Origin of the sequence: Methanomethylovorans hollandica DSM 15978 (assembly GCF_000328665.1) — an archaeon.
GTDB lineage: Archaea > Halobacteriota > Methanosarcinia > Methanosarcinales > Methanosarcinaceae > Methanomethylovorans > Methanomethylovorans hollandica.
Window position 1 is genome coordinate 519,045 of record NC_019977.1, and the last position, 230,686, is coordinate 749,730.

Annotated in this window: 209 protein-coding genes, 8 tRNA genes, 1 other RNA gene and 4 pseudogenes (2 of these 222 only partly in view); 119 read left to right on the plus strand and 103 right to left on the minus strand. The window is 43.1% G+C overall.

The window, feature by feature from the left end:
* A protein-coding gene (gene mprF / locus METHO_RS02545) for a bifunctional lysylphosphatidylglycerol flippase/synthetase MprF (RefSeq protein WP_015323957.1) crosses the window boundary here: on the plus strand, window positions 1-2,011 show its 3' portion. It extends 563 nt beyond the left edge of the window; 2,011 of the gene's 2,574 nt are visible here — the last part of the coding sequence; its start codon lies off the left edge, out of view; the stop codon is at window positions 2,009-2,011.
* Window positions 2,012-2,198: 187 nt separating this feature from the next.
* Here the strand turns inward: mprF and cbiQ are convergent, their stop codons facing one another.
* Window positions 2,199-3,008 carry a cobalt ECF transporter T component CbiQ gene (gene cbiQ / locus METHO_RS02550; RefSeq protein WP_015323958.1) on the minus strand — a complete coding sequence of 270 codons (810 nt, stop codon included), beginning with the start codon at window positions 3,006-3,008 and terminating at the stop codon, window positions 2,199-2,201.
* 14 nt (window positions 3,009-3,022) lie between these two features.
* The gene (locus tag METHO_RS02555; RefSeq protein ID WP_015323959.1) at window positions 3,023-3,901 is read right to left on the minus strand and encodes an energy-coupling factor ABC transporter ATP-binding protein; all 879 of its coding nucleotides are present in this window, start codon (window positions 3,899-3,901) and stop codon (window positions 3,023-3,025) included.
* Between the two features lie 246 nt (window positions 3,902-4,147).
* On the opposite strand from METHO_RS02555, the gene METHO_RS02560 reads away from it, so the two are divergent.
* The gene (locus tag METHO_RS02560) at window positions 4,148-4,921 is read left to right on the plus strand and encodes an ABC transporter ATP-binding protein (RefSeq protein WP_342664110.1); all 774 of its coding nucleotides are present in this window, start codon (window positions 4,148-4,150) and stop codon (window positions 4,919-4,921) included.
* Here METHO_RS02560 and METHO_RS02565 read toward each other — a convergent pair.
* The 3 genes from METHO_RS02565 to METHO_RS02575 form a co-directional block, all read right to left on the minus strand.
* On the minus strand, window positions 4,903-5,445 hold the full coding sequence (locus METHO_RS02565; RefSeq protein WP_015323961.1) for a peptide-methionine (S)-S-oxide reductase: 543 nt from the start codon (window positions 5,443-5,445) through the stop codon (window positions 4,903-4,905). The genes METHO_RS02560 and METHO_RS02565 overlap by 19 nt on opposite strands.
* A 676-nt stretch (window positions 5,446-6,121) precedes the next feature.
* Window positions 6,122-6,757 carry a methyltransferase family protein gene (locus METHO_RS02570; RefSeq protein WP_245546323.1) on the minus strand — a complete coding sequence of 212 codons (636 nt, stop codon included), beginning with the start codon at window positions 6,755-6,757 and terminating at the stop codon, window positions 6,122-6,124.
* Window positions 6,758-6,814: 57 nt separating this feature from the next.
* Entirely contained in the window at window positions 6,815-7,690 is an 876-nt protein-coding gene (locus tag METHO_RS02575) for a hypothetical protein (protein ID WP_015323963.1), read from the minus strand.
* Window positions 7,691-7,806: 116 nt separating this feature from the next.
* Here METHO_RS02575 and METHO_RS02580 point away from each other — a divergent pair, with 116 nt between their 5' ends.
* Complete coding sequence (locus METHO_RS02580) at window positions 7,807-8,253, plus strand: CidA/LrgA family protein (protein WP_245546324.1); 447 nt, start codon at window positions 7,807-7,809, stop codon at window positions 8,251-8,253.
* Entirely contained in the window at window positions 8,246-8,953 is a 708-nt protein-coding gene (locus tag METHO_RS02585) for an LrgB family protein (protein WP_015323965.1), read from the plus strand. Before METHO_RS02580 ends, METHO_RS02585 begins: the two co-directional genes overlap by 8 nt.
* Window positions 8,954-9,003: 50 nt before the next feature.
* Here METHO_RS02585 and METHO_RS02590 read toward each other — a convergent pair whose 3' ends face one another.
* The 4 genes from METHO_RS02590 to tnpA form a co-directional block, all read right to left on the minus strand.
* Window positions 9,004-9,714 (minus strand): DNA alkylation repair protein, encoded by a 711-nt coding sequence (locus tag METHO_RS02590; RefSeq protein WP_015323966.1) that lies wholly within the window; start codon window positions 9,712-9,714, stop codon window positions 9,004-9,006.
* Window positions 9,715-9,803: 89 nt separating this feature from the next.
* Window positions 9,804-12,035, minus strand: a complete 2,232-nt coding sequence (locus METHO_RS02595) for a CDC48 family AAA ATPase (RefSeq protein WP_015323967.1) — start codon at window positions 12,033-12,035, stop codon at window positions 9,804-9,806.
* 92 nt (window positions 12,036-12,127) lie between these two features.
* Window positions 12,128-13,378 (minus strand): RNA-guided endonuclease InsQ/TnpB family protein, encoded by a 1,251-nt coding sequence (locus METHO_RS02600; protein WP_015323968.1) that lies wholly within the window; start codon window positions 13,376-13,378, stop codon window positions 12,128-12,130.
* Window positions 13,341-13,781, minus strand: coding sequence for an IS200/IS605 family transposase (tnpA, locus tag METHO_RS02605; protein ID WP_015323969.1), 441 nt, complete (start codon window positions 13,779-13,781; stop codon window positions 13,341-13,343). The genes METHO_RS02600 and tnpA overlap by 38 nt, the downstream gene beginning before the upstream one ends.
* Window positions 13,782-14,166: 385 nt before the next feature.
* On the opposite strand from tnpA, the gene METHO_RS02610 reads away from it, so the two are divergent.
* Window positions 14,167-15,462 carry a phenylacetate--CoA ligase family protein gene (locus METHO_RS02610; protein ID WP_015323970.1) on the plus strand — a complete coding sequence of 432 codons (1,296 nt, stop codon included), beginning with the start codon at window positions 14,167-14,169 and terminating at the stop codon, window positions 15,460-15,462.
* A 191-nt stretch (window positions 15,463-15,653) separates the two neighbouring features.
* On the opposite strand, the gene METHO_RS14215 is transcribed toward METHO_RS02610, so the two are convergent.
* Both METHO_RS14215 and hisG read right to left on the minus strand, forming a co-directional pair.
* Window positions 15,654-15,779, minus strand: coding sequence for a hypothetical protein (locus METHO_RS14215; protein ID WP_281162789.1), 126 nt, complete (start codon window positions 15,777-15,779; stop codon window positions 15,654-15,656).
* Window positions 15,780-16,052: 273 nt separating this feature from the next.
* Window positions 16,053-16,925 (minus strand): ATP phosphoribosyltransferase, encoded by an 873-nt coding sequence (gene hisG, locus METHO_RS02615; protein ID WP_015323971.1) that lies wholly within the window; start codon window positions 16,923-16,925, stop codon window positions 16,053-16,055.
* Between the two features lie 181 nt (window positions 16,926-17,106).
* On the opposite strand from hisG, the gene METHO_RS02620 reads away from it, so the two are divergent.
* The 3 genes from METHO_RS02620 (at window position 17,107) to rnpB (ending at window position 18,452) form a co-directional block, all read left to right on the plus strand.
* Window positions 17,107-17,658, plus strand: a complete 552-nt coding sequence (locus METHO_RS02620) for a TMEM165/GDT1 family protein (RefSeq protein ID WP_015323972.1) — start codon at window positions 17,107-17,109, stop codon at window positions 17,656-17,658.
* A gap of 72 nt (window positions 17,659-17,730) precedes the next feature.
* Entirely contained in the window at window positions 17,731-17,955 is a 225-nt protein-coding gene (locus METHO_RS02625) for a hypothetical protein (protein ID WP_015323973.1), read from the plus strand.
* 146 nt (window positions 17,956-18,101) lie between these two features.
* An RNA gene (rnpB, locus tag METHO_RS13165) (RNase P RNA component) lies at window positions 18,102-18,452 on the plus strand.
* On the opposite strand, the gene METHO_RS02630 is transcribed toward rnpB, so the two are convergent.
* From METHO_RS02630 to METHO_RS02665, 8 genes are all read right to left on the minus strand, one after another.
* Entirely contained in the window at window positions 18,447-19,637 is a 1,191-nt protein-coding gene (locus METHO_RS02630) for an NAD(P)/FAD-dependent oxidoreductase (RefSeq protein WP_015323974.1), read from the minus strand. The two genes, rnpB and METHO_RS02630, sit on opposite strands and share 6 nt — an antisense overlap.
* A 255-nt stretch (window positions 19,638-19,892) precedes the next feature.
* The gene (gene cfbB / locus METHO_RS02635; protein WP_015323975.1) at window positions 19,893-21,365 is read right to left on the minus strand and encodes a Ni-sirohydrochlorin a,c-diamide synthase; all 1,473 of its coding nucleotides are present in this window, start codon (window positions 21,363-21,365) and stop codon (window positions 19,893-19,895) included.
* A 5-nt stretch (window positions 21,366-21,370) separates the two neighbouring features.
* On the minus strand, window positions 21,371-22,165 hold the full coding sequence (gene cfbC / locus METHO_RS02640) for a Ni-sirohydrochlorin a,c-diamide reductive cyclase ATP-dependent reductase subunit (protein WP_015323976.1): 795 nt from the start codon (window positions 22,163-22,165) through the stop codon (window positions 21,371-21,373).
* A gap of 10 nt (window positions 22,166-22,175) precedes the next feature.
* A complete protein-coding gene (cfbD, locus tag METHO_RS02645) occupies window positions 22,176-23,303 on the minus strand; it encodes a Ni-sirohydrochlorin a,c-diamide reductive cyclase catalytic subunit (protein WP_015323977.1) in 1,128 nt (375 codons plus the stop codon).
* 140 nt (window positions 23,304-23,443) lie between these two features.
* A complete protein-coding gene (cfbE, locus tag METHO_RS02650) occupies window positions 23,444-24,850 on the minus strand; it encodes a coenzyme F430 synthase (RefSeq protein ID WP_015323978.1) in 1,407 nt (468 codons plus the stop codon).
* A 115-nt stretch (window positions 24,851-24,965) separates the two neighbouring features.
* Window positions 24,966-25,589, minus strand: a complete 624-nt coding sequence (locus METHO_RS02655; protein WP_015323979.1) for a DUF2150 family protein — start codon at window positions 25,587-25,589, stop codon at window positions 24,966-24,968.
* 84 nt (window positions 25,590-25,673) lie between these two features.
* Window positions 25,674-26,123 carry a UPF0179 family protein gene (locus tag METHO_RS02660; protein ID WP_015323980.1) on the minus strand — a complete coding sequence of 150 codons (450 nt, stop codon included), beginning with the start codon at window positions 26,121-26,123 and terminating at the stop codon, window positions 25,674-25,676.
* Window positions 26,124-26,146: 23 nt separating this feature from the next.
* On the minus strand, window positions 26,147-27,181 hold the full coding sequence (locus METHO_RS02665) for an NAD(P)-dependent glycerol-1-phosphate dehydrogenase (RefSeq protein ID WP_048831204.1): 1,035 nt from the start codon (window positions 27,179-27,181) through the stop codon (window positions 26,147-26,149).
* A gap of 206 nt (window positions 27,182-27,387) precedes the next feature.
* On the opposite strand from METHO_RS02665, the gene METHO_RS02670 reads away from it, so the two are divergent.
* The 17 genes from METHO_RS02670 to cobN all read left to right on the plus strand — a co-directional run bounded on the left by METHO_RS02670 (window position 27,388) and on the right by cobN (window position 54,275).
* The gene (locus METHO_RS02670; protein ID WP_015323982.1) at window positions 27,388-28,239 is read left to right on the plus strand and encodes a DUF63 family protein; all 852 of its coding nucleotides are present in this window, start codon (window positions 27,388-27,390) and stop codon (window positions 28,237-28,239) included.
* Window positions 28,236-28,844, plus strand: a complete 609-nt coding sequence (locus METHO_RS02675; protein WP_015323983.1) for a stage II sporulation protein M — start codon at window positions 28,236-28,238, stop codon at window positions 28,842-28,844. The genes METHO_RS02670 and METHO_RS02675 overlap by 4 nt, the downstream gene beginning before the upstream one ends.
* A 79-nt stretch (window positions 28,845-28,923) precedes the next feature.
* Complete coding sequence (locus METHO_RS02680; protein ID WP_015323984.1) at window positions 28,924-30,081, plus strand: formate--phosphoribosylaminoimidazolecarboxamide ligase family protein; 1,158 nt, start codon at window positions 28,924-28,926, stop codon at window positions 30,079-30,081.
* Window positions 30,082-30,406: 325 nt separating this feature from the next.
* Window positions 30,407-31,633, plus strand: a complete 1,227-nt coding sequence (locus METHO_RS02685; RefSeq protein ID WP_015323985.1) for a translation initiation factor IF-2 subunit gamma — start codon at window positions 30,407-30,409, stop codon at window positions 31,631-31,633.
* Window positions 31,630-31,998 carry a PilT domain protein gene (locus METHO_RS02690; protein WP_015323986.1) on the plus strand — a complete coding sequence of 123 codons (369 nt, stop codon included), beginning with the start codon at window positions 31,630-31,632 and terminating at the stop codon, window positions 31,996-31,998. Before METHO_RS02685 ends, METHO_RS02690 begins: the two co-directional genes overlap by 4 nt.
* 112 nt (window positions 31,999-32,110) lie before the next feature.
* Window positions 32,111-33,220, plus strand: a complete 1,110-nt coding sequence (locus METHO_RS02695; RefSeq protein ID WP_015323778.1) for a transposase — start codon at window positions 32,111-32,113, stop codon at window positions 33,218-33,220.
* A gap of 126 nt (window positions 33,221-33,346) precedes the next feature.
* Window positions 33,347-33,919 carry a DNA-directed RNA polymerase gene (locus METHO_RS02700; RefSeq protein ID WP_015323987.1) on the plus strand — a complete coding sequence of 191 codons (573 nt, stop codon included), beginning with the start codon at window positions 33,347-33,349 and terminating at the stop codon, window positions 33,917-33,919.
* A gap of 2 nt (window positions 33,920-33,921) precedes the next feature.
* On the plus strand, window positions 33,922-34,107 hold the full coding sequence (gene spt4 / locus METHO_RS02705; RefSeq protein ID WP_015323988.1) for a transcription elongation factor subunit Spt4: 186 nt from the start codon (window positions 33,922-33,924) through the stop codon (window positions 34,105-34,107).
* Window positions 34,108-34,689 (plus strand): GTP-dependent dephospho-CoA kinase family protein, encoded by a 582-nt coding sequence (locus tag METHO_RS02710; protein ID WP_015323989.1) that lies wholly within the window; start codon window positions 34,108-34,110, stop codon window positions 34,687-34,689.
* Complete coding sequence (locus METHO_RS02715) at window positions 34,679-35,002, plus strand: 30S ribosomal protein S24e (protein WP_015323990.1); 324 nt, start codon at window positions 34,679-34,681, stop codon at window positions 35,000-35,002. The genes METHO_RS02710 and METHO_RS02715 overlap by 11 nt, the downstream gene beginning before the upstream one ends.
* A gap of 12 nt (window positions 35,003-35,014) precedes the next feature.
* Window positions 35,015-35,164 (plus strand): 30S ribosomal protein S27ae, encoded by a 150-nt coding sequence (locus tag METHO_RS02720; protein WP_015323991.1) that lies wholly within the window; start codon window positions 35,015-35,017, stop codon window positions 35,162-35,164.
* A gap of 475 nt (window positions 35,165-35,639) precedes the next feature.
* Window positions 35,640-36,311, plus strand: a complete 672-nt coding sequence (locus METHO_RS02725) for a DUF2162 domain-containing protein (RefSeq protein WP_015323992.1) — start codon at window positions 35,640-35,642, stop codon at window positions 36,309-36,311.
* 2 nt (window positions 36,312-36,313) lie between these two features.
* Window positions 36,314-36,937: a MotA/TolQ/ExbB proton channel family protein gene (locus METHO_RS02730; RefSeq protein ID WP_015323993.1), complete on the plus strand. Its 624-nt coding sequence runs from the start codon at window positions 36,314-36,316 to the stop codon at window positions 36,935-36,937.
* Window positions 36,934-37,296 (plus strand): DUF2149 domain-containing protein, encoded by a 363-nt coding sequence (locus METHO_RS02735; protein WP_015323994.1) that lies wholly within the window; start codon window positions 36,934-36,936, stop codon window positions 37,294-37,296. Before METHO_RS02730 ends, METHO_RS02735 begins: the two co-directional genes overlap by 4 nt.
* 108 nt (window positions 37,297-37,404) lie before the next feature.
* Entirely contained in the window at window positions 37,405-42,555 is a 5,151-nt protein-coding gene (locus tag METHO_RS02740) for a cobaltochelatase subunit CobN (RefSeq protein WP_015323995.1), read from the plus strand.
* 273 nt (window positions 42,556-42,828) lie between these two features.
* Window positions 42,829-48,114, plus strand: coding sequence for a cobaltochelatase subunit CobN (locus METHO_RS02745; protein WP_156811008.1), 5,286 nt, complete (start codon window positions 42,829-42,831; stop codon window positions 48,112-48,114).
* Between the two features lie 524 nt (window positions 48,115-48,638).
* A complete protein-coding gene (gene cobN, locus METHO_RS02750) occupies window positions 48,639-54,275 on the plus strand; it encodes a cobaltochelatase subunit CobN (RefSeq protein WP_394296207.1) in 5,637 nt (1,878 codons plus the stop codon).
* Window positions 54,276-54,440: 165 nt separating this feature from the next.
* On the opposite strand, the gene METHO_RS02755 is transcribed toward cobN, so the two are convergent.
* Window positions 54,441-55,376: a 1-phosphofructokinase family hexose kinase gene (locus tag METHO_RS02755; RefSeq protein WP_015323998.1), complete on the minus strand. Its 936-nt coding sequence runs from the start codon at window positions 55,374-55,376 to the stop codon at window positions 54,441-54,443.
* Between the two features lie 265 nt (window positions 55,377-55,641).
* Between METHO_RS02755 and METHO_RS02760 the strand changes: the two genes are divergently transcribed.
* The 7 genes from METHO_RS02760 to METHO_RS02790 all read left to right on the plus strand — a co-directional run bounded on the left by METHO_RS02760 (window position 55,642) and on the right by METHO_RS02790 (window position 68,183).
* The gene (locus METHO_RS02760; RefSeq protein ID WP_015323999.1) at window positions 55,642-59,661 is read left to right on the plus strand and encodes a PGF-pre-PGF domain-containing protein; all 4,020 of its coding nucleotides are present in this window, start codon (window positions 55,642-55,644) and stop codon (window positions 59,659-59,661) included.
* 186 nt (window positions 59,662-59,847) lie between these two features.
* Entirely contained in the window at window positions 59,848-62,106 is a 2,259-nt protein-coding gene (locus tag METHO_RS02765; protein ID WP_015324000.1) for a PGF-pre-PGF domain-containing protein, read from the plus strand.
* Between the two features lie 432 nt (window positions 62,107-62,538).
* Window positions 62,539-65,415 (plus strand): PGF-pre-PGF domain-containing protein, encoded by a 2,877-nt coding sequence (locus tag METHO_RS02770; protein ID WP_015324001.1) that lies wholly within the window; start codon window positions 62,539-62,541, stop codon window positions 65,413-65,415.
* 34 nt (window positions 65,416-65,449) lie between these two features.
* Window positions 65,450-66,466, plus strand: coding sequence for a bifunctional N(6)-L-threonylcarbamoyladenine synthase/serine/threonine protein kinase (locus tag METHO_RS02775; protein WP_015324002.1), 1,017 nt, complete (start codon window positions 65,450-65,452; stop codon window positions 66,464-66,466).
* Complete coding sequence (locus METHO_RS02780; RefSeq protein WP_015324003.1) at window positions 66,467-67,039, plus strand: Kae1-associated kinase Bud32; 573 nt, start codon at window positions 66,467-66,469, stop codon at window positions 67,037-67,039. It begins immediately after the preceding gene.
* Entirely contained in the window at window positions 67,032-67,580 is a 549-nt protein-coding gene (locus tag METHO_RS02785; RefSeq protein WP_015324004.1) for an XTP/dITP diphosphatase, read from the plus strand. The genes METHO_RS02780 and METHO_RS02785 overlap by 8 nt, the downstream gene beginning before the upstream one ends.
* Window positions 67,581-67,592: 12 nt before the next feature.
* Window positions 67,593-68,183, plus strand: coding sequence for a hypothetical protein (locus tag METHO_RS02790; protein ID WP_015324005.1), 591 nt, complete (start codon window positions 67,593-67,595; stop codon window positions 68,181-68,183).
* A 43-nt stretch (window positions 68,184-68,226) separates the two neighbouring features.
* Here the strand turns inward: METHO_RS02790 and METHO_RS02795 are convergent, their stop codons facing one another.
* The 3 genes from METHO_RS02795 to METHO_RS02805 form a co-directional block, all read right to left on the minus strand.
* Window positions 68,227-69,102, minus strand: a complete 876-nt coding sequence (locus METHO_RS02795; protein ID WP_015324006.1) for an archaellin/type IV pilin N-terminal domain-containing protein — start codon at window positions 69,100-69,102, stop codon at window positions 68,227-68,229.
* Window positions 69,103-69,342: 240 nt separating this feature from the next.
* A complete protein-coding gene (locus tag METHO_RS02800; RefSeq protein ID WP_048831008.1) occupies window positions 69,343-69,996 on the minus strand; it encodes a cyclase family protein in 654 nt (217 codons plus the stop codon).
* Window positions 69,971-70,630: a histidinol phosphate phosphatase domain-containing protein gene (locus METHO_RS02805; protein WP_048831206.1), complete on the minus strand. Its 660-nt coding sequence runs from the start codon at window positions 70,628-70,630 to the stop codon at window positions 69,971-69,973. Before METHO_RS02805 ends, METHO_RS02800 begins: the two co-directional genes overlap by 26 nt.
* Window positions 70,631-70,760: 130 nt before the next feature.
* On the opposite strand from METHO_RS02805, the gene METHO_RS02810 reads away from it, so the two are divergent.
* On the plus strand, window positions 70,761-71,060 hold the full coding sequence (locus METHO_RS02810) for a DUF211 domain-containing protein (protein WP_216594311.1): 300 nt from the start codon (window positions 70,761-70,763) through the stop codon (window positions 71,058-71,060).
* A gap of 51 nt (window positions 71,061-71,111) precedes the next feature.
* Here METHO_RS02810 and METHO_RS02815 read toward each other — a convergent pair whose 3' ends face one another.
* The 3 genes from METHO_RS02815 to leuS all read right to left on the minus strand — a co-directional run bounded on the left by METHO_RS02815 (window position 71,112) and on the right by leuS (window position 75,491).
* Entirely contained in the window at window positions 71,112-71,882 is a 771-nt protein-coding gene (locus tag METHO_RS02815) for a 23S rRNA (uridine(2552)-2'-O)-methyltransferase (RefSeq protein WP_015324010.1), read from the minus strand.
* A gap of 16 nt (window positions 71,883-71,898) precedes the next feature.
* Entirely contained in the window at window positions 71,899-72,447 is a 549-nt protein-coding gene (locus METHO_RS02820) for a DUF7109 family protein (protein ID WP_015324011.1), read from the minus strand.
* A 155-nt stretch (window positions 72,448-72,602) separates the two neighbouring features.
* Window positions 72,603-75,491 (minus strand): leucine--tRNA ligase, encoded by a 2,889-nt coding sequence (leuS, locus tag METHO_RS02825; protein WP_015324012.1) that lies wholly within the window; start codon window positions 75,489-75,491, stop codon window positions 72,603-72,605.
* 223 nt (window positions 75,492-75,714) lie between these two features.
* Here leuS and cgi121 point away from each other — a divergent pair, with 223 nt between their 5' ends.
* The 3 genes from cgi121 (at window position 75,715) to METHO_RS02840 (ending at window position 78,722) form a co-directional block, all read left to right on the plus strand.
* A complete protein-coding gene (gene cgi121 / locus METHO_RS02830) occupies window positions 75,715-76,224 on the plus strand; it encodes a KEOPS complex subunit Cgi121 (protein ID WP_015324013.1) in 510 nt (169 codons plus the stop codon).
* A 102-nt stretch (window positions 76,225-76,326) separates the two neighbouring features.
* The gene (glpX, locus tag METHO_RS02835) at window positions 76,327-77,418 is read left to right on the plus strand and encodes a class II fructose-bisphosphatase (RefSeq protein ID WP_015324014.1); all 1,092 of its coding nucleotides are present in this window, start codon (window positions 76,327-76,329) and stop codon (window positions 77,416-77,418) included.
* A 2-nt stretch (window positions 77,419-77,420) separates the two neighbouring features.
* Complete coding sequence (locus tag METHO_RS02840) at window positions 77,421-78,722, plus strand: tRNA (N(6)-L-threonylcarbamoyladenosine(37)-C(2))-methylthiotransferase (RefSeq protein WP_015324015.1); 1,302 nt, start codon at window positions 77,421-77,423, stop codon at window positions 78,720-78,722.
* 22 nt (window positions 78,723-78,744) lie between these two features.
* On the opposite strand, the gene METHO_RS02845 is transcribed toward METHO_RS02840, so the two are convergent.
* On the minus strand, window positions 78,745-80,409 hold the full coding sequence (locus tag METHO_RS02845; RefSeq protein WP_245546325.1) for a chloride channel protein: 1,665 nt from the start codon (window positions 80,407-80,409) through the stop codon (window positions 78,745-78,747).
* A gap of 34 nt (window positions 80,410-80,443) precedes the next feature.
* Complete coding sequence (locus METHO_RS13860) at window positions 80,444-80,656, minus strand: hypothetical protein (protein ID WP_015324017.1); 213 nt, start codon at window positions 80,654-80,656, stop codon at window positions 80,444-80,446.
* A gap of 14 nt (window positions 80,657-80,670) precedes the next feature.
* On the opposite strand from METHO_RS13860, the gene acs reads away from it, so the two are divergent.
* Both acs and METHO_RS02855 read left to right on the plus strand, forming a co-directional pair.
* Complete coding sequence (gene acs / locus METHO_RS02850; RefSeq protein ID WP_015324018.1) at window positions 80,671-82,761, plus strand: acetate--CoA ligase alpha subunit; 2,091 nt, start codon at window positions 80,671-80,673, stop codon at window positions 82,759-82,761.
* A 72-nt stretch (window positions 82,762-82,833) separates the two neighbouring features.
* Window positions 82,834-83,907, plus strand: coding sequence for a phosphotransacetylase family protein (locus tag METHO_RS02855; RefSeq protein WP_015324019.1), 1,074 nt, complete (start codon window positions 82,834-82,836; stop codon window positions 83,905-83,907).
* Window positions 83,908-83,999: 92 nt separating this feature from the next.
* Here METHO_RS02855 and METHO_RS02860 read toward each other — a convergent pair whose 3' ends face one another.
* The gene (locus METHO_RS02860) at window positions 84,000-84,560 is read right to left on the minus strand and encodes a flavodoxin family protein (protein WP_048831009.1); all 561 of its coding nucleotides are present in this window, start codon (window positions 84,558-84,560) and stop codon (window positions 84,000-84,002) included.
* 219 nt (window positions 84,561-84,779) lie between these two features.
* On the opposite strand from METHO_RS02860, the gene METHO_RS02865 reads away from it, so the two are divergent.
* Window positions 84,780-86,012, plus strand: a complete 1,233-nt coding sequence (locus METHO_RS02865) for a phosphoglycerate kinase (protein ID WP_015324021.1) — start codon at window positions 84,780-84,782, stop codon at window positions 86,010-86,012.
* A gap of 32 nt (window positions 86,013-86,044) precedes the next feature.
* On the plus strand, window positions 86,045-86,650 hold the full coding sequence (locus METHO_RS02870) for a TIGR00296 family protein (RefSeq protein ID WP_015324022.1): 606 nt from the start codon (window positions 86,045-86,047) through the stop codon (window positions 86,648-86,650).
* Between the two features lie 57 nt (window positions 86,651-86,707).
* Here the strand turns inward: METHO_RS02870 and METHO_RS02875 are convergent, their stop codons facing one another.
* Window positions 86,708-87,136, minus strand: coding sequence for a nucleoside 2-deoxyribosyltransferase (locus tag METHO_RS02875; protein WP_015324023.1), 429 nt, complete (start codon window positions 87,134-87,136; stop codon window positions 86,708-86,710).
* A gap of 541 nt (window positions 87,137-87,677) precedes the next feature.
* On the opposite strand from METHO_RS02875, the gene METHO_RS02880 reads away from it, so the two are divergent.
* A complete protein-coding gene (locus METHO_RS02880; protein WP_015324024.1) occupies window positions 87,678-88,109 on the plus strand; it encodes a hypothetical protein in 432 nt (143 codons plus the stop codon).
* A 357-nt stretch (window positions 88,110-88,466) separates the two neighbouring features.
* Here METHO_RS02880 and METHO_RS02885 read toward each other — a convergent pair whose 3' ends face one another.
* Window positions 88,467-89,879 (minus strand): ATP-binding protein, encoded by a 1,413-nt coding sequence (locus METHO_RS02885; RefSeq protein ID WP_015324025.1) that lies wholly within the window; start codon window positions 89,877-89,879, stop codon window positions 88,467-88,469.
* Window positions 89,880-90,359: 480 nt separating this feature from the next.
* On the opposite strand from METHO_RS02885, the gene METHO_RS02890 reads away from it, so the two are divergent.
* A complete protein-coding gene (locus METHO_RS02890; protein ID WP_015324026.1) occupies window positions 90,360-90,683 on the plus strand; it encodes a transcriptional regulator in 324 nt (107 codons plus the stop codon).
* Between the two features lie 282 nt (window positions 90,684-90,965).
* Here the strand turns inward: METHO_RS02890 and METHO_RS02895 are convergent, their stop codons facing one another.
* The 11 genes and pseudogenes from METHO_RS02895 to METHO_RS02935 form a co-directional block, all read right to left on the minus strand.
* Entirely contained in the window at window positions 90,966-91,160 is a 195-nt protein-coding gene (locus METHO_RS02895) for a MoaD/ThiS family protein (RefSeq protein WP_015324027.1), read from the minus strand.
* 56 nt (window positions 91,161-91,216) lie between these two features.
* A complete protein-coding gene (cysE, locus tag METHO_RS14220) occupies window positions 91,217-92,170 on the minus strand; it encodes a serine O-acetyltransferase (protein WP_015324028.1) in 954 nt (317 codons plus the stop codon).
* Window positions 92,171-92,185: 15 nt separating this feature from the next.
* Entirely contained in the window at window positions 92,186-93,115 is a 930-nt protein-coding gene (gene cysK / locus METHO_RS02905) for a cysteine synthase A (RefSeq protein ID WP_048831012.1), read from the minus strand.
* Between the two features lie 100 nt (window positions 93,116-93,215).
* Window positions 93,216-93,575 carry a THUMP domain-containing protein gene (locus METHO_RS14365; protein ID WP_015324030.1) on the minus strand — a complete coding sequence of 120 codons (360 nt, stop codon included), beginning with the start codon at window positions 93,573-93,575 and terminating at the stop codon, window positions 93,216-93,218.
* Window positions 93,576-93,816: 241 nt separating this feature from the next.
* Window positions 93,817-93,921, minus strand: a pseudogene (locus METHO_RS13210) (pyridoxal 5'-phosphate synthase lyase subunit PdxS); the annotation flags it as partial.
* 149 nt (window positions 93,922-94,070) lie between these two features.
* A complete protein-coding gene (locus METHO_RS02915) occupies window positions 94,071-95,363 on the minus strand; it encodes an O-acetylhomoserine aminocarboxypropyltransferase/cysteine synthase family protein (RefSeq protein ID WP_015324031.1) in 1,293 nt (430 codons plus the stop codon).
* Between the two features lie 5 nt (window positions 95,364-95,368).
* On the minus strand, window positions 95,369-96,736 hold the full coding sequence (gene pscS / locus METHO_RS02920; protein ID WP_015324032.1) for an O-phospho-L-seryl-tRNA:Cys-tRNA synthase: 1,368 nt from the start codon (window positions 96,734-96,736) through the stop codon (window positions 95,369-95,371).
* A gap of 27 nt (window positions 96,737-96,763) precedes the next feature.
* Window positions 96,764-96,835 (minus strand) — tRNA-Cys (locus METHO_RS02925).
* 273 nt (window positions 96,836-97,108) lie between these two features.
* A complete protein-coding gene (locus METHO_RS02930; protein ID WP_048831014.1) occupies window positions 97,109-97,453 on the minus strand; it encodes a DALR domain-containing protein in 345 nt (114 codons plus the stop codon).
* A gap of 112 nt (window positions 97,454-97,565) precedes the next feature.
* Window positions 97,566-97,724, minus strand: a pseudogene (locus METHO_RS13215) (cysteine--tRNA ligase); the annotation flags it as partial.
* A 45-nt stretch (window positions 97,725-97,769) separates the two neighbouring features.
* Window positions 97,770-98,489, minus strand: a complete 720-nt coding sequence (locus tag METHO_RS02935) for a hypothetical protein (protein WP_048831015.1) — start codon at window positions 98,487-98,489, stop codon at window positions 97,770-97,772.
* A gap of 412 nt (window positions 98,490-98,901) precedes the next feature.
* On the opposite strand from METHO_RS02935, the gene METHO_RS02940 reads away from it, so the two are divergent.
* The gene (locus tag METHO_RS02940) at window positions 98,902-99,093 is read left to right on the plus strand and encodes a winged helix-turn-helix domain-containing protein (protein WP_281162798.1); all 192 of its coding nucleotides are present in this window, start codon (window positions 98,902-98,904) and stop codon (window positions 99,091-99,093) included.
* 170 nt (window positions 99,094-99,263) lie between these two features.
* A complete protein-coding gene (locus METHO_RS02945; RefSeq protein ID WP_015324035.1) occupies window positions 99,264-99,806 on the plus strand; it encodes a DUF6448 family protein in 543 nt (180 codons plus the stop codon).
* A 171-nt stretch (window positions 99,807-99,977) separates the two neighbouring features.
* Here the strand turns inward: METHO_RS02945 and METHO_RS02950 are convergent, their stop codons facing one another.
* From METHO_RS02950 to METHO_RS02980, 7 genes are all read right to left on the minus strand, one after another.
* On the minus strand, window positions 99,978-100,352 hold the full coding sequence (locus tag METHO_RS02950; protein ID WP_015324036.1) for a B12-binding domain-containing protein: 375 nt from the start codon (window positions 100,350-100,352) through the stop codon (window positions 99,978-99,980).
* Between the two features lie 125 nt (window positions 100,353-100,477).
* A tRNA-Cys gene (locus tag METHO_RS02955) sits at window positions 100,478-100,550 on the minus strand.
* Between the two features lie 122 nt (window positions 100,551-100,672).
* On the minus strand, window positions 100,673-101,449 hold the full coding sequence (gene fdhD / locus METHO_RS02960) for a formate dehydrogenase accessory sulfurtransferase FdhD (protein WP_015324037.1): 777 nt from the start codon (window positions 101,447-101,449) through the stop codon (window positions 100,673-100,675).
* Window positions 101,450-101,451: 2 nt separating this feature from the next.
* Entirely contained in the window at window positions 101,452-102,417 is a 966-nt protein-coding gene (locus METHO_RS13220; protein ID WP_281162790.1) for an aminotransferase class V-fold PLP-dependent enzyme, read from the minus strand.
* The gene (locus tag METHO_RS02970) at window positions 102,383-102,820 is read right to left on the minus strand and encodes a transposase (RefSeq protein WP_156811013.1); all 438 of its coding nucleotides are present in this window, start codon (window positions 102,818-102,820) and stop codon (window positions 102,383-102,385) included. Before METHO_RS02970 ends, METHO_RS13220 begins: the two co-directional genes overlap by 35 nt.
* Window positions 102,817-103,185 (minus strand): transposase, encoded by a 369-nt coding sequence (locus METHO_RS02975; RefSeq protein ID WP_048831018.1) that lies wholly within the window; start codon window positions 103,183-103,185, stop codon window positions 102,817-102,819. The genes METHO_RS02970 and METHO_RS02975 overlap by 4 nt, the downstream gene beginning before the upstream one ends.
* Before the next feature lie 19 nt (window positions 103,186-103,204).
* Window positions 103,205-103,516 (minus strand): aminotransferase class V-fold PLP-dependent enzyme, encoded by a 312-nt coding sequence (locus tag METHO_RS02980; RefSeq protein ID WP_048831020.1) that lies wholly within the window; start codon window positions 103,514-103,516, stop codon window positions 103,205-103,207.
* A 355-nt stretch (window positions 103,517-103,871) separates the two neighbouring features.
* Between METHO_RS02980 and nadA the strand changes: the two genes are divergently transcribed.
* The 3 genes from nadA (at window position 103,872) to METHO_RS02995 (ending at window position 107,959) form a co-directional block, all read left to right on the plus strand.
* A complete protein-coding gene (nadA, locus tag METHO_RS02985; RefSeq protein ID WP_015324039.1) occupies window positions 103,872-104,801 on the plus strand; it encodes a quinolinate synthase NadA in 930 nt (309 codons plus the stop codon).
* Between the two features lie 397 nt (window positions 104,802-105,198).
* A complete protein-coding gene (locus METHO_RS02990) occupies window positions 105,199-105,576 on the plus strand; it encodes an ArsR/SmtB family transcription factor (RefSeq protein ID WP_015324040.1) in 378 nt (125 codons plus the stop codon).
* Between the two features lie 31 nt (window positions 105,577-105,607).
* The gene (locus tag METHO_RS02995; RefSeq protein ID WP_015324041.1) at window positions 105,608-107,959 is read left to right on the plus strand and encodes a heavy metal translocating P-type ATPase; all 2,352 of its coding nucleotides are present in this window, start codon (window positions 105,608-105,610) and stop codon (window positions 107,957-107,959) included.
* A 541-nt stretch (window positions 107,960-108,500) separates the two neighbouring features.
* Here the strand turns inward: METHO_RS02995 and METHO_RS03000 are convergent.
* Window positions 108,501-108,782, minus strand: a complete 282-nt coding sequence (locus tag METHO_RS03000; protein ID WP_015324044.1) for a hypothetical protein — start codon at window positions 108,780-108,782, stop codon at window positions 108,501-108,503.
* Between the two features lie 254 nt (window positions 108,783-109,036).
* Here METHO_RS03000 and METHO_RS03005 point away from each other — a divergent pair, with 254 nt between their 5' ends.
* On the plus strand, window positions 109,037-109,621 hold the full coding sequence (locus tag METHO_RS03005) for a hypothetical protein (RefSeq protein WP_015324045.1): 585 nt from the start codon (window positions 109,037-109,039) through the stop codon (window positions 109,619-109,621).
* 320 nt (window positions 109,622-109,941) lie between these two features.
* On the opposite strand, the gene METHO_RS03010 is transcribed toward METHO_RS03005, so the two are convergent.
* Window positions 109,942-110,016: transfer RNA gene (locus tag METHO_RS03010), tRNA-Glu, on the minus strand.
* Window positions 110,017-110,097: 81 nt separating this feature from the next.
* A complete protein-coding gene (locus METHO_RS03015; protein WP_015324046.1) occupies window positions 110,098-111,336 on the minus strand; it encodes a proteasome-activating nucleotidase in 1,239 nt (412 codons plus the stop codon).
* 508 nt (window positions 111,337-111,844) lie between these two features.
* On the opposite strand from METHO_RS03015, the gene METHO_RS13060 reads away from it, so the two are divergent.
* From METHO_RS13060 to METHO_RS03060, 9 genes are all read left to right on the plus strand, one after another.
* Window positions 111,845-112,669, plus strand: coding sequence for a hypothetical protein (locus tag METHO_RS13060; RefSeq protein WP_052309354.1), 825 nt, complete (start codon window positions 111,845-111,847; stop codon window positions 112,667-112,669).
* A 21-nt stretch (window positions 112,670-112,690) separates the two neighbouring features.
* Window positions 112,691-112,936 carry a TIGR00304 family membrane protein gene (locus tag METHO_RS14075; RefSeq protein WP_015324048.1) on the plus strand — a complete coding sequence of 82 codons (246 nt, stop codon included), beginning with the start codon at window positions 112,691-112,693 and terminating at the stop codon, window positions 112,934-112,936.
* Window positions 112,936-113,256: a TIGR00304 family membrane protein gene (locus METHO_RS03030; protein ID WP_015324049.1), complete on the plus strand. Its 321-nt coding sequence runs from the start codon at window positions 112,936-112,938 to the stop codon at window positions 113,254-113,256. The genes METHO_RS14075 and METHO_RS03030 overlap by 1 nt, the downstream gene beginning before the upstream one ends.
* A 188-nt stretch (window positions 113,257-113,444) precedes the next feature.
* The gene (gene uvrB / locus METHO_RS03035) at window positions 113,445-115,424 is read left to right on the plus strand and encodes an excinuclease ABC subunit UvrB (RefSeq protein ID WP_015324050.1); all 1,980 of its coding nucleotides are present in this window, start codon (window positions 113,445-113,447) and stop codon (window positions 115,422-115,424) included.
* Between the two features lie 161 nt (window positions 115,425-115,585).
* Window positions 115,586-115,657: transfer RNA gene (locus METHO_RS03040), tRNA-Gly, on the plus strand.
* Window positions 115,658-115,787: 130 nt separating this feature from the next.
* Window positions 115,788-116,285, plus strand: a complete 498-nt coding sequence (locus METHO_RS03045) for an SOUL family heme-binding protein (protein ID WP_015324051.1) — start codon at window positions 115,788-115,790, stop codon at window positions 116,283-116,285.
* A 1-nt stretch (window position 116,286) separates the two neighbouring features.
* Window positions 116,287-117,645, plus strand: coding sequence for a cryptochrome/photolyase family protein (locus tag METHO_RS03050; protein WP_015324052.1), 1,359 nt, complete (start codon window positions 116,287-116,289; stop codon window positions 117,643-117,645).
* 98 nt (window positions 117,646-117,743) lie between these two features.
* Window positions 117,744-119,105, plus strand: a complete 1,362-nt coding sequence (locus METHO_RS03055; protein WP_015324053.1) for an MATE family efflux transporter — start codon at window positions 117,744-117,746, stop codon at window positions 119,103-119,105.
* 81 nt (window positions 119,106-119,186) lie between these two features.
* Window positions 119,187-119,274, plus strand: a tRNA-Leu gene (locus tag METHO_RS03060).
* Between the two features lie 223 nt (window positions 119,275-119,497).
* On the opposite strand, the gene hgcB is transcribed toward METHO_RS03060, so the two are convergent.
* From hgcB to hgcC, 3 genes are read right to left on the minus strand one after another with little or no spacing between them, the layout of a single operon-like run.
* Window positions 119,498-119,797, minus strand: a complete 300-nt coding sequence (gene hgcB, locus METHO_RS03065) for a mercury methylation ferredoxin HgcB (protein ID WP_015324054.1) — start codon at window positions 119,795-119,797, stop codon at window positions 119,498-119,500.
* Window positions 119,797-120,861 (minus strand): mercury methylation corrinoid protein HgcA, encoded by a 1,065-nt coding sequence (gene hgcA, locus METHO_RS03070; RefSeq protein ID WP_015324055.1) that lies wholly within the window; start codon window positions 120,859-120,861, stop codon window positions 119,797-119,799. Before hgcA ends, hgcB begins: the two co-directional genes overlap by 1 nt.
* Before the next feature lie 15 nt (window positions 120,862-120,876).
* The gene (gene hgcC, locus METHO_RS03075; RefSeq protein WP_015324056.1) at window positions 120,877-121,167 is read right to left on the minus strand and encodes an HgcAB-associated protein HgcC; all 291 of its coding nucleotides are present in this window, start codon (window positions 121,165-121,167) and stop codon (window positions 120,877-120,879) included.
* A gap of 317 nt (window positions 121,168-121,484) precedes the next feature.
* Here hgcC and METHO_RS03080 point away from each other — a divergent pair, with 317 nt between their 5' ends.
* From METHO_RS03080 to METHO_RS03110, 7 genes are all read left to right on the plus strand, one after another.
* Window positions 121,485-123,626: a type I restriction-modification system subunit M gene (locus METHO_RS03080; RefSeq protein ID WP_015324057.1), complete on the plus strand. Its 2,142-nt coding sequence runs from the start codon at window positions 121,485-121,487 to the stop codon at window positions 123,624-123,626.
* A 145-nt stretch (window positions 123,627-123,771) separates the two neighbouring features.
* Complete coding sequence (locus METHO_RS03085; RefSeq protein WP_015324058.1) at window positions 123,772-124,215, plus strand: DUF1016 N-terminal domain-containing protein; 444 nt, start codon at window positions 123,772-123,774, stop codon at window positions 124,213-124,215.
* 47 nt (window positions 124,216-124,262) lie between these two features.
* Complete coding sequence (locus METHO_RS03090) at window positions 124,263-125,018, plus strand: TIGR02391 family protein (protein WP_015324059.1); 756 nt, start codon at window positions 124,263-124,265, stop codon at window positions 125,016-125,018.
* Window positions 125,018-126,451, plus strand: a complete 1,434-nt coding sequence (locus tag METHO_RS13065; RefSeq protein ID WP_015324060.1) for a restriction endonuclease subunit S — start codon at window positions 125,018-125,020, stop codon at window positions 126,449-126,451. Before METHO_RS03090 ends, METHO_RS13065 begins: the two co-directional genes overlap by 1 nt.
* Window positions 126,448-127,107 carry a hypothetical protein gene (locus tag METHO_RS03100; RefSeq protein ID WP_015324061.1) on the plus strand — a complete coding sequence of 220 codons (660 nt, stop codon included), beginning with the start codon at window positions 126,448-126,450 and terminating at the stop codon, window positions 127,105-127,107. The genes METHO_RS13065 and METHO_RS03100 overlap by 4 nt, the downstream gene beginning before the upstream one ends.
* Window positions 127,104-127,814: a hypothetical protein gene (locus METHO_RS03105; RefSeq protein ID WP_015324062.1), complete on the plus strand. Its 711-nt coding sequence runs from the start codon at window positions 127,104-127,106 to the stop codon at window positions 127,812-127,814. The genes METHO_RS03100 and METHO_RS03105 overlap by 4 nt, the downstream gene beginning before the upstream one ends.
* Window positions 127,811-130,777, plus strand: a complete 2,967-nt coding sequence (locus tag METHO_RS03110) for a type I restriction endonuclease subunit R (RefSeq protein WP_015324063.1) — start codon at window positions 127,811-127,813, stop codon at window positions 130,775-130,777. Before METHO_RS03105 ends, METHO_RS03110 begins: the two co-directional genes overlap by 4 nt.
* Window positions 130,778-130,947: 170 nt before the next feature.
* Here METHO_RS03110 and METHO_RS03115 read toward each other — a convergent pair whose 3' ends face one another.
* Entirely contained in the window at window positions 130,948-131,292 is a 345-nt protein-coding gene (locus METHO_RS03115; RefSeq protein ID WP_015324064.1) for a hypothetical protein, read from the minus strand.
* A 145-nt stretch (window positions 131,293-131,437) separates the two neighbouring features.
* Between METHO_RS03115 and METHO_RS03120 the strand changes: the two genes are divergently transcribed.
* From METHO_RS03120 to METHO_RS03140, 5 genes are all read left to right on the plus strand, one after another.
* Complete coding sequence (locus tag METHO_RS03120) at window positions 131,438-131,722, plus strand: ferritin family protein (protein ID WP_156811184.1); 285 nt, start codon at window positions 131,438-131,440, stop codon at window positions 131,720-131,722.
* 180 nt (window positions 131,723-131,902) lie between these two features.
* Window positions 131,903-132,247 carry a HEAT repeat domain-containing protein gene (locus METHO_RS03125; protein WP_015324066.1) on the plus strand — a complete coding sequence of 115 codons (345 nt, stop codon included), beginning with the start codon at window positions 131,903-131,905 and terminating at the stop codon, window positions 132,245-132,247.
* A 176-nt stretch (window positions 132,248-132,423) separates the two neighbouring features.
* Window positions 132,424-133,752 carry a hypothetical protein gene (locus tag METHO_RS03130; protein ID WP_015324067.1) on the plus strand — a complete coding sequence of 443 codons (1,329 nt, stop codon included), beginning with the start codon at window positions 132,424-132,426 and terminating at the stop codon, window positions 133,750-133,752.
* Between the two features lie 192 nt (window positions 133,753-133,944).
* A complete protein-coding gene (locus tag METHO_RS03135) occupies window positions 133,945-134,679 on the plus strand; it encodes an SIMPL domain-containing protein (protein WP_015324068.1) in 735 nt (244 codons plus the stop codon).
* Between the two features lie 129 nt (window positions 134,680-134,808).
* A complete protein-coding gene (locus METHO_RS03140) occupies window positions 134,809-135,597 on the plus strand; it encodes an HD domain-containing protein (protein ID WP_015324069.1) in 789 nt (262 codons plus the stop codon).
* A gap of 55 nt (window positions 135,598-135,652) precedes the next feature.
* Here the strand turns inward: METHO_RS03140 and METHO_RS03145 are convergent, their stop codons facing one another.
* From METHO_RS03145 to METHO_RS14225, 5 genes are all read right to left on the minus strand, one after another.
* The gene (locus METHO_RS03145) at window positions 135,653-137,068 is read right to left on the minus strand and encodes a sodium:solute symporter family protein (RefSeq protein WP_015324070.1); all 1,416 of its coding nucleotides are present in this window, start codon (window positions 137,066-137,068) and stop codon (window positions 135,653-135,655) included.
* Window positions 137,069-137,311: 243 nt separating this feature from the next.
* A complete protein-coding gene (locus tag METHO_RS03150) occupies window positions 137,312-137,896 on the minus strand; it encodes a DUF3267 domain-containing protein (RefSeq protein WP_015324071.1) in 585 nt (194 codons plus the stop codon).
* A 57-nt stretch (window positions 137,897-137,953) separates the two neighbouring features.
* Entirely contained in the window at window positions 137,954-138,580 is a 627-nt protein-coding gene (locus METHO_RS03155) for a DUF998 domain-containing protein (protein ID WP_015324072.1), read from the minus strand.
* A gap of 59 nt (window positions 138,581-138,639) precedes the next feature.
* The gene (locus METHO_RS03160; RefSeq protein ID WP_015324073.1) at window positions 138,640-139,296 is read right to left on the minus strand and encodes a LysE family transporter; all 657 of its coding nucleotides are present in this window, start codon (window positions 139,294-139,296) and stop codon (window positions 138,640-138,642) included.
* Between the two features lie 143 nt (window positions 139,297-139,439).
* A complete protein-coding gene (locus METHO_RS14225; protein ID WP_172635180.1) occupies window positions 139,440-142,448 on the minus strand; it encodes a PGF-pre-PGF domain-containing protein in 3,009 nt (1,002 codons plus the stop codon).
* Between the two features lie 539 nt (window positions 142,449-142,987).
* Between METHO_RS14225 and thrC the strand changes: the two genes are divergently transcribed.
* Window positions 142,988-144,331 carry a threonine synthase gene (gene thrC / locus METHO_RS03170; RefSeq protein WP_015324075.1) on the plus strand — a complete coding sequence of 448 codons (1,344 nt, stop codon included), beginning with the start codon at window positions 142,988-142,990 and terminating at the stop codon, window positions 144,329-144,331.
* A 145-nt stretch (window positions 144,332-144,476) separates the two neighbouring features.
* Here the strand turns inward: thrC and METHO_RS03175 are convergent, their stop codons facing one another.
* Together METHO_RS03175 and METHO_RS03180 are read right to left on the minus strand one after the other, a co-directional pair.
* The gene (locus METHO_RS03175) at window positions 144,477-145,787 is read right to left on the minus strand and encodes a hemolysin family protein (protein WP_015324076.1); all 1,311 of its coding nucleotides are present in this window, start codon (window positions 145,785-145,787) and stop codon (window positions 144,477-144,479) included.
* Window positions 145,788-145,987: 200 nt separating this feature from the next.
* A complete protein-coding gene (locus METHO_RS03180) occupies window positions 145,988-147,319 on the minus strand; it encodes an MFS transporter (RefSeq protein WP_015324077.1) in 1,332 nt (443 codons plus the stop codon).
* Window positions 147,320-147,331: 12 nt separating this feature from the next.
* On the opposite strand from METHO_RS03180, the gene METHO_RS13535 reads away from it, so the two are divergent.
* Genes METHO_RS13535 through cutA form a run of 3 tightly spaced genes read left to right on the plus strand, consistent with a single transcriptional unit; the run spans window position 147,332 to window position 148,378 of the window.
* The gene (locus tag METHO_RS13535; RefSeq protein WP_156811017.1) at window positions 147,332-147,472 is read left to right on the plus strand and encodes a hypothetical protein; all 141 of its coding nucleotides are present in this window, start codon (window positions 147,332-147,334) and stop codon (window positions 147,470-147,472) included.
* A 3-nt stretch (window positions 147,473-147,475) separates the two neighbouring features.
* Window positions 147,476-148,045: a GTP-binding protein gene (locus METHO_RS03185; RefSeq protein WP_015324078.1), complete on the plus strand. Its 570-nt coding sequence runs from the start codon at window positions 147,476-147,478 to the stop codon at window positions 148,043-148,045.
* Between the two features lie 21 nt (window positions 148,046-148,066).
* Window positions 148,067-148,378 carry a divalent-cation tolerance protein CutA gene (cutA, locus tag METHO_RS03190; protein WP_015324079.1) on the plus strand — a complete coding sequence of 104 codons (312 nt, stop codon included), beginning with the start codon at window positions 148,067-148,069 and terminating at the stop codon, window positions 148,376-148,378.
* Between the two features lie 53 nt (window positions 148,379-148,431).
* On the opposite strand, the gene METHO_RS03195 is transcribed toward cutA, so the two are convergent.
* The 4 genes from METHO_RS03195 to METHO_RS03210 all read right to left on the minus strand — a co-directional run bounded on the left by METHO_RS03195 (window position 148,432) and on the right by METHO_RS03210 (window position 153,884).
* Window positions 148,432-149,541: a DNA topoisomerase IV subunit A gene (locus METHO_RS03195; RefSeq protein WP_015324080.1), complete on the minus strand. Its 1,110-nt coding sequence runs from the start codon at window positions 149,539-149,541 to the stop codon at window positions 148,432-148,434.
* Window positions 149,542-151,410: a DNA topoisomerase VI subunit B gene (locus METHO_RS03200; protein ID WP_015324081.1), complete on the minus strand. Its 1,869-nt coding sequence runs from the start codon at window positions 151,408-151,410 to the stop codon at window positions 149,542-149,544.
* 80 nt (window positions 151,411-151,490) lie between these two features.
* Window positions 151,491-151,724 carry an Lrp/AsnC ligand binding domain-containing protein gene (locus METHO_RS03205; RefSeq protein WP_015324082.1) on the minus strand — a complete coding sequence of 78 codons (234 nt, stop codon included), beginning with the start codon at window positions 151,722-151,724 and terminating at the stop codon, window positions 151,491-151,493.
* Window positions 151,725-152,381: 657 nt separating this feature from the next.
* Window positions 152,382-153,884, minus strand: a complete 1,503-nt coding sequence (locus tag METHO_RS03210; protein WP_015324083.1) for a replication factor C large subunit — start codon at window positions 153,882-153,884, stop codon at window positions 152,382-152,384.
* An 86-nt stretch (window positions 153,885-153,970) separates the two neighbouring features.
* Between METHO_RS03210 and mtxX the strand changes: the two genes are divergently transcribed.
* The 3 genes from mtxX (at window position 153,971) to METHO_RS03225 (ending at window position 156,854) form a co-directional block, all read left to right on the plus strand.
* Window positions 153,971-154,816 (plus strand): methanogenesis marker protein Mmp4/MtxX, encoded by an 846-nt coding sequence (mtxX, locus tag METHO_RS03215; RefSeq protein WP_015324084.1) that lies wholly within the window; start codon window positions 153,971-153,973, stop codon window positions 154,814-154,816.
* Window positions 154,817-154,820: 4 nt separating this feature from the next.
* Window positions 154,821-155,585: a thymidylate synthase gene (locus tag METHO_RS03220; protein WP_015324085.1), complete on the plus strand. Its 765-nt coding sequence runs from the start codon at window positions 154,821-154,823 to the stop codon at window positions 155,583-155,585.
* A 153-nt stretch (window positions 155,586-155,738) separates the two neighbouring features.
* Window positions 155,739-156,854, plus strand: a complete 1,116-nt coding sequence (locus METHO_RS03225) for a hypothetical protein (RefSeq protein WP_015324086.1) — start codon at window positions 155,739-155,741, stop codon at window positions 156,852-156,854.
* Window positions 156,855-156,875: 21 nt separating this feature from the next.
* Here the strand turns inward: METHO_RS03225 and METHO_RS13540 are convergent, their stop codons facing one another.
* Together METHO_RS13540 and ilvD are read right to left on the minus strand one after the other, a co-directional pair.
* Complete coding sequence (locus tag METHO_RS13540) at window positions 156,876-157,160, minus strand: hypothetical protein (protein ID WP_015324087.1); 285 nt, start codon at window positions 157,158-157,160, stop codon at window positions 156,876-156,878.
* Window positions 157,123-158,784: a dihydroxy-acid dehydratase gene (ilvD, locus tag METHO_RS03235; RefSeq protein ID WP_015324088.1), complete on the minus strand. Its 1,662-nt coding sequence runs from the start codon at window positions 158,782-158,784 to the stop codon at window positions 157,123-157,125. The genes METHO_RS13540 and ilvD overlap by 38 nt, the downstream gene beginning before the upstream one ends.
* Window positions 158,785-158,916: 132 nt before the next feature.
* On the opposite strand from ilvD, the gene METHO_RS03240 reads away from it, so the two are divergent.
* Window positions 158,917-160,596, plus strand: a complete 1,680-nt coding sequence (locus METHO_RS03240) for a helix-hairpin-helix domain-containing protein (protein ID WP_048831027.1) — start codon at window positions 158,917-158,919, stop codon at window positions 160,594-160,596.
* A gap of 9 nt (window positions 160,597-160,605) precedes the next feature.
* Here METHO_RS03240 and METHO_RS03245 read toward each other — a convergent pair whose 3' ends face one another.
* The 4 genes from METHO_RS03245 to METHO_RS03260 all read right to left on the minus strand — a co-directional run bounded on the left by METHO_RS03245 (window position 160,606) and on the right by METHO_RS03260 (window position 163,941).
* Window positions 160,606-161,646 carry a lysylphosphatidylglycerol synthase transmembrane domain-containing protein gene (locus METHO_RS03245; protein ID WP_015324090.1) on the minus strand — a complete coding sequence of 347 codons (1,041 nt, stop codon included), beginning with the start codon at window positions 161,644-161,646 and terminating at the stop codon, window positions 160,606-160,608.
* Window positions 161,647-161,681: 35 nt separating this feature from the next.
* The gene (locus METHO_RS03250) at window positions 161,682-162,836 is read right to left on the minus strand and encodes a nucleotidyltransferase family protein (RefSeq protein WP_015324091.1); all 1,155 of its coding nucleotides are present in this window, start codon (window positions 162,834-162,836) and stop codon (window positions 161,682-161,684) included.
* A 66-nt stretch (window positions 162,837-162,902) separates the two neighbouring features.
* Complete coding sequence (locus METHO_RS03255) at window positions 162,903-163,256, minus strand: OB-fold nucleic acid binding domain-containing protein (RefSeq protein ID WP_083885722.1); 354 nt, start codon at window positions 163,254-163,256, stop codon at window positions 162,903-162,905.
* A 154-nt stretch (window positions 163,257-163,410) separates the two neighbouring features.
* Window positions 163,411-163,941 carry an FKBP-type peptidyl-prolyl cis-trans isomerase gene (locus METHO_RS03260; RefSeq protein WP_015324093.1) on the minus strand — a complete coding sequence of 177 codons (531 nt, stop codon included), beginning with the start codon at window positions 163,939-163,941 and terminating at the stop codon, window positions 163,411-163,413.
* A 196-nt stretch (window positions 163,942-164,137) separates the two neighbouring features.
* Here METHO_RS03260 and METHO_RS03265 point away from each other — a divergent pair, with 196 nt between their 5' ends.
* Window positions 164,138-164,977 (plus strand): phosphatase PAP2 family protein, encoded by an 840-nt coding sequence (locus tag METHO_RS03265; protein WP_015324094.1) that lies wholly within the window; start codon window positions 164,138-164,140, stop codon window positions 164,975-164,977.
* Between the two features lie 124 nt (window positions 164,978-165,101).
* On the opposite strand, the gene METHO_RS03270 is transcribed toward METHO_RS03265, so the two are convergent.
* Window positions 165,102-167,432 carry a PGF-pre-PGF domain-containing protein gene (locus METHO_RS03270; protein ID WP_172635181.1) on the minus strand — a complete coding sequence of 777 codons (2,331 nt, stop codon included), beginning with the start codon at window positions 167,430-167,432 and terminating at the stop codon, window positions 165,102-165,104.
* A 490-nt stretch (window positions 167,433-167,922) separates the two neighbouring features.
* Here METHO_RS03270 and METHO_RS03275 point away from each other — a divergent pair, with 490 nt between their 5' ends.
* The gene (locus METHO_RS03275) at window positions 167,923-169,122 is read left to right on the plus strand and encodes a tyrosine-type recombinase/integrase (protein ID WP_015324096.1); all 1,200 of its coding nucleotides are present in this window, start codon (window positions 167,923-167,925) and stop codon (window positions 169,120-169,122) included.
* Window positions 169,123-169,141: 19 nt separating this feature from the next.
* Here METHO_RS03275 and METHO_RS03280 read toward each other — a convergent pair whose 3' ends face one another.
* The 3 genes from METHO_RS03280 to METHO_RS03285 form a co-directional block, all read right to left on the minus strand.
* Window positions 169,142-169,711 carry a GNAT family N-acetyltransferase gene (locus METHO_RS03280; RefSeq protein WP_015324097.1) on the minus strand — a complete coding sequence of 190 codons (570 nt, stop codon included), beginning with the start codon at window positions 169,709-169,711 and terminating at the stop codon, window positions 169,142-169,144.
* Window positions 169,692-169,856 (minus strand): hypothetical protein, encoded by a 165-nt coding sequence (locus METHO_RS13865; RefSeq protein WP_015324098.1) that lies wholly within the window; start codon window positions 169,854-169,856, stop codon window positions 169,692-169,694. Before METHO_RS13865 ends, METHO_RS03280 begins: the two co-directional genes overlap by 20 nt.
* Window positions 169,857-170,054: 198 nt before the next feature.
* Window positions 170,055-170,366 (minus strand): hypothetical protein, encoded by a 312-nt coding sequence (locus tag METHO_RS03285; protein ID WP_015324099.1) that lies wholly within the window; start codon window positions 170,364-170,366, stop codon window positions 170,055-170,057.
* A 119-nt stretch (window positions 170,367-170,485) separates the two neighbouring features.
* On the opposite strand from METHO_RS03285, the gene METHO_RS13225 reads away from it, so the two are divergent.
* From METHO_RS13225 to METHO_RS03325, 10 genes are all read left to right on the plus strand, one after another.
* A complete protein-coding gene (locus tag METHO_RS13225) occupies window positions 170,486-170,650 on the plus strand; it encodes an AbrB/MazE/SpoVT family DNA-binding domain-containing protein (protein WP_015324100.1) in 165 nt (54 codons plus the stop codon).
* A gap of 133 nt (window positions 170,651-170,783) precedes the next feature.
* A complete protein-coding gene (locus tag METHO_RS03290; RefSeq protein ID WP_015324101.1) occupies window positions 170,784-170,978 on the plus strand; it encodes a hypothetical protein in 195 nt (64 codons plus the stop codon).
* Between the two features lie 3 nt (window positions 170,979-170,981).
* Complete coding sequence (locus METHO_RS03295) at window positions 170,982-171,296, plus strand: hypothetical protein (RefSeq protein WP_015324102.1); 315 nt, start codon at window positions 170,982-170,984, stop codon at window positions 171,294-171,296.
* Window positions 171,297-171,990: 694 nt separating this feature from the next.
* The gene (locus METHO_RS03300; protein ID WP_015324105.1) at window positions 171,991-172,251 is read left to right on the plus strand and encodes a hypothetical protein; all 261 of its coding nucleotides are present in this window, start codon (window positions 171,991-171,993) and stop codon (window positions 172,249-172,251) included.
* Complete coding sequence (locus METHO_RS03305; RefSeq protein ID WP_015324106.1) at window positions 172,248-173,297, plus strand: CHC2 zinc finger domain-containing protein; 1,050 nt, start codon at window positions 172,248-172,250, stop codon at window positions 173,295-173,297. The genes METHO_RS03300 and METHO_RS03305 overlap by 4 nt, the downstream gene beginning before the upstream one ends.
* 3 nt (window positions 173,298-173,300) lie before the next feature.
* Window positions 173,301-175,832 (plus strand): DNA primase family protein, encoded by a 2,532-nt coding sequence (locus METHO_RS03310; protein ID WP_015324107.1) that lies wholly within the window; start codon window positions 173,301-173,303, stop codon window positions 175,830-175,832.
* On the plus strand, window positions 175,829-175,984 hold the full coding sequence (locus tag METHO_RS13545) for a hypothetical protein (protein WP_156811018.1): 156 nt from the start codon (window positions 175,829-175,831) through the stop codon (window positions 175,982-175,984). Before METHO_RS03310 ends, METHO_RS13545 begins: the two co-directional genes overlap by 4 nt.
* Before the next feature lie 196 nt (window positions 175,985-176,180).
* The gene (locus METHO_RS03315) at window positions 176,181-176,462 is read left to right on the plus strand and encodes a hypothetical protein (protein WP_015324108.1); all 282 of its coding nucleotides are present in this window, start codon (window positions 176,181-176,183) and stop codon (window positions 176,460-176,462) included.
* Between the two features lie 5 nt (window positions 176,463-176,467).
* Window positions 176,468-176,761, plus strand: a complete 294-nt coding sequence (locus METHO_RS03320; protein WP_015324109.1) for a hypothetical protein — start codon at window positions 176,468-176,470, stop codon at window positions 176,759-176,761.
* A 289-nt stretch (window positions 176,762-177,050) separates the two neighbouring features.
* Complete coding sequence (locus METHO_RS03325; RefSeq protein ID WP_216594313.1) at window positions 177,051-177,716, plus strand: type I restriction endonuclease; 666 nt, start codon at window positions 177,051-177,053, stop codon at window positions 177,714-177,716.
* Window positions 177,717-178,278: 562 nt separating this feature from the next.
* On the opposite strand, the gene METHO_RS03330 is transcribed toward METHO_RS03325, so the two are convergent.
* Window positions 178,279-179,541: a lamin tail domain-containing protein gene (locus METHO_RS03330; RefSeq protein ID WP_015324111.1), complete on the minus strand. Its 1,263-nt coding sequence runs from the start codon at window positions 179,539-179,541 to the stop codon at window positions 178,279-178,281.
* A gap of 184 nt (window positions 179,542-179,725) precedes the next feature.
* Window positions 179,726-181,705, minus strand: a complete 1,980-nt coding sequence (locus METHO_RS13070; protein WP_245546327.1) for a lamin tail domain-containing protein — start codon at window positions 181,703-181,705, stop codon at window positions 179,726-179,728.
* 852 nt (window positions 181,706-182,557) lie between these two features.
* On the opposite strand from METHO_RS13070, the gene METHO_RS03340 reads away from it, so the two are divergent.
* Entirely contained in the window at window positions 182,558-182,962 is a 405-nt protein-coding gene (locus METHO_RS03340; RefSeq protein WP_015324113.1) for a helix-turn-helix domain-containing protein, read from the plus strand.
* A gap of 260 nt (window positions 182,963-183,222) precedes the next feature.
* Here the strand turns inward: METHO_RS03340 and METHO_RS03345 are convergent.
* Window positions 183,223-183,294: transfer RNA gene (locus METHO_RS03345), tRNA-Ala, on the minus strand.
* 174 nt (window positions 183,295-183,468) lie between these two features.
* On the opposite strand from METHO_RS03345, the gene METHO_RS03350 reads away from it, so the two are divergent.
* The 4 genes from METHO_RS03350 to METHO_RS03365 all read left to right on the plus strand — a co-directional run bounded on the left by METHO_RS03350 (window position 183,469) and on the right by METHO_RS03365 (window position 185,814).
* Window positions 183,469-183,542: transfer RNA gene (locus METHO_RS03350), tRNA-Ile, on the plus strand.
* Between the two features lie 270 nt (window positions 183,543-183,812).
* Complete coding sequence (locus METHO_RS03355; protein ID WP_015324114.1) at window positions 183,813-184,187, plus strand: transcriptional regulator; 375 nt, start codon at window positions 183,813-183,815, stop codon at window positions 184,185-184,187.
* Window positions 184,188-184,352: 165 nt separating this feature from the next.
* Window positions 184,353-185,594, plus strand: a complete 1,242-nt coding sequence (locus METHO_RS03360; RefSeq protein ID WP_015324115.1) for a 3-isopropylmalate dehydratase large subunit — start codon at window positions 184,353-184,355, stop codon at window positions 185,592-185,594.
* Between the two features lie 13 nt (window positions 185,595-185,607).
* Window positions 185,608-185,814, plus strand: a complete 207-nt coding sequence (locus METHO_RS03365) for a hypothetical protein (protein ID WP_156811019.1) — start codon at window positions 185,608-185,610, stop codon at window positions 185,812-185,814.
* A gap of 64 nt (window positions 185,815-185,878) precedes the next feature.
* On the opposite strand, the gene hmgA is transcribed toward METHO_RS03365, so the two are convergent.
* Both hmgA and METHO_RS03375 read right to left on the minus strand, forming a co-directional pair.
* Complete coding sequence (gene hmgA, locus METHO_RS03370) at window positions 185,879-187,126, minus strand: hydroxymethylglutaryl-CoA reductase (NADPH) (protein ID WP_015324117.1); 1,248 nt, start codon at window positions 187,124-187,126, stop codon at window positions 185,879-185,881.
* A 44-nt stretch (window positions 187,127-187,170) separates the two neighbouring features.
* Complete coding sequence (locus METHO_RS03375; protein ID WP_015324118.1) at window positions 187,171-187,536, minus strand: DsrE family protein; 366 nt, start codon at window positions 187,534-187,536, stop codon at window positions 187,171-187,173.
* 270 nt (window positions 187,537-187,806) lie between these two features.
* On the opposite strand from METHO_RS03375, the gene METHO_RS03380 reads away from it, so the two are divergent.
* Together METHO_RS03380 and tnpB (METHO_RS03385) are read left to right on the plus strand one after the other, a co-directional pair.
* Window positions 187,807-188,535: an RAD55 family ATPase gene (locus METHO_RS03380; protein WP_015324119.1), complete on the plus strand. Its 729-nt coding sequence runs from the start codon at window positions 187,807-187,809 to the stop codon at window positions 188,533-188,535.
* A gap of 174 nt (window positions 188,536-188,709) precedes the next feature.
* Window positions 188,710-189,824: pseudogene (gene tnpB / locus METHO_RS03385) on the plus strand (IS200/IS605 family element RNA-guided endonuclease TnpB).
* Between the two features lie 116 nt (window positions 189,825-189,940).
* On the opposite strand, the gene METHO_RS03390 reads toward tnpB (METHO_RS03385), so the two are convergent.
* Window positions 189,941-190,624: a DUF5591 domain-containing protein gene (locus METHO_RS03390; protein ID WP_015324120.1), complete on the minus strand. Its 684-nt coding sequence runs from the start codon at window positions 190,622-190,624 to the stop codon at window positions 189,941-189,943.
* A 106-nt stretch (window positions 190,625-190,730) separates the two neighbouring features.
* Here METHO_RS03390 and METHO_RS03395 point away from each other — a divergent pair, with 106 nt between their 5' ends.
* Entirely contained in the window at window positions 190,731-191,114 is a 384-nt protein-coding gene (locus METHO_RS03395; RefSeq protein ID WP_015324121.1) for a helix-turn-helix domain-containing protein, read from the plus strand.
* A 146-nt stretch (window positions 191,115-191,260) separates the two neighbouring features.
* A complete protein-coding gene (gene tnpB, locus METHO_RS03400; RefSeq protein ID WP_015324122.1) occupies window positions 191,261-192,376 on the plus strand; it encodes an IS200/IS605 family element RNA-guided endonuclease TnpB in 1,116 nt (371 codons plus the stop codon).
* A gap of 389 nt (window positions 192,377-192,765) precedes the next feature.
* Here tnpB (METHO_RS03400) and METHO_RS03405 read toward each other — a convergent pair whose 3' ends face one another.
* The 3 genes from METHO_RS03405 to METHO_RS03415 form a co-directional block, all read right to left on the minus strand.
* Window positions 192,766-193,938: an aminotransferase class I/II-fold pyridoxal phosphate-dependent enzyme gene (locus tag METHO_RS03405; RefSeq protein ID WP_015324123.1), complete on the minus strand. Its 1,173-nt coding sequence runs from the start codon at window positions 193,936-193,938 to the stop codon at window positions 192,766-192,768.
* A 63-nt stretch (window positions 193,939-194,001) separates the two neighbouring features.
* On the minus strand, window positions 194,002-194,493 hold the full coding sequence (locus METHO_RS03410) for an Lrp/AsnC family transcriptional regulator (RefSeq protein WP_015324124.1): 492 nt from the start codon (window positions 194,491-194,493) through the stop codon (window positions 194,002-194,004).
* Between the two features lie 52 nt (window positions 194,494-194,545).
* On the minus strand, window positions 194,546-194,920 hold the full coding sequence (locus METHO_RS03415) for a 30S ribosomal protein S8e (RefSeq protein WP_015324125.1): 375 nt from the start codon (window positions 194,918-194,920) through the stop codon (window positions 194,546-194,548).
* A 190-nt stretch (window positions 194,921-195,110) separates the two neighbouring features.
* Here METHO_RS03415 and METHO_RS03420 point away from each other — a divergent pair, with 190 nt between their 5' ends.
* Window positions 195,111-196,028, plus strand: a complete 918-nt coding sequence (locus tag METHO_RS03420) for a ribonuclease Z (RefSeq protein ID WP_015324126.1) — start codon at window positions 195,111-195,113, stop codon at window positions 196,026-196,028.
* Window positions 196,029-196,038: 10 nt separating this feature from the next.
* Here METHO_RS03420 and METHO_RS03425 read toward each other — a convergent pair whose 3' ends face one another.
* Window positions 196,039-196,305, minus strand: coding sequence for a hypothetical protein (locus METHO_RS03425; protein ID WP_015324127.1), 267 nt, complete (start codon window positions 196,303-196,305; stop codon window positions 196,039-196,041).
* Between the two features lie 52 nt (window positions 196,306-196,357).
* Entirely contained in the window at window positions 196,358-197,461 is a 1,104-nt protein-coding gene (locus METHO_RS03430) for an AAA family ATPase (protein WP_015324128.1), read from the minus strand.
* A 199-nt stretch (window positions 197,462-197,660) separates the two neighbouring features.
* Here METHO_RS03430 and METHO_RS03435 point away from each other — a divergent pair.
* Window positions 197,661-197,945, plus strand: a pseudogene (locus METHO_RS03435) (sensor histidine kinase); the annotation flags it as partial.
* Window positions 197,946-198,091: 146 nt separating this feature from the next.
* Window positions 198,092-198,166, plus strand: a tRNA-His gene (locus METHO_RS03440).
* Between the two features lie 152 nt (window positions 198,167-198,318).
* On the opposite strand, the gene purF is transcribed toward METHO_RS03440, so the two are convergent.
* From purF to METHO_RS03450, 3 genes are all read right to left on the minus strand, one after another.
* A complete protein-coding gene (purF, locus tag METHO_RS03445) occupies window positions 198,319-199,734 on the minus strand; it encodes an amidophosphoribosyltransferase (RefSeq protein ID WP_015324129.1) in 1,416 nt (471 codons plus the stop codon).
* A 32-nt stretch (window positions 199,735-199,766) separates the two neighbouring features.
* Window positions 199,767-199,937: a 50S ribosomal protein L37e gene (locus tag METHO_RS13230; protein WP_015324130.1), complete on the minus strand. Its 171-nt coding sequence runs from the start codon at window positions 199,935-199,937 to the stop codon at window positions 199,767-199,769.
* A gap of 112 nt (window positions 199,938-200,049) precedes the next feature.
* Complete coding sequence (locus tag METHO_RS03450; protein WP_015324131.1) at window positions 200,050-200,265, minus strand: LSM domain-containing protein; 216 nt, start codon at window positions 200,263-200,265, stop codon at window positions 200,050-200,052.
* A 242-nt stretch (window positions 200,266-200,507) separates the two neighbouring features.
* Between METHO_RS03450 and thiD the strand changes: the two genes are divergently transcribed.
* The 8 genes from thiD to METHO_RS03490 all read left to right on the plus strand — a co-directional run bounded on the left by thiD (window position 200,508) and on the right by METHO_RS03490 (window position 206,975).
* Entirely contained in the window at window positions 200,508-201,872 is a 1,365-nt protein-coding gene (gene thiD / locus METHO_RS03455; protein WP_245546328.1) for a bifunctional hydroxymethylpyrimidine kinase/phosphomethylpyrimidine kinase, read from the plus strand.
* Between the two features lie 225 nt (window positions 201,873-202,097).
* Window positions 202,098-202,712 (plus strand): tRNA (pseudouridine(54)-N(1))-methyltransferase TrmY, encoded by a 615-nt coding sequence (gene trmY / locus METHO_RS03460; protein WP_015324133.1) that lies wholly within the window; start codon window positions 202,098-202,100, stop codon window positions 202,710-202,712.
* A gap of 55 nt (window positions 202,713-202,767) precedes the next feature.
* Window positions 202,768-204,060: a tRNA pseudouridine(54/55) synthase Pus10 gene (locus METHO_RS03465; protein WP_015324134.1), complete on the plus strand. Its 1,293-nt coding sequence runs from the start codon at window positions 202,768-202,770 to the stop codon at window positions 204,058-204,060.
* Between the two features lie 42 nt (window positions 204,061-204,102).
* Window positions 204,103-204,387, plus strand: a complete 285-nt coding sequence (locus METHO_RS03470; protein ID WP_015324135.1) for a 50S ribosomal protein L21e — start codon at window positions 204,103-204,105, stop codon at window positions 204,385-204,387.
* 130 nt (window positions 204,388-204,517) lie between these two features.
* Complete coding sequence (locus METHO_RS03475; RefSeq protein ID WP_015324136.1) at window positions 204,518-204,871, plus strand: RNA polymerase Rpb4 family protein; 354 nt, start codon at window positions 204,518-204,520, stop codon at window positions 204,869-204,871.
* 78 nt (window positions 204,872-204,949) lie between these two features.
* Window positions 204,950-205,546, plus strand: a complete 597-nt coding sequence (locus tag METHO_RS03480; RefSeq protein WP_015324137.1) for a DUF655 domain-containing protein — start codon at window positions 204,950-204,952, stop codon at window positions 205,544-205,546.
* Between the two features lie 2 nt (window positions 205,547-205,548).
* Window positions 205,549-206,373, plus strand: coding sequence for a 16S rRNA (adenine(1518)-N(6)/adenine(1519)-N(6))-dimethyltransferase RsmA (rsmA, locus tag METHO_RS03485; protein WP_015324138.1), 825 nt, complete (start codon window positions 205,549-205,551; stop codon window positions 206,371-206,373).
* Complete coding sequence (locus tag METHO_RS03490) at window positions 206,373-206,975, plus strand: HemK2/MTQ2 family protein methyltransferase (RefSeq protein ID WP_015324139.1); 603 nt, start codon at window positions 206,373-206,375, stop codon at window positions 206,973-206,975. The genes rsmA and METHO_RS03490 overlap by 1 nt, the downstream gene beginning before the upstream one ends.
* A 21-nt stretch (window positions 206,976-206,996) precedes the next feature.
* Here METHO_RS03490 and METHO_RS03495 read toward each other — a convergent pair whose 3' ends face one another.
* Both METHO_RS03495 and METHO_RS03500 read right to left on the minus strand, forming a co-directional pair.
* Window positions 206,997-207,851: a 2-oxoacid:ferredoxin oxidoreductase subunit beta gene (locus METHO_RS03495; protein WP_015324140.1), complete on the minus strand. Its 855-nt coding sequence runs from the start codon at window positions 207,849-207,851 to the stop codon at window positions 206,997-206,999.
* Window positions 207,851-209,575 (minus strand): 2-oxoacid:acceptor oxidoreductase subunit alpha, encoded by a 1,725-nt coding sequence (locus METHO_RS03500; protein ID WP_015324141.1) that lies wholly within the window; start codon window positions 209,573-209,575, stop codon window positions 207,851-207,853. Before METHO_RS03500 ends, METHO_RS03495 begins: the two co-directional genes overlap by 1 nt.
* 320 nt (window positions 209,576-209,895) lie before the next feature.
* On the opposite strand from METHO_RS03500, the gene METHO_RS03505 reads away from it, so the two are divergent.
* Window positions 209,896-210,696 (plus strand): RAD55 family ATPase, encoded by an 801-nt coding sequence (locus METHO_RS03505; RefSeq protein WP_048831036.1) that lies wholly within the window; start codon window positions 209,896-209,898, stop codon window positions 210,694-210,696.
* 69 nt (window positions 210,697-210,765) lie between these two features.
* Here the strand turns inward: METHO_RS03505 and METHO_RS03510 are convergent, their stop codons facing one another.
* From METHO_RS03510 to METHO_RS03520, 3 genes are read right to left on the minus strand one after another with little or no spacing between them, the layout of a single operon-like run.
* Window positions 210,766-211,152, minus strand: coding sequence for a 5-(carboxyamino)imidazole ribonucleotide mutase (locus METHO_RS03510; protein WP_015324143.1), 387 nt, complete (start codon window positions 211,150-211,152; stop codon window positions 210,766-210,768).
* Window positions 211,153-211,164: 12 nt separating this feature from the next.
* Window positions 211,165-211,452, minus strand: coding sequence for a chorismate mutase (locus METHO_RS03515; RefSeq protein ID WP_015324144.1), 288 nt, complete (start codon window positions 211,450-211,452; stop codon window positions 211,165-211,167).
* Window positions 211,452-212,330, minus strand: coding sequence for a shikimate kinase (locus METHO_RS03520; RefSeq protein WP_015324145.1), 879 nt, complete (start codon window positions 212,328-212,330; stop codon window positions 211,452-211,454). The genes METHO_RS03515 and METHO_RS03520 overlap by 1 nt, the downstream gene beginning before the upstream one ends.
* A 479-nt stretch (window positions 212,331-212,809) precedes the next feature.
* On the opposite strand from METHO_RS03520, the gene METHO_RS03525 reads away from it, so the two are divergent.
* From METHO_RS03525 to cfbA, 7 genes are all read left to right on the plus strand, one after another.
* Complete coding sequence (locus METHO_RS03525) at window positions 212,810-213,832, plus strand: 4Fe-4S binding protein (RefSeq protein ID WP_015324146.1); 1,023 nt, start codon at window positions 212,810-212,812, stop codon at window positions 213,830-213,832.
* Window positions 213,833-213,834: 2 nt separating this feature from the next.
* Entirely contained in the window at window positions 213,835-215,589 is a 1,755-nt protein-coding gene (locus METHO_RS03530) for a formylmethanofuran dehydrogenase subunit A (protein ID WP_015324147.1), read from the plus strand.
* A gap of 4 nt (window positions 215,590-215,593) precedes the next feature.
* Window positions 215,594-216,403: a formylmethanofuran dehydrogenase subunit C gene (locus tag METHO_RS03535; protein ID WP_015324148.1), complete on the plus strand. Its 810-nt coding sequence runs from the start codon at window positions 215,594-215,596 to the stop codon at window positions 216,401-216,403.
* Between the two features lie 10 nt (window positions 216,404-216,413).
* Window positions 216,414-216,803, plus strand: coding sequence for a molybdopterin dinucleotide binding domain-containing protein (locus tag METHO_RS03540; RefSeq protein ID WP_048831218.1), 390 nt, complete (start codon window positions 216,414-216,416; stop codon window positions 216,801-216,803).
* A 1-nt stretch (window position 216,804) separates the two neighbouring features.
* Window positions 216,805-218,112: a formylmethanofuran dehydrogenase subunit B gene (locus METHO_RS03545; RefSeq protein WP_015324150.1), complete on the plus strand. Its 1,308-nt coding sequence runs from the start codon at window positions 216,805-216,807 to the stop codon at window positions 218,110-218,112.
* Entirely contained in the window at window positions 218,109-218,942 is an 834-nt protein-coding gene (gene fdhD, locus METHO_RS03550; protein ID WP_015324151.1) for a formate dehydrogenase accessory sulfurtransferase FdhD, read from the plus strand. The genes METHO_RS03545 and fdhD (METHO_RS03550) overlap by 4 nt, the downstream gene beginning before the upstream one ends.
* Before the next feature lie 133 nt (window positions 218,943-219,075).
* Complete coding sequence (gene cfbA, locus METHO_RS03555; RefSeq protein ID WP_015324152.1) at window positions 219,076-219,471, plus strand: sirohydrochlorin nickelochelatase; 396 nt, start codon at window positions 219,076-219,078, stop codon at window positions 219,469-219,471.
* A gap of 178 nt (window positions 219,472-219,649) precedes the next feature.
* Here cfbA and METHO_RS03560 read toward each other — a convergent pair whose 3' ends face one another.
* The 6 genes from METHO_RS03560 to groES all read right to left on the minus strand — a co-directional run bounded on the left by METHO_RS03560 (window position 219,650) and on the right by groES (window position 229,063).
* Window positions 219,650-222,097, minus strand: a complete 2,448-nt coding sequence (locus METHO_RS03560; RefSeq protein ID WP_015324153.1) for a clostripain-related cysteine peptidase — start codon at window positions 222,095-222,097, stop codon at window positions 219,650-219,652.
* Between the two features lie 753 nt (window positions 222,098-222,850).
* Window positions 222,851-223,537, minus strand: a complete 687-nt coding sequence (locus tag METHO_RS03565; RefSeq protein ID WP_015324154.1) for a DUF169 domain-containing protein — start codon at window positions 223,535-223,537, stop codon at window positions 222,851-222,853.
* Window positions 223,538-223,711: 174 nt separating this feature from the next.
* Entirely contained in the window at window positions 223,712-226,366 is a 2,655-nt protein-coding gene (clpB, locus tag METHO_RS03570) for an ATP-dependent chaperone ClpB (RefSeq protein ID WP_015324155.1), read from the minus strand.
* 231 nt (window positions 226,367-226,597) lie between these two features.
* Window positions 226,598-227,059 (minus strand): Hsp20/alpha crystallin family protein, encoded by a 462-nt coding sequence (locus METHO_RS03575; RefSeq protein ID WP_015324156.1) that lies wholly within the window; start codon window positions 227,057-227,059, stop codon window positions 226,598-226,600.
* 65 nt (window positions 227,060-227,124) lie between these two features.
* Entirely contained in the window at window positions 227,125-228,735 is a 1,611-nt protein-coding gene (gene groL / locus METHO_RS03580) for a chaperonin GroEL (protein WP_048831037.1), read from the minus strand.
* 52 nt (window positions 228,736-228,787) lie between these two features.
* Entirely contained in the window at window positions 228,788-229,063 is a 276-nt protein-coding gene (groES, locus tag METHO_RS03585; RefSeq protein ID WP_015324158.1) for a co-chaperone GroES, read from the minus strand.
* A gap of 174 nt (window positions 229,064-229,237) precedes the next feature.
* Between groES and METHO_RS03590 the strand changes: the two genes are divergently transcribed.
* Window positions 229,238-229,654, plus strand: coding sequence for a winged helix-turn-helix domain-containing protein (locus METHO_RS03590; protein WP_015324159.1), 417 nt, complete (start codon window positions 229,238-229,240; stop codon window positions 229,652-229,654).
* Window positions 229,655-229,677: 23 nt separating this feature from the next.
* Here the strand turns inward: METHO_RS03590 and METHO_RS03595 are convergent, their stop codons facing one another.
* Window positions 229,678-230,511 (minus strand): molybdopterin synthase, encoded by an 834-nt coding sequence (locus tag METHO_RS03595; protein ID WP_015324160.1) that lies wholly within the window; start codon window positions 230,509-230,511, stop codon window positions 229,678-229,680.
* Between the two features lie 153 nt (window positions 230,512-230,664).
* Between METHO_RS03595 and radC the strand changes: the two genes are divergently transcribed.
* Window positions 230,665-230,686, plus strand: partial view of a RadC family protein gene (gene radC / locus METHO_RS03600; RefSeq protein WP_015324161.1) — the 5' end (the start) only. Its footprint extends 668 nt past the window's final position; only the first 22 of its 690 coding nucleotides appear in the window; the start codon lies at window positions 230,665-230,667; the stop codon falls past the right edge of the window.

Below are 230,686 nucleotides of genomic sequence, written 5' to 3' on the forward strand. Positions count from 1 at the left end.
TTTCAAGCAAAAAAGAATAAGAGTTAAAGAAACAGATCTGCATTTTCCAAATATCAAAATAGCAAGTTTACAACTTCTTGTCGCATCATTGGATTATATTTTTGTAGGATGTGTATTCTATTTTTTGCTTCCCCATTATGGGCATATTAGTTTTTTTTATGTGCTTACGATTTTAATGATATCCCAAATTATCGGTTTAATAAGTACAGTACCCGGAGGACTTGGAGTCTTTGAGGCCGTTATGCTTTTCATGCTAACCCCTTTCTTTCATTCTAACGATGTTATTGCCACTCTTGTTGTGTTTAGAACTGTGTACTATTTTGTTCCATTCATTATGGGTTTACTCCTTCTATCGCATAACGAACTCAATGTAAGAAATAAATTATTAATAAAGCTACATAAGAATACCGTTTCCAGAATATCTATCTTTACACCCCAGATATTTGCATTGTTAATATTCTTGGCAGGGATGGTTCTCCTTTTCTTTGAAGCTCTTCCACCTCAAATAGAAAACATGCGGCTAATAAATAGAATTATTCCATTGCCTTTGATAGAATCTTCAAGTCTATTAAGCAGCATCATAGGAGTACTCCTTTTAATTCTTGCAAAAAGTTTGTGGAAAAGAATAGATGGGGCATATTTGCTGTCGCTTATAGTCTTACTTTTAGGTAGTATATTTTCCATTCTGAAAGGCTCCAATTATATTGGAGTAATTATCCTATTTACCATATTTCTAACTTTGTTGCCTCAAAGAAAATATTTCTACCGAAAATCTTCTCTGCTTAATCAAACCTTCAGTAGAGATAATATCATTGTGATATCTTTTGTTGTTTTAAGCTTTATATGGTTTGGATTTTTTGTTCATAGGCATGCAGATTACTCAAGAGAAATGTTATGGCAATTCGGCATTGATTCGCATGCATCTCGATTTTTAAGATCCGCTGTAGCATCTATTTTCATGTTGTTCATTGTAGGTATATTAAAACTCCTTGGCAGTTCCAGTAAGGATCTAAAACTGCCAGATGAAGACGAAATTGATAATGCAAGAATAATAATTAGGAAAAGTAAGACTACAAGTGGAAACCTTGCATTACTTAAGGACAAATATTTGATATTCGATGCAGCAAAAGAATCATTTATAATGTATGGAATATCCGGAAAAAGCTGGATTTGCATGGGTGATCCAATCGGAAAGATTCATAACATTAAAGATTTAATTTGGGATTTCCATGAAATGGCAAACCTACACCAAGGTTGGACTGTGTTCTATGAAGTCAGCGAGAAGTATATTCCTTACTACCTAGATATCGGCCTGACGTTAATCAAGATTGGAGAGGAGGCAAGGGTTCAACTTTCTGAATTCAGTCTTGAAGGCAGTGCCGGAAAAGATTTCCGATATTCCGTAAAACGTATGGAAAAAGATGGCTTTAATTTTGAGATCATACCACCTGAACAAGTTTCAGCCCATGAAAAAGAACTTAGGGAAATATCTGATGCTTGGCTAAATCTAAAAAACACAAGTGAAAAGAAATTTTCAATGGGGTTCTTTGATATTAGATATTTGAGTAATTACTCACTTGCCATAGTAAAAAAAGAAGATAAAATAGTTTCTTTTGCAAATATATGGCTTGGAGCTGAAAAAGAAGAGATGACTATTGACTTAATGCGTTATGATCCTGCTATTGCACATCGAACAATGGAATATCTTTTCGTCAAACTTATGTTATGGGGCAAAGAGAGCGGTTATAGGTTTTTTTCTCTGGGGATGTCACCCCTTTCAGGCCTGGAAGACAGAAACCTTGCGCCTTTATGGACTAAAATCGGTTTAGCAATTTATAAGCACGGTGAATACCTTTATAACTTCAAAGGATTAAGGGCATACAAGGAAAGATTTCATCCAACTTGGGAACCCAGATATATAGCTTTTCCCAGTGGTTTCAAACAAGTGTCTGCCTTGAAGGATGTCGCAATTTTGATATCAGGTGGTACAAAAGAAATATTTTCAAAGTGATGCGATATTCTTAAGACTGATCGTATTACAGGGGGCAGTTATTAGAATTGATTAAAAGTTCTCCATTATCGGCGATTTAAAATAAGATTCTGTAGAAATCCTCGATATTCAAGCTATTAGCCAAGTTAACAATACTTTAAAATGAGCATTTCTACAAAACCTTTCTTTTTTATCCCATATTTTTGTCCTATCCGGCAAAATAGGATGCAATCAGTATTGTAAGTGTGATAATTGAAAAGAGCATATCTGACACCTTCAGAGATCTGTTATGTGTCTGGATGTTCCCGTTCTGTCCATATCCTCTGCACAGCATACTTATGTATGTTCTTTCTCCCTGTTCATAGGCCATTATGAAAATAGAACTGATGGTATATCCTATCTGTTCCAGTATCCACATACGGCGGACCTTTTTATTCCATAAGTTGAATAAACGGCATTTCTGAGCCGTACGGATACGTTTGAGCACGCTCCAGAACAAGAACAGATATCTCACCATCATGGTAAGCAGCAATGCTATTTCCTTTGGAATGCCCAGTTGTCTTGCGGCTCCCACGATATCGTGCATCTTCGTGGTGGAAGAAAGCAGTATTATGGCACTTACACATACAATGAACTTTGCCAGCAGTGTTACGCCAAAGGCCAGACCTTCATATGTCGCTGTAAGCCCCAGTGGCAGATCAAGCGGATATTCCGTAAAAGAATCAAAGAAAGGCTGTCTCACAAAAGGCTGGATCACGATTATCCCCAGCCCGAAGGGCAGCACTGCAAGGAAGCGGACGATGACATACACAGGGTTCAGCTTTGACAGAACCATCAGGATGATAAGGTAGGATTCTACAAAGACTAAACGCATCATATTGTTTTCATGTACCCTGGGCAGGCTTACAGTGAATATTATTATGAGGATAACTGCAAGAAGCTTTACACGGCCATCAAGGCGATGTACCGGACTATCTTTATACGCTTCTTTTTCAATATCTGTAAGCGTTATCTCCATGTAACTGCCTTCTTTTATTCTCTGGGTGTGTTCAACAACCTCAGTATCTCATCTCTGGCATCCATAGGTGTGACTTTTGTTTCCACATCAAGACCTTCAGCCTTGAGAAGTTCGAAAACTCCTGCTATCCTGGGCATTCTCAGATGTACATGTTCCAGCAGTCCCGGCTGCTTGAATATCTCTTTTGAAGTACCCTGTGCTTCGATCCTGCCATGGTGCATCAGGAAGACCCTGTCAGCAAAAAGCGGTACCATGTCCACATCGTGCGTTGACAGTATTATTGTGATACCAAGGTCATGGTTCATTTTCTCAATGACATTCATTATGTTTTCGGCACCCCTTGGATCAAGTCCGGCCGTAGGCTCATCCAGCACAATTACCTCTGGTCTCATCGCCAGGATACCGGCAATGGCAACACGCTTTTTCTGCCCTCCGCTAAGATGGTGAGGCGACCTGTCCTCCAGGCCTGCTATATTTACTAGTTCCAAAGCCTCTTTGACCCTCGAATCAACCTCCTTTTCGGAAAGCCCCATGTTCACAGGACCGAATGCTACATCCTGCTCCACAGTGGGTGCAAGGATCTGGTCATCAGGATTCTGGAATACAATGCCCACTGTCTGGCGCACATTAGAGATGTTCTTTTTCGATATTTTCTCCCCATGAACAAGTGCCTCACCTAAATTCGGCTTAAGGATACCGTTTAAGTGCTTGAACAATGTAGATTTCCCAGCACCGTTGGCTCCCAGGAACGCTACTTTTTCGCCAGGGTATATTTTCAGGTTTATATCCTTAAGTGCCTCTATCTTGCTGTTTCCATAGGAATAGGACAGATTCCTAAGCTCGATGATAGGTGTAGCGGATCTCATGTTGCCTTGTTTTAATGCTTCCTGCATGCGACTCGTTCTGTTTTATTATTATATTTGAGAGATCGGTATAGTATGAGAAATATTTGTTATCTTATTACTTTGAGCGTGATTGTTATGCAATAATAAACTACATATTTATATATGGTGGTGAACAGCAAAACCCGATAACTATTTTGAAATGCATGAACAGATATTGTTTTTATACAAGAGTTACCTTAAATATGCAACATCATGCAGGATATATCCATTCGTTCAGAAAACCACCCGCAGCCCTTGATAGATTTCAGGAATGTCACCGTTGCCCGCGATGGGCGAAAGATCCTTGATTCTGTTTCCCTCCAGATAGATGTAGGTGAGAACGTTGCTATCATTGGCCCCAATGGTTCTGGAAAATCTTCTCTTATCAAGACCATTACCCGGGAATACCGGCCACTGGCTAATTCTTCTGGTCTTGTATGCCGAATTATGGGGGAAGAAAGATGGGATGTGTTCGATCTCCAACGTTCATTGGGTATAGTTTCAGGAGACCTGCAACAGGAGTATACCCGGGATATTTGTGGCTACGAGGCAGTATTATCGGGTTTTTTCAGTAGTATTGGTGTTTACAGGAACCATCATATTACCTATGAGATGAGGTGTATAGTCAAGGCAGTAATGGATCTCCTGGAGGTATCTCATCTTCAGCACAAAATCATTTCCCATATGTCGACAGGCGAGGCACGAAGAATTCTTATAGCGAGAGCCCTGGTACATGATCCTCTGGCCCTGGTGTTGGATGAACCTGCCAATAGTCTTGATCTGCATAGTCTTCACAGGTTCAGGGAAGTGATGCGCAGAATCGCAGTTGCAGGAAAAAGCATAATCCTTGTGACACACAATCTTCAGGATATAATTCCGGAAATAGAAAGGGTCATACTTTTCAGAGATGGCAGAACCTTCATGGATGGACCAAAAGAGCAAATTCTGACCTCTTCCAATCTATCCATATTATTTGGATTACCGGTAGAGGTACAGAGCGCAGATGGGTATTACCGTGCCTGGTGTTGAAGCCCTTTTTGAGGGAATCTCTCGTTGATACCCATTTTTTTGTCGGGATTGTTACTGCTTTTTGGTATTTCTTTCTCCACTTTAAAAAAATAAGTCGCTGGTAAGATATGTGTGTTCACTTTATTTTTTAATTTCCTGGACCTTTCATATTTTCTTCGTGAAATGATCGCCTTTTTCTTCTGCTTTTCGGAATGATAATATATTGTAGATGTGAAATGGCTGCTATTCTCATCCGGTTTCAATGTGTAGGCAGGATCATGCAGTTCCCAGAACAGCTCTAGTAACTTATCATAGGAAATTATCTGTGGGTCGAAAATTATCTGCACGGCCTGTATCAGGTCTTTTCTTTCCTCTATCACTCTTTCAAACCGGGGATACTGAACTTCATCTCCTGTGTATCCTGTGGCTGTACTAATTATTCCTCTGGCCTTGTTACGAAACACTGCCTCTACTTTCCAGGTAGTTCCAAGAGCAAAGGTCGCGATCTCATGTTCATTAGTGGGGATATTTTCAAGTTTATTCATTTTTCTTCCCCCAGTTTTATCATTGTTTCTCAGGCTTTGTAATCCTCTTTAGGTGGTGTTAACTATTAAACACACAATTAATTATAAGAAATTAAATATAATAATATTTCTCTTTATCGACTCGAAAAGTGTATTTCAACATACAAACCTGCAAAAAAATATGCTGCATATTATGTTTGTATGCGCACTCGATAAAAATAAAGCACGGACAGTTTATTGAGCGCAAGTTTTCTTGTCTTTTTATTGTCCATTCGTTTCAGTAAATCAATAGTTGCTTAACTTATTTTTAAATAAGGTCTGCTTTCCTTAAATTATCATAGAGTTTCTTTATATATGAGAATGCACTTTCATACTCCATCCCAGATCTTTGTCAGGACTGGGGTGTAAATCCATAGGGGAGGTATACTCCATACCTCCTCACTTCCCTAAAGCAATTTGGCTGCTTTAAGGTGTGCATATATTCGTTGATCTCATAAGAAGGTTCTTTTTTCAGTGTCTTTATAGCCTGGATATAAGACCACCGGATATCATTACTTCAGTACGGCGTTCCTTGTCATTCTTTTTCAGAACAGGGAGGAAATTATGGCAGGTCCGAAGGCGGCTCCAAAACCTGCCCACTCCAAGGAAATTATTGCCCAGATCATCGCGATGGTCCTGGCTTGCCTTATGCTGTAATTCAAATCTTCTTAATAGTGGAAGGATGGTATTTTTTCGATCCCGGAATTATCCTGTGGACCTGCTTCTGATACTCTCTGTATTCGTTACCGAATTGTGCCGCCAGCCTTGATTCCCAGTGTAGAGACCCCAAATATAGGTATATGGTAGCTAAAAGGTATATGATGAGCAGATTGAGGGTCATAAAGGGAGTAAGCCAGATCATGACCAGCCCTGAGAGCAGAAAGGGATCCCTCACCCATTGGTAAATGCCCCGGATATCCAGGTGACCAGCTTCAAGAGTCTGCGGGGCAGACAGCTGTGCACGTATCTTGAACCTATGAGGTGCGTGCAGCAAAGCCAGGGGTGCAACGCCTGCAGCTATCAATTGTCCACCGACCATCACCCAGCGCCAGGGAGAAGGTATTATGTAGAGGAAAGGTCCCGGATATTTGTAAAGCAGATAGGCCAGGGGCAGCAAGGTTATCACTGCGATGAAACTGAATAGCGGCATGAACAATCTGTCTGCGCTGGGTCCTATGACCCGCATAAGGAAGCGCTTGAAGGGCAGGCTGGCCATAAGGCTGTGGACAGCTGCGAATACCGCCAGGCTAAGGATAAGAACTATCAGGGAAGAAACCAATTCAAAAACCTCCATTCTTATTTGGGTAGCTTCTATATAGTATATTTTAGTATTTATTACCTGACGATGCTGTCACGGTACTGATCTCTGCTTCGAGATTTTACAACGTCTTTCCACAATATCAAGCACTTTAGAGGAGTATTCATAAGCTTTTTCCGTTTCATCGGTTTTAGCATACAACGCTGCTAAAAGACCATACGAGTCGGTCAGTAAACTGAGCAGATCCTCGTCCTCAGGCTCTTTTTCAAGGATGCCGGTGTATATTTCCTCCAATTTTCCATATACTTTCTTTGCTTCTTCGATGCTTTCTTTAATTAGGCAGACTTTACCATACTGCTCTGCCATTTCATACAGCATTCTGGGAATATCTGGATCTTCGGGGTCTAATCTCATAATAGTCTCATATGCCATCATGATGTCGGTTACAAGAGTGATCTGCATTTCAGGTTTACCAATCATTGTATAAAAGTTAATGATATTTTCCATAGTGTTTGAATAATTTGTTAAGTATTCAATATCTTCCGGATTTTGGGCAATGAGCTTTGCATATACATCAGCTATCATCCCAAAGATTACTTCTTCTTTTTTAATTACACTCTCTACACCAGAAAAGCTATCCATTTCCTCAAGGATATTTACAATATTGTCAAGAGAATTTGTGAGAAGTCGCTGAGCATTAATGTCTTCTTGATTCTTTAAAAAAAGTTCAGATGCAATCGCAAAGGCTTTTTCATATGTATCTAAAGCTTCACTTGCTTGCTCATTTGCCTGAAACACATTCCCTTTTAGTAGCAAAGTTATGCATTCTAACTCAGGCTTATTTTTACCCTTTAATTTATCTTCCGCATTACTTAAAATTTTAAAAGCATGCTTGTAATTTTTCTTTTCAATTAGACTGGGAACAGATTGTACTGCCCGATCAACTGAATCTAAAACTTGCCTTGACATAAGAGTAGATTGGAATTAATAATTATATACGTTGTTAGTTCTGTTTACTCCTTAATTCTTGAATTTTAAAGAAAGAGTCAAATATTCGTATATGTCACACGTGGCAATTTTAAAACTTGCCTGGAAATCCTCCTGACCGCAAGCCACTAATATCAATATTATGTTCCATCTACCAAAAAGTCCTTCCCCTTTTAAAAATGATCCCTATGAAGTATCTTGTCCAGTTCGGTATTATTCTTGTTGTGTGCTTCCTGGGAGATCTCCTGCACAGCGCACTGGCTCTGCCCATACCAGGGAATGTGATGGGTATGCTGCTTTTGCTATTCTTCCTGCTGACAGGGATCATAAAGCTGCCTATGGTAGAGGATGTTAGCAATTTCATGCTGAAGCATCTATCTTTCTTTTTCGTGCCCGCAGCAGTGGGACTCATCACCTGCTTTTCGATACTTGAAGGAAAATGGGCAGCTCTTACATTCATATCCGTTGTTTCCACTGTTATCACTGCAGCTACCACAGGTATCACTGTCCAGATACTTATGAGAAGGAGGCACTCCGGTGAATGAATCAGCATTTACCGCTTTTGCAGGTTCGCCTCTGTTCGGCGTAGCCATATCCCTACTTACATTCCAGATCGGCAGCATGCTCTACAGAAGGACTGGATTGGTCGTCCTGAATCCTCTGGTACTGAGCATGCTAATGATCATTGCCTTTCTCGTGAGCTTCCAGATCAGTTTCGATGATTATAACAAAGGGGGACAGTTCATATCCTTCTTCCTGGGTCCAGCGACAGTAATTCTGGCTGTGCCCCTGTATAAGAAGATTCACTTGCTGAAGGCTAACATCCTGCCCATCCTTGCAGGGATCACCATCGGTTCTGTAACAGGTATTGTGAGTATAATTGGCATGTGCAGGATCTTCGGCCTTGACGAGCTGGTAAGCGTATCCATGATCCCCAAATCCATTACAACACCCATTGGCATAGAGCTCTCGAACCAGCTTGGTGGCCTTCCGTCCATTACAGTAGCAGGCATAGTCTTTACGGGCATATCAGGCGTGCTGTTGGGTCCCATGATATGCAGACTGTTCAGAATAGATGACAGGATAGCAGTGGGAATTGCTATCGGCACATCATCCCATGCTCTGGGAACCACCAAGGCGGTCGAGTTGGGGGAGACAGAAGGAGCCATGAGCGGCCTTGCCATAGGTATCGCCGGCCTTATTACTGTCTTCCTCGCTCCTCTGATTGCGAAGATATTAATGTGAAGAGCTTACAGTACAGGTTTGTACAATGTGGTATGCTACAGTGATGAACTTTATTTTTCCATTGCTTTTTTTCTCATATCCTGCGGGAACTTTTCAATGGCATATCTCAAAGAAGTTCTTGGCATGACCTTTTTGTTTTTCATTATGTATTCGAATATCTCCTGTTGATGAGCCTTACCCGCTTCTTTGAGCATCCAGCCATAACCTTTGCGCACAAGGTCATCTTCATCCATGAGCAAACTGTCCGCTATTTCCAGAACATCGTCCAGGAATTTGCCATTCCTTGCAGGCAATACAAGAGTTACCGCTGCAGCTCTTCTGAACCATCTGTTCTCAGACCAGGTCCATTCTTTAACCCGTGGAAGGTACTGCGGATACGATTCTATAAAAAATGCAACCGAATGATTGCATAATGTGTCACATTTCGCCCAGTTGTTAACATATTTTCCTATCCATCCTTCAAATATCTCAAAATCCTCTGGCTCGTAATACTCCCGCATACGATAGACACATTCAAAAGCAATTGCCGATTCTTCTAACATATCTGATTCCAGCAGCTCTTCAGATAATGAAAAGATAGTCTGCTTTTGCTCGTTCTTGATCAGTTTGAAGTACTTGTCAGCTATCTTCAGGACAGTTGCTGCTTTTACACCATAGCAGTTTATATATTCCTTAAAAAAACGGGCAGACGTTTCTTTTGTTTTTTCATTTGCGTTGCGGGCCAGTTCCGCCCTTATTTCAGATATAAGGTCCTCATACATTTCTTATCAAACCTAGATTATTTTTTAAATAATGTAGAAAAGAGAGTACAAAATATATTAACTGTTTATGGGTTAACTGTTAGAGGGCTTTACTGATAAGCAGTTCCACCGCTCTCTACCTCTCTTTTTTCATCGGAATTAGCTGCATACTGTGCATAGGCTTCAGCTGCTTTTTCATAGAGGTTCATGCAGCTTCTGGAAGTTGTGGGCTTTATTCTGGCAATAGCTTTCCTGAAATGGGTCATGGAGATCCTGATCTCATTTGCTAGTACCTTCATTTCCTCTTTTGTCATACCTGGCAGGATCACCGATCTTAAGGCCAGCATGGACGCTTCCCTACAGATAGCTTCGATATCCGCACCCACGTAGCCTTCTGTCATATCCGCAAGCAAATTAAGGTCCACATCCTCTGCGAGAGGTTTTCCCAGAATATGTATCTCAAATATCTTTCTGCGGCCTTCTTTCTCAGGTGGTTTCACGTAGATGAGCCTGTCAAACCGTCCTGGGCGTAACAAGGCCGGATCGATGATGTCCGGCCTGTTGGTGGCAGCTATGACCACAACATCCTTCAGTTCTTCCACTCCATCTATTTCGGTGAGGATCTGGCTCACCACTCGCTCCGTCACATGTGCATCGGTACTGGCTCCCCTTTCTGGTGCCATGGCATCTATCTCATCGAAGAATATCACTGTAGGTGCAGCTTGCTTTGCTTTCCTGAAGGTTTCACGCACCGCTTTCTCGGATTCTCCCACATATTTGCTCAATAGCTCGGGGCCTTTAATGCTGATGAAATTAGCTTCGCTCTCACTTGCAACTGCCTTTGCCAGCATGGTCTTACCAGTTCCAGGCGGCCCGAAAAGCAATATACCTCTGGGAGGTGTGGTATTGACAGCTTCGAACATCTCCGGGTATTTCAGAGGCCATTCCACCGCTTCGATGAGTTCCTGTTTTGCCGTTTCCAGTCCACCGATGTCGTCCCAGCGCACGTGGGCGACCTCTACGAACACCTCCCTCATGGCTGAAGGCTCTATGTTCTTGAAAGCTGAATCAAAATCAGCTCTTGTGACCACAAGGCTATCCATGACCTCCTGAGGTATATCATCCTCAATGCGCATCTCAGGCAGCATCCTGCGCAGAGCGTGCATGGCTGCTTCCTTACACAGGGATGAGAGGTCCGCTCCCACATAACCATGTGTCACCGCTGCTATCTGTTCCAGGTCAATGTCATTTTCAATGGGCATTCCTCTTGTATGCACGTACAGGATCTGCAGCCTGCCATTACGGTCAGGGATGCCTACTTCGATCTCCCTGTCAAATCTGCCGCCTCTGCGCAGTGCAGGGTCTATGGAGTTGGGACGGTTGGTTGCAGCTATAACGATGACTCTTCCCCGGGATCTCAGACCATCCATGAGTGATAGCAGCTGGGCCACAACCCTGCGTTCTACCTCTCCCATCACTTCATCTCTTTTTGGGGCAATAGAATCTATCTCGTCGATGAATATTATTGAAGGGGCATCCTTCTTTGCATCCTCGAACATCTGACGGAGCTTCTGTTCACTTTCTCCATAATATTTAGATACGATCTCAGGACCGCTGATGGATATGAAATTAGCATCTGTTTCACTGGCAACTGCCCTGGCTATCATGGTCTTGCCAGTGCCTGGCTGGCCATACAGCAGCACACCTTTCGGAGGATCTATGCCAAGTTTCTGGAATATTTCAGGATGTTTCAGGGGAAGTTCTATCATCTCCCTTACCATTCCCAGCTCGCGTTTGAGGCCGCCTATGTCCTCATATGTTATGTGATCTCTGGTCGTAGCTTCTTCAAGAGGCTTTTCCCGAAGCACTATCTGAGTGTTACGGGTAACTATCACAGGCCCCGGAGGTTTGGTGGCCAGCACGGCAAATGTAAGAGGATTGTTTACGGTCTCTACTCGAACCCTTTCTCCTTTAGAGAGTGGTCTGCCCTCTATTATCCTCAGGATAAAACGAGATCCTCCTACAAGCTGGACTGGCTGGGTGGGCGCAAGTGTGACACTTTCAGCTTCATGTGCTGATATCTTTGTTATGGTTACCTGATCGTCCAGACCAATCCTCGCATTGTATCGCAGATTGCCATCTATACGGACTATTCCCTTACCGGTATCATCAACATAACCCGGCCAGACGATAGCGTAGCATTTATCCTTCCCCCTTATTTCTATGATATCCCCGCTTGTAGTTCCCAATCGTTGCATCAGATCTTTTTCCAGACGAGCAATGCCTCTGCCTGCATCCCTGGGATATGCCTGTGCCACCTGTACGATGATCTCTTCGGACATTTTTGAACCGCCAGTTTAAGGACTAGTGTCTGTGAACTACCCCGCCCTGCTTTCTTCGAAAGCGAGGACGGAGCTTCCTTCGAGTACTTCTTTCATTTGGCTTCGATTCTGTGAATCTCAATTCCATCGAGAAGCCTGTAGTGTCGAAGGTTACCAACAAATTGTTGATAGCCTGTCCACAAGGCATTTTGTGATAGGAAACGTTTCATGATATTGATAGCACTATTGCGATCTCTATCCATTACGTTACCACAATCACATACCATATTTCTTTTCGAAAGAGGCATATCATGTAATTTTCCACAATTATGACATGCTTTCGAAGTATAACTCTCATCGATTCTTATTATTTTCTTACCTCTAAGCTCTGCTTTGTAGGTCAAGAATCCGATGAATCTTGATAGATAACCCTGATTTTGAGTAGATCTGTTTATAGATCGTTTCTTTTTACCAGTCACTTTTTTAGATTGTGCCATGTTTTTCACATTGAGATCGCCAACAATTATAGTATTAGCTTTGGTATTTTCAATCATCTTTTTAGAAAGCCTGTGTTGGAAATCTTTTATCTGATGTGATTTTTTTGCTTCCATTTTTTGATATCTATTATGTAACCGGTTCCATCGTTTACTGTCTTTTTTACAGTGATCTCTTCTAGACTTTATCGAATCGATTTTAGCATTCCAGTATTGATCGGAACGCGGTGTTTTAATCTCAAAGAATTTTCCTTGAGTATTCACGGCTGTCACTATTTTTGTTATTCCAAGATCTATGGCTTGATACAATCCATTATCAACATATTCTTTTTCGGGTGGGATTTCATAAGTTACAGAAACAAAAAACTCACCCCTTGCTTTGTATGGATCATCGTTGTAGATTTCTATCTGTTTGATTGGCAACAAATCAATAGCTGCTCCTATTTCGAATGCTAATGGGATTTTATTTACTTTATGCGAAAAACTGAGTTTACCATCCTTAGTTTTAAATCCACTTTGATTGTAAACCAATGTCATAAGATACTTCCTGCTTCGGAACTTTGGCGGTCTTGCAGACTTATCACCCTTCTTGCACAAAGCAAAGAATGATTTATAGTTAGCATCGAGCTTTTTTATAGTGGATTGTAGCACTTTAGAATAGACCATATTATACTGAGAATATTGTTTTTTAAGTTCAGGAAGCTGGTTCTGTTGTTCTACATATTTTACACTTCTATGTTCTTCCTTCCACTTTTCTCGTCTTTCAGCTAATGCGAAGTTGTAGACAAGTCTACACTTTTCGGACAATTTCCAAAGAACATCAACTTGTTCCTCAGTTGGATGTATTTTGATCTTCTTCGTCAGTTGCATGTTTCCCTTGATTGTCTACATATTGTTTAAGTACGTCCAGTGTAACTTGGCCAGTTGTTGCTATGAAATAAGATCTTGACCAAAATGTATCTTTCCATAGCATTGTTTTTATGCCTGGGTAATTCTTTCTGATCTCTCTCGATGTAATGGTTTTGATTGTATTGATGTATTTAGGTAAATTCAGAGTTGGTTTTGTGGTAAACAATAAATGGAAGTGATCTTTGTCACATTCGATGTTAACAATGTCTACCTCAAAGGTATCACTTATTTGACGTATTTTCATCTTTAGGAAGTCTACGATATTTTGATTGTCAAGAACTTTTCTTCGATATTTGACACATTGCACAAAATGATAGTGCAGTGAGTATACAGAATGACTTGCTTTATCGAGATCATACAGCATAGTTATCAATTATAATATGTAACTATGATTGCAAATACTTATTTGTGTTATGTTGCAGTAGGCACGCATTCATCTCCCACCTGCCAGTTTACGACTGGCGAGGAAGGAGACTTCTGCTGTAGAAGTTAAAGAGAAATATGCTATTCGAGTTAATATTCATAAAGTAAGTATTCATATTCAAAATAATAGGTCAACATTTAAAACATTATATGGTAAACGCTTTTTATGCCACTATCCACTGTTTATCTATATTTGGCTGTTTTGTTTTCTTTAGCACTGCTTAACGCAGAACAAAAAGTTTATATGGCATTGCTCAGTACACAATCGTACATTATAGCTTAAATAAGAACATTATCTCAAATAGAGATTTAAGACAGGAATCAAAATGTGTGCAGACCTAATGCAATGTGATATTTGGAAAGATTATACAGCGCCTTCTCCGGAGAAGCAGCTTCAGAAATTCCGGTCCCTGCTGGAATATGTTGCGGCTAACAGTCCTTTCTACAAACAGAAGTTCTCAAAAGAAAATGTAGACATAGGAGCCATTAAAAGTCTTGAAGATATCGGCACCCTTCCTTTTACATACAAGGAAGAACTGAGGGAGGGCTATCCCCTTGGTCTGCAGGCAGCGCCTGAAGAGAAAGTGGTGCGCATTCATTCCTCCTCCGGAACTACAGGTAAACCGGTTATTATTCCCTACACACAAAAAGATGTGGATCACTGGGCAGATATGATGAAAAGGTGCTATGAACTTGCAGGTATGACTAATAAGGACAGGATACAGATCACTCCCGGTTACGGTCTGTGGACCGCAGGCATTGGTTTTCAGCTTGGTGCTGAAAAGCTGGGTGGCATGGCAGTACCTATGGGTCCGGGAAATACTGAAAAACAATTGCAGATGCTCATGGATCTACATTGTACTGCTATTGCAAGCACTTCTTCCTATGCCCTGCTGCTGGCAGAGGAAATTAATAGAAGGGGCATAAGAGATAAAATCCATCTTAAGAAAGGTATCATAGGTTCAGAAAGGTGGAGCCGGAAGATGCGTGTCCGCATTGAGGAAGAGCTGGGTCTGGAAAGCTTTGATATATATGGCCTGACGGAAATATACGGTCCCGGCATTGCACAGGACTGTCACCTGCATGATGGTCTGCATTACTGGTCAGACCTTTTATACTTTGAGATAATCGATCCTGTAACAGGTGAAATACTACCGGATGGAGAGATGGGTGAACTTGTTGTGACAACCCTGTCAAAGGAAGGTGCTCCTCTTATACGTTACAGGACAAGGGACCTTACACGTATAATTCCGGGACACTGTACTTGCGGATGTCCTTTTCCCCGCATTGACAGAATATTAGGTCGTACAGATGACAGGATCAAATTAAAAGGGGTTAATGTCTACCCTGGACAGATCGAAGACATTACTCACAGACTGGATGGTGTCAGCAGCGAGTACCAGCTCCTGCTGTCCCGCGATGGTGGCAAGGAATCCATGCTTTTCCGTGTGGAGGTGGATAATGCCCAGGACCCTTGCTGCAGGCAGACAAAAGAAAAAGCCATCAGAAAAGCTTTTCGTGATCTCATTGGTATCTCCGTAGATGTGGAATGTCTGAACATCGGAGATCTGCCGCGCAGTGAGAAAAAAAGTAAACGGGTGATAGATACAAGGGATGTATAGTTTTTTAAGGATATAGATTTGATCAGATCCGGCAAATTTTTTTGTTCTCAATATCGGTATATATTCATCCCGCTCTACAAAATTTGCCCCCCTCCCGTTTAACGGAAGCGGACAGACAATTGGATGTTTGCACTGGGATCTTAAGCTGAAAAAGATGCATTAGAAAGATGAGCTATGAGTGCTCAAAAACCTCAGACCTTTGATGAGGTGCTGGTTTCCAGGCACTGGATAGTACAGTACATCTTGTCACGTGCACACTTACGCAAAACATGCATCTTGCGGCCACACTTCTGACAGTTTACAGTTACATATTCCATATCTTTTTCTCCATTTGCGCTTTATTTCCAGTAATCGGGCACACGTTTTGATCTTTTGGATATTTGAAGCCTATGACTTCACGGTTGATCCACACTTTTTTTCTGTTGTTCTTATTATGTACCTTTTATGAATTGGTATATTAATATTTCTATAGTTTTATATATAATTGTTTTTGTTATGATGAGTTGTGCTTGTACCTATAAAGAGTGGTGTGCAGGCAGACGCCTGCGTGTACCTGTATATACTCAGTCTGTTGAATTCACAAACCTTCTTTATCGTACTATTTTTGAAATGTCCATTTCTAGGATATCTTCAGCACCAAGTGCCTTGAGCCTGGGGATCAGCAGGTTAACTTCGTTCTTACTGACAACGGTCTCTACTGCATAGTAATCGGATTTATACAACTGAGAAACTGTAGGTCTCTTCATGGATGGGAGGAAATCGATGATCGCATCCAGTTTATCACATGGGACGTTCATATCAAGGAGCACTTTTCCCCGTGCTTCTATGACAGAGAGCAGTAAAGTCCTGATTTCCTCTATCTCCCGTCTTTTAAGAGGGTCTTGCCAGCTTTTCTTGTTAGCTATGAGCTTTGTAGAGGATTCCATAATCTGATCAACTATCTTAAGCCCATTCCTGCGTAAGGTGGAACCTGTTTCCGTGAGATCGACCACCACGTCCATGAGGTCAGGTACCTTTGCTTCTGTGGCACCATAGGAAAAATGGATCTCCACAGGGATGTTCAGATCATCAAAGAACTTCTGTGTCATTTTCGGATATTCAGTAGAGACTCTGCTACCCGGTTTAATGTCCTTTGCACTCCGTATGTCACTTTCCTGAGGTACTGCTATGACTATCTTGACATTGCCTGAACCCTGTTTACTATAGGGCAGATCAGCAACTTCCACAACATCAGAGCTGGATTCTGTTACCCAGTCAAGCCCTGAGATACCCAGATCAAAGTATCCATCATGTACATAGCGCGGGATTTCCTGTGGGCGCAGGATCTTGACCTTTTTTATCCTGGGGTCATTGATGGTAGGATTGTATTGCCTGTCAGTCTTCTTTATTTCAAGGTCTGCCTGCTTAAAGAGCAGAAGTGTCTGTTCTTCCAGACTACCTTTTGGAATAGCTATTTCGATCAATGTGCCAACCTTTCCGTATGTTTCGGTTTAATATGGCATGCAATTATTATCTGGGGTATAAAGCATATTCGATTGGAAAAAAGCAAAATGATTTATCTGTGTTAGAATTTATGTTGGGTCCCATTCAATTGCACTGAAGACAGACAATTGGTTTATATACACCCTATTCAATGAAGAAAGCATGATAGAGGACATTCTCATACCTTTTCTGCTAGTGGGCCTTGCAGAGCTTGGGGATAAAACACAGCTCGCTGTCCTTGTGCTGTCCACAAAGACAAAGCAGTATGGTCCCCTGCTTTCCGGGGTTATGCTTGCTTTTGTGCTGACCGATGGCATAGCTATTGTCCTTGGCGATTTTATCGCTTCTGTTGTACCCCTGGATTATGTGAAACTATTTGCAGGTCTCCTTTTTGTGATATTTGGTATCCTGATGCTTTACAACAGGAATAAGGATGAGGATGAAGGATCATATGAACTGAAAAGTCCTTTTGTATCGGGTTTTTCCCTGATACTTGTTTCTGAGATGGGTGATAAAACACAGTTAGCTGCGGCTCTGTTTGCTACCCAGTATGATCCCGTGATGGTATTTATAGGTGTGATCCTTGCTTTGTTGCTATTGTCTGCAATGGCTATCTATGTTGGCAAGAAGCTTATGGAAAAGATCAATAAGCATACTATTTCCACAGCTGCTGGGATTCTTTTCATTCTGATAGGGATCACTTTCTTTTTCTGAGTTCAAATAAAAGGCTGTTCATTCTTAAGCCTTAATTACTATGAACTCTTATCTTTCTGAGAAGGGAGTACTATGGCCAAACTACAGATCATGAAATGCAGGGACCTTGGATTCAATGATGATTTCATTGTTATAGAACAAGATCGCGAAATCGCAAAGAAGAAGATGATGGATCACATATTGGAGAAGCATAAGGCAGAGTTTGAAATCCTGTCTGAAATGCACCAGGAAGAGATCCGTGCAAAAATGGATTTTCTGCTGACGCGAGGTTGTGGCTGCGGGGTCAAAGAGCTCTGATGTTGTTGGGTTCAGCAAATAAACCTCTTTATCTGGACATCATTGAACATGATCCAGTTTCTTAAATAAAGGTTTCTCAGTTCATTTTTTTAAAATTTTTGCCTGTCTTCATTACATTTATATCCGATGTAGCTTTCTATGTATCGGAGAGAGGAAGGGCGGCCTCCGGGTCTATGATCTGAGGAAAGTCTCCCCACCGTCTGAACACACGAACACCTGTGAAGGGTGTCTGGCGAGAGCCAGGGCTCTGGCACAGAAACGATACCAAGCCATGCCAATGCAATGATACCGTAAGGTTGAGGTCGTATGGAATGTGGATGGAACGGCGAATCCTCGTGGGTGCAAGTCAGAAGTAGGGATAAGCGGTGTTCAGAACGCCCCCGAAGTTAACGACGCTTAGCCGAATGCCGCAGCTGCAAATGCCACAGGCTGTCTTTTTAGTGCCATGCACTTAAGGGATCTTTGCAGTAACAGAAGGGAGCTTACTCTCCTCACTCCTTTGCAGTTTTAAACATGCTCTCAACTATTTTAAGCAGTGTTACGGGTGTTCTCAGCACAGACCTTTTTATGTATTCCCTGTAACCATAAACTCCCTTTCCTGTAAGTACATACATTTTAAAAAGTTCAGGGTCCTTATCGAACAGGTAAAATATCTTCTCTATATGTTCATGGAAAGCATTTCCAAATTTAAAAGCGGTATGTAAATCGTTATTAAATAGTGAATCACATCTCTTCCTGTAAGAGGAAAGGTCAGTACCAGTATAGATAGCTTCAGCTGCCACTTCACCTGCAGTTACTCCGCTTGCAACTGCATAATATATGCCCTCACCCAAAAAAGGGTCCACAAAACCTGCAGCATCTCCTACAAGAAGCACTTTTTCCCCATAGGTGTTCCTGTTCATACCACCTACAGGTACCCTGTGTATGAACCTGTGATCAATATGTGCAGCGAGGTCTACTCCCTTTTCCTTAGAAAGGAAGGATATGAATTCATCAAAAGCCTGTGCAGGTTTCATATTACTAGGTTTCCACAGGCCTATGCCCACGGACATTATGTTCCCTTTCGGGAATACCCATCCATATCCCCGGCTTTTAAGGAAATATGCCTCTATCAGTTCTTTATCAAGGATACATCTCTCTGCATCTTCCGAACTTAGTGCTATCTCTGTCTCGATGCATATTCCATACCCTTGCGGTTCCCATTTTTTTCTCAGACCTGTTTCTCTGGCAACAGTGCTGTTCACACCATCTGCTCCGATCAATATTTTTGCAGCGTGCTCTCCTTTTGTTGTTACAACATGTACTCGTTCATCTGTTATGTTAACCGAGATTACCTTCTCCCCGGTATTTATGACAGCTCCACTGTTCTGTGCCTGTTTTAATAGAAAATGGTCAAAAGAATCGCGGAAAACAAGTATTGATGCCGCTTCTTTAATCTTTTGTGATGACTGCCTCATAGCAGGTGAATGTATGGTAGCCCCGTAACACATATATTGGGGCTTTACATCATCTATAGGGCCAATGAGCTTTAATGCTTTCCAGGATACTGCACCCCCACAGGCTTTATAGCGTGGTACTTCTTCCTTTTCCAGAAGGAGCACTCGCAGCCCCTTCTCAGCACATGTCCGTGCAGCCATTGCACCACCTGGTCCGCCACCGACAACTATGACATCATGATCCATACTTTTCACCTGTTCATTGCCTGTATGATGTTTTCAGGCATAAAGTTAAATCAAGAGAATCTTTCTAAATATATGTATTTTTCTGCAGGTCACGGATGATATGAAATATGACTTTGTAGCAATCTTATTTTTGTCCAGTACAAAAAACAATTCTCATTTTCATTGTGTTGAGAATAGTTAGTGTGTTAGCTTGACTCATTGGAACAAAACTATGCTGTCCAAAGAGTGCTAATAAAAATACACAAGGAAACTTTGTTATGTGTTATATATAAACTCCACAAAGCTTCTTGCAAACTCTTCATACGAACTTGCCACAAGATGGGCATAGCAGCCCAGTGTGTTCTTTACTGTGAGTCCGTCCCAGCCTTCGATGATGCCTGTGCCCCGGGAGAGTTTGATGGCGAATTTGGCATCTTCGGGTAGTTCTGTGACTTCTGAGTGATGAAACTCATGGGCCCGAAAGTCGTTTCCGATTTTACCGATGACTGTATCCAGGGTTAGAGATCCGATGTTGTAGCTGACCACACGTTTATGTCCCATGAGGGTGTGTCCCGGGAGTGCACCCACCATGTCATAGGTGGATTCTGGCATCTCGGCCATGTGGTACGTACCTTTGTCTTTGACACCAGTCGTGAGCTTCTCAGTAAGGTACATCAGACCACCACATTCTCCGTAAATGGGCATTCCTGCCTCGGATGCTGCTTTCATATCTTCGCGCATGGAGATATTTGCCTCAAGCTCCGCAGCGAACAGTTCCGGATAGCCGCCTCCAATATATATCCCATCCACATCCGGCAGGTGTTTGTCATGCACCGGACTGAAATACTGCAGTTTCGCCCCCGCAAGCTGCAGCAGTTCAAGATTATCATGATAATAGAAGTTGAAAGCCTCATCCAGGGCAATGCCGATTACTGGCTTTTGTGATATTTCTCTTCGGACAAAGATTGTATCCGAGGGTCTTGAAAGCGGAGCTGTCTGCCGCGCAATGTCCAGCACTTTGTCTATGTCCACACCTTCAATGATCACATCACGGATAGTGTTTATCCTGGTATCAAAATCTGCTGACCTGCGGCGCTCTTCTATGGCAGGTACGAGTCCCAGGTGGCGCATAGAGATCATCATCTCATTGTTACGGTGAATGATGCCTATCACCGGTACGCCGGTGTAGTGCTCGATGGCTTCCTTTGCCTTCATGGCATGCCTCTGGCCACCAATATTATTCAGTATCACACCTGCAATGTTCACCTGCGGATCAAAGGCCTTGAAACCGGAAACAATAGCTGCAGCCGAACGGGTAATACTGCGGGCGTTCAGGACAAGGATGACCGCACAGTTGAGGATCTTTGCAATCTGTGCAGTGCTGCCAATGTCACTGTAGCTCTCCAGACCCTCATACAGCCCTCGCACACCCTCTATAATGGCAATATCAGCCTCTCCATCCACTTCATATCCGTGCAGGAACACATCAAGTACTCTTTCCTCGTCCATGAGGTAACCATCGATGTTTCGCGCCCGGCGTCCGGTGATATCTGAATAATAACTGGGATCGATATAATCCAGGCCCACCTTGAACGGCTGTACCTTATAACCGGCCTTTGACAGAGCAGCCAGGAGGCCAATGGTTACAGTGGTCTTACCGGAAGACGAACTTCCGGCAGAGATAAGCACTCTGGGAATATGCTTCCCCTCGCCTGATGCTGCAGGTTTTATGTGGGTGGAGGTGTTCATACTGATCAGCGTGTAAGTTCCCTTAATCTTTCATCTTCAAGTGACTTTGGCAGCGAAGAGTCTGCATTAGACATGATCGTCCTGGCAAGATCGCGATATACTTGTGCGATATCAGATACAGGAGCTTTTTCAAGCACAGAGAAGCCATCCCTTTCACAGTCCTGTACGATCTGTTCCTTGGGAATGAAGGCTACGAGCTTGCTGCCTATCTCCTCAGCGAACCTGCTCACGATCTCTTCTTCTCTTGTAACGCTGCGGGAGTTGCAGATAACACCGCTAAGGCGCGTATCGATCTTGCTGAGCCCCTTGCAGATATTGTTTGCAGCATACAGGGGCATGTATTCTCCTGATGTCAGTACGTAGGCATCGTTCACAAGCCCTTTCTTAATAGGGGCTACAAAGCCACCACATACGATATCTCCGGGCACGTCATAGATTATAAGGTCCATATCATCCATTTCCTTGCACATGTCCCGCAGTGTCTTGATGGCCACTATGATGCCACGTCCGGCACATCCTATGCCAGGCTCAGGACCACCGACCTCTACACATCTGACATTTCTGTACCCGTGGAAGACTATGTCCTCTTCCTTTACTTTTACTCCCTGCCTTAGCAGATCCAGGATGGTGGGTATCCTCCTGCCGCCCAGGAGAGTGATGGATGAATCGCTCTTGGGGTCACATCCGATGATCATTACTTTGTATCCTTCCTCAGCGCATGCAGCAGCTACATTTGATGCAGTGCTTGATTTGCCTATGCCTCCCTTGCCATAAATGGCTATACGTTTCTGTTTTTTCATGTATCTTACCTCAGACAAAACTTTCGTGCATTTCTTTTACCATTTCCCGCAATGTGGCACCCATTTCTGACTCCACTATATGCTTTACTCCCAGTGTCTTTGGATGGAGGTCTATCTCCACTACAACATGTCTGTGACCCATTTCCTTCAGAGGCAGCACCTGACGGGGACCATTTGTAACCGAAATGATCTCCATGTTGCTGATGTGGTCCATGGGTATAGCATGAGGAACACCGGTGATCACAGCAAAATCATAGTTTGCATATTTTTTAGCTATGAGTTCATCTACCACATTGCCTGCAATGGGGTATTCGTCAAGGCCTCCTGTGATCTCATGCACTTGCACTCCTCTTTCCTTCAGATCATGCATAATATTACGGGCGTGGTCCCTGACCCTGGGCAGACCGAGTGACTCATCCAGGTTTGCCATGTTCACCACATTTGCAGCTACTCCCAGCTGGGATGCAACTTCATGTACGGCGACATTGATATCAGCGAACATATAGCCGGTTTCCTTCTTTGCGTTCATGATCACAAGGCCTTTCTTACCTTCCTTGAGCAGCTCTATGATACGCTGTGCCACCTTGTACTTCAGATCCCCTCTTGAAGGGGCCAGGTATTCCTTGCTGGCGGCACCGTGGCGTTTTTCAACTTCCGTTGCCTCTTCCATGAGTACTTTCTGGCGCTCGAATTCTTCCCTATCGATTACACCTATTTCCAGTGCTGATTCAAGTGTGATCAATACTCCTTTGGTATTATTTGCATATCCTGCATGCACTTCCACTTCTATAACAGGTACTTCCAGATCTGCATCCATCACCGGTTCATGCAGTTCTTCTCCAATGATCATGCTGGCACATGTTCCAACTACGCCTATCAATTTAGGGTGGAACATCTCATTGACCTTTTGCAGCACAGAGGAAAGCTCCCGGCGTCCCCCAAAAACAAAACCATTCTCGTCCAGGGCAGTGGTAACTACATGTATCCCGTCTTCTTCCAGAAGTCTTGCATGCTTAAAAGAGCATCCGGGAGGGCCATGCAATATGGCAACATCAACATTCAGGTCTCTCAGGGTGTACAATGCGGCAACTATAGAACTCGGTCTGGGATGTATTATAGATATGTCATTCGCAGCCATGCTATTCTCCATGATGTCATATTATAGTTATGATATTTACTTCAAGAAGTATGATTTTTTACACTTAACCAAATGCCGCTTTGCACATACTACAGCCTTCTGATATAAAAGGGCTATTTTATGTATCAAGCCCCATCTTTTCAGCGGAAGCACTTCACACACAGAGCAATAATAACTTTATCATCACTCTTTTTCCGGGCAAATTCCATTGCGCGTGTTTTTCCCATATCAAAGCTTTCAGCATAGTAGATATTTCCAGTTGCCAGGGGCTTCATTCTTTCACCCACCAGTATCAGTTCATCCATGTCCTGCAGTCTGCTCCTGAGCATATCGGCAACATCCTCCGGTGGCAGTCCTTCGCATACCTGCGCAGCTTCTTCGCCAAGTACCATAATCACTTTCTGATTTCTTTTCAGGCACAAGCTCAGAGCTTTCTCTACTGAAAAGATGTCCATTCCAGAGTTGGAGTTGTCCAGAATGGTTATGTCCTCTTGTATAATTTCCTGCATCCTGCCCTGCAAACCCCTGAAATTTTGTATTACTTCTTTCACAGTTTTCCATGGAATGTCTATCTCCTGGGCAGTGGCACACGATGCAGCAAAAGCTGTCCTGTATGACCATGCATCATATCCGGTATCAAGGCGGATCTTAATTTCTTCTCCTGCGCATGCAATAGATAAACTGTTCTCGTGCATGCTTATCCTGTAGTCAGCATCCGAATTCAGGCCTTCACTTTTATCCGGGGTACTGAAAGTCCTTATGTGCTTCGACATAAGTGCTGGTTTGAGCTGCTGCGATATTCCCTTATAGTTATCATTCAGCACAAGGGGCACATCTTCGGGGTAACTCATGAGTGACTTTACCTTTGCTTCACTTGCCATGGATGTTTTGCCTGCGATCATATAATCCATGTCAAGGGTCGTGATTATACCAACACTTCCACATCCTGTGACTCCAAGGGATATCTCGAATATGTATGCTTCTATCTCCTTGTTTAGTGATCCTGCAATGTCCATTGCCTGCAAAATACTCCCCGGAGCAATGCTTAGTCCTTTATGTAGCAATCGGCATACACCATCTTCCCACATCTCCAGTCCTCTGGAAGTGTGTAGCAAAACAGTAAGCTTCCTTGAGATCATGTCAGCAAGCAGGGAAGCAGTACTGGTCTTTGCCTTGGTGCCTGTGACCTCTATCATAAGCGTATGGTCACCAGTATCTTTAATATTCAGGATCTCTCCAACAGCTCTGTGATGAGATATTACGGGAATATGCTTCTCTTCTGCCTGCTGAAGCATAATATGATCGGGATAAAGGTGAACAGGGCTTATTATAAGGTCCAGATCCTCAACAGAGCAGTTCTTTTCTGACACCCGTATACCATCCATCTCCATAGAATTACATTGTTCGGGGGAGATCGTTCCATAAACATCTACCCCTGTTACATTGAAACCCAGCTCTTTGAGCCTATGTGCAATGATAATGCCGCCATGTGTCATATCGAGGACAGCTACACTCTTTACGGAGGGGTCAGAAAGGTAACGGTGCATAACCGGAAAAAGCACTTAACCCTAGATAAGTGCAACGATGGCTAAGAGCACGGAAAGAAAAAGATCGGGAGGTCAGGAACAGCCCGCAACAAATTTAAAATGTATATGTGATATATCAGCTTTCGTCGTCAGCTTCATCATTCTTGTAACTGTCACTTCCCACCTTTGCAGCAGCAATGGAATCGATTCCGTCCATCCACTCAGCTACAATTCCGTATGGGATATCTTCCATTATGTCTTCCGGCAGTTTACGTCCATTGATGATCAATGCACCTATCTCTGCCACCTTATCCAGTGATATCTCTATACTGTCTGATGCCTCTGCTTCCAATGCCTGTTTCAGCAGAGTGGGTATTCTTGCTTTCTTGTTATAGTCCTGTCCGATGTAGCATTCAAAGGCAGCAAAGGTTCCGATAAATGAGGTCTGCATTGAAGATATCATCATGTCAATATCATCGGATATATGTTCTATTTCTGCAAGAGTGATATCCTTTATCTGAGAGATCAGGTGGAATGCAGATTCCGTGGAAATGAGTTTCTTCTCGAATTTAGCTACCACTTTCAGGCATGCAAGGATGATGTCATCCTCCATATTTATGAACACTGCACTGTCCTTATCCTGCGGTTCATCAGATTCCGTGAACTCAAAACCGCTTTCCTTCACCTGGTTTATCCAGTTGTTCCACCGTTCCCTGGTATAAAAGTCATGGGAAAGGATCTCTGTTTCCGTATCAGACATCAAACACCTCTTTTTAGGTTACGCTATGTTCTTAGCATTCTGCTAGTAGTATAAAAGACATTCGGATTGATGCCACTTTGATTCTCATAACTGTAATTCTACCTTCTTCAGGGGAGAACCACATATCTCTCTATCCTCAATGTTATCCAGAATCTCAATTATAGTACACTTGTCTCCGGTGCGCAGCCCTTCAGGGAAGAACAGATCGTACATATCATCCGGGACATCTCTACATTTTGGAGGCTCATAGCTGATCTTAGCTCCTTTGATGGCCTTCCTTGAATCCAGAATTGCCACTACCGGAGATCTCACTACTTCCACTGCAATAACTCCTCCGTCATGAAGGAAACATTCATGTACTGAAGGGGTCTTTATTCTCAAAACTTTATATTTGCGCCCCTTTTCAAGGTTTAAGCATGTGCTCTTAAGCTTACATTTATTGCACTCATTAGACTCCCCTTCAAATATGAATTCCATGCCTTCTTTAGCAAGCCTGGATCCAATAAGGGTTATTGTAGTATCTACCTCAACCATATCATCACACACCTGGATCTGAATTATTCTATTACTTTAGTGATCTTTGCCACTCTCTCTGCCGCTTCAGGGGTAAGGCCTGAACCGAGTATCGTGTACCTTTCCGGACGAATTGTATGTGCTAGAAGCAGAGCCTCCAATATATATTTATCTTCAATGCCCAGCTCTGCAGCAGTAGTGGGAGCATGCAGTTTTTTCAGTCCGTTCCTGATGCGTTCCCAGTCGCCTCCGTGCAGGTACATCATCATAATAGTTCCCACACCACATTGTTCCCCATGCAGCGCAGGTTTTGGTGCCACCATATCAAGAGCATGGCTGAACATGTGCTCAGACCCTGATGCAGGCCTTGAAGAAGCTGCAATGCTCATGGCAACGCCGCTTGATACAAGTGCCTTTACCACTATCCGTACTGAGCTCTCAAGCTCCGGTTTTATAGAATCGACTGAGTCAAGCACTATTTTTGCGGTCATACGGGAAAGAGCCGCAGCATATTCGCTGAATGGCTCGTTCCTTAGTCTGTAAGCCAGTTCCCAGTCGCTTACTGCAGTATAATTTGATATAATGTCTGCACAGCCGGCTGCCAGAAGCCTGTATGGGGCATTTGCTATGACCTCCGTATCTGCAATTACTGCCATGGGTGCATTTGCTTCTACGGAAGTTACTCTTTTTCCATCATGTATGGACGCTCTCGAAGAAACAATGCCGTCATGCGAAGCTGCCGTCGGGACACTGATGAATGGAAGATCCAGTTCGGTGGCTGCCAGTTTAGCCACGTCTATGGATTTGCCGCTGCCAACACCCAGCAGGTAATTGGAATTATTATAAAGGGCAACTTCTTCAACCCGTCTAACTCCCTCTGCCGTAGCTGATTCAACAGTTATCACGCTCGGATCGACACCCGCATCTGCAAGGATGTCATATACTATATCTCCGGCTATGTTCTTTGTATGTGTTCCTGTTACTATCAGGGGATTGTTGCCCAGCTTAAGGTCATCACAGACATTTTTTACTTCTCTGATGACTCCATGTCCTATTACTATATCTCTGGGTAATTGCATCCATTTGGAGTTCTCTTCTCTGGGTGGGATCACTTGAATACCTGCGATAATTTTGTAAGGTAGTTTTTTTGAGTTATTGAATTATATATTGGATATAGTGGGAATGTTCCTGATGACAGAAGTTATTAAACATTAATTCTATTTAGGATATTCCTGTAGTATAGCATAAGGATATTCCTGCAGATCGCATAAACATTTGAGGTTCAATGAATTCGTATATAGATAAGGTTTCAGGATTTATAAACACATATTATATAGACCCTATCCTGCACGATGAAGGATATAATATAATTAACACTCTTACATGGGCCATCATACTTGGACTATGTATATTTGCAGTTGTCAAACTGCTTAAAAAACTGGACATACGGACAGACAGCAGGTTCATAGCTGCAATAGTACCTTTTGTACTTGCCGGGTCTTCCATGCGGGTCCTTGAAGACGCTGGAGCCATACAACAACCTTTCAACTTGCTTCTTATAACTCCGATCATATACTTTGTTGTCTTCCTTATTACACTGTTATGTCTCATAGTAGCTAAAATGCTCAGCAAAAAATGGACCGGGAATAGTACGGAAACAATTTTCGCTTCCCTGGGCACTCTATGGTTCGTGTTTAACATATTTTTGCTCCTTAGCATACAAAAGGTCGCTCTTCCCATGGTACTGATCTATATCCTCGGCTTGGGAATACTGGTCACATCTATTGTCTATATTACAGCAAAAAAGACAGGTTTTGAAATACTTACGGACCGATTGAACATATCCATACTTGGAGCTCACATGCTGGATGCTTCCTCCACATTCATAGGGGTGGATATGCTTGGTTACTATGAAAAGCATGTACTTCCTTCTTATCTTATTGATCTGACGGGAACAGCATTGGTGATGTATCCTCTGAAGCTGGCCATATTTATTCCAGTGTTGTATATATTAGATACTAATTTCAATGAAGATGAGGAGTCCCGCAATCTTCGGACCTTTGTGAAACTGGTGATACTTGTACTCGGTCTTTCTCCTGCATGCAGGAACACTATACGCATGGTTTTTGGGATATGATGAACATGTATGATATCAATAGCAAAGAGCAGGCGCTACAATACATAAAGAACATTCGCAGAGAAATAGGATACATGTTCCTATTGTTCGTGATATCGGCAGTTGTAGGATATTTGACTGCCATTATGTACCCCTATATGGTCTTAAACTCTTTGGAAGAGCTTGAAGGACTGGTGGAGTTATTAAAAGACCTTTCTTTGCTGCAAATAATGTTCCTTATCTTCTTTAACAATGCCCTTAAGAGCTTGCTCATATTGGTACTTGGAATTGGACTTGGTATAGTGCCATTCTTTTTCATTGCTTATAATGGCTATTTTCTGGGTATTTTCAGCCACAAGATCCTGATGGAACAAGGTTTTCTTTATTTAACGGCTGGTCTTTTGCCTCATGGTATCATTGAGATACCTATGGTAGTGGTCTCTGCAGCCATAGGTCTGAGGCTGGGGATAAAAGGACTTGCTTCTCTTAAGGGAGACTCAGTTCATTTAAAGGAAGAAATGCTCACAGGTATCAAGTTCTTCTTCTTGTGGATAATGCCATTGCTTTTCATAGCAGCTGCAGTGGAAACCTTTATCACTTCAGTTATTATCGGCCTGCTGAGCTAGTCCCGAGGAACAATTGAAAGAACATGACACAAAACCTATATAGTTCATTGATATGTGTGAAGACAAGAGAGGGTATAAGATGATAGACAGAAAAGAGATCATAGATATAGTTCAGGATTACGAACCCGACAAGATCAAGATCGGGGCAGTTGCTTCTCATTCCGCATTAGATGTATTTGACGGTGCTGTGGAAGAGGATTTCCGCACTTTTGCTATATGCCAGCAGGGAAGAGAGAAGACCTATTCTCATTATTTCAAAGCCCAAAGGGACGCATACGGAAGGGTAAAACGCGGTATTGTGGATGAGGCAGTGATGCTGAAGAAGTTCAATGAAGTATTGCTGCCTGAAAATCAGCAGATGCTGCGTGATCAGAATATTCTTTTCATTCCAAACAGGTCCTTTACTTCATACTGCGGGATCGATGAGGTAGAGAATGACTTTGCTGTACCTATAGTAGGTAGCAGAAATATGCTCAGAAGCGAAGAAAGGGGTATAGATCGTGATTACTATTGGCTGTTGGAGAAGGCGGGTCTTCCTTTTCCTGAAAGGATAAATGATCCTCAGGACATAGAGGAGTTATCAATAGTGAAACTCCCGCATGCTGTCAAGAAGCTGGAGAGAGGTTTCTTCACGGCTGCGACATATGAAGAATATCTTAAGAAATCAGAAGCATTGCTTAAGCAAGGCGTGATCACGCAGGAAGCTCTGGATAATGCAAGAATAGAGAGATACATTATTGGCCCGGTGTTCAATTTTGATATGTTCTATTCTCCCATTGAGGAAGAAATGAGCAAGCTGGAGATCCTTGGCATAGACTGGCGCTTTGAAACCAGTCTGGACGGTCATGTCCGTCTGCCTGCACCTCAACAGATAACTCTGGCAGAACATCAGCTGACCCCCGAATACACTGTATGCGGACATAATTCTTCCACATTGCGGGAATCACTTCTGGAGGATGTGTTCATGCTGGCCGAAAAATACATTGATGCGGCAAGCAAATACTATGACCCGGGTATTATAGGTCCATTCTGCCTCCAGACCTGTATCGACAAGGACCTTAACTTCTATATCTATGATGTTGCACCCAGGGTCGGTGGCGGGACCAACGTGCATATGTCAGTAGGCCATCCGTATGGTAACACCATCTGGAGGAATAATATGAGTACCGGAAGGCGCATAGCTTTTGAGATAAGAAGAGCCATTGAAATGGACGAGTTGGGTCGCATAGTTACCTGAACTTAGATCTAATTTTGCAAAGATGGTAATGTTAGTTGTGGATGGGATATCCTTGCAGGCAGCAAATGAACCTTTTGAAGGCTCTAAAATGCGTTTTCATCCACACACTATACTAGCAGAAATAATTGTTCATTTCCGAACTTAAGCTGATTACTATAGATAAGTAGATTTAACATGTAGACATTAGTAAAACGTTGAAATCATTTAAATACCAGTAACCAAATGATAACAACGGTCTGGAGCAAGATATCATCCGGTCATCTGACCGATTGCAAGCATTGCTACGTACTTTTATATTATTCGCCCATTGGAGGGAAATCAGGAATTGAGTCAACCTTGCGTTAATATTGGCATGGTAGGTCATGTCGATCATGGAAAAACCACTTTAGTGAGCGCACTCTCAGGAGTGTGGACAGATTCACATAGTGAAGAGATGAAGCGTGGAATATCTATCAGATTAGGGTATGCAGATGCTACTATCAGAAAATGCCCCAACTGCCCTGAGCCACAATGTTACACTGTATCTGAAACCTGTCCGGGATGTGGTGAGCCTTCAGAAGAAGTGCGTACCGTCTCTTTTGTTGATGCTCCCGGTCACGAGACACTGATGGCTACAATGCTTTCCGGGGCAGCTATTATGGATGGTGCCATTCTTGTGATAGCTGCTAATGAGGAATGCCCTCAGCCACAAACAAAAGAACATCTGATGGCTTTGAATATTATAGGGATCAAGAATCTTATCATTGTCCAGAATAAGATCGATCTGGTATCCAAAGAAGAGGTAATAGATCACTACAAGCAGATCAAGAGATTTGTTCAAGGTACTGTGGCAGAGAACGCTCCGATAATTCCGGTATCTGCTCAGCAGAACATAAATATCGATGCTCTTCTCCAGTTAATGGAAGAACATATTCCCACTCCGGAATATAAGATCGATAAACCGGCACAGATGCTTATCGCACGTTCTTTTGATATCAACAAGCCAGGCACTCCCATAGAACAGATCAGAGGCGGCGTGATTGGTGGAACTCTTACAGAAGGCTTTTTGTCTAACGGCGAAGATCTGGAGATCAGGCCTGGATATAAACTGGAAAGTGAGGGAACTACCAGGTGGGTTCCGATAGTCACTAAGATATCAAAGATCTTTGCAGGCAAGGAACCTGTAGATAAGGCTACGCCCGGAGGACTGCTTGCAATAGGTACTTCACTGGACCCTGCTATCACCAAGAGCGATTCTCTTGTGGGGCAGGTAGCAGGAAAACCTGGTACTTTACCACCTACTCGTGATGTATTCACCCTTGAGCTAAACCTGCTTGAACGGGTAGTAGGCGTGATCGATGAAGCAGAGATAGGTTCTATCAGAACCAGTGAGCCTCTTATGCTTAATGTAGGTACGGCCACTACTGTGGGCGTGGTGACAAGTGCAAGGAAGAACGTTGCAGAAGTAAAGCTCAAGAGGCCTGTATGTGCGAGTGCCGGTTCAATGGTGGCTATCAGCAGGCGGATAGGTTCAAGATGGCGCCTGATAGGTGTGGGAGTCATAAAGTCTTGAAGGTGATAATCGACACTAATGCTCTGATGATACCTGTGCAATTCAATTTAGATATATTCAGTGAATTACACAGGCTGGGTTTTAATCATTTCATTGTTCCTCTGGCTGTGCTAAATGAGCTGGACAGACTTGTTACAACAGCAAGGGGCCAGGATCGCATAGCTGCAAAGGTCGGTAGGTCTTTGGCACAGAGGTGTGAACTTGTTTCCAAGGAAGGGCATGCAGATGATATTATTGTGTCTCTTGCACAAGTTACTGGGGCTGCTGTTTTAACAAATGACATAGGGCTTAAGAAACGGTTGATTGAGATGGGCATCAGGGTAATATCTCTCAGACAAAGGAATCGTCTGGAATTATTGTCATGAGAATCTCAAATTAGGATTTTGATTTAAAAACCTATTCCTTTTTTCGTTGATACTGCTATTCTCTTTTTTTTTGGTCAGTGGTAGCTATAAATATAAAAAATTTTGCTTCTTTATGGATAAAAAATCTATCGAGTATAGAGGAGTCCTCTTCGAGGACTCCATAGAAAACTATCTTTACAGAGAAACTGCCTCTATTTGCCAATTTCTTCATTTTCTCTGTATAGAAGACATTTCACAATACGTTGAACGTACTGTGTATACCAACAAACGTTGGCATTTTAAATATAACGTTTCCTCAATGATAAAGCTCTTTATTGTAAAGTGCTTCAGGAATCTCTCTTATGAAAAAACAGTATCCAGTTTAACAGAAGAAGAAGCTATTATGCTATCGTTCTGTGATAAAAATGGGCAAATAAGACTTCCTTCAGCTGGAACCCTCCATCATTTTGTAAAATATAGACTTGGAGAAGATGGGGTCAATGAACTAATAATAATGGTAGGCGAAAAGATTCTTAAAAGCTCAAAGTTAAAAGACGCCAAGATAGATTCAACACCTCTTGAAGCTTCACGATATGACAAATATGCGGATTATAATCCGCATTATAAATGTAAAATGGACAAAGCTCACATTACAATGATTGGAACTTATCCGGTATTTATGACATATACTAATGGCCTTAGTTCTGATTCTACGGAACTTATCAAACACATACACGCATTAAAGAAAATGGAAGCTAATATTGAATTTTATGCTGCGGATGGAGCTTATGACTCATTCCAAAACAATGCAGATATATGGTATCATCTGAATGCAAAACCAATTATTTCCTACTCTTGTGATGCAGTATTGCACAAAGAAGGTGAAGTAGAGAGGATTGATCATTGGGTGAACAAAATGTGGAAACTTGGTGGAGAGGTTCATACCAAAATAGAAAATAAGCTGAAGTTTCTGTATGAAAATGGAAGACAAGAACAAGTTGGGATGTACCTAAGAAATCAAAACATCCTCGATGAATTATTTTGGGAGTTATACAAGAAAAGAGTAGAATGCGAAAAAGTACATGGCCACATGAAAGATACGATGAACTTCGATGTCAGAAGAATAAGAGTAGAGAGCAGAGCTCTCTACTCTCTGCTGAATTTCGTTTCCTATCAACTATTAGTGCTTACTGAATTGCAAAATAAAGTTAAACTCAGGAATTCGTTTGGGAGGCTATTCTAAAAAAGTACATCAAATTAGAATAGAAATATAAGGAGCTAATTTGATGGCCTCGTCATGAACAAGAGTAAAAATTATAAGATATAAATAGGTTTATAACAGGATAACTGGGCTTTTGGAGATAATCGCATGTACAAGAAAATGAAACTTTCTGATACCATCCGGGTAGCTCCTAATCTTTTGGGCGGGGATGTTCAGGTCAATGTTAAGAATGCACTGAGGGAGAAGCTTGAAGGCAGGCTTGATAAGCATATAGGTGCCATCGTTGCTATCACGGAAATTGAACAAGTAGGTGAAGGTCACATCCTTGTGGGTGATGGTGCAGTTTATTATGATGTGGATTTTGATGCCATCGTATTCACACCCATGATACAGGAAGTAGTTGAAGGAGAAGTTGTTGAGACTGTGGAGTTCGGGGCTTTTGTCAGTATAGGTGCTATGGATGGTCTCTTACATGTAAGCCAGATCACTGATGATTTCATGTCCTATGATGGGAAGAATGGCAGGCTCATGAGCAAAACAGGAAACCGTTCACTTGGCGAGGGTGATAAGGTTAGGGCCAGGATAGTTGCCCTAAGCATTAATGAGAGGGACCCAAGGGAGAGTAAGATAGGTCTTACAATGAGGCAGAATGCCCTGGGTAAACTGGAGTGGCTTGAAGAGGAAAGGATGGCTAAATCCAAAGCTCAGGAAGAGGTTTGAACATGGCAGAACAGGTTTGTAGGGAGTGCCACAGGATAGTCACAGGTCAAACGTGCCTTGTATGCAGTTCCAGCAACCTTAGCAGTGACTGGAGTGGCATGGTAATTATCGTGGATCCGGAAAACTCAGAAATAGCCCAGAAAATGGAGATCAAAGTAGCTGACCGATATGCACTGAAGGTGCGGTAATTGGTGGAAACGATACACCTGCCGGAAGAACTGCGCCCTTTGTTAAGGAAGACCTTTGGTGTTCTTTACACAGGTACTGGTGATGATACTATCCAGAAGCTTTCCAAAGACCTGGGTAGTCCCACAAAACTTATATCGGTGGGTGATGTTACTACATTCCACTTGCTCAATTCAAATATCATTCCGGACATCCTTGTCGTTGATGACCGGACAAAACGTGGGCCGGCGTCAGCCCATGTAGTAGTGGGCACAAAGCATACAGGGTTCAGTGAAATATTCGTGGATAATCCTCCCGGGGTCATAACCGAGGATCTGATCAATGTGGTCCATGACGCCATTATATCAAAGGACCATGTAAGAATATTCGTGCGCGGCGAAGAGGACCTTGCAGCATTGCCTGCAATACTGCTGGCACCTGAAGGTTCGGTTGTACTATACGGGCAGCCGGATGAAGGTGTGGTACTTGTCAAAATCACAAAATCCAAAAAGGAAGAGATCCTTGACCTGCTGGACAAGATGATACATGGGCAGGAAGAAAGGAACAGTTTGATAGACATTCGGAGGAAATTCAATGGATATTAAAATCATTGAGGATAAAAATAACGTACTTCTCAACAGGCGTGAGCTTAATTTCGAGGTAACTTTCGAAGGCCCCACCCCTGCTAGGCTGGATATAAAGAACAAGATGGCAGCATTAATGAACGTACCACTGGAACTTGTAGTTATTCAGAGGATGAAAAACGATTTCGGAAGGCAGAAGCTTAATGGCTACGCAAAGATATATGAAGATGCTGCCCGCATGAAAAAGATCGAAAAGGAACATATCCTCGAAAGGAACAAGCTGCCTGAGGCACCAGAGGAAAACACAGAAGCGGCAGAATCAACGGAAGAGTAAGCAGGTGGAAAAATGGCAGTAAAAGATTATTACAAGGTCAGTGGCGATAAGCTCGAAAGGACCCACCAGACATGTCCACGATGTGGCGAAGGCGTATTCCTTGCTGAACACAAGGACAGGCGTACCTGCGGCAAATGTGGTTACACCGAGTTCAAGAAATAAATTTAATTTTTCTTCTTTTTCTTTCTTTTTTTATTTTATCGATCCACCATACTTGCTAAACTCACTGACCAACTGAAAGTAATTTTTGGATTTCCAGTTTCATACATAAGCAAAATGTATTTTCAGTTCTTCACAGGGGCCTAAATGCAGAAATATTGTTTTAGATACTGTCCTGTCTATTGAGAATTTTTATCGTACATTCTTAAGGATAATTTAGTACTTCTATATTATTTATATATTCATTATTTGATTGGGAGGTGCCGAAAAATATAAGTAGGCTAAAGTAGTGCCAGTTATTATCTAAAATGAAAACGTATCTAGTATTTAAGTGTGTATATGGGAATAACTATTAAATAAACATCAATATTTAATTCTCATATATTTGGATATTGGCATTTGCTAATTGCTTTAAACTATATACTACTTATTAAAGCACACAACTTATATGAAACAAAAGGAAACGGATAGGAGAGAAATGAATTCTGTTTATGCTATAGTCGTTGGTATCCTGTTAGGGATAATGATATTTGCCCTGAAGACAGGTGTTGGATGTGGTTTTTCCAACATCCGCAGAAGAGATGTGTTGATCATTGCTGCAAGTTACTTTGTCATTTCCGTAATTCTTGGCGGACTTATAGAACTGGTGGACCAGTCCCGGCTGGATGTGATAACCAGTATGGGTATGACCCTGCACGTTGTTGTGGCCTTGCTCCTCATAGGTGCAGGGATATACACCCAGAAAAAATGGTCATGTGGACATGATGTGTCAAGGCACACTTTCCTTTTCATCTCTGTGCCATGTCCCGTATGCCTCACCGCGCTGTTCGTGTCCTGTATGATACTTGCATCAACCCTCGGGTGGAGCGGCTTCAGGATAGGGGCTTTGGTCGGTTTTTTCTTCTTCATCACTGTCATATCGTCAAGCTGGGGTTTCAGGAAAATGCACCGCACACCCGAAGACCTTGGAGCTGTGATGATGTTCCTGGGTATATTCTATCTGCTTGGCTCCATGCTCGTACCGGCTTACATAAAATCTAAACAGCTCCAGATCCCTGATACAGGAGGGGAACTTCACATAATACCCCTGCTGATAATGACTGGTATCATAGCCTGCGGGTATGTCATCAATACTTTCAAAGGTGAATAAAAATGAGCCTGTTCGCTGTGATCAATAGCATAATGAATACATTTTCTGCTTCTTTGCTTTACCCTGTGATCATCCTGTTAGTGGCACTATCATTGTTGTCCCTTATACTGATAGGGGAATTCCTTTCAGAGTATGCGAAGAGGAACAGAGATATTGAGAATCTGGAAGGTACCTGCTTTACTATGCAAAACCATGTAAAGGAATCTAATTTTAAAGCCGCAGCTGATGCTCTAAGAACAATAAAGCAGAACTATATAGTCACTGCTTTCTCCAATGCTGCAGCTGTTCATCTGGAAAAGGACAGGATCCCTGCCATAGAATGGGTCTCTCAGGAATATGAGATCAAAATGGCCAAAAGGCTGGAGCAGACCCGTATCATCACAAACATAGCCCCGATGCTGGGACTGATGGGCACGCTCATACCTCTTGGCCCGGCGCTTGTAGCATTATCTCAGGGAGATGTTGTGCAGCTTTCACACAACCTGATGATCGCCTTTGCCACTACTGTTGTAGGTCTTTTTGCCAGCAGCGTGGCCTACATACTCACCCAGATTAGGAAGAGATGGTATTGGCAGGATATGGCAGATATTGATTATATACTTGATACCATCGAGGTAAAAGTATGAGGCAGAGACGTTACAGGCGAACCGGTCTGTTACACGATGAAGAGGAAAGGAATCCCCTTGAAGGGGTTGCTAACCTTTTCGATACCGCCATGGTTTTTGCCGTGGCTCTGATGCTGGCACTGGTTATGTCATACCAGATGCCTGAACTGTTAAGCCCTACTGAGGACATAACCATCGTGAAGAATCCCGGGCAGGAGGATATGAAGATAATTATAAAGGAGCAAGGGAAACCCATTGAAGTGATGAATCTCACCGATCAGATCGGTGGCGGTACAGGTGATGTTCTGGGCACCGCCTACAAACTGGCGGATGGCAGAGTTGTGTATGTGCCGGATGATGGGAACGAAACTACTACTTGATTTGTTCATAAAGTGAAGTAAAAAGCAAAAGGTCTAATAAGCGGGCACTTCGGTACCGCCGCCAAGCAATGTATCCGAAGTGCTCAGCACACGTTATCGGGGGATAACATGCAACGAAAATATGTACTTACATTAGTATTAAGTGTATTGTTGTTGACATCCTTAACAACAGTGGTATCGGCAGCCGGAGAGAAAATAAACATAACTTACATCGCGTACACGCCAAGCGATGCATTGCAATCTGCAAGTCAGACAAATGTGTACAGCGCATATATAGATTTCACATATATTCCAGCATACAATGCTTCATATTCTGCAAGCGATGAACTGCTCTCTGCGGTTGGAAGCGGATTTTTAGGAACTCAGGATGTCATATTCTGTGATATGGTAGGCAGTAAGGTCTACAATTCCAACAATGGAGCAGTAAACGCCACCCTGCAGGCAGCACACGACAATGGTGCTTCATTGCTGAGCATACGTACAAGCAGTGCACCTTCATATTTTGATTATGTTTCGGATGGTGAGGGCAACGATACTATCTGCACCTACTACAACAGCATGGGTACAACCGGTGATGGGCTCACAAATGCAGAGAACCTGTTCATATATCTTGCAACAGAATACAGTAACCTTTCTGAGATTATTAACAGCAATGAAAGCCCCACCGATGATGGCTCAAATGACAACAGTTCAACAGGCGGCAGTGCAGTTGGTACTGGTGATGTGAAGTTCCTGTTCGTCCTGGGCACGGATGTTAATACTGCTGCCCTTAATAGTGCAGCGGCTGGAGCGGATATATCCTCGGAGCTAAGTACGACCGTTATTGCAAGGGGTGAAACAGTACCGCAGGATCTTGACTTCTCCGGGTATTCCATGATATTCATTGAATCCAGGGATGAAGCCACTGTTACGAACTGGGGTGCCAGCATAAATGCTGCCAAAGCTAATGGTGCAATGGTCATTGGTTACAATCTTTCCGAGAACATTACCCTGCCAAATGCAGACCTCTATTCTGCCAATTACACTGATATTGAAAGATACTGGGTGCAGGGCGGAGAGGCCAACATGGGAAACATGCTGAAGTTCATGGGCCAGAAGTTCTCCGGTGCCTTTGCAGGGCAAACGATTGCCGCACCAGCGGTCGTGCAAGAGAAAGTGAATGTTACTTACATCATCAATTCGGACACCAGTGTATATTATATGGAGCAGGTGCTTGCTGAAAGAACAGTGATTACCGACCGTTTCAATGTCAATGTGATGACAGGCGGAGAAGCCATAAACAGCTCCAATGATTTCACTAACGAAGATGTTATCATGCTATACATGGTGGGAGCCAACGAACTTCCTCAGATAAAAGACAAGCTCCTTGCTGCAAAGAACAACGGTGCCCAAATCGGAATGTTCGGGATGCTGTCAGATGTTTATGGCATAGCCACCATAGACATGGCTAATCCTCCATACGTTGAAATGACAGAATATCTCTTCAATGACGGATACATTAATATGGAGAACTGGATCCGTTGCATCGGAGCTACCCTTGAGAACGTCTATATTGAGCACTCTGTTGCAGATGAACCAATTATTCCGGATGATGGGATATATCATCCGGATGCCTTCCCAAGAACCTTTGCCAACAGTACCGAATATCTGGCATGGTATGCAGACCACGGTTACAATGCATCAGCTCCTACGATCGGAATAATAGGTAATAGGCTGGGTAAGACCTCTATAGAATACAATTCCGAGGACGCGATCATCAGAGAGCTTGAATCAAGAGGATGCAATGTGATCTACACCACTTATGCCGTATGTGAGGATGATGTGGATTACTTCACCATGAACGGTGAAGTGATAGTTGATTCAATAATCTCGGTAAAAGGTTTCTATCTTAACTATAATGACCATGAAAAAGGGATAGAATATCTGCAAAAGTACAATGTGCCTGTAATTAAAGCTATACAGGATTATTACCAGACGCCTGACGAGTTCAATGAAAGTGTGCTGGGATTGAGCAGTACCTCCATTCCATATCAGGTAACACAGCCCGAAATAGACGGGCTTACCGATTATATCTGGTTAGCCGGAAGGGTGCAGGACGAAGCAACAGAGCAGTATTACTATGAACCAATCAAATGTCAGGTCGAATGGCTATGCGACAGGGCCATTGCATGGGCAGAGCTTGGAAAAGAAACAAATGCTGACAAGAAGATCACCATCCTTTACTACAACCACGAGGGCGGCAAGAACAACATCGGTGCCAGCTACCTGGATATCGGTTCAAGCTTTACTCTGCTCTTGGAAGACATGCAGGCAGCAGGCTATAACATAGGCAATGGCACAATTCCAAATGGCAGTGAGTTCATCGATCTTTTCATTGAAAGCAGGAATGTAGGCACATGGGCTCCAGGGGAACTTGAGAAGGTCGTACAGTCAGGTTATGTGACCCTTCTGCCGGTGGACGAATATCTTGAATGGTACGAAACATTGCCACAGAGCGTACGCACCGAAGTAGAGGACACATGGGGCAAAGCTCCAGGTGATGTCATGACCTATGAGAACAGAAGTGGAAAGTACTTTGTAATACCTACTATCCAGCTTGGAAATGTCAATTTTATACCCCAGCCAACCAGGGCAACCCTTTCAGATGAGTCTCTTATATATCATAATTCCTCAATACCGCCCACACACCAGTATCTTGCGACATATTTCTGGATCAACGACATATACGATGCAGATGCTATGATACACTTTGGTACCCACGGTACACAGGAATGGCTCCCGGGCAACGAAGTTGGTCTGTGGAGATATGACTATCCGTCTATCATGGTGGCTGAAACCCCTGTGGTCTACCCGTATATCATGGACAATGTGGGAGAAGGTACACAGGCAAAACGCAGAGGCAATGCTGTCATAATAGACCATCTCACACCACCGATAATAGAAGCCGGTCTTTATGGCGACCTTGCCACAATGAGTGAGAAGATCCAGAACTATGAGGATGCAAAAAGTGACAATAAAACTGGAATGATGGCACTCTATCGTAACAGCACGATACAACTTTACGGTAATCTCAGCCTTGCAGAGGATCTGGAAGTCTCAACTGGTGAATTGTATAATATGACAGATGACGACTTTGAGAACTTCCTGAATAGCGTGCTGGAGGATTATCTTGAAGATATGAAATCAGAGCTCATCCCGTATGGTCTTCATGTCTTTGGGGTGGCTCCTGAAGGTGAGAAGCTTGTATCTATGGTAAGGTCCGTGCTGGGTGATGATTTCAGCGATCACATCTATAATGTGCTGGCTAAAGATAACGGAACCGAGGAAGACTGGGAAATAGAAGCAGATTCTGATGCCATGTTACTTTTGAATGCCACCCTGCTGAATGCAACTAACGTTTCAACTGCCCAGGTTGAGTTAATAGGTCTTACAAATGCCAATATCACAGCCGATCTTGAGCTGGCGCTGCAGTATGCAGATAACCTGGCTCAGACCACACGTGAGATCGACCAGACATTAAGGGCACTTAATGCTGAGTATATAGAACCTGGTACAGGCAATGATCCTATCCGCAACCCGGGTGCACTGCCCACAGGTAAGAACTTCTACAGCTTTGACCAGAGGACCATTCCCGATGAAGAGACCGAAGCCATGGGAGATGCCGTCATAGACGCCTGGCTTGAAAACTACTATGCCTCAAATGGCACATATCCCAACAAGGTAGCCTTTGTCATGTGGTCAGTGGAAACAATGCGACATGAAGGTCTTATGGAAGCACAGATCTATGCCCTTCTGGGTGTGGAACTGGAAAGGACCAGCGGAAGAATAACCGGATTCAAAGTGATCCCGCAGGAAGAGATGACACATCCGAGAATAGACGTGCTGATCACAACATCGGGACTCTATCGTGACACCTTCCCATACCAGATAGAACTGATGGATACAGCGGTCCGCATGGTTGCTGAACTTAATGAAACAAACGAAACCAACTATGTCAGATGGAACTCACTTGCAATAGAAGATACAATGCTGGCAGGCGGATATAATGAAAGCGTTGCACACAATGTTTCTATGTCCAGGGTATTCAGTGAGGCCACAGGTACTTATGGTACGGGTGTTTCCGAAGCAGTGGAGGCAAGCGATACCTGGGAGAATTCGTCAGAAGTTGCCGACCTGTACATATCCCGCATGTCCAACGTATACGGTAAAGATGTATGGGGTGTTAATTATGAGGATGTGTTCGAGCTGAACCTGGGAGGAGTGGATTCGGCCATACACAGTGATACTTCGAACCTTTACGGTCTCATAGACAATGATGACTATTATTCCTATTTCGGAGCACTCGGACTTGCTGTAAAGTCGATCGTAGGTGAGTCTCCTTCGATGTACATCTCTGATCTGACCAGCGTAGACAACCCGGAGATCATCACGCTAAGTGAAGCTTTCAGTGCTGAACTGACTGCAAGATACCTCAATCCCAACTGGATAACCGGTATGATGGAATATGATTATGCAGGTGCCAGGGAAATGATGAAGACCATGGAATATATGTGGGGATGGGAAGCCACCACACCTGATCTGGTAACCGATTCTGACTGGAACAAGATGTATGAAACATATATACTGGATTCCCAGAACCTTGGACTGGATGAGTTCCTTAAGGATAATGCATATCAGTATCAGTCCATTACAGCAAGGATGCTTGAGACCGTAAGGAAGGATTCCTGGGACGCCTCGGACGAAGTGGTCGAGAACCTGGTGAAAGAATATGTTGAATCGGTGGTGGAAAATGGTGTCACATGCTGTCATCATACCTGTGGCAATCCTTCACTGGATGAGTTCATACAGGGTGTAATGTCCGTCCCAGGTCTGGTGGACGAACAAACGGCATCAGAATACAAGAAACTTATAGAGGAAGCTACCAGTGAGCCAGTGAAGGAAAGCACTTCCAGCCGCAGTAGTAGCCGTGGTTCCAGTGGTCCGAAACTGGAAATTACTAACCAGGCCACAACTTCTACATCAAACCAGACTATAGAATCTCAGATTGGTGCAGGCACAGACCTTAGCCAGCCTGCGCCCGAAGCTCCGAAGTCTACTCCTGAGAACTATGTAGAAGGGTATGAGATGACCAAGGAAACTGTAGCTCCACCTGAAAGCAGTACCCCTACTTTCTCTGGTTCTGATATAGTTGCTATTGTGCTGGTGGTAGGAGCAGCCGGAGCAGTGTTCCTGGGCTTCATGAGAAAGAGGAAAATGTGATATCCTATGGCACTTTTCTCTTCAGGGAAGTGCCTATTCCCTCTTTTAGGCCGATGGCCAGGGAATTGGTTTGGCTATTTCTCTGCCTCTTATATAGAGACAGGAATATCCGAACTTTTTTAGTGGGGATTATTTTCGAAATTCTCTGAAGCAAATTTTTGTTTATAGTGTTGCTCGTAAGGTTAGATAATATATCTTTAAAAGTGGAGCCAATGGTTGGTCTATATAGGCTAAATAGCGAAGTTGATCCCACTTTTTGGAAGTGATGGTACTATGAAATGGAGAGAGTTACTCTTGATGATCAGTATACTGGCTATGCTGTTCAGTATACAGATAGCAGCGGCAGACGAAAACAAGGTCAATGTAATGTATATTTCCTGGACACCGAGCGCTGCTCTTGAAGCGGCAAGCCAGTCCATGGTATACAGTTCAGACGTGGTGTATACTTATGTGCCTTCATTTAACACGACCACTTGGACCGGTCCAAGTGACGAACTGCTTGCAGCAGCAAGTTCAGGATTGTTGATGGAACAAGATGTGATCTTTACTGATATGTTGTCAAGTGCTGTCTTTGATCCAATGAATACATCGTTCAGGGCTGCAAAGGACAACGGTACTTCATTTGTTGATATAAGGTCTCTGGGAACACCGGAGTACTTTGACTATATCTCCGACGGTTCTTCAACGGAGCCAATAGATACCTATTATAATAATATGGGTATAGGAACTGAAACAGAAATGCAGAATGCAGAAGACCTCCTGACATATCTATGCAAGAACTACGGCAATAAGCCTCAGATCACAGATAACTGGGGAGGTAAAATACGCATTGTCTATATCGGCTGGCAGCCAAGTGCTGCTTTGGAAGACGCTGCAAGTACGACCAGATTCAATGACAGTATAGAATTTATATACATTCCTTCCTTCAATACTACCACATGGGCCGGTCCCAGTGATGAACTGCTGCAAGCAGCTTCAAGCGGTTTGCTGCTGCAACAGGATGTGATATTCACTGACATGCTTTCATCTGCTGTCTTTGATCCCCTGAATGCTACATTTAACGCTGCTCATGATGCCGGCATCTCTCTTGTGGACATCAGGTCTATGGGCACTCCCGGATATTTTGACTACGTTTCAGACGGTTCCTCCACGCAGTTGATAGATACGTATTATAACAATATGGGTACTGCTACTGAAGATGAAAAGCTCAATGCAGAGAACCTTGTGCTATATCTGGCAAAGGAGTATGGTGATCATCCTGAGATTACTGATAAATGGGATACAATAAAGATCATGTATCTTTGCTATGCAGCAAACCCGGCCCTGGAAAATGCCAGTCTGACAAATCCGTACAGCCAGAACATAGAATACACTTACATCCCATCCTTCAATGTTACCACCTGGGCCGATCCCAGTGACGAGTTGCTCCGGGCGGCTTCAAGCGGTTTACTTCAGGAGCAGGACGTGATCTTTTGTGATATGCTCTCCAGCAGCATCTATGGTCCTCTTAACCAGAGTTTCTGGGAGGCTCATACGGTGGGCACGGTGTTCGTTGATGTGCGTTCCATTGATACACCGGCATATTTTGACCATGTATATACAGGCGATGAAAATGTCACATTGCTTAACTATTACAACAACATGGGTACACAGACCGATGCCCAGTTAACTAGTGCCGAGAACTTCCTTATCTATCTTGCCAAGGAATACGGTGACAATCCCGAACTTACTGCGGACTGGCAATTACAGGGCTCAGATGCCTCCGTTCTGCCGCAGGTGGGGCTTTACCATAAAGATTATCCAGGTAAATACTTTGAGACCACGCAGCAGTATCTGGAATGGTATTCTACAAACGATGATACACACCATGTGTATGATCCATCAAAACCCACCATTGGTATGTGGCTCCATCGCAGTGATATCACCAACGGCCAAATGGGAGTGGTAGACGCACTGATCTCTGACCTGGAAGGCAAGGACTGCAACGTTATAGTAGGATTTGATACATTCGATGACATTGTCAAGTACTATTGTGATGAGAACAATCAGTCGCTGGTACAGTGTGTCATATCCTTGAAGAGTTTCAGGCTGAACTACTACGATAATGAGAAAGGAGAACGCGAACTGAGGCAACTCAATGTGCCTGTGTTAAGAGGTATTGTTGTGGACGTTCCGCAGACACCTGATCCGGCAGATGCCAACAGGGGTATACCGAATGCGCAGGTAGTGAGGATGACCCTTGGTCCGAACCTTGACGGCATCTTTGAGTATGTTGTCATAGGAAAGAACGTATATGATTCCACTAACGGTACAAGTGAAGCTGTTCCTATGGACATTCAGGTGGACTGGATAGGGAACAGGTCCATAAACTGGGCAAAGCTCAAGTTAATGAACAATTCCGAGAAGAAGGTTGCGGTGATCTATTACAACTATCCTTCAGGCAAGGACAATATAGGAGCCAGTTACCTTGATACAATTTCCAGCATGAGGCTCATGCTTCAGGAAATGCAGGATGCTGGTTTCAATGTTACTTCAGTGCCTGAGAACAACACAGAGCTGCTTGATGTGATCCAGGCCCAGGGTATAAATGCAGGGTGCTGGGCTCCGGGTGTGCTCAATGAAATGGTCGGGAACAGAACATCATGGGGACTGCAGCTTATACCCATGGAAACCTATCGCGAATGGTTTGAAGCAGAAATCCCACAGGATCTGCGAGATGAGGTAATAGAAGAATGGGGAGCACCCTGGCAGGAAGACTTACCTGAGGACAAGAATCTCATGATATGGGAGAACAATTCCGGCAAATATCTGGTGATACCTACCGTACAGTTTGGAAATGTGTGGCTCATGCCCCAGCCTGCCCGTGGTTTCATGCAGAGTGATGACACGTTGTATCACAGTACATTGGTCCCTCCACCTCATCAGTATATAGCCTTCTATCTATGGCTTAATGAGCAGTGGGATGCAGATGCCGTCATCCATCTCGGAACCCATGGCACGCATGAATGGCTGCCAGGGCAAGCATACGGTATGAACAGGACAGCCGAATGGTCCCCATTGCTATTGCAGGACATGCCAAATATCTATCCATACATCGTTGCCAATGTAGGAGAGGGCCTTACAGCGGAATACAGAGGCAATGCCCTGATCATCGATCACATGACACCAACTCTGGAACGCTCTGGCACATACGGACAACTGTCCAATCTATCACGTTACGTGCAGCAGTACTACGGACAGGAGATGTCCACCCAGACGAAAAAAGGGTATCAGATGATCATTGTCGATGAAATGGTAAAAGCAAATCTCACTACGGACCTGGAGCTTAATGCTTCTGAACTGTACGGATACAATGAAACGCTCTTTGATGTGTTCGTAAAGAACGTGCTGCATGAATATCTGGAAGAGATCGCAAGTGAGAACATACCTTATGGCATGCACATCCTTGGGGAAGTGCCAGCTTCGAACTCTACATCGCCCAACAGGGACGAACTATCATGCATGGTACGTTCCATGATGAAGGGAAATTTCGAGGATAATGTCACAGCTGCTTATTATCCTATAGCTGATTATCCATTGGGCATACCGTTGAATGATACAAAAGTGGACTGGTTGGTATGGGAAGTTGTGACCAATGGTACTTCCATATATGACGCAGAGGATATGGTATACGGTTATACCAATGAATCTGTTTTCATAGACCTGGAAAGGGGTCTGGAATATAAGCAGCGGCTCATTGACTCTGCTATAGAGATGGACAGGGTGATCGATGCTTTGAGTGCTGATTTCATACCTGCGGGGCCAGGTACCGATCCGGTGATGAACCCTAATGCTGTGCCTACAGGCAGGAACTTTTATGGAGTGAACCCCGAGCTTTACCCTTCTGAAGCCACGTGGAAGTTAGGAGTAATGCTTGCTCAGGAGTTGTTAGTGGACTACTATGAGGAACATGGTGAATATCCGACAAAGGTATCTTTCTCCCGGTTCGGTGTGGAATTCATTCGCGACCATGGTACGCTGGAAGCTGAAGCCATGTACCTGTTGGGTGTCAAACCTGTCTGGGACAGCAATGGTTATGTGGTTGGTGTGGAACTCATACCTGAAGAAGAATTGCTGCCCAACTACGACGCTTCCTTGCCGGGAAGACCTCGCATCGATATAGTCTACGCAACTGCAGGTATGCGGGATGCTTTCCCAAGCAAGATCAAAATGCTTGATGATGCAGTGAAACTTGCAAATATAGCTCCTTCCGTGAATTACCCTAACTATGTTAACGCCAGTACACAAGCCATATACCAGGATCTTTACGCAAGTCTTCAGGGGTCCTTTGAGACCGATGAAGAAACTGCTGCCATGGCTGAAACCCTCTCTACCATGAGATGTTTTGCAGTACAGGATGGGACTTATGATATCCTGGTCGGCGATGCCATCGATGCGAGCGGTGTCTGGGAAAGCGAGGATGAGATCGCGACCCTGTATCTTGAGAAAATGGGCTTTGCCTATGGAACTGAACTGTGGGGATACCAATGCCAGGAACTGCTTACATCCAACCTGAAGAACGTGGAAGCATCGGTACATTCGGATTCTTCCAATCTGTATGATACCCTGGACAACGATGATTTCTTCCAGTATTTCGGTGGCCTGAACCTTGCGACCAGGTATGTAAGGGAAGACCATCAGACGCCGGAGATGTATGTTTCGGATACGAGGGACCCCAATAATGCCCAGATGACAGGAATGAAGGAATACCTGAGCAAGAACCTGCGTTCCAGGTACTTCAATCCCAAATGGATAGAGGGTATGCAGGGATCAGGATATGCCGGTGGCAGGATGATGGCCGAGTTCGTGGACAATCTGTGGGGATGGGAAGTCACCGACCCTGAACTTGTGGACGATTCCGTATGGGATAATGTCTATAAGACCTATGCCAATGAGGGTATGGAAGAATGGTTCAATGCGGAGAACGCTGGTGCATACCAGTCCATTACTGGCAGGATGCTGGAAGCGGTCCGTAAAGGATACTGGGAACCTTCTGCTGAAGTTGTACAAAGTCTGACACAGGAATATATGGAATCCGTGGCGGAGAATGGAGCTACATGTTGTCATCACACCTGTGGCAATCCTCTGCTTGATGATTTTGTCCAAGGTGTTGTTTCTGTACCGGGTGTTGTCAGTGAGGAAGTTATCGATAAATATAATCAGCAACTCTACAAGGCAACTCTCCGTGATGATACTGAGGCAAATGATGCCACTTCTGCTGAAAAGAGTAAGGGTGGAAGTTCCACCGGTTCTGCACAGGTAAAACCTGGAGGTTCGAGCAACCAGACCACTCAAACAGATGGCGGTGTTGGAACAGATCTGGACAAAGTGCCTCAGGAGTCCATGAGATCAACTCAGGACCCGAACTATGTGGAAGGTTATGAGATGACAACAGAAACCGTGTCCCAGCCGGAAAGCAGCAGTCCTACCTTCTCGGGTTCGGATATAGTTGCTCTTATCCTCGTGGCTGGAGCCGTTGGAGCAGTCTTTATAGGATTCATGAGAAGGAGGAAGATGTGATAGCAGGAATGACCGATAATTATCTGGAAAATCCCCTTAAAGATGCAGATCAGTAGCAGATTTGTCAGTTTACAGAGCCTTGTACTAGGTACAAGGTTTTTATTTTTAACTGGCTTAAAGGAAGGATATTACTGACGCCATCTTCCGTTATTCATGTATCCATCTCCATTCTGTTAACTAAAAAGAGTAGCTTATAGGTTTTTAGCCCTGTTATATCCTGAACTTGGAAGTAGCTTTTTAATTTTTACTTTTTCAAATACAGTATATCATTCTATCAGCTGATGCATTATATTTCGAGTTACAGTTATCTATACTTTTAATGTAAATTAAATGCTTAAATGCGCTTAGTTGTTATCAAAAAAGCAAATAGATAAGTATATATCATACTTAGTATTTTCATAACTACTAACATACATTCATAACTTAATCTCACACGTTTACAAATACGATGCACGTATTATTGTGGTCCGGTGTTCCTTGAAAATCAATTTGGATTTACCGGATCACATAGTAAAGCAAAGACGGTGGTTATCTTGAGAACAACGATAGGAACTTTTGGAAAGCAAAAAATAGTTGCACTAATGTTAGCATTATTATGTGTCACTATCTTACTATTGCCAGCATCTATGGCTGCTCCATCTGCTGATGCAACAGAAGACTTAGAAACCAGTATGATCTTTGTCAGCAACACCACAAGTGATGCTGATGGTAATTTCATGTTCACGGATGTGCCGAATGGCAATTATGTGATCAAATCTGTTATTTACAGTTCTGCAATGGGAGGTATGTGGCTCACGAACATGACCGAAGTTACCATAGAGAACGGACAGGCAGTGGCCGATATTGATCTTTCCATGAGGAAGAACGATGCTATCGATCACGAAGAAATATTATCTGCACTTCGAACAACAACAGTATCAGGGAAAACGGTATCAAAAACAGGAGAAGCCAGGACAGATGTTGATGTTGTGCTTACCCTTGAAGATGGCAGTTTCTACGCCAATACAACCAGCGATCAATATGGGAACTTTGTTCTCACCGGCATACCCGATGGCAATTATGTACTCAAGTCAGTGGTTTACAGTACCGCAATGAGTGGCATGTGGCTTACCAATGTGACAAACATCGCAGTCCAGAGTGAGCAAGCGGTAAACGATCTCAGCTTGTCAATGAGGAAGAACGATGATGTTGATCATGAGACCATACTTGCTCTGCTGAACAGTATAAGCTCTCTGGAAAGAACGACCATCTCAGGTAAAACTATATCCAAGACCGGTGAAGCCAGGGCAGATGTGGATATTGTCCTTTTCAAGGAAGTTAATACAATAGTCAGTGAACCCGATAACGCTACTGATACAAGTGACTCCATCCTTAAAACAGAGCTTACTTTTTTCAGCAACACTACGAGTGATGTTGATGGCAATTTCATGTTCACGGATGTGCCGAATGGCAATTACACCCTCAAATCCGTTATCTACAGTTCTGCAATGGGTGGCATGTGGCTTACTAACGTGACCGAAGTTAGCGTAGAAGGTGGTCAGTCAGTTTCTGATCTTAATCTTTCCATGCGGAAGAATGACGACATTGACCATGAAGAAATATTATCTGCACTTCGAACAACAACAGTATCAGGAAAGACCGTTTCAAAAACAGGTGAGAACAGGACGGATGTTGATGTTGTGCTCACCCTCGAAGATGGCAGTTTCTACGCCAATACAACCAGTGATCAATATGGGAACTTTGTTCTCACCGGAATACCCGATGGCAATTATGTACTCAAATCAGTGGTTTACAGTACTGCTATGAGTGGCATGTGGCTCACCAATGTAACAAGCTTCTCAGTCCAGGATGGCCAAGCGATGACCGATCTCATCCTGCCTATGAGGAAGAACGATGATGTTGACCATGAGGCCATACTTGCTCTGCTGGACAGTATCAGCTCTCTGGAAAGAACGACCATCTCCGGTAAAACAATATCCAAGACCGGTGAAGGCAGGGCTGATGTGGCTGTGCTGCTCTTTAAAAAGACTTATACCACTTCAACCACTCAATTATCAAATGCACCACATCTGAACGTGGCTATAATTACAGGCTATTCAAGCCATGATGCACAACTTGCCAATTTTGTTTCACGGGTAAACAGTAACCCTGGCATGAACATCACAGCTAGTTACTGTCTTGCGGACAAGCTCAGTGGTGATGAGGATCTTAGCCAGATGGATATAATTTATGTCAATATGTTCACCCAGACGGCCTATAAGCTGCAGGGGACAGTTGATGCTGCCATTGCAAATGGGTGTGTTGTCATTGGTTACAATACATATCTCAATGAAAACATTCCCTTCATTCCATCACGTTTCAGTGATGAGGACACTTTTAAGTCATACCTGCAGGACTACTGGCTGAATGGCGCATCCAATGATGAGAATTTTGATAATCTCATTTTCTATCTGGCTTCTGAATACTATGGAAGGACAGATCTGGATGTCCAGGAACCTATAGGGCCACCTGAAGGTGCTATCTATCATCCCTCAATGACAGGTACATCTATGGACCTATTCACAAACAGTAGCAGTGCATACTTCCAGTGGTATGCCAACAGGACCGAAGGGCACAGCTTTGATGCAAATGCACCCACCGTAGGTATTGCATTTTATAAATCGTACTACCCTCTCGATATGGAACCATTGGACAAGCTTATCAAAGGATTTGAGGCAAGAGGGGTCAATGTAGTAGCATGTTATGGTTCTTCAACTGCCCCAATGGATGATTTCCTTAACCACAGTACTGACACTAAGGTAGATGTGGTCATATCGTTCCTTTACCGTGGCAACTATTTTGACATCGACAGACTGAACGTGCCTGTAATCAATGGTGTGCTGAACGGTTACATGAGCCTCGAAGAATGGAAGGAAACAACCACCCCGATCCCGGTGCAATATATGCTTAGGCTTTATGGTCCTGAGACAATGGGACTCATTGATCCGATTATGATAGCTGCAGAGGAAAATGATACATTGGCTGGTACGGAAATTTATGCCTCTGAGCCCTCCCAGGTGGAGTGGCTGACAAACCGCACTTTGGCCCAGGCCGGGCTTGGAGAAAAAGATGACGCAGAAAAGAAGGTCGCAATCATCTATTACAACCACGGAGCTGGAAAAGACAACATAGGTGCATCCTATCTTGAGGTTGTACCCAGTATACGCAATCTGCTGGAGGCTATGGCAGATGCAGGTTATAATGTTGATATAAGCAAGATGCCCAATGAAACTGCATTGGTAGACCTGATAGTACATCAGGGTACTAATGTGGGTGGCTGGGCTCCCGGAGAACTTGAAAGACTTGTAGAGAACGGTAGCGTTGAGCTTATTCCTCAGGCTACTTATGAAGCATGGTTCGATGCCTTACCTGAAGACAGAAGAGAAGAGGTAATATCCATGTGGGGAGAAGCACCGGGAGATTTAATGGTCTACACAGCTGACAATGGTAAAAAGTACATTGTGATCCCGAAGATAGAGGTCAGTGATAATGTTATCCTTGCACCTCAACCCACAAGGGGATGGCTGGAGAATAATGATGTGCTCTATCATGATTCGGAGTTGCCCCCACATCACCAGTACATAGCTTTCTATCTGTGGCTTCAGCATGAATATGGAGCGGATGTCATGGTCAATATGGGACGTCATGGGACTGTTGAGTGGCTTCCCGGAAAGGATTTCTGTCTCCTTAGCGAGGAGTGGCCTGCAATTATGACAGGGGACATACCTGTGATATACCCATATGTAATGGATGGTATGGGGGAAGGTATGCAAGCCAAGCGCAGAGGCAATGCAGTAATCATCGACCACCTTATACCACCTGTGATATCTGCCGGACTTTATGGGAATTACAGTGTACTCAGCAGTGAAATAACCACTTATCAGACATCTACTACGGAGTCTGAATCACTTAAACAGTCTCATTTGCAGGAGATCATCGACCTGGTGGTTGATCTGGGAATTGATGAACAAGTAAATATGAACCTCTCACAGGACAACGAAACGATTGATGCGTTCCTGGAAGAAGTTGATGATGTTCTTTCTGATCTCAAAGGCCAGTCTATGCCTTACGGTCTGCACATACTCGGGGAAGCCCCTCAAGGGGACAAGCTTGTGGGAATGGTCAACTCCATGCTAGGTGATGATTTTTCCACGCAGGTATCAGTTTACAATAATTCAGAAAACGCATCAACTGACCTGCTTTCAAAAGTCCTGCTTGAGAACATGAGTTCCAGTGAAGCTCAGATGCAAGTGCTGGGAACAACTTCCGCAGACATGGATGTGCAGCTGAATACTGCTCTTAATTACACAGAGCTCCTCATAGAATCTGAAAACGAGATCAGGCAGATCCTCCGTGCAATGGATGGGGAATACATAGCAGCAAATATCGGAGGAGATCCGGTACTTCGTCCTGAAACACTTCCTTCAGGCAGGAACTTCTATGCATTCGATGAACAGCTCCTCCCAACAAAACAGGCATGGGAAGAAGGCAAGGTCCTTGTTGATCAGTGGCTTGCAGAATACTACGCAGAGAATGGTGAATATCCAACTAAGGTAGGATACATTCTATGGGCAGGAGAGTCAACACGTCACGAAGGTATAATGGAATCCCAGATCTTCTATCTCCTCGGAGTTGAACCTGTATGGGATGATGGTAATGAAGTAACGGGTATTCAACTGATCAATTCATCAGAACTTGGAAGACCGCGCATAGATGTGATAGTTCAGATCTCAGGACTCTACAGAGATACTTTCCCCATGAAAGTAGAACTCATTGACCAGGCTGTCAGGCTTGCCTACGAGCAGGATGAACAGGACAACTATGTACGTATGAATACGGATGCTTTGCAGGCGGTATTTGATCAGAATATTCAGGATGTAAACCTCTCTCGGGACATTGCGTTGTTCAGGATATTCGGTCCTGCTGACGGGGCCTATGGTACAGGGATGGCTAATGCAGCATCTGCAAGCGATACATGGAGCAACAGCACAGAACTTGCAGAATTATATATCGACAGGATGAGCTATGTTTACGGAGAAAATATCTGGGGACAGACCATAGCTGATTATATCGAGCAGCAAACTGGCCAGGCCATAGACGTAGACAGTTCTCTGGTATTCGAAAGCAACCTTGATGGCACACAAGCCATCTTCCATAGCAGGAGTTCAAGCACGTATGGTTCGATGGATACCGATGATTTCTATCAGTATATGGGTGGTCTCTACAATGCTATCAAATACATATCTGGTATCGCTCCTGATACATATGTAGTGGATCTCCAGGATCTTGACGACCTGCAAATAGAAACTCTCCAAAACTACATTGCAAATGAACTGTATGCGAGATACTTCAATCCTGCCTGGATAACCGGAATGCAGGAGCATGGTTTTGAAGGTGCTAAAGAGATGGAGAGTTTCATGGAGAATCTCTGGGGATGGGAAGCAATGGGCTCCGAGTTCATAAGCGATGATGTCTGGGACAAAGTCTATGGGACATACATGGCTGATGCTGAACTGAGTGAATGGATACAGAACAACAATGCATATGCATATCAGGCTATGAATGCCAGGATGATAGAAACTATCAGGAAAGGTAATTGGGAACCATCGGAAGAGGTTCTGAATAGCCTGGTGAAAGAATATGCTGAGTCTGTGGTAGCTGATGGGGTAACGTGTTGTCACCACACATGCGGTAACCCCCTGCTGGATGAATTCGTACAGGGTGTGATGTCTGTTCCAGGTGTTGTGGATGAGCAAACCGCTGCCACCTACAAGAATATCATGGATAAAGCAACAAGCGAGCCTGTGAAGCAAAGCACCTCCAGCCACAGCAGCAGCAGTGGTTCCAGCGGTCCTAAACTGGAGATTACCAACCAGGCTACGGATCCTACATCTAACCAGACCATGGAGTCACAGATAGGTGCAGGTGAAGATCTTAGTGTGCAAGCTCCGAGGTCAACCCCTGAGAACTATGTGGAAGGCTATGAGATGACCAAGGAAACTGTATCTCAACCAGAGAGCAGCAGCAATAAATTCTCTGGTTCGGACGTAGTAGCCTTCTTACTGGTGGCAGGAGCAGTTGGTGCAGTCTTTATAGGATTCATGAGAAAGAGGAGGATGTGAAGTAGGCATTTTGTTCCTTAATGCCTTTTTGATGAAGTAAAGAATGGATTTGAGATAGACCGAAAGGCAGAGCACTCATTGAATCGATACGATAATTCAGGAGTGTTCTGCTGTCATCGGTTAATTGATGATTGGTTTTTATCTTTCCTGTTTTCCTTCTTTTATTCAGTTCGAAGATATCATTTTTGCATAGAGCCGCTCGGTGTCTTCTTTCCTGCATAGCTCGGTTCCCGGGGTCATAACTGCAGCAGAACCGGCAGCTATTCCATACAAAGCAGCTTCACGCAGTTTTTTCCCTCGTGAGAGGCTCAGGACTATGCCTGCAACTGTGCTGTCTCCAGCTCCGACCTTGCTGATGATGGGCACAGTCGGGGGCACTATATGTTCCACGACATCCTTGGTAATCAGCAGAGCACCTGCTGCACCCAGGGATATTACTATCACTTCGCACTGTCCGGACCTGACCATTTCTTGAGCTGCTTCTGCTATCTGATACTCTTCGTTTATATCTATGCCTGCAAGTTCTCTGAACTCGCGGAAGTTGGGTTTTATAAGGTAGACTCCTTCCTGCAATGCTTGTGCCAGAGCATTCCCAGCAGCATCAATTATCACTTTTGTTCCTCTTTCCTTTCCAATGCGTGCAACACGGGCATAGAAGTCTGAAGGCACACCTAGTGGAAGACTTCCACTGGCTACCAGGTAGTCTGGAGCCGGGTCGGCTTTGTATATCTCTTTAATACACTGTTCCCACTCTTCATTACTAAGATTCGGGCCTTGCATACCAAAACGGAATTGTCTTCCAGTCGACTCTTCAAGGACTATAAGGTTCTCTCTTGTGACTCCTTTTATGGGTAATGGCAGTTTGTCTATTTTTTCCTGTTCCAGAAGTTCATTGAGCATACTGCCAGACATGCCACCGGCAGGATAGATCAGTAATGATTCTCCTCCAAGTTTCTTAATAGCTCTGGAGACATTGACGCCACCACCACCGGGTTCATAGCTGGCAGGACCGCAGTATAGCTTGCGTTCAGCTATCACATGTTCTATTGTAGTGCTTTTGTCAATTGCCGGGTTCATGTTCAGGGTGATGATGTTTCTCATGAGTATCGCCTTATTGTATATGACAGGGTCTATATTAATGAAATGTGCTGGTATTTCAATTCTTTCTGTTAAGCTGTGGGCGTAGTATTATCTAGGGATGCATTGTTGCCACATTTAGAATGCCGTTTGCTATTTATATATAGGTATAAATATAGTTAAAGGTTACTTACTTAAACTTAAATGACATACCCCACACACCACATTAAATCAACAGAATATTCTTTGAATTAGATCATTTACATCTTTGAGCGGTTAAGGGGTACGAATGCACTGTAAAAAACAGATTCAGCAACTGGTCAGTTTTGCGACCGTTTTATTATTTTCAGGTATAGTCATTTTTGGTTCTTTGTCTATAGCTATAGGAGATATCAATTCATCTAATGCGAGCCAGGCAGGGGGCATGACTATTGTTGATATTTCAAACATTACAAAAGAACAGGAAAAGATGAGTAGCGACCTCATATCCTTGGTAACGGATCAGGGGGAGTTAAGTTCAGAAGCAACTGCTTACACTAACTCTGCTGTTTCTTCACCTGTACAAGTGAATGATGAACAAGAACGTCAGCTTGTTTTTGTATATATAAGCCTGTTTCAGGGTGAACAAACTTCTATTATAGATACTTATGCCTGGAACATCACAAGTATTGATGCTGATAACTCACTTGTTACTGCCTGGGTAGATGTGAACAGGCTGGAAGAAATAGCATCTCTTGAAGAAGTACGTAGTGTAAGGACAGTGGTACGCCCTATGGTGAATACAGGTGCTGTTAAGACTGCAGGAGATGCTATTCACAGAACTGATCTTGTGAGGTCTGGATATTCCAAGGATGGGAGCGGTATAAAGATCGGTGTGATCTCCGACGGTGTGAATGCGATCTCTGCCTCACAGGCATCCGGGGACCTTCCATCAGATGTCACTGTATTGAGAAACAATGTTGGTGGTGACGAAGGCATTGCAATGATGGAGATCATTCATGACATGGCCCCAGGTGCAAAATTATATTTCCATGACCATGGGAACAGTGTATATGAATTCAATGATGCTATTGATAGCCTGGTGGAAGCCGGATGCACAATTATAGTTGATGATATAACCTGGCCGGACCAGCCATTCTTTGAGGATGGGGTTGTTGCCACGCATGTTGCTGAAGTAATAGCGAACAATAATATTGTATACATATCCTCTGCAGGCAACTCTGCGATGAGGCACTACCAGGGTATGTTTGTTGATGATGGTACTGGCTATCATGACAAGGTATTCCCTCTCCCTGCTGGCGCGTCTTTTCAGTTGTTCCTCCAGTGGGATGATCAATTCGGTTTATCTTCCAATGACTATGACCTTTATGTCCTTGATAGTTCTGGAAGCACCATTGCCTATTCATCTAATAGTCAGAGTGGTAACGGTGATCCTTTAGAGTGGACTTCAACATCCTATCTCTCAGAACCAGCTTATATAAAGATCAAAAGCCGGGATGGTACAGCAGAACGACGTACCCTTGAACTGTTCATCTATCCTAGCTCTCAAGTAACTCTGGATCAAACAAATCTCACTTCCCTTGATTCCATATTTGGGCATCCTGCGGTGCCAGACGTTATTGCTGTGGCAGCGATATCCGGCAATAATGTGGACCATGATCGCGTGGAGTCATATTCGTCTCAAGGGCCTGTGACCATTGCATATCCTGTCTCGGCAGCCAGGGAAAAACCCGATCTTGCAGGAATTAGCAGTGTAGCTGTCACTGGAGCAGGCAATTTTGGCACTATTTTCTCCGGAACCAGTGCAGCAGCACCCCATGTTGCAGCAGTGGCTGCACAGCTATGGGGAAATGATATGAACATGTCAGCTGCAGAAGTGCGTAACATACTTTATCAAACTGCTGAGGATGTGGAATCCTCTGGTTCTGATTATCTGTCAGGACACGGAAGAGTTGATGCACTTAACTGCTTCGCTTATTATGTTAATCGTGCTCCAGTGCTGGAAAATACTGGTAACCGGGAAATAAATGAAACACAGGAACTGGTGATAAATCTCATAGCCACAGATATGGATGGTGAAGCTCTCACGTATTCTACAGATGCTCCTTTTGGTACTCTTGTAGGTAATGTGTTCTCATGGACTCCTACATATGAGGATGCTGGGACATATACTGTTGAATTCTCAGTGACAGATGGAAAGCATACGGATTCTAAGTTAACAACGATTACAGTCAATAATGTAGACAGGGCTCCAGTGATTGAAACCATTGGTAATAAGCAGATAAACGAAAATAGTTTACTTGAATTTACGATCTTGGCGAATGACCCCGATGGGGATGCAGTCACATACTCTGTGGACGATCTGCCCCCAGGAGCCACATTTAATGTCAGTACGAGGACTTTCAGCTGGATCTCTTCTCCTGATATTGTTGGACACTATCAGGTAATATTCAGTGCAGAAGCCAATGGTCTCAGCGACTCAGAGACAATTACGATAACAGTAGGTGATCTAGCTGGAGCACCAGAGCTTGGTGCTACAGGTAACAGGAACATTAATGAGAATGATCTGCTCGAGTTTATAGTTTCGGCAAGTGATCCGGAAGGGGACATCATTATATACTCAGCAACGGATCTGCCGGATGGAGCTACATTTGACATTAATACAGGAGCTTTCAGCTGGACGCCAGATTATAATGATTCAGGAACCTATACAGTAGTTTTCGTTGCGGAGGCAGGTGGTCTTTTAGATTCAGAGACTATTGTTATCACTGTAAATAATGTTGACAGGGAACCAGAACTAAGTCCTATCGGTAACAAAGAGGTGAACGAGAGTGAATTGCTTAGTTTTACCATCTCAGCTACCGATCATGATATGGATACAATTAGTTATCTTGCCACAAACCTGCCTTACGGAGCTGATCTTAACAATGTAACCGGTGAATTCAGCTGGGCTCCTACTTATAGTGATTCAGGTGTATATGATGTGGAGTTCATAGCAAATGCGAATGGCCTGATAACTTCTGAAAATGTACTGATAACAGTTAATAACGTCGACAGAGCACCTGTATTTGTTCCAATAGGTGATCAGGTAGCAGATGAGAATCGGCTTTTGAGTTTCAACATCTCAGCCACAGATGAGGATGGGGATATTGTCAGGTATTCTGCAGTATCACTTCCTGAGGGCGCTGAACTAAATAGCGAAACAGGTGATTTCAACTGGATACCGGTTGCTACAGGGAATTATGTTGTTACATTCATTGCAGAATCAAATGGTCTGAATGACTCACAGAACATAACAATTGAAGTTCTTGATTCACCACCATTTATTTCCGATCTCTCTGTGAGTAGCATTACTTCAAGTTCCATCACATTGACTTGGACCAATTCTCCGGATGTGGCCTTTACTGAAATATACAGAAATAATACTATTATTGGAAATGTTACCGGACCATCATCTCAGTATGAAGATCTTGACCTGACCAGTAATACAAGCTATGAATATTCACTATTGCCCTATGCTGCAAATGGGGTGGAAGGTAGTATGGTTAGCATCACCCTGGTCACTTCTTCTCCCTCTTCAAGCAATAGCGGCAGTGGAGGCAGTGGTAGAAGTAGCAGTTCAGGCACTTCCGCAAAGAGTAGCGGTGGAGGTGGCGGTGCAGGCAGTTCAGAAGACTTTGTAAATATAGCGGTGAAAGATGTTGCCACAGCATATGTGATGATGGATTCTGATATAACTTATGAGTTTACAAGAGAAGGTAATGCTGTCCAGTCCATCAGTTTCCATTCGCTTAAAAACTCAGGTGAGATTACATCTGCTATAGAGGTACTTAAAGGCAGATCAAAACTAGTCAGCAGTGATGCTGAAGGAATCGTATACAAATACATTAATATCTGGGTTGGTAAGTCCGGTTTTGCAACACCATCTAACATGAATGATATTCGTATAAATTTCAAGGTCAATAATTCATGGATACAGGAAATGGGGCTGGCTCCTGAAGAAGTAATTTTACAGCGATATAATGGCAGTTCCTGGGAAGTGTTACCCACTACTCTGCAAAGCGACACCATAGAATATTCAATATTTGAGTCTACAACTCCAGGGTTTTCTGCATTTGCCATTACAGGTGAAAAGTCCATGCCTTCCCCTGTAAGCAGTAGTGAAGATATAGGGTCTGACCAGATAGAAAATGCAGGTCTCACACAAAGTCAACCAGAAAGATCCAATATCTGGTCGATCTTGATGGCCATACTCGCAATATCATTTGTTGTAGTCGGATACACATATCTGAAGAAACGGCAAAATTGATAAATTGATACCCCTGTGCATAAGTGCAGGGGGTCTTAAACAAGATTGATATCTTCAAAGTGCTGTAACAATAACTATCTGAAATTCTTATTGCCATAAACATCCTCTATTGGCGGGGAGCTGGTGACAAAAGTGCAAATAAAAGTAAGTAGATCAGTTCATTTAGCGATAATATTATTTTTTTTGATGATAAACACCGGGATATGTTCAGCAGATAATGTTAATGTGGATATCGTTGGTCAGTTTAGCGGAGATATATTCAATGTTTTTGTAGCTGGGAATTATGCATATCTGGGCCAGGGTCAGGACCTTGTCATAATTGATACAAGTGATGTTACAGCTATCTCAGAGTTAGGCAGGGTCACTTCCATGTCAGAGATATATGGTATTGATATTTCAGGCAATTATGCTTACATAGCTAATGGCGATGCCGGAATTACTGTAATAGATATTAGTAACCCCGCTTCTCCAACCATTTTGGGTAGCTATGATACTGATGGTTTTGCACGTGATATTGCCATCTCAGGTAACTATGCCTATGTAGCTGATGTTAGCAGTCTCCTTATTGTAGACATCAGCGTTCCTTCTTCCCCAACTCTTGTAGGAACCTATGACACTATTGGTTTTGCAAATGGGGTTACTATATCAGGAGATCATGTCTACGTTGCTGATGATGTTAAAGGCGTTTTTGATGGCAGCTATGGTCTTGTTATTCTGGACATTTCCAATCCCTCTTCACCAGGCCTTGTTGGGACATACGATCTAGTTTATGCATATAATTCTGCTGTATCAGATAATTATGCCTATGTTGCTGATGACAGTGGTCTTTCAATTCTGGATATCAGTGTTCCTTCTTCACCTGCTCCGGTGGGTCGTTACTCAGGTGCTGGTGATTCGAACGGAGTTGCAGTTTCCGGTAATTATGTCTATGTAGCTGATGCCAGTGGTGTTTTTGTAGTAGATGTCACTGATCCATCGGCACCTGTCTACATGGGAAGCTATGATGGTGCTTATGTCTATAATGTTGCAGTTTCCGGTAATTATGCTTATGCGGCCTCCGACAATGGTCTTTTGGTATTTACTTTAACTGATCCTTCATCACCGGGTGTTTCTCCTGGCAATTCTGCAGACAATGCAACTCCTGACGGTGAGGCAGACCAACAGCCTGTGATCTTAGAAACAGGGGATAAATCAGTCTATGTGAATGAATTGCTTACATTCAGAGTTTCAGCAACAGATGAAGATGGTGACGTTATCATGTACTCTGCTTCGGATCTGCCAGAAGGGGCTATCTTTGATGCGACAACAGGTATTTTCAGCTGGACACCAGAAACAGAAGGTAATTATATTGTTACATTTACTGCAGAATCCAATGGTCTTACTGCCTCTGAAACTATAACTATTGATGTCTCTTCATCAGGTGGGGTCACCCCAGACTCTCCCGGGTCACAAATATCAGATATTTCAGGGGAGGATATCAGTTCGAGTTCTATAACATTGACATGGACTAATTCTCCGGATGTAGTCCTCGTTGAATTATCTCGGAATGACATTTTTATTGCTAATGTTAGTGGGTCTGTATATGAAGACAATGACCTTGACAGCGACACAAGTTATACTTATTCTCTGTTGCCACACTTGAGTGATGGAAGTAAGGGGGTCGTGGAAAGTATTGATTTAAGCACTTCATCTTCATTCGATAGTGATACAACTGGTGGTGAAAGAAGCAGTAGTAGCAGCGGTACAATGAGTAGCAGCAGTGGTGGAGGCGGTGGTGCGGGAAGTGCTGAGGACTTCGAAAACGTAGTACTGAAAGATGCTGCCACAGTGTATCTTATGATGGATTCCAATGCTACCTATGAGTTCATAGAACAGTACAATCCTATTCAGGCAGTAAGTTTCTATTCTCTTAAGAACTCAGGTGAGGTAACATCCACTATAGAGGTGCTTTACAACAGATCAAAGTTTGCCAGCAGTGATGTGGAAGGACTTGTATACAAATATGTGAATATCTGGGTAGGAAAATCCGGTTTTGCCACAGAAGGTAATATCAAAGACCCAATGGTACAATTCAGGGTAAATAACTCATGGATTGAGGAAACTGGTGTAAACCCTGCAAGCATAAGGTTGCAGAGATATGATGGAACAGCATGGGAAGTGTTACCCACAGTCTTTAAAGCCAACACTACAAGTTATGTTATATTCGAGGCCCAGACCCCCGGTTTCTCTCCTTTTGCCATCACCGCAGATGCAACTCTTGATTCAGTAAACACAGATACAAAGTTACAATCTGCAGATCCTGATGTTCTGTCAGATCCTGTCCTGAATAAAAGTGGAGATTATGGGCAAGCACAGCCTGAAAGATCCAATTTTTGGGCTCCTGTTATAGTAGTTCTTATAATAGGATTGCTTGCTGCTGGCTACATGTACCTGAAGAAAAAATGAGAAGGCAATGTGTTACCCTGTATGATCATATACAGGGAAACATTTTTAAAACCATTTTCGGCAGTTTAAATTTTTTATGGATTAAATCTCAGCTTTTCTGGCCATCACACTAAGTATTTCTTTTTTCCTTGCCATTATAATTTCTTTTCTGCTTCAATTCTTTATTCGAACCAAGAGCCTTCGTATTCTTTCCATTTGTTATTAAAGCCAGAAACATACTTTTATCTTATAAATAAAGTGACATTGGTATGGAAAATATTTGCAGGCAGTTCAAACCTATAGGTATAAATATCAGTTTGAGTCAACTATATAATATAGTCAAGCAGTTACTTTCTATCAATTATTTTATAATTACCTGATCCACTGGGACAAATCAAGCTATTGGGTATTGATCTTAAGGATATAGTCCTCTCTAACTTGCGGAGTGGTTGGATGCGCATTAAGTTAAGTAAATTAGTCTGTATAGGCTTTGCATTACTTCTATTTTTAATTTCAGCTGGGATTAGCGCTGGTGAACTTGTAATAACACATATTGGAGATAAAACGATAGGCGAAAATGAACCTCTGACTTTTAATGTTGCTGCAGGAGATGACGAGAATATCAATGCTACAATAACATTTAAAGTTGAAAATTTGCCAGAAGGGGCAACTTTCAATCCACATCCACAAAATCCAAATACATACACTTTTAGCTTGACCCCCGGTAACGGTACTGCTGGCAGGTATCAGGTAACATTCATAGCAACTATTAGCGGCGTTGGTAATGACAGTGATAGCACAGAAACGGAAACTATAATGATCATTGTCAAAAAAGTGGATAAAACTAATTTGCTGGACGTAATTGGAGCTGCCACCGAAAAACTAGAAGATGCAGTTCCAGGAAATGACATCGATCAATACCCGCAAACAGCAATAGATACATTCAGAAGAGCAATCACCACAGCACAGGCAGTTGCAGACAGTACACGCTCCACACAAACGCAGGTAGACAATGCAATAAGCTCTCTGGGAACAGCTGAAGCTGCTTTTGACGCTGCCAGAATAAAATCCATAGACAAAAGTTCATTGAAAACAGCCATTGCTCAAGCCAATGCAAAAGTAGTGACTGCAGCCTCCGGGAATGAAGGTGGTCAGTACCCACAAGCAGCAATAGATGCATTCAAAGCAGCTATTGCTGTGGCACAGGGAGTTGCGGATGATTCAAATGCAACAAATGCAGAAGTAAGCCAGGCAGTTACAGCCCTGAAAGCAGCTGAAGCGGCATTTGATGCAGCTGAAATACCCTCTGTAGATAAGTCCTCACTACTATCTGCTATCAGCGCTGCATCTTCAAAGGCTGGTAATGCCGTTGCCGGTATTGAGCCCGGTCAGTATCCCAGGTCTGCCATCAATGCTTTTAATGATGCTATTTCCAGGGCAGGATCCGTTGCTGACGACAGAGGTGCAACCCAGTCTGAGGTCAACCAGGCAATAAATGAACTTAAAGCAGCTGAAGCGGCATTTGATGCAGCTGAAATTATATACGTCGATCATACTCCCCCCTCAACTGTTAGTAACCTTCGGGAAAGTGGTTCAGGTCCAACCTGGATAAGATGGACCTGGACAATTCCAAGTGATTCGGATTTCAGTCATGTGAAGGTATATCTTGATGGTGTATTCGTTAGGGATACCTCCAACAGTTTTTACAATGCTACCGGGCTGGCTCCGGGAACTGTACATGCTATCAGTATAGAAACTGTGGATGTTTCCGGAAACATCAATCCTTCACTGGTTAGTGATTCTGCAGCATCTAAAATTCCAATAGACACAGTACCGCCATCATCTGTAACACATCTTAATGAGAGTAGTGTAGGTCTGGATTGGATCAGCTGGACCTGGAAAAATCCGAATGATGCTGATTTTCAACATGTTATGGTGTACTTCGATGGTGATTTTGTCACAAACACTTCTGATGTTTTCTATAATGCAATTGGGCTGACTGAAGGCACGACTCACACGATCATGATAAAAACCGTGGACGCTTCTGGAAACATCAATCCCAGAACAGTGGGCGATTCAGCAACCACAAAGATCACAGATAGAACTCCCCCGGGAACTGTAACGAACATTGAGGAGAATAATGTTGGTCCAAGTTGGATCAACTGGACGTGGATTAACCCCAATGATCCTGATTTCAGTAATGTGAGAATCTATATTGATGGGATATTCGTCACAAACACTCCAGACAGTTATTATAATGCAACAGGACTTAGCAATGGAATAGAACATACCATCGGTATTGAAACCGTAGATACTTCGGGTAACATTAATTCTACACGGGTAAGCGATCAGGCTGCTACACTGAAGATACCTGTAATTTTAAAAGTCGAAGGAAAAAACATCAGGACAAGTTCGATCACACTGGAGTGGGATGCTTCCGATGATACTGCAACCGTACAGATAATTCTGGATGGTCTGGTACTTGCCAATGTAACAGGACCAACATACATACACAGTGACCTTAATAGTTCTACAACTTACAACTATATTCTTGTCCCATTCAATGAAAATGGATTACAGGGAGAAGCAGTGACTATCAGTCTCACCACATCTTCAGTCAGCAGCGGTGGTGGAGGCGGTAGTAGTAGAGGCAGTAGTAGTAGTAGCAGCGGTGGAGGTGGCGGTGCAGGCAGTGTTGAGGACTTTGAAAACGTAGCTTTGAAAGATGTGGACAATGCATATGTCCGAATGAATGAAAACGTCACCTACAAGTTCTCAAGGGCAGGCAATGATATTCAATCCGTTAGTTTTTATTCTCTTAAGAACTCAGGTGAGATAACTTCCACTATAGAAATACTGAACAACAGGTCGAAGCTTGTACAGATAGATCCCGAGGGACCAGTTTACAAATATGTCAACATCTGGGTAGGTAAGGCTGGTTTTGCTACATCTGATAACATAAGGGATGCACGGGTGGAGTTCAGAGTGAACAATTCATGGATGGAAGAGATGGGTGTAAACCCTGAAGATGTAAAGTTGCAGAGGTATAATGGGACTATATGGGAAGTGCTGTCTACCAATCCTAAAAACAGCACAATGAAATATACAACATTTGAAGCCCAGACTCCCGGTTTCTCTCCATTTGTGATCACTTCAACGGTTCCACTTACTTCTCCATTATATAGTGATATGGATACTGCAGTCACTAAATTCGATGATCTAGTTATGGAAAAGATCCAGCCGGAAAAATCCAGGATATGGACTTTCATCATTGTTTTTATATTGATAGGAATATTTGCAGTTGGATATGAGTATCTAAAGAAAGAGTAAGATTAATCTGCTTTCCATTCTTTACCAGATACAAATGAAAGGAACAGTTCTTGGAATAGAGGGTACTGCATGGAACCTCAGTGCAGCTATTGTTAATGAGAATGATGTCGTAGCTGAGGTCACACATACATATGTGCCACCTATAGGGGGCATCCATCCAAGGGAAGCTGCACAGCACCATGCCAGATTTGCTTCACATGTTATAGGTAAACTTCTTGAAGAAGGAAGTAAAAAAGGTGTTTCTATTTCTATGATAGATGGTATAGCCTTTTCTCAGGGTCCGGGACTTGGTGCCTGCCTGCGCACTGTGGCCACCGCCTCACGTGCGCTTTCCCTTAGTCTGGGCCTGCCCCTTATAGGTGTCAATCATTGTCTTGCACACATAGAGGTTGGTCGCTGGAAGACTCCTGCGAGGGACCCTGTAACATTGTATGTCAGCGGTGCAAACTCACAGGTACTGGCATATAAAATGGGGAAATATCGTGTATTTGGCGAAACACTTGATATTGGTCTGGGGAATGCACTGGATAAGTTTGCCAGAAGTGCGGGTCTAACTCATCCTGGTGGTCCGAAGATCGAGGAACTTGCCAGAAAAGCAAAGAACTACATTCCAATGCCTTATGTGGTAAAAGGTATGGATCTCTCCTTTTCGGGGCTTTCCACTGCCGCCACAGATGCTCTTGGCAGGGCCAGCCTTGAAGATGTATGTTATTCTTTCCAGGAAACGGCTTTTTCTATGGTTGTGGAAGTTACAGAAAGGGCACTTGCTCATACCGGAAAGCATGAAGTTCTGCTTGCAGGAGGTGTAGGAGCTAATACGCGCCTTAGGGAGATGCTTAAAATAATGTGTGAAGAGCGAGGTGCTAATTTCTACGTTCCTGAAAAGCGTTTTATGGGTGATAATGGCGCCATGATCGCCTATCTTGGTCTTTTGATGCTAAACTCTGGGGACATCTTGTCTGTTGAGAAATCTCATGTAAACCCTAATTTCAGACCAGATTCAGTGGATGTAACGTGGATCAATGAAAAGGATCTGGAAGGTGATCCTTAAATGTATCTGGCAAGAGGGGCAGAAGCAGTTATCAAGCTGGAAGGCAACATTGTGGTAAAAGAGCGTATTCCTAAAAATTATCGTTTACAGCAGATCGATGAGCGGATACGCAAAGAGCGGACGCGCTCAGAGGCGAGGCTAATCTCTGAAGCTCGCAGAGCCGGAGTGCCCACTCCTGTCATATATGATATACAGGATTTTAGGATCGAGATGCAGTATATTGACGGCAGGCCCCTGAAATATGTTATGGATGAGAAGATGAGCAAAAAAATTGGTCAGCTTGTGGGCCGTCTTCATTCCAGTGGCATCATACATGGTGATCTGACAACTTCTAACATGATATTTTCTAATGACAGGATATACCTGATCGATTTTGGCCTGGCCTATACGGATAGCAGTCTTGAGGCACAGGGTGTGGATGTACATGTACTTTTTCAGACATTCGAGAGTACACACAGTGGTTATGAGGAACTGATAGCAAGTTTCTACCAGGGTTATCGGGATAGTTTTGAATCTGCTGATGCAGTGATGGAACGTGTGAAAGAGATAGAGAAGAGAGGTCGTTATGCGTAAGATGGTATTTGTTACCGGTAATAAAGGAAAGTTCAATGAAGCCAGATCCATATTTGAAGCAAAAGACATCGAGCTAATCCAAGATACAGGAGGTTATCCTGAATTACAGGAAGATGAGCTGGAACCTATAGCTTCATTTGGAGCAAAATGGGCAGCAGAAAAACTGAAGATCCCTGTGATGGTGGATGATTCCGGTCTTTTCATCAATGCTCTGAATGGTTTCCCTGGTCCTTATTCTGCATTTGTTGAAAATAAAATAGGTAATAAGAAAGTGCTCAGGCTCATGGAGGATGAAGACGACCGCACAGCTGTCTTTAAATCAGTTATTGGTTACTGCGAACCCGCAAAAGAAGCTATTGTATTTACTGGCATGGTCGAAGGTTTGATCTCTTTAGAGGAAAAGGGTACAGGAGGTTTTGGGTATGATCCCATATTTGAGTATAATGGCAGGACTTTTGCAGAGATCGGTGATGATGAAAAGAACAAGCTTTCTCACAGGCGCAGGGCACTGGACAAGTTCTTTGAGTGGCTTTCTAAGTAAAGGTGATATATTTTGAGGCGGCGCTTCCTGACAGATGCCGAAGGCATAGATACCATTCCTCTGAAAATGATAGTGTATCTGGCAATCACAGGCTGTGTGCTTGCCTTGGTAGCAATATCATGGAATACCATAGTTCCTCTAAAACAGGGCTATGATGTTGAGAAACAACTGTCTGAGGCATCTCTTGAACTGCTTTCTCTCCAGAAGGGCAAAGCACGTGACCTCTCTTTGTTTTCCAGTGCCCAAGGCAGTATGTGTTCTCTTGAACTTGACTTCCCAAGGGAGATCACATATCTTGGATTTGGTGTGGACCCTGATCCGGATAACGATGGCAATGTAACTAACTCTGCCTGGGACATAGAGAACAACACCATAATTTACAGATATAACAATGGGGTTAAGAAAAGATGGATCATAGAAGGTGAAAAGATCCATTTCTGTCAGGGTCGTCTTTCAGCTGGAGGTACGTGGCTCCCTGAAGAAATATCCGATCCCTCCAACAATATGGGTATGGGTGTAGTTATAGAAAAACCTATATCCGGAACTTATGTTTTCGAGCTTGTCAGAAGTGACGGTACTTTCACTTTATCCCACTTTTCTTAAGTAGTTCCTGACAACTGTCAGGGACCAGAAAAATCAAAATGTGTTAATATCTCAGCAGTATGTACCTGTTATCAAAATATGCGCCGGGAGTTATGAAATCGAATACTACGAGTGAACCTGCTTCCGGACGGACCTGGAATGAAACTTCTGTCCTTGGTTCCAATCCTTCATAAAAGTCATCTTCTGCAGAGAACACACGTCGGATATCCACCACAACTTCCATTATGTCTCCAGTCCTCAGTACTGGCTGGCTGGCTTTGAAGATCGTATTATCGCGAATCCGTATCGGGCTTACAGAGAAGTATTCTTCGGTCGGCAGATGGACATCTGTCCTCATATCAGATATATTGTATCTGACATTTGCCACATGTGAACCATCTGACAGGTAGATTATCAATTGTGAGAGATCAACATCTTCACTACCTGGCCCAAGAGAAAGTGATATGTGTAGCTTGGATATTTGCCCGTAATCTAGACTATTGCCTACTATAATTGTACCGCTGGTGCTTGATGAGGCTCCGAAGATGGTGAAATTGTATGTACCAGGCTCTTTGAATCTTTCTTCATAATACGAGTACTCAGCTACAGTTTCATTTGATCCATCTGTAGATATCTCAAAAGATCCACTTTCAGAGACCCATTCTATCATACCTCCTTTTGGGATAGTGACACTGGTGCTTGAGGGAATACCATCTGCAACAGTGATGGTTTTATAGGTTGCGCGTTCACCTTCCACTCGGTCTACACGTAAATTGGATGCTACTTCCTTTGTAGTTTCCTGACCGGTCTGAGAAGCTTTCTGCTGTAGTACACCTGAAGTCTTAATAAGCAGTGCAGAAGCTACCGCAGCTACAAGGACCATTGATATGAATATAATAAGTGTGCCAATACCCATCTGTGCACTTTCATCTTTGTGCATTGAATGCTTTCTATTTGCTTTCGTGCGCTTTCCCTCAATTAAGTTCTAAATTCACAAAGTTGGTAAACAGTGGATATCTCTCCCTCTCTCTCTCTCTCTCTCTCTATATATATATATATATACTATTTATTGTACATTAACACTATTATTATATACTTTTATTTTCTTCCATCTATATCATATATGGCGTACACTATTTAAATTAATCTATTAATATAAATCACAAAAAACGATCAAAAACTACTCTTCTATAAGTATAGCGCGTGCTGGTGCACCATCACAACCTGTGATCTTCAGAGGAAGACAAATAAAAGTGTACATTCCTTCTTCCACCAGTTCAAGGTCAAGGCATTCTATAATATTTATTTTCCGGGAAAGCAATGATCTGTGAAGTGGAAGAGACTTTCCATTTTCTATGGAGAAAGCGTCAATACCTAATACTTTTAGTCCTTTATCCCGAGCCCAGAAAGCTATATTCTCTTCAAGACAAAAATTCTCTGCTGCTTCAACTAAACAGGGGATACCTGTTTTTAATAATAGTACTTCTATTCCTTCTCCCGGTTTGATCGCCTTCCATGCCACATCCAGTTCTTCGGCACTAATAAAGCCGCCGCTATGCTTCATATCCAGCAAGACCGCGCGTCCCATTAAACTTTCAGGGAGCAGCATATCCGCCGAAGTTCCACCCTCAAGAACGTGGGAAGGCGCATCCACATGAGTACCAGTGTGGCTTCCCATAAATATAGTTGAAAGTGCAAAACCGTCTTTCTCAATAGAGCAAACCTGTTCTATAACAGGCTCAGGGTCCCCGGGGTATACGGGCATACCCTGCTTTATAGCTCGAGTTATGTCTATGATCCTTTTCCCTTTAAATATCATTTTGATATTTCTCATCCACTATCTTCTGGGAATTCTTGAGAACTCTTTCTGCCTGCTCAAGAGTGAGCCCCGCTCCCATTGCGATCTTTAGAGCCGTATCTCTGGTTATAAGATTTCCGGGGCTATGTGTATCCGTATCTACTACGCACTTTGCACCTGCTTCAAAAGCTATCCGGGCTACATGACCATTTGTCCGATTATGGCCATTCCTTGCGGTTATTTCAAGGTGGACATTGTTGTCGGCTGCTTTTTCAGCTTCTTCAATGGTTATAAATCCGGGATGTGCAAGGATATCTACATCTGATAGCTCAACAGAAACATTGTTTGTTCCCGGGGCAACAGGCTCTACTGTTGTTTCACCGTGCACTACTACTATTTCCGCTCCCAGCTCCTTTGCCAGGCGTGCCATCTTTCCGATCTTGGTGGGTGGAACATGTGTTATCTCTACCCCTGTAAGCACTTTAATATCCATTACCTCTTCAAGGTACTTTGCCTTGCTCACATTTTTCAGGATATGTTCCACATTGGTAAAGTCGGCATGGTCGGTTATTGCGATAGCTCTGTAACCATGTATCACTGCCCTTCTCACAAGCTCACTTGGAATAAGCTCACCATCACTGAATAAGGAATGTGTATGCAAGTCAATCATGATTTCACCATTTGCTCCTGCATTAAATATGGATGGCATATGAAATAAAGATTTATATCATCAAGACTGATATGCAGCTTGCTAAACAATAAATAACAGCATTTCTATCTTTAGTTCATTTGAAGGAAGGATGAAACAATTGCCTGGAATCAGAAGAATGGTCCTGGATGTTCTAAAACCACATTACCCCTCGATCGTAGAGTTTTCGAAAAAATTAAGTGTTCTGCCGGGTGTCTCCGGTGTAAATCTGAGTTTGTATGAAGTTGACCAACAGACAGAAACTATAAAAATTACAATAGAAGGTGATGATCTGGACTATGAAGAGATCAAACAGTCTATTGATAATCTGGGAGCAGTGATACACAGTATTGATGAGATAGTGGCAGGCCACAAGCTTGTGGAAGAAGTAGAGACCCTGCAGGAACGTTAATATCTCACTTAACTGTCTGAAGGCTATGGCTTGCAAGTTATGAGGGGATCTTCAGTATCTTGCAATAACGTCAGCAAAAGCGAAATTAGGTTTCACGTCCTTTACCTTAACTCTGACTTTATCCCCTTCACTTGCACCTTTTACAAAAACGACAAATTCCTGGATATGGAACACTCCATCACCTGTTGATCCTTTACCTGTGATCTCCACGTCCAGTTCTTCACCTTTCTTTACAGGTACATTAAGAAATTTCTTAGCTATTATATATATCTCTGCACTCTGAGATCGGGATGCTACAGGAGAAAATGACTTTGTGTGAACAAAATCAGTTCTTGCTTCTTCAAGGAAACCTTTGAACATGTCTCCCTGAAAGACCTTGACCACAAAATGACCACCTGGCTTCAGAATCTTTATCGCACATCCCAGTGCAGATCTGGAAAGATCAATGGACCGTGCATGGTCATAGCTCCAGTTGCCTGAAAGGTTAGGAGCAGCATCGCAAATAACAACATCCACTCCTCCCTCACCTACGAGCTCAAAGATCTTTTTTATAGTAGCATCTGAAGTAATATCTCCTTTTATGGTCTCAACACCCTCTATCGGTGAAATGCGCTGCAGATCAACACCTATTACCCTTCCACCCGAGAGTTTTTTTGCTACTTCAGACCATCCCCCCGGAGCTGCACCCAGGTCCACAACAGTATCCCCTTCTTTGATCACACTGAACTTCTCATTTATCTGCAGTAGTTTGAATGCAGCTCTGGACCTATAGCCTTCTTCTTTAGCACGCCAGTAATAGGTATCTCTTCTATCCCTTGCCATTAGACCCTGCCTTGTGTTAGTTTGATCGTTTTAAACGTTCTATCTTTTTACTTATGTCCATGAGGTTAGCAGCCACTGAGCCAAATTTTCCAGGTAGCCATGAATCATAGTCATAATAAAGATTAAGCAGATCACTATACTTTGATTCCAGCTTTTTTATTTCTTTTCTGTCAACTTCAATATCCTCTATTTTTATATCAAGCCTGCGTATTTTTTGCTGAAAACTGTTCAATAATTTAATTGAAATAGTATCCATATCTACTTTTCTCACAGGTAATTTCAGAATATCGATCACCTGGCTAAGTTCAGGTGGTATTTCTGGGAATGAGTTTGGTCCTGTTATGAAGTATGCATCACCATTATCTCCTGCTTCGGACACATCTTCTGCAGAAACAGATTCAAGAAGATGCTCTTTTACGGCTTTGATACAAAGTTCATCCAGTGATCCGGTATCGTGATCAGAATCCCTTAATTCGGATATCTCTTTTTCCACAGCACATATTTCCTCAAAGGTAATCGCCCCCAGAACGTATATTATACCTGTAAGTTCAGCAGCGGATATCATAAGATCATACCTTTAAAGGAAGATATACATAACTAAGAAGGAGGTAATAAAGTTACCTACAACCTGTATCTTTGATTGTTACAATTGCATGTTATTTAATTGCAGACTGTGCTAAGAGCAGAAAAAAGACTGCAAGTGTGCGCAGTCTTAAAACTTCATTCCAGGTAGATAGCCGGTCTCATGGGGACAGCGAACCTTGACTTTTTCTCAGGGTCGTAACAAGTTTCATCTGCACTGTAAACCTCTACTGTACAATTAAATTCCTTCTCAAAGAAGTGCTGGTTCTCTCTGAGTATTGCAAGTTCGTCCAGTTCGTAACCATCAAACATCTCCAAACTTTCCACTTTCATGCTGCAGATATCAGGAACTATCTTCTGTACGAACTTAGGTATCTCTTTTCCGTGAGCTCTGTTAGCAGGTTCTGCCATCAAAGACTTGATCAGAACACCAGGGTTAAGCGTACCTTCGCTTTGCATCTTAAGAGCCATCTGGAAAGTTTTTGTCTTCCATGCTGCAGATGTATACAACACTATCTTCTGAGGCGTCATCTTTGTGACCTTCAGTATCTCTTCAATATCTTCCAGTGTGTTGTCCACAAGCTTTTCTGCAAGTTCTGCATTGTTGTCCAGCAGTTTTGGGTCAAATATTGGATAATGGGCAAGGGATACAATGTCATTCTCCCCATGTCCCAGTGCCTGCCAGATCTCCTCGCATACATGTGGCGTGAACGGTGCCATTAAACGCACCCAGGTATCCAGCATATCATAGAGCAGGGTGCTTCCACCTCTTTTTTGATACCATTTGATGTCATTAAGCAGCAGGAAAAATGCATTTTGCAGGGCACTGCGGGTTCTCAGGGATCTCATATCATTGTTAGTTTCCCTTATCCGGTGTTGCAGACGGCTAAGCATCCACCTGTCAATGAGCTTCAGTTCCCCACACATGCCACATACTGCACCGGATTCAATGATCTCTCTGGCAAAGGAGTAGAACCTTTCTACCTGTTTCTTAGCAGCTTCGACTCCACTGTTCCTCCAGTCTGCATCCTGTGTCTGTTCGGCACTGGAAAGAATGTACATCCGGCTGATATCAGCGCCATATTCATCCACTGCGTTCCTCAGAGTGAGCAACGGACCTTTGGATTTGCTCATCTTTTGACCCTCAAGAGAAACAAAACCATTGACAGCAAGAGCACGAGGCCACTTTTCCTCCTCAAATATAGCTACATGATGGAAAAGGAAAAACAGTAAGTGATTTGGTACAAGGTCTTTACCTGAAGATCTGAGGTCCACAGGATACCAGTAATCTATATCTTCTTTCATCTGTGCTATGAGTTGCTCTTCAAGGCCTGTAGCTGCTGCTGCCTGCTGCAAGCTGCCCTTACCCAGTAGCACATAATCGAAAAGTTGAGGGGTGAGGTGTTCCGGTCCAATGCCACGGGCAAAGAACTTGTTTGTGATGTAGTATGTCATGTAGATCGTGGAATCACCAAGCGATTCAATGAGCCATTGATCATCAAAAGGCAGATGAGTGCCAAGCCCTTTTTTCCTTGCGCAAGCCTTGTCCTTAAGCCAATCGACCTTGTTATTGAACTCCACTCTGTATTCTTCAGGAATGATCTCCATCTTCTCAATACATCCGTAGACCTTTTCTTTCCATTGCGGGTTCGAATAGTTGAGGAACCACTGGCCTTCTACCATGTTGACCACACAGGGCGTTCCACAGCGGCACACTACGGGCTCGCTGAACTCATAGAATATTTCCCCTATACCCTGATCTATAAGATCCTGGGTGAGCACATCCTTGATCTTGGAAACTGCTATACCGGCATACTTTCCAGTGTTCTCTTTGAGCACACCCCCATGGTATTCTCTTCTGTAAACGATCTTTGTTGCCTCTTCAGCTTTTGGATCATTCTGGTCTTTCACTCCAAGTTGTTGTACGGCTTCTACAGCAGGGTATTCTCCGAACTCCTTTACTTCTATAAGGGAGATCAACTTTATATTGCTCAGATCTTCTTTGATCCCGTACTGCGAAAGGTCCCTCTCGTACAGATCCTTCAATGCCAGATAGTCGTAAGGTGCGTGGGCAGGCACGCTCATTACTATCCCGCTGCCATTATCCCCCCTTACGAAAGAGGCTGGCAATGTAATGACATCATTGCCTGTGAGCGGGTTCTTCACCTTTATACCTATCAGAGATGTGGATGGCACATCATCTACGAATTCTACTTTCCTGTCAGTGAAAGTCAGCTTCCTGTAAGCTTCTTTGCTTACCACCCAGAACTCTGTTTTTTCATCCTTTTCCACTTTAATTTTAACATGTTCTATATCCGGATTGATCCAGAGGTTCGTAACACCAAAAATAGTTTCAGGGCGCAGTGTGGCGCAAGGCAGTACCAAACCGTCATACTGGAATTTGACAAAAGTATAATCAATAATATTCGCTTCTTCTCCGTACAGAATATCATGATCCTCAACAGGATTATTGTCGTGAGGGCACCATTTAACTGGATGTGATCCCTTGACAATGAGACCTTTTTCGTGCAACAGGTTGAACTGCCATTCTATGAACTTCTTATAAGTTTCGTCCGTGGTGGTGAACTTACGTCTCCAGTCAATAGAATAACCAATAGAGCGCATGGCCTTTTCCGCTTCTTTGCTGAAATACTCCACGATCTTCTCAGGGGTGACCAGCGTTTCCAGAATATCTGCAGGTATGCCATGCAGCTGTGAATATACTTTCATGGTCTGGGGATCGTGATTAGCTATCAGCTCGGCAAGACCTACTATAGGTGTTCCAGTGACATGGAAACCCATGGGGAAAAGCACATTATATCCCTGCATCCGTTTATATCGTGCTATAACGTCTCCTATGGTGAAGGTACGGGTGTGTCCCGCGTGTAAATTACCGTTGAGATAGGGGTATGGTATTGTTATGAAGAACTTTTCTCTCTCATCGGGCTCAGGCTGGAAGACCTTTGTATCATCCCATGTCTTCTGCCACCTTCTTTCTATCTCGCACGGTATGTAATCCTGTTCCATGGTTACGCCTTTCCGGTATACCTGTTATTTTTACATTCTTTAAGTGATCCCTTCTGAGACCACTGATGCCTTATTTATATGTTGGTTAACACCTAAATAACTTTCATCCACATAAAGTCTACTCTTTTAAGTGATCTTTTCAGGGGGCAGATACCTCGGTAATTCTTTATGAGCAATCAAATCATACCGTTATGCTTATTCTTAAAGAATTGAATTTAGTTCCATGCACGTTGAGTTCATAGGTGGCCGCATATTCATAGAAGATCTTAAGCCATTTCTTAGGACAATCGCAGACATATCAAAGACAAATAATTGTACGATCCAGGCTCTCAATGCGGATAAGGTAGCTGGTGAAAAACACTTGCAGTTCGCTGTGGTAAAAGCTTGCAGGGCATTTGTGCAGGAAAGAAATGCTGCAAAGGATATAGGTATCGAGATCATGCGTTATGCTTCAGGAAAACGCCAGATAGAAGAGGCGTTTTCTATGGGGGTCCGTCAAGGTCAGAACAATATTGTTTTTATAGTCAGAGGTGAGGCATGTTCCGTTTCTTCATGCATGGATATACTAAAACAGATGCTTGTGTCTGCTGATGTCATTAAGTATCTGCCTTCCAAGAGGGATGAAATAATCATACAGTTCGGCATCACTGCAGATGAGATCACAGTTGTGGGTGAGCAGATGATCCAGGAACTTGTTATAGAGCGTGTAGCACTTGTGGATGTATTGAAGTGATATATACGAAATAATAATATATGACCGGTCAGTAAACTTGCCATTATCAATTAGTTAACTACATTAATACGATCACAGACTATTATAGGAGAGTTCAAATTCATGTCACACAAGAAAACAGCAGAAGGAATGATCAAATGCGCAGGACCTATAGAAACTGCCCTGTTGCCCAGACTTCTACAAGTTACGGAAGCAGCGGCTATAGCAGCATCCTATCAGATGGGCAGGGGAGATAAGAATTATGCTGACCACGTTTCAGTGGAAGCCATGCGCCGGACTCTTAATTACCTCGACATGAAAGGGATCATAAAGATCGGCGAAGGGGAAAGGGATGAAGCCCCGATGCTGTACATAGGCGAACATGTTGGGACCTGGGAAGGCCATCTTGAAGTGGACATTGCTGTGGATCCCCTTGAAGGTACCAATCTGGCAGCAAATGGTACTCCGGGTGCCATCTCCGTGATGGCAATGGCAGAAAGAGGTGGCCTTTTCCACGGACCTGACATCTACATGGACAAAATAGTGGTGGGTCCGGAAGTAGTTAAGTATGAAAGGAAGCATCCGGAAGAAAGTATAAACCTTGATGCACCAGTGGTCGATAATCTGGAAATTGTAGCGAAAGCACTCAACCGTAACATCGATGAACTGGTGGTCGTCATCCTTGAAAGGACAAGGCATGAAGCAAAAATAAAAGAGATCCGTGCGACCGGTGCCAGAGTAAATCTGATCACTGACGGCGATCTGATGCCAGGGGTTGCCACAGCCATACGTGGTTCAGGTGTTCACGTGGTAATGGGCGCCGGAGGTTCCGGTGAGGCTGTACTGACGGCTGCTGCCATGAAGATACTGGGTGGTAAGATCCTTGCGAGACTTGTCTTACCTACAGTCGCTAACGGTAAATCTGAAGAAGCAATAGCCACGGAGATGGCTGAAAAGATGCCAAGGCTTGAAAAGATGGGTATTACGGAAAAGAACATGCATGATGTCCTTGATACCGATCGGCTCGTTCCCGGTAATGATGTGATCTTCTCTGCAACAGGTGTGACCCCTGGTACTCTGCTTAAAGGTGTGAGCCTTTTTGGAGAAGGTGATGCACGAGTGAACAGTCTGACCATGGGGAGTTCGGGTGTGGTGAAATTTACAGATACCATCTACATAAATGACAAAGAGGCCACACCACTGCGTTTCGTTTGATAATGAAAGTATACGTATCGACATTTGGCTGTTCAGCAAACCAGGCTTCTGCAGAGGTCATGATGGCGACCATCAGAAGCCTTGGGCATGAACTTGTATCTGAGAAGCATGCTGATGTGGTGGTCCTCAACACCTGTACTGTCAAGTATTCCACTGAACAGAAGATCCTGCATAAGATCAGGGAACTGGGAGAAAAAGGAATCGAGGTGGTGGTAGCCGGATGTATGCCTGAAGTGCAGCTTGAGGACATCATCCGTAACAACCCCGATGCTCATATTTTGGGAGTAAACTCAATATCAAGGATAGGAGAGGTGCTAAATTCTATAGCTTCACCCAACCTCTGTTCCCAAACTACTTCCCGGCAAGCTCTGCATGTGTTCTCTCATGAACCGGAAGGTTTTATTAATGTGCCTCGGTTGCGGTTCAACTCCAATATACACATCTGTCAGCTTTCACAGGGCTGTAATAACGCCTGTTCCTATTGCATTGTCAGGTTCGTCAGAGGTCCGCTCAGGTCTTTCCATCCGGATTCCATTGTGGAGGATATAAGGCAGGGAGTCGCTGAAGGCTGCAGGGAAATATGGCTCACTTCACAGGATAACGCACAATACGGTATAGATATAGGTCTCAGGCTTCCTCAGCTGCTTGAGAGGATATGTGATATACCAGGTGATTTCAAGGTCCGTGTGGGGATGATGAATCCTTTTTCTGTGCTTCCCATACTTGAAGAGTTGTTGCATGCTTTTGAGAACGACAAGATATACAAGCTAGTTCATTTACCTGTACAATCAGCATCTAACGACGTGCTGAAAAGGATGAACAGGTTCCATTCTATAGAAGAGGCTGATCTTGTGATCAACAGTTTCAGGGACCGTTTTGATGATCTTACTCTTTTCACTGATATTATAGTGGGTTTTCCTGGAGAAAATGAAGCTGATTTCGTGACAACCCTTGAATGGGTAAAAAAACAGAAACCTGAAAAGATCAACATTTCCAGGTACACTCCCCGCCCACATACAAAGGCCCTTGAATACAGGAACATTGACTCTCGCATCGTTGTACAGCGTTCCAATGAACTGCACGCTGTATGTGAGGAGGTTAAGACCGGTGTCAGAGAAAATATGATGGGATGGCAAGGAAGGGTCTTTATTTCCAAAGAGGCAAAGGTCAAAGGCCTCATGGCCCGCACAGCATCCTATAAGCCTGTGGTTATTCCGGAATCATCTGCTGTTCCGGGGAGCTTTTGTGACGTTGAGATATTCGACGCAACTCCTGGATATTTTCTGGGAAGGGTAGTTATCTAAGATCTCATAAGTTATTCATGACTTAGTTTCCGTTCTCTGACCTGTAATTCATCCGTTCCACGATCGTTTTATCATATAGCTTAACGATATCACTGCGCGTGATTATCCCAAGTATTTTTCTGCTGTCTTCCCTTGATACAACAGGAAGCCTACCTATGTCTTTTGTGGCAAGGCGCTGCAGCACAGTGTTCAAAGATTCGTCGGGGTATGCAATGATCAAATTGGAAGTGGCGATCTCACTGATGGTCTTGTCCAGTTCTCCCTGTTTTACCTTGTCCCTGATGTCCTTCAGGGTCACGATACCCCACAGCCTGCCTTCCTGGTCCATTACTGGAAATCCTGCATGACGGCTGGATTGCATCAGAGCTATGAGAGCTTCTACCTTTTTGTTCACTGAAATGGTCTGCACTTCTCTTTTCATAGCATCCACAACTTTCAATGATTCCATTATGTCCACTTCTTTTCCTTTTCGTATGATAAATCCGCGCCTGCGCAGTGATTCGGTAAAAATGGATTCCGGGTGGAGGGCACTTGAAACAAGATTGCTTAACACGCATGCAAGCATAATGGGAAGGACCATACCATAATTCCTCGTAAGTTCAAACAGCACAAGTATTGCAGTAAGCGGTGCCCGGCTAATGCCAGTGAAAACAGCTCCCATGCCAGCCAGTGCATAAGCTCCGGGCTCGGACGTGACTCCCGGAAAAAGACCGTTGACAATGAATCCGTAAGCTCCTCCAAGCATAGAGCCAATGAACAGGGCCGGTACAAAGGACCCTCCCGAGCCACCTGAACCCAGGCTAAGGGAAAATGCAATTATTTTCAGGACCAGCAGGACCAATAATAAATTGAATGTGATATCATTTTCCAATACCTGGCTTATGGTATCATATCCAACACCGAATATCTGTGGGTAGAAGTATCCTATCAATCCTACAAACAAGCCCCCGACAGCAGGTTTTGTTATGGGGTGTATGTTGAGCGTATTAAAAAAGTCCCTGCATTTATAAAGTGAACGCATGAGTACTACTGCCGTAAGTCCGGCAAATAATCCCAGAACAAGGTATAGGATGGCTTCATGTACAGGACTTATAAGTTCATAATATGAGATCTGTATAGGTCTTACCCCAAATATAACATTGGAAACAAGAGTTGCAAAGACCGCAGATATTACAATGGGGACCAGCGTTGCAGCTTCAAGCTCACCCAGGATCACTTCTACTGAGAACACAACCCCTGCAAGAGGCGCATTGAATGCTGCAGCAATACCCCCGGAGGCACCACATCCCAACAGTATTTTCAGGCGATTACCTCTCATTTTAAGCATCTGGGCGAAAGCAGAGCCAATACCTGCACCAGCCAATACCACGGGAGCTTCTTTTCCTGCAGAGGCTCCCGAGCCAAGGGATATCACAGAGGATAATACTTCCAGGAACACGGTTCTTGATTGCATTTTTCCTCCGTACAGAGTAGCCGATTCTATTACATTATCTATGCTGTACCTTTGCTTTTTCATGAACCGGTGGGAAATTATACCCACCAGTAATCCTCCAATGGCAGGTATGAATATCACATAGTAATGCTGGGCATTGTATACAGGTTCGAAGAATAGCTCGGAGCTTAATTCAAGTGCATGGTCGTACAGTACGATCACTATGCCTGTCAGTACTCCTACTGTAACAGCCAATGAATTAGAAAAAACAGATTCACTACTCAACCATTTAATTATACTCTGTTTTTGGTGCTGTAAAAGTATATTTAGATGCACAAGTGCCATCCATCTCTTTTTTACTTAAAGGTTCTATTAGTTTTGTCAACAGTATCAGACCCAATTCGACAAGAACTAGTTTATATAATTTTAATATTAAACATTTGTTTTCATTGTTTTCTCCCTTAACCTTATCTATTATTATCCCATATAAAATAATATACATGGTCAGGAGAAGATATGCTCGATAAATTGTTCGATCCGGATGTTGTTGCAGTTATAGGGGCATCCCGCACAGAAGGTAAGGTAGGCCATGCTGTACTAAAGAACCTCTTGCAGGGAGCTGGTCATCAGGTCATTCCTATCAATCCGAAAGTTAATGAGATATTAGGGTTGAAGTGTTATGCCGATGTTCTTGATGTACCGGAAAAGATCGACCTTGCAGTTATAGTGGTCCCCGCAGCTGCAGTTCCTTCTACAATGGAGAAATGTGGACAGGCAGGTATAAGTTATGTTGTTGTGATATCTGCAGGCTTTAAGGAGGCCAGTCTGGAAGGTGCAAGGCTGGAGAGAGAGATCACAGCCATTGCTGGAAAATATGGCATGAGGATGGTCGGCCCGAATTGTCTGGGAATAATCGATACCTCTTCCTCTCTCAATGCGTCGTTTGCTGCGTCTATGGCATTTCCGGGGAATATAGCTATGATGTCCCAGTCGGGAGCCATCTGCACCGTGACCCTGGACTGGGCTGACAGAATAGGGGTGGGATTCTCCAAGTTCATAAGCCTCGGGAACAAAGCTGACCTTGCAGAGAATGATTTTCTCGAGCTGTTCATGAAGGATGATTCCACAGCTGTGATAGCTGCGTATCTGGAAGGTGTGAAGGATGGTCCGCGTTTCATGGATGTTGCAAGGAATGTGACCCGGGAAAAACCTGTAATAATAGTAAAATCGGGTCGTACGGCTGTGGGTTCCAGGGCTGTGTCCTCGCATACAGGTACACTTGCGGGTTCGGATGCCGCATACACAGCGGCCTTCAGACAGAGTGGTGTGATAAGGGCTGATTCTCTGGAAGAGATGCTGGACTACAGCAGGGCTTTTTCCACGTATCCTTTGCCAAGGGGAAAAAAAGTTGCAATACTCACTAATGCAGGAGGACTTGGTATACTTACTGCTGATGCCTGTCATAGCATTGGGCTTTCAATAACCTCTTTTGAGGAAGAGACCATTACTAAGTTAAAGCAGAAACTTCCTGAAGCGGCTGGTTTATACAATCCAGTGGATGTGCTGGGGGATGCTAGTCCACAGTTGTATGAACACGCTTTAGAAGTTCTTTTGGCCGATCCTAATGTGGACGGTATAATCGTACTTGTTTCCCCTCAGGCTATGACCGATGTCCCTGCTATAGCCCAGTCTCTGATCAAAATGGTCAAGACTTCGGACAAGCCCATTCTGTGCAATCTCGCAGGTGGAATGCGCATTGCTGCAGGCGAGGAAATTCTGAACCAGCATGGCATACCGAATTATCCTTCTTCCGAAAGGGCAGTTGCCAGCCTGAAGGCCCTATGTGATTACAGCTCCATAAAGGTAAAGGAACACACTACTCCGGTTACTATGCCAGTTAACAGGGAAGCTGCCCAAAAGATAATAGATGATGCTATTGCCAACGGAAGGCGGACTCTGGGTCTTGAATCCTTGGGGCTGCTTACGGCCTACGGGATACCGGTGGTACAGTCAAGGATGGCTGGTAACTTGCCGGAAGCCATTGCAGCATGTGAAGAAATAGGTTATCCTGTAGTTATGAAGATCATCTCTCCTGACATCTCTCATAAGACTGATGTAGGTGGTATCAAGCTTAACCTGGTGGATGCAAAGGATGTGGAGCATGCCTATCTGACCATGATGTCGGATGTTAAACATTACATGCCCAATGCTCAGATAACAGGTGTGCAGGTGCAGCAGATGGTCACAGGTGGTAAAGAGGTGATCATAGGCATGGACCGTGACCCTCAGTTTGGTCCGCTTCTTATGTTCGGGTTGGGAGGTGTTTATGTGGAATTCCTCAAGGATGTATCTTTTGCTGTAGCCCCTGTTAACGATAAGGAAGCTCAGCACATGATAGCTTCTATCAAGACATATCCATTGATAGCTGGTGTAAGGGGTGAGAAACCTTCGGATATCAAAGCTATAGTCGATACTTTGCTCAAGGTGTCACAACTTGTGATGGACTTCCCCAGCCTGGCGGAATTCGAGATGAATCCTCTTATGGTCATGCCTGAAGGCAAAGGCTGTCTTGCCATGGATGTCAGGATGACTTTAAGGAACGAATAAGAATATGATATTAGATGATCTTTATAAAAAGTAATCAAATAGTTGCTGTTAAAGTGTATTAGGAGGGAGATCATGGCTTCAATGCTGGTAAGTTCATCGGAACAGTACTCAGGGAAAAGTTCTCTGTGCCTGGGTCTTGGAGTAATCCTTAAAGAGAGGGGTTTCAAAGTAGGATATATGAAGCCCATTGGCAATTTGCTAATAGATGTCAATGGATCACTTGCAGATGAGGATGCTCAGAGCATAAGGAAATTACTGGGATTACAGGACGAAATGAGTTCTATTACTCCCATTTTGCTTACGGAGAACCTCACTGATGATGCTCTAATGGGGGTGGAGAAAGGGCTCGATTCAAAATTGAGGGCAGCTTATGAAAAAATTTCAAGTGGTAAGGATATTGTGCTACTGGAAGGGACAGGTGGCATCGGTGGTGGGGCCATGTACAATCTCTCTGACCCGGAGGTAGCTACTAAGCTTGATACCAAAATATTGCTCATAACACGATATGATTCTGCTCAGGCCGTTGACCGGATCCTGTGTGACCTGCGTATAATCCAGAACACAGAGATCCTTGCAGGTATAATACTCAATGAGGTCTCACTGGATAAAATGGAACAAGTTTACCATCTGGTAGTACCTTTCCTTGAGAAGAAAGGTATCAAGGTATTCGGTGTCATTCCGGAAGACCATATGCTGTGCTCCGTGTCGGTAGCTGAAATAGTTGAATATCTTAATGCAGAGGTGCTTGTTGGTGCAAACCACATGGAAGACCTGGTCGAGAACTATCTGGTAGGTGCCATGGAAGTTGGTTCAGCTATCAAATACTTCAGACGTATGCCAAACGCAGCTGTGATCACGGGTGGTGATCGTTCGGATATACAGATGGCTGCTATTGAGGCAAAAGTGAAATGTCTGATACTTACAGGCAATCTGCGTCCAAGTGGGGCAGTGCTGGGAAGTGCAGAAGAGGCTAACATTCCTGTGATACTTGTAAGAGGTGATACCATGACCACCATTGAGAAGATGGAGCACCTCATTGGTCATGCACGTATAAAACAGGAAGTGAAAATAAAAAGGATAGTAAAGCTCATTGAAGAGCATGTTGATGTTGATGGGTTGATAGATGAAATGGGACTTGCAAAATAAGTCCTTCTCCTTGTTCATCCTATACTCTTTTCCCGATGAACAGTTGGACCTACATTAAGAAAACAAAGGAAAAGAAGTAAGCATGAAAGGTCTTACTTCATCTTTTCCAGCACATCGCACACTTTGTTGATTGTGTCGACGACTGTCTGCATACCCTCTACATCATCAAGGGCTGGTTTTTGAAGAATACCTCCAAAGTGACCTCCATCGCCCACGACTATCATTCCATGTATATGCATCCAGTCATGGATGGTCTGGATGGTCTTTTCCTGCCCGCCGTTGCGTGATCCTCCCACTGCTAAAGCTGCACCCACTTTGTTCTTTAGCTGGAAGTCCTGTCTCCTGCTTAGTACGCTGCGGTCGAACAGAGCTTTCACCTGAGCGGTCACTGTGCCGAAATATACCGGGGAGGATACAACAATAGCATCCGCATCCTTCAGTTTTCTGTACACCTGCTGCATATCATCATCAATGGGGCAGATTTCCTCGTACCTGCACATTCCACAGGCAGTGCATGGTGCGATCTTTGATGATGACATAAGCACACTATCAACTTCAAAGTCTCGGTTTTTTGCGATTCCAAGGACCTTCTCTATCAGCTTGTCGTTGCTGCCACCTTTATTGGGGCTTGCGGAAATGCCTAATATCTTCATATTTATCATGCATGTGAAACACTACTGTATTTATTATCTTTTGCTTTTAGTACCAATTGTCATAGCATTACAAAGGAACATTAAATATAAGAAGAAATTCAATAAACATCCTACTCCGATGTTTCGTGTATATATGTCTACACGTGCCCATCATATACTCATATATAATATTTACATCTAAATACTCTAATTTATATAACTGATCGCGGTGATAGAATTTTGTCAGCTAAGGATATCCTCACTATAGATGACTTCGATTTGAAAGGCAAAACAGTGCTGGTAAGAGTGGACATAAACACTCCCATGGACCCGGAAGGCAATATTTTGGATGATATGCGCATTAAAAGCCATATGCCTACGCTGGTTGACCTGCATGAGGCCAAGGTAGTGCTGCTGGCTCACCAGAGCAGGCCTGGCAAAAAAGATTTCACTACTATGAAGGCGCATGCTGCCCGGATGTCTCAGTATCTGGGCCGTGAGGTAAAATATGTGGACGATATTTTCGGGACATGTGCGCAGAACAGCATCTCTGCCATGAACAATGGTGATGTCATCCTTTTGGAAAATGTCCGGTTCTACTCGGAAGAATCTCTGGAAAGGAGTGCAGCAGAACATGCACAATCTCATCTAGTAAAAAAACTTTTTCCATATATTGATATTTTTCTAAATGATGCTTTTGCTGTATCCCACAGAGCTCATCTTTCCATTTTAGGATTCACTGAAATTCTTCCGACGGGTGCAGGAAGGGTCATGGAAAAAGAGATTCTTTCTCTGGACAGGGGCATAAAGGGCGGGGCACGTCCGTGTGTCTTTGTGCTGGGCGGTGCGAAGGTGGATGATTCTCTGAAAGTTGCAGAGAATGTGCTCACCAGTGGAGGTGCCGATAAGGTCCTTTTTACCGGTGTGGTTGCAAATATAATGCTTGCAGCTTCGGGTATTGATATTGGTAAAACTAACATGGATTTCATAGAATCCCAGGGGTATACTGAACAGATAGAAAAGGCAAGGAACGTGCTTGAAAAATTCAGCGGGAAGGTTTCCCTGCCGGTAGATGTAGCTCTGAGCGATAACGGCAAACGCGTAGAGGTACAGGTCGAAGAGCTTCCCAATGGAAACTTGCCTATTTATGATATTGGGCTTGAGACGATAGTAGCTTTCTCCAAAGAGCTCAAAAATGCAAAAACCGTGGTTCTCAACGGTCCTGCCGGGCTCTCCGAAATGGCTGATTTTTCCCTGGGAACGCATGAGATCATAAAAGCTGCTATCAATTCTGAATATTCTATAGCTGGCGGCGGCCATATCTCAGCTGAGATCCGCAACCTGGGTTTTGAGGATAATTTCTCGCATTTGAGCACAGGCGGAGGGGCATGCATAGATTATCTTGCAGGCGATATGCTGCCTGGAGTCGTGGCTCTTAAAGAAGCTGCTATCAAACGTAAACTTACAAAATGAGTATCTATAGGTTCTAAATGGAGTGGGAAGTCATGTTAACTGTAACCGAGGGGAAAATGGCTGTGCAACTTGCACGAAATACCATCAAGACGTATTTTCTTACAGGAAAGATGATGGATGGCTCTGAAGCAGAGCTCCCTCCTATCTTTAATGAAAAAAGAGGCGTCTTCATTACTCTTACGGAGAATGGCATGCTCAGAGGGTGCATTGGCCACCCATATCCCGAATCCACGCTCAAGTATGCTATCACGGATTCAGCTATCTCTGCGGCTTTCCGGGACCCTCGTTTTCCACCGCTGCATATTGATGAGCTTGATAAGGTGGAGGTAGAGGTGACCGTTCTTACTCCTCCCGAGAGAATTAAGGTTGCACCTGGGGACATTCCTTCTAGGATCGAAATAGGGAGGCATGGGCTTATTGTGAAGAAAGGTTATCGTCAAGGACTTCTTTTGCCTCAGGTGGCTCCTGAAAATGATATGGATGAGATCGATTTTCTCAGTCATACCTGTCTGAAGGCAGGACTGGAACCTGATGCCTGGCTCACAGGAGCTGATGTTTATTCTTTTGAGGGTCAGATATTCTCAGAAACAGAGCCCAACGGCGAAGTGATGGAGAAGCATTTTGAAAAGAATGAATAATCTGCTGCAATATCCGGAAAGAGGGATCTGAAAAACTATGGCCAGGAATGCTTCTGTTCATACATATTTATCTAATAAGGAAAGTAAACTCTGTAAGTCTTTTTCGAGTTCATCCAGAGATACTTCTATCATAAGGTTTACATTACCTTCAGGTCCTAAAGTTCTTAGGTCTGTCCTAAGACCAATAAGTTTTTTCCCTTTTGCGTAAGCATAACCTATCTCCCAGGCTGTGCCGGAATCCACATCACTGCCACCATCCAGCACTGCCACTACGATGTCACAATCATCGATGCCTTTAAGATCCTTGTCGAAAATATTCTTTTGTTTTAGTTCCAGTCGTTTTTCGGTATCATCCGAACCATCCTCTTGTGGCAGAAATACAGAAAAACCATATTCTACAAGCTTGTCGCGGAGGTATACATTAAAATCTCTTTCAGCATGAGAAAAAAGAGGACCTGCAAGATAAATGTTCTTTTGTACTTTCATATGATCATCCTTACCGGAGAGAAATCTATATTTTAAGTAGTCTTCATAGATAAACATAATCCGGCTGGTCAAATAGGGTTTTTACAGCAGAGTTGTTTAGAACCGCAGTTGCTGATAAAGAAAAAACGGCTCTATATGAGACCATCTAATTAACTCCAAATAATCCATATTCTAATTAGACAACATTTTGTCAAAAAACCACCCCAACGGATGCAGTGGTGCTGTCTCATTCGGACACGTGCTGTTTTCAGTACAATTTCTAAATGAAGATACCACTGCCATCATGGGGAGGATTATGTCAAGCAATCAAGCTTGATTTTCTTTTCTTGGGTCTGGCTGTTCTGCAACTGTATAACTATTTACATTATAATCCGAAATTTATAAGTATATCAAAAGATATATTTAGCATGTCATCTCGTAACTTCCCTATTGGCTCATTGTGGAGTTCTCTCCAGGGGTGACAGATAGAAAAAGAGAAAACATAAAGGGGCGAAAAATCGAAAAGAGAGCCGGGAAGAAACCTCTTAAAGGGGGTTAAGAAATGGGAAAATTCACTATTGGAACAATTGCACTTTTCGTCCTCCTTGCAATGGCGTTAAGTGTAACAGCAGCGCCTCCCGAACACCAAGCGACCGGGGGTGGATGGTTCATCGTCCCCAATGAGGACGGTGAGGAACAAAAGACTACCGTGTCATTCACAGCACAAATTGATGCTGAAGGTAATGTCAAGGGACAAATGCAGGCTCAGATCATGTCTCCTTACGGAAAACTTACATTCCATGGTGATGTGATTGATCTGGAAGTCAATGACAATGTCGCGATTATGATGGTTAGAATTACAAAAGTAAGCGACCCAGATATGCTACTGATAGGCACTCAATTCCCTGTGGAGGTTACTGATAACGGCGAAGGGAAGGATGCAATCGATATTTTTGCAGGACTCCCCTTTAATGGTAACATCCAGGTTAGCTAACTCAGTCCTGATAGCCTTATAGCCAGATAGCAATAAATCAGCATTTCCAAGAGAATTCCGAAAATCTGTGAGATTCGATATTTAGGAGCAAATGACTGGAAGCACACTCCTTTAAAATCACAAGTGTATCGAAATTCTCCCTGTTTTTTGTTGGCTCTTCGCTGTTTCGAGTGGATAACTTACGTTCATTAGATAGTGTCCTTATTTTATCAAAAAGTTGAACTATATTTTGACTTTATATAAAACTAGCATTTCTACAAAGCCCATTTTCCCATTCATAAAATTTTGCAAGTATTTTATCCTTTGTGGTAAATAAACGAAAGCTTAAAGAAATATCTATTTCCCATCACTTTCGGTTCAAAGATAATCATCCAATGTCAGCAACAAAACATTCTCTTCTCTGGCAATCTCATGCATCCTTTTCGTGAAACCGGATCTGCTGACAAGGGCAAAATGCTCGTTTCTCTCCAAGAACCATTTTACATGAGCTGCTTTCTCCTTAAGGCTGAAGTAAACATCAGCATCTGTTTTCTGTTTCTGCCATTTGCATTCGCAGAAAAGAATGCTCTTTGAATCCTGGTCAAGAGCCACTATATCTATTTCATAGTCGTTTTTCCCTTTTGGCATATTAGGGATCTTACCCCACTGCCTGCCTATGGATTTGAACCTGAATGGAAGCTGATCCTGCAAATTGAGATACATGAGCATTTCTTTTCCCACCTGCTCAAAAGTCTCTCCCAGGTAACGGTCATAGCTCCTATCAAGGTATTCTATAACAGATGATGCATCACCTGCCTCTATGGAATCCCTGTGAACCAGTACATACCGGAACCAGAAGCGTAAGAAAGGATCATCTATTGAATAAATGGTCTTACGGGTAGACAACTTCTCTGCCACTGGATGTTCTTTCCTCACAAATCCAAGCTTCATGAGTGTATCAAGATAATAAGAAAGGTCCTTAGTTTCCAAAAATGCTCCAGCGGCAATTTCTCCTGCCCTTGTTGCACCTTTGGAAATGGAATAGAGGATATTCATGTAGGTAGCAGGCTCTCGTAGTTCCTCACGAAGCAGGAAATCACCTTCAGCATAGAGCACAGCCTCTTTGGAGAATATTGAATGCTCCACATTCTCGTAAAAGCTTTTATCCAGATCAAAGAACCTGAGATAAAAAGGAATACCGCCAGTTGCTCCATATATCCTCATAAGCTCGTCTGCTTCAAAGCCCGGGAAAAAACCCTTCATATGTTGTATAAGCAGGGGCATGACTTGCATCTGTCCCGTTCTCCTACCATACAACGGACTGGAATGAGCAAGTGTTGTTTTTTCCATCATGGAAATTGAAGAACCACAGAGTATCAGATGGAAAAGCCCACCTTTTAGAATTTCATCAACTATAAGCTGGAACACCGATGGTATAGATTCATCTACCTGTGCCAGATAAGAAAACTCATCGATAACTATGATAAGCTTTTCATCGTTTTTCCATTGCTTTCGGATATATTCGAACATCTCATCAAATGTATCAACAGCAGGCTCAACATTATCGAACAGACTTGAAGCTCTTTTCCTGAATCTGAGAGCATTGGACTGCGTACCCCTCATATCCGCCAGGAAATAGATATGTGGCTTGTCCTGTACGAAATGTTGAATCAGTTCTGTCTTTCCAACCCGCCGGCGACCATAGATCACCGTGAAAGAGAAAGTTCCTGAGCTATATTCCTTGTTCAAATATTCAAGCTCTTGATTTCTATTAATGAAATTACGGAACATATTAATTATGATTTAGTTTAGTATTATTTATAGGTTCTGGAAATTCAACGATTTAGTTTTTGAGACCATCTAATTAGCTCCAAATATTCTCAATTCTAATTAGACAATATTTTGTCAAAAGAACCTCCATAATACCTTTCAAAGATCAAAGAAATACTTTCAACATAAGCACCTTATTTCAAAGTATCTACAAAAAATATTACTTCAATTTAGTATAAAAAAGTTTATGATACTCAAGTGGATACTTTCTTAAGGTATTTGGAGTAAAAGAGTGTTCTGATTTACTTAACAGATCTGGGAGGTCTTGACAACTATGTTATATGATGTGGATTCCTAATTTCAGAGGATATTTAGTATACAGTGAATTGTTATTTTATAGGGGATTGGTGATGTATCCGTGCTGCAATTACCCATACGGTGTTGAAGAGAATCATTTGAATAAGCATAATGATTTAATATTGCAATACCTACTATAGCTTGATGAAAGTACCATGTCAGACTATAGTATGGGATGTACTACCTGCAATAAGAGCAGCAATAGCAGAAGAATTAGTAAACCTTGGAATCTCACAGCAGGAAATTGCACGTCTGCTGGATATGGTTCCATCTGCAATATCACAATACCTATCTAAAAAGAGAGGTTACAGGATTGAATTCGAAGACGATGTGAGAAATGCTATTAGGTCTATCGCGCTGGATTTAAGTAAAGGGGAAGTTCCAGATCTTCCTAAAAGAGTTTGTACTATATGCACAATGTTGCAGGATGTCGATTCTAGCTGTAAATCGAATTCTTCTGAGAAATAGTTTTTATCTCCGATTTTTGGAAAATCTTGGGCATGTTTTGCCTAAATATTGTAGTTTTAAGTCTGAACAAAGGCTTATGCTTGAGGTCCATAAAAAGGCTGTGATCTCTGAAGAAGTATAGGTTATCAGAAAAGTAATACAATAAGTAAAGCAGGTAAAGATAAGTAACGCTCCCAGAATATCGATGATTTCTTGGATAGCCCATTAAGTCCAGGCAGTGTATCTAAAAGGTCATATAGGTCCATGGTCCTGCACCTTCCGAGTTGTTCTCAAATAGTTCTCTTATCCACCAAAAACAACACGAATTATCTGAAGCTCGTCGTCATTGTATACCATTGTATCCTCAGCAATTATCTGTTCGTTCATTACCACAATAACTGAGCTTTGGTTAATTTTTAATTGGCGCAGCAGGCTTTCTACCGTGGTGGACCTAATATCCATCTCTTCTATTTTGCCAGAAGGTAACTTAACTTTCATGATGTTGCACTTTCCCTACTAGTTATTTAGGTGATGCTCTGCAAATATATTGATTATTACTGATCTTGAGATGTTTGTTGCCCTTTAAACCTGTCCCAGTTCCACGGCTCATCAAGGATGTTGACCCGAACATTTTCTATCCCATGCATGCTCAAAACCTTTCTCCTGACCTGATCCTTCAGATATTCTGCCATAGGGCAAATATTTGAGGTTAATACCAGATTTATATCTACATTTTTTCCATCGACTATCACATCCTTTACAATACCAAGATTGACAATATCTATCCCTACTTCCGGGTCAATCACATCCTTTAGCAGAGACAAGATCTGCTCATCCTGTTTAAGCAGTGTCCTTTGTAAAGCGATCCTGGATGTGGATATAAAGTCTTCATGTGTTTGGAACCGCTCTTCTAATCTGTTCAGCCTGTCTAGTACCTGGCTTACAACCAAAAGCTCGGGATCAGGCAAAACATTATGATCCAGCTTCCCTACTGATGAAGGATCTGGTCCTGCGATTCTGGCGGGCACGCCCACTACAGTAGCTCCTGGTGGAACGGGCCTGATCACAACTGAACCAGCCCCTACCTTAGCGCCTTTTCCAATAGTTATCGGTCCGAGTACTATCGCGCCTGAACCAAGGGTCACATCACTTTCGATAGTAGGATGACGCTTTTTTTTCTCAAGCGCAGTTCCTCCCAGTACAACTCCCATGTATATGAGTACATCATCTCCAACCTCGGCTGTTTCTCCTATGACAACACCTGATCCATGGTCAATAAATACTCTTTTTCCAAGCTTTGCTCCGGGATGGATCTCAATACCCGTGAATGTTCTTGATATATGAGAGAGCAAACGGGCAGGAAAGTAGAGATGGTGCTCCCATAAGTAGTGTGCTATGCGATGCAACCACATTGCATGCAGACCGGGATAACAGCAGAGAACCTCTAAAGTCGATCTTGCTGCCGGATCCTTTTCAAAAACTGCTTTAATGTCTTCCCTTACTCCCATTTGAATACTTCCACATCAATTGTCGAACAGGTCTGTACTAAGGTAGCGTTCCCCAGTATCTGGTAAAATCACAACTATTGTTTTTCCCTTTGATTCTTCACGTGCTGCAACTTCAAGAGCAGCATAAGTAGCAGCACCAGAGGATATACCTACAAGTATACCTTCTTCAAGAGCTAATCTGCGAGCTGTTGAAGCTGCATTGTCTGCAGTAACCTGCAGGATCTCATCAACTAGGTCCATTTTAAGAACCTCTGGTACGAATCCTGCACCAATTCCCTGGATGCGATGAGGACCGGGCTTTCCACCGCTCAGTACCGGCGACTCAGCTGGTTCAACAGCTATTGCTTTAAATGATGGTTTTCTTTTTTTGATGACGCTGGCAACGCCTGTGATGGTTCCGCCTGTACCCACACCAGATACAAGTATATCCACATCCCCATCAGTATCCCTCCATATTTCCTCAGCCGTTGTCCTCTGATGAACCTCAGGGTTAGCAAGATTCCGGAACTGCTGTGGTAGGTACAGTTTCTGCGGGTCTTTGGTAGCCAATTCTTCAGCTTTCTTTACTGCACCTTTCATTCCCTCGGGTCCAGGTGTAAGAATAAGTTCTGCCCCAAACGCTTTCAGTAGTTTTCTTCGTTCTATGCTCATCGTTTCAGGCATTACTAATATAAGTTTGTAGCCTCTGGCAGCGCTTACAGCTGCAAGGGCAATACCAGTGTTACCGCTTGTCGGTTCAACAATAATAGTGCCCTGTCTAATTTTGCCTTGCCTTTCGGCTTCTTCTATCATTGCCAGTCCTATTCTATCCTTTACACTTCCGATAGGATTAAAAGACTCAACTTTAACAAGTACATCAGCATTCAACCCTTTTGTTATGCGGTTCAATCGGATGAGTGGCGTATTACCAATCGTCCATGTAATATCCTTATATATTCTTCCCATTTTATCACCATTATTAAAGTAAATCATTTATGAACTCATCGTTTATAATCTATCAAGGGTATTGCCAACAAATCTTTATCTACCAATGAAGATGGGGATATTACTTTTGAATTATAGCTCCAAGCTTCTGAGCTATTTGCTGTGATGTAAACACATGATTTCCAACACTTCTTACACGAAGAGCAAATGAATTCACTTGATGGATACCATGAGTCTCATAGTATTCAAGGCAGATTTCGTGAAGTTGGTCCAGACTGAACTGTGTGCATTTTGAGAACGAAAAGATACCACATCCCTTGTTTAATTGTTCAGTCTCCACATTACCTTTGAGCCATATTATCCCCCTTTCCCTCCATACATTACTGTTTGGTAAAATATTATGAATATTCGTCACTAAAGTTTGTTCCCATCTTTCTCTCAGCGGTGCCGACTTCAGGACGATTTCACCATAACGAATCATCCACAATTCTTACAACTACTTATTCCTCCGGATATAAGCGTTCAAAATTCTTAAATCACAGGTTAAATACTATGTTTTTTTGGGCTTGTGCATCTTCCAAGCAATATACTTAGGCTATCACTCGATACTATTCCGACAAGATGTTTGTTCTGATCAACTACAGGAAGTGTGGAAATTGTTTTTTTCTTCCATCACCTTTGCAACTTTCGAGATCGATTCATCTGGAGTAGCTGTAAAGACATGCCGGGACTGCCTGAAGTACCATAACAGCAACCGCTCCTGCCTCCTCTGCTATCTTTGCCTGTTTTGGAGTTGTAACATTCATTACGACCCCGCCTTTTTGCATCGATGTGAAGCCACGCTTTATAAGTTTAGTGCCATGTCTTAATTTGTCTATTCCATATTCTGATCCAGACTTGCTATACTTAAAAAGATATGTTGATGAATCATTGCTTCATCAACATGATTTATAGATCGTTTTTGAAACTTTAGAGCTTACACATTATTCAATGCCTGTTCCAGATCTTCTATTATATCATCGATATGTTCAGTACCTATGGATAAACGAATATAGTCCTCGGTTACACCTGTTGCTTCCTGTTCTTCTCTGGTCAGTTGCTGGTGTGTGGTGGTAGCCGGGTGGATAACCAAACTTTTAGAGTCGCCAATGTTTGCAAGCTGTGAGAACAACTGAAGCTGGTCAATGAGCTTTATACTTGCTTCTGCACCGCCTTTCACACCAAACCCAACCAGTGCACCATAGCCCTTGAGATACTTGGATGCAAGTTCATGACTCTGATGACCTGGCAAACCTGGGTAATTGACCCATGAAACCTTCGGGTGGTTTGAAAGATATTTGGCTACCTTGAGGGCGTTCTCTGAGTGTCTCTCGATCCTCAGGTGCAAAGTTTCAAGTCCCTGCAGCAACAGGAATGAATTGAATGGAGAGAGAGCAGCACCTGTATCCCTGAGTAGCTGCAGCCTTACTTTGAATATGAACGCTACATTACCAAGTCCCGGGAAATTTGAGAAAGTATCCCAATATTTAAGCCCATGATAACTGGGATCTGGCTCTGTGAATTCCGGGAATTTGCCATTGTTCCAGGCAAAGGTTCCTGCATCAACTATTGAACCAGCTATTGAGTTTCCATGTCCGCCTATGAATTTGGTTGCCGAATGCACAACGATATCCGCTCCATGCTCAATAGGGCGGACAAGTCCTACAGCAGTTGTATTATCTACAACAAGAGGAATTCCTGCAGCATGAGCAATATCTGCAATGGCTTTAAAATCAGGAATGTCCAGTTTAGGATTACCTACTGATTCTATGTAGACGGCACGTGTCTTTTCATTGATGGCTTTTCTAAAATCCTCCGGATTTGTGGAATCCACAAAGACAGCTTTTCTTCCCAGCTTAGGCAGAGTGTAATTGAAGAGTTCATAGGTTCCACCATATAGATTATCTCCGGATACTATCTCATCCCCCGGCCGAGTAATAGCCAAGATGGCGTAGGTTATGGCTGCTGAACCGGATGCAACACCTAATGCGCCTGTACCGCCCTCAATGGCTGCAATGCGCTGCTCGAACACATCTGTTGTTGGATTCATGATGCGGGTGTAGATATTGCCAGGTTCTTTGAGAGCGAAAAGATTGGCAGCATGAGTTGTATCTTTGAACACGCATGAAGTAGTTTGATATATCGGTACTGCAAGTGCTCCTGTAGTTGGATCCGGTTTCTGTCCAGCATGTATAGCAATTGTTCCTAATCTGTAGTCCTTATCTGTCATTGTAATTAACCTCTGTTTACCTTAATTTCATGCTTATCAGCGATATTCTGGAATGTATCCAGTAAGTAACGGATCTTTTCCCATGAAAGTCCGTATGTGTTAAGCTTCCATACTCTGGTTGCTCCTGCAAACTCTCCGATTATGCCTCTGCTTGAAAGTTCATCCGAAAGGAAGAAGCCTTTACGCTTGTGGCTTTTTGCAACAATATCGAAACTGTTGGTAGTATCAACTTTGGATAATGTGTGTTTGCGTTTGTACTCTGAGAGTACCTTGCTACCTTCAATGGCAAGTAAGCCGTCAATGAAGTAATTTGACTTCTTGACTTCTTCTTCCCAATGATTCACCCTTTCCTTTACGGTGGGAAAAGATGCCATCATGCCTATAAGCGTGGATCCCATCAATGTGCAGCCCAGCATCTCAACTTCTTTTATACCAAATTTGCGCTTAGTTACATCACCAACCATTTGTGTTGTGCGAAATATTTTTGGAGCCCATTCACTGGTAGTTGCAAGTACACCGGAGGGTGCAGGCGATGCCATGCTTTTATGGCCTGAACCTACTACGAAATCTGCACCGATTTCTTTTCCATCTACAGGCATGACACCTACGGTATATGCTCCGTTGTAGAGGAAGGGGATATCGTATTGATGGGCAACCTTTGCTATGCTTTTAACATCATGTTCATTTGCATATTGGTAATCGAAATGGTCGATCATTACCAGTACAGGTAGTTTGCCGGTTTCTTTTTTTACGGCCTCTATTTTCTCAGCAGTTGCATCAGGAGTTACGAGATTGTGCTCGTTAATAGGTACTTCTTTTACAACTCCTCCTGCTTCTTCCACTGCAAGGAATTCAGTGTAATGAGCTAGACCTGAGACTATAACTGAATCGCCTTTTTCTACCAATGTAGATGCCACTGCCTGAAATCCGCGCCTTGCACCCGGTATTACGCGTGCAGCGTCCATATTGACAAAGCTGGCAAGTTGTTCATGGAAAGGAGCTATGGGCGGGCTGGTGATCTTGTCCAGCCTGAAAGGTTTGCGGCAGGCATCACAGGTTGAATAGCCGTCTCCATAAGCAATTAAAGCCTTGCGTGCTTCAGGTGTAAGCCGTCCAGCAGCCTGGATAGGCTGGATATTAATGTACATCTCCTCACGGGATCGGATATCAATGTTACTGGCAATTTTCCTAACCTGCGGAGTGCCTGTACCGGCTTCTATGTCATCCAGTATCTTCCTTACTTTGCTAACACCTTCAAGGATACTACTTTCATCTTCCGGACCTGTGACATTTGGAAGTCTCTGCCTGAGAGTTTCCCTTATATCTTCAAGGGCAAATAAAGCCTCAAATGTTTTTTGTGTGCGTATATCCATAAACTATCATCCATTAATTGACCAAAAAGCTGAAACCCGGATTCGAACCGGGATAAAATGGATCTGCAGTCCATCGCGTTGCCGTTCCGTCATCTCAGCAGTTTTGACCTCGATAATTATTCTATGCTTTCTTTATTCTACACTCTTCTAATGGTTTCTTTATTGTTCAGTTAATTTACATTAAATGTTACAGCTTTTTCACAATTGTGATGCAACCACATGTTATAGTTTTCTGTTGATATTTAAACCTGCTTTTAATGGCAAAAAACGCCACAAAAGCATCAACAGAACAAAAAAGATCAGCCTATACGTTTATATTTTTCATTTGAAGCTGTGACTTCGATGCCATTTATGAATATATACATAAAAAATCTATACTCTCTTCCATCTAACCCCATCTTTGCTGTTTTCTATCATTATACCTTTCTGCTTAAGTTCTTCACCGATAGAATCGGCTTTTGCCCAGTTCTTCTCTTGGCGGGCCTTTTCCCTGAGTTCCACCATTTCCATTATCTTTTCTTCAGATATTTGGTGGAAAATATTTTCCTGCACATCTTCTCCAAATATGCCAAGTACTTCATCAATCTCTAAAAAGAACTCCAGTACTTTTCCAAGTGCTGCTTTACATATTTTTTCTTCGGAAATTATAGAATTTACCTTGCAGGTGAACACAAACAGATTGCCTGTTGCATCCCTTGTGTTGAAATCTTCATCCATAGAGTGATGCACGATTCTTTTGCATTGCGTGTCAATTCATATAAGCCGTAATCATTTTTATTCTCGGAAGCTTCTTTTAAGACACATCTTATATTATTTATTGTATTCAAGATCCTTTATAACTCTCTGATTGGAATATCTCAGCCTCATGATGAGGAAAAATGAGGTCCACAACACCACCATGTATATCCAGCTGTTCTGATCCATATTTCATAGACATTACAGTGCACTCTATGTGCCATCCAGGACGGCCTCTTTTCCATGGACTATCCCGTATGTAAATTAAGAAATAAGTATATGTAATAATTTAGTAAAATCAGGTGGTTTTTAACAATTCTTCTAATTTCTGAATTCGATCAAGTTGCTTGAATAGATAATTGTTATAATCTAATTGCGAATCTATTTTCAGCTTTACTTCTTCTCTGGAAGGATGCATGATCCAATTCCTGAACTTGTCAAGACCACCGAATTTCTCCACATCTCTTATCGACATACCATGCTTTTCTTTAAATACGTTATAATTTTTCAGTGCTGCAAGGTAATCATAAAAGGAGCATTCCTCGAAAACAGAAAGTTCATAATCCTTTTTTTGCATTCTGCATCTGGGTTTTGCAATATTTATAAAATCATCCTCAGACATTCTTTCTTTGAAGAATATCTTCATCTGATTTTCCAATCTGTAAAGCAGCAAGTAGAAGAACATCCTTACAGCTCCTTTTCTGAGATCTGAGACTGTAACTATTCCCACAATGTCTGCATGGATCACAAAGAAGAAAGAGCTTCTATCTAAAATTTTTATCAATGACATTATGTCCAAGTCTTTTGAAACTGTTTTATCGGGCAGTATGTAGTGTTCTTCGGAATAATTGCTATCAAAATATCGAGTAATTCTCCCATTCTTATCTTTAATTGGAAAGATTGTAATATCTTTTTGTAATGCAGAATCCAGGGAATAGAAGCAAAATTCCTCTTTAGGAGTCATTATATGTTCCACTGTTAAATTTTTGTGTATCCCTTCAAATATCTCATCGTTCAATTGGATCCACCTTCTGGTGTGAGTTCCCTGATTCATGTATCTTTGTTTACATTCAAATAATAAATAACATTACCTCTACCTGTTTTTTTCTTAACATCTGCGCGAAGACAGATATATGTTTCAAGTTCAATTTACGATGAGATGTGTGATAATATGCAACATTTCCATGATTTTGCAGTTTCGTGTATGGGAGGAACTTTTGATATTGTGATAATTGGCTAGAAATATTATTACTTAATAGGTATAACTATAAGCTAGAATATGCAGGAGCAAAACATTTAAGTACAAAGTTCACTATTGTGAAGTCGGTGATTCACTATGAGGAATCGTTTTTGTTGAAAGCACAGCTGTAAATAATATAAACTACGAAAAGCTGGAAAGTCTGCCCCCATCGGCAAAACTTGTCTTTAAAATCCTTGAAGCAAATGGTCGAATGACACAAAAAGATATAATTCGTGAAACAATCCTCCCTTCACGAACAGTCAGATATGCCATAAACAGGCTTAAAGACGAGCATATATTAATGGAAAGGTTCAATTTCATTGATTCCAGGCAGAGTTTTTATGAAATCAACGGATATTCAAATGAGGTTCCTGCAACATGAATCCAAAAAACAGTGATTGTCTGGTCCATAATTAATAACTGTATTGTGTTCCTCAATGGTCTGAAGTTGACTTTTCATTCCAACAGATCAATTGGAGAACTTCTTTTTTGAGCTTTGTAGAAGCAAGTTTGAAATATCACATACGATTAATATTCATTAGGGGGAATTACATGCCACCACATTGTGATACACTAGATGGCCCAGTGGTAAAAGCTGCTATTATGGCACTTGAACTGGGAAATGTAAATCTGATTTTACCATGGATACCAAAAGAAGCCGAATCAGAAACTAAAATAGCTTTTGAAAAGGCGATGACTGTGAGGAAGTTGGGGAAAGAAGCAAAGGAGCTATCTGAATACTGGTTTTTTGAAACTGTTGTTAGGTTGCATAGAGCTGGGGAAGGAGCGCCTTATACTGGCTTGAAACCTGCTGGTCTTGATGAGGGGCCAGTAGTACCAAGAGCAGAAAAGGCTCTAGAAGAAGGAAATGCGAAAGAAGTGATTGAGTTTCTGTCACATGTTACTAAGGAGGAAATACAGAAACGATTCAATTATGCAATGGCTCTCAAGAAGTACAATGAAAATGACGTAGATGTTGCAAGAGAGTATGTAGAAGCAATGCTTGATTTCATCCTATACTCTCACACATTATATGTGCAAATCACTAAGGTTGGGGATCATATAGAAGAGGAAAATGCCAACCACAAACACTAAAAAGCTTTAAAAAACGTTGGAATCAAGCGAATATTATATCGATATCTACTTTAATTATCAATTATGGAAAGTTCAGAATGCAGCATAACAAGTAACATCAATTATGAGAGTCCCTAGGAAATATTGTTAGAAAAAATTGAAAGGAGGTAATCGGTCGTTAATTCAATTCAGTCAACAACAGTAGAAAGATGTCAAGGCATCGGTTGTATGTGAAACAAACGGATACGTCAATTCAGCATCAGATTCTACGACCAGATTGCCAAACCACGATCCATCGCTGTTGGAATCTACTATGGTAGACCTGAGTATGTCTATCCCAGCTTCCACTATTTGATAAGCTTCGAATATCTGGGCCAACTCCGCTTGCCCAGCTTCAAAACTATCGCCGAGTTCCTTCATAGCTTCGACAAATCCCTGTTCTATCAGATCAACTGGATTGATACCAACTTCAAGAGCTTCTCGAGCTATTCTTTCAACTGACCGTTCATCAAGATCAATGACAGCCTTTTTTGCATTATCAAAGATCTCGTAGCTTACTGAATTCATTTTCTTTACCTGCTTTGCTTCATGCTATTCTTTTTATCCTGTTCTTTTCTAGAGGGTCTCATAGGGATTTAGTGCAAACTATCTTTTAGAGGTCTTTTGCATTTTTTTCTAAGGGATCACCTCAAAGCCAAGACCCGGAATCGAACCGGGAAATAATGGATCTGCAGTCCACTGCGTTAGCCTTTCCGCCATCTTGGCAACAATCCATCACAATCGTGAATTGACAACTCACTATACTCAATGTTACTATTTAAACATAGATTTATAGGCAAAAAAAGCCTGAAATGGTTCTTATCATCAACTATATTGCATCAACTTTATTACGGAATTTTCAGGCTATCAGGTACATTACCCTCTATTCTTTCTTCACCTGAATAGATGTTCATCTTTTTGCTGCGCACAAAGCCTACGATTGTAAGCCCTCTGGATTTTGCTGTTTCAATTGCCAGAGTGGTTGTAGCACCTCTCGAAATAACAATAGGTATGTTCGCTATCAGGCATTTCCTAACCAACTCAGAAGAAATGCGGCCAGAACATATGACATAGGTCTGTGAAAGATCAATTTCTTTTTCGAGAGCATACCCTATCACCTTGTCAAGCGCGTTATGCCTGCCGATGTCCTCTACAACACACATCTTTCCAGATGCATTATATAGAGCCACTACATGTATACCTCCTGTCAGGACATGAAGCTCGGATTTTAGGGCTTGTTCAACAGAACTCCGAATCATATCAGAAGTAAGTACAAGATCCGACTTTATCTCGGGGAGTCTCTGGATATCGAGAAAAGACATTGTTCCACCGCACCCGCTCAGAACCGTTTTCTTTGAAACAAGGATCTTGAAAGGATCTGTTGTTAACACACTGGCATTGCTACCTTCTATGACCAGCGATTCAACTTCATTTGGTCCCTTGATTATTTTCTCTGTATAGAGAAAACCTATCACGAACTCCCTGAGCATCATCGGGCTTGTCATGGCAGTAAGAACATGACGGCCATTTACTGTTACTGCAAGTGGTATTTCCTCAACCACCGGATGCATATCAGAATGAAATGAATCCAATTCCCCTTTTATACATGGCACTTCCATGAACATGATCATAATCTCCTGGCTATTTCTTCTACAGTGGCAATAAGCAGATCTATCTCTTCTTCTGTATTATACAAATAAAGGCTTGCCCGCACGGTGCCTTGCTCAAGGCCCAGGTGTTTCATAAGAGGCTGGCAACAATGCTCTCCAGATCTCACCATTATAGCAGCAGCTTCATCCAGAATATGTGCCACTTCATGAGAATGCAGTCCGTGGATGTTGAATGAAACAACACCTATTCTGTCCTTATCATCCACAGGGCCGTATGTGGAAACTTCATCTATTCCAGAAAGACCTTTGATCATCCGATGAGTAAGTTTTTCTTCTCGTTTCTGAAGAGCACCCATATCTGTTTGGTTGAGGTAATCTACTGCCTCTGCCAGACCAATCATACCTGAGATGTGAGATGTTCCAGCTTCATATCTCTGATAACCGCTTGCTAAGGTATAACCTTCTTCTGAGACCTTATCTATCATCCCACCACCCACCACAAAGGGATTAATATCAGTTTCTCCCATCCAGAGAATTCCAGTCCCCGTTGGGCCAAGCATCTTGTGCCCGGAAAAGCATAGATAATCACATCCAAGATCTTTTACATTAACAGGTAAATGAGGAACTGACTGAGCACCGTCAACCAGTAATTTTACTCCATGTTTCTTACATATGGAAGCAATATGTTTCACAGGTAAAATATTACCAAGGACATTGGATGCATGAGTAACAGCTACAAGCTTTGTGTTATCATCGATTACAGCATCTAGCTCAGAGAGATCCAATGAACCATCGCACTTAGGTCTTATCAGAGAAACTGTCACTCCTTTGTCTCTTAATCTTATCCACGGCAGGAAGTTCGAGTGATGCTCAAGTATTGTAGTCACAATGCTATCACCCTTCTGCCACTCTTGGCCACTAACTACCGAGCCTATTTCAAAACTTCTCTCACACCTTTTTCCAACACAACATAAAGCATGCAATATCTAATAATCCTTTGAAAACCACATTAAGCCTTTCATATCTACTTGCCAGTTTTCTAAATCCCATCTTCAACCATGCAAAGAATCGTTCTATAGTTCCTCTGTAATGATATGTTTCCTCATCAAATCGAGTAGGTCTTCCTTTTTTCTTTCTTTTACTGTTCCTTGTATTGATCGGTATGTTGCTTTTGATAGCTCTGGACCTTAAATACTGCCTGATCTCTGCATCGTCGTATGCAGCATCTGCCAGAACTTCAAGAGGTCTTGTTCTTGGTCTTCCATGGGTATTGACCTTAATATTCTCCATAACTTCAATGAAGTACTGTCTGTCGTGCTCTTTTCCAGAAGATATTTGGATTGTAAGAGGAAAACCTTCACAACTTACACATGCATGAATCTTTATGCCTTTTCTTTTCTTGTGACCGTTGTACGAGGAGTCCTCTCCCCTTTTTTAGCTTCGATGAAACTGCTATCGATACACACTGTATCCAACGAGAACTTACCTTTCTGGTAAGCGGAATCCCGAAGAGATTCCATTATCTCGTTCCATATACCTTCCTCTGACCACCTTTTCAGCCTTCTCCAGGCAGTTGCCTGGGAACCATAAATAGCTGGCATATCTCCCCATCTGCAACCTGTTATCAGAACAAAGAGAATACCATTGATAACCTTACGGTCATCAGCTCTCTTTCTTCCGGTAATTGGTTGTGGTGGTAAGTGTGGCTTCATAAATTTCCATTGATCATCAGAGAGTTCTCTGAATTCCATTCATATCCCCACAATAACATTAAGAAAGATAGTATTTATAGTTTTGATATGGGCTCACCATATTTATGGCTTCTGTCGTATTTTTCGTAAGGACAGTAGTTCCATTTTCACCGCCGATGAAACCTGCTATTTTTTCATGAGCACTTAAGTAACGCTGCGAAGCGAACTTTGCAAGTCGGTGTACAGCTCTGCCCACATTAGCCCTATATAAATGCTCGAACTCGTTCATGGCATGGATAACCGGTTCAGGAGATAGACTTATAGCAGCATTATCGAGGTAAGCTACATTCTCCAGCATAGGAAAATCTTTCCTGATATCAGATATATTCACAGCAACTCCCCATAATATCTCTTTGAAATGTATGTGATATATGTTTAAAAGATTGATTTAACATACTATTTTTATTGATCAGAAGTCATTATTAGATATTTTCACAATTGTGAAACATTATTTTAACATAAAAAGCTTGCTCTCTCTATGATTTGAAATTTCGGGCATGATGAAAATTTTATTCTGATAAAATAAAGGTTCTGTTGTTGCTCATTTGCTTCAGCGTAACTTTTATATAGAAAATATCTATATAAGTTCACGATTGTGACTACAATGTCACTTTATATTACTTTGCCATTAATAACAGGAAAAATCGATTATTGCTATCCGTAAAGAATCATCTTGAAAACTGACCATGCCACTAAATTTAAAAGCCCTCCAGAATCCTGATTTGTTGAAAGAGGAAATACTCAAGCTTAAAGAAGAAAGAAACGCAATTATCCTTGCTCATAATTACCAAATTGCAGAAGTGCAGGATATTGCTGACTTTGTAGGCGATTCGCTGGAACTTTCCAGAGCTGCAGCAAGTCTTGAATCAGATATCATAGTATTTTGCGGAGTAGATTTCATGGCAGAAACGGCTGCTATACTCTCACCGGAAAAGAAAGTACTGTTACCAGCTGCTGATGCTTGTTGCCCTATGGCTGAGATGATCACCGTAGGAGAACTACAGGTACTGAAATCTCGTTTTCCACAGGCATCTGTTGTGTGTTATGTCAACACCTCTGCAGAAGTGAAGGCAGAATCGGATATCTGCTGTACTTCTTCAAATGCTGTGAACGTTGTGAATTCTTTGGATGCGGAACAGATAATCTTCGTTCCAGACCGGAATCTTGCTCGCTATGTTGCCAGATTCACCTCAAAAGAGATCCTTCCCTGGGAAGGGTTCTGTTTCGTGCATGATCGGATAACCTTTGAAGATGTTATACAGGTTCGTAATCTCCATCCGACTGCAGAAGTGCTGGTGCACCCGGAATGTAAACCCGAGGTAATTGACCTTGCGGATGAGGTGTTATCTACATCAGGAATGATCAAGCATGTCTGTTCAAGCAACAGTAAGGAATTCATAATAGGGACCGAGGTTGGTATTTTGCACCAGATGAAGAAAAAGTGTCCTGGGAAGTCCTGCTATTCTCTTTCAGCGGAAGCCATCTGCACCAATATGAAGAAGACCGATCTCCACAAAGTCTACAGTGCTCTGGAAACTTTAAGGCCGGTGGTGGCAGTGTCCACAGATATTGCTGAAAAGGCAAGAAAGGCTATTGAGAAGATGCTGGCCGTATAGTAAAAAAGAATACTGCCTTTTAATGATTCTTTATATTATCTTCACTTTTCAATTTCAGTTCCTACCTATTTTTTCCATATAGGTACGTTTTCTTCGTTTTCTTCGAACATGAACTCAAAAGCAGAAATGCTTCTTCTCTGTTTCTCAGTAAGATTTTCTGCATTGCCCTCGTTGGAAACAGAAAGTGTTTATTCCTCGGATACTGCGAAGTGCTACGGTGTTGAATCTTATAGTACATTAGTAGTGATAGCGAGTATGTGATTCGCAAAAAAGTAATTCTGTTCTAAATAATAAAGAGTAAGACTGTCTTGACTATCGATAACTCATCATCATGGGACAATAGAAATTGACTATTGTCAGAGAAAGTATTATATGATATATGACTATATGTTCACATATGGGTAATAGGGTAGTGAAACAGACAGACAATGACTTATGCGAAGAATTGTGCGAGCATCCCCAGGCAATTAGTCTAGCTAAGTCTGAGCTCATTCCCGAGGAACAAGCTCAGCAAGTAGCGGACTTATTTAAAATCCTTGGGGATACTACACGCTTAAAAATACTGCAGGTGCTGTCGAAAAGAGAAATGTGCGTATGTGACATTGCAAATGTTATTGATATGGGTCAATCGGCTGTTTCTCATCAACTTCGACTTCTACGGACAGCTCAATTAGTTAAATACCGGAAGGAAGGTCAAAATGCTTGGTATTCGCTCAGTGATGATCATATTGCTACTTTGTTATACCAAGGTATCGAGCATGTTCAACACAGCTAATCACATTTAAATAATTTAAGGACACGAGGACATGACACAATCAATTCTAAAGGTAATTAATAAACAAAAAGTTGTTTTTCAAGTAGATGGAATTACCTGTCTGGACTGTGCCCAAAAGTTTGAAAAAGCAGTTAATGAATTACCTGGAGTTCTAAGCGCTTCTTTGAACACCATGACAGGCAAGCTTACGGTTGAAGGGATGGCTGACTTAGCAGCTATCAGACGACTAGGGCAGGATGAAAATTATACGATTAACCCAATGGAGCAAGTCAAAAACAAAGCGCCTACTGTTTTTCAAGTAGACGGAATTACCTGTCTGGATTGTGCCCAAAAGTTCGAAAAAGCAGTTAATGAATTACCTGGAGTTCTAAGCGCTTCTTTGAACACCATGACAGGCAAGCTTGCAGTTGAAGGAAGGGCTAGCTTGGAAGACATCAGGCAATTAGGACAGGATGAGAACTATAAGATTAATCCGGTAGTGCAGCAGCGGTCTATAGCTCAACCGGTGAAAAAAATTAATTGGGAAATGCTTCGTGCTGTTTTATCTGGTGTTAGTTTGGTTATTGCTGTGGGAGTGGAGAAATTCGGCGGCTCCGCCACGGCTTACCTGCCGATGTACATTCTAGCTATGGTATTAGGTGGATGGGGTAATTTTAAGAAGGCATCCCATGCTTTGCCACGTCTTAATTTTAACATGAGTGTACTCATGAGTGTGGCGGTTATTGGTGCTTTTGCCATCGGCCAATATGAAGAAGGTGCTACTGTTGCCTTCCTTTACGCAATATCTGAAATGCTACAGGCATGGACAGTGGAAAAGGCACGCCGTTCCATTCGACAATTGATGGATATTGCTCCAAAAACAGCATTGTTACGCCGCTCTGGTAGCGAAGTGGAAACATCTGTCGAACAAATTAATATTGATGATATTATGATTGTCTACCCTGGTGAAAAAATTGCCATGGATGGCGAAATTGTTAAAGGTGAAAGTGCTATTAACGAGGCAGCCATCACCGGAGAATCTATTCCAGCGGATAAAGGTCCAGGTGCTGAAGTATTTGCAGGTACGCTCAATACTCACGGTTCTATCGAAGTGAAGGTAACAAAGCTAGTACAAGATACCACCATTGCCAAGATCATTCATATGGTAGAAGAAGCTCAAAGCAAAAGAGCTCCATCTCAGGTATTTGTTGAAAAATTTGCAACTGTATATACTCCCATCGTAATGGCATTAGCTATGGGTTTTATGTTTCTTCCACCTTTGTTATTAGGTTATGAGTGGACACCCTGGATTTATCGTGGACTAACTCTTCTTGTAGTTGCCTGTCCTTGTGCTTTGGTGGTATCTACGCCGGTTGCAATTGTCAGTGCAATCAGCAATGCCGCTAAAAACGGCGTATTAATTAAAGGGGGTATACACCTGGAAGAAGCCGGTTCCTTAAATGCCATTGCCTTCGACAAGACGGGAACATTGACAAAAGGAGAGGCAGTAGTCACTGATATAATACCTGTTGGCTCTACTCCGGAAAATAAGCTTTTACAAATGGCAGCTAATTTGGAAGCTCGCTCCGAACACCCTCTAGCAGTAGCTATCATTAAGGCAGCTCAGCAACGAGGTCATCAAGTGGTTCCAGTAGAAGATTTTACAGCCATCGCTGGCAGAGGTGCACACGGTACAATTAATGCACAGAGGATCTATATTGGTAATCCGCGGATGTTCATAGAGAAGGGCATATCTCTAGAGCCGGTGATAAAGGAGATAGAAAGGCTGCAAGGGCAAGGTAAGACGGTTATGATTGTTGGGACTCCAAATACCTTTTTAGGTATAATTGCTGTAGCAGATGAAGTGCGTGAAAACAGCACCGATGCGGTTACTGCTCTTAAAAGTGCAGGTATCCAGCACACTATTATGCTTACCGGTGATAATGACGTAACTGCCAAAGCCATGTCGGCAAAGGTAGGTGTTGATGAATATCGGGCTGAACTATTACCTCAGGACAAAGTCACAGTAGTACAAGAACTCCTGGGTAAATACAACAAAGTGGGTATGATTGGTGATGGCATCAATGACGCTCCAGCGCTCGCTCTATCTACTGTTGGCATCGCCATGGGTGGAGCAGGTACTGATACGGCCCTTGAAACGGCAGACATTGTCCTTATGGCAGATGATTTAAGCAAGCTTCCATTTACTATCCGGTTAAGTCGTAAAGCACTTGCGATCATCCATCAGAATATTGGCTTCTCACTGATAATCAAGGCTATCGCCATCCTGGCAATATTCCCCGGCTGGCTGACGTTGTGGATGGCTATCCTCGCTGATATGGGTGCTACAATTATTGTAACACTTAACAGCTTAAGGCTCTTAAAGGTGAATGGAAAAAAGTAAGGATAAAATTTTGTGAAAGGGCTGTAGAAAATACGAAGTGTTAACACCTCATGCAGATCTTGCATCCATCTCTCAAAGTTTTTCCCAAACTCTTTTTCTTGATGGCTCACTACAATACCTATATCTCTCATGTTTAGGAGATTCATAAAATGATCCATAACTTTTTTAGTGCACATGTTCTCTCTGTTTTTATTTTGGTGTTACTATTTCATAACTGGTTAACATGTCACTTATCTGAAGTGATTTGTTATCAAAATCGACTTTGTTTAGATATTCTGTATTAACTATATCAGCATAAGTTGTCCCTGCCAACAATACAAATAATAAAAAAATTGCAACTATATTCATATATAAATTTATTTCATATTTGTATCTTCTAAAAAACGATATCTGTAGCCTAAAAAACAAGGGTTAAAAAGCTATGATTTATAAGACACTTGATGACGTTTTCACACCATGGGTAAGGTGTTCATACATGTTTGGAATAATATCGCAACCTAGAGCATCCTGGGCATTCCGTGCCTGATATAGATAGGTAAAGTTACTCTTGCGCTCTCTCTTTGTCCTGGAAGATTTCAGGAGGTATATTTCCAAAATGTCTAACTTCATTTGTTGCTTTTCCGAAGTTCCATATATCGTAATTCTTCCTATGTGAATCTTCACTCTCAAAATCGCGGAAAACTACGGAATCAGACACTTGTCCAAAACCGTATTTTCCTGCAATTATCTCTCCTACTCTCTGAGGCGACAGCCCAACAGTTTCAGATATATCAACGTTGCTTTCACATGCCAGCCACATATCAAAGATATACATTGAAGACATTGATTAAAGCACTTAATCAATTTGTTTATTTCACAATATTCTTTTTATGAAAATGCTTTATCCTAATACTTGCATAATAGAACAATTGGACTAGTAACAGCAGGGTTTTTTCGCTTTGAGTAGTGATAAAACGTTCAATAGTCTGATTTATGTGGGTACCCAATCTCATATTGCATTTTTGCAGACGGACTTTCCACTGATTTCCTGATTTTAATTTTGATTTTGCTAGTCCAAAAGTAGTGGAGGGAACGAATATGAAGAAAGTATATACCCTTGCTGCTTGCATTGTAGTCTTATTTTTAATGGCCGCAAGTGCAAGTGCAGCGAGCGACTCGAAAACTTCTGGAAGTGGTGCATCCGGATCTGCAACCTGGCAATTTACAAACGATGATGTGCAATCAATGGATACGTACATTGACGTATATGAGAACATAGACGGAAGTACAGAGATTTATCTAAGTTGCTACTATAATGATGTCAATGGAGTATATCACTCCTTTTGGGGGAGCATGACGACAACGGATGATGTTTTCACAGTAAACAAAAAATTAGCTTCTGCAAGCCTGTCTGAGGTTTCAATTGATGGACAATATTATGACGATGAGACAGGTTACTACAGCGGAACGGCAACCATCGCAGCTGACTGGGCTGGTGTGGGGGACATTACACAAGTAAAATATACTGTGAAAGATGGCACCTTCTATTCAGTGAAAGGGACTACTAGAGACGCCACAGCCACAGGATCAATTGTTTTTGAGGGTACTGATATCATTGGTGAAGAATCTACAGACAACGCCAATATAGAACAGTATACCTCAACAACAATGATTAAAAAATAAGCCTGGCTTAGACTACACTAAGGAAGAAATCGTTTAAATCCCGGATTGTTTTTAGATTCCGAGATTTCTTTTTTTCGACATAATTCTACAAGAACTCTGTTTTGTTCTATGGGATTACCTATACCCCCATTTAATTGTGTGGGTCATATGCAAGTATGTTTTGGTGTGAGATATCGTCACCATGAGCCTAAAAATCATTCCTGTGGTGTTGGTATGCATAATGAACTACGTACGCAATCGAAACTTTAATATCCCACATTCATTAGAAAGAAGTGGGTAGAAAACGCTATCAGAAGTTAGGAGTATAAAAAAATTAACAGTGCTCCGATGGGGATTCGAACCCCAGTCGCAGGAGTGAGAGTCCTGCATGATTGGCCGTGCTACACTATCGGAGCATTACGGTATTAACTTTGACAGCATATCCAAAATACGCTTAACTAATATTAACTTTTCGTTCAGGATAAATGGGATATGTTCTATGCGAACATACCCGATGGTGTGGATGTCTCCTCTTCTGAAACTACTTTCTCGTAAGCATCCATCATATCCTTCATAGTTACCTTTTCTCCACGGCGTCTGAGTACGAACATACCTGCTTCCTTGGTAATTACCTGAAGGTCAGCGCCGCTAAGTCCTGCCGTTATCTTGGCAAGCTTGTCGAAATCCATATCCTCTGCAAGCTTCATCTTCCGGGTGTGGATATTCAATATCTCCACACGTGCCACCATGTCAGGCAGAGGTATTTCTATTACTCTGTCAAACCTGCCGGGGCGCAAGAGCGCCGGGTCTAAGAGATCTATTCGATTAGTTGCGGCAATAACTTTCACATTCTTTGTTGCATCGAAACCGTCCATCTCAGCCAGCAGCTGCAGCATAGTTCGGTTCACTTCCGCTGAGCCGGTAGTCCCATCATGGGTACGCATACCTCCCACAGCATCGATCTCGTCTATAAATAGGATAGCAGGAGATTTGTCGCGGGCAAGTTGGAATACGTCTTTGACCAGTCTCGCTCCCTCTCCTATGAACTTCTGTACGAGGTCAGAACCTGACATGCGTATGAATGTCGCCTTGGCGCTGGAGGCAACAGCCTTTGCGATCAAGGTCTTCCCTGTGCCTGGTGCTCCATACAGTAAAACACCATTCGGAGGCTCAATACCTATGTTGGAGAACAGCTCAGGTTCTGTCAATGGTAGCTCTACGGATTCTATTACTTCCTTAATAACTTCATCAAGGCCACCTATCATATCATAGTGTATTCCCGGAGAATTGATTAGCTCCATTACCTGAGCTCTGATGTCAGTACCTTTGCGTATTATCGATATTATAGAAAAGGCGCCGTTCACACTAACTCTCATGCCTGGCTCAAGTTTTCTATAAAAGGCAGGTGGGATCCTTGTCATTACTTCCTGATTGTTGCCATGCTGCCTTATAAGGACCATATCATCTTCTATTTCCATGATACTGGCGATGAATAAAGGGGGTGTTGTCAGGTGCTCTATCTGCTTTTTGAGCTTACTGATCTCTTCCATGTAGGAATTGTTCATCATGCTGGCTTCAAGCAGTTTTGCCCTCATGTTCTCGTTGTTGACTTTCAGCAGTTCTATCTCGTTGAGCAGTGACCTAGCATCTTCTTTATTAAGGTTCTCAAATTCAGTCCGGTTTTTGTCTCCGGATGCGCCGGTATCAACGGGAGTATCTGCGCTAGTGTTCGTCATAAGACGCCTCTATGTTTATCATTTGATATAAATCCGACTGAGATTCAATTCGATATTGTCTTTCAGATGTTTTGTATATTTATATTTGCATTTCACAGAGATGTGTTCTATTATGGACGGTAAATAGTGAATAGGTTATATAATATGGTGTTTTGAGATCTTTTAATGGCATAAATACAGTTTTCAAGCCAAAAAACAACCCCTTTATTTCTACTGGAGTAATATAAGAAACATTTATCTATCAAGTTCACGATATCTCTTTACGTAGTATAATTATAAAAGAGATAATTTGGCTTATTTAACTAAATAAAGCTTTATTCTCTCTCTATATGTATTGCAGACAAATAAGCACACTACAAACAGCATAATATTTATATATTATTGCTACAATGTATATCTTTGTAGCACAGAAAAATAAAGCAGTGTTCTGTGAACACACAACATTCAAGCTAAAAGAAAACCATTGTCTGAGGGGATATATGGTTCGTGAATCCATCAATCTGAGGGGATGAATGGATGCACAAGGCACAGAGGCAGAATAATGAAGGTCCGGCTCGAAATAACAGGTGAAGACGGGACGCATGTAAATGTTGAATTTACAGGGGATGAATGGCAAAAATGCCTGGTCACATTCATAGATTCTTTTACAGGAAAGAAAGTCCAGGCATCAGGACCTTCTTCTGCTTCTGTGACAAATTACACTGGTTCTTATCAACAGATACCATCACAACCTTCATCACAGGTCGTGCCGCAGTTTTATCAATCATCACCAACTTTTATGCAACCAGTGCCACAACCTTTCTTTTCACCACCGCAACCTTTGGCATATCCATATACGGTGTATCCGCAGTACCAGCAAATGGTGCCTCCAATGCATTCCAGTTACTTTCACCCGCCTGCGGCTCAATACGCAGCACCATCACAACCTTCTAATCCATCTGTGAACCAGTATATACCTGTTGATAACACGCGGCAACAATCGCCGCAGCAACCACAGTTCAGGCAAGAACAGCCTGTAACTTCAGTGCGCAAGGTTCCTTCTTTTCAGGAACAGATAGGGGATACTAAACTCACGATCAATGAACGGCTGGAACTGTTCCTCAAATATGAATATCCGCGTGTCTGGTTCTCATCTCAGGACATACAGCAGCACTACGAGAAAATATATGGTCCTATTAAGCTCAGTACAGTGTCAACCTATCTATCCCGTATGTTCGGTAAGGAAATTCTTGAGCGTAGAGGTAACAGGACACAGCGGGAGTACAGATATATTTCTGATGAACCTTCTGAGCTTCAGGTATATCAGAGTATTCCTCGTCAGAATATGATTTAAGTACATCTTCTACTATTTTTTATGGCATCCTCCAGAGATATTATCAGGATCGGTTACTATCTGATATCCATAGGGGTCTTGCTGCTGTTTGCAGGTTCTTTCTTTTCCACCATGCATAGTGACAGGGACACCGGAAACTCAGGTGGGCTTATACTGATCGGTCCAATCCCAATAGTTTTTGGTTCTTCTCCTCAGATCACCACTTATATGCTTTATGCGGGGTTCTTTATGTTCCTCATATACATTTTCATCCGGAGGAAAATGTGATGATAGCGCAAGTTCTGATCTCCCTGGGGATATTATCTGTGTTCATTGGTTCTATTCTGGTCCTGATCGGTAATTCGATTTCTTCAGGCGAAGGTAGTAGTGAGCAAGGATATAACACTGCACGTTATCAGACAAGTGATGGCAGTGCACAGCCTCATAAGATTCCGGAAGGTGTATTCACACAGCCAGAAGTGCGAGGCGCAGGTATCATTATGCTGGGTCCGATACCTATAATCCTTGGTACGGACAGCAAAAGTGTGCAGACCCTCATACTGCTTACCATAGTTCTGATGCTCATGGCTTTTTTCCTTTTCAGGTGAATCTTCTATGTATATTAGATTCACAGGTCCATAAGATCCAATCTGTTCACAAGCTTCTACATATTTACTGAAAACATGTGATCATGTTTTTTGAGTGAACATTCTGGTCTGTTCTTTTTCAGTGTGAAAATCTGACCACATTTTACCATGCATACTTTTATACTCCTTTAATAAGATAAAACGAGAATATGCGCCCTTTCACATTAGTATCTGAATATTGTCCGAAAGGTGACCAGCCGGAGGCCATATCCCGGCTTACTGAAGGTATTAACAAAGGAGCAAAACACCAGACATTGCTAGGTGTAACCGGTTCAGGTAAGACCTTCACAATAGCTAACGTGATCCAGAATGTGCAGCAGCCTACCCTTGTGATAGCGCATAACAAGACCCTTGCAGCACAATTGTTCTCTGAGTTCAGAGAGTTCTTCCCGAACAATGCCGTTGAATACTTTGTCAGTTACTATGACTATTACCAGCCCGAAGCTTATCTTCCCACTACGGATACGTATATCGAAAAAGATGCTTCCATCAACGACGAGATCGAAAGGCTACGCCTGTCTGCCACCAGATCTCTGATGGAGCGCAGAGATGTGATCGTAGTTTCAAGTGTCTCCTGTATCTACAGCCTGGGTTCACCACAGGAATGGCGTGCTATGACTGTGATGCTCACTGTAGGTGAAGAGATAGATCGCTCTGCTTTGTTTGCAGATCTAATTAATATCCAGTATGAGCGTAATGATATAGAACCTTCACAGGGCACCTTCCGCTCAAAGGGCGATACTATAGAGGTATTCCCGGCTCAGGAGAAGCGGGGCATAAGGATAGAACTGTTCGGTGATGAGATCGAAAGGATAGCCTATTTCGAGCCGCTCACAGGCAAGGTGCAGGAAGAACTGGGCACGGGGGAGACACTGGGCATATATCCTGCAAAGCATTTCGTGATGCCTCAGGAATACATAGATAAGGCACTTGTAGAAATTGAGGAGGAACTTCGGGGACAGCTTGCCAGACTGCGGGCTGAGAACAAACTGCTTGAAGTGCAGCGTCTGGAGCAGAGAACAAAGTTCGATATGGAAATGATAAAAGAATTAGGGTATTGTAGTGGTATAGAGAACTATTCAAGGCATTTTGATGGCAGAAAACCCGGGGAACCACCTTCTTCACTGCTGGATTTCTTCCCTGAGGACTATCTGATGGTTATCGATGAGTCACATGTTACCATTCCTCAGATCAGAGGTATGTACAATGGTGACAGGGCGAGAAAAGAATCACTTGTAACATACGGTTTCAGATTACCTTCGGCTTTGGACAACAGGCCTCTGAAATATGATGAATTCGCAAAGCGTATCAATAATGTCATCTACGTTTCTGCCACTCCCGCAGAATATGAGGTGGAGATGAGCAAGTCCGTGGTGGAACAGATTATCCGCCCCACCGGGCTTGTGGACCCGCAGATCACTATTCGTCCCGTGGGGAATCAGGTGGATGACCTTATAGGAGAAGTGTCTAAAGTGACTGAAAAGGGTTACAGGACACTTGTCACCACTCTTACCAAGCGAATGGCAGAGGAGCTCACTGACTACCTGCATGAGCTGGGTATCAGGGTGCGCTATATGCATTCGGGTATCGATACCATTCAGCGGACTGAGATCATCCGCAGTCTGCGCAAGGGTGATTTCGATGTGCTTGTGGGTATTAACCTTCTGCGTGAGGGGCTGGACATCCCTGAGGTTGCGCTGGTTGCAATACTGGACGCAGACAAAGAAGGGTTTTTACGATCTGAAAGATCTCTTATCCAGACAATAGGCAGGGCATCGAGGAACGCTGAAGGCAGGGTCATATTATACGCTGACAATATCACAGGATCTATAGAGCGTGCTGTGAATGAAACGAACAGGCGTCGCAAGCTGCAGATGGAATTCAACGAACAGCATGGCATAATTCCCCAGACCATCAGGAAAGCCTTGCAGCGTGAACTTGTAGAAGTGGAAGACTCAGTGGTTTCTGAGGCTCTTGCGCTGGCAGAGGACAAGTCGGAGAAAGAAATGGCAGATATGATCATTGACCTTGAAGCAGAGATGCATCTTGCTGCAAAGAACCTGGAATTTGAGAGGGCTGCAGAGCTTCGTGACATGATCAAAGAACTGCGTGCAAGCTATTCACTGTGAATATACAGTGTTTTTCAGTTTTCAAATGTGATCTGTCTGTGAACAGTGAATGAGCACTTATGTTTTATCTTTGGTTTTTTATTGTGCTCTTTCACACATTAATGGTGATATGATGATGCGAAAAAGTTATATTACAAAAAGACGTGTATAGGCTACTCAATGCGCCGATGGTCTAGCGGCTATGACTGGGGCCTTCCAAGCCCTAAACCCGGGTTCGAATCCCGGTTGGCGCATAAATTTATCATTTTTCAGCGCAGTTATTTATTTTGCTTTTCCAGTCCTTTAAGTACTAACGCAGATATACTCATAGTATTGTTGTGATGAGTGAATACTGTAGTTGTGCACATTTAAGGGGGAAACATCATGTCTGTGAAAAAAGCTGAATATACGGTATTAAGGGTTCTGGGAGAAGGTGTTGAAATACGGCAATATCCAAAACAAACGCTTATTTCAACTGATGCAAAGGATAAGGACACTGCTTTCTCAATACTTGCAAATTACATTTTCGGGGGTAACTCTGAAGGCATTAGAATAAGTATGACCACACCTGTGACAACAGTGCTGAGTGATAATGGCCTGCAGATGTCTTTCGTACTTCCCCTTGGTTATTATGCGGACAATGCTCCGAACCCCAGGGATGAACGTATCACTATTCGGGATTTAGATCCTCGTAAGATTGCAACTACACGTTTTTCCGGTTATCTCAACAAAGAGAAGTATGTGCAGAAGAAGCATGAACTCACTGAGATCCTAAAGCTTGAAAGTATTGCTGTGAAGGGTGATGCCTTCATGATGCAGTACGATCCTCCATGGGTGATTCCTATGCTGCGTCACAACGAAGTAGCTATAGAGGTAGAGTGATTTGTATCATAAAGTACTTTTCATCTTCAGGCGGGATCTGCGTATAGATGATAATACCGGCCTGATCGAGGCTCTTCACTCTTCACATACAGTATTGCCTTGTTTTATCTTTGATCCCAGGTTGCTGGAAGATGGTAAATACAGTAAGAATGCTCTGCAATTCATGCTGGGGTCCATCAAGGACCTGGAAGCTCAGCTTAATGCACTGGGTGGCAGGTTGTATCTGTTTTCAGGTTTACCTCATGAGGTCACTGCAAAGCTGATCGGTGAAGAGAATATAGATGCTGTTATTGTGAACCATGACTATACTCCATTCAGTGTTCACAGGGATGGGGCGATATCTGCAGTGTGTGCAGAGCATGGATCAGAGTTCCATCAGTTCCATGATGCAACACTCCAGGTGCCAGGTTCTGTGAAAACTCAGCAGGGAAAGATGTATCAGGTATTTACACAATTCTTCAGGGCAGCCAGCAAGCTCCAGGTGGAGGTGCCAGTGCCAGTTAAGAAGGGTGCATTCTTTAATTCAGACGTCTCAGGTGCCCTTGAGATAATTCCAGAATTCGATCACAATAATCAAGAACTGTTTGTACATGGCGGGCGCAGCAATGCGCTGGAAGTGCTGTCCGATCTGAGCGGGTTTATGGATTACGACAGGCTGCGTAACATCCCTTCCAGGATGGGTACTACCGGCCTTTCGGCTCATAACAGGTTCGGAACAGTTTCCATCCGGGAAGTCTACCATTCTTTCATGGACGAGCTTGGACCTGACCACACTCTGATCAGTGAGCTTTACTGGAGGGATTTCTTCATTCAGCTTGCTGCTGGTCATCCCAGGGTATTCGGACGCGCTTTCAGGGAAAAGTTCGATGGACTTCAGTGGGATAATGACCCCGTAAGATTCCAGGCCTGGTGCGAGGGCAGCACAGGTTTTCCTATAGTGGATGCCGGAATGCGGCAGCTTGCTACTACCGGTTATATGCACAACAGGGTAAGGATGATAGTGGCTTCTTTTCTTGTGAAGGACCTGCACATCGACTGGCGATGGGGTGAACGATACTTTGCCCGGAAGCTTGTGGATTATGATCCGTGTGTCAACAATGGCAACTGGCAGTGGGCAGCATCCACAGGTGCGGATGCAACTCCATATTTCAGGATCTTCAATCCCTGGCTGCAGCAGCAGAAATTCGATCCAGAGTGTGAATACATTAAGAAATGGGTGCCTGAACTGAGGAACATGAGCTCGCAGGACATCCATGCTCTGGAGAAACATATCCCGCCACAGGGTATCGGATATCCTCCGGTGATTGTAGACCATAAGGCGGAGAAAGATAAAACGCTTATAATGTTCAGATCGGTATGATAAAGCTTTTAGCCCATTTCTCTGGTCACTTCCCGGTGAAACCTTTTAAATAGTTGGATGTTCGGTTAAATAGCCTGTTAATTGTTCAAAGGATAAAAATGGTAACTGAGGAGCAGCTGCGTTCTGAAAGCATCTGGAAGCTTTTCCAGAGATTCGTTTTTCCGGCCATTGTAGGTATTCTGGTGGCTGGTGTCCAGACCATAATCGATGGATATTTTATAGGCAATGGCGTAGGTAGCCAGGGGCTTGCAGGCGTCACTCTGGCTTTTCCGGTGGTGATGTGCATTGTTGCTCTAGGAGTGATGATGGGTATGGGCTCTTCCAGCCTTGTGGCTCTTGAGCTTGGCAGATCCAACAGATATAAGGCAGGAAAGATAGTAGCCAATGTTTTCCCTCTTGTGTTCGTTGTGGCTGTTGTTGTCACAATAGCTGGTCTTGCATTTGGCGACTCGCTTTTGAGCTTGTTTGCCGCGCCTGCAGTAGTACAGGACATGGCACATGACTACTTATATGCGATATTCATTGGCTCTGTGTTCTTCCTGCTTACCATCACCCTTGACCCGCTTGTCAGGAATGATGGTTATCCGATGGTATCCATGAACATCATGGTGATCTCCGTATTGATCAACCTGGTGCTTGACTATGTATTTGTCATGAGGATGGATATGGGGGTGACCGGGGCAGCCATTGCAACGGTAATAGCTTTTGCGGTAAGTGCGGTTCGTTTGACGCTACATTTCTTTAGCAGCAAGGCAGGTCTGCGGATCAGCTTTAGTAATATGATGTTTGAACTTCAGACCGTAAAGAGAATTATGGAGGCAGGTTTGCCTTCCTTTGCCATGCAGATCTCGGTGTCTATACTGTCCTTTGCTCATAATTTCGTGTTATTGCAATATGGTTCCGATGCCGATGTATCAGCCTATGGGATAATGGGTTATTCTTTCTCCATATTTTACATGCTCTTCGAGGGTATTGCTTTGGGGGTGCAGCCGATCATCGGATTCAATTATGGTGCAGGTTTGTATAGCAGAGTGCGTAGCACCCTGAAACTTGCAATTGCTACATGTGTAGCTGTGGGTGCTTTGGGGTTTGTGCTATTCTTCCTGTTCCCGGAAAAAGTGGTGCAGTTTTTTACTCCCGATGATCCGTTCCTTCTTGAGGTCACTGTGGGAGGCATGAGGATATTTGTGCTTTCATTGGTTGTACAGGGTGTGGTGGTTGTGAACGCCACATACTTCCAGTCCATAAACCGGGTCAGGTCTGCCCTGTTCATTCACATGGGCAAGATATTCATCTTCTTGCTGCCCCTTCTGTTCACATTGCCCCTGGTATTTGGGCTCAAAGGAATCTGGTTTGCAACCCCCGCAGCCGATTACCTGATGTTCTTCATAGTGATGATCATGCTTGCCGAAGAACTGAAGGAGCTACAAGATGAAAATAAGGCGTGTGATTATAACTGATCTACTCAAAAACAACTTGATATTCACCAGATTCCGCAATATTAATATGTGAAGTACTTATTTACAACATATTCCTTTTGTGCGGGGGTTGCCCAGCCAGGTCAAAGGCGCAGGGCTTAGGACCCTGTTTCGTAGGAATTCGTGGGTTCGAATCCCACCCCCCGCACCAATATGAAATACAGTTAACACCGAAAAACAATACTCTATAAAATTTGTTTTAATCCCCTCTTTTTGCTTCTATAACTAACACTATATTTTTAAAAATCTATGGTGTCGGTTACATTGCTGGTTTTGCATGAGGCTATTGGGAGCTGGCAGTGGAAATACTATCTTAGCGGCATTAGTGTGGTCGGGAGCAGAATCTAAAAAGGGAAGGTACTCTTGAATGTTCACTAACAGCAGGACCCGTCCTCTCCTCCGCAACAGCATTCACTACTATCCATATCCTTACCTCTTAGTGCAGCCCCTATCATTGCCCATGCGCAGCCTACACCGCTCTGGACTTCTATTGCCTGGACAGGACAGTTACGGGCACATGCACCGCATTCCATACATGCAGCAGGTCGCATGAGTTCAACATGTCCTTTTCCTTCGCCAAAGACTTCATGAGGGCACACATGGGTACACCGCAGACAGTTGATACACTTTTCAGGATAGTATTGTAGAGTATTTTCTATATATGAATTAAACATCAGACCAGCTCCATAAATCTCATTGCTCCTAAGATCATCAGGAGCAGAATTCCGCAGCCTGCCAGAAGTGCTATAATGGGTACATATCGATAGATCTCTTTTTTGACACCGGTCCTTGAAGTGAATGTTGTACAGCCTGTGAAGTTAAGGGCCAGGTATGCGGTTGTAGCTGGCATGGTCACAATTAAAGCCAATGATATGATCGCTTTTGTTAAGAGGGGCATTACAGGATTTGCTGCAAAGGAAATTGTAAAAGGAATTGCGACCAACAGTCCAAGAATAAGCCCTTTAGTGCTGAAATCATGCGTGGGAATTAACGGAAGCAGGGCAGGAAACAGTACAGTGCCTGTAATTACCGTGGTGATCGCAGCAAGGGCTGCAAGAGGACCTGCCAGAAGGTAAAGAATAATAGCCGCAGCTATTGTGGGAACTATTGCATGTCTCAATTCCACCGGTGTGAGCACCAGCCGGTCTTTTAACGCAAAATGCACCCTGCGCATTTCAGGTGTTGCCTTGTGTGTTTTAAGATATTCCGGCAGATCACTGGCACGGACAGGACCAAATTCTACCTTGAATCCCGACCTGTTTTGTACTTCATGTGCTGAGATTCCCGGGGCTCCAAGCTGCGGCACTATGACAGTACGGTGGCGGACAATATTAGAAAGTCCCGACCACATAATACGTTTTACTAGCTCGTCTGTCCCGAATGTGCCTTTGCCTGCAGCACACCATACATTAATTCCCTTTGTATCCAGCACAAGGATATAACCAGTCAGTACCTGCAAGCGCACAGCATCAAAGCTAAGCGTGTAGTTTGCCGACGCAAAAACCAAAGACTCCGAAGTAGGGTTCCCTAGTTTGTAAAGACCGGGTTTTACGGTGTGTCCCGTCCGATTCACACCCAAACGGGCAAAGACATGGTCAAGCCTGTTTTTAAGAGTTAGTCCACTTGTAGTCGTTAGAATTTCAGATGCCTGCATCTTACTGGTCAGAGTGATGAACTGATTTTTATCTGACCGGGGTGCACATGAGCAAGAGGCACTGCTATTTTTCTCACTGGTCATGGTCATGTCTCCTGTTCAATCACCTTTATGTATCAATGGTTCAAGTACTTCTTTTACCATTCCGCTAAGATCCTCTGCCTTAATAAGAGCGAGACAGCAGATACTACCTTCTTTTTCCCAACTTATCAAAGCAAGTTTAGTTCCCGTCTTAATTCCAGCTTTTTCCCGTACCTCTTTTGGGAGTACCATCTGTCCTCTCTCATCAATATTAAGGATCGCCTCTACGTTGTATGCAGAACAGGGGTTACACTCGCACATGGATCCATCAGGACTACGTGCTTCGTTAGATGCCCTCTTTTTAGTCATTCAAATCCTCATGTTAAACAAGGTTTTCAGTATATATCTACTTTTCTGAAAAATCAGATATAACTGATATCACTAATATAACTTCTAGTATCTACTAATGTTCAAAAGAAAAAACAGAAAAATATTGCATGTTAATGATGACATTCTGATTGTAGTCAATTGGTTTTTATTATTAAAATAATTACTAGGTTAAAAACGACTTGTATATTGGAGCCATTGCTTCCTATCCCTCTTACAGCATGTCTTTGAAAAATTAACAAGTGTTTAATAGAAATGACCTTTAAAGATGAGTCTATAATACATTACAAGGTTACAGAATGAGTGATAATAGCGTTAATTGGATTGCCAACTTCATCTGGGGTATTGCAGACGACGTGCTGCGTGATCTGTATGTGCGTGGAAAGTACCGCGATGTCGTTTTACCGATGACCGTCCTGCGGCGCCTGGATGCGGTGCTTGAGCCAACTAAGCAAAATGTGCTTGATATGAAATCCACGCTCGATAACGCGGGCATCACGAACCAGGACCAGGCCTTGCGCCAGGCGGCCGGCCAGGCATTTTACAATACATCACAATTCACTCTGCGTGACCTGCGCTCCCGTGCCAGCCAGCAACAGCTCAAGGCAGACTTTGAGGCGTATCTGGATGGCTTTTCACCCAATGTACAGGAGATCCTGGACAACTTCGAGTTCCGCAACCAGATTCCCCGGCTTTCCAAAGCGGATGCATTGGGTAAGTTGATCGAGAAATTCCTGGACCCTTCCATTAACCTCAGTCCGAATCCGGTGCTGAACGGCGATGGCTCGGTAAAGCATCCGGGACCGGATAACCATGCCATGGGTACGATCTTTGAGGAACTTGTGAGAAGGTTTAACGAAGAGAACAACGAAGAGGCAGGTGAGCACTGGACACCCCGCGATGCTGTGAAGCTCATGGCAAACCTGATCTTCCTGCCGATTGCTGATGACATAGAATCCGGCACTTACCTGCTCTATGATGGTGCCTGCGGTACCGGTGGCATGCTCACCGTAGCTGAAGAGACGCTGCTGCAGCTATCCCAGGAACATGGCAAGCAAGTGGCTACACACCTGTATGGCCAGGAGATCAACGCAGAGACATACGCCATTGCCAAGGCAGACTTCCTGCTTAAAGGCGAAGGCGATGCAGCTGATAATCTTGTGGGAGGGCCAGAGCACTCCACCCTTGCCAATGATGCTTTCCCTGCGCGTGAGTTCGACTTCATGCTTTCCAATCCACCGTATGGCAAGAGCTGGAAAAGTGATCTGGAGCGTATGGGTGGCAAGGATGGGATCAAGGACCCGCGTTTTGTCATCGAGCATGCCGGTGACCCTGAGTATTCACTGCTTACCCGTTCCAGTGACGGTCAGATGCTGTTCCTGGCGAACATGCTCTCTAAAATGAAGCGTAATACTAAGCTTGGCAGTCGCATTGCCGAGGTGCATAACGGTTCTTCCCTGTTCACAGGGGATGCCGGACAGGGTGAGAGCAACATCCGCCGCTGGATCATCGAGAACGACTGGCTGGAAGCCATTGTGGCTCTGCCTCTTAACATGTTCTACAACACGGGCATTGCTACGTATATCTGGGTGCTCGGTAACCGCAAGCCTGAGCACAGGCGTGGTAAAGTGCAGCTCATCGATGCCACGCAGTGGTATAAGCCACTGCGTAAGAATCTGGGCAAGAAGAACTGCGAGCTTTCTGATGAGGATATCAAAAAGATATGCGACACTTTCCTCGCCTTTGAGGAGTCAGAGCAGTCTAAGATCTTCCCCAATGCAGCTTTTGGTTACTGGAAGGTCACTGTGGAAAGGCCACTGCGCCTCACTGTGGACCTCGGAGAAAAATCCCGGGAGGTGTTCCGCAAGTCCTGTGGTACGGGGGAGGAACAGCTGGCAGGTCTCATTGATAAGGCTGCGGAGAAGCTTGGGTCTGGTTCGCATAATGATTTCAATGTGTTCATTTCCGCGCTTGAAGCAATGGCCAGTGGATTTGGTGTCAAGCTTACTGCCAAACGTCAGAAGCTTGTGCAGAACAGCCTTGCACAGCGCGATGAAAGTGCAGAGAGGGTTGTTTCAAAGGTCCACAGATTGGGTAAAACCGAGGCTGACCCGCTGAAAGGATTATTTGAAGCTACTGTGAACGGGAAACATGTTGTAGTGGAATATGAACCCGACAGTGAACTGAGAGATACGGAACAGATACCACTGATGGAAGAAGGCGGCATCGAGTCATTCATACGCCGGGAAGTGCTGCCTCACGCTGCAGATGCGTGGATAGATGAGTCCAGCGTCAAGGTAGGATACGAGGTCAGCTTCACCCGGTATTTCTACAAGCCTCAGCCTATGCGTTCGCTGGAAGAGATCCGGGCAGATATCCTGGCACTGGAAAAGGAAACGGACGGGTTGCTGGCGGAGATCATAGGAAAGGGGAATGCATGACGATATCCTCGAAGGCAGATGCCTTCAGATCAATGCTCATTTTGTGCAACTACCCGTTGCACAAATGTACTTTAGCCAAAGAATTTGATCTCATAATTTGGGAGTTGCTGACTCCCGGATGCAGTCCACACAGGGAGATTTTATAATGACTGACAAAAAGAACCGGAAGCCAGTTCCAGATAAGTCCCTGCATCCAGATGAGTGTATCACTATGAACACGCATAATGTGGCAACCTTTGATTTCAGTAACCTCGTGGATGCCATCCGGCAGGTGTATGAGAAATGTGCTGCACAGGCTTCTAAGGCAGTGAACATTAATCTCACACTCCGAAACTGGGTCATTGGATGTTATATTTACGAATATGAACAAAAAGGAGCTGACCGGGCCAGTTACGGACAGAACCTGTTACCCAGGCTGAGTGTGAGGCTTCGGGAAACAGCAGCCATCAAATATCATTTCCGCGAGCTGGGACGTTGCAGAGAGTTCTATCTGGCCTATCCGGAAATTGGGGGGACGCTGCCCCCACAATTTGTAAAGCTGATCTCATCGGAAATTAAGCAATCAATTTTTGGAGGTATGGGATCATAACTCAGGTTATCTTTTTTCCAGAAAACCAGATTGAAAAACTCTCCAGATTGCTTGCCAAATGTGGCTCTGGAACAGATATTTCCCGTGTCCTTACGTATTGTAAACTTAAAGATAATTCAGGCGAATCCACAAAATGGAGCCGTCTTTGTTGGGTGTTCCTTGATTCGCAGAATCAATACAAGTCTGCTAATCATATTCTTAGATTCATTGAATCCTTTCTAAGTCCGGTTCGCTTTGTTGGCCGTAGTGAGGAGTTCGAGGTTCATCGGCAGCATCTTAATGCAATACTAGCTTTCTCTGGTCTGGAATATGGAACGGATGGTAAGTTTAGGCAGTGTAATACTGCACGTACGCTAGATGAAGCTGAAAAGAGGCTAAATACCATTCATAATAAATTTAAGGGACGACTTCTACATACAGAAGTTCTGAAGTACTGCAAAGTTGAGCTTTTACAGGACAATTATTTCCATGCCGTCTTTGAGGCAATGAAAGGGCTAGCACAACGAATTCGTGAAATGTCAGGTGTAGATCTGGATGGTGCAGCACTTGTGGACAAGGTTTTTTCGGTTGAAAAACCAATTCTTGCGATGAATTCTTTACGGACTGAAACCGAAAAATCAGAACACAAGGGTTTTGCATCACTTTTAAAAGGTTGTTTTACAGCTGTAAGGAATCCTTTAGCTCATGAACCAAAGATTCTATGGGAAGGTGAGGACGATGCAGCGGATTACCTTTCTTTAATTTCACTGTTGCATAGAAAACTCGATGATTGCGTGCCAGTAAACGTGGGGAGTGGTGCTTAATGATTCATGACCTGAAGCCGTATGCTGCGTACAAGGATTCTGGCGTGCCATGGCTGGGACAGGTGCCGGAGCATTGGGAGTTTGAACGTGCCAGATGGTTGTTCCAGAAAATGAATCGTCCTACCAGAGAAGATGATGATGTAGTTACATGTTTCCGTGATGGGATTGTAACTTTAAGAAAAAACAGACGTGTTCGTGGCTTCACTGAATCATTGAAGGAGATTGGGTATCAGGGTGTGCGGCGTGGAGACTTGGTAATTCATGCAATGGATGCTTTCGCAGGTGCAATTGGTGTTTCAGATTCAGATGGAAAATGTACTCCAGTGTATTCGGTCTGTCAACCTTGTGGGGATGCAAACTCATACTATTATTCGTACATTGTTCGTGAAATGGCACGTTCCCAGTGGATTATGGCTCTAGCTAAGGGTATTCGTGAAAGATCAACTGATTTTCGATACGATGGTTTTGCGTCTCAACGTGTTCCCCTTCCACCTCTTTCCGAACAATCCTCCATCGTCCGCTACCTCGATTACATGGACCGGCGCATCAGGCGCTACATCCATGCCAAGCAGAAGCTGATCAAGCTGCTGGAAGAGCAGAAGCAGGCCATCATCCACCGCGCTGTCACTCGAGGGCTGGACCCGAATGTGAAGCTGAAGCCATCGGGTGTGGAATGGCTGGGGGATGTGCCGGAGGGTTGGGAAGTGAAACGGCTGAAATACTTAGTTACAAAGTTAGAAGTAGGCATTCAAATGGGACCATTTGGTTCATCTCTCACTCAACTCGAAGATTCTGACACCGGCTTCAAGCTCTATGGACAAGAGAATACCATTAGCGGTGATTTTTCAAAAGGCAGAAGATGGCTTACTCCTCAACAGTTCAATTCTTTGAAACGTTATGAATTGTTGCCAGGAGACTTGGTTTTGACTCGAAAGGGGAGCATAGGTAAATGCAGAATTGTACCTCCAAATGCTTCAAAGGGTGTTGCAGATTCTGATACAATAAGAGTTCGATTGGATTCTCAACAAGTTCTTTCTCTATTTATAGAAATGTTGTTACATGATGCTCCCTATGTAAAAAGACAGATTGAAGCCGTTAGAAGAGGTGCGATTCTTGGCGGCCTGAATACATCAACAATTGCAAATCTCTGTCTTGTAGTTCCTCCGCTTATAGTACAAAAGCAGATATTTGAATACATAGTGGAACATATTACAAAAATTACTACTACAAGACTTGAAATTGAGCGTGATATCGCCCTCCTGCGTGAATACCGCACCCGCCTTATTGCTGATGTTGTGACCGGGAAGCTGGATATGAGGGAAGCAGCAGCGAGCCTGCCAGATGAGGTGGAAGAGCCGGAGGTGCTTGAGGATGAGTTGGATGAGGGAGAAGAAGGTACTATAACTGAGGATACATCGGAAGGTGAACTATGAGTATCAAACTTACTGAAGAAGAAACAGATTTTCGAGATAAAATCGAAAAACTCATGGTACAAATAAAGGAGCAGTTGAAGGAATCTCGCATGGATGAAGAAGTGCAGGACCTTATTAATAAAATGGGAGATTACGCCTTCCAACTTCATGAGTCTCTTAAATCACGAGGTTTCGAGCCTAAACATCATAAATACATGATTAAGAATCGCGGTGTTCAACCGGATAATCCTCAATTTTATATGCATGTTCATCCTGTTGAAGATTTGTTAGCTTTTATTGAAGATGTACATGCAAATGATGAACCTGAAGACAAAACACTTGGTATAGAATTTGAGTTTTGTGTCTATTCACGACGCTTAAAATCCGAAGATTCATACCAGATAATACGAACAGAAGTTGGTTGGTATGTGAACAATATATCTATTGGTGGTCAGTGTAATAAAGGAGGAATTCCGTTCCTGTTCAATAATTTTGATCATGATTCAATAGAGTACCCCGTTGGTCTTGACGGCTGGTTGGAGTGGCTGTGGGAACGAGCAGCTCTTCAGGGTCTAACGAAAGAGCAGGTTCAAGATTCTTTAAATAAACTTGCCGGTTGGGTTAGTAATACAGAAAGGAGTGCACCGTCGGGTGGAGTGTGGGAGGGTTACTCTTGAGCAGGGGAATTAAAGATATAGATAAAACCGGTGTAATTACTTTTTTGGATGTACTTGGATGGAAAGGCATCTATGGAAGAAAGTCAAACCCAATTGACACGTTGGAGCTACTTCTTGATGAAATCTCTACCTTAAAAACACAATTAAGGGGCAAAATTAGTAACATGAGTTATGATGTGAATACAAAGAGTATCTCTGACACAATTGTGTTGTTCACTCCTTGTAGTGAAATAGAAGCTCCTGTAGTTATAAACCTCCATGGAGCTCACTGCCAGAGGATTATACCTAGATCAATTGAATTGGGAATTCCGGTAAGAGGTGCTATTTCCTTTGGAGAATATGAAAATATAAAGAATATTTTTGTTGGTAAGGCAGTTGATGAAGCAGCTTCATGGCACGAGCAAGCAGATTGGATAGGAGTTCAATTAACTCCTTCAGCAGAATACCTTTTAGATAGGAAGAAAATTGATGACGTATGGGTTGAATTTACTCCGGCAACTAAAGCTTCCTTGAAATGGAAATCACACTGTGTTAACTGGACAGTTGATTGGCAAGATCGAAATGGTGAGATTAATCAAATTAAGAGAAAGTTGTGGCAACTTGGTCCAATATTACCAGAGATTGCTGGCAAATTCATCAACACTTTGGAATTTATTGAAAAAATAGGTCAGAATGCCTCAAGCTTGAAAGCTGAGGAAGAAACATGAATACCGATACCACTGAAAAGGGTCTTGAGAGTCTCATTGTAACTACAATGACAGGAAATATCCCTTCACCATCTGATATCATCCACGATGCAAGTTCACTATACGGCGGTACCGGCTGGCATCTTGGACGGTGGCAGGACTACGACCGCCAGTATGCGGTGGATCTGGTACATCTTACGGCTTTCCTTAAAAGTACTCAGCCTGATATCGTGGAGGCACTTGACCTTGACAATGCCAGTCCCACAAGGCACAAGTTCCTCGCCCGGTTGCAGGGTGAGATCACAAAACGCGGTATCATTGATGTGCTGCGCCATGGCATCAAGCACGGTCCTCATCACATTGATCTGTTCTATGGCACTCCTACTCCCGGTAACACCAAGGCCGAGGAACTCTATGCTTTGAACCGTTTTACTGTCACAAGACAGCTGCGCTACAGCCGCGATGAGACACAGCTTGCCCTGGACCTTGCTCTTTTCATCAATGGCCTGCCAGTAGCCACCTTCGAGCTTAAGAACAGCCTCACCAAGCAGACCGTGGAGGATGCGGTGGAGCAGTATAAACGCGACCGTGATTCCCGGGAACTGTTGTTCCTGTTCGGTCGGTGCATTGCTCATTTCGCGGTGGACGATCATGAAGTGCGCTTCTGCACTCATCTCAAAGGCAAAGGTTCATGGTTTTTGCCCTTCAACCAGGGTTACAATGACGGTGCCGGCAATCCCCCTAACCCCGATGGCCTGAAGACCGATTACCTCTGGAAGCGCATCCTGACACCGAAAGGGCTTACCGATATTCTGGAGAACTACGCGCAGATAGTGGAAGAGAAGAACGACAAGACCGGCAAGAAGAAAGAGGTGCAGATCTTCCCCCGTTACCATCAGCTCGATGTGGTACGCAAGCTCCTCGCCCACGCACAGAATCACGGTGCAGGCACACGCTACCTTATCCAGCATTCCGCAGGCAGTGGCAAAAGTAATTCCATTGCATGGCTGGCACACCAGCTTATAGTGCTCAAGAAAGACAACTCAGAGGTATTCGATTCCATCATCGTTGTCACAGACCGCCGTATCCTTGACCAGCAGATCCGCGATACAATCAAACAGTTCGCTCAGGTGGGAGCTACCGTAGGCCATGCTGACCACTCCGGAGACCTGCGCAGGTTCATTGAAAGTGGTAAGAAGATCATCATCACCACGGTCCAGAAGTTTCCCTTCATCCTCGATGAGATCGGCACAGAGCACCGTGGCCGCAAATTCGCTATCATTATCGATGAAGCCCATTCCAGCCAGGGCGGTCGTACTGCAGCAGCCATGATCGAAGCACTCTCCGATCCCGAAGATACCGTGAACGATGCCCTGCAAAAACGTATGGAAGCACGCAAGATGCTTCCCAATGCCAGCTACTTTGCTTTTACTGCCACTCCCAAGAACAAGACCCTGGAGCTCTTCGGCTGGGCCTGCGAGGATGCAGGAGAGGTAAAACACCGTCCTTTCCACAGCTACACCATGAAGCAGGCCATACAGGAAGGCTTCATCCTGGACGTGCTGCAATACTACACCCCCGTGAACAGCTACTACAAACTCATAAAAACCGTGGAAGGAGATCCCGAATTCGATACTAAAAGGGCAAAGAAGAAGCTTCGTAGGTACGTCGAGAGCCACGATTATGCCATCCGGCTCAAGGCAGAGATCATGGTGGACCATTTCCACGAACAGGTAATAGCCCTTAACAGGATCGGAGGCCAGGCACGGGCCATGGTGGTTACCAGCGGTATCGAGCGTGCCATCCGGTATTTCCATGCGTTCAGAGAATATCTGGCCGAGCGCAAGAGCCCGTACCAGGCAATAGTTGCCTTTTCAGGTGAGCACGAATACGGGGGTGTGAATGTAACAGAAGCCACCCTCAACGGCTTTCCGAGCAGCCAGATCCCGGACAGGATACAGGAAGATCCCTATCGATTCCTTATATGTGCCGACAAGTTCCAGACAGGCTATGACGAGCCTCTCCTGCACACCATGTACGTGGACAAGATACTTTCAGGTATAAAGGCAGTGCAGACCCTTTCCCGGCTCAATCGCTCCCATCCGCAAAAGCATGATGTCTTCGTCCTGGATTTCATGAACGATACTGATACCATACAGTTTTCGTTCTCGGATTACTACCGCACTACCATTCTCAGCGACGAGACAGACCCCAATAAGTTGCATGATCTCAAGTCAGACATGGACAGCTATCAGGTCTACACTCCGCAGCAGATAGAGCAGCTGGTAGAGCTTTATCTGGGTGGTGCCGACCGGGACAAGCTGGACCCCATTCTCGATGCCTGTGTTGCTACGTATAAAGAGCACCTCGATGAGGACGGACAGGTGGATTTCAAGAGCAAGGCCAAGGCCTTCAACAGAACCTATGGCTTCCTTGCTGCTATACTTCCGTATACCAATGCTGACTGGGAAAAGCTCTCCATCTTCCTTAATTTCCTGGTGCCGAAATTACCAGCGCCTATTGAGGAAGATCTTTCAAAAGGTATTCTGGAAGCCATTGATATGGATAGCTATCGTGTGGAAAAGCAGGCTGTGATCAAGATCCAGCTGGCAGATGCAGACGGTGTGGTCGAACCCGTTCCTGCAGCCGGTGGTGGATTTAAACCCGAACCGGAACTCGAGAGGCTTAGCAATATCCTCAAGACCTTCAATGACCAGTTCGGCAACATCCCCTGGACCCATGCAGACAGGGTGCACCGGCTGATAACACAGGATATACCTCAAAAGGTATCAGCAGATACTGCGTATCAAAACGCGAAGCAGAACTCGGATAAACAGAATGCACGCATAGAGCATGATAAAGCATTAGCCCGCGTAATGACCGCTGTGCTGAAGGATGACACGGAGCTCTTCAAGCAGTTCAGCGACAATGAATCATTCCGTAAGTGGCTGACGGATACGGTGTTTGCGCTTACGTACAAGTAAATTCGTGGACCAGATAAAAAGTGTGCTTGTATTAAGCACACTCTACACATTTTTCTTGTTTTTCCACCCAAACCGCTTGCCTGTTTCACAGTTTCGTTATCCCATATTTCTTTATCCACAGCTTTTTCTAAATTTCCAGAACAATGCTTCATAATTAGAATCTACTCAGGCTATCGATTTTTTGTGCATAGATGCTTTATATTATATCGCGGGGATCGCATCTTACAGAAACTCATTAACTTCTCGTTAACCTTTGCTTCAATCAGGTCTTGTATTATCGATTCCGCAAGTTTGGTCAAATCATCATCAGCAGCTTTACTCATCTCCTCAAGTTTAACCGCAGTTTCCATATCCAGGACCATTTTTTCTTTCCTGACTTCATACTCAATTATACCGTAGGAAGCAATCACCTTCTTTTCGACATCCGCATCGTTTGCAACCGTTTTACGGATGTTTTCCGCCGTCCGAAGATTGAGTCTATTATACTTTAATTCATTTTCAATCAACAATTCCATATTACTAACCTTTCCCTCACATGAGCATTCAAATTAAATGGCTAATCAGCCTTTACATTCTGTTTTATATAATATACTCTCAAAGAGTTTAGCTCCCTCCCAAAAGATATATGTTATGAAAAATCATATTCAGATAAGTGATAGTATGATACATGAAGACAGGAGCAAATTATCAGCAAAGACCCAGGACATGACGAGAGCTATCGATTCACTGAGGGAAGAGCTGGAAGCGGTAGACTGGTACAATCAGAGAGCAGATGCCTGCACTGACGAGAACCTGAAGAAGATACTGATACACAATGCCAACGAAGAGAAAGAACATGCAGCTATGCTTATGGAATGGATAAGGCAGCATGATGAGAACTTTGCCAAGGAGCTGAAAGATTACCTTTTCAGCGAAGAGGCAGACATAGCAAGTCTTGAAGACTAAATTCGTTTTTCCATTGCATGCGGTTGTTGATTCCGGGGTTTGAAGCCAAACGATACCTTAAGGCATCATTTGTACTTCCCGTATGCATTTTTCCAGATATTTGCTATTTTGATGAATTAATAATAACCGTTGGGTTTGATGAAGATGCATCTATAGTAAAATTCTAAGGGGTTATTTCACATGCTGTTCGGATTTGGAAAGCCAGATGTTAAAGATATGGAAAAGCAAAAAGATGTAGATGGGCTGATCAAAGCACTGGGGTATGAAAAAGATGTGCAGGTGCGCAGGGAAGCGGCATACACGCTGGGAAAGCTTGGCAATTCCAGTGGTGTGGACCCTCTCATAAAAGCCCTGGAAGATCCTGATAGCTATGTCCGCCGTCAGGTTGCGGATGCACTGGGGAATATCGGAGACCCAAAAGCAATTGAATTCCTTAATAAAGCTTTGAACGATCCCAATAAATATGTTTGCCAGGGAGCTGCAGATGCATTGAAAAAGATAGAGGAAAAGAAGGCTATGCATTGAACACAAGGCATTCTAGAACAAATACACTCATTTCCTTTATATTTTCAGCAGAAAGCAATATTTAGTATATCCATCCTTTTTTAATTGTTGGATCTATATAAAATCAAGAGTATTTTTTCTATAAAGTCGGAATATAAGCGGATAAAACAAGGATTGAAACAACAGGAGTGGGTACAATGAGCGAAGAAACAGACAAAACAAAAAAAAGCGAAGCTTTAAAGCAAAAAGAAGAAGAAGCTGCTATCAAGGCTCAAGAAAAGACCATCGCAGAGGCAGAAAAAGCAATTGCAGAGGCAAAAAAAGCTAAACTGAAAGCCGAAATACCAGACGGAGCCACTGCCACTCCACCTGAAGGAACCATCACTACCGATGATAAGTTCGGCTACTTGACAGAACTGGTAGCCAACGACACTTTAATTCACCAGGTGGAGAAATTGGTGAAAAAAATATCGACTGCTGAGTTGCCAGATAATAGTAAAATTCTCTTGGTAGACGACTTGAGCATAGCGGCGAGAGATGTGCAATTGTTACAAGTAAAAAGTCAGCTGGATAAGTTGAAAAAAGGTATGGACACCCAAATTATAGTCAATGACTTGTATTTCCAGTCCAGAGAAGCCAAAAGAGAAATAAAAAAAGATGGAGTGGATGTGGAATTAACAAAAGTGATGGCATCAATAACGTCGTTGACAGCAATACCAGCTGTGGCATCTGTAATTGGATCAGCGGCAGCGATAACACCTTTATTGACAGCAGCAGGAGCTGTCGTCGGTTCTGTGGGCAGCATCGTCAATATGTTCCGCAAAGATTATACCATCAAAGGCAAAGAGATTTCCTTATCAGATATAGCCCTAAAGGCATTAATTGCGGGGGAATTGGGGAAATTCAAAGAAAAAAAGTATCTGGTTTATTTACCCGATTTCTACAGCATCAAAAATTCCAGGCTGATAGGGACTTTTGAAGAAGTAGGTAAAAAACGATGGAAATTAGAATATCAGGTGCAACTGCTGCAACAGCAAATTGTGGAACCAACAAAGAAAGCTGTAGCTGAATTAGAGACGGAAATCAAAAAGATAAAAGATCCTTCTCTGCTTGAGCATAAGAAAAAAGAATTAAAAGATTTGACAGTCGTGCAACAAGCCGCAGAAAAAGCCGCATTACAATCAAAAATTTTGGTGGAGATCTATGATAAAAGCAATGAAATGCTGCTGACCACCGCCGAGGGTCAAAACGCTTCTCCACTGGCGGCTGCTATTTTACAGGAGAAAATTTCGGAGTTACAGATCACCCATTTGCTTTATGCAAAAATTGTTTCCAGCGGTGGTGAAGCAATCACCGGCAAAAGAATGATTGGGTCGGGGGAAACAGCTTACCTGGGTGGCAGTGTGGTCAGCTACGTCCTGGCACAGGTGGAAGGAGAGATTGTAGCTGCTGGTACCCTGGTAGAGGTAGGAAGATTGGACTATAAGTTGGGTTCAAAGGAAATACCTGCTTTTGGAAAAAAGTGACTTATTAACCAAGGAAGATGAGCCTGTTCATTAATATTGTTTTTTTTGGAAGGAAACAAAAAACATTGATGAACAATACTCTTCCCGTTGCTCCAACCTCTCTTTCTATTTTTCTGCGTATTTGCAGCAAGCTTTAAGAACGGAACTACTAGATATTCTTCATTGTATCTTTTGAGATCATGGAGGAATAGAATGGCAAACGAAACTAACAATACAATGTATATTCTGCTTGTTGTACTTGCAATAGCTGTGGCTTTGATGGCAGCGATCATATACGCTGGTTCAGTGTCTTCTTCAGGTCAGAGCGGAGAACATACTATTTCGGTTTCCGGCTCTGCTGAAAAAAAGCTTACCCCGGATACAGCTTCATTAAGCATAGGGGTAATTGTACAATCACCGACTGCAAATGAAGCATCGACCAGAAATGCAGCTTTGATGAATGCTGTTATTGGAGAACTTAAGAGTATAGGACTTGAGGACCGCGAAATACAGACATCCTATGTTTCAATTCAACCAGTATATGATAATACAGGTAATCCAACAATAGTAGCTTATTCTGCTTCCAATACGGTGCAGGTAACTACGCAGATGCTGGAGAATGTTAGTTCCATTATTGACAGATCAACTTCAGCAGGCGCAAATCAGATAGGGAGCATAACCTTTTCCGTATCCGATGAGCAACAACAGGCTGTTCGCAGTGAATTATTCCAGGCAGCAGTAACTGATGCCAGGTCCAAGGCCGATGAGCTTGCTTCAAGCCTGGGCATCACTTTAGTGGGAGTACAGACAGTTTCTGTAAGTGATGTAGGGAGTGTCCAGCCGATCTACAGGGGTGCACCAATGGCTGAAGCTGCAGTTTCTACACCAGTTCAACCAGGAGAGGCAACAGTTTCCACGTCTGTGCAGGTAACATACATAATTAAGTGATCTTTTTTGGAATTTGTTGTATGGCTGTATGGTAACTTTGATTTGTCCATACAGTTATATATTTACTTCTCTTCACAGGGGATGAGGCATTAAGAGAAAAACCTATATGTCTAAGGGTGCTGGCGAGCGATGAAAAAAGAGGATTATCTTAATTTTAAGATATGGTTCCAGGATTATGTGCGGTCTTTCCGTTCGGAAGATGCACTGGTCTTACAGAACATCAAGCTTAAAGAAGAACATACCAACAGAGTATGTGAAAACTCCTCCAGGATTGCAACATCTGAAGAACTGGATGAAGAAGACTATTATCTTGCCATTACAATTGCTCTTTTTCATGACACTGGTCGTTTTGAACAAATAAGCAGGTACAGGACATTCCATGACTCCAGATCAGAGAACCATGCTCTTCTGGGTGTAAAGATATTGAGATCAGAAGGAGTTATCTCACGTTTATCTCAAGAAGAGCAAAACATTATCTTCACAGCGATCAAAAACCATAATATGCAGATGATCCCGGATGGACTTGATGGGAAAACCCTTCTTCATTTGAAATTGGTAAGGGATGCTGACAAACTGGATATCTACAAAGTTTTCACTGACTACCACATTATAAAGGCCATATCTCCGAATTCTGCTCTTGAGCATGGCTTACCCGATGATGAGGAATATTCGCCATATTTGATAAAGGATCTTTTTGATAATGAGATACCAAGCATAAAAGACGTCAGAAACTGCAATGATATGAATCTGGCTCGTCTTGCATGGGTATTTGATCTGAATTTCATAGAGACTTTCAGACTTCTTAAAGAACGAGCATATATCGAAAAAATGATAGCTACTCTTCCTCAGAACAGTGAAATAAATGCGGTTCATGTACATCTGAAAGAATATATGCATTCAATGCTATCGGGTACATAAATTATGAATAGGAATAAGTTCCCTATTCAGCATTCAATTTTGTATTCCTCTTTTTTTATTCTTTTCTCATGTCAGAAGGAAGGGGCTGTGCACTGAACAGGCTTCCCCCAATGTATGCCACAGTCCCGCAGATCAAACCAATGAATACTGTATGTATGAGGGGGTTACCATAGTATTGCCATAGCACCACAGAACCAAATGATGCTATAAGGCTGGCAACAAATCCTGTAGAAGTGCCACGATCCCAATATAAGCCAAACATCAGGGGGATAAATACACAACATGCGATCACACCCATACTTGCCGAGACCAGAGGCACTATCATTTGCGGCACGTCCACGGCGAAGAATGCCGCTACTATAATTATCATCACTCCTGTTATGCGGGTCATAACCAGCACTCTGTCATCAGGGGTCGCAGGGCTCAGAAATTTAAGGATATCTGAGGTCAGAGCAGTCGTTGTGACAAGAACTATAGCACTCATAGTTGACATGGCTGCAGAAATTGCTGCCAGGAGTACGATTCCATCAAATCCTGAAGGCAGTAGTGATGTTGCAAGGAATGGCACAAGTCCGTCCGGGTTTGCTATGAAGGGTGCCAGCTCCTCTGAGGTGAATACTCCATATGCCAGAATTCCCAGAGAGAATATGCATAGGGCATAAATTGCAACGGATATAGGACCATAGATACCTGCAAAACGCACCACTCTCTTGTCTCTGGCAGAGAATATCATGATCAATAGGTCTGGCAGTGCCAGGAGTCCCAGACTGATAGCAAATGCATTTCCAAAGCTCTTTTGCCAGGGTACTGTATTTCCACCCATGTTAAGCACTGCATCAGGGATGTTGTTCCATATCATCGTCCCCTGACCACTGGAAATAAGCCCGCCGTAGAGCAACATTGAGCCGACTAGCATAATCAGCCCTTGCAGGAAACTTATCCAGATAATGGCAGGTAATCCTCCAATAACGTAATAGAGGGCAACTATCCCAACAGTTATGATAAGCCCCTGGACATATGTAACCCCCAGAAGTCCCTGGAACAGATTTCCACAGCCTTTAAAGATAGCAACCAGATAGACCGTATACATCACCAACATAATTCCAGCAAGCAGAACCTTGCCTTTCTGGGAGTTGTATCTGCGTTCCAGCAACTGGGGTACAGTTCTGGCATCGTAATGCTGAGCCATCGCCCATATCTTTGGCGCGATCAGGAAAGCTAAGCATGCGAAGGCTACGTGGAAGAATACAGCCCAGATGACCCAGGGCAGACCGGCAACCAGTCCAAAGCCTCCGCCTCCGAGAAATGATGCGGCACTAAAGTATGCAGCCATATAGGCTATGCCTATCACGGCAGGGTACATCACCTGGCGATCTGATATCACAAAACCTGAAAAAGTTCCCTGCCTGAGTTTAAGGGAGAGAGATATTATCCCAATTACATATATTACCAGCAGAACCTGGTTAATCATGATCTCGCCTCAATATTAAAAAGAAGGTAGCTCCCAACATAAATACAACCGAAATGATCAGAACAAGGTAAGGTAGAGGCATTATGAATTCTCTCCTGCCTCTGAATTTTTTGTCTTATTTTCAACCTTCGAAAACTTATTATTTGTAACTATCAGTTTGCTCCTCTCCTGCAATGTACTTTTCTATGCTTAAATGTACGTAAAAATACATTATAGTTTAAATATGTTATTCTTTCGGTTTCGTTATTTCCAGTAACTTCTCATCCCATTTACTGTAATATATGAATCGGAAGGCACCTGGTACAATATCAGGATCAATGTCAGAATATCCACCGAAGAGGCCATTGAGTTCAGAAAGATCAAGAACATTAAATATGGGGTCAGCAAGCTGAGAGACCCCAATAGAATGGGCAAAAGAACAGAAATGATGACAAAGGGCGCAATTGTGATGCAAATATATCGCATTTTAGCTATCTTTTCTTCCGAATAGACAAATCCGCCAAAGTATGTGATACCCAGATATGTCTTGTCTGATCTCCTAAAACCCGGAATGAAAACCAAATGTAAGAGTTCGTGTATGATCACAAGTACTATTAAGACCAGTATAGCTCCGAAGTTAATGTTCAACAAGATCGATGATTGATGAATACCGAATATCGATGGCGATATAGGTACGAACAGACTGACAATTACCATTGTTATAAAGAGATTAATAACCATTAATGGGATCGAGAGCATTATGGTAGAGAGCAGGCTTTTTGGTTCATGCAGTACTTTCCAGTGCTCCGTGATGAGCTGTGAATGTCTTTCAGAGTTGAATTCCGGCATTTTGAATATTATCCTGATGGATATCTCTCCCTTCTTTTCTTTTTCAGAATATGCCCTTTAGATACTTCTTTCTGTACTTTCCATAAGGTGTCCTCCGAAGCCGGTTATCCATAGTGCTATAGGATATGCGATCCATCTTTCAAGTCCACCTATACCTAAGAGTGCAAACGGGCTTGCCTGTCCCATAATGTAATAGAGCAGCAGGTTCAGCAAGGCTATTGATCCCAGTATCACAGAGAAGTATCTGAAAGGCGATGTTGTTACCTTGTAGCTCATTATGGCTGCCAGGCTTCCGAAGATGAATGTGATGAGCGCAGATATACCATGCACTGCGCCATAGTTGCCCGGGAAGATACCCACTCCCAGTGCACCGATACCGAACAAGGCCATAGTTATGGTAACAGTATTAACATAAAAAGTGCGGTGGATACAATAGGCAGCAAGGATAATACACAGGCCACAAAGCATCATACTGAAATTAAAGATCGTCGCAGAAGGCTGCACTATAATGCTGTTAGGCGGTTCAGTAGCACCCAGGTCGCTTATCATGTTCTGTGCAGTGTTATATCCCGGGTACAGTGTTTCAGCAGTGATGATCCCCAGGAATATCACGACACCTGCAATGAAAAGGAGCGCTCCTGCAATATTCCGGTATTGCTCACAAGTCCTTAGTTTATCTATCATAGGCATCCTGTCAGAATTGGTGCTGGGTGAATTAAGATTTATGCTGTGTTACAGCCAGGTCATATCATCACAGAAAAACTATTATAGTTCAGCAGGAACCAGAAACCGAATATTATCATGAACCCTCCGCATATATAGAGCACTCTTTTATGGGTGCGTGAAGAAATAAGTTCCTTCCCTCTGGAGAAGGATGAAGATACAGCTACAAGGAACCCAAGGTCTGCGATCCAGTGGCCTGTGATAAACGCGATGACCGCAAGCGTTCCTGCCATATATTCCTGCAGGATAATGGCACTACCGGCTGTTAACCACCAAATAACGAAAGCAGGGTTCAATATAGAAGTAAGTATCCCTGCAGATACAGGACCTGATTTCAGGTCCATTTTAGAGGCCGAAGCAGCAAAGTCTGTTGTGCCTGTTCCTTTCGCGCTTTTCATCAGCATCATCCCGAAAAGAAGCATGACCATCCCTCCCATTATAGCTATGTATGACATCATGCTCTCACCGATGATGGATACTGCTCCTAACAGAATAAGCAGGAATATGCCAAGTTCTGCCAGAGCATGACCACTGAATACATATAAGCCTGTTTTCCAACCCTTTTTCAGGGATATTCCAATGGTTGCGAACATCATAGGTCCGGGTATCAATGCAGCAGATATACCGACTGTAAATCCTAGGAGAAATGCCTTGATAAGTTCAATTATGAATATCACCAGAACAAGATCAGATGCAGTAACTATACCGTGAGTGATATATAAAGTAATTGATTCTTTTCATAAAAAACAATACGGGCCGCCACTATGAAATCCAGTGATGAGGTCTCCTATGCACATCTTCTATCATGTGTTATGTCTATTCATTTTCTTTTTTTGTAGTATCGATAAACCATTCCGGATGTGAATAATGCTATGGAAGCTATTGTAAATTTTGAAAGATGTCCAATTTTATCTCCAGACGATTTGTCCTCATCTTCAAGTGAATCTCTTTCACTATCATTGCTATTTGATTCATTGATCTTACCCGAAAGCTTTGTTCTATCATTTGATGTATCATTTTCTGTGCCTGATATCTGTGTCAGAAATTCAGTTGTTGTCTCTGCTGTACTGATAGCAAACGGTGAAAACCCTGGTGTTTCCGATTCATAGTACACATATTGCTCGTCTTCATTCGTGATCTTGGCAGGCAGTTCATTCCACACATCAGAACTGTACCTGTAAAGTCTTATAGATGTTTTGTCCACGCCATTACTTGCCATCCATGTTCTAGCTACCTTAAATCCTATTACAGGATCATCGATATTACTTTCTGTTGCAAAACCAGCTTTTCCTACCCAGATGTTCACATTCTGGTAAACCTTACCGGGCGCATTGCTTTTTGCAAAGGATGATCTGTCATTGAGTGCCTCTACAAATGCTGTTATTTTTCCGGAGTTCTTCAAAGCCGTGAACTCTATGTGTCCTATACTGTTTCCGTCTTCAGTGAACTCATATCTAATATTACTGTCCTTGATAACGACCAATGTTTCAGGTTCCTTTACCAGCACATTTGCCTGGTTTTCACCGCTGTTTCCTCCTCCCCCTCCACCACCACTTCTTGAGGAAGACGTTGGTGTAGTCTTTTGTTCTTTCTCTTCTTCATTAGGAACCACTTCAGACGATTCATTAGTTCTCTTTGGATTCCCGGAATCGAGCACATTTATCGAAACAGTGGAATACATGGTTCCTGCATTTGCAGTTATGTTGGTTATTCCCTCCGCCAGAGCAATGAAATGTCCGGTAGAGCTATTGATACTGGCAACAGTGGGATCACTGCTTTCCCACATAAGAACAGCTTGCAGTTGATTGTTGTTTTCGTCTCTTGCTTCAGCCTCGAACGTTGTGGTGTTACCTGTATAGTAAGTTGTCTGCTGAGGGTTGAGATCAAGATAGCTTAATGCAGCAGATGCACCGCTGACAACTATAGCGCAAGGTTGTGGTCCTTTTTGGACATCCTCACCGACTACTTTTACGGTGTACCAGCCGGCATCAGTTTCTTCAAAAAATACTTGTTCTACGTTGTTAACTGTGTCGTTTACTACCACTTCGGTACCATCAGGCTTCACTACAAGAAGTGTAAGGTCGTTTACAAGCACTTTTTGTGCAATTTCCGTACTATAGTAATCAGTCCATGCGAGCGTAGTTTTAAAAGATCTGGAACTATTGTTAACATAGTAATTTTTATCAACGGCATCACCAGTTTGCAGTTTAATGTTATCTGCAAAATATATGTACCCGCTATCCGGATATAGGGACTCTTTCAGGTTAACCAATCCCCATCCCTGATTATGATCGGGTTGCCCTGTAACATCGTTCCCATATTGTCCGGGTTTAAGATCGCTGGCACCATTTATGACGGTAGCTTTCAATAGGGCTGCTGAAGGTGAAATGTTCAGTTTGTCCACATAGTTTTGCCGTATAAGCGCCACGCTGCCTGCAACAATAGGTGTGGCCATACTGGTTCCACCCATGTAGACGTAATGCTCATCTACAAAACCCCACACATCTTTATTATCTGACGCATTGGACCTGGCGGATATAATGTAAGTTCCGGGTGCAACGACGTCCGGCTTGATCCGTCCGTCATCTGTAGGACCCCTGCTGCTGAATGCTGCAATTCCCTTTGGGTTGTCGGCAATGTAGTCACTATTAATTGGTGCAGCCGGATAGATGGGCACATCAAATCCGTCTGTTATAGACCCCCAGGTCATTCCAATAGTATGGGCTCTATTATTTTCCGAAGCACCAACAGACAGACAATTTTTTGCAGTTGCGGGCCATGCAATACAATCAGGATCTATCATGCCGTCGGCATCACTATCTACTCCGCTATTGCCTGCAGCAAACACTATCAGCATATCAGGATGTGTCCACATGAATTTATCCACATCTTTAGAATAAATAGTATATGTTCCGTCACCAGTTCCACCCCAGCTATTGGAATGAATGCGTGCTCCCAGTTCATAGGCAGGTTTAAAAAGTGCGTTCACATTGTTTCCGGGGATCATAAGGCTTCCATCAGCATTGGCAATAGCCTGGAAGACTAATTGTGCCTCCGGTGCAACACCTTTGTATTTTCCATTGGACCATGACCCATTGCCAAGTGCAGAACCAGTTACATGGGTGCCATGACCTTGCAGATCTTCTGCACCATCGCCTGTTATGTCCTGAATTGCTAATATGCGCCCATAGAAATCAGGATTTATTGACGCATTATTGATTCCAGTATCAAGGCCGGTATCGGCAACTGCTATGATTTGTCCATGCCCGGTCAGATTATAGTTTTCGCTGACATAAGCAGCATCGATTATCCCCAGGGCAACATCATTGAATATCGCAATTTGTTCGTATCCTTCTATCCATTTAACATCTTTGATATTTGACAGGGCTGATATTTTTGAGTTTGGGATCTCTATATGTATCCGGTCATTATTGGATCCATCCAGGATCTTTCCACCCAGGGAGATTATTTCCTCTGTTACTTCTTCTTTAATATTGCTTTTATCTATGGGTTCAAATAAGGAGATCATGAGTTCCACAGAAATGTTCTCTTCCGTTTTTGTTCGAAGAGATGGGTCGATTTTGTATTCAGGCAAATAGTCGCCCATCCATCTTACATGCTCAAGGTTTGAAACCATGGTTGCAGTTGAACCATTCATCCTTACCACAAATGCGTTGTCAGGAACGTAATCTAATAGTTGTGCTCCTATCTCGGGTATATCCTGTTTCCAGGTTTTTTTTGAAGTGCCATTGAACTGGACCAAGTAATATTCGTATTCTTCAGGGGATTTAACTGAGCCTTCTACAGGGAAATGACCATCATTATTCATGGAATTTAAAAGTAATTTGGGAGGAGTTGTTGTTTGAATTGTCCCTGTTTTGAGCATTAAGCTTGATTTTTCTGAAGTATATATTTCCAAATTTTCGTCAGATATATCATAAAGAACATAAACAAAATTTGACATAACTATATTTTTATTTAATTCTGTTGTGTTTGATGTTGCTGATGTTTTTTTTTCAGTGGTTTCTATATATGTTACCATCCCGGCAGCTGCTAAGAACAAAACTATGTTCAGTAATAAAATAATAACAAGGACCTTTTTTTTAATTGCCTCACATCCATTCGTTTATCGAATATAATATGCATACAAATTTAGTAAAAAATATATTTATTCACTAATATTAAAATGTTTTTGGACCATTGGCTCGTAGAAGGGCAGCATCAAGAAAAGGTAAGTTTGGAGACTTAATTTCCCATGAAGTTTTAGCACAATATTATTATAGCAACATTCTTAACCCAAAAGTAAATCATAAGTACTAATCATTAAGAAAACCTATACTATTAATATCAAATGAATCACTGATCAGTATGAAACTCTACAGCACTAATCTCCAGGCAGCAGAAGTATCTTTTGAAACTGCCCTTATTGAAGGCCAGGCCCCGGATAAAGGTCTATATTTACCCAGGTCTCTCCCCCTTCTGTCAAAAGAAGATATTGTGTCCCTGAAAGACAAACCATATCCAGAAGTTGCATTTCGTGTACTGCGCAAGGTTCTGGAAGGTGAGATCGATGAGCTTTCCCTTAAAGAGATAGTTTACGATGCTTACAACTATGATGTGCCTCTTGAAGAACTGAACGAAAACACATATATCATGCGGCTGGACCGTGGGCCCACTGCTTCCTTCAAGGATTTCGCAGCTCGCCTTATGGCAAGGCTCATGCAATATTATCTCAAAAAAGATAGCAAGAAAATAACCATTCTTACTGCTACTTCTGGCGACACGGGGAGTGCGGTTGCTCATGCTTTCTATGGACTTGATAATGTCAGGGTCATTGTACTTTTCCCCCGTACTGAGGTTTCCGAGCGTCAGCGCAAGCAGATGACCACCCTCCAGAAGAACATAAGCGCAATATCCATAGATGGCAAGTTCGATGATTGTCAGGCTATGGTCAAGAGTGCTTTCTCAGATGACCAGCTCAGACACCTTAACCTGTCCTCAGCCAATTCTATAAATATTGGTCGTCTTATCCCGCAGTCTCTGTACTATATTTATGCATATGTTAATCTCTGTAATTATCCCGAAGAGATCATCTTTTCCATACCTTCCGGCAATTTTGGGAACATGATGGGTTGCGTACTGGCAAAGACAATGGGTCTTCCGGTAAAGAAGATCGTTGCTTCTGTAAACGAGAACGATGAGTTTCCTTCATTCCTGAGCACCGGTGAATATCATAAGATAGTTCCATCCCTCAATTGTCTTTCAAATGCAATGAACGTAGGCCATCCGAGCAATCTGGCAAGGCTTATTGCGGTGTATGGTGGCCAGATGGATGAACTGGGTAATGTCAACAAGCTGCCGGATATGGAACAACTCCGCAATGATATTTATTCCATTTCGGTGACCGATGAAGAAACAAAGGTCACGATGAGGGATATTCTGGACAGCTATGGTATTCTTATTGAGCCCCACGGGGCTGTGGGAATAAAAGGTCTGTCTGATTACAGGAATAATACCGCAGATAAAACAATAGCAGTGACCCTGGAAACGGCGCATCCCGCAAAGTTTCCGGAAGAAGTGAAATCAGTGACGGGTATTGATCCGGAGCTTCCCATCAGTCTTAAAGATGCAGAATCAAAGGAAGAACACATGGATCTCCTTACCAAGGACTATGAAAAGTTCAAAGAATATCTGTTATCAAAACTTAGCTAAGCCTCATTTTGAGGCTTATTGTTACTTTTAGTGTTCATTCACTTATCTTACCGACAATGGCAGTATTATCTTTTAGAGATATCTGGTACAGATCTACAGGTGTCTGACCATCTATCCTAAAAATGGATAGTATCGGGTCTTTGACTCATGGCACCTCTGGTTTTGGTAACTTCTCTACCAGCACTTTGTCTATTCTGTTCCCATCCATGTCCACTACTTCGTAACGCAGCTCTTTTAACTCTATGTAGTCTCCAGTCTTTGGTATTCTCTGCAAAACGTACATGATCAAGCCGGCAATGGTTCTGTAATATCCTTCTTCCTCCTCAGGAAAGAAATCCACAGATAATATATCCTTTATTTTTTCAATGGATGTGTCTCCATCGATGAGCCACGATCCATCTTCTCTTACTACGACAGGTGTCTCCAATGGTTCTCCGATAGTTCGGACATCGCCCATAATCGCTTCGAGGATGTCATGCAGGGTAATGATCCCCTGGATACTTCCGTACTCATCGGTGATCAGGGCAATATGCACTCCAAGCTCCTTGAACAATTCAAGGAGTTTCAGAACAGAGATGGCTTCGGGTACAAACAGAGGGTTAGTTATATTAGTTCTTATATCAACTTCACCGGATTCCACTATTTTGGCAAGTATGTGCTTTACGGATACCATGCCTACAATATTATCCAGATCCCTTTCGTAAGCAGGAAAATAGGAACGTCCACTGGTGATCATCTTCTGTAGGTTCTCACTGACAGTATCATTCAAGTCCAGAGCAATAATATCACTACGATGGATCATCAGTGATTCTACTCTGAGATCACCTATCTGAAGCACTCCTTCTATCATGCTCAACTCTGCTTCCTCAAATACTCCTGCTTCTGTCCCCTCTTCAAGCATGATCTTGATCTCTTCCTCTGTTACAGGTGATCCAATGATCTTCTCGATCCTCATTATCCGGAGCACGGCTTCGGTGGACATGCTAAGAACAATGACCAACGGCTTTGCAACGGTTGAAAGGAAAAGCATGGTTCTTGCAACTTTAGAGACAATAACTTCTGCTTTGTTGAGTGCGATCTGTTTTGGGACAAGCTCTCCAAAGATCAAAGTGAGGTAGGTTATTACCAGTACCACAAAAGTGATGCTCATTGCATTGCTGTATGGGGCAATGGCTGGAAAATTCCCGAGGTAGGCCGCAAGGCCTTTTGCTACAGTGGCTCCGCCGAAAGCACCGGCAAGGATGCCCACAAGAGTTATCCCTATCTGAATAGTAGAAAGGAATGACGTTAATCTGCCAGAGAGTTCAAGTGCAGCTACTGCCCCTGCATCTCCTTCTTCTGCCATTTGCTTAAGGCGGGTCCTTTTAGCTGAAACAAGGGCAAATTCAGACATAGCAAAGATGCCATTGACTACGATCAAAACAATTATGATAACGATCTCAAATGTATAAGACATTTGACAAGTATATACCCGGGTTATAATTTAAAGCTAATTCATTGTTCTCCTGTTAAGCAATGTTTTGCTGCCTTTTGCAGGGCAAATTCTCATACTGCAGATATCACATATTTCATAAGGCCTGAATTGACAGGCAAAGGAGGATAATGTAAATATATGTTACAAATGCCTACAGTTCTAATGCTATACAGAGCGGCTCTTCAGCTGAACTTTTGTTTCTCTCTGCTTTTTTCAATTTTCATGAGCCTGAGAGAAAGGAAAACAGCGATGTAGATAATAGCAGCTGCAACCAGAAATGACATTGCTTTCAGCTGGGTGTACAACACTCCTCCTGCAAGGAGTCCGAGTATGCTTGCCAGGCTACTGGCGCTCATAGCAAATCCCTGCACAGAGCCTTGGTAGGTTTTTCCTGCCAGCTTGGAGAGTATGGACAGGACACAGGGCCACATTATCCCGTTACCGAGTGCGAAAAAGACAGCTGCCAGATATAAAAGGAATATATTTCCGGGAACTATCAGGATGAACTGCAGTCCCAGGATGAAACCCCCGGCTACTATCAGCACTGACTCAGCATAGCGGTTGGTAAGTTTTCCAAGGAGTGGCCCCTGAACGAATGCCATCATAGCACTGAGCACAGAAAAATAAATGCCTAGTTCGGCTGGGCTCCACTCCAGATCAGTAACAGCGAAGATGGGAAAGGCCGTATAATATATATTGAAGCCCAGAAAGATGAGAAAATAAAGTACCATCATAAATGGAATATATTCTAACTTGAAAACTTCACTCAATGTTATTTTTTTCCCGTTTTCCGCCTGATTACATTCCATGTGTTCCTGTCCTAGTAGCTTGCTGATGCTTTTAGTCTTCGGATACTCATCAATGGTGCAGTTATGTGATTCAGGAAGGAACAAGATGATTATTAAAGTGCCAGCAACTGAGATCAACAGGGCTGCAGAAACAGGGATCAGTTCTCCGTAGACAGTTGCTCCCAGAACCCCTGCAAGAGCAGGTCCGCAAACGTATCCAAGGTTAGAGGCCACCGACATCCTGCCATAGTTCTTGTTTCTCTCCTCTTCGCTTGTCAGGTCTGCAAGATATGCGTTCGCAACTGATACGTTTCCCCCTGTAATACCATCAAGTGCCCTGGCAAAGAAAAGTGCAAGTAAAGGAAGTGTGATAGTGAAGGCTCCGAGAATATCAGATTCCACTTTTTTAAAAGTGATCACTGGGAGGAATAGGGCAATTAAAAAAATAACCCATGCAATGAGGGTGCCGATCTGGCTTAAAAGCAGTATTCTCCTTCTTCCGTAAAGATCAGACCACCTTCCCAAGATGGGAGCTCCTATCAGTTGAAATGCGGGGTAGGTGGAGCCTAGCAGGCCATAGATTAGTGCATTTCCCCCATAATCTGTAACCAGAAATACAAGAAAAGTTAGGATGATCCCAAATCCCAGGGTCCCTATGAATGTAACAGTATACAAAGGAAAAAGCTCCTTTCCATCTTTCCGGGGATTTTCAGAAGCCAGTGTCATCCATGGAATAGTATGTTCATCATAGTTCTAAAAATAATCCCCCAGGGTAAACCGACATTAAGTTCACAGCAAGAAATTAATAACCAGAGGACAGATAGGACACGTATCTTCTATATATGGGGTTCAAATGTGAAAGTGGTCATCATGGGGTGACTTATGGGAAGCGGCAAGACGACAACTACCCTTAAGCTGTCAAAGAGGTTCAGCGATGTCGGGCAAAGGATTGGTGTGATTGTACAGGAAACCGGCGATGTGGATTATGAAGAAGGTACTCTGCATGAAATGGGAATTAAGAAGAAATACATTGAAAATGTGTGTATTCTATGTTCCCTTGAAACGGACATCATCAACAACATACAGGCTTTGCAAGAAGAGTTCAGGCCTGACCTGGTGTTCATCGAGACAGAAGAAGCCGTACTGCCTGTCAGGATAAAGGCCGATCTGCAGCGAATGCCACTGAAAAACTTGCAAATGGCTCCTATGATCACCATAGTCGATGCTAAATATTTTCCATTGGAAGCTGCAATGTTGTTAAGATATGCGCGGATACAGGTCGAAGAGACCGATATTATCTGTCCGAACAAAGTGGATATGGCAGATAGCGAGCGCACTTCGCGATTAAAGAATATGTTCAAAGATATAAATTCAAAGGCTTCTATACTTGATATGAATGCAAAGGAAGGCACAGGGATCTCTGAATTGATCTATTCTCTTGGATTAAACTAATACCTGAAGATGTGATATAAGATGATAATTGTTGTACATACTACCACAGCGAACATGGATGAAGCTAAAAGTATCGCTAATGCTCTCGTTGAAAAAGGGTTTGCTGCATGTGTCAGCATGCATCCTGTAACTTCTGTCTATAAATGGAAAGGCAATATTGAAGAAGAGGGAGAGATCGAACTCTCCATCAAAACAACTTCTGAAATGCTGGAAAGTGTGAAAAAGGCTATAATCTATATGCATAGTTACGAACTCCCTGCACTTATATGGTGGCCGGTGGATGGAGATGAAAAATATACAGAGTGGATCGTCGATTGTGTTAAACCAGAGTAAACTACCGCTTGTATCGTTCATTGCAGCATGTTCCTTGTAACTGCATAGTATGTTCAAATAACTTTGAGGTCTGTAAGCCTGTCCGGCAGATATCTGTCGGTGACGAAATCCAGGCCCTTGCCGGCAAATGCCTGCTGTTCGGCCTTTTTATTGATCTCAAGCTGCAGATTGATCTGTTCTTTCCAGTAGTCTGTAGCAAAACGCGGGTCGCTGAGTTCGCTTCTAAGGGCACCTACATCTTTTTCCGTAAGTTTATCGGTGGATAGTTCGTATTCCACAATGTCTGAGGGTTGAACTCCTATGAACATAGCTCCTGGTGTTGCCATGTGTTCGGAAAGATGTGCGCTTTTAATAGCTCCATATGCTACCGATGCGAAAATGCGGTATGACCACGGATCACCATCAGTAAACACTACCACAGGCAGAGACAATTCTTCGTTCATGCGTTTGATGATGCGTCGGGTGGACCTCGCAGGCTGGCCTTTAAGATGTACAAGTATCGCATTGTATTTCTCATCGAAACCATTCTCTATGAGTCTGGCGTACATACCACCGGTTTCGATGGCTATTATGAAATCCGCATCATGGTCAAGGAACTCTATGTTCTCCACATTGAAAGGTATCTGATACCCACTTTCTCCGATATCTTCCTGACAATGGATCGTTCTGTCTCCTCTTTTAGTATCTTCCCGAATCCTGATGGGCCCGAACATGGTAGCCCCATCCTCTTCGGGCCGCATGTGGAAATATTCCCTCTGTAATCCGGTAATGATCTCCAGGTCTTCTATGAGCCGGTCACTTTCAGGCTGCTCCCTGAACTTGGCAATATCCCAATTTTCAGAGATGTAATATAATTCTCTTAATGTGGACCCACGGTTCTGAGAGAGATGGTTCTTGATCAGAAAATCAACAGTATGTACAGATTTTAGCAACTGGAAAGCTCCCTTTACAGTCTTTGCGCTGCGTTCGCTTTCGCGGTCACCATAAACCCAAACCTCTGATTCATCGTTGTACTCTATATTTTTCTTGGTTCTGGTCGGCAGGCTCACAGATGGCACTTCACCATCCAGGAACTGCTTATATATTGCATCTGTCAGACCGTAAAGACGATTTCTCGCAAGCTCATCATGTTCCTTTTTCTGTTGTGATATTTCCTTTGCCATTCAAACCAATCCCTTAATGGCTTTTGCCCCTGTTACACGTTCTTCATCAAGACCTTCCACGATCACTTCAGGGAATTTTGAAGCTTCTGCATCAGATAATGTGTCCACAATATAACTTATCGCCTTTGAAGAACCAGTGGGAAGTGACATCTTCCATACATAATCAAAATCATTGCCCATGGATATAGTCTTAGGTTCCGGGATAGTTTCTCTTATTTTGAAGGGAACCATCTCATGCACAATACAGTCCACAGTTTTACTTGAAAAGTTTCGCAAAAGTATAGAAACTCTTGCACTGTCATCGGAGTTGCGTTTTATCTTTCTATTCACAAGCAAGTTTCCCATGATCCTTGCGACAACAGGATTAATATCGGGTACATCTTTATCCAGTGTTTCCGCAAGCTTTTTTGCCATCTTAGGCAGCACCTTGGTGATAATTATCTCTTTCTCTCTGCGTTTTTTCAGGTTTTCCTGGCGGTTCATGTACATGTTTAGCTTACGTCCGACTTCCTTTACCGCCAGTTCGATCTCTGATTTTATTTCAGGAATATCGGCTATAGCATCCTTTGATTCAGAGGTGAACGGTACGTTTGTTGATGCAACATGGACCAGTATGGCAACAGGACCTGTGGGCAGTCCCCCACCGGGCTGGTTGAGTCCGTATTGTTTCCATTTTATAGATTCTATAGCATGTGTGGTCACACATCCGCCTTGCTGGTACAGTAAAGGCACTCTGTTAGCAAAACGCATGATATCGACACGGTCTTCTTTCTGCAGGTTCCCTCCGTAGGCAAGCCCCACCTCTACTAAAAATGGATTTCCTGAATACACTGATGGTGTCCTGCTGGTAGTTGCAATGAAGTCCACATTGAACTCTTTTTCCAGACCTTTGTAGATCAGTTGCTCTCCTATGGGAGAGAGACAGTCTGTGGGAGGAGCCATTATCTTCACTTTGCCAAAGGCATCCAGGAGTTTTCTTGCCTGGTCCCTGTTCATTTCATGAGGGTTCATCTCCCCATCCAGGCCTGAAGCCTTGCAGATCTCTTCTGCCGTTAGGTGACCTATCTTTGAAAAGGAATAGCGCAGAAAAGGTGTAAGTTTTTGCCTTTCAGTATACCGGAGCATCTTCATGAGTGTTCCCAGTTCTATTCCATGAGGATGAGGAAGTATTTCCTTTGCAGCGAGCGGTATCTTATCGGTCGCTCTTTCGAAGAGGGTCTCGTTTTTGTCAGGTTCTATAAGTTTTATGCGCGCGTGAGGATTTACTATGGCTGTTGCCCTTAGATATTCGGTAACTGATTGACGTCTACCTTTCACATAAGAAGCTTCCATTTCCAGCTCTATACGAGTTCCGTGATGGCGGTCCCAGTCAATTATTTCCTCTTTCAGTATCTCTGGTTCATTGGTACTGGTGTTGATCATCAGTTCATAGTAATGTGCAGATTTTCCCTGTCCAATCTTTGAAATGATCCTGGTTGGATGACCGGAGGTCAGCTGAGAGTATAGAACAGATGCGGATATGCCTATACCCTGTTGTCCTCTGCTTTGTTTCAGAGCATGGAAACGTGACCCATAGAGCAGTTTTGCAAATACATTTGGTATTTGTGCTTTAACTATGCCAGGCCCATTGTCCTCAACCATGATCACCAGGCTGTCTTTATCCGATCTTTCTATCTGTACCAGGATATCCGGCAGGATCTCAGCTTCCTCGCAGGCGTCCAAAGAGTTATCCACGGCTTCCTTTATAGTGGTAATAAGGCTACGGGGAGCTGAGTCGAATCCAAGGATCTGCCTGTTCTTTTCAAAAAACTCAGCTACGCTTATCGATTTCTGATTTTTTGCAAGTTCTTCTGCAATTGGAATTTCCATGTACTATCATCCTTAGTAAAGCATGTCAGCTAAAGCTATACCTTATATAAAAAACACATTATATATATAATGCGCCTTATTCATTTGAGTTCGGCGCCAACTATGGTCTGTGTAGCTGTTACAAATTCGTTCTCTCTTATGTCATCGACAATGTTGTTCAATCTGCTGAGGTCTCCGACATTCATGATCACGACAAAGTCATATTCTCCAAAAACATGATATATGTCCTTGATCCCCTCTATTTTCTGTAATTCCGTGTAAGCTGCCCTCTCTTTACCGGGAAGCACATTTACCATCGTGACTCCAATTACCATTATTTCACCACATTTTAGACGAATGCAATCTATTTATTATTATATGCTTCTTTCATTTATCCTATTCTTCTATGTCCCGATCTCTTAAAAAAAGCTTTTAAAATCATTAAAATATTTATATAGTAAGTTTTATATATATTTAACACCAATTGTACCTAAATGAGCGGGTAACAATCTTTTTATAACAACCCCCACTCCCCAACCCGCTCATTCTCCACTTTTACTGCTTTTGGTCTTATTCTCATCTGCTTCTGTAGAAATAATCATTAATAAGCAGCATTAACAAAACCACAAATAACAGCGAGTTCAGTAATGATCGCCACACATCATTTTAATTCTATGTGCATTTTGAAACACCTCATCATTATGATTTTAATAAGAAAATATATATACAATTAATAACTATCTGTATTTGAGCGGGTTCCTCTTCTTTCTTACAATAACCCCCACACTTCCCAACCCGCTCATACTCCACTTTATGATCTAATGAAGAATTTATAGTTAAACACTCATGGTTTGTAACTTATGAATACTAAAATCACATTCAAGAGATCGTGCAATCAATACCATAAGTTTCAAACAAATGGTTTTCAACTATAAAATAATCACAGGATAAATCCGTGTAGTATTAAAAAAGATTGTGGTGCTTTAAAAAAATTAAAAATCAAACAATGTCTTCTGAGTTTTTTTGATAATATTATCTATATTTTCTTTTTTCTTAACAAGTTCAGTATTCTGTTTATTTTCTTCAGGAGGCTCTATTTTATTTGTTAATATATTAGACAGATTTGTTTGTTTCTTATCATCGTTCAAAATTGGTTTTTCCGGCATCCTGAAAAAAGGCACTTCATCTTGTCTCTTATCCTTCCTTAGTTCCTGAGCATCATCGTATACTTTTTGCAGCTTTTTAGTAACTTTCGATGCACCTGTCATGAAGGCCAGTTCATCCAGATCCAGTCCCAGTTCAGCTACAACTGCCGGAGCATACTCAGGGTCTTCAAGCAATATACTGTATATACCAGCGATTTCAGTACTTGAGTAACGCATTGATTCATGACAGTGACCAGCTATCTTTATTGCAATATTGTTGCGCATGTTTTTTCTGGCCTTCAGCTGTCCCATGCGGCGCCACAATGAAGGTGGACTGAACTTCACAAAACCACGTTTAGGTTGAGATTTTGATACGACCGTTCCACAGGTCATAAGTACGCTTGCATAACGCCACATCAGGTAATTCTGTCTTTTTTGCACCCTTCCAAGGAACAGATCCGCACGCGAGATATACTCATATCCGTTCTTTATAGAGTCTGTGACCTTTCCTTCTTCCTTGCCAGCATATTGGACAGGCAGGTTCTCATCTATCCAGTGGATAAGGTCTTCAGGGCTTTCATCAAGACCGTATGTTGTCTCGAGTGCTGTTTTCGCATCGGTTCCCTTAAATATTCTTTCCATTACCTTGAATATGGATTCTTTGTTATCCCTTTCCGCAGTGGCAATGTCTTCTATGTTTATCTCATTCCTGCCCACGGCAACTGCCTGTAGGTCATTGATGGCACTGCGCATATCTCCATCTGCATTTTCTGCTATCTTCTCTATGATGCCTACACCACACATCAGCCCTTCTTTCTGAGCTACCTGTTTGAGGGCCGGTATCATCGAACGTGTCTGAAGTGCATTGAATTTGATCTCCAGAAGATTTGATCTGACGGAAGAGGGAATGCCATAGGCATCGTTAGCTATCAGCACTATAGGCTGACCTGTGGCAAGGATTATGTTTCCTATGGCCTTTGGACCACCACGGTCGCTTGTTCCGTGCATGTTATCGGCTTCATCCAGCACTATAAGTCTTTTGGAAGACATACCTCCCAGTGTACTCATTCTGGAAGCTGAACCTGCGATCCTTTCTATCACATCAGCTGTGCGCTGATCACTGGCATTGAGTTCTATTACTTCCCATTCCATATCCTGTGCCAGAGCATGGGCAGTCGATGTCTTACCAACACCTGCCGGGCCGTGGAGTAACACTGCCTTTTGTTCAGGTGTTCCGTCCAGCCACTGCTCAGCCCATGATCTCAGTTGTCTGATAGCAGTCGGATTTCCCAGCACGTCAGCAAGGCTCTTTGGCCTGTATTTCTCAGCCCATTCTTTTGGTGTGGTCATTACATCATATCCAATAGAGGGAAACTAATTAATGTTTTCATCCCTTTGTTGGTTTTGCTTGATATTAATAATTGTAGGTACATGACATGTCGTTCCTGAACACGCCTGACCTTGTGGATATTATTCGGAAAAAAGCTATTCAGAACCGTGCAAAAGTAGCCATAGGCATCAGAGATCCTACCAAGAAGATCATCTCAAGTGCAGAGGAAGCAAATGATAAGGGGTTTGCACAAGTTATATTGGTTGGTGATCAGCAGGAGATTTTGTCTTTAGGTACTTCTCTTGAGGTAGTGGGAACCGCTGAACCGGAAAAAGTGATGGTGGACCTTTTGGCATCCGGTCATGTGGATGCTGCTGTAAGGGGTACAGCCCGGGCTTCTGAAACACTCTCCTATCTTAAAAAGACCCTCGGGATGGAAAAACTCCATCGTGTGGCTTTGCTTACAACAGCAGATGGTACTCCTTTTTTTATTGCTCCGGTAGGTATAGATGAAGGTGAGGACCTTGCTGACAAGATGGAGTTCGCAAGGTTGGGGTCAGAGCACATCCGGCGGTTTGGCATAGAACCTGTACTAGGAGTTCTTTCAGGAGGCAGAATGGGCGATCTTGGACGTAACGCAAGGGTCGACCAAACTCTTGCAGACGGGGAATTCATAGTCAACCGCCTGAATGAAATGGGTATTAAAGCAAAGCATTATACTATACTTATCGAAGACGCCATCAAAGAGGCTAATTTCATACTTGCTCCGGATGGTATCTCGGGCAATCTTATATTCCGCACACTTGTCTTTCTTGGATGTGGCGATGGCATGGGAGCCCCGGTACTGATGGATGAGTACGTTTTTGTTGATACTTCGAGGGTAGGTGGGCATTACGCCAAAGCCATCATGGTCGCTGGTGCGCTTTCCAATATGAAAAAAGTCAGAGGATGAAACAATGAAAGCAGTGTTAATAAAAGCCGATACAATCTCTTCCGCATGGTCGAAGCTGATCTATGAGATCTACAATAATGGGGAAGATCACAAACCGGATTACAGTACGGGAACTCGCAGACTGCATGCTACAGTTGTCATTAATGATGTTAATACTGATCAAGTAAACTCCTTTGTTCCCTTTGGGGAAAATCTCATTAAGAAATATAAGGAGGAGCTTACCGAGGAATATGCCGATTGGTATGTATCACTTCCCGACGACGATCGCAGGAAGTTCGATTACTGCTATGCAAAACAACTTTTCCGTTATGGTGAAACAGCTTATAATACTCTTTCAGAGAATGTGAAGAACCTCCGGGTCGGCTCAAGAAGACATGTTGGTGTACTGTGGGAAAACGAAGTTCACATCCCCAAGTTCGAGGACCAGCCCTGCTGGATAGCTTACAAGCTGGAATTGCTGAATGAAACTGATGTCAGGTTATATATCCTGTATCGTTCATGGGATGCTTTCGGTGGTTTCCCTGCTAATCTGCCAGCTATTGTGGAAGGTTTCAAGAAAGTTTTCAGGGAAAATGACATGCCTTACAGGATAGAGTCATTGATGGCCACTGGCTGGGACACTCATATCTATGAGGCTGATCTGCAGGCCGTGGAACATATATTCAAAACAGCGGAGCTTTGTCCCAGGTGTGGTAACATAGCTGCAAAACATGCTTTCATATCCACGACAAAAGGCAGGGTATGTTTGCGGTGCAAATCGCAGATGTGAAAAGGTCCAGGTACTTTTTAATAACTATTTTAATTCTTGTCTGGATAGTTTCGGATCTCTGGATCCTTCTCTTTCGCTTTTTAAACCCAAAATATATATCTACTAATATTAAGTACACATATATAATATTAAAAACATATCAGAGGCGGTGTGATGAAAAGATTAACTATCAGCATGTCTGATGCTCTTTTTGATAAGCTGAACCAGGTAGAAAATAAGAGTTTATTTATAAGAAAACTCATTGAGGGTGAGCTACGTAAAGGGCTAACTTCTTCTTTTTATTCAGACATTACTTACGAGGGCCTGGAAGTCGACATAGAGGATTTGCATAATGACATACAATTACTTTCTTCCAGATTGGCCTCAATTGAAAACCAAATTGCTGATGTAAAGACAACTCGCTTCCTCCCAAAAGATAAGTTTGAGTCGGATCAGGTTGCCAGTTATCAAATTTCTTCTCTGCCCTCCTTAGAACACGGATTTGAAACACCTATTATTCAAACCACCACTGCGGATAATAACACAATAGCCAATGAGCTTAATGAAGCTGTAGGTAAGGATCAGGGCTCTGTTTCCGCTAATATCTCAGATGTTCAGGTCAACCTGTATACACACGATAGTGACAAAGTCCTGCCTGTCCATAGTGATGAAATGCACAATATACCATTCAGTAGTGTTGTGAATGTTGGGTTACACGAAGAATCCGTTTGTCCTGCAACAGAAACAAATGAAACACCTGTGAATTCCATTATGATAACTTCCGGCGTGGCTGATCAACCTCAAGAGCCTCTCTCAGCTCAAGTAGGCAGTCCTTCTACTCCTTCCTTTATTATGCCTGAGCTCTCGGATGGTGCAGGGCATTCAAATGCATCTCCCTCTGAGATGCCTCCTACCATGTCTCATGCTATGTCTATTCGTCCTTCGGAAAATGATATACACATACTTCCATTTGCTGCAGCAGGTCCGTCAGCCTCAGGGATACAAATGCAGCCCGTACCTCTCTTTGGATCGGGTGCCGCCCAAAAGCCTGTCCAGAATAATGATGGTTTCAACTTTAACACAGTTCATATATCTGTAAATGACCGGCTACAAGGGAACATCCTTATGTACCTGCCTCATGGTGCAAGGATCAAAAGGTCTATCATCAAAGGCCTTGTGTCAAGAAAGTTCAGTGCAGAAGAGATCGATGCAGAGATAGATCTTATGATTTCGGATCACTCATTGCTTGCAGAAGTAGAAGATGGGCTGGAATATCTGATGAGATCTTGATGCATCCGGATCAGATGCACTTTATTCAATGAGTTGTGTCAGAAAGTGAGTGCCCAGAGCCAGCGCATTGAAAGCATGTCTTTCTATCATGGTTAAAGCACCGTACACATACATTTTTTCCACATAAGGAACAAGTGTACATTTTTCCGGCCATGCCGCATATGTTGCAGATACCTGTGATTTCCATTGTTTACCTCCAAAAGTTCTTAACAGATCTTTGTGATTAACATTATATGAAAAAATACTATTGTGCAGGTTTTTTCTGCACTCATTCGAAGATAGCACCTTTGCTTGCAGAACTGACATATTTCCTATATCTTGCAAGATAGCCAGTTATCTTCTTCTCCGGGGGTTTGAACGTCTCTTTTCTTTTTGCCAGCTCTTCATCAGAGACTTTCAGGTTGAGTTTGCGCGCCGGGATATCTATCTCAATGATATCCCCATCCTGCACCAGAGCAATGGGGCCACCTTCCTGGGCTTCAGGAGATACATGGCCTATACATGGGCCACGGGTGCCGCCAGAGAATCTGCCATCAGTGATAAGAGCTACTGATTCTATTAATCCCATTCCTGCGATAGCTGATGTTGGTGAGAGCATTTCTCTCATTCCAGGCCCACCTTTTGGTCCCTCATAGCGGATAACAACCACATCGCCAGCAATTATTTTTCCAGACATGATCGCAGACATGGCTGCTTCTTCACTGTCAAAGACTTTTGCAGGGCCGCTGTGCTTAAGCATCTTTGGACTGACTGCAGCCTGTTTGATTACAGAACCATCTGGTGCAAGACTCCCCTTGAGTACTGCGATCCCGCCCTCTTCATGGAAGGGTGAGTCAAGTGTCTTAATGACCTGAGCATTCATCTTGGGGTTAAGGACCACAAAACTTTCCAGGTTCTCGCCAATAGTTTTCCCTGTAACTGTCATCTGATCAAGGTGCAGTTTTGTGCTAAGATTCTGCATAATAGCCTGTATTCCCCCTGCTCTGTCAAAGTCCAGCATATAGTTTATGCCTCCGGGCTTCAGGGATGTAATGTGAGGGGTAGTGCGGCTAAGCTTATCAAAAGTGTCTAATGTTAACTGCATTCCGAAAGCATGAGCAATGGCAGGCAGGTGCAGTGTGGTGTTTGTACTTCCCCCAATTGCCATATCCACCACGATGGCATTCTCAAAGGCTTCCATGGTAACTATCTTTCGGGCGGTGAGCCCTTCCTTAACCATGCCCACGATACGCTCACCTGAGATTTTGGCCAGACGTGTCTTCTTTGCATCTACTGCATGTGCTGTGGCGCAGCCGGGAAGGCTTAACCCAAGGGCTTCTGTCATGCATGCCATGGTGTTGGCGGTATACATGCCTGCACATGAACCAGCCCCGGAACATGCACACTCTTCAAGTTGCTGGAGCTTATCATCTGCCATCTTTTCAGAGCGGCATGCGCCAACTCCCTCAAAGACCGATATAAGGTCTCTGTATTCGTCATCAACGAATCCAGGCATCATAGGACCGCCGGTCACGACGATGGTAGGAATATCAAGTCTACCAGCAGCCATAAGATGTCCGGGTGTGATCTTATCACATGATGTTATCATGACCATTGCATCCAGCTGGTGTCCCTGGAGCACGAGTTCAATGGAATCTTCAATAGCTTCGCGACTTGGAAGAGAATATCTCATTCCTTCATGGCCCATTGCTATCCCATCACATATCCCAATGGTGTGAAATTCAAAAGGAACGCCGCCTGCACTACGAATGCCGGCTTTCACTGCTTCTGATAACTTGTCCAGGTGAACATGTCCAGGTATCAGTTCTGTCCATGAGTTGACCACTGCAATGAAGGGTCTTTCCATTTCGGAATCTGTCAGACCTGTTGCCCTGAGCAGGGAACGGTTGGGTGCACGCTCTATTCCTTTTTTGGTCTTATCGCTTCTCATATGATAACCTCATGGTCTTGGATTATAAAGTTAGTAAGGTTAATGTGCAAGATATATAAATAGGCAACCAGGTTTATGTATAGTAGTTCATCTGTCGTCAAAGAGTTTCAGCTGAACATCTTCCGAGGAAAAATGAAAGCGCTTATCATTGATGGTTATGTGGACGAACCTGCCTGTTTTGGGGTTCCTCCTTATATTTCTCCTTATATCAGATACCTTGCGGGGGCAATGCGGGAGCAGGGCATTCCGATACAGGACATTTTCTATTCCGCTATCGACAGCATAAGGCTTAAGCCTAAGGATCATGAGAAGATTATCAGGGAAGCAGATCTTGTTGTGATCATTGCCGGAATGACCGTACCGGGAAAGTACCTCCGCTCCACACCTATCAGCTTACAGGAATTGCATATACTCAGCCGTACTGCAACAGGAAAAGTGATACTGGGCGGCCCTATAAGATTAGGTTTCAGTTCAGAGGGTGGCAAAAAGGCATCTAGCTTATCCGGAATAGAAAATGCCTATTGTTGCGGAGCTGATGTAGAAGCATTCGTGTATGATATGTTAAAGGATGGGAAGTTAGAAAACCCTGTAAATCTAGCTGACAGGTTCCGATCTGTCCAGGAGATTGGCAGATGGGCGGAGAAAGGAGCTTTCATAATCAGACAGCATCCGGATTATCCTAATGTCATGTGCGAGCTTGAGACTTACAGAGGATGCGGGCGCAGAAAACATTGTTCATTCTGTACTGAACCTTTCTATGGAGGTCCGGACCATAGGCCTGTAGATGATGTGATCGCAGAAGTCCAGGGTCTTTATGAAGAAGGTGCCCGATATTTCCGGATTGGCAGACAGCCCGATCTGTTGTCTTATCAGTCAAAGGATAAGGGAGGGGATTTACCAGTTCCAGATCCCATGGCCATTGAATCTCTTTACAGGGGAATACGTGCTGTAGCGCCCGGTATGCAGGTATTACATATGGATAATGCCAACCCTGCAACAATAGCAGCTTTTCCTGAAGAAAGTGAGGCTATACTTAGTACCATAGTGAGATACCACACATCCGGAGATGTGGCTGCCATGGGTATGGAAAGTGCTGATCCTGAAGTAATTAGGAGAAATGGTCTTAAGGTATCGGCGGATGAGATGTTCGATGCTATAGGACTTGTAAATAAAATAGGGGGAAGAAGAGGTGATAACGGAATGCCGGAACTTCTTCCGGGTCTGAACTTCGTGCACGGTCTGATGGGGGAAACAAAGGAAACCTTTAGGCTCAATCACGATTTCCTTAAAAAGGTACTTGATTCGGGGTTGTTGCTTCGCCGCATCAATATCAGGCAGGTTATGGCTTTCCAGGGAACTCCGATGTTTGGCAATGATGCAGCAGTGGAGAAGCATAAGAAAGAATTCCTGCGTTACAAAGAGAATGTGAGAAAGGACATCGATCTTCCTATGCTGAGAAAAGTGGTTCCTGCCGGTACTATTCTTCGCAATGTCTTACTTGAAGTAAATGACAGGAATACTACCTTCGGGCGCCAGATGGGTTCCTATCCTTTACTTGTTGGTGTTCCGGCAAAACAGGGAATCGGGTATTATACAGATGTAACGGTTATCGATCACGGATTTCGATCTGTAACCGCAATACCATACCCTCTTGATATCAACAATGCAGGATTGGAGCTTTTACAAAGAGTACCTGGTATAGGTAAAACAATGGCTGCCAAGATCTTCAGAGGAAGGCCTTATAAGGACACTCAGGAACTAATGGGTAAAACAGGTATCAATCCTGATATTCTGAAGTACATTGAGTTATAAGATCCTTGTTCACTTGAACATGCGTTTGATGTAATCAGTATCTTTTATTATTTTCAGGCTCACGAATCCGCCTACTGCCAGGTTCATGTAGAATGTTATTGCTCTCCATGCGACAACAACAATTCCGATCAGTGAAGAGGCTACAAAGAAAGAGAAAAGTGTTGAAGCACCAAGTTCAGCCACTCCTCCTGCACCCGGGGTGACCGATACCGCCATTATGACCATCAGGATTATCTGGGAAGCATAGGCTAGCAGGGGCTGAAACTGCTGGTTAAGCCCAAGCAAAAGCACAGGAAGTACTGAAAAGTCTAAAGCCCAGACTATGCAGGTACATGTCATGCCTAGGAACAGACCTTTTCGTCCCTCTTTCATGAAAATTGCAACGCTATCGTGTAAGTGCTCCAGTTCTGAATCAACGCGCTCCAGGGTACCGGGTAAGATCGTTTCTGTCTTTTTTCCGAATAAGCGGCTAAAAAGCTGAACAAGGAAGTACATGAACTTGCGGGTATGTTTTGGTTTCCATAGTCCATAGATCAATATTGAGAAAAGGCATAAAAGAACTATTTCGCCTATAATAAGGGCCGTTTCAATAGTTGTATCTGCACCGGCAATTGCCAGGTATTCCCGCATCACATACAAAGAAAGAGGGATAAGTGATATTATCAGGAGTCCGTCCATTAATCGTTCTCCAAGGATAACAGCCGTTGCTTTACCAAGAGGAATGGATATTCTGTTTAACAGATGCACACGTAAAGGCTCTCCGCCCACCGCTGCAGGGGTGATGGCTGCTACAAACAAGCTTGAAGTAACTATCTTGGCGGCTTCCTTTACACTAACGTCATATCCTAAAGCCCCACACATCGTTTTGATCCGGATGGCCTGCATAAACAAAGAAAATATATGCAACAGCACAGCCAGAATTATGTATTCATTTTTGATCTGAGTGATAGTTTCCAGAGTGCTGGCATCAAAAGTTAATGCTATTACCAAAACCCCTGAGATCAGGCTTATGAGAAGTGATATTAAGACCCATTTCTTTAATTTGTTCATATTTGCACAGCCCAAGGGCAAGAACAAAAAAGATATCAGGGGTGGCTGACAATGTTTTCCTTGACGTTCATTCCTTCTTTTATTGTTTGTTTCGGCCAGATCTTTACATTAGAATGTACTGTAGCTCCGCTGCGTATTACCACATCAGGCCCGATAACGGTTCCATTTTCCAGACAACAATTGTCACCCACAGTTGTGCGGTTATCGATGATGCTACCTGATACGTTTGTGTTTTTTCCGATAGTCACATCATTGAAAATATACGATGATAAAATCCTGCTGTCATTGTCTATAGTGCAATTTGAACCAATGGTAGTGTATGGGCCTATGAGCACATTATCTCCGATTGATGTGTTCTCACCTATTATAATGGGTCCAACGATAGCTGAATTGGAGCCTACGGAAACATTATGGCCAAGTTGCAAGGGGCCATTGATGCGGGCATCTTTAGTTGTAAAACGCCCTTCTATTACTGTTCCCGGCATGCCTGACAGCATCCAGCGTTGTGCCTGTCTATAGGCAGCAGGACTTCCTACATCTGTCCAATTGCCTCTGGCGAGTACTCCGTTGATCTTTTCCCCATTATTAAGGAGTTTGGGGAACAGGTCACGAGCGAAATCATATTCCTTGTTTTCTGGTATCATGTCCAGGATCTCAGGGTTGCACACGTAGATACCTGTACTTGCAAGGTTACTGAATATTTCTCCAGGACCAGGTTTCTCCAGAAAGCGATGTATCCTGTTGTTCACATCCATGTCTGCGATACCGAACTCACTCGGATCGTCGATAGAGAGCAGTCCAATTGTGACTTTTGCATTCATCCGTTCATGGAAACGATATAATTCTCTGAGGTTAAGATTTAGTACATGGTCTCCGCCAAGTACAAGGAATGTCTCTCCTTTCAGATATTTTTCGGCATTCTTTACACCGCCCGCAGTGCCGAGCTTTTTATCTTCGTATACATAATTGATATGTACGCCATATATCCGGCCGTCTCCAAGTTGTTCTTCTATTTTTTCAGCCATATATCCAAGAGTAATGACTATGTCATTGAACCCCTCCTTTGCCAGGTGTTCAATAAGATGAACTACTGAAGGCTTGTTGAGTATAGGAATGCTCGGTTTTGGCCTTTCGAATGTCAAAGGGCGCAGCCTGGTCCCCTCTCCCCCACACATAATACATGCTTTCATATATTGAAGGATGTTCTTTTTTACATATATGTTTGCCGGAAAAGTTCAACATTATGTTGTTCCCTCTTAAAGCATTTCAATGCCATTGGCATCCTGAACCACGATTTCCAGCTCACCCTGATATTCCTGGACTTCGCCGGTAACCCGCACTTTGCTATTTTCAGTGATAACAGAGGCTATTTCTTTAGCTCCTTTATCCCTGGACACAAAGACCTTTGTGGTATCTGAACCATGTTCCACATCTATCAGTAAATGATCTCCGGTATTTGTAAAACGCTCAGATACTACAGTACCTTCAAGATATGCTATCTCTCCGGGTTTGGAAGAAGTACTAAGTTCCTGTATCTGTGTTCCTTCCTGGTAAAAGGTCACGTAAGCTACGCATAGCGACAAAAGCACCATCGTTAACAAAACGAGCATCACCTTTTCTTCTTTCTCTATTTCTTACACCTTCTAATAGCAGCTTATTACAATATTTTTGATAGAATTACTTTCATGTCATCAAAAATATTTAAATTTACTGCATCTAAGGCATCTGGAAAAAAAGGTTAGCAAAAAAAAGGTTAGCAAAGAGTTACTCTTTACTAGCCTTATCTATAGAAACCACTTCAACATCGAATGTCAGATTCTTGCCAGCAAGTGGGGAATTAAAGTCAAGTGTCACATTCGTATCATTAATGTCTACTATTGTGGCAATTCCCATCATTGTTCCTACCTGATTGCCTATTTCCAGCACTATACTTGCATTTTCCATATCAGACCTAGGTACTGGGACAAGATATTCCGGGTTATATTCTCCATAGGCTTCATCTGGTGAAAGCTTGAATGTTTTCTTTTCGCCTATGGTCATATTAAGTACCCCGTTGTCAAAACCGCTGATCATTTGTTCTGCTCCGACAACAAATGACATAGGTTCATAGTTTCTTGAAGCATCGTATAGTCCTGACTCTTTTGCAACATCGATCAATGATGTATCAAAAACAGTACCGTTATCATACTTTCCTATGTAGTTCACGCTAATATTGTCGCCTTTTTCCACAATTGCTGACGGGTCATTATCTGTACAGCCGCTTGAAAAAGCTATGATCAATATTATAAGGATCAAACCTATTTTCTTTATTCTCTCACCTCAAACAAATTTGGAAAAAGGATGATTTTATGTGATAAAAAGTTATTGTGATATTTAAGAACCTTTTATATATACTTATTTGAATTACAGTAATATGTTTTAATTCTATGAAACATAATATACAGGTTATAGGGTAGTGCTTAAATCAAATCAAATTTGAAGAAGGATAACCATGAAGGCTATTTTTTTTCAGTTACTATTGATCTCTATCATTTTTCTAATGATACTTGCAGGATGCTACGTTTTTCTGCCAGAAGTTCAGCGGAAGCGGTTTGCATGGACAAAGGACATCAAGGATCAAATTCTGTCTCCTCACGTCTATCCGTATCTGATCCTTGCAGGATTCATCTATCTGCTCATGAAATCACAGGTTATTTTTTCAATGCAATCCAAGGTGATCTATTTTCCACAATTGGCGCAATATATCTTGCTTCTGGAAGGCAGTAAAGTAAGCTATTTCCAGATGGTGATCAACCCTGTACTGACATATATAAGTGCTTTCATCTACCTATGTGGTTTCTCATATCTGCTGGTATTTACTTTTCTTTTGCTCATAATTACCCGGCAATTCAAAGTTTTGCAGGAATATGCTATTGGTTTTATTCTGACATATCTTGTAGCTTTTCCTTTCTATATATTGACGCCTGTGAAGGTGACAGGTTATTCTCTTCCTAATGTAGCACCATTATTGTATGATCTCGATCCTGCTTTAAGGGAAGCATTGTATATTGTGGACCCACTGCAGGATAATTGTTTTCCTAGTCTGCATGCGGCCTTGTCCATAATGGCAATGCTTATAGTTCTGTTCAGAACAGATTTCAAAAGGTTTAAAATTTTTGCAGTTGCATTGACAGTTGCTATACAGTTTACCATATTTTATTTGGGCATACACTGGATCACAGATTTCATAGCAGGTATAGCTTTGGGTTGTCTTAGTTATTATGTTGCCACAAGGTATAGTCAGTATATAGCCAGCCACATTCCCTTATTAAGTGGTATTAAATTAGATTGAAGTACTTTCCGAAAAGGATCAAAGATCTGTTAAAAAAAAGGCAGCCATCTCGTTCTATTAGTTTGATGGCCGCAATGGATCTAAATTTAACTGCCTCTCCTACAAATTATTTGTGGAAAAGAGCTCAATTTTTTTGTCTTTTTAAATATTCATATCCAACTGCAATTATACCTATCAGAAGGAAGGCCATTATGTATGTCCATATCCTTGACTTTTCGGCCTTTGTTCCCTCTAATTCAATATCTTCTACATTTGAAAGGTTCATGTCACCATCGTTTGCAGATGCAAGCATCTTTCCAGCTGTAATGGCAAACGGAGAAAATCCAGGAGTTTGGGCTTCGAATATGGAATAACTTGTATTGTTGTTTTCAAGAGTTGTGGGGAGCACTTCCCATGCGGTTCCATTATATCTCTGTAACTTAATGTCACCAGCGCTGATCTCCATCTCTTCAATCCATGAATTATTCACTATGAACTCCACGCGTGCATCCCTTATGTTCTCAGATGTAGCAAATCCAGCCTTACCTACCCATATATTGATGTGTTTATAGATTAATCCTTCAGGATTGGTGGATACGAGTTTTGATCTGTTGTTAAGCACCTCTATAGTGGACGTTATCTCCCCGGAGTTCTTAAGAGAATAAAAGCTGACCTCCTGTATAGGATTACCTTCTCTTGAGAACTCATAGGTGACATTTTGATTCATTCTGAGGTATTCATTATCCACATCTTTTGCGGCTACGTTTACAAAGTCCTCAACGCTGCCTGCACCACCGCCACCGCCACCACCGCTGCTACTGCTACCAGTACTACTGCTGCCGCCACTGCTTTTTCTGCTGCTACCCCCTCCTCCTCCTCCTCCGCTGCTGGCTGCAGACGTAGTGAGGCTGATACTTACTGCTTCTCCGTGCAATCCATTTTGATTGTAAGGGACCAGAGTATAGTTGTAAGTTGTGGAGCTAGTAAGGTCACGATGTGTATAAGTTGAATCTGTTACATTAGCAAGGAGAACACCATTCTGGCTTATATGTACCGTTGCAGTATCTTCGGAAGCATCCCACTCCAGTGTGATCGAGCTTGTCCTGATATCCTTTCCTTCGAGGTTTGAAATTACGGGCAGCTTCAGTGTGGTAGCTGAATCACTCACTTGTTCAGTATTAATGTTTCCGGAAGTATCGACGGTTTCTATACTGATGGTATGTTCCACTCCGTTGCTAAGTCCTGTTGCATTGTAATCGTTGTTTGGGGTACTTGTGACCAGTTTCCCATCTATGTAGATCCGAGCTTCACTGAAATCAGGGTCTGCGGGATTAGTCCATGTCCAGTGTATCCAGCTTGCACCTACATTACTTTCCTTAATGCCCGTTACACGTGCCGGTGGGGCTCTGTCTATGGTCATGGTGGTCGCCTGATCAGTTACTATTGAAGGATTTATGTTCCCGGCAGTATCTACAGTTTGAATGCCGATTGTGTGTACTGATCCTTCAAGAAGTCCTGTTGCATTATAAGCACTGGTATTCCTGCTGGATGTGCTTGTTACCAATACTCCGTCCAGGTAGACCATCACATTATTGAAATCTGCATCATTTGGGTTTGTCCATGCCCAGCGGATCCAGCTTTGTCCAGTAGCTGTTTCCCTCAGGTTTGTAACAGAAGAAGGCGCAGCCTGTCTTGCAGCGTCGAATGTTGCTGCAGCTGTTCTCAGGGATGTAACTGCCTGGCCGACTTCTGCATTTGTTGCGTTTCCATTATTTGCAACTGTCTGTGCCGCAGCAATTGCTGCTCTGAATGTATCTATTGATGCTTGCGAGTACTGGCCGATCCCAGTCCCGGGAGTTGCTGTTGACGCCTTTGCATTTGCTTCAGCAATGGCTGTTGTCAATGTGCTTTTATCTATGGATGTTATTCTGGCAGCATCAAAAGCAGCTTCAGCAGTTGCCAGAGCACTTCTTGCATTGTTTACCCCTGTTTGCGTGGCACGTGTATTGTCCGCAACTCCCTGTGCTGTGGAAATTGCTGCTCTGAATGCATCTATTGCTGATTGTGGGTATTGGTTTATCTCATTTCCTGGAACCACGCTTGCTATTTTCCCATTGGCAGCTGCAATTGCTTGCACCAAATTGGTTTTATCCACTCCTATGACGTTGATTGGGACTATTATGCTAACACTATCATTAGTGCCACTAATAGTTGCTCTGAATGTTACATGACGTGTGCCAAGACTGTCGTTACGAGGGGTCCAGTCGAAAGCGTATCTATCTGGATTTTGTGTACTTGGCCTAAATGTTGCCCCAGCTGGCAAATTCAGAGCTTCAACTCTTATTGTGGCATTAATATTCTCGGTATCTCTTGCAGTGACATTAAAATTCAGACGCTCATTTTCGCTGATTGTTTTAGGTTCAATAGGTGTAATTACAAGGTCAGCTGCACAAATTCCAGCTGAAATTAAAAACAAAAATAATACAAAGCCTATACAGACTAATTTATTTAACTTGATTTGCATTTTACCATCCACCCCATGATCTATGGAGTATTTTAAGTTGCTTTATGTTGTCCAGTATTTGATGCTACCTTGCATCAAGTAATATTTAAAATTACTCTAAAAATCCAGATGGGCGTAATATATTTTTTATGTCATTATTAATAAAACATCAAGTGAGATAAATGGCGATAAAAGAGCAGAAGAAGGCAGGAACTAAGAAGCCAGCTCAGGAATAAGTGCTTTATCACACATACCCATCCGGTGGTGTATCAAAGAGAAAGTAAATGTGCAACTTAATCTTTGCAAAATTAGTCTGTGGGAGGAAGACCCTCCACTCATTTATATCAATATCCAAATAAAATTGCAAAAAACAGTAACATCTTAGGAATATCAAAAACTTTTTATGGACCCGTAGGGTCTATAATCCAAAATTATATAGACCTAAGCAACGTTTTGTAAAGTGATGACTCGCAATGTTGATGATATTCACTGTACTGATACAGGTTTTTTATGTGCAATGGAACGCCTGAAAAACTCAGGGATTGGCCAGGAGAACATAAACATTATTGAGAAGTTTGTGATAGCCTGCAGGCGGGAAGAGCTGGCAAAGAATACTATAATATGGTACATTAATTATAGTACCCGTTTAGCACAGCGCCTTCATGATATGGGATATGACAAGACAATTGATAAGCTGGAACAGGATGATTTTGATAGGCTGTTATTTTACCTGGAGGAAGAGAGGGGACTTTCACCGAGCAGCCTTAGGAACTATAGAAAGCTGATTAAAAAGTTCTATGGATGGGCTTATAATGGCGAGCCTCCACGCTGGATTAAGGACATTAAACTTAATACCATAGATACACCTGTGCAGCCGTCTGATCTACTCACACAGGCCGATTTTGATAAGCTTATGGAGGCATGTAGACACCCCAGGGATAAAGCCCTTATTGCTGTACTTGCAGATTCCGGGATGAGAGTAGGGGCCCTGGCATCCTGCAGAGTAAAGAATGTTGTGTTCAATCAATACGGGGCCATTCTCTATATATCACCTACCAGCCAATCAAAGAAAAACACACCTGCAAAAGGTATTCCTTTAACTTGGTCCACTGGATATCTTAACCAATGGATGGCAGTACACCCACTCAGAGAAGATCCTGAAGCGCCTTTGTGGGTTACCCGTGACAGGAACATGGAACCGTTGAGTTACAAGTCTTTCCGAATCACAATAAAGAAGATTGCTGAACGCGCAGGCATAAAGAAGCGGGTTAATCCCCACAGCTTCAGGCATCTTGCTATTACTCATTGGATCTTAGACGGATACAACGAGCAGGAGATCAAGCACCGGGCCGGGTGGTCCAAAGGATCCACACAGATGTTTAAGATATATGCCAATTTCACAGATCAGGAAATTAATGATAGGATCTATGAGAAGTGCGGATTGAAGACAGAGGACAAAAGGCACGTCACCCTTAAGAAGTGTCCACGCTGCAGCAACGTGTTAAGGCAGTCGGATAAGTTCTGCTCGCAGTGCTCTCTTGTGCTGGACAGGCAGGCACTGGACGAGATCAAGCAGTATGAAGACAGGTTGCCTGAGATACTACAACTTGTAATGAGATCAGAGAAGGCAAGGGAATTAATGGGAAATATGGAGAAAAGTTAACAGTGAAAGATATTCTCTTTCATTCTGTTCCATCTTTAATATATGGTTCCAAAGATTCTATCGGCTCTAGTTCTTCTATAATTGGTTGCATGTTCAAGTAAAGGACAGGATACTCTTTTTTCCTAGACTCTTCAACAAGCTTAAAACTATGCTTTGTGTAAAATGTTACTGACTGTGGCTTTGAGTCAACTGTAATATATCTACACCCTGCAATATCTGATACCTTTTGAGTTAGGTATATAGCAATATGTAGCATGTATGATCCCACACCCATACGTTGGAACTTTTCATCCGTTGCTAACCTAGCAAGTTTCAAAGCTGGGTATCTTGAGTAAGGGAAATCATCTACACAGTCAGAAGAATTGATTGATTTAACTTGTATTGTATCGGTGGTTAAAGTGAAATATCCTACTAGATGATTTTGATAATAGCAGACATAAGTCTTATTGATGAGTTGCTCTTGATTCCGGAGAGCATCGTTTTTCAAGAAATCGTTTAAATCACTATTTGTACAGTGAAAATATGAAATATCTATTCTTTTAGAAAGTGGATGAGTAACAAATTCAGAATCATCTATCTTTGATGTCAAGATTAAACCTAATCGTGCTTGCAAGTTTCCTTGCTCTCTTGAACATCTCTACCTGCTGTTTTGTGGCTGGTTTCTTTTCGTTCTCCCAGAATTCCCGGGCGTCTTCACCTTCTAGGACCAGACCCAGCTCTATAGGTTTTGCCATCTCCTCTATCTCCTACTACTAATTATAATCTGTGATTTATACAAAAATCAATGTCTATATTAGTTATTACCTGTCTATAAACATTGCCGTTTGTAAAGATCCGTGATCCGGACAGGGCAATGATGAACGTGGAGAAAAGATAAAGTTTTTTGATGTGTTAATTTGGTAGATAGTAACAGATCATGATAGTTTACAATGTTATTTATCGCTTGATTTTTTGTTTTCTCCATCGCTCACAAGCAAGTATAATTCAAATGCCTTGCTCATTGCCTCCATCCGGGTTTTAAGCTCTTCTATCTCTTCCTGTTGCTTATCCTGTCTTTTCTCAGTATCGGTTATCTTTTTTTCTATGTTGGTGTCATCGGTTAGTTTTTCCGAAGCGTCAACAATCAATATCAGTGCTTCTGTCCGGTTCCTGGCTTTCCCGGCCTCTATCATTTTATCGAGGTGTTCAATAACCCGGTCTGGCAGTCGGAAATTATATTTTTTTGTGAACGTGTCGCTTTCCATAGTGGTACATTTGTATGTATGGTATTTGTATTATGTGGTTTTATAAAAATACAATTGTATGTACAAATGTACGCAAGCTTTAAATGCAATCCTAGCATACATACAATTGGAGGTACAAAATGACTCACAGAATATTAGCACAGGGGAAAAACAGCCGGACCTTCCTTTGTATTCCTGCTTATCTTCGTGATAAGTTCGGATTGAAGAAAGGCAGTATAGTAGATGTGACTGACACAGAAGGAAAGATAGTAATTACTCCGATTATGGAGAATGACAAAGAATAAGAAGAAATGTGAATCCCCGGAAGCCGAAACCCCAGAAATTCACAGACTCGCACCTGTGAATATGTCTCTCTAGGCATATATCAGTTTTGTAGGTTCTGGCTTCCTGGAGACCACAAAACAGGAGGCAAAGAACATGACTGAAATCAGAGACTTGCAGACAACTGCAGCGGAATTGTATAACAGTGTGGAAAACAAGAAGTGGATCTTTACCCACACAAGGAACGAAACCGAATATTACGCCATCAGAAACGCCTTGAAGGTTCTGTCTAACTGGCAACCTGTGGAATGGCAGGGAGAACCGGGCGAACGTGTACCCGTGGAGGTGTGAATAATGAAGAAAATCATAAACGGCAAGATGTACAACACCGAGACAGCCGAAGAAATAGCAACCTGGTCTAATTCATACTACCCTTCAGATTTCCACTACTGCCAGGAAACCCTATACAAGACAAAGAAGGGAGCATACTTCTTATACGGGGAAGGCGGTCCAGCCTCCCGGTATTCTCAACCAGTGGGCAACAGTGGCCGGGGTGGTGGCAGTGAAATAGTAGCACTCACAGCCGACCGGGCCTTTGATTGGCTGGAAGAGCACGACCTCACAGAAGAAGCAGAAAAAGAATTTCCCGGAAAGATCGAGGAGGCCTGAAAAATGCCTATTGCAGTATCGAACCTAGCGGGCAATGGTGACAGCGTTATAGACATGCTAGTTATTGCAGTTTTAATAATCGCATTTTTATATTTTCTTTTTTTGTTTTGTGGTTTTTAAGAAATAATAGAAAACTGTAACCCACAAAAGCAACCCGAAAATTGCTAGCACAATGCCACAAAATGTATATACTATTAAGTAGAAAACGGCGTCCGATAGCGAAAAGCGAAAAGCTTAAGTGCAACAACTGTGTATATATCTATTGCAGTAAAAAAAAGAAGAATAAGATGGAGAAAAAAATGCCAATAGATGTGAATTTGTCTTTGGTCAGGATTCGGCGGTCGACTCATCGTGCCCTAATGCACGAAGCCCGTGCTCTTGGTTTGAAGCAATGGGCGATGTTTGAGTTGATGGCAGAACACTATTTTAAGCATAGAGGAGACCCGGAAAAATGACCCACTAAAGAGCACTTGTGTCCGTGACGGTATTTCCAACAGAAAACAGTATAATAGAGAGCCACGGGGATGTTCGCAGCACCCCCGATAAGCTCAAAACCGCGAGTGTTTTAACTCTACGTTTGCCTCCTGGGCAATATAGGGTTTGCCTATATGATTATAAGATTAGTATAGGTGCATAAATACATTTTGCGTGTTTTTGGGTGTGGTTCTCGTCTCGAAAAAAAGAGATGAGATATATGATAAACAAAAATAATAATGATGTTGGGCCTAGGCACGACCCAACTATAGAGAACTGTGCTACACTATATAGAAACGACTCACAGGTTTATAATACTAATCCTTCTGTTTCGGATGACTTGCAGCAGTTGAGAAACGAGTCAGTGATTAGGGATTTTGCCAACGTTACCCCAGATACATACGCGTTGATCAAGGCTACTAATCCTACTCTTTTAATGTTCGTGAATCTCGCTAAAAAGATCATGGAGGCAGTGGGATGAGCACGAATGGCGGGGTCACTGTCCAGGAGATAAAGGACAAGTTGGATATTGTCCAAGTATTCAAAAAATACGGGCACTCGCTTAAAAAAGAAGGGAGTGAATATAAAGGTTCAATCTCTGCAACTTCGAAAAGTGGGAAATCCCTACACGTCAACCCAGATAAACAGGTATACAATGATTTTGCAGGCCATGCCGGGGGCGGGGATGTACTCGATGCTATTGCATACTGTGAAGGTCTTGATATTAGAAGTGACTTCCCACAGGTCCTTAAGATCGCTGCAGATATGGCAGGCATTGAGCTACACGACAGCGGCATAGATTATGACATTGTTGCAGAAAAAAGAGAGCTTCAGCGGTTGTATAAGATCGCATTCAAGTATTACCACGGCTGCCTACCTGAAAAGGGACTGGAATACATCCGGGGCAAGTGGGGAATACCGGATAAGACCATAGACGAGCAGTTGATTGGGTGGGCTCCAGATAATAGCCATCTGTCACAGGTCCCAGAAATTAAAGACAACTTTCCCGAGGAGTTATTGATAAAATCCGGCTTGTTCTACTGCAATGGTGATGGCAAGCTAGTCGATATCTACAGAGGAAGAATTGTATTTCCATACTGTAAGAACGGGGAAATAGTCTACTCCATTGGCAGAGATCCAAAGTGGGATGAAGACAGGAGCCGAAAGAAGTTCATAAAACAGCTGGTACACTCTGAGAAGCATCCTTATGTCAGTCGGGCTGTTGAAAATGTCTTATTTGGTCTGGATTCCATCAAAGGCAAAGACATGGTCTACATTACCGAGGGTATTGCAGATGCTATAGTGCTACTGCAGGCGGGGCTACCCGTACTTAGTCCGGTCACGGTTCGGTTTAAGGAATCCGATATCGAACAATTGGTTTCATCTTGCAGGGGTAAGAAATTAGTCAAGATCATCAATGACAATGAAACCAGTGAGAGCGGTCTTAAAGGTGCAATTGATACAGCGAAAGCCCTTGAATCGGCTGGAATACGGGCAGAAATAATCATTTTGCCTTTGGAGGGGTGAGATATGGCAAAGATAGACGTTGCCGAGTACATGCTAACCCATACAAAGGAAGAACTTGAAGGGCTGCCGGGTGTCGATGTATGGACTAAATTATTATCAATGGAACCCGTTCCAGAATCACCACAGGATAAAGTAAGGGCGTTTAAAAACTTCATTTTTGAACACCTTGTTGACATGGATCCGGTGGAGCGGGCGGTGTTCTGCAGGGAGAACGGAAAGAATCATTTCGGCCTGACAAAGGGCGATATTAATACAATACTGAAAGGTGTTACTTTCAAATCCGGGGATGGTCGCTATTTTACCGGTGACGGTTCTTTTATTCCGTCGAAATTATCTGAAGACCTACAGCAGAAACACAAATTCATTACAACACCTCAAGGAAAATGGGTTTATCACCCGGATACCGGCTGCTATCAGATGGATGGAGAAGAACTGATCCGGCGCGAGACACGGGATGCGCTTGGGATACATAGCAATGAACACTATGGTAATGAAGTGGTTTATGACATTTCAATCAGTACGCGCAAGGATGCAGACGTATTCAACGGAAACTCACAATATGTGAACCTGCAGAATGGATATATTAACATATCCAGCGGGGAATTTTTCGAGCATTCGCCCAATGTTTATTTTACATACGCACTGCCTTTCAAGTACGACGCTAGAGCGGAATGTCCGCAATTTGAAAAGTTTCTAAACGTGGCGGGCATTGATAGAATAGATGCATTAGAACTTATTGCCTACTGCTTAGTACCTGGGTATCCGATCCATTCTATACACGTCCTCATAGGGGACGGGGGGAACGGGAAGGGGACGTTTATAAGACTCCTAACCCGTCTGTTGGGTCCAGAAAATACCACATCATACACAATGCAGGAACTTGCAAAGGACCCATACGCAAAGGCCGGACTATATGGCAAACTGGCTAACCTATGCGGAGACATGCCCGGCAACCGAGTAGAGGACACAGCGACCATCAAAAGCCTATCCGGGGGGGACAAGATAACAGCAAGGAATATCTACGGCAAGCCTTTCGATTTTATCAACGGGGCTAAGCAGATATACAGTATGAACCAAATGCCGGAATATGACGACAATACCGACAGCACCTATAGACGACACAATATTATTCTTTTTAAAAATCTGGTTGAAGGCGCTACCGAGGGGTTCAATGAAGAAGCACTTGCTGAAGAGATACCGGGAATATTCAATCAGGCACTCCATGTTTTGCCGGACCTGTTGAAAAGAAAGAAGTTCAGTGTATGGAGAAGCATAGAAGAAACAAGAAGCCTCGTGCAGATGAAGAGCAACAGCGTTGCTGCATTCCTTGCCACATGTGTGACGGTCGGCGACGGAGAAACCACTGTCCAGGATGCATATACAGCATATACTAAGTTTTGTGTTGAAAACGGGGAAACCCGGGTAACAAATACTGTTTTTGGAAGGCGTCTTAAAAAGCAGCATCCCGACGATATACAGAGGGTTCCCAAAATCACGGCGGGGGTTAGGACATTTTATTATGTGGGAATATCACTGAACCCGGGATATAAAAATCTTTCAGCATTTGTGGTTGATACGGAATATTTTAAGAAGCACTGTAATAATTTGGATAAGTGCGACACAGCAGAGACACCGATCGACACAGCAAACACCGCAATCGACACAGCAAAGACACAGATAAATAATCTGATTTTTCAACAGCATGAGACTGAATTGCCTATAAAAGACACAGATAACTCTACTATATTTAATAATAGATCAGAAAACAAAACAGATGTACCTAATGTTTGTTCTGGCGTAGTAGAGAGGAATGCAGAGTTTGCTGTGTCTGATGGAGAAAACACGGCGGCTGATAATGAAAGTGCTGAAAATCATCTGTGTCTTTGCTGTGTCTGGGACCCGGCTGATAGTGTTTTATCTGTGTCTGATGTATCCGGCTGGATAGACGACTGGGAAAAGTCCAACGGTCCAATCTATGGAAAGAAGGCCATCCAGGCAGCACAAGACATCTGCAAGAATCATAGGGTACATTCAACCGAGTATAGCTATGTGGAGGCAGCTGTCAAGAAGAGGGCGGCTGTAACGACTGAGAAAAATGATGCCAAGGAAACAGATCCCAAACTGATCTTTGAGGCAGTTGAGAAAAGATCTAAGGGTCGTTGCCTAGATTGTGGGGTAGATACTCACCTTAATGAGGAGATAGGCAAGGGGTATAGGTGTAAACAATGCCATGATGTTTACTCTAATCCTCCTCCTGTGGTGATTCCTGAGGAAATCAGCCTGGAACCTGCAGATAGTGAAAACACAACAGTAAGTTACTGTAAGGAACCAGGCATACCCTTACAAGATTCTGTAAGGAAATACTGCAGAGACTGGGAACCAGTCAAAAAGGCAAGTATCAATTCTCAGAACTATATGGATGTTGTCACCGATTACCTGAAAGGTTACATACTTTCTGAGGACATGCGTGGACCTATAGCGGCGGCGGTTATGATCTATGCCAAAATTCCACAACCGTTGGAGGTGACACCATGAGCACCACATTCCGGGATCTTTCCGAAGATCAGCTTTGCAGGATCCTCCAGGAAGCAGATCACATGTGTTATAGAGAAATTGCTGTAGAAATGGATGTGCCACTCGGGACAGTAAAGGGGGTACTCAGAAGAGCCAGGAGAAACCATGTGTGAAAATGCGGCTACTGTGCCCCATATCTGCATGAAAACTATGGAATTTTGCTCCCAGGAACGTTTATTCTTGTCGGGTGGTGTTCCTATCTACACACCCGAGAAAATGCCGTGGTGGGCTGGATATTAATTCCTGGTGTGCACAAAACAGTTAAAGGGTTATAAATTCTTCATTAAAATAAGAGTCAGGTGTATAAAAATGAATGACAACGAAAACAACAACGAGGAAAGCGTTTTACCGTCGGAACCACTCGACCGCAACCACCTATTAGACATTTCGAGTAAAATGATAAAAGACATTTTTAACCGGACTAAGGGTAAGCGGTTCAGGCCAACAGAAGGCGACGCTGTTAAGCTGCAGTATCTAAGAATACTGATAAGTGCAATACAGGCACATAATGCCATTTTGAAGGATTCAGAACTTGATGACATTAAGAAAAGGTTAGATTCTCTCGAAGCTACAAAAACACCCCGGGAATGAAAAAAATGACACTAGAAACCATCAAGAAGAGATTGTCCGAGCTTGAAACCGGCCACCCTGAGAAATGGGAAAGGGTATTGTCCTTGGACTACGAACACTATGAAGATTTCCTTATAGCAGCAAAGGGGAACACTCATGAACTGGGTGTTATCGGCATTGTTCCACAGGCAGATGAACTAAGATCCTGCCTGTTAAGAATGGAATCGGCGGGCTGCTATGATGAAGAGCTTATTGAAACTGTGAGGAACCAACTTCATCAGCGTGAGGAAGAAGAAAAGTACAAAAAAGCAGCATATTAAAACAACGTCTAGTCGGGTTAATTGCCCCACTGTTTCCACCGTGGCTTTTTAGAATTTTGTAAAACAATCCAAGAAAAAGTTTTGTGGAGCCTGATTAACGTATCGTGGGCGTACCTAACACAAATGAGCATAGCCGCTCTTAAACTTCGGCAGTTATTATATCTCTAAATGTGTTCATTGTCATTAATAGGTGATAATATGCCAGCACCCCTCAGAAATAATAGAACTTGTAGGACGTTTTGATCAATATTATAAAAAATATACATCACCATCTTACAATGAAACACAAGTGAGAAGAGAATTCATTGATCCATTTTTCAAGTCACTAGGCTGGGATGTGGATAATACTCAGGCATACGATGAGAGGTATAAAGAGGTTATCCATGAGGATGCTGTAAAGGTGGGTGGCAAGACCAAAGCACCGGATTACTCTTTCAGGATCGGTGGGGTAAGGAAGTTCTTTGTTGAAGCAAAGAAACCGGCAGTAAATCTTAAAGAGAACCCAGAGCCTACATATCAGCTTCGCCGTTACGCATGGAGTGCAAAGTTGCCTGTAAGCATCCTTACGGACTTTGAGGAGTTCATTGTCTTTGATTGCACACGGAAACCATCACCGAATGATAATTCTTCGCTTGGGCGCATTGAATACTATACGTATAAGGATTATATCCAAAAATGGGATGAGATAGCATCGAAATATTCAAAAAAGGCTGTCTTTACAGGTAAATTTGATGATCTTGCCGATAGCCTGTTGCAGAAGAAAGGCGGAAAGGGTACAGCAGGCATAGATGATGCCTTCTTGGCGGAGATCGAAGGCTGGAGGGAGGAACTTGCTAAAAACCTTGCTCTCAGAAATGCCAGTCTTTCAGTACGGGAATTGAACCTTGCAGTGCAGAAGATCATTGATAGAATTGTTTTTTTACGTATATGTGAGGACAGGGGGATTGAGAAGTAAGGCCAGCTAAAAACAAAAGCTGAAGGGAAGGATGTTTACAAAGGCCACTGGAGCAGTTTTCTTTTTTACTATATGCAACCATTTAGTACTTCATTAACTTGTCTGCTATCTACCACCACATTGAAGGGGTATAAAACATATTTATCAACATAGCCTTATAAAAATAAAAAAAATTAAAGCCACACAATTATTTTATTATAGTTTAATATTTTGTAAATATCTTATGTTCTTGGTACAGGGAGATTTACAGCAAAATAGGGACAATGCTCACTATTCAGATACTCATTTTATGATTTGATGGGCTCTAGTCCACTTACATTATCAACAGCAGCTATGTACTCCATCACGATCTGCATATCCTTGCCCCGAATTGTCGAGAGCTTTAGCATATTTGAACATGTTGTGTATGCATAGGGTTTCTTCCTTAGTAAACCAATTATCTTTGCCCATGCTTTCAATTAAGCTGATATTGTTTTATCATCAAACAGCAGGATAACGTAAAACATCAGCTAGCATACAAATACACTGAGGAAGCTAACCCAAGCAACTATCATGCATCATTTTAAGATTTTAGTGAACTTATTAATTTTCCAGTTGAATCATAAAGATAAGCTGTATCACCATCATCATTCCAAACATGTGCATTATCATCCTTTCCCCAATATAGGTCGGTTGCACTATTGGAACCTTTATTAAGATGAATAATCACCGAAGAACCTGAATTAAAACTAAATGATGGGAAAACATAATCATGGTTATTACCTTCATCTGTTAATTTCCATCCATTCATATTTACAGGAGATGGGCTCACATTTTTTATTGTAACAGTCTCACCTTTTAAATCTACATCTATAATTTCAACGGTTCCAACATTTGTGGTAGGTACAGTAGGCGTGGTAGGTACAATAGGTGTGGTAGGTACAATAGGTGTGGCAGGTACAATAGGTGTGGTAGGTACAATAGGTGTGGTAGGTGAACTAATAGCATTAGCCCAATCACCAACTATAGGTTTTACACCGCTCCATCCCAGTCCAATTACATTATAGTTTGCACCATTTTGGATAAGGAAATTATTTCCGGATGGATTGTATACACCGACTTCATCAATATTGTCACCATTCCAATCACCAACAATTGGATTAGTTCCAGACCACCCAAAACCAAATACTTTTGCAGTAGCTGGGTTATTTCCTATAGCCCACTGTCCAGAAGAACTATCATAAACTCCAACATCATCTTTGTTATCTCCATTCCAATCACCAACTATAGGCTTTACACCTCTCCATCCCAGTCCAATTACATTGTAGTTTGCACCATTTTGGATAAGGAAATTATTTCCGGATGGATTGTATACACCGACTTCATCAATATTGTCACCATTCCAATCACCAACAATAGGGTTAGTGCCAGACCACCCGAACCCTACAATACGAATACCTGCTTCCGTATTGAGTGCCCATGTTCCTTTATTATCATAAACTCCAACGTCGTCATCTCCATCACCATCAAAATCTCCAACAACAGGTGTTACGCTGGCCCAGCCCAGCCCAATGACCTTATATCCATTAGTATCTTTAATTAAAAAATTATTACCGGATGGATTATAGATTCCGACGTCATTTTTACCATCACCATTCCAATCACCAACAATAGGATTAGTTCCAGACCACCCAAAACCAAATACTTTTGCAGTAGCTGGGTTATTTCCTACGGCCCATTGACCGTTATCAAATACCCCTACTTGATCAGCTGCTTGCACAAACGTGGGTAAAATTGTTAAAAGAATCAAACTCACAACTAATAATTTTAAATTGAAACTCCTCATTACATCACCTATTTTATATTTTTTTCCGATGTGTTAACATATATTAGTGAGACTATATCTTCTTTGCTGTAAAATATGATATTCATATACCTAATTAGAATACAGCATAACTAGGAAAATACAACACCATGAATCTATACGACTCCAAAGATTATTCTGTCCAGAGTGGTTTTAATAGACAAGTTCATCCCACCAGTGAGTCCACAAGATTTCCATTACTGTCATAGAGTGAAGCAGTATCTCCATCGTTATTCCAGAATGGATTCCCACTTCCCCAATATAGCTTAGTTTTAGAGTCTAATCCTTTGGAAGTATAGATAGTAACCGTTGCACCTGATTCTAACTGGAAGTAAGGGAAAGTATATGTATGCTTATTACCTTCGTCTTTGATCTTCCAGCCTGTTAGATCCACTGTAGAAGAACCTGGATTTGTAATAATCACAAATTCATTCCTAAGATCCAGATCAGAAATGTATACAGCATCTTCTGAGGTACTTGTCGTGCTTGTTCCACTTGAGCCTGTCTTTTCAGTGGTCACTGTGTATCTGGATCCATCCGTTGTAATGGTTATCGTACCGTCGTAATCTGTTCTGTAAACGGTGGATGCACCTTGCAGTCTTTGTAGTATGTTTGCATGCGGATGTCCATAATCATTACCAGCTCCAACTTCAATAACGCTGATGTCCGGACTAACAGCCGAAATGAATTCATATCCTGAGGCAGAAGTACTTCCATGATGTCCTACTTTGAGGATATCTACGTCCACATCGTAGCCTGCAGCCATAATGTTTTCCTCGGCTTCGAGGCCAGCATCTCCCATAAGCAGGAAAGATACGTCTCCATGTGTGATCTTAAGGACCACCGAGTTCTCGTTGAGCTCTTCAGATTGTTCTTTTTTCGGATTAAGTACTCGGATCTCTGTACCAGGAGCAAGATTGATGGTTTCCCCTCTTTCTGCCACATGGAAAAGAATGTTCTGTGCATCAATTGCCATCAACATGTTTTCATATGTCTTTGAAGTGTGTGGGTATCCCGAATCTATGAACTGGCCTACAGGATAATTATTAAGTGTTGTGAGCATTCCCCCTATATGGTCTGCGTGTGGATGAGTTGCAACCACATAGTCCAAAGAGGAAATCTTTCGTTCCCTGAGGAATGCAGAAACTGTGTATCCCATGTTGTTTTCACCGGCATCGATCAGCATAGTTTTTCCACCATATTCAAGTAGAATGGAATCTCCCTGGCCAACATCGATAAAGTGGACTGTTAAATTACTGTCCTGAACAGGAGAAGGAATTTGCTCAGTCGGTGTTTGTTGCGTAGGTGGCTGCTCCGGTGAATCTTTGTCTTGTGGCTTGTATATAGTACTTGCATCGATCCAACTACCTATAACGGGTGTGACTCTTGACCAACCAAGACCGATTACATCAAATCCGTTCTCTGTCTGGATTAGGAAATTATTACCAGCTGTGTTGTAAATGCCTACTTCAAAAATACCATCACCGTTCCAATCGCCTACGATCGGTTCAGTACCTGCCCATCCAAAACCCACGATTTCAGCGGAATTGGTATCAGTGTTCCACAAAGCCCAGGTACCTGCGTTGTTGTATACTCCGACCTCATCGGCTCCATCACCATTCCAGTCACCTACAACAGGAGTAACACCCGTCCATCCAAGACCTATTATATCAAATCCACTGCCTTTCTGAAGCAGGAAGTTATTACCTCTTCTATTGTATATTCCCACTTCAGTAACATCATCCCCATCCCAATCACCTACAACTGGCTCGGTGCCTACCCATCCGAAGCCCACAATGTCAGCGGAATTGGTATCAGTGTTCCACAAAGCCCAAGTGCCTTCTGTGTTATACACACCAACCTCGTCAGCTCTATCACCATTCCAATTCCCTACTACAGGTATCACACCTGTCCATCCTAATCCAATCACCTTGTACCCATTGGCATCTTGAATCACGAAGTTTTTTCCTGAAGGGTTGTAAACTCCTACTTCCTCTTTTCCATCACCATTCCAATCTCCTACCATTGGTTTGGTGTTTATCCATCCAAATCCAAATATAGTTGCAGTAGCCGGATCGTTTCCTACAGCCCACTGACCGTTGTCAAATACTCCCACTTCATCTGCTGATCCAATTCCTGAAGTCATTACAATAAAAAGCAGTAATATAGACAAACAAATTAATCTATTCAGTTTGATTTGCATTTTTAACACCACTCTATAATAATATCAAATATGATCTGGGATTGTTTTTCCTAGAATACTCAATTAGAGTTGTAAGTGAGTAGTATTTAAACTTTTTTTAAATGAAAGAGACTAATAGATATATTAAAATAGTGATTAATGTTTCTGGCTACTCAATTGATAATTATAAGTTTACAATGGATAGCATTTAATATCTACAATATAAGAAACAAAGTTCCCCCATCATAATTCAACATTTTTCTCTGCCTGCTCTACTTTATTGAAATAATGCGCGCACCAACGTTGGCAGGTGTGCGTCCTAAATGAAGTCAGCTAAACCTTCAGTTAAGTCTTCTTTTAGTACTGTTTTTTCGGCAGCTCCTCTATTGTACTATAAAATGATAGTCCTGTACCTTACTAGAATATTGTGAACAAAACTAGGAAGCTATAGGACCGTGAATCGATATGACCTGTTAGAAGATTATTTTGTCGATAGTGAAAATGCTACTTCAAATTTATGGTGACATAAAAAACAGAGGTTTAGTCAGAATCCTCTCTTGCAATTCACAATTATCCTCTTCTCATTCCGGTTTCTTCACAGTTTCCCACATAAAGATGAATGTTGGCATCATATTCACTTCCACAAAGGTCACATCCTTAGTCACTAGATTCAATTTTAGTAAAAATATGTGATATCGTGCGTGATTTCAATCCTTCTTGTATGATTAAGTGAATGTAACGTTTTATTTATTCGATATGTAGAGACGTTACAACATTGCAAATAAATTTAAACTAGCAAACCTATAAGGAGTAAACATGACTTTATCAAAAACCAGCCGTCTTAAGGTGTCCACGGTATTTAAGAGGGGCACCGCACTTGAATTGAGAAGAGACGGCCACACACTACAAGAAATAGCCGATAGGTTAGAATGTTCTCGGTCATATGTATACAAACTAATATCATCATCACTTATTGAACTGTCTAAACAATCACATCAGGCAGTTGTGGAACTCAGAGAACTTGAAAGCATGCGATTAGATGCACTCTGGGAGCAAGCATACACAAAAGCCATGAATGGAGACCTGGCAGCCATAAACACATGTGTAAGGATAAGCGAACGTAGGTCCAAGTTATGGGGGTTGGATGGAGTTCAGAAACTGGAACATTCAGGCGGGGTTACAATATCGTTGCAATTGGCAGACTGTAGTAAAAGGGAGTAACTTACACTAGGGCAGGGGCAAAATTGGGCGCATGGTGATGTTTTCACATTGGGGTTAAGGTGTTTGTACCTATTTGTGATAATATCGTGTCCAGTGGCATCCTGCGAGCTCCAAGTATAGAAGAAGTGATATATACCTTATTTTCCATGCTGTTGTCTGTGAAGATATCACTGGTTAAGTTCATTTTCAACTTAGCACAAATATTATACAAGAAGAGTGTAAAAAACAATATCAGATTAGGACTATCTAAAGTTTTTTTATGGACCGGTCGGGAATTGAACCCGAGGCCTCTACCATGCCAAGGTAGCGATCTTCCCCTGATCTACCGGCCCATAGTGAGCAACCTAACTTTACAGCATTAAAGATAAATGTATCGGTAGAAACTTAGCGTAAACTGGAATGTCAACAAAATTGTGTAATTTACCTAAGTTCCAAAGCGAAATGTTAAAGTACCTGTATGCGTATTTGGTGTGTCGCGTGATGCACTGTATCATGCTTCAACAGATGGGCCCGTAGCTTAGCCCGGTGGAGCGCACGGCTGATAACCGTGAGGTCCTGCGTTCGAATCGCAGCGGGCCCACTTTTCAAATATCTCTTTTCACTTTTTTTGAACATATTTGTTAATGGTATAGTTCTTATAAGCGAATAATCCGTCATCATTATTTTTTATGTTATTTTTTGTTCGTGAGTAAAAACCTTTGTTTATCTGGAACCTTATCAAAAGTGCTCATAATTATGAGATTTTCATATACATTTTATATATATAACTTATTTGGATTAACCTTATTACTGAATATTGATAATCTACAGTATAACGTTCTATAAAATAGTACTACAGTATGGTGATACTATGAATAACGGAAAAACGGAAAAGATCAGTGAACGAGAACTTGAAATGGTGGAACTTTTACATAAACTGAACATGAATCGTTCAGTTGCCCTTGTTCTTGCCTGTCTCTCAACAGGTGAGGAAGTTACCTCGAGGTTAATTGAAAAGAAAGCAGGTCTCAGACAACCTGAAGTAAGCATTGCAATGAGATATCTTTGCGACAACGATTGGATAAATGTCCGTGAAGACAAGAACACAGGAGGTAAAGGCAGACCTGTGAAGCTCTACAAGCTGGTCTTTCCTCTGGAACATATCATACAGAGTATCGAAAGTGATGTGATGTATCAGAAATTGTCGGTGCTTGAAAGCATAGAAAGGCTAAAAAACCTGACATAAACTTTTTAATGTCAGCATTTTTTGTATATCAAATCAGGTTTTTTAAACCTGAGGTCTCTGTTTTTCGGTGAACTCTGTTCCTTCATCGAAGATTTTATGAAACATCAGATCATGAAGTAAACTGTCTAATTATTGCAATTCAATATCATATACGGAGTTTTTTTCTTGGGCACTATTAGCGAGAAAATATTTAGTCGGGCATCGGGTCAAGATGCAAAAGCCGATGATTTTGTTATGGCAAAGGTAGATTATGCGATGGCACATGATGGTACGAGCATACTGGCTGTCCGTGCATTTAAAGAGATGGGAGTCCGTTCGGTGTGGGATCCATCCAGGATAGTGATACCATTTGATCATCTTGTACCTGCAAACAATGAGAGCACAGCTTCGTTGCAGTTTGATATCCGTAAATGGATCTCAGAGCAGGGAATAGAACATTTCTATGATGTCGGGAATGGTATATGCCACCAGGTATTGCCGGAACAAGGTTTTGCGCTTCCCGGTAAACTTATTGTAGGTGCGGATTCTCATTCATGTACCTATGGGGCATTCGGGGCCTTTGGTACGGGAGTCGGTGCAACTGATATGGCCGAGATATTTGCTGCCGGAGAACTTTGGTTCAAAGTTCCTCAGACAATAAAAGTTACATGTCAGGGTTCTTTGGGACAATACATTACACCAAAGGATCTGACTCTGCACATTGTAGGCAAAGTAGGTGCTGATGGTGCGACATATAAAGCAATGGAATTCTATGGGCAGACGATCTCCGAACTTTCGATGTCTGGCAGAATGACACTCTGTAATATGGCAATAGAGATGGGTGCCAAAGCAGGCATCGTTCCTGCTGATAAGACCACTTTTGATTATCTCCGGGGCAGGGCAGTTGAGGGATATGAACCTGTATATGCAGATGAAGATGCAAGTTATGTTAAGGAATTTATAATAAATGTCTCGGATCTGGAACCCCAGGTTGCTCTCCCTCATCAGGTAGATAATGTGGTAGGTATCTCTGAAGTTCCCCAGACGAAGGTCGATCAGGTATTCATAGGCACGTGCACTAATGGAAGGCTTGAGGACCTGGACCTTGCTGCTCAGGTCCTGAAGGATGAAAAGGTGGCTGTAAGAACAATTATCATCCCGGCTTCAAGAGAAGTGATGAAAGAAGCTTCGATGAATGGCACACTTGCTATACTGCTTGAGGCAGGGGCTACTATTGGAATGCCAGGTTGTGGTCCATGTCTGGGTGGACACATGGGGGTCATAGCTAAAGATGAAGTGTGCTTGTCTACTGCTAACCGCAATTTCAGAGGACGCATGGGTGCCGGTGGTTTGATATATCTGGTATCTCCCGCGACCGCTGCAGCATCAGCAATTAATGGTTATATCACCGATCCCCGGGAAATATGAAGGAAGTGATTTATTGACAGAGGACATCGACAAAGATAGGATACTTCATTTGATGGAACACTGGATAGAGCACAACGAAAGCCACTTGAAAAATTTCAATGAGTGGAGCAAAAAGATCGGAGAAGCAGGGTATGAGGACGTGGCGGCAAACATCCTTGAAGCCGCCGGGAAAATGGAAGAATGTAATCAAAAGCTGCAGCAGGCAAAAGACAGTATCTGATGGAAACGTTTCTTTATCAATAATTCTGGATATGCCCGCAACATTGTCCTTCCATATTCTCTGTCTATCTGCCAAGTTCGGCATGGGCTCTGGCAAGATGGCCTGCCGCCTGAGCCGCAATGAGTGAGATCTCGCCTGCAAGAACCCCTGCAGCAACGATCTCTGCAAATTTTTTGGAATTAGAACCGGATGGTTCTCCAGGTCCATGCACACCCAGCAGATTCAGGCAATCTTTCTGGGTTCCCAGGCCGGTGCCTCCTCCGACAGTACCTACGGGCAAAGCAGGCAATGTCACTGAACAATAAAGGTCTCCATTGCTTGTTACTTCTATTGTTGTAATTGCTGTGCTCCCTTCTACTACATGGGCTGCGTCCTGTCCGCAGGCCAGGAACAATGCTGCTACTATATTGGCGGCATGAGCGTTGAAGCCTAGTGCTCCGGCACGCGCGGACCCCAGCAGGTTCTTACGGTAATTGACATCTGCCATGGTCTTTGGATTGCATTTCAGTTTTTCAGATACTATTTTTGCCGGGATGATCGTATCAGCTATAACTGTCTTCCCGCGTCCAAGTATTGTATTGATGGCCGCTGGCTTCTTGTCAATGCACATATTACCTGAAAGGGATACAGGTATAGCGCCAAACTCGTCCTGTATAAAATGCGTTACAGCTTCTGTCGCAATGGTCACCATATTCATTCCCATAGCATCTTTGGTATCAAATACGAATCTTAAATATACTGTATTTCCTGTAACGTAAGGCTCCACCGCCAATAATTTCCCGAAACGTGTGGTTTCTTCTGCCTTCTCTTTCATCTGAGCAAATATCTCAGGCATGTTGATCCAATCAATGAATACCTTCACTTGGACAACATCAGCAAGTTTGAATACAGGTGCCCTGGTCATCACATCCTGGAAGATGCGCACATTTGTCCCTCCGGAGCTGCTGATAGCTGAACATCCTCTGTTAGCGCTCGCTACTAGTGCTCCTTCAGTAGTTGCAAGGGGTAGGTAGAAATCTCCCTGGGCGAATTCACCATTGATTTTCAGAGGGCCTGCTATCCCAAGGGGTATCTGCACAGCTCCTATCATGTTCTCTATGTTACGTTTGGTCGCTGCCTCAGCATCAAGTGTGTAATGCTGTATATTTTCGAACCTCGTCCCAGTGATCTCTTCAAGTGCATTCCTGCGGATAGCTATCGCTGAGTCCACATCCTCAACTACTTTGTCTATGTTTCGGAATGCTATTTCTCCCGCAACTACTTTTTGCAGGACCCCTTTTTCATCGTTTTCTGTTTTTTCTTTACCCGACATGAAGGTCACCTATTATTCATTTTACTATTATATGTGTAGTTATTCTACAATGTGATTATCAACTGTCCCTGCTCGCAGAATTCCAAAAAAAGGTCAGCTATTTCATTGGAGCTGATCATTTCGATTCCTGGTATCAGTTCATTTTTTTCGAGGCCTATAATGGATGCGCCTAATTCACAGCATCTAAACTTTATCCCCATATCTAAACATTCTTTGATCTTAGGGTCATACTCTGGCAAGCCTTTTTTTCCTGATTTTGCCATTATTACTCCCATGGGTCCAAAAAGTACAACTATTACGTCTAATCCCTTTTTTTGGTAGTATCTGGCAAATCTGAGTGTTTCCTGCGGACTTGTACTTTCATAAACCATACTTTTGAGCAACAGTAGTACTTTTGTGACCTCTGGCATTTTTCTGGTCCCACCTCGTACTCTTCATTTCCTTTGAACAATATTAAGTCTTGCCTTCGGTAAAAAATTGTCAAAAGGATCTTATAGGGATGAATTAAATACATTACTCAAAGTACAGGTTACAATATGTAATACGACATTTGTAAAACAGCATTTTATATATTATACTAGCAATAATATATGCAATGCATTTATTGTACTGACTAGCGATGTAATTAAAAAGTTAAATATTGTGTATAAAAAATGCCTAGATTTTCATAGGTGGTATAAATGGCTGACGCAGATATGAGAGAAAGGGTAAATACAGGTATTCCAGGCCTGGATGAGATGCTACGTGGAGGATACTTCAAAGGTACGGTAAATGTGGTATCGGGTGATTCAGGTACAGGTAAGACCATATTTGGAACCCAGTTCATCCTCGAAGGGGCAAAGAAAGGCGAAAAAGTGATGTGCATAATCACTTCTGAAGAATCGAAATCTATTGTCAGGGAAATGTATACTTCATTTGGTTGGAACCTAGAAGAATACGTTAATAAAGGTTTAATTGTCTTTGTCGACATCACCGATCCAAGCCTTAGATTGCAGAAAAGTGTGGAGATTGCACCATCTGAGCTTATCAAGAGTTTCAAAAAACTCGTGGAAAGCAAGATCGAAGAAATACAACCTTCTCGAATATTCATAGATTCTATCGAAGCACTATTCCTTGCAATTGAATCAAATTACAAGCTCCGGACGCTCATAGATGATGTATTTGGCGTATTCCGCAAGCATGAAGTTACTTCTGTTATTACAGTAGGGGCTATGTACGGACTTGATTCAATGGTGGAATATGGAGCAGACTCTGTGGTCAAACTGGGCAGGATCATTGCTGGCAACAATTTGCAGCGTTCTATCTATGTCATGAAGATGAGAGGTTCAGGCACTATCAACGAGGTTCGTGTTCTCAACATCAGTGACAGTGGCATGCAGGTTCTAGCCCAGTCTCCTTATCTGGAGTAATTAAAAATTCTTTCAGTTCTTTTTCAGAACTGAACTTTTTATATTTTTAACTTCTACAGCAGAAGTCTCCTTCCTCGCCAGCCGTAAGCTGGCAGGTGGGAGATGAATGCGTACATGTCATAACACAACATGTTTAGAGAAACATATATTTATCTATAAACCATATTATATAATATGTTAAAAGCCTACAAATTCCGAATCTACCCAACCACAAAACAAGAGGAAATAATAAAAGTTCATTTTGGTGCGTGTAGGTTTGTATATAATTGGGCTTTAGAACAGAAAATAAAAACTTATGAACAAACTAAGGAATCAATATCAAGGTTTGATTTGCAACGGATTTTAGTTCACGAAGTGAAACATTCTAATGAATGGTTGAAAGAAGCTAATTCACAGGCTCTGCTTGCCTCTTTAGTAAATGTAGAATCAGCATTTACAAAATTCTTCAGAGAGAAAGCTGGATTTCCTAAATTCAAATCTAAAAAAAACCCAGTCCAGTCTTATCAGATGCCACAACATTACTCTGTAGATTTCGAGAAGCAAATAATTAAGATCCCAAAAATAGGAGAAGTCAAAACCATACTTCATAGAAGGTTTGAAGGTAAACTTAAAACCGCAACCATTTCAAGGACATGTACGGAAAAATATTATATCAGTATTCTTGTCGAAGATGGAAAACAAATTCCTAGTAAGCAGAACTTTTCAGAATCAACTACAATTGGAATAGATATAGGTATCAAAGACTTTGCTGTTCTCTCAAACGGAGAAAAGTTGAAAATCCAAAGTATCTGAAGAACTCCTTACAGCGATTGAAGGTATTACAGAAAAGAGTATCAAGGAAACAGAAAGGCTCACAGAACAGAGCAAATGCTAAACAAAGACTTGCATCACTCCATGACAAAATAGCAAATCAGAGAAACGATTTCCAGAATAAACTCTCTTTTAGACTGATTAGCGAGAACCAAGCAATAGCTCTGGAAACTCTGAATGTTAAAGGTATGTTAAAAAATCATTGTCTTGATCAATCAATTTCCGATGCTGGATGGCGTAGTTTTGTAACTAAACTGGAATACAAAGCTGAATGTTTTGGAAAAACCATACTCCGTATTGGACAGTTTGAGCCAAGTACAAGAATCTGTAATTTGTGTGGCTATCATAACGGAAAGCTAACACTTGCGGATAGGGAATGGACGTGTCCAGATTGCAAAACAAAGCATGACAGAGATATAAATGCTGCAATCAATATCAAGAAATTCTCTATTCAAGAGCAAAATCTTATAGTAATCTGACACCTGTGGAACGCAGGGGATGAGCTTGTGGACTTGCGAACATTGGTTCGAAGAATGAAACAAGAAGCCTCTTCCTCGCTTTCATCAGAAAGCAGGGAGGGGTAGTTCACCACTATTCACAATACATACCAGTCGTTATCATTGATCATCTGTTCTTTTTCGTTTACTTCAATGACTGATCTTCCCAGGGGTTTGCTGATAGCTTCTGCTAGATCCTGTAAGTAATCCCTCTGATTGAGACTTCCATAAATAAAGCCTTTACTTGGTTGAATATTTTTTTCTATTGTTTCCCTCTTTGGAACTATAGTTACCGGCACAGATGTAGTTTCTACGGCTTTTTCCATAGCTGTTCTGAAATCACCTATACAATAAGCTATTCTGTGTTTGTAATTACTTTTTGTTCTTTCAAGGTATCGCGCAAGCCTTTCACTTTCCATTCGGATGAAATCACGTTTTATCTTGGATACATTACATTTTCCCATCATGAACTGGTAATCCATGAACGGGTATTGTTCGTCCAGTTCCCGGGGGGTTATTCCACAGGTGCCAAATACTACAATATGTACCATTTCTGGTTCCAGTATACCGAAGATCAGCCTGTCGAATATTTTATGTGATGGACTTTCATGGTATGGTTTCTTTTTAGAACAGGGCACAAATATACAAAAATCACGGACAGGTGGTTGGTATTCGGTGAGTATCCACTCATTTGCGCGCTTCATGTCCGGATGATAAATGACCATTTCTGTGTCAAGAGGTTCTGTAGAACGTTCATTCTCTGGGATGATAATCTGTTTCAAGGTAAGGTGAGTTCTAACAAACTATATATATACCTATCGATGTTATGGTTTTGTACAAACTGTACAACAACTTTGTTTTCAGATTTTTACAATAGAGAGGCACAAAATGGCAGGTTCCATCCATGAAATGCTCCGAGCGAACTGTAAATGTGATGATGTGGCAAAATGCGTTCTAGGACTAAAAAATCTTGACTTGCTTGCTTATAAAAAACTCTTTGAACTGGGCCCAATGACTGCAGAAGAACTGGGGGACCTTTTACAGAGGGAACGAAGTACTGCTTATCGTTCATTGCAAAACTTGATAGCTGTTGGATTGGTTTACAGAGAAACAAGATCCATCAAGATAGGTGGGTATTACTATGAATATGTTGCAATTCCGCCAGCACATTTTAAACAAATGCTCAAGCAGAATATGACGGATTGGTATACTAAAATGGATAAGCTGCTTGATGACTTTGAGAATGAAATCTTATTCCCTGTTCCTGAGTGACCGCGTATACTATCTAGTTTAACTTCTACAGCAGAAGTCTCCTTCCTCGCCAGCCGTAAGCTGGCAGGTGGGAGATGAATGCGTACATGTCATAACACAACATGTTTAGAGAAACATATATTTATCTATAAACCATATTATATAATATGTTAAAAGCCTACAAATTCCGAATCTACCCAACCACAAAACAAGAGGAAATAATAAAAGTTCATTTTGGTGCGTGTAGATTTGTATATAATTGGGCTTTAGAACAGAAAATAAAAACTTATGAACAAACTAAGGAATCAATATCAAGGTTTGATTTGCAACGGATTTTAGTTCACGAAGTGAAACATTCTAATGAATGGTTGAAAGAAGCTAATTCACAGGCTCTGCTTGCCTCTTTAGTAAATGTAGAATCAGCATTTACAAAATTCTTTAGAGAGAAAGCTGGATTTCCTAAATTCAAATCTAAAAAAAACCCAGTCCAGTCTTATCAGATGCCACAACATTACTCTGTAGATTTCGAGAAGCAAATAATTAAGATCCCAAAAATAGGAGAAGTCAAAACCATACTTCATAGAAGGTTTGAAGGTAAGCTTAAAACCGCAACCATTTCAAGGACATGTACGGAAAAATATTATATCAGTATTCTTGTCGAAGATGGAAAACAAATTCCTAATAAGCAGAACTTTTCAGAATCAACTACAATTGGAATAGATATAGGTATCAAAGACTTTGCTGTTCTCTCAAACGGAGAAAAAGTTGAAAATCCAAAGTATCTGAAAAACTCCTTACAGCGATTGAAGGTATTACAGAAAAGAGTATCAAGGAAACAGAAAGGCTCACAGAACAGAGCAAAGGCTAAACAAAGACTTGCATCACTCCATGACAAAATAGCAAATCAGAGAAACGATTTCCAGAATAAACTCTCTTTTAGACTGATTAGCGAGAACCAAGCAATAGCTCTGGAAACTCTGAATGTTAAAGGTATGTTAAAAAATCATTGTCTTGCTCAATCAATTTCCGATGCTGGATGGCGTATTTTTGTAACTAAACTGGAATACAAAGCTGAATGTTTTGGAAAAACCATACTCCGTATTGGACAGTTTGAGCCAAGTACAAGAATCTGTAATGTGTGTGGCTATCATAACGGAAAGCTAACACTTGCGGATAGGGACTGGACGTGTCCAGATTGCAAAACAAAGCATGACAGAGATATAAATGCTGCAATCAATATCAAGAAATTCTCTATTCAAGAGCAAAATCTTATAGTAATCTGACACCTGTGGAACGCAGGGGATGAGCTTGTGGACTTGCGAACATTGGTTCGAAGAATGAAACAAGAAGCCTCTTCCTCGCTTTCATCAGAAAGCAGGGAGGGGTAGTTCACTAACAGGTTGAAGAATGTGGGTCAGAGCATTTGTTTGACGGGATATTCAAGGGGATGTTATGCTCCTATCTACACATTCTTCTTGTGCAAACCAATCCGTTTTGTAGTCATGTGGAGGGGCTCAAAGCGCACCACCAATGTCATTCACGTTTTTCATTGTAGGTAATTAGTATAACTCTATTTTCTTATATATTCATATTTCTATACTTTGCCACATAATGCTAATCATAATGATGAGGTACTTTGTTTAAACACGATGCAATGGTCTTATTCAATGTCTCACAGCGATTCCATGAAACATTCCATCCTTTCCAAAGCTTCTGCTATCTGATCTTTGGAGGTAGCATAAGAACATCTGAGAAATCCCTCGCCAGCCGGTCCAAACACATTCCCCGGAATTGTAACTACTTTTTGTTCATAGAGAAGTCTTTCTGCAAACTCTTCAGAAGTCAGGCCTGTATCCCTTACGGAGGGAAAAGCATAGAATGCACCCTTTGGCTCATAGCATTCAAGCCCTATCTTATTTAATCCGCTTATTATCAAATGTCTGCGGCGGTCATAATCCCTTACCATTCGCTGCATCTCTTCGTTGCCGTTACGAAGGGCTTCTATAGCTCCAATCTGAGCAGTGATAGGTGCGCACAACATACAGTACTGATGTATGCGCATCATTGCATTTATTATAGGCAATGGTGCCAGTGCATATGCCAGCCTGAAGCCTGTCATGGCATAGGCTTTTGAAAAACCATTAAGGAGGATCGTTCGGTCCTTCATACCTTCGATCGATGAAAAACAAGCGTGCTCTCCATTATATGTAAGACACTCATAGACTTCATCGGAAATTACCATAATGTCATGCTCAGAAACAACTTCGGCAATAGCTTCCAGGTCTTCCCTTCCCATTGTTGCCCCAGTGGGATTATTGGGATAATTTATTATAACAGCTTTAGTTCTGGGAGTTATAGCCCTTTTCAGATCTTCTGCAGTCAATTTAAACTTATTTTTGAATTGTGTGACTACAGGTACAGGTGTACCACCTGCAAACATGACCGAAGGGACATAAGCCACGTAGGCAGGCTGAGGCACAATGATTTCGTCCCCTGGATTGGTTATAGCTCTTATTGCCACATCAAGTGCTTCGCTGACACCGGACATAACCAGGATCTCCGAGGCCGGATCGTAGTAAGTGTTATGCTTATGGGTATATAGCTTTGAGATCTCTTCCCGAAGTTGTATTAGCCCATAATTAGAAGTATATGATGTTTTACCTTTTTCCAAAGAATGAATGCATGCTTCCCTTATGTGCCAGGGTGTTACGAAATCAGGCTCGCCAACACCTAGTGATATTACTCCTTCTATCCCTGATGCAAGATCAAAATACTTGCGTATTCCAGAAGGCGGGACTCTTGTCATCACATCAGCCACAAATCTCTCTGGATTATTATTGTGCATGGGCATTCCTTCAGCTCAGATCCTATGATCAGATCCTATTTAGTGTGTCTATGGAGTTACAATTTATGGAGTTACAATTAAACGGTTTACTTCTTCCTGCTCTTGCAGAACCACTCCGTCTTCCTTGTAGGTCTTAAGCACAAAATGGGTAGTAGTATGCTGTACCTGTTCTATGGTAGAAATCTTTTCTGCGACGAAAAATGCAACTTCTTTCATCGTCTTTCCCATTACTGTAAGCGATAGATCATACTGCCCTGATAACAGCCTTACAGCACGTACTTCCGGGAATTTATATAAGCGTTCAGCTATGGCCTGATAACCTAAATTACGTTCCAGAGTCACTTTTAACTCGATGATAGCGTATACATGCTCATCACCTGCAAGGTCCCAGTCAATGATCGTCCTGTATCTGCGGATGACTCCTGCATCTTCAAATTCTTTGATCCTTTTACTTATCTCTTGTACCGGGAGTCCTGTCAGGGTTGCGATTTCGTCATGAGTGACCCTGGCATCTTGTTCCAGACATTCTAGTATATGCCTCGTTTTAATATCCATCTCATAAGCAACCCCTTGAAATTAAAAAAGTGAAAGTAAAATAGGAGTGTGCTCAGTTGAGCAGCACTGCGTTGACCACACCATCCTGGCCGGGACGGCTGGTAATCCTCGCGTTACCTATGGGGGTACGGATAACTGAACCTTTTGTTAAGATATTACGCCTTACGTAGTGTTCGTTTGCCTCATTACTGAACACTTTTTCGATAGTAGTCTTTTGTGTTTTGCCACCGGTATCAGTCACGTTGACTATATTACACTGGAATAATCTTACCTTGCTGTTTCCTCCTCTTGTGGAAACCATCTTAATCTTGACGTCTCCAAGACGCGTGTCAGCGGGCTCGCGCCCAAGTTCGAACTTTCTTTTTGAGCGGTAAGCCTTTATTTTAGCACCAGTGTACTTTCTTCTTGATCTGCCTTGCCATTTCATAATATGTCCTCTTGAATATATATAAGTTGGATGATCTATATCAAATTTATTTTTTCGAATTAAATGATTACGAACTTATCTTTACTTGAAGGATTCTATAAGAAGTTTTCGAGTGGTGATTAAATAGTACTTTTCTTATTATAGTGCTTAATTCAGTAATCAATAAATATCTCCTTTACTATTTCCCTTTATGCTGCGCATATTATTTCTTGGTACAGGTGGCTCTTTGCCTACGCGTAACCGTAATCCATCTGCAATTATGGTCAATAGGGAAGGGGAGCTTTTACTTTTCGATTGCGGAGAAGGTACTCAGCAACAGATGATGCGTGCTAAAACGGGTATGAAAGCTCTTACGTCTATTTTTGTCACCCATTTCCATGCAGATCACATGCTTGGTATTCCCGGCCTTATACAAACAATGTCCTTTCTGGGAAGGACTGAACCTTTGTATATATATGGCCCTCAATGGGTGAAAGAATTCGTTAAGATCATCTCTGAGCTTGGTTATTACAAACTGCATTTTGAAGTGGAAGTCATTGAAATGGCTCCAGGAGATATTATTAAAAGAAATGATTATTCTATCCATGCCATTGGAACAGATCACAGTGTTCCCAGTCTTGGCTATGCTCTTATAGAGGATCAGCGGAAAGGAAGGTTTGAACGTGAAAAAGCTATTGCTCTGGGAGTGCCTCCAGGCCCTCTTTTTTCAAAGCTGCATAGTGGTGTGGACGTTGAGGTCAACGGGAAGCTGATACGTTCCACTGATGTTGTCGGTCAAGTAAGGCCAGGTAGAAAAATAGTATATACAGGTGACACACGACCGTGTCAATCAATTCTTGCGGTCAGCAGAGATGCAGATGTACTGATCCATGATAGTACTCTTGGAAATGATCAGAGTGAGTGGGCAAAGGAATCTAAGCATTCCACAGCTTCCGAAGCAGCTATCCTTGCAAAGGAGGCGGGTGTCAGAAAACTGGTACTAACTCACATAAGCTCCAGATATACTGATGATGCTTCTCCTCTGTTGAGGGAAGCACAAGAAGTATTTGAAAACGTTATTATAGCAGAAGATATGATGGAAATGGACATTCCTTTGAAGGACGAATAAGATAATAAGATCAGATTATTGTCCAGTCAAGTCTATTATCGTCTACGTCATAAAGGGAAACTTCTGCTGTTCTGTCTTCCAGAGGAATAGTAAGTTTTTTCACTCCTATGTACAGGACATCTCCAGGCTCATAGTTGAATAGTTCAGGTTTTGTCCTTCCAAAGTAGACCCTGCCACCCGAAGCGATCTCTTCCACAGTAACTCCATACCAGTCACCCTTATTGATCACATTTATTATACGGCATTCAAATCTGTCTGATTCACTGATCTCTTCCATAATTTGATCACTCAAGTTGCAGTATTTAATATATAATAAATTGTCTGGTTTATCAGGAATACATCCTGTTATCCATTAGAGCACCATTCTTTTGGAATAATTTCCCCACAGATTCTTCAAAATGTTTTCCAGTGACTTCTTCATTGTCTTCTATTATTGCCTGATGCAAAGCTGTTTTCAGGACCTTTTCTACAAGGTCTCTCCCTGAGAGTCCTTTTGTCATCGTAGCTATCTTCTTTACATCGACATCTTTTACAGGCAATGGGAATGTGGAAATGTTCATTTCAAGTATCCTGAACCTCTCTTCCTCATCAGGCAATAAAAACTCTATTTCCTCTTCGAATCTGCTTCTTACTGCAGGGTCCAGGGTGTTCGTACGATTGGTTGCACCAATGGTGCAAATGCCATCTCTCTCTACTATTCCATCCATTTCAGTAAGTAAAGCGTTAACTATCTCTGCAACATCTCCTCTTAGTTCCTGGTGACGCCTGTCCAGAGCAATAGCATCCAGTTCATCAATGAATATTATACAGGGAGCCATATCTTCAGCTCTATCGTATAACTGGTGGATCTGCCTGGCACCTTCTCCTACGTATTCTCCTATCATTTGTGTTGCTTTTACGGGGATTATAGGTACGTTGGCTTTATTAGCAAGGGCTTTTGCAAGCATTGTCTTGCCAGTGCCCGAAGGCCCGAAAAATAGTACATTGCGTGGGGCCCATTTACCAAATTTCTCGGGCTGCTCTAGATATTTCTCTATTAGCTTGCACTTTTTCTTGGCCGTGTTCTGTCCAATTATATCTTCAAAAGAAACGTTACTATGGAATTCAACTGCAGGAGTAGTGACACTATCTTCATGTACGATAATCGAGGTCTCCATACCAATAACTGACCCAGGAGGCTTCACTTCCTTTATCCGGTATGCAAAATCAGGGTACATCCTTCCGTCAAACAAATATTCGCCTTTGCGTGCAATATGGCCATTCCACTGTTCCCTTGCATAAAATTCGAACACACCAGCATCCTCTATTTCTGGATAGTCATCCAGTATACTACTCAAAGGGTAGCCAATTGGCTCAAGGACCAGGAGTTCAGCTGTCGATTCTACAGGTTCGAATCCTTCTTCCCTGTTGTTTTTATGGTTTGTACGTTGCACTGATCGAACTATGCTCTCAACTCTATTCGTTTTCTAATTGCAGATAAAGGTACTTACAGATATTAATCTTACCCTTCTTATCATCAAGCAGTCATAATCGATCATAATAGCTTGTTCTGAGCAGCAAAAAGGATATATCACCAGTTAATATGCTTTTTATATTATATTATATAAACTAGTGTGATACTTCCTCACCAATGCCGTAAAATACAGTTCTGAGAACGCATTCATATCCATTGATATATTTGATGAAGGCGATGTGTGGAAAGTAGCTGTCAGTGATCAGGGTGAAGGCATTTCCGACGCTGATAAACCTTATGTTTTTGACAGGTTCAAGCGGGTCACAAAGCAAGGTGTCAAGGGTAGTGGTCTTGATCTTGCCATAGTTAAAAGGATAGCTGAATTACATGGTGGTGAAGTGGGTGCGGAGGATAATCCGGAAGGTAAGGGAAGTAGATTCTGGATCAGGTTTAAAGAGGCATGAAGATCACAATATATTCTATATAAAGATGACTCGGATGGCATCTATATTCCTAATATGGTCTCTGAGTTGCATGAAGGAAAAGTTTATGTAAGAGAGATACATGTATAGGATGCTCTCGTGTTAAATGCACTTGATACCTACTTCAAGCCGGGGTAGGGTAGCGGTTATCCTGTAGCCCTGTGGAGGCTACGATTCGAGTTCGATTCTCGATCCCGGCCCCATTCAAATATTTTGAGTTTTAAATTTTAGAGTTCTCTTAAACTCAGCGTTCTTCTTATTCAGTAATGATTCTTCTACTAATCTGGATACTATGCGCAATTAATTTAAATACTGCATAATCACTCTTAATTCTATACTCGATTATAAAAAAAGTTTAGGAAAACTCGTTGAGTTTAAGTTGTCTGCGCGGGCAGTATTCACCCGGTATATCCAAAGGGTATTCACTTGTCAGGCATGCGAGACATAGATTTTCTTTTTCAATGCCTATTGCCCGGACCAATCCTTCTATACTCAGATATCCCAGTGAGTCAGCATTGATGACCGCTTCAACCCCGGCTACTGTTTTATGAGCTGCTATTAATTCATTTCTGGTGCCCATGTCTATTCCAAAATAGCATGGAGCTATTATCGGGGGGCTGCCAATGCGTGCATGTATCTCTTTTGCACCTGCACGTCTTATCATATCAATGATACGCCGGGATGTAGTCCCGCGTACTATACTGTCGTCTATAAGAACTATTCGTTGGTCCTTGATGTTCTCAGAGATCGTGTTCATCTTAAGCCGTACAGCTGTCTCTCGCATTGCCTGTCCAGGGAGAATGAATGTCCTGCCAATATACCGATTCTTCATGAGCCCTTCACTGTACTTTATATTCGCTTCGTATGAATATCCAATGGCAGAAGTGATGCCAGAATCTGGTACCGGTGATACACTATCTGCTTTCACAGGATGTTCGCGTGCAAGCTCCCTTCCTATCTTCTCACGGACATTGTATACGAGTTTACCATTAATTATAGAATCCGGCCGTGCAAAGTACACATATTCGAATACACAATGTGCATGATATTTTTCCTGGACCAGAATATGACTCTCAAAACTATCGTTTTTAAATACTAATAATTCTCCTGGTGATACTTCTCTTATCAGTGTTCCATTGAGCGTATCGATTGCAACACTTTCCGAAGCAACTATAAAGCCACCATCTAGTTTTCCTACGCATAATGGTTTAAAACCCAGGGGGTCTCGCAGTGCATACAACTGATCGTCTATGAGGATAGCTAATGAGTAGGAGCCTTTTAGTCTTTTGATCACATTGGAGATCGATTCTACAGGGTCATGGCGCAACAGTTCTTTTACAAGCAGATGTGCGATCACTTCTGTATCGGAACTGGTAATAAATATACGACCTTCCAACTCCAGTTCATCTCTCAGAAGACTATAGTTTGCCAGGTTCCCATTATGGGCTATGGCTATAGTCCCACTCTTATAATTTACTATCAGAGGTTGGCAGTTCTCTATTTTAGAGTGGCCTGTGGTCGAGTAACGCACATGACCTATGCCTACATTGCCTTTCAGTTCCAAGAGGTCTTTTTTGACATATACCTCAGGCACCAGTCCCATGCCTTTAATAGATTTACAATGAAGCCCGTCATGTATTGTTATGCCTGTAGATTCCTGACCTCTGTGTTGCAGGGCATAAAGGGCATAGTATATTTGGAGAGCTGTAGGGGTACCTGTGGATGCATTATTCTGCACCACAACGCCGACTACACCACATTCCTCTTTCATCTATACCCCAAAAAGAGAATACAGTATTGTTCTCAGAACTTGCACTTACGTTCCCATTTATAGCTTCTCATACGCGGTGTCTTGCCAAAACCACATGAAGTACACTGCTTAGTATGGATGTTAAGTGATACGCTACCGCAGCGCCTGCATGTTACATGAGTGCGCTTTTGCCTTTTTCCCATTGAGGGAGTACCTTTTGACATTCATCATCACCTTATTGAACTTTCTCGTCTCTCTATCTAATTATCGTAATATATGATATGTGAGTTAATCGCGTGTCGAGATAACCCCAGATAGTATCATAGGATAAATATGTTACGGGGATACGTATACTACGTTGTCACCCCTTATTATTACAGTACCCAGTTTTCTGGTCTCCCCTTCTCTCAGCTCTTCAGCTTCCTCAAGAACAAGGTTCATGTGTACATCATAGCCCTGCAGATTTCCTCTGAACTCTCGGGCTCCTTTCAATCTCACAATAACAGGTGTGTTCAAAGCATTGTTCAGTATATCAAGAGGTCTGTTTCCCATTTAAAGCCGCCTCATCTAAATAAATCAAAGTAGTTTTGAATGAAATGTATCAATGCAATGGTAGCACATACTACCATCATACTGCTCTTCATTGTGTATAGTCAGATATAAAACTATCGAATATTGTATCATTGATGTTATGAAGCACAGAACGTATGTGGCTGTTGACCATAATGTATTTAGGATATTTCTCATATCTTTTGTCAACTAATATCTCTTTAATCTCTTTGAAAGAACACACAATGGTGAAAATAATGTCCGGTACTCCCGTGGTAATGACTATAGCAGGTTCAGACTCTGGTGGTGGTGCAGGTCTTGAAGCGGATATCAAGACCTTTGCAGCTTTAGGTGTACATGGTACCTGTGCAATAACTTCTGTGACTGCACAAAACACCAGAGGTGTGCTCAGCATCTATGATCTGCCTCTTCATGTTATAAGTGAACAGATCAACGCTGTATGTTCTGATATGGATGTCAAGTGGGCAAAGACAGGGATGCTCTCCTGTGCTGAAATTATTGCCTTAGTGTCAAAAGAGGTGAGGTCCAATGGACTGTCTCTTGTGGTGGACCCCGTGATGGCAGCTGAAGCAGGAGGAGATCTGTTGCGCAAAGATGCTGTTAGGGTACTTAAAGAGGAGCTGCTACCTTTCAGTAAGGTAGTAACCCCTAACATCTATGAAGCACATACTCTCTCTGGCATAGATATTAACGATGTGAATGATGCAACGAAAGCAGCAAAAAAGATTGCAGAGTTAGGTGTGGATACCGTGGTAGTCACCGGTGGCCATCTGGACGCATCTGATGTTGTATATGAATCCGTTTCCGATAAATGCACTGTGATACCGGGCAAGTTCCTGGAAGGTGGTACTCACGGATCCGGGTGCACGTATGCTGCTTCCATTACCGCATTTCTGTCCAAGGGATATTCTATCGTCGAGGCTGCTATGCTTGCTAAATCCTTTGTGGAAAAAGCTATCATGAATAGTGAGAAGGTAGGGCACGGGGTAGGGCCGGTGAATCAGTTGGGTTCAATCCTCAAAGCATCCTATCGCTACGACACTCTCCTAAATACTAATTCAGCGGCAGAGATCCTGGTTTCATGTGATGAGTTCGGGAAACTCATTCCGGAAGTCGGATGTAATATTGCCATGGCTATCCCTGAAGCTACTGTAGTGGCAGATGTGGCAGGTGTCAGCGGACGCATCGTACGTGTAAGGGATAGGCCTTATATTGCAGGCAATGTGGAATTTGGGGGTAGCAAACATGTTGCAAGTATGGTAATTGCTGCTATGGAATCAGATCAATCCTTAAGGGCAGCTGTTAATTTGAGGTACTCTGAAAAAGTTTTACATATCTGCAGGGGTATTGGACTTACTATCTCCTCTTTTGACAGGGATGTTGAAGCTGAGCAGTCAGAAATGACTGATTTAGATGTCGTCAGTGCTATAAATAATTCCGGTTCTGCACTCTTGAAAAAAGTGCCAGACATTATATATGACAAAGGTTGTCTTGGTAAGGAACCCATGATCAGGTTGTTCGGAAAAAGTGCTGTAGAGGTTGCTTATAAAGCAGTTGAGATCGCAAGGCTATATTCCGGTATCACTTGAATCGATCTTATTGATGAGGAAGCTGACTCCGGGTAAGACTTTTAAAGTCTGGCTCTGTATAAATGCTCATAGATACACAGAACAATAACCACATAGGAAACAGAGTTCGCGGGGATGAATTAATATCATTTTTCATTTTCTGTGTTCTCTATGAGCTCTTGTGGTTAAATTATGATGCAGTTTTTCAATGGGGCTGAAAGTTTGTTCTTTTAAATGGATGAAAATATGCAAGACTTTATTATAATTGGACATAAAGCTGTGACTACGGGTGGCTTTTCACTTAACGATATGCCTGGCTCTGCAGGAAGAATGGATATCCTCTGCAGATGTATCAATTCTGTTTTTTTCCTGTCTCATGATCTGAGAAGGGACGTGCAGGCACACCTGCTACTTCTGGGAGAGTCTAATCCTCCCAGAGTTATACGTTTCAATGGCGAGAAAATACGGTATCTTAACCCGGATGAAAGAAGTGCAGGTGCATTGATCAAAAAGGCATTGGAGCTAGACAATATCTCTTTTACAGAAACCCGTTCTACCCCTGGGGTTTGGGTAAGAGAAGCTGATCTGATCACTTTACTGAGAGAGTTTGCAAGTGATGGTCGCAAAATATTTTATTTCAGGGAAGATGGTGAAGATCTACGGCATATCAATGACGGTATAAAAGACGGCGTTTTCATCCTTGGAGACCATCTGGGGCTTACAGAAGATGAGGAGGAACTGGTACTCGGACTGTCCACAGGCACTATATCTGTAGGTCCGTTGTCATTGCATGCGGATCATTGTATCATCCTTATACTAAATGAACTTGACAGGGTTATGGTCGGTCAGACAGAAAGATAACAGTTTTATCCTCGTTTGCCATTAGATGACCAGGATATAAATTCAGAGTGATCAGATGAGTATATTAGATACTGTTAAAATGATAATCCATGAAGGGCCTATCTGTGACCATTGTATGGGTAGGCAGTTCGCAAAGTTATCTACCGGCCTTACTAATGCCCAGAGGGGCAATAGTCTGAAAGTGGCACTTTCTATGGAAGGGCACCGGATACATAAAGAGGAAGGAGATGATTCTCTTCTCAGGGAACTTTCTCACAGCTGCAGTTATGCACGGAGGGTACTTGGTACAGACGGGGAAGACGAGCGTTGCTGGATGTGTCTTGGTCTGTTCAGTGAGCTCGATAAATGGGCGGACCTTGCAGTTACTGCACTTGAAGGTCTTGAATATTCCAGTTTTCTGGTAGGCACTAAAGCCAGTGGACTCCTTAGTGAAAATGAAGAGATCCTCTGGAGCGAGTGTGGAATTTCCCATGCCGAGCAGTTAAAGACTGAGATGAACAGGGAAGTGGGAAAACTTATCGCATCCAGGACCGGTAAAGTAGTAGACTTTGAACGGCCTGAGATCGTCGTTATGCTTGATATTGCATCTGAAAAGCTAAGCCTGCAGATTAAATCTCTTTACATTCAGGGCCGCTATAATAAACTTGTAAGGGGCATCCCACAGACAAGATGGCCATGCCGTAATTGTAGAGGCAAAGGATGTGAAATATGCAGTTTCACCGGAAAGCAGTACCCTGAATCTGTAGACGAGCTGATCAAAAAAGATGTTATTGATGCAGCATGTGCTGAAGATACTGCATTCCATGGTGCGGGAAGGGAGGATATAGATGCTCTTATGCTGGGCAATGGCAGACCTTTTGTGGTAGAGGCCATCAGCCCCAAAGTTCGTACCATTGCTCTAAAAGAACTTCAGGAGGCAATTAATTCTCATGCATCCGGTAAAGTGGAAGTACATGGGTTGCAGATCGTACCAAAGGAAATGGTAGAGAAGTTGAAATCCGCTCATGCGGATAAAGTATATAACCTTAAAGTTACATTCACTGACCCAGTTTCAAAAGAAGAACTAATATCAGCACTGGAAAGTCTTTCAGGTGCAGAGATCCATCAAAGGACGCCTCAGCGTGTATCCCACAGAAGGGCTGATCTAACCAGAAAAAGGTATGTGCATGTCATAGAACTTTTAGGTTTGGAAGCAGACCATGCGATGTTGAGGGTCAGGTGCGAAGGTGGTCTGTATGTCAAGGAACTCGTATCAGGTGATGAAGGGCGGACCCTTCCAAGCCTTACCGGGATATTAGGTAAGCAGGCAAAAGTTATGGAGCTTGATGTAGTGGACGTTGACATCTGAACTATTATCCATTAATCACAATAAATACAACGGAGAAGAATTATGTCACATGGTGAGAGACACTGTACAAGGTACAAATTGAAGAAGACCATAAGGGAAAGAGGTATTTCCCCAGTAAGTAAAGCAATTCAGGAATTCAATAACGGTCAGATGGTACACATAGACATCGACCCAAGTGTACAAAAAGGCATGCCAAACCCGAAATTCCAGGGAAGCACGGGTAAAGTGGTTGGTCAGAGGGGAAGAGCTTATTTATTGCAGGTAAGGGATGGTAACTCTATGAAAGAGGTAATTTCCCTGCCACAGCACCTGAAACCTCAGAAGTGATGGTAATTCTACCTTCACTGGCAACACTTTAAGCTTATTATCGATAGATATATCTTGATGAGTGAGTATAGGAGATATATTATCGATATAGAGTTCCACATACTGTAGGATACATCAAGAGTGTATTTAGATGATAGTAAAGAACATTCTAAGTGAAGAACTTCTGACCATCTCAGAGGTCAGGGAGATGCTCAACGAGATCATGGAAGATCGTCTCAGTAATGGAGAAGAGCTCAGATATGAGCTACGTAAGGCTATCAACCATGCAGAGATGTTCTCCAGGATGAGCGCCCAGAGGTCACGGGAACTTGTTAACAAGCTCATGGAATTGGAAAAGATGAAACCAGAGATTGCTGTACGAATAGCTGACATATCTCCCCGGACAAGGGATGAGCTCAGGACCCTGTATGCAAAGGAAAGGTACACTCTTTCGGAATCTGAGCTTGACTCGATGCTGGACCTGGTGAGCGAGGCAGTAGAATAGATTTATATTTGAATATTCCATTTTTATTTTGATTGTTGTACACAATCATTAGCTGTTAGTCTTACGGAAGTGTTTATTATGTTGACAAGGGGAAAATCGCCTGACAGAGAGGATTATGCGTGGATCATAGATTATCTGCCCTATGGAAGTAGTGTGGATTCCAAGCCATCCTATCAGAAAAAACCCCTGGTTCAGGCTGTAGGGGAAAAGCACTTTGTCCTCATGGAATTGGTACCAAAGGAAAATACAGTTCCTCAGATTGAGTCTAGGGTCTATATTGGCGAAGGGGATCGTGATGTTATCGATCATGTAAAACACAGGGTCGGTTTCAAGGACCTCAGCCATGGTTCCCAGCTAGAGCTTCCATACATGCTTGAGAAGATGGTGCTTCTTGATGAGCAGCGTTTTGTGGATTTCTTTAATGATGCACATCCTATTACCAATAGGTTGCACATGCTGGAGCTACTTCCGGGTATCGGAAAAAAACTCATGTGGGCTATTATCGATGAACGCAAGAAAGGTACTTTCACCAGCCTTAAAGAGCTTCATGGAAGGATAGGGGGCCTGCACTCGCCTGAAAAGATCATTTCCAATCGGATAATCGATGAGCTCAAGGATGATAATATCAAATACAGGCTCTTCACCATACCTCCCCGGCGTCCTAAACAGGAGTAAGGGTGAGCATATCCTTGGTCCATAACATACTGCGCCATTATGGCATATACGGAGGACAGCATGACCAACATTTTCTTGTGGATGAGGGAATACTGGACAGGATAGTTGAGTCTGCAGATATTGTTCCCGGGGAGGTGGTCCTTGAGATCGGTGCAGGTATAGGCAATCTGACTCAACGTCTTTTGCATCTGGCCGATAAAGTAGTGGCAATAGAGTTTGACCCAAAACTTGTGGCTGTATTGGAAGACAGGTTCAGGGGAAATGATAAACTCCACATCATCCATGGGGATGTTCTGAAGGTGGAATTTCCCATCTTTGATAAAGTGGTTGCTAACCTCCCCTATTCTATTTCTTCAGAAATAACCTTCAAGCTCTTTAAGCATGATTTTAAGCTAGGGATACTCATGTATCAATATGAGTTTGCCCAACGCATGATTGCAAAGCCCGGATCAGGTGATTATAGCAGATTAACAGTGAACACTGCGTACTTTGCGGATGCCTCAATTATTATGAAGGTTCCAAAAGGTGTTTTTTCTCCTCCGCCTCAGGTCGAGTCTGCAGTAGTAAAGGTTTGTCCGAGACCAGCTCCATTTACAGTAACAGATAAGGATTTCTTCCTCAGGTTCGTTACAGCTATATTTAACAAAAGGCGCAAGAAAATAAAGAACTCTATTGTAGAAAGCAATCACATGTTAGGTATAAGTAATGTCAAACAGGTTGTTTCAGGGCTTCCTGAAGAGCTGATGGAATTGCGCCCCGAAAATCTGGATCCTGCACAGCTTGCAGCTCTCTCCAATATGATACTGGCAATGCATCAGGAGTCATAATGCCTCACATCACTTACAGGAATGCCTGTGTGGAATTCGTGGATGATGTCTATGAGCCGGCAGAAGATTCTTTTTTGCTTGCAGATGCTGCCCTGGATCTTGCAAAACAAGGCATGAAAATACTGGAGATCGGTACAGGTACAGGTTTTGTTGCTGCTGTCCTGAAGGCAAACCTGGATGTGGATCTGCTTGCAACAGACATAAATCCTTATGCTGTAAAGTGTGCCTGCAATAATGGAGTTCCGACCATAAGGGCGGATATGTTCTCTGCTTTTAAGTCTCTGAAGTGCTTTGATATGATCATCTTCAATCCTCCTTATCTTCCAACTCTGGAGGAAGATAAGGTTCCTGGCTGGCTTAACTATGCTTTCGACGGAGGCGTCGACGGTACGGCATCTCTTCACAGGTTCCTTGAAGGCTTGGTTTCCTATCTTTGTCATAAGGGAATTGTATTGGTGCTCGTTTCCTCACTAACTGGCATCGAAAAAGCAATATCGTGGATGGAAGGTTATGGTCTTGAAACCGAAGTTGTGGTCAAAGAAAAGTGCTTTTTTGAAGAACTGGTGGTCTTGAAAGGTATCCTTAAGGCTGGTCCGGAATAAAATATATGTGACCTTTAAAGGTCACATAAAAGCATCTATCAACTCATCAAGAAGTGCATAGTCCTTTGGCCTGGTAATAAGAGTTCCTTCTTCAATTACACCAAATCCATCTTCAAGGACAGGTTTTTCTTTCTTGTAAAAAATCCCTGTAGGGATACGGTCTCCCCATTCCAGCGATCTCTCAAAGGCAGCTATCCGATCGTCTGGCACGTATCCTTCTTCATCGATCCTATATACTCTTTCTGAATACCATTTGAATGTGTTGAGTTTGTTAAAGGATACGCACGGTTGAAGGATATCCACCAATGCAAAACCCCGATGGTTAATGGCTTCTGCAAGGATCTCTGTCAGATGCTCGATATTTCCTGCATATCCCCTTGCCACAAAAGAGCAGTCCAGGGAAATGGCAAGAGCAAGAGGATTTAGAGGTGTATTTACAACTCCATGTGTCTGGACCTTGGTCTTCATTCCAAGCTCACTTGTAGGGGATGCCTGTCCTTTGGTAAGGCCATATATCTGGTTATCGTTCACAATGGCAGTTATATTCGGATTACGTCTGATCGCATGGATCAGGTGATTGCCACCTTCTCCATAGGCATCCCCGTCCCCACCTACAGTGAGAACTGTTAACTCATGGTTTGCCAGTTTTGCTCCCGCAGCCGGAGGAAGTGTTCTTCCATGCAGTCCATTGAACGTGTTACATTTCAGATAATGAGGAAGCTTACCTGCCTGTCCTATGCCAGACACGATAAGAACTTCATGTGGTGCCTTTTCCAGTTTGACCAGTGCCTTTTTTATAGCCTTAAGTATTCCAAAGTTGCCGCAGCCAGGGCACCATTCAGTTTCAATGTCGGGGTAGTCTTCCATTGTAACCATCAGATCACCTTCTTTTCTTGCAGGGCACGTATTATATATCCGGGAGTGAAAGGCATCCCATCATACCTTAACAGGTTCACATCGACAGATATGTCTGCTTCGGTTTTCAAAATCTTCGCGAACTGTCCAGTCGCATTACTCTCCACGCATACAGTTGTGCCCTTATTCAGCAGTATATTCCTTACCTCTTCTCTCTTCATGGGGAATATGTGTGTAAAATGTACCAGGTTAAGACTTTGTCCTTCTTCATTAAGAAGGTCCACTGCCTCCTCAATAGGACCATATGATGACCCCCATCCTATAAGAGTAACATCTGCTTCCCGGGGTCCGTATACCTCAGGACTTTCCATTTCCATTGTAAGTCCTTTAAGTTTCCTCATTCTCTTTTCCATCATAAGTATACGATTATCTGCTGTCTGGTCAATATGTCCCTCTTCATTGTGTTCGTCACTATCGGCAACTACCAAATGTTTGCTCTGACCGGGCAGAGCACGGGGTGAAATGCCATCAGGTGTGATACTATAACGCTTGTATGCGTCCATACTTTCCAGTTCACCATCTGATACCAGATGTCTGTCAGTGGTGATCTTTGAAGTATCGAACCGCTCACAAGTGAACTGGGTATCTGCAAGATATTGGTCACTCATGATAAACACGGGAATCTGATACTTATCAGCCAGATCAAAAGCCTTGACAGTCAGGTAAAATGCATCATCAGGTGTCTTTGGGGCAAGTATGCATCTGGGGAACTCTCCCTGGGAAGCATGCAATGCGAACAACAGATCTCCCTGCTCGGTCATAGTAGGCAGTCCTGTAGCAGGCCCGGGACGCTGTCCAAGGAATATTACGGCAGGGGTTTCTGTCATGCCTGCCAGTCCCAGGGCCTCAGCCATAAGGCTAAACCCGCCTCCAGATGTGGTGGTCATAGCCCTGGCACCCGCAAAGGAGGCTCCCAATACCATGTTAAGAGCACTGATCTCGTCTTCGGCCTGTTCCACTATCACATTGAACCTGTCTGCATGTGCAGCCACAAAATTCATCACACCGGTGGAGGGGGTCATAGGGTAAGAGGCAAGGAACTGTACACCTGCCGCAAGTGCACCAAGTCCAGCAGCATCATTTCCATCAATAAGCATTCTCTGTGGTATTTTGCTGACCTTTTCAAAAGAGTATTTACATTTTCCTGCATAGTTTTCCTGTGCATATTGGTAACCAGCTATTGCAGCATTGATATTGTTACGTATTACCTCTTCTCCTTTTTTTGCAAAAGTATGCTTTAGCACATCTTCCATAACTTCCAGATCGCCGCAGAGTAAACCAAGGGCAGCACCCGTGGCTACAGTGCTGGCATATAACTTGCTACCACCTATCTCTTTTGCTATCTTCTGGAAAGACACATCGAATAGTTGTTTATCATAGCTGGAAATACTTCCTTCTTCTCCGTCCAGGAGTACAACACCATCATGCAGTTCTTCCATGTATTTTTCAACAGATGTTCTATCCAGAGCTATCAGCATGTCCAGTCTGTCTGACATGGACCTTACAGGTTTGTCACTCACTCTTATCTGGAAGTAATTATTTCCACCTCTCACCCTTGATAGGTAATATTGTGTTGAAAAAACGTGCAGTCCGCTTTTTTGGAACGTCTTTGACAGTATAAGTCCTATTGTCTGAATACCCTGTCCAGCTTCCCCTGCTATTCTTATGCTCATATCGTGTTCCATTTTTTCCCCCTTTTAAGTAAGTTCAACGATCTTCCAATGTTATGCTCATATAGGGTCAAGATACAGATCCAAAATCAGTGTATTAATTTATTGTAAATACTATTGAAGATATCAGCTTATATTATTTGCCCATAATTGCTCAGTTCAATACTTCAATTTTTTTCGCACTTGTTTTTTAAAGAAAGACTAATTATATATATCTTTAGTTATAATGTCTCAGGTATTATTATTATCATCGTCATCACCATTATTATTATTATTATTATTATTATTGTTATTTTATTACTATTATTCCTTCAAATATGGAGGCCAGTGATAGAATGGACCGCGTCCCCACAGTCATAGGAAATCTTGATAAAAAAATAGGTGGAGGCTACCCGCAAGGAAAAGGAATACTCTTGACAGGTGTTCCGGGTACTGGTAAGACTATATTTGGTCTTCATCTGTTGTACCAATCCTGTTCGGATGGTAAAAAGTGTGTGCTTATAGCAACTGAAGAATCTCCGGAGGACCTGCTGGAACAAGCGGGGATGCTTGGATTAAAGTTAGAACCTTTTATGGAAAAAGGTCTGCTTAGTATCAAGCAGGTCCTGGAAATAAGGGCAGGGGCAGTAGCCAGGGCAGCTCATATTGTGGATGGTTTCAATAACGCAGAGATCGATCTTATTAAAGAATGTGAACTTGACATATCCTTCAGGCATGACAAGGCGGGTTTTAATATTGGTGAAATGGACCTTGTAGATGTGGTCAAATTAATTCCGGACGATACCAACGTAGTGGTGGTGGATAACTTGGGTGTGCTTGCTTTTGGTCTGGACATCAAACAGTTCAGGGATAAGTTCGACACTCTCAATCGCGTACTATCTGCTAAACAGATAACTGTAGTATATGTAATGGATGATGCTGCATATCAGTTAACTCATCAGATAGCTGATTATTCGACCCATGGAGCCATTAAGCTGTTCGTGAAGGAAAATCCATATACAGGAAAAATGGAGCGTTTCCTTAGCATCCCTAAGATGCGCAGTACAGCTATATCACTGGATTTTATCTTATTCGATATCACTGCCTCGGGAATCCATATCAAAGGCTCCAAAGGCAAGCTCGTAGAAATGAGTTAAATTACGTTGTCGGGTTGAGCAAGCAAAGATGAGATGTTATAGTAAAAAAGTGAATGATTCCTGCCTGCTTCAGAACAGGTCTAGTATCCTTATGGCAAGATGTGCTGCATTTGCACCATTGTCAATACCTACACTTGCTACAGGCACCCCCGGTGGCATCTGGGCAATGGACAGTAACGCATCAAGTCCCATCATCTTTGCGCTCACTGGCACTCCTATCACAGGCTTTTTTGTTTTTGATGCAATTACTCCAGGTAATGCGGCAGAGAGGCCTGCAATTGCAATAAATACTTTTGCATTACTTCCTGCTATATATTCATCAAGTGTATCAGGGTTGCGGTGCGCTGATATTACCTGTATGTCGTAAGCGTACTTGCTCTCATCCAGTACTCCTGTTACACGGTTGGCTATGGCCCGGTCTGATTCAGACCCCATTATGACTGCTATGTCTACCATTATATGCTTTCCTCAGGGGAATTTACCCTGTCCGCTAAGTTCCTGCTGGTGTTCTATGCTCATTTCGATAAGTATCTTAAATATCGATCTCACAGGATTTGTATCAAGATTGAATTCTATAGCATTGTCTACTGCCCTATCAAGGACAACTTTGTTCTGGGCCTCGTCATTGATCGGCAGACCTGCTTTTCTCTTTGACTCGAGTACTTTCTCCGCAAGCTCCGTACGTTTCTTGATAAGATCAACTATGTTCCTGTCAATACGCTTTATCTCAACACGTACTTCTTCAAGTGAACTCATTATTGCTCCCGGCCAGCAAGTTTTTTTGCCTCTTTATTATATATCTTAGTGCTTATCAGGCTTCCGCTTATTTCCAGCTGGGACCAGCTTTCCTTTAAAATCGGACCGGATACCGGATCCACAAGTGCGACATAAGAAGGTCCAGTGCCTGAAAGTGTAACGCCTTTAACTCCGGATTCCAGAGCCAGCATCATGGGTTCTGTATCAAAACCCAGAGCACTGCAATACAGAAATCCATTTAAGGTCATAGCTTCTTCATATTTTCCTTCCAGAGCCAGGCTGTAAGCCATTTCTACCCAGGAAGCTATCACTCTGGAACGGGATACATTTGTGTTTGAACTGAAGGCTTTTCTGTCAGGTACGAAAATGACCACATCCATTTCCTTCTCTTCCCTGCGTTCCAGTTCTTTAAGTTTGTTATCAGTAACCACTATTCCGCCAAAAAAAGAAGCACATGCATCATCGAATGCTCCTGTAATACTAACACCAACATCCAATGCAGCTTCAACTCCCAGTTTTACAACTTCAAGAGGCTTCATTTCCTCACCCAGGGCCTCCAGTGTGGCAAGGGCAGTGGCATTAGCAGCTGCGCTGCTGCTCTTTAATCCACTGGCAAGAGGGATTTCACTTCTTGTTTCTACTGAACCTTGCATCTGAACATCAAAATATTGCAGCACCAGTTCTACAGTTCTTTCTATAAGCCGCGTATCTGCACCTGGCTGGCCTTGTATACTACCTGATATTTTTCCTTTGCCTTTGCTTATCTTTACGTCAGCAAAAGTCTTAAGATCCACGGCAAAAGCCGCACCTTTCCAGGTAGCTATGGCGTTTACTATTGTGCCAGCCCCAAGAGCATATGCATGTCCTGTATAAGTCATAATACTCTGTTGATTCTCCATTTTTTAGTATTGTCTTTTTCCAAGTATATTATCTGGGGGTTAGTATACATGATTCTATTTAAAACATGGTCTGAACAATGAACAGACATTGTAACGTTTGAATGAATTGCTTGTTGCCGCTTGCAAATGCAGAACGATAATTTTATAACAGATACATGTTACTATAATAAAGACCCTCAGGTAGTATAATATATGTAAAGAAATGGAGCAATCTTATCTATTACACTACCGTTGGCATCAACAGGCAGAATATGCCTTCGCAGACAGGATGCAAATCTGTACTGATATCCAGCCAGATACCTTTCAGGTATGTTGCCAGAACAGCTAGATCACGATAATGGTTTGTCAGCTTCAGAACAGAAAAGTTTGTAACAGATGCCTTCTGGGGAAGGGATTCTTATTGCATTGGACATTCTATTTACAATGCATACTATAGGCAGGATTACGGAGTAGATTAGATGAATGAAGTAATGTTTGGAACAAAAGACGACAAGCAGCTTATGTATCTTCCGCAGAAGTGCATAGGATGTGGAACTTGCGTCGTGGCATGTCCGAAAGGAATCATTACCATCGGTTCCGTGGGGGCGGTTGCCAGAGGCCTTATTGACAAGGACTATCTGGAGAACGATCCTTCAGGCTGTATTATGTGTGGTATATGTGCCAAGACCTGTCCCACAGGTGCATTGGAAATGCGTCAGGGTGGCAAATCCATCAATGACAATACATATGTCAGCTTTGCACTTGAACCAACGACTGTTAATGAGAACTGTGTACACTGTGGATTATGCGAGCAGATATGCCCGCAGGGGTGCATAGAGGTCAGGCAGTGGCTGGCATCCGACGGTAGTGCGAAGGTCGATGGTGAGACGAATATCAACAACTCATGCTGTGTACATTGCGGATGGTGTGCTTCTGTATGTCCCGCCGATGCTATCACTGTACAGAAACCGTTTGCTGGAACATGGGTAAGGGATGAGGCAACCTGTACAGCCTGCCGCACATGTGTTGACACGTGTCCATGCAATGCGCTTTTCAACCCGGAGTGGGAAGCAGGGGAGAGAGTGGATAAGGTGTCTCAGCGTGCAGATGTATGTATCTATTGTGGCGCCTGTGAAATGGCCTGCCCCGTGGATGCTATTACTGTTACCAAGACCCAGATAATCCCCGAAGTAGAAAAGAAAGCCATCATCGAGAAAAAGATACTTAATGTCAAGGCACCGAGACCTACCCTCACTTCCGTGCTGATGACCGATGAAGAAGTCTGTCTTGGATGCGGCAACTGTGTTATCGTTTGCCCGGTCAATGCTCAGGATAATAAGAACCTTGCAGCAGGCTATCTCAACGAAGTGGAAAGCAAGAAGATCCTTGAAGTGAGAAATGGTAGTGTTAAGGTCGTTAATCAGGATGTCTGTGGTTCAGATGGTGCTTGTGTGATGATCTGTCCTGTAAACGCCATCTGGTTAGAGAGAAGGGAGTGTTAGATATGGCTGGAACGATTGCAGTAAAGAATGGTTATGTGTTCGATCCCCTCAATGAGGTCAACGGGGAAAGGATGGATGTTTTTATCAGAGACGGAAAGGTCGTAAGAGAGCTCTCTGCATCTGAGATGGATAATGCAAAGGTCATAGATGCCAGCGGCATGACCGTCATGGCTGGTGGTGTGGATTCCCACTCACATGTTGCCGGTGCGAAAGTTAACGCAGGAAGGCTCATGAGGCCGGAGGACCACTACAAATGTTATATGAAGAAAACCCCGCTTACTCACTCCGGTTCAGGTTACACTGTTCCCACTGTCTACTTGGGGGGATATGAGTACTCCAAGATGGGATATACCACTGTGTTCGAAGCAGCAGTGCCACCCCTTGAGGCCCGTCACACTCACGAGGAAATGCGTGCTACGCCCATGCTGGATATGGGTGGCTACCTTGTACTGGGGAACAACTGGTTCCTTATGCGGTACATGAACGAGGGTGATTTCGACAAGGCAGCAGCCTACGTTGCATGGATGATGAGGACCCACAAGACGTACGGTATAAAATGTGTGAACCCTGCAGGTGTGGAGAACTGGGGATGGGGAGAGAACGTCAGCTCTCTGGACCAGGCGAACATACACTTTGAGGTTACACCCACGGAGATCATCAAGAACCTGACCGAGATCAATGAGCACCTTGGTTTCCCTATGCCGCTGCATCTGCATGCAAACAACCTTGGACACCCGGGCTGCTGGGAGACCACAAGGGAATCTCTCAAGATCCCAAGTAACGTAAAGGCTAAGCCCAATGTAGATGTGGAATGGGCGGAAACAAAAATGAATGCAAAGAGGCACGAGTCCGTTTATCTGACACACTGCCAGTTCAATGCGTTCGGTGGAACTTCATGGAGAGATTTTGAATCAGGTGTAAAAGGTATAACTGATTATGTCAACAGCAAGGACCACGTAGTAATGGACAGCGGTTGTGTGCCATTCGGAGATGCAACTGTTATGACCGGTGACGGGCCGGCTATTCACGATCTCTATGTGCTTACAGGTAACAAGTGGTCTAACACAGACGTAGAGTGCGAGTGCGGTTCAGGTGTACTGCCATTCACGTACCTTAAGAGCAATCCTGTTCACAGTGTGCAATGGGCAATGGGTCTGGAAGTCCTTTTATACGTGAATGATCCCTGGAAGTCCATCATGACAACCGATAGTCCCAATGGTGGTCCATTTACAAAGTACCCGCTTATTATGGCATGGCTAATGTCCCTCAAGGCCAGGCAGGATACCATGTCAGAATGCCACAAATGGGCTCAGGACAGAAGCGGTCTGGGCGGCGAGGAAAGAGAGATGTCTCTGTACGATCTTGCAATTCTTACCCGTGCCAACCCGGCAAGGACAATTGGTATGGCATACAGGAAAGGAACTCTGGGTGTGGGAGCCGACGGTGATGTTTCCATTTATAACATTGACCCGAAGAAGCTCGATGTGAACGACTATGAAAGCCTTATTAGGAACCTGCAGAACTCAGAGTACACTATAAAGGATGGAGAGGTCGTTGCCCGTCAGGGTGAGATAGTGGCAATTCCGGAAAAGAGGACCTATTATTCGGATATCAAGGTTCCGGATGCTGATGAAAAACACATGCTTGAAGATGTAAAGGAGTGGTTCAGGTACTACACCTTAGGCTTCTCTAACTATCCGACGCCTGACAGGTACCTTGCAAACCCAACTCCAATGACTGTGAATCCGTTGAGGTGAGTCAATGGCAGAAGTTACACTTAGACCAAAAAATGATATTGATATAATGGTGGAAGCAGAGGTTATAACTCCTGAAAATTTCGCCGGCAAGAATGCAAAAGAAATTGGTGAAATGGTTGTATGGCAGGGCCCGAAGGAGCTGCCTATTTCCTATTTCTTTGATGTGCAGGGCAATGGTGGAGCCTCTGCACAGGAAACTACTATCATTGTAGATGGTGATGTTCCAAGGGTAAAGAGAATAGGACAACAGATGACCGCTGGCAAGATCATCATAAAGGGCAATGCAGGGATGCATGTTGGCTCAGAGATGGCCGGAGGGGAGATTGTTGTTGAGGGTGATGCAGAGTCCTGGGCAGGTATGGAAATGAAAGGCGGTCTGCTTCATATCAAAGGTAATACCAAGGATCATGTCGGATGCGCATACCGTGGCAGCTGGCATGGTATGACCGGCGGGCGTATAGTAATTGATGGAAATGCAATGAACCAGGTAGGCGGCGGTATAAGCGGCGGAGAGATCCTCATCAATGGTAACGTGGACAATTTCTGCGGTATCCGTGCCAATGGCGGTCTTATCGTTGTGAAGGGGGATGCCTTCAGGACCGTGGGTGCTGAGATGACCAATGGTATCATTGTTGTGGGTGGTCATATTTCCAGGTTCACTCCAGGATTCCAATACGAAGCTACAGAGAATGACCTCAAGTTCGGTGATGTAGAATGTCCGGGCGAGTACAAGAAGTTCGCAGGTGATTATGCAATACCCCAGAAAGTAAAAGGCGTAATGTATGTATCAAGCGAGTTTAACGGGGGTCTGTAAAATGGTATGCATTGAAGCGTTACTTAATACCGGAAGTACTATAGACGAGGGAAGGCTTGCCAAGGGCGGTGACAAATACTCCGATGCCTACACACAGGAGTGTGCAGTCTGCTGGCTTAATGAAGTCGATTACGCAGCATTGGGATTCCCTGAGAAGGTAAAAGTCATAAGAAGGGACGGACAGCGCTCAGTCTTAGTATATACCAAATGCACCAACGACATGAGGTGCGGACATGTTTTCATGCCAAGGGCAATATGGGCCAATGTGGTAGTAGAGCCATCTACATTCTCTACCGGTTCACCTCTGTATAAAGGAAGTCTCGTAACAGTCGAGCCCGCTGAAGGCGAGGTGCTCAGTGCGGAAGATGTTGTTCTCAAGGTGTACATGGGAGGTGAATAAGATGGTTGCAAAGAACATTATATGCCCCGTATGCGGTGCATCATGTGACGATATCATTGTGGACTTCAAAGGTAACACAATTGATGTTCAGAATGCCTGTAAGATGGGTAATGCTAAGTTCCAGGAAGTTGTGAGCGAGCACAGGATAAGGGAACCCATGGTTAGGGAGAATGGCAAACTGAGGCCTGCAACATGGGATGAGGCTCTGGACAGGGCTGCTCAGATCCTTGCAAACTCCAGAAGACCTTTCTTCTTCATGGGTAGCGAGACAGCCATTGAGGCACAGGAAGTTGGTCTGCATATGGGAGAATATCTCGGTGGTGCAGTTGACTCTAATGCTACGATCTGCCACGGACCCACAGCAATGGGTATACAGGAAGCAGGCAGGTCAGGAGCTACAGCAGGACAGGCAAAGAACAGGGCAGATCTCATCATCTATTGGGGAACCAATCCTCTGGAATCCATGCCCAGGCACATGTCCAGATATGGTGTGTTCCCAAGGGGTTACTGGACCAAGAGAGGCAGGTTCGATCGTACTGTCATTACAGTGGATCCAAGAAAGACTCCAACAACTGCTGCATCTGATCTGCACGTACAGCTTAATCCCAACACTGATTATGAACTGCTAAGTGCTTTGTTCACCATCGTCAATGGGAAAAAGCCACATCCTTCTGCGGAAGAGATAACAGGTATTCCTATTGAGGTCATGGAACAGGTCGTCACAATGATGAAGGAGTCAAATTTTGTGTCTATCTACGTAGGACTGGGTGTATCGTCATCTTACGGAAAGCACAGAAACATCGAGATCGCACTGAACCTCGCAAAGGAAATGAACAATTATACAAAATGTGTTCTGGGAGCGCTGAGAGGTCACTGCAACGTGGCAGGTTTCAACCAGCTCGCATCGTACCTATATGGCTATCCGTTCGGTCTGGATTTCTCAAGGGGATATCCTAGATACAATCCCGGAGAGTACACCTGTGTGGACCTGCTGAGGGAAAAGGATACGGATGCTGCGCTGGTGCTCAGTGCTGATCTTGTATGTCATATCCCTGCAGATGCTGCAGAGTACATGGCACAGATACCCACTATTTGCATTGATATTGCACCCTGTCCCACAACCACTGTCTCTGAAGTAGTGTTGCCAGGTGTTATCGATGCGATGGAATGTGACGGTACCTTCTACAGACTGGATGATGTGCCGGTGTACTTCCAGCCGTTCACTGAGTCTCCGTTCCCTTACACAAAGAGCAATGAAGACACCATGAAACAGCTTTTTGACAGAGTGAAGAAACTTAAGGAAGCATGAGGACGAGCCAGCACGCAGGTAATTCTTCTGTAAAGGGGGATTTCAGCAGGGACGAATGTGTTGTCCCTTCTTCCCTCTATACAACTATAGCGTGCACGGAGATCTCTGGCGACCAGAGAAAACAAATAGAAGCGGATGTTATTATTGAAGAGGTATTTGACCTTTTCATCAATGATGTCCACCTCACTACTTTTTATGCGAGTCCCAGGGAACTTGAGGAGCTTGCAGTTGGATTCATGGTATGTGAAGGCTTTATCGGCAGGGATGATGTCCGGAACATACTTTCCATTGATATAGGTCCTAAGAGGATAGATTGTAAGGTCGATATCGATGTTTCTCAGCTTTTCGATCTTGAACGTGTGGAAAGATGCGGTACGACTCTTTTCACTCCCGAAAACCGTCTTTTATTGCCAAAGGATGTGTTTTTCAGTCCACAGGTGATATTCAATGCAGTAGGAAAACTGAAAGAATGGGGCAACGCATGGAAAAAGACCGGCGGCGCTCATTCTTCACTGGTATGTGCTCCATCCGGTGAGATCCTCGTGTTCTGCGAGGATATCGGACGTTCCTGTTCTGTGGACAAGGCAGTTGGAAAAGCATTGCTTACAGGTATAGATATTTCCAGATGTGCTCTTGTCACTACAGGCAGGCTTGCGGGTACTATGGTCTCAAAGGCAATTAATTCAGGATTCCCTGTAATGGCCAGTAAAGGTGCCACTGTGAAAGAAGCAGTGTTACTTGCACAGGGTGCGGACATGACCCTCGTAGGTTTCGTGAGAGAGCCTAATATGTATATATATAGTGGCGAATATCGATTGCAATCGAGGTAACTTTATTTTTGTTTGTTGTATTTTGCCAAAGGTAAATGAAAAGAACTATATTCGATTAAAACTTACAACCATCCGAGTAAGTAATACTTTTAGTGGAATTATTGTTACAATTTTTTAAAAAGGTGATATATATATGAGTGAAAAGATCGGTATCCTTGCCATAGGTCATGGCAGCAGATTGCCCTACAACAATCAGGTAGTTACTGAAATTGCAGGCATGATCGCAAAAAAACACCCTGAATATGTTGTAAAGGCCGGATTTATGGAAATGAGCACTCCTTCAGTGGAAGAAGCATTACTTTCATTTGAAGGTACCCATGTGAGTACTATAGTTGCTGTACCAGTATTCCTTGCATCAGGTGTACATATTACCAAAGATATTCCGGCTATATTGAAACTGGATCCGGAAAAAAATCAGGGCAGCATTGAAATGAATGGTCAGCAGGTCAAGATCCTCTACGGGAAGCCCCTTGGAAGCGACGAGCTCATTGCCGATCTGATCTTCAAAAGAGCGCTAGAAGTTCTTTGATCATAGCTGTGCTACATAACACAGCATCTTTTTTATTACATTTGAATTACAATATTTCGGCTTTTTACAGAGCCCAATTCGGCATAATATTTATCTATATGTAATATTCCATAGTTTGTACTATTTGATTTTAAGATAAAATATGGAAGTTGGGTACTTCCATCTGATCATTTTCGGATTACTCCACATTTACAGTTGTGTACATGTTTGTCCGTTTCCCATCTAGGTCCTCGGCTATCAGGCCAACTATGTATTCACCCACAGCAGCATCCTGTTCCTTGTAACTGAACATCTGATCGCTGAAGATGAGTGTTTCTCCTACCTCTGTAGCTTGTTGTATCACTTTTCCCTGCGCATCGAGGTCAAGCCATTGTTCCAGTACCGTGAAGCTATCGCCTGTCTGCGGGTAGACCTCTCGGGGAGCTCCTGCAGTGCTATTTCCTGTAAAGGTGAACACCTGTCTTAGCAAGCCATCGCTAAAATACAGACGTGCAGTGAGCGCTTCTCCGCTTGCAAAGGTGTAAATGCCATCGACAGCATATGTTGCCTCCTCGGATGTAGCGCCAAAGTCCATTGGTGTGAGAAGCGCCGTTACCGAATCAGTTCCATTGCTGACGGCAAACATCAGTGGTTCCCACTCAAATTCTAGGGTGAACTCCCCTTCAGGCCATACAGGATAGTAGATACCATTAACTTCACGTGTCTGGCCGCTGTCAAGATAGTCCGTATCCGCTATGAAGATCGAGTTGGACTGCAAATCGTGATATCCTGCAAAGATGAAGGCATAGCCCAGATTGCTGCCACTGATATCCGTGCTGAGTACCACCGGTTTCCCAGGAGAAGCCACCGTATCTGAGAGTTGGATAGGTGTGAGTTTTATTTCCCCGGCCCCGGGTGCTTTCACGCTGGCTCCTGGTTCTGGCAATGTTGCCTGTTGGGCAGCCGCATCAAATTTTTTTCCGGTGTAGTGGAATGTAAGGAAATCATCCCACGTCGAATATCTCGCAAAGCGGTTGGCTATAATGGTATAGGACTGAGGACCTGCCATAGGAGACTGATAAAGCTGTGAATTGGGGAAGTAGATCGATATGCCGGTAGCGCCTGGTTTGCCAGTCCCGTGCTTCTCGGCTACTACCGCTTGCTGGATAGCAGCCAGCACCTTATCAGCCTCTGCATTCACACCCGCATCAGTTTGCTTCAGAAGCTGTACAAAGCTGCCCAGATCAATGTAAGAGGCTGGCACCTGCTGACCAAAAACGGATGTGAATGACTGAGCATAGTTTCGTGCCCTAGCCACTTCTTTCTGATCTGCCGTCTGAAGAGCAAAGGAGAGGTCGTTGATGCTCTGCATGAGTTCAGGGACTGACTCCAGTTCCACCACGGTAAGAGTGATGTCTTTGCTCATCTTGCTGGCGACCTGGCTGGAACTGGGAACAGAGCCACGTCCAAGCAAGCCTCCCATAGGTGATCCCTGCCTCATAAGCTCTGCCCTTGCCTGGTCATCGACTATCCGTTGGTCCTGATGTATGTAGCTGTCCACGATCATATTCCCAAGCTCTGCACCGGTCATGCCCGGATCCTTTTCTAATGATTGCAGAAAGCTTGCGTAGGCCCATCCCAGTGCCGGTTCGGTCTCTTCTGAAACGACGGCATAATTGGCATGCGGTGCAAGTGCAGCAAGCACCTCTGCTTGCCCCATCAGACAGGCATCCATGCCGATAACCTCTATCTTTTCCAGTCCGGTGCGTTCACGGATTGTCTGCAACGCATCATCTATGTTATTCAGATACATCATATTGCCTAGTGCAGAGGAGAGGGGTGTGCTGCTGTCTGTCGGGGTAGCTGGCACTGGATCGCTCCATCCTCCTGGCCAGCCCATGCCATGGTCGGAGAGGATCAGCACATGCTTGTCGGCTGGATAGTTCTGCACAGCCCATGTAACAAAATCTATCAGTGTGTCCCTGTCAGACATATCCACTTCTCCCATGTCCTTAACAAGAGTTGATCCCACTCTCGTCAGGTCGTCATCCTGCTGCACATAGAACCGCTTTGTGGTACTCCAGTCCCCATCCCCACTATAACCGGCAGAGAAACGGTCTACCTGTGCCACTATTTGCACTCTGTCACTCGATCCTATCTTTTCAGCCTCGTTGAGGTCGACGTAAATGTCATGCTCCAGTACCTTATCGTCAGCATCCATATATAGCATGACCAGCCAGGTCTGTTCCTCGGCACCAGCCTGTCTTGGTGGGGCTATAAAAGGCTTTGAAGAAGATTCTGTAACTGCGGGAAGGACGCCCTGAGGTGCATCGGTCGGCACAGACTCTAAGTTGTTACCCTGATCGATATCACTTCCACCTTTTAAAAAAATAGAAAGCACGATCAGCACGGCAATGATAAGCAAGGTTCTTTTCGAAAATTTGAAAGGCAGGCCAGCTGGGCCGCCGCTACCTCCAGACCCGGTGTTTCCGGTCCCGGATGTGGATGACTTGAATCCACTCTGCTGTTCTCTCTTCTCTCTTCTTGGAGACTCGGCACGCTCTCTATTTTCATTATCTGATTGCGCTGGTCTTCTTCTCTGAGCCCGGATGACCGGTTTCTTTCCCTGATTAGAATCATTGCTCATTGTGATACCCCTATACCAGCTTCGTCAGAGTATGCATCCCTGGCGAAGAGTTTGAACTCCGGACTATGCCGGCCCCCATCCTATAATCATTTTCTGATCATTTTGCGCTTAGTGAAGCGTGGTTAGCACCATCCAATACATGACTTTTCATCGCAGAACAAGGGAATGCCCAGCTCGGACAAAAGACTACATGAGTCAACCCCTTTTTTGCTTTCATTCTTTTTAGCCCGTATTACTATGGGCTTATGCAAGATACTCTCCACCACCAGTATTACACTACGTCCCCAATGTTATGGCAGAGGTGTTCATGTATTTGCTTATTTGCCAGTCTAACTGAGCCCCATACCTGTAGCAAGTTTGTTCTTTCAATATCGCAAACTGACCATATACTACTAAACACATAAGTTATATACGCCTTACGACTTACAAAACCTTTTTTAGTGGATTATTATTTTGAATATCACTAATCTTTCAGCTCTTTAAAGAGTTACTGTTCTTTATATTATTAAGAACGCTGAACTATCTGAAAAGCTTGTTAAAATACCAAACCTTAGATATGAATCAGTTGATCACAGGAATACCGCATGTAAACCTGAGAAAATAGCAGATGCCCTTGGAAAGGTCTCCGAAGGACCATGAAAAAAGCAGGAACAAAAGAGTTTTAAGGTATTTCTTCTTAAACTCCCGGTCAATATAAATTTGCTGAAACAGGCACGAGACAGCTTTGAAATGCCTTTTTAAGAAAAATGATGCTCAGTTACTGAACATCGTTCTTGCAGATGCCACAAGCCCTGGCAACATATCAACAGGTATGCTTATGATCATTTCATCTTCTTTTATTTCAGTGTATTTGCGGCTGCCACTGCACCCCACGGTCACACCTGCTTCGCCTGAAATATATGGGTAAGCTACTCCATCTGCACACACACTCTGTTTACCGGCAAAACTCGCATTGACACGGCCACCGTTTTTGTGAAGCAGTGCCTGCGAAAGTTCCATTACCTGTTTTGGATTTGTAATGATAAGGATCACATCAGGATCGAATTTTGTAGTCTCCAGAGGTGAATACAATACAGCTTTTACGGAATGTGCTGGTACTCTTGGTACTTTTTCCATAGTGTTTTTCGCAGCATCCATAGATCCAAAATGTTTAAGATGATAGTACACTTCTCCAGTCTTTAGTTTTTCACCCATTTCTGTAAGTCCCATCACTGCAGCACCGCCTTTGCACATATGATCGTCAATGACCGCATAGAACTGAGAACCTTTTCTTCTTACATTGTCCACCATTTGGCAATGCCTTATATTCTCTGTTATTCTCGGCACGTCAGCCGGCAATTCTTCGTCCGTTTTAACAAGACGTACGGCTACAGGTGATGTTTTCAGATGGAGTATATCTATAAGTTCTTTTCCTAATCTCTGGATCTCTTCGGTGCTCATGCAATCTTCTCCTGTGTCGATCATAGGTTTTGGTCGGCTGTGTGAATATTATGCAAAGGGGTATATGTAGTTTGTCAACAGAGGATTCTGTTAAGTTAAGGAGTATACAAAAGATGAATATCAACAATATGAAAAATTCCCGGCCACTGTGTCAATAATGGCCGGACCAGCAACTCATACCTTCTGAACAACGTCCAGTACTATCTGGTTATCTCTGACATTCACTATTACGGTGGAGCCTTCGGCAATCTGACCCGAAACTATGAGCTTTGCCATCTTTGTTTCCACCTCGTTCTGGATGACACGCTTAAGTGGTCTGGCACCGAATGTCTCACTGTAGCCTACCCTGCCCAGGTATTGTTTTGCTTCATCCGTGATCTCCAGCTGTATCCTTTTGTCCCTGAGCCTTGCCACAAGGTCCGCCACTTTGAGGTCTACTATGTGGACCAGTTCATCGGGCCTAAGCGCATGGAATATGGCAATTTCGTCTACACGGTTGAGGAACTCAGGTCTGAAGTACTTGCCAAGTTCATTGAGTGCCTTTGCCTGCAACTGCGCATATTCATGGCCTTCCTTGTGTGTTACCTCCGGCATGCCCTGTTCCGGCCTGTATGTACCATCAGGGACGTCCAGCAGCTTTGTCAGGTCACCTGAAAATATGTTAGAGGTCATGATCAAGAGGGTGTTCTTAAAGTCCACTGTCCTGCCCTTGGAGTCCGTCAGCCTGCCATCATCCAGTATCTGCAACATGACATTGAACACATCAGGATGTGCCTTCTCTATTTCATCAAAGAGCACCACTGCATACGGTCTCCTTCTCACGGCTTCGGTGAGCTGTCCACCTTCATCATGGCCGATGTAACCTGGAGGTGCACCTATCATACGGGCCACTGTGTGTTTCTCCATATACTCGGACATGTCGATGCGTATTATGTTGTTCTCGTCATCGAAGAGTTCAGCCGCAAGGGCTTTGGCAAGTTCTGTCTTACCTACACCTGTAGGTCCCAGAAATATGAAGCTTCCAATGGGTCTCTTTGGGTCTTTGATACCTGCATAGGCACGGATCACCGAATCAGCTACTGCCTTTACAGCTTCTTTCTGACCTATGATGCGCTTGTGCAGGTTCTCTTCTATATGCACAAGCTTCTCGCGCTGTCCTTCCAGAAGCTTGGTAACAGGGATCTTCGTCCAGACTGAAACGACATCTGCAATATCCTCTTCACCCACTTCTTCGCTTAAGAGCATCTCATCCTGCGTTCTCTTAAGCGCTTCCTCTTCCTGAGCATACTGGTGCTGCAGGGGGATAAGGGTTCCATATTTCAGCTTTGAAGCCAGCTCCAGGTTGTTATCGTTCTCGGCAAGCTCAAGCTGCACCTTAGCATCTTCTATCTGTTGTTTGATGGAGTTGAGCTTGGCTATTGTTTCCTTTTCCTGGCTCCATCTTGCACGCATGGCATCGGACTCTGCACGGATGTCGGCAAGTTCCTTCTCCAAAGCTTCCAGGCGGTCCTTGGATGCTTCATCCTTTTCTTTCTTCAATGCCTCCTTTTCGATCTCAAGCTGCATTATCTTACGGTCGGCCTCATCCAGTTCCGCAGGCTTGCTGTCTATGGCAGTTCTCTTCTTTGCGGCAGCTTCGTCTACCAAGTCTATGGCTTTGTCGGGCAGGAACCTGTCCGCTATGTACCTGTGGCTCATGACAGCCGCGGCCACCAGAGCTGAGTCCTTGAGACGCACACCATGGTGCACTTCGTATTTTTCCTTAAGTCCACGCAGGATGGATATTGTATCTTCCACCGTAGGCTGTTCCACCATCACAGGCAGGAAACGGCGTTCCAGGGCTGCATCTTTTTCTATATACTTACGGTATTCGTTCAGCGTGGTAGCGCCTATACAATGCAGCTCACCGCGTGCCAGCATGGGCTTGAGCAGATTTCCGGCATCCATAGCTCCTTCTGTGGCCCCGGCCCCTACTATGGTGTGGAGTTCATCAATGAACAGGATTATCTGGCCTTCCGATTCCGCAACTTCTTTAAGCACAGCCTTAAGCCGCTCTTCAAACTCTCCCCTGAACTTGGCGCCTGCTATAAGCGCTCCCATATCAAGGGCAATGATGCGCTTCTCCTTCATGGCATCAGGTACATCTCTCTTTGCAATACGCTGTGCAAGTGCTTCGACTATGGCCGTCTTACCCACTCCTGCCTCACCGATGAGTACAGGGTTGTTCTTCCTGCGTCGGGAAAGGATCTCTATGGTACGCCTTATCTCCTGTTCCCTGCCGATCACAGGATCAAGTTTGCCCTGTGAAGCCAGCTCTGTGAAGTCGATACCATACTTCTTAAGCGGTTCCATTGTATCTTCCGGATTCTCTGAAGTAATGCGCCTACCCCCTCTTATTTCCTTGATGGCAGCAAGCAGGCGGTCCTTTGTGATGCCTTCTCCTGCAAGTATTTTACCTGCTATGGAATCCTTTTCCTCTGCGATCCCTATAAGCAGGTGTTCCACACTGACGAACTCATCCTGCATCTTGCCTGCTGTCTTGCTGGCAGAATCCAGCACTCTCCTGAGTGTCTGGGTCATATACACCTGCTCTCCTCCGGGACCGGATACTTGCGGCAGGCTTGCCAGTTTGTCCTCTACCTTTTCTGTGATCCTGTCCAGGTCAACATCCAGCTTCTGCAACAACGTGGGCACTAAGCCCCCGGTTTGTTCCAGCATTTCTAGAAGCAGGTGTTCACAATCTATCTGCTGGTTGTGATATCTGGCAGCTATCGTGGTTGAGCCCTGGATAGCCTCCTGGGCTTTCTGAGTGAAACGATTCAGATCCATACTTTTTCCCCTATGGTTCTATCCCAAATGATCAATGAACTTTATATGTCTTATAAGCGCTGTTCGACTCACTGTACTTAAAAATGGATATTAATCATCCGGAGGGATTTCTCCAGATGACTGACTGTGCTGCTGCCATGGACCAGCATGTAAAAAGGATGGTAGGGCCATGGCCCGAAGGTCATGCCCCGCACCCAGATACAGGTGCAATAAAAATATAGCCCTTTATGCTTACTCGATGAGGATTTTCTTCTTCTCTTCAATCTGCAGTTTTGGCAGTTCCACAGTGAGCACACCGTTCTCCAGTTTTGCCTTAGCACCCTCTGATGTTACCGCTTCAGGCAGGGTAAGTGTCCTTGAGAACATCTTATATGTACGCTCCCTGCGCATGTATCCCTCTTCCTCGCTCTCTGTCTCCGTACCGGACTTTGCCGAGATGCTTATGAGGTTCTCCTGGACGTCGATGTTGACATTCTGCTTGTCAACTCCCGGAAGGTCGGCTGTCACTAAGAGCTTATCTCCCCGGTCCTGAACATCCACAAGGGGTGCCAGAGTATCAGCTTCGGTCCAGCGGTCTCCCATAGTCATGTCCTTGAACATACTGTTCAACTGCTGCTGCATCTGTCTCATCTCGTCAAAGGGATCCCATCTTGCTGTTCTAACTGGAGTCCATCCTGTCAGTCCAAACTTCATTGTCTTTCACCTCTGTATTTCAGATATAGTACAGTTGATCTTTATTTTCCAATAAAGGAAGGCGATCAGATTATGATCGCAGCAGTCCTTTCATCTTTCTCGTCGTCGAAATCCGCAACCAGTACCTCAGTGGTCAGTACCATGCCCGCAATGGAGGCAGCGTTCTGCAGCCCACTGCGCACGACCTTTGTGGGATCTATAACACCGGCTTCAAAGAGGTCCTCGAACACATCGGTCTTGGCATTGTATCCAAAGTTCGGATTTGTTTCTGTGCGCACGCGTGCGACGATCTCAGCTCCTTCCCTGCCTGCGTTGATAGCTATCTGGCGCATTGGTTCTTCGAGTGATCTTTTCACGATCATGGCACCTATCTGCTGATCCCCGTCAAGTTCCAGTTCATCCAATATGGATGTTGCGTGGAACATTGTCACACCTCCACCCGCAACTACACCCTCTTCTACTGCTGCTTTGGTGGCATTCAGGGCATCATCGATCCTCATCTTCTTTTCCTTCAGCTCGGTCTCAGTAGCTGCACCCACCTTTATCACTGCCACTCCGCCACCGAGCTTTGCCAGGCGCTTCTTGAGTTCCTTCTTCCTATAATCAGATTCAGTTACATCGATCTGTGACTCTATGACCCTCATCCGTTGCTCGATCGCTGCTTTGTTACCCTTGCCTTCCACTATGGTGGTCTTGTTCTTATCCACTGTTACCTTTCTTGCATTGCCCAGCATCACACTGGTAAAGTCTTCAAGCTTCATGCCTTTGTCTTCACTGATGACAGTACCGCCTGTAAGCACAGCTATATCTTCGAGCATGTCCTTCTGGTCATCACCAAAGCCCGGAGCCTTGACCGCACATACCTTCAAAGCACCGCGGATGATGTTCAGTATGATGCCTGCCTGTGCATCACCTTCTACATCCTTGGCCACTATCAGCAACGATCTGCCTTCCTTTGCAACCTTTTCCAGCACAGGTATGACCTGGTTCATTGTGCTTATGGTCCTGTCAGTGATGAGGATGTATGGCTCGTCGAAATCACATGTCAGTTTTTCGTGGTCAGTGGCCATGTAAGGTGATACGAACCCTCTTTCAAACTGCATGCCTTCCACTACTTCAAGGTTTGTTTCCATTGTCCTGGAATCTTCTACAGTGATTACACCGTTGTATCCCACCTTTTCCATAGCACCCGCGATAAGACCTCCGATTTCTTCATCATTGTTGGCCGATATCGTGGCAACCTGGATGATCTTGGCTTTGTCCTTTACATCCTGACTCTGTTCTTTGATATGTTTTACAACAGCTTCTGTGGCCTTTTCGATCCCTTTCTTGACCTCTATGGGGTTAGCTCCTGCAGTGATATTCCTTATGCCTTCGGTGATAAGCGACTGGGCTAACAAGGTTGCAGTGGTAGTACCATCACCCGTGGTATCCTGGGTCCTGGATGCCACTTCTTTCACAAGCTTTGCACCAATGTTCTCGAACTTGTCTTTCAGTTCGATCTCTTTTGCAATGGTAACCCCATCATTTGTCACTACCGGGTTTGAAGGCTTATCCAGCACAACATTGCGCCCTTTAGGGCCTAATGTAATCTTCACTGTGTTAGCTACCTTGTCCACACCATTTAACAATGATCTGCGTGCGTTCTCATGAAATGTGATCTGTTTTGAAGTCATTTTTACACCTCTTTCGTCCATATTCATATGATTCATTTTTATTTCCTATTGCTTATTTTTCAATTACCGCAAGCAGATCCTTAAAGTCAACGAATACGTGCAGCTCGCCGTCTATATCTATTTCATCGCTTTTGTAACCACCATATATCACGTGGTCCCCTTTTTTCACAGGCAATTCACGTCCATCCTCAAACGTGCCTACAGCGACAACAATGCCTTCTTTCTTTTCTTCTTTGGCTGAATCTGGCAGGTAAATGCCGCTATCGGTCTTCTCGGCCTGTTTGACCACTTCTATTAATATTCTCTCTCCAATTGGTTTGATGATCATTGTAGATATCCTCCAAATGAAACTAGGCTGGTTTTCTGGCCAGCTTGTTACGCAATTATACTGTCACGCTAGTATATAAGCATATTGTGTTTTATGTTAATTGTTTAGATATTATTCATATCATATGTACAAAAATTAGTAACTTTTATATACGTTATATGAGATCGGTTATATATGACTCCACAGAACTCGCAGATAGTTCTCATAAGCCTTGAAAAACCCAAGTATGAGAACCTTGAGGATGATGTCAGGTGGTTGTGTGACAGCTTCGGGCTTTCATCCGGAAGGGACACTGAGAACATGGCCACCAGGATAGTAATGGATATGCTACGGATGCTGGCTGAGGAGGACAGGGTTACCTCCGAGTCTATAGCCGATAACCTTGATGTGCGGCTGGCACGTGTCAACCATCATCTGCGCAACCTCATAGATTCAGGGATGATATACAGAAGAAAAAGGTTGCTCTACCTGCGTGGCGGAAGCCTCAAAGCCGCAGTTCAGGAAATGAGAAAAGATTCAGAGCGCATTTTCGATGAACTGGAAGTCATGGCCGAAGAGATCGACAGAAAAATGGGCCTGAAGAACAGGTAATTGCACAGATCCATCTCTTTTTATCATTTCTCCACATCATGTACCCAGAAGTCGCCTTCAATTGTAAGTTCTTTTTTCCATACGGGCACTTCTGCTTTTAACATTTCCAGGGCATCAGTAAGGGCTGTGAACAGTTCCTGCCTGTGGGCAGCGGCAACAACTATGTATACGATATCTTCTCCCTGCTTTATGGTGCCTGTACGATGGTGCATCCTTATATCCAGAACTCCTTCTCTTTGCATCAGGTCGTTACAAATCTTTTTCATTGCCTCTTCCGCAACCTTTTCATATTTCTCGAAATGCAATGCCTTTGTTTCCACGCCCTCGGAAAATTGTCTGACGATGCCGGTGAATGTACCGATACCCCCTGCCTGTTTTATTCGTGGGTCCAGCTTTACTTGTTCGATGAGCAGGCCGAGTGTGGCCCATTCATCCTGCTGCATCACGAGTTCAGCAAGGGTATCAATATCCCAGTCTGCTCTTGCTGGCAGCCTGGCGACTATATTTTGCACCTCGTCGATATTGTCAAGATCCCCCAGAACGATCTTTGGCAGGCTGCTTTTCTTAGCGCCTTCAACTATAGCAAAATCCATGCCGCTGTCTGCCAGGGCATCAAGGGCCTTGCTGAGGGATGGGTTGCGTCTCACAAGTACAAGTTCACCATCTGTTATTGCTGCCACAGCCGCAGCCCCTGCATCAAAGTGTTTACCTGTATCGGTGTTCTCCGGATTGAACCGATGATGGCACATCTGCTTTACAGTACCAACCTTGCCTTTTCCGGAAAGTTTTTCCACAAGCCGTGTGACCAGTGTCGTTTTACCTGTTTTCTTATAACCGACCACGCTGATTACTTTCATGAATATTCCTATGCAAATTAATGATATAAATAGAACGTAAGGTTTGGCAGGCTTTGCAGCCAATGGTCAAAGGCCACAGTTAATTATATTTTGTTAATTTTAACTTATATAAATATAGAATACTTTATATTGTATTAAGTGATTTTGCAGGCTATGAGCGATTACAGGCTGAGGA

What these genes read in the sequence shown, in the direction of transcription:
- cbiQ (WP_015323958.1), bottom strand. Translation starts at nt 3,008, where the DNA reads ATGGAGATAACGCTTACAGATATTGAAAAAGAAGCGTATAAAGATAGT.
- METHO_RS02555 (WP_015323959.1), bottom strand. Translation starts at nt 3,901, where the DNA reads ATGCAGGAAGCATTAAAACAAGGCAACATGAGATCCGCTACACCTATC.
- METHO_RS02565 (WP_015323961.1), bottom strand. Translation starts at nt 5,445, where the DNA reads ATGAATAAACTTGAAAATATCCCCACTAATGAACATGAGATCGCGACC.
- METHO_RS02570 (WP_245546323.1), bottom strand. Translation starts at nt 6,757, where the DNA reads ATGGAGGTTTTTGAATTGGTTTCTTCCCTGATAGTTCTTATCCTTAGC.
- METHO_RS02575 (WP_015323963.1), bottom strand. Translation starts at nt 7,690, where the DNA reads ATGTCAAGGCAAGTTTTAGATTCAGTTGATCGGGCAGTACAATCTGTT.
- METHO_RS02590 (WP_015323966.1), bottom strand. Translation starts at nt 9,714, where the DNA reads ATGTATGAGGACCTTATATCTGAAATAAGGGCGGAACTGGCCCGCAAC.
- METHO_RS02595 (WP_015323967.1), bottom strand. Translation starts at nt 12,035, where the DNA reads ATGTCCGAAGAGATCATCGTACAGGTGGCACAGGCATATCCCAGGGAT.
- METHO_RS02600 (WP_015323968.1), bottom strand. Translation starts at nt 13,378, where the DNA reads ATGCAACTGACGAAGAAGATCAAAATACATCCAACTGAGGAACAAGTT.
- tnpA (WP_015323969.1), bottom strand. Translation starts at nt 13,781, where the DNA reads ATGCTGTATGATCTCGATAAAGCAAGTCATTCTGTATACTCACTGCAC.
- METHO_RS02610 (WP_015323970.1), top strand. Translation starts at nt 14,167, where the DNA reads ATGTGTGCAGACCTAATGCAATGTGATATTTGGAAAGATTATACAGCG.
- METHO_RS14215 (WP_281162789.1), bottom strand. Translation starts at nt 15,779, where the DNA reads ATGGAATATGTAACTGTAAACTGTCAGAAGTGTGGCCGCAAGATGCAT.
- METHO_RS02620 (WP_015323972.1), top strand. Translation starts at nt 17,107, where the DNA reads ATGATAGAGGACATTCTCATACCTTTTCTGCTAGTGGGCCTTGCAGAG.
- METHO_RS02625 (WP_015323973.1), top strand. Translation starts at nt 17,731, where the DNA reads ATGGCCAAACTACAGATCATGAAATGCAGGGACCTTGGATTCAATGAT.
- METHO_RS02630 (WP_015323974.1), bottom strand. Translation starts at nt 19,637, where the DNA reads ATGGATCATGATGTCATAGTTGTCGGTGGCGGACCAGGTGGTGCAATG.
- cfbB (WP_015323975.1), bottom strand. Translation starts at nt 21,365, where the DNA reads ATGAACACCTCCACCCACATAAAACCTGCAGCATCAGGCGAGGGGAAG.
- cfbC (WP_015323976.1), bottom strand. Translation starts at nt 22,165, where the DNA reads ATGAAAAAACAGAAACGTATAGCCATTTATGGCAAGGGAGGCATAGGC.
- cfbD (WP_015323977.1), bottom strand. Translation starts at nt 23,303, where the DNA reads ATGGCTGCGAATGACATATCTATAATACATCCCAGACCGAGTTCTATA.
- cfbE (WP_015323978.1), bottom strand. Translation starts at nt 24,850, where the DNA reads ATGCACCGTTACCTTTCTGACCCCTCCGTAAAGAGTGTAGCTGTCCTC.
- METHO_RS02655 (WP_015323979.1), bottom strand. Translation starts at nt 25,589, where the DNA reads ATGTCTGATACGGAAACAGAGATCCTTTCCCATGACTTTTATACCAGG.
- METHO_RS02660 (WP_015323980.1), bottom strand. Translation starts at nt 26,123, where the DNA reads ATGGTTGAGGTAGATACTACAATAACCCTTATTGGATCCAGGCTTGCT.
- METHO_RS02665 (WP_048831204.1), bottom strand. Translation starts at nt 27,181, where the DNA reads ATGCAATTACCCAGAGATATAGTAATAGGACATGGAGTCATCAGAGAA.
- METHO_RS02670 (WP_015323982.1), top strand. Translation starts at nt 27,388, where the DNA reads ATGAATTCGTATATAGATAAGGTTTCAGGATTTATAAACACATATTAT.
- METHO_RS02675 (WP_015323983.1), top strand. Translation starts at nt 28,236, where the DNA reads ATGATGAACATGTATGATATCAATAGCAAAGAGCAGGCGCTACAATAC.
- METHO_RS02680 (WP_015323984.1), top strand. Translation starts at nt 28,924, where the DNA reads ATGATAGACAGAAAAGAGATCATAGATATAGTTCAGGATTACGAACCC.
- METHO_RS02695 (WP_015323778.1), top strand. Translation starts at nt 32,111, where the DNA reads ATGGATAAAAAATCTATCGAGTATAGAGGAGTCCTCTTCGAGGACTCC.
- METHO_RS02700 (WP_015323987.1), top strand. Translation starts at nt 33,347, where the DNA reads ATGTACAAGAAAATGAAACTTTCTGATACCATCCGGGTAGCTCCTAAT.
- spt4 (WP_015323988.1), top strand. Translation starts at nt 33,922, where the DNA reads ATGGCAGAACAGGTTTGTAGGGAGTGCCACAGGATAGTCACAGGTCAA.
- METHO_RS02715 (WP_015323990.1), top strand. Translation starts at nt 34,679, where the DNA reads ATGGATATTAAAATCATTGAGGATAAAAATAACGTACTTCTCAACAGG.
- METHO_RS02720 (WP_015323991.1), top strand. Translation starts at nt 35,015, where the DNA reads ATGGCAGTAAAAGATTATTACAAGGTCAGTGGCGATAAGCTCGAAAGG.
- METHO_RS02725 (WP_015323992.1), top strand. Translation starts at nt 35,640, where the DNA reads ATGAATTCTGTTTATGCTATAGTCGTTGGTATCCTGTTAGGGATAATG.
- METHO_RS02730 (WP_015323993.1), top strand. Translation starts at nt 36,314, where the DNA reads ATGAGCCTGTTCGCTGTGATCAATAGCATAATGAATACATTTTCTGCT.
- METHO_RS02735 (WP_015323994.1), top strand. Translation starts at nt 36,934, where the DNA reads ATGAGGCAGAGACGTTACAGGCGAACCGGTCTGTTACACGATGAAGAG.
- METHO_RS02740 (WP_015323995.1), top strand. Translation starts at nt 37,405, where the DNA reads ATGCAACGAAAATATGTACTTACATTAGTATTAAGTGTATTGTTGTTG.
- METHO_RS02745 (WP_156811008.1), top strand. Translation starts at nt 42,829, where the DNA reads ATGAAATGGAGAGAGTTACTCTTGATGATCAGTATACTGGCTATGCTG.
- METHO_RS02755 (WP_015323998.1), bottom strand. Translation starts at nt 55,376, where the DNA reads ATGAGAAACATCATCACCCTGAACATGAACCCGGCAATTGACAAAAGC.
- METHO_RS02760 (WP_015323999.1), top strand. Translation starts at nt 55,642, where the DNA reads ATGCACTGTAAAAAACAGATTCAGCAACTGGTCAGTTTTGCGACCGTT.
- METHO_RS02765 (WP_015324000.1), top strand. Translation starts at nt 59,848, where the DNA reads ATGATAAACACCGGGATATGTTCAGCAGATAATGTTAATGTGGATATC.
- METHO_RS02770 (WP_015324001.1), top strand. Translation starts at nt 62,539, where the DNA reads ATGCGCATTAAGTTAAGTAAATTAGTCTGTATAGGCTTTGCATTACTT.
- METHO_RS02775 (WP_015324002.1), top strand. Translation starts at nt 65,450, where the DNA reads ATGAAAGGAACAGTTCTTGGAATAGAGGGTACTGCATGGAACCTCAGT.
- METHO_RS02780 (WP_015324003.1), top strand. Translation starts at nt 66,467, where the DNA reads ATGTATCTGGCAAGAGGGGCAGAAGCAGTTATCAAGCTGGAAGGCAAC.
- METHO_RS02785 (WP_015324004.1), top strand. Translation starts at nt 67,032, where the DNA reads ATGCGTAAGATGGTATTTGTTACCGGTAATAAAGGAAAGTTCAATGAA.
- METHO_RS02795 (WP_015324006.1), bottom strand. Translation starts at nt 69,102, where the DNA reads ATGCACAAAGATGAAAGTGCACAGATGGGTATTGGCACACTTATTATA.
- METHO_RS02800 (WP_048831008.1), bottom strand. Translation starts at nt 69,996, where the DNA reads ATGAGAAATATCAAAATGATATTTAAAGGGAAAAGGATCATAGACATA.
- METHO_RS02805 (WP_048831206.1), bottom strand. Translation starts at nt 70,630, where the DNA reads ATGATTGACTTGCATACACATTCCTTATTCAGTGATGGTGAGCTTATT.
- METHO_RS02810 (WP_216594311.1), top strand. Translation starts at nt 70,761, where the DNA reads ATGAAACAATTGCCTGGAATCAGAAGAATGGTCCTGGATGTTCTAAAA.
- METHO_RS02815 (WP_015324010.1), bottom strand. Translation starts at nt 71,882, where the DNA reads ATGGCAAGGGATAGAAGAGATACCTATTACTGGCGTGCTAAAGAAGAA.
- METHO_RS02820 (WP_015324011.1), bottom strand. Translation starts at nt 72,447, where the DNA reads ATGATATCCGCTGCTGAACTTACAGGTATAATATACGTTCTGGGGGCG.
- leuS (WP_015324012.1), bottom strand. Translation starts at nt 75,491, where the DNA reads ATGGAACAGGATTACATACCGTGCGAGATAGAAAGAAGGTGGCAGAAG.
- cgi121 (WP_015324013.1), top strand. Translation starts at nt 75,715, where the DNA reads ATGCACGTTGAGTTCATAGGTGGCCGCATATTCATAGAAGATCTTAAG.
- glpX (WP_015324014.1), top strand. Translation starts at nt 76,327, where the DNA reads ATGTCACACAAGAAAACAGCAGAAGGAATGATCAAATGCGCAGGACCT.
- METHO_RS02840 (WP_015324015.1), top strand. Translation starts at nt 77,421, where the DNA reads ATGAAAGTATACGTATCGACATTTGGCTGTTCAGCAAACCAGGCTTCT.
- METHO_RS13860 (WP_015324017.1), bottom strand. Translation starts at nt 80,656, where the DNA reads ATGTATATTATTTTATATGGGATAATAATAGATAAGGTTAAGGGAGAA.
- acs (WP_015324018.1), top strand. Translation starts at nt 80,671, where the DNA reads ATGCTCGATAAATTGTTCGATCCGGATGTTGTTGCAGTTATAGGGGCA.
- METHO_RS02855 (WP_015324019.1), top strand. Translation starts at nt 82,834, where the DNA reads ATGGCTTCAATGCTGGTAAGTTCATCGGAACAGTACTCAGGGAAAAGT.
- METHO_RS02860 (WP_048831009.1), bottom strand. Translation starts at nt 84,560, where the DNA reads ATGAAGATATTAGGCATTTCCGCAAGCCCCAATAAAGGTGGCAGCAAC.
- METHO_RS02870 (WP_015324022.1), top strand. Translation starts at nt 86,045, where the DNA reads ATGTTAACTGTAACCGAGGGGAAAATGGCTGTGCAACTTGCACGAAAT.
- METHO_RS02875 (WP_015324023.1), bottom strand. Translation starts at nt 87,136, where the DNA reads ATGAAAGTACAAAAGAACATTTATCTTGCAGGTCCTCTTTTTTCTCAT.
- METHO_RS02880 (WP_015324024.1), top strand. Translation starts at nt 87,678, where the DNA reads ATGGGAAAATTCACTATTGGAACAATTGCACTTTTCGTCCTCCTTGCA.
- METHO_RS02885 (WP_015324025.1), bottom strand. Translation starts at nt 89,879, where the DNA reads ATGTTCCGTAATTTCATTAATAGAAATCAAGAGCTTGAATATTTGAAC.
- METHO_RS02890 (WP_015324026.1), top strand. Translation starts at nt 90,360, where the DNA reads ATGAAAGTACCATGTCAGACTATAGTATGGGATGTACTACCTGCAATA.
- METHO_RS02895 (WP_015324027.1), bottom strand. Translation starts at nt 91,160, where the DNA reads ATGAAAGTTAAGTTACCTTCTGGCAAAATAGAAGAGATGGATATTAGG.
- cysE (WP_015324028.1), bottom strand. Translation starts at nt 92,170, where the DNA reads ATGGGAGTAAGGGAAGACATTAAAGCAGTTTTTGAAAAGGATCCGGCA.
- cysK (WP_048831012.1), bottom strand. Translation starts at nt 93,115, where the DNA reads ATGGGAAGAATATATAAGGATATTACATGGACGATTGGTAATACGCCA.
- METHO_RS14365 (WP_015324030.1), bottom strand. Translation starts at nt 93,575, where the DNA reads ATGATTCGTTATGGTGAAATCGTCCTGAAGTCGGCACCGCTGAGAGAA.
- METHO_RS02915 (WP_015324031.1), bottom strand. Translation starts at nt 95,363, where the DNA reads ATGACAGATAAGGACTACAGATTAGGAACAATTGCTATACATGCTGGA.
- pscS (WP_015324032.1), bottom strand. Translation starts at nt 96,736, where the DNA reads ATGGATATACGCACACAAAAAACATTTGAGGCTTTATTTGCCCTTGAA.
- METHO_RS02930 (WP_048831014.1), bottom strand. Translation starts at nt 97,453, where the DNA reads ATGGATGAAGATTTCAACACAAGGGATGCAACAGGCAATCTGTTTGTG.
- METHO_RS02945 (WP_015324035.1), top strand. Translation starts at nt 99,264, where the DNA reads ATGCCACCACATTGTGATACACTAGATGGCCCAGTGGTAAAAGCTGCT.
- METHO_RS02950 (WP_015324036.1), bottom strand. Translation starts at nt 100,352, where the DNA reads ATGAATTCAGTAAGCTACGAGATCTTTGATAATGCAAAAAAGGCTGTC.
- fdhD (WP_015324037.1), bottom strand. Translation starts at nt 101,449, where the DNA reads ATGTTCATGGAAGTGCCATGTATAAAAGGGGAATTGGATTCATTTCAT.
- METHO_RS02975 (WP_048831018.1), bottom strand. Translation starts at nt 103,185, where the DNA reads ATGGAATTCAGAGAACTCTCTGATGATCAATGGAAATTTATGAAGCCA.
- nadA (WP_015324039.1), top strand. Translation starts at nt 103,872, where the DNA reads ATGCCACTAAATTTAAAAGCCCTCCAGAATCCTGATTTGTTGAAAGAG.
- METHO_RS02990 (WP_015324040.1), top strand. Translation starts at nt 105,199, where the DNA reads ATGGGTAATAGGGTAGTGAAACAGACAGACAATGACTTATGCGAAGAA.
- METHO_RS02995 (WP_015324041.1), top strand. Translation starts at nt 105,608, where the DNA reads ATGACACAATCAATTCTAAAGGTAATTAATAAACAAAAAGTTGTTTTT.
- METHO_RS03000 (WP_015324044.1), bottom strand. Translation starts at nt 108,782, where the DNA reads ATGTCTTCAATGTATATCTTTGATATGTGGCTGGCATGTGAAAGCAAC.
- METHO_RS03005 (WP_015324045.1), top strand. Translation starts at nt 109,037, where the DNA reads ATGAAGAAAGTATATACCCTTGCTGCTTGCATTGTAGTCTTATTTTTA.
- METHO_RS03015 (WP_015324046.1), bottom strand. Translation starts at nt 111,336, where the DNA reads ATGACGAACACTAGCGCAGATACTCCCGTTGATACCGGCGCATCCGGA.
- METHO_RS13060 (WP_052309354.1), top strand. Translation starts at nt 111,845, where the DNA reads ATGAATGGATGCACAAGGCACAGAGGCAGAATAATGAAGGTCCGGCTC.
- METHO_RS14075 (WP_015324048.1), top strand. Translation starts at nt 112,691, where the DNA reads ATGGCATCCTCCAGAGATATTATCAGGATCGGTTACTATCTGATATCC.
- METHO_RS03030 (WP_015324049.1), top strand. Translation starts at nt 112,936, where the DNA reads ATGATAGCGCAAGTTCTGATCTCCCTGGGGATATTATCTGTGTTCATT.
- uvrB (WP_015324050.1), top strand. Translation starts at nt 113,445, where the DNA reads ATGCGCCCTTTCACATTAGTATCTGAATATTGTCCGAAAGGTGACCAG.
- METHO_RS03045 (WP_015324051.1), top strand. Translation starts at nt 115,788, where the DNA reads ATGTCTGTGAAAAAAGCTGAATATACGGTATTAAGGGTTCTGGGAGAA.
- METHO_RS03055 (WP_015324053.1), top strand. Translation starts at nt 117,744, where the DNA reads ATGGTAACTGAGGAGCAGCTGCGTTCTGAAAGCATCTGGAAGCTTTTC.
- hgcB (WP_015324054.1), bottom strand. Translation starts at nt 119,797, where the DNA reads ATGTTTAATTCATATATAGAAAATACTCTACAATACTATCCTGAAAAG.
- hgcA (WP_015324055.1), bottom strand. Translation starts at nt 120,861, where the DNA reads ATGACCAGTGAGAAAAATAGCAGTGCCTCTTGCTCATGTGCACCCCGG.
- hgcC (WP_015324056.1), bottom strand. Translation starts at nt 121,167, where the DNA reads ATGACTAAAAAGAGGGCATCTAACGAAGCACGTAGTCCTGATGGATCC.
- METHO_RS03080 (WP_015324057.1), top strand. Translation starts at nt 121,485, where the DNA reads ATGAGTGATAATAGCGTTAATTGGATTGCCAACTTCATCTGGGGTATT.
- METHO_RS03085 (WP_015324058.1), top strand. Translation starts at nt 123,772, where the DNA reads ATGACTGACAAAAAGAACCGGAAGCCAGTTCCAGATAAGTCCCTGCAT.
- METHO_RS13065 (WP_015324060.1), top strand. Translation starts at nt 125,018, where the DNA reads ATGATTCATGACCTGAAGCCGTATGCTGCGTACAAGGATTCTGGCGTG.
- METHO_RS03100 (WP_015324061.1), top strand. Translation starts at nt 126,448, where the DNA reads ATGAGTATCAAACTTACTGAAGAAGAAACAGATTTTCGAGATAAAATC.
- METHO_RS03110 (WP_015324063.1), top strand. Translation starts at nt 127,811, where the DNA reads ATGAATACCGATACCACTGAAAAGGGTCTTGAGAGTCTCATTGTAACT.
- METHO_RS03115 (WP_015324064.1), bottom strand. Translation starts at nt 131,292, where the DNA reads ATGGAATTGTTGATTGAAAATGAATTAAAGTATAATAGACTCAATCTT.
- METHO_RS03120 (WP_156811184.1), top strand. Translation starts at nt 131,438, where the DNA reads ATGATACATGAAGACAGGAGCAAATTATCAGCAAAGACCCAGGACATG.
- METHO_RS03125 (WP_015324066.1), top strand. Translation starts at nt 131,903, where the DNA reads ATGCTGTTCGGATTTGGAAAGCCAGATGTTAAAGATATGGAAAAGCAA.
- METHO_RS03130 (WP_015324067.1), top strand. Translation starts at nt 132,424, where the DNA reads ATGAGCGAAGAAACAGACAAAACAAAAAAAAGCGAAGCTTTAAAGCAA.
- METHO_RS03135 (WP_015324068.1), top strand. Translation starts at nt 133,945, where the DNA reads ATGGCAAACGAAACTAACAATACAATGTATATTCTGCTTGTTGTACTT.
- METHO_RS03140 (WP_015324069.1), top strand. Translation starts at nt 134,809, where the DNA reads ATGAAAAAAGAGGATTATCTTAATTTTAAGATATGGTTCCAGGATTAT.
- METHO_RS03145 (WP_015324070.1), bottom strand. Translation starts at nt 137,068, where the DNA reads ATGATTAACCAGGTTCTGCTGGTAATATATGTAATTGGGATAATATCT.
- METHO_RS03150 (WP_015324071.1), bottom strand. Translation starts at nt 137,896, where the DNA reads ATGCCGGAATTCAACTCTGAAAGACATTCACAGCTCATCACGGAGCAC.
- METHO_RS03155 (WP_015324072.1), bottom strand. Translation starts at nt 138,580, where the DNA reads ATGATAGATAAACTAAGGACTTGTGAGCAATACCGGAATATTGCAGGA.
- METHO_RS14225 (WP_172635180.1), bottom strand. Translation starts at nt 142,448, where the DNA reads ATGAATAATGATGGTCATTTCCCTGTAGAAGGCTCAGTTAAATCCCCT.
- thrC (WP_015324075.1), top strand. Translation starts at nt 142,988, where the DNA reads ATGAAACTCTACAGCACTAATCTCCAGGCAGCAGAAGTATCTTTTGAA.
- METHO_RS03175 (WP_015324076.1), bottom strand. Translation starts at nt 145,787, where the DNA reads ATGTCTTATACATTTGAGATCGTTATCATAATTGTTTTGATCGTAGTC.
- METHO_RS03180 (WP_015324077.1), bottom strand. Translation starts at nt 147,319, where the DNA reads ATGACACTGGCTTCTGAAAATCCCCGGAAAGATGGAAAGGAGCTTTTT.
- METHO_RS13535 (WP_156811017.1), top strand. Translation starts at nt 147,332, where the DNA reads ATGTTCATCATAGTTCTAAAAATAATCCCCCAGGGTAAACCGACATTA.
- METHO_RS03185 (WP_015324078.1), top strand. Translation starts at nt 147,476, where the DNA reads ATGGGAAGCGGCAAGACGACAACTACCCTTAAGCTGTCAAAGAGGTTC.
- cutA (WP_015324079.1), top strand. Translation starts at nt 148,067, where the DNA reads ATGATAATTGTTGTACATACTACCACAGCGAACATGGATGAAGCTAAA.
- METHO_RS03195 (WP_015324080.1), bottom strand. Translation starts at nt 149,541, where the DNA reads ATGGCAAAGGAAATATCACAACAGAAAAAGGAACATGATGAGCTTGCG.
- METHO_RS03200 (WP_015324081.1), bottom strand. Translation starts at nt 151,410, where the DNA reads ATGGAAATTCCAATTGCAGAAGAACTTGCAAAAAATCAGAAATCGATA.
- METHO_RS03205 (WP_015324082.1), bottom strand. Translation starts at nt 151,724, where the DNA reads ATGGTAATTGGAGTCACGATGGTAAATGTGCTTCCCGGTAAAGAGAGG.
- METHO_RS03210 (WP_015324083.1), bottom strand. Translation starts at nt 153,884, where the DNA reads ATGACCACACCAAAAGAATGGGCTGAGAAATACAGGCCAAAGAGCCTT.
- mtxX (WP_015324084.1), top strand. Translation starts at nt 153,971, where the DNA reads ATGTCGTTCCTGAACACGCCTGACCTTGTGGATATTATTCGGAAAAAA.
- METHO_RS03220 (WP_015324085.1), top strand. Translation starts at nt 154,821, where the DNA reads ATGAAAGCAGTGTTAATAAAAGCCGATACAATCTCTTCCGCATGGTCG.
- METHO_RS03225 (WP_015324086.1), top strand. Translation starts at nt 155,739, where the DNA reads ATGAAAAGATTAACTATCAGCATGTCTGATGCTCTTTTTGATAAGCTG.
- METHO_RS13540 (WP_015324087.1), bottom strand. Translation starts at nt 157,160, where the DNA reads ATGTCAGTTCTGCAAGCAAAGGTGCTATCTTCGAATGAGTGCAGAAAA.
- ilvD (WP_015324088.1), bottom strand. Translation starts at nt 158,784, where the DNA reads ATGAGAAGCGATAAGACCAAAAAAGGAATAGAGCGTGCACCCAACCGT.
- METHO_RS03240 (WP_048831027.1), top strand. Translation starts at nt 158,917, where the DNA reads ATGAAAGCGCTTATCATTGATGGTTATGTGGACGAACCTGCCTGTTTT.
- METHO_RS03245 (WP_015324090.1), bottom strand. Translation starts at nt 161,646, where the DNA reads ATGAACAAATTAAAGAAATGGGTCTTAATATCACTTCTCATAAGCCTG.
- METHO_RS03250 (WP_015324091.1), bottom strand. Translation starts at nt 162,836, where the DNA reads ATGAAAGCATGTATTATGTGTGGGGGAGAGGGGACCAGGCTGCGCCCT.
- METHO_RS03255 (WP_083885722.1), bottom strand. Translation starts at nt 163,256, where the DNA reads ATGCTCGTTTTGTTAACGATGGTGCTTTTGTCGCTATGCGTAGCTTAC.
- METHO_RS03265 (WP_015324094.1), top strand. Translation starts at nt 164,138, where the DNA reads ATGAAGGCTATTTTTTTTCAGTTACTATTGATCTCTATCATTTTTCTA.
- METHO_RS03275 (WP_015324096.1), top strand. Translation starts at nt 167,923, where the DNA reads ATGACTCGCAATGTTGATGATATTCACTGTACTGATACAGGTTTTTTA.
- METHO_RS13865 (WP_015324098.1), bottom strand. Translation starts at nt 169,856, where the DNA reads ATGGCAAAACCTATAGAGCTGGGTCTGGTCCTAGAAGGTGAAGACGCC.
- METHO_RS03285 (WP_015324099.1), bottom strand. Translation starts at nt 170,366, where the DNA reads ATGGAAAGCGACACGTTCACAAAAAAATATAATTTCCGACTGCCAGAC.
- METHO_RS13225 (WP_015324100.1), top strand. Translation starts at nt 170,486, where the DNA reads ATGACTCACAGAATATTAGCACAGGGGAAAAACAGCCGGACCTTCCTT.
- METHO_RS03290 (WP_015324101.1), top strand. Translation starts at nt 170,784, where the DNA reads ATGACTGAAATCAGAGACTTGCAGACAACTGCAGCGGAATTGTATAAC.
- METHO_RS03295 (WP_015324102.1), top strand. Translation starts at nt 170,982, where the DNA reads ATGAAGAAAATCATAAACGGCAAGATGTACAACACCGAGACAGCCGAA.
- METHO_RS03300 (WP_015324105.1), top strand. Translation starts at nt 171,991, where the DNA reads ATGATAAACAAAAATAATAATGATGTTGGGCCTAGGCACGACCCAACT.
- METHO_RS03305 (WP_015324106.1), top strand. Translation starts at nt 172,248, where the DNA reads ATGAGCACGAATGGCGGGGTCACTGTCCAGGAGATAAAGGACAAGTTG.
- METHO_RS03310 (WP_015324107.1), top strand. Translation starts at nt 173,301, where the DNA reads ATGGCAAAGATAGACGTTGCCGAGTACATGCTAACCCATACAAAGGAA.
- METHO_RS13545 (WP_156811018.1), top strand. Translation starts at nt 175,829, where the DNA reads ATGAGCACCACATTCCGGGATCTTTCCGAAGATCAGCTTTGCAGGATC.
- METHO_RS03315 (WP_015324108.1), top strand. Translation starts at nt 176,181, where the DNA reads ATGAATGACAACGAAAACAACAACGAGGAAAGCGTTTTACCGTCGGAA.
- METHO_RS03320 (WP_015324109.1), top strand. Translation starts at nt 176,468, where the DNA reads ATGACACTAGAAACCATCAAGAAGAGATTGTCCGAGCTTGAAACCGGC.
- METHO_RS03330 (WP_015324111.1), bottom strand. Translation starts at nt 179,541, where the DNA reads ATGAGGAGTTTCAATTTAAAATTATTAGTTGTGAGTTTGATTCTTTTA.
- METHO_RS13070 (WP_245546327.1), bottom strand. Translation starts at nt 181,705, where the DNA reads ATGACTTCAGGAATTGGATCAGCAGATGAAGTGGGAGTATTTGACAAC.
- METHO_RS03340 (WP_015324113.1), top strand. Translation starts at nt 182,558, where the DNA reads ATGACTTTATCAAAAACCAGCCGTCTTAAGGTGTCCACGGTATTTAAG.
- METHO_RS03355 (WP_015324114.1), top strand. Translation starts at nt 183,813, where the DNA reads ATGAATAACGGAAAAACGGAAAAGATCAGTGAACGAGAACTTGAAATG.
- hmgA (WP_015324117.1), bottom strand. Translation starts at nt 187,126, where the DNA reads ATGTCGGGTAAAGAAAAAACAGAAAACGATGAAAAAGGGGTCCTGCAA.
- METHO_RS03375 (WP_015324118.1), bottom strand. Translation starts at nt 187,536, where the DNA reads ATGCCAGAGGTCACAAAAGTACTACTGTTGCTCAAAAGTATGGTTTAT.
- METHO_RS03380 (WP_015324119.1), top strand. Translation starts at nt 187,807, where the DNA reads ATGGCTGACGCAGATATGAGAGAAAGGGTAAATACAGGTATTCCAGGC.
- METHO_RS03395 (WP_015324121.1), top strand. Translation starts at nt 190,731, where the DNA reads ATGGCAGGTTCCATCCATGAAATGCTCCGAGCGAACTGTAAATGTGAT.
- tnpB (WP_015324122.1), top strand. Translation starts at nt 191,261, where the DNA reads ATGTTAAAAGCCTACAAATTCCGAATCTACCCAACCACAAAACAAGAG.
- METHO_RS03405 (WP_015324123.1), bottom strand. Translation starts at nt 193,938, where the DNA reads ATGCACAATAATAATCCAGAGAGATTTGTGGCTGATGTGATGACAAGA.
- METHO_RS03410 (WP_015324124.1), bottom strand. Translation starts at nt 194,493, where the DNA reads ATGGATATTAAAACGAGGCATATACTAGAATGTCTGGAACAAGATGCC.
- METHO_RS03415 (WP_015324125.1), bottom strand. Translation starts at nt 194,920, where the DNA reads ATGAAATGGCAAGGCAGATCAAGAAGAAAGTACACTGGTGCTAAAATA.
- METHO_RS03420 (WP_015324126.1), top strand. Translation starts at nt 195,111, where the DNA reads ATGCTGCGCATATTATTTCTTGGTACAGGTGGCTCTTTGCCTACGCGT.
- METHO_RS03425 (WP_015324127.1), bottom strand. Translation starts at nt 196,305, where the DNA reads ATGGAAGAGATCAGTGAATCAGACAGATTTGAATGCCGTATAATAAAT.
- purF (WP_015324129.1), bottom strand. Translation starts at nt 199,734, where the DNA reads ATGAAAGAGGAATGTGGTGTAGTCGGCGTTGTGGTGCAGAATAATGCA.
- METHO_RS13230 (WP_015324130.1), bottom strand. Translation starts at nt 199,937, where the DNA reads ATGTCAAAAGGTACTCCCTCAATGGGAAAAAGGCAAAAGCGCACTCAT.
- METHO_RS03450 (WP_015324131.1), bottom strand. Translation starts at nt 200,265, where the DNA reads ATGGGAAACAGACCTCTTGATATACTGAACAATGCTTTGAACACACCT.
- thiD (WP_245546328.1), top strand. Translation starts at nt 200,508, where the DNA reads ATGGTGAAAATAATGTCCGGTACTCCCGTGGTAATGACTATAGCAGGT.
- trmY (WP_015324133.1), top strand. Translation starts at nt 202,098, where the DNA reads ATGCAAGACTTTATTATAATTGGACATAAAGCTGTGACTACGGGTGGC.
- METHO_RS03465 (WP_015324134.1), top strand. Translation starts at nt 202,768, where the DNA reads ATGAGTATATTAGATACTGTTAAAATGATAATCCATGAAGGGCCTATC.
- METHO_RS03470 (WP_015324135.1), top strand. Translation starts at nt 204,103, where the DNA reads ATGTCACATGGTGAGAGACACTGTACAAGGTACAAATTGAAGAAGACC.
- METHO_RS03475 (WP_015324136.1), top strand. Translation starts at nt 204,518, where the DNA reads ATGATAGTAAAGAACATTCTAAGTGAAGAACTTCTGACCATCTCAGAG.
- METHO_RS03480 (WP_015324137.1), top strand. Translation starts at nt 204,950, where the DNA reads ATGTTGACAAGGGGAAAATCGCCTGACAGAGAGGATTATGCGTGGATC.
- METHO_RS03490 (WP_015324139.1), top strand. Translation starts at nt 206,373, where the DNA reads ATGCCTCACATCACTTACAGGAATGCCTGTGTGGAATTCGTGGATGAT.
- METHO_RS03495 (WP_015324140.1), bottom strand. Translation starts at nt 207,851, where the DNA reads ATGGTTACAATGGAAGACTACCCCGACATTGAAACTGAATGGTGCCCT.
- METHO_RS03500 (WP_015324141.1), bottom strand. Translation starts at nt 209,575, where the DNA reads ATGGAACACGATATGAGCATAAGAATAGCAGGGGAAGCTGGACAGGGT.
- METHO_RS03505 (WP_048831036.1), top strand. Translation starts at nt 209,896, where the DNA reads ATGGACCGCGTCCCCACAGTCATAGGAAATCTTGATAAAAAAATAGGT.
- METHO_RS03510 (WP_015324143.1), bottom strand. Translation starts at nt 211,152, where the DNA reads ATGGTAGACATAGCAGTCATAATGGGGTCTGAATCAGACCGGGCCATA.
- METHO_RS03515 (WP_015324144.1), bottom strand. Translation starts at nt 211,452, where the DNA reads ATGAGTTCACTTGAAGAAGTACGTGTTGAGATAAAGCGTATTGACAGG.
- METHO_RS03520 (WP_015324145.1), bottom strand. Translation starts at nt 212,330, where the DNA reads ATGACTTATACAGGACATGCATATGCTCTTGGGGCTGGCACAATAGTA.
- METHO_RS03525 (WP_015324146.1), top strand. Translation starts at nt 212,810, where the DNA reads ATGAATGAAGTAATGTTTGGAACAAAAGACGACAAGCAGCTTATGTAT.
- METHO_RS03530 (WP_015324147.1), top strand. Translation starts at nt 213,835, where the DNA reads ATGGCTGGAACGATTGCAGTAAAGAATGGTTATGTGTTCGATCCCCTC.
- METHO_RS03535 (WP_015324148.1), top strand. Translation starts at nt 215,594, where the DNA reads ATGGCAGAAGTTACACTTAGACCAAAAAATGATATTGATATAATGGTG.
- METHO_RS03545 (WP_015324150.1), top strand. Translation starts at nt 216,805, where the DNA reads ATGGTTGCAAAGAACATTATATGCCCCGTATGCGGTGCATCATGTGAC.
- fdhD (WP_015324151.1), top strand. Translation starts at nt 218,109, where the DNA reads ATGAGGACGAGCCAGCACGCAGGTAATTCTTCTGTAAAGGGGGATTTC.
- cfbA (WP_015324152.1), top strand. Translation starts at nt 219,076, where the DNA reads ATGAGTGAAAAGATCGGTATCCTTGCCATAGGTCATGGCAGCAGATTG.
- METHO_RS03560 (WP_015324153.1), bottom strand. Translation starts at nt 222,097, where the DNA reads ATGAGCAATGATTCTAATCAGGGAAAGAAACCGGTCATCCGGGCTCAG.
- METHO_RS03565 (WP_015324154.1), bottom strand. Translation starts at nt 223,537, where the DNA reads ATGAGCACCGAAGAGATCCAGAGATTAGGAAAAGAACTTATAGATATA.
- clpB (WP_015324155.1), bottom strand. Translation starts at nt 226,366, where the DNA reads ATGGATCTGAATCGTTTCACTCAGAAAGCCCAGGAGGCTATCCAGGGC.
- METHO_RS03575 (WP_015324156.1), bottom strand. Translation starts at nt 227,059, where the DNA reads ATGAAGTTTGGACTGACAGGATGGACTCCAGTTAGAACAGCAAGATGG.
- groL (WP_048831037.1), bottom strand. Translation starts at nt 228,735, where the DNA reads ATGACTTCAAAACAGATCACATTTCATGAGAACGCACGCAGATCATTG.
- groES (WP_015324158.1), bottom strand. Translation starts at nt 229,063, where the DNA reads ATGATCATCAAACCAATTGGAGAGAGAATATTAATAGAAGTGGTCAAA.
- METHO_RS03590 (WP_015324159.1), top strand. Translation starts at nt 229,238, where the DNA reads ATGACTCCACAGAACTCGCAGATAGTTCTCATAAGCCTTGAAAAACCC.
- METHO_RS03595 (WP_015324160.1), bottom strand. Translation starts at nt 230,511, where the DNA reads ATGAAAGTAATCAGCGTGGTCGGTTATAAGAAAACAGGTAAAACGACA.